This window comes from Micromonospora sp. WMMC273 (assembly GCF_027460285.1).
Taxonomy (GTDB): domain Bacteria; phylum Actinomycetota; class Actinomycetes; order Mycobacteriales; family Micromonosporaceae; genus Micromonospora; species Micromonospora aurantiaca.
Genome location: NZ_JAPZBE010000001.1, coordinates 1,980,001 through 2,210,686 on the forward strand (window position 1 = coordinate 1,980,001; position 230,686 = coordinate 2,210,686).

General features: G+C 70.7%; 183 protein-coding genes, 1 tRNA gene, 2 rRNA genes, 2 pseudogenes and 3 CRISPR repeat arrays (2 of these 191 running past the window's edge). Of the genes and pseudogenes, 123 read left to right on the plus strand and 65 right to left on the minus strand.

Going from position 1 to position 230,686, the window contains the following annotated elements; translation table 11 throughout:
* Both O7611_RS09440 and rrf read left to right on the plus strand, forming a co-directional pair.
* Positions 1-3,038: ribosomal RNA gene (locus O7611_RS09440) — 23S ribosomal RNA — on the plus strand; it begins 71 nt to the left of the window's first position.
* Positions 3,039-3,118: 80 nt separating this feature from the next.
* Positions 3,119-3,235: ribosomal RNA gene (gene rrf, locus O7611_RS09445) — 5S ribosomal RNA — on the plus strand.
* A gap of 94 nt (positions 3,236-3,329) precedes the next feature.
* On the opposite strand, the gene O7611_RS09450 is transcribed toward rrf, so the two are convergent.
* The gene (locus tag O7611_RS09450; protein ID WP_269696582.1) at positions 3,330-4,952 is read right to left on the minus strand and encodes a hypothetical protein; all 1,623 of its coding nucleotides are present in this window, start codon (positions 4,950-4,952) and stop codon (positions 3,330-3,332) included.
* On the opposite strand from O7611_RS09450, the gene O7611_RS09455 reads away from it, so the two are divergent.
* Both O7611_RS09455 and O7611_RS09460 read left to right on the plus strand, forming a co-directional pair.
* Entirely contained in the window at positions 4,908-5,882 is a 975-nt protein-coding gene (locus O7611_RS09455) for a tetratricopeptide repeat protein (RefSeq protein WP_269696583.1), read from the plus strand. The genes O7611_RS09450 and O7611_RS09455 overlap by 45 nt on opposite strands.
* Entirely contained in the window at positions 5,879-6,946 is a 1,068-nt protein-coding gene (locus O7611_RS09460; protein WP_194799845.1) for an HAD-IIA family hydrolase, read from the plus strand. The genes O7611_RS09455 and O7611_RS09460 overlap by 4 nt, the downstream gene beginning before the upstream one ends.
* A 13-nt stretch (positions 6,947-6,959) precedes the next feature.
* Here the strand turns inward: O7611_RS09460 and O7611_RS09465 are convergent, their stop codons facing one another.
* Positions 6,960-7,295: an SCP2 sterol-binding domain-containing protein gene (locus tag O7611_RS09465; protein ID WP_194799846.1), complete on the minus strand. Its 336-nt coding sequence runs from the start codon at positions 7,293-7,295 to the stop codon at positions 6,960-6,962.
* A 112-nt stretch (positions 7,296-7,407) separates the two neighbouring features.
* Here O7611_RS09465 and O7611_RS09470 point away from each other — a divergent pair, with 112 nt between their 5' ends.
* From O7611_RS09470 to O7611_RS09490, 5 genes are all read left to right on the plus strand, one after another.
* On the plus strand, positions 7,408-8,040 hold the full coding sequence (locus O7611_RS09470; protein ID WP_194799847.1) for a phasin family protein: 633 nt from the start codon (positions 7,408-7,410) through the stop codon (positions 8,038-8,040).
* Entirely contained in the window at positions 8,037-8,264 is a 228-nt protein-coding gene (locus O7611_RS09475) for a hypothetical protein (RefSeq protein WP_194799848.1), read from the plus strand. The genes O7611_RS09470 and O7611_RS09475 overlap by 4 nt, the downstream gene beginning before the upstream one ends.
* A 21-nt stretch (positions 8,265-8,285) precedes the next feature.
* Positions 8,286-9,134 (plus strand): TlyA family RNA methyltransferase, encoded by an 849-nt coding sequence (locus O7611_RS09480; protein ID WP_194799849.1) that lies wholly within the window; start codon positions 8,286-8,288, stop codon positions 9,132-9,134.
* Complete coding sequence (locus tag O7611_RS09485) at positions 9,131-10,015, plus strand: NAD kinase (protein ID WP_013285580.1); 885 nt, start codon at positions 9,131-9,133, stop codon at positions 10,013-10,015. Before O7611_RS09480 ends, O7611_RS09485 begins: the two co-directional genes overlap by 4 nt.
* A 469-nt stretch (positions 10,016-10,484) precedes the next feature.
* Positions 10,485-14,213, plus strand: a complete 3,729-nt coding sequence (locus O7611_RS09490) for a S8 family serine peptidase (protein ID WP_194799850.1) — start codon at positions 10,485-10,487, stop codon at positions 14,211-14,213.
* A gap of 46 nt (positions 14,214-14,259) precedes the next feature.
* Here the strand turns inward: O7611_RS09490 and O7611_RS09495 are convergent, their stop codons facing one another.
* A complete protein-coding gene (locus O7611_RS09495) occupies positions 14,260-15,234 on the minus strand; it encodes a helix-turn-helix domain-containing protein (RefSeq protein ID WP_194799851.1) in 975 nt (324 codons plus the stop codon).
* Positions 15,235-15,313: 79 nt separating this feature from the next.
* On the opposite strand from O7611_RS09495, the gene recN reads away from it, so the two are divergent.
* The 9 genes from recN to O7611_RS09540 all read left to right on the plus strand — a co-directional run bounded on the left by recN (position 15,314) and on the right by O7611_RS09540 (position 28,112).
* Positions 15,314-17,071, plus strand: a complete 1,758-nt coding sequence (recN, locus tag O7611_RS09500; RefSeq protein ID WP_194799852.1) for a DNA repair protein RecN — start codon at positions 15,314-15,316, stop codon at positions 17,069-17,071.
* Between the two features lie 118 nt (positions 17,072-17,189).
* Positions 17,190-18,368: a putative cytokinetic ring protein SteA gene (gene steA, locus O7611_RS09505; RefSeq protein WP_194799853.1), complete on the plus strand. Its 1,179-nt coding sequence runs from the start codon at positions 17,190-17,192 to the stop codon at positions 18,366-18,368.
* Positions 18,369-18,395: 27 nt separating this feature from the next.
* On the plus strand, positions 18,396-19,337 hold the full coding sequence (locus O7611_RS09510; protein ID WP_194799854.1) for a copper transporter: 942 nt from the start codon (positions 18,396-18,398) through the stop codon (positions 19,335-19,337).
* A gap of 60 nt (positions 19,338-19,397) precedes the next feature.
* Positions 19,398-20,261: a hypothetical protein gene (locus tag O7611_RS09515; protein ID WP_269696584.1), complete on the plus strand. Its 864-nt coding sequence runs from the start codon at positions 19,398-19,400 to the stop codon at positions 20,259-20,261.
* Between the two features lies 1 nt (position 20,262).
* Complete coding sequence (gene murJ / locus O7611_RS09520) at positions 20,263-21,960, plus strand: murein biosynthesis integral membrane protein MurJ (protein ID WP_194799856.1); 1,698 nt, start codon at positions 20,263-20,265, stop codon at positions 21,958-21,960.
* Complete coding sequence (locus O7611_RS09525) at positions 21,957-23,090, plus strand: glycosyltransferase family 4 protein (protein ID WP_194799857.1); 1,134 nt, start codon at positions 21,957-21,959, stop codon at positions 23,088-23,090. Before murJ ends, O7611_RS09525 begins: the two co-directional genes overlap by 4 nt.
* On the plus strand, positions 23,090-25,498 hold the full coding sequence (locus tag O7611_RS09530; RefSeq protein ID WP_194799858.1) for a hypothetical protein: 2,409 nt from the start codon (positions 23,090-23,092) through the stop codon (positions 25,496-25,498). Before O7611_RS09525 ends, O7611_RS09530 begins: the two co-directional genes overlap by 1 nt.
* Positions 25,499-25,762: 264 nt before the next feature.
* Positions 25,763-27,493 carry a CTP synthase gene (locus tag O7611_RS09535; protein WP_194799859.1) on the plus strand — a complete coding sequence of 577 codons (1,731 nt, stop codon included), beginning with the start codon at positions 25,763-25,765 and terminating at the stop codon, positions 27,491-27,493.
* Between the two features lie 13 nt (positions 27,494-27,506).
* Positions 27,507-28,112, plus strand: a complete 606-nt coding sequence (locus O7611_RS09540; RefSeq protein WP_194799860.1) for an NUDIX domain-containing protein — start codon at positions 27,507-27,509, stop codon at positions 28,110-28,112.
* Positions 28,113-28,179: 67 nt separating this feature from the next.
* Here the strand turns inward: O7611_RS09540 and O7611_RS09545 are convergent, their stop codons facing one another.
* Positions 28,180-28,533 carry a TM2 domain-containing protein gene (locus O7611_RS09545; RefSeq protein WP_370584891.1) on the minus strand — a complete coding sequence of 118 codons (354 nt, stop codon included), beginning with the start codon at positions 28,531-28,533 and terminating at the stop codon, positions 28,180-28,182.
* A gap of 186 nt (positions 28,534-28,719) precedes the next feature.
* Here O7611_RS09545 and ald point away from each other — a divergent pair, with 186 nt between their 5' ends.
* The 11 genes from ald (at position 28,720) to O7611_RS09600 (ending at position 38,932) form a co-directional block, all read left to right on the plus strand.
* Entirely contained in the window at positions 28,720-29,835 is a 1,116-nt protein-coding gene (ald, locus tag O7611_RS09550; RefSeq protein ID WP_194799862.1) for an alanine dehydrogenase, read from the plus strand.
* 11 nt (positions 29,836-29,846) lie between these two features.
* A complete protein-coding gene (locus tag O7611_RS09555; protein ID WP_269696585.1) occupies positions 29,847-30,818 on the plus strand; it encodes a site-specific tyrosine recombinase XerD in 972 nt (323 codons plus the stop codon).
* A gap of 204 nt (positions 30,819-31,022) precedes the next feature.
* Positions 31,023-31,946 carry a ParA family protein gene (locus O7611_RS09560; protein ID WP_013285595.1) on the plus strand — a complete coding sequence of 308 codons (924 nt, stop codon included), beginning with the start codon at positions 31,023-31,025 and terminating at the stop codon, positions 31,944-31,946.
* A 41-nt stretch (positions 31,947-31,987) separates the two neighbouring features.
* Positions 31,988-33,094: a segregation and condensation protein A gene (locus tag O7611_RS09565; protein WP_269696586.1), complete on the plus strand. Its 1,107-nt coding sequence runs from the start codon at positions 31,988-31,990 to the stop codon at positions 33,092-33,094.
* Between the two features lie 4 nt (positions 33,095-33,098).
* Positions 33,099-34,052: an SMC-Scp complex subunit ScpB gene (gene scpB / locus O7611_RS09570; protein ID WP_269696587.1), complete on the plus strand. Its 954-nt coding sequence runs from the start codon at positions 33,099-33,101 to the stop codon at positions 34,050-34,052.
* Positions 34,039-34,809 carry a pseudouridine synthase gene (locus O7611_RS09575; protein ID WP_194799866.1) on the plus strand — a complete coding sequence of 257 codons (771 nt, stop codon included), beginning with the start codon at positions 34,039-34,041 and terminating at the stop codon, positions 34,807-34,809. The genes scpB and O7611_RS09575 overlap by 14 nt, the downstream gene beginning before the upstream one ends.
* Before the next feature lie 173 nt (positions 34,810-34,982).
* Positions 34,983-35,663 (plus strand): (d)CMP kinase, encoded by a 681-nt coding sequence (gene cmk, locus O7611_RS09580; RefSeq protein WP_269696588.1) that lies wholly within the window; start codon positions 34,983-34,985, stop codon positions 35,661-35,663.
* Positions 35,660-37,066 carry a ribosome biogenesis GTPase Der gene (gene der, locus O7611_RS09585; protein ID WP_370584894.1) on the plus strand — a complete coding sequence of 469 codons (1,407 nt, stop codon included), beginning with the start codon at positions 35,660-35,662 and terminating at the stop codon, positions 37,064-37,066. The genes cmk and der overlap by 4 nt, the downstream gene beginning before the upstream one ends.
* A gap of 148 nt (positions 37,067-37,214) precedes the next feature.
* Positions 37,215-37,288, plus strand: a tRNA-Pro gene (locus O7611_RS09590).
* A gap of 119 nt (positions 37,289-37,407) precedes the next feature.
* On the plus strand, positions 37,408-38,553 hold the full coding sequence (locus O7611_RS09595; protein WP_113974857.1) for a site-specific integrase: 1,146 nt from the start codon (positions 37,408-37,410) through the stop codon (positions 38,551-38,553).
* A gap of 133 nt (positions 38,554-38,686) precedes the next feature.
* Positions 38,687-38,932: a helix-turn-helix domain-containing protein gene (locus O7611_RS09600; RefSeq protein ID WP_187691570.1), complete on the plus strand. Its 246-nt coding sequence runs from the start codon at positions 38,687-38,689 to the stop codon at positions 38,930-38,932.
* Positions 38,933-39,778: 846 nt separating this feature from the next.
* On the opposite strand, the gene O7611_RS09605 is transcribed toward O7611_RS09600, so the two are convergent.
* On the minus strand, positions 39,779-41,080 hold the full coding sequence (locus O7611_RS09605; RefSeq protein WP_269696589.1) for an IS256 family transposase: 1,302 nt from the start codon (positions 41,078-41,080) through the stop codon (positions 39,779-39,781).
* Positions 41,081-41,246: 166 nt separating this feature from the next.
* Entirely contained in the window at positions 41,247-43,730 is a 2,484-nt protein-coding gene (locus O7611_RS09610; RefSeq protein WP_269696590.1) for a tetratricopeptide repeat protein, read from the minus strand.
* A gap of 1,741 nt (positions 43,731-45,471) precedes the next feature.
* Here O7611_RS09610 and O7611_RS09615 point away from each other — a divergent pair.
* From O7611_RS09615 to O7611_RS09640, 6 genes are all read left to right on the plus strand, one after another.
* Positions 45,472-45,888 (plus strand): hypothetical protein, encoded by a 417-nt coding sequence (locus O7611_RS09615; RefSeq protein WP_269696591.1) that lies wholly within the window; start codon positions 45,472-45,474, stop codon positions 45,886-45,888.
* Positions 45,889-46,136: 248 nt separating this feature from the next.
* On the plus strand, positions 46,137-47,324 hold the full coding sequence (locus O7611_RS09620) for a relaxase (protein WP_269696592.1): 1,188 nt from the start codon (positions 46,137-46,139) through the stop codon (positions 47,322-47,324).
* A 19-nt stretch (positions 47,325-47,343) separates the two neighbouring features.
* Complete coding sequence (locus O7611_RS09625) at positions 47,344-48,480, plus strand: hypothetical protein (RefSeq protein ID WP_269696593.1); 1,137 nt, start codon at positions 47,344-47,346, stop codon at positions 48,478-48,480.
* Positions 48,477-48,986, plus strand: coding sequence for a DUF4913 domain-containing protein (locus tag O7611_RS09630; RefSeq protein ID WP_269696594.1), 510 nt, complete (start codon positions 48,477-48,479; stop codon positions 48,984-48,986). The genes O7611_RS09625 and O7611_RS09630 overlap by 4 nt, the downstream gene beginning before the upstream one ends.
* A 216-nt stretch (positions 48,987-49,202) precedes the next feature.
* Positions 49,203-49,757, plus strand: coding sequence for a hypothetical protein (locus O7611_RS09635; RefSeq protein ID WP_269696595.1), 555 nt, complete (start codon positions 49,203-49,205; stop codon positions 49,755-49,757).
* 54 nt (positions 49,758-49,811) lie between these two features.
* Entirely contained in the window at positions 49,812-53,930 is a 4,119-nt protein-coding gene (locus O7611_RS09640) for a glycosyltransferase (RefSeq protein WP_269696596.1), read from the plus strand.
* Here the strand turns inward: O7611_RS09640 and O7611_RS09645 are convergent.
* The gene (locus O7611_RS09645) at positions 53,920-54,183 is read right to left on the minus strand and encodes a hypothetical protein (protein ID WP_269696597.1); all 264 of its coding nucleotides are present in this window, start codon (positions 54,181-54,183) and stop codon (positions 53,920-53,922) included. The two genes, O7611_RS09640 and O7611_RS09645, sit on opposite strands and share 11 nt — an antisense overlap.
* A gap of 184 nt (positions 54,184-54,367) precedes the next feature.
* On the opposite strand from O7611_RS09645, the gene O7611_RS09650 reads away from it, so the two are divergent.
* From O7611_RS09650 to O7611_RS09660, 4 genes are all read left to right on the plus strand, one after another.
* On the plus strand, positions 54,368-54,958 hold the full coding sequence (locus tag O7611_RS09650) for a response regulator transcription factor (RefSeq protein WP_269696598.1): 591 nt from the start codon (positions 54,368-54,370) through the stop codon (positions 54,956-54,958).
* A gap of 563 nt (positions 54,959-55,521) precedes the next feature.
* Positions 55,522-56,757 carry a nucleoside-triphosphatase gene (locus O7611_RS09655; protein WP_269696599.1) on the plus strand — a complete coding sequence of 412 codons (1,236 nt, stop codon included), beginning with the start codon at positions 55,522-55,524 and terminating at the stop codon, positions 56,755-56,757.
* Entirely contained in the window at positions 56,754-57,368 is a 615-nt protein-coding gene (gene ribA / locus O7611_RS31985; protein ID WP_442929332.1) for a GTP cyclohydrolase II RibA, read from the plus strand. The genes O7611_RS09655 and ribA overlap by 4 nt, the downstream gene beginning before the upstream one ends.
* Positions 57,369-57,396: 28 nt before the next feature.
* Positions 57,397-57,633 (plus strand): hypothetical protein, encoded by a 237-nt coding sequence (locus O7611_RS09660; protein ID WP_269696600.1) that lies wholly within the window; start codon positions 57,397-57,399, stop codon positions 57,631-57,633.
* Between the two features lie 504 nt (positions 57,634-58,137).
* On the opposite strand, the gene O7611_RS09665 is transcribed toward O7611_RS09660, so the two are convergent.
* The 7 genes from O7611_RS09665 to O7611_RS09695 are packed head-to-tail and all read right to left on the minus strand — an operon-like array spanning position 58,138 to position 66,510.
* Positions 58,138-59,241 carry a toprim domain-containing protein gene (locus O7611_RS09665; protein WP_269696601.1) on the minus strand — a complete coding sequence of 368 codons (1,104 nt, stop codon included), beginning with the start codon at positions 59,239-59,241 and terminating at the stop codon, positions 58,138-58,140.
* Between the two features lie 36 nt (positions 59,242-59,277).
* Positions 59,278-61,104 carry a type IV secretory system conjugative DNA transfer family protein gene (locus O7611_RS09670; protein WP_269696602.1) on the minus strand — a complete coding sequence of 609 codons (1,827 nt, stop codon included), beginning with the start codon at positions 61,102-61,104 and terminating at the stop codon, positions 59,278-59,280.
* Entirely contained in the window at positions 61,101-62,528 is a 1,428-nt protein-coding gene (locus O7611_RS09675) for a hypothetical protein (protein ID WP_269696603.1), read from the minus strand. The genes O7611_RS09670 and O7611_RS09675 overlap by 4 nt, the downstream gene beginning before the upstream one ends.
* 22 nt (positions 62,529-62,550) lie before the next feature.
* Complete coding sequence (locus O7611_RS09680) at positions 62,551-64,041, minus strand: SCO6880 family protein (protein ID WP_269696604.1); 1,491 nt, start codon at positions 64,039-64,041, stop codon at positions 62,551-62,553.
* On the minus strand, positions 64,038-65,459 hold the full coding sequence (locus tag O7611_RS09685; protein WP_269696605.1) for a hypothetical protein: 1,422 nt from the start codon (positions 65,457-65,459) through the stop codon (positions 64,038-64,040). Before O7611_RS09685 ends, O7611_RS09680 begins: the two co-directional genes overlap by 4 nt.
* A gap of 4 nt (positions 65,460-65,463) precedes the next feature.
* Entirely contained in the window at positions 65,464-66,210 is a 747-nt protein-coding gene (locus O7611_RS09690; RefSeq protein ID WP_269696606.1) for a hypothetical protein, read from the minus strand.
* A 3-nt stretch (positions 66,211-66,213) separates the two neighbouring features.
* A complete protein-coding gene (locus O7611_RS09695; RefSeq protein ID WP_269696607.1) occupies positions 66,214-66,510 on the minus strand; it encodes a hypothetical protein in 297 nt (98 codons plus the stop codon).
* A gap of 163 nt (positions 66,511-66,673) precedes the next feature.
* On the opposite strand from O7611_RS09695, the gene O7611_RS09700 reads away from it, so the two are divergent.
* The 3 genes from O7611_RS09700 to O7611_RS09710 all read left to right on the plus strand — a co-directional run bounded on the left by O7611_RS09700 (position 66,674) and on the right by O7611_RS09710 (position 69,857).
* Positions 66,674-67,255, plus strand: coding sequence for a hypothetical protein (locus O7611_RS09700; RefSeq protein ID WP_269696608.1), 582 nt, complete (start codon positions 66,674-66,676; stop codon positions 67,253-67,255).
* Positions 67,252-68,304 (plus strand): C40 family peptidase, encoded by a 1,053-nt coding sequence (locus O7611_RS09705; RefSeq protein ID WP_269696609.1) that lies wholly within the window; start codon positions 67,252-67,254, stop codon positions 68,302-68,304. The genes O7611_RS09700 and O7611_RS09705 overlap by 4 nt, the downstream gene beginning before the upstream one ends.
* Positions 68,305-68,594: 290 nt before the next feature.
* Positions 68,595-69,857: a hypothetical protein gene (locus tag O7611_RS09710; RefSeq protein WP_269696610.1), complete on the plus strand. Its 1,263-nt coding sequence runs from the start codon at positions 68,595-68,597 to the stop codon at positions 69,855-69,857.
* Between the two features lie 48 nt (positions 69,858-69,905).
* Here O7611_RS09710 and O7611_RS09715 read toward each other — a convergent pair whose 3' ends face one another.
* The 4 genes from O7611_RS09715 to O7611_RS09730 are packed head-to-tail and all read right to left on the minus strand — an operon-like array spanning position 69,906 to position 73,085.
* A complete protein-coding gene (locus tag O7611_RS09715) occupies positions 69,906-70,748 on the minus strand; it encodes an oxygenase MpaB family protein (protein ID WP_269696611.1) in 843 nt (280 codons plus the stop codon).
* Entirely contained in the window at positions 70,745-71,983 is a 1,239-nt protein-coding gene (locus O7611_RS09720) for an MAB_1171c family putative transporter (RefSeq protein WP_269696612.1), read from the minus strand. The genes O7611_RS09715 and O7611_RS09720 overlap by 4 nt, the downstream gene beginning before the upstream one ends.
* A gap of 5 nt (positions 71,984-71,988) precedes the next feature.
* Positions 71,989-72,513: an ImmA/IrrE family metallo-endopeptidase gene (locus tag O7611_RS09725; RefSeq protein WP_269696613.1), complete on the minus strand. Its 525-nt coding sequence runs from the start codon at positions 72,511-72,513 to the stop codon at positions 71,989-71,991.
* A 50-nt stretch (positions 72,514-72,563) separates the two neighbouring features.
* Complete coding sequence (locus O7611_RS09730) at positions 72,564-73,085, minus strand: hypothetical protein (RefSeq protein ID WP_209961267.1); 522 nt, start codon at positions 73,083-73,085, stop codon at positions 72,564-72,566.
* Between the two features lie 402 nt (positions 73,086-73,487).
* Between O7611_RS09730 and O7611_RS09735 the strand changes: the two genes are divergently transcribed.
* The 19 genes from O7611_RS09735 (at position 73,488) to O7611_RS09825 (ending at position 92,050) form a co-directional block, all read left to right on the plus strand.
* Complete coding sequence (locus O7611_RS09735; protein ID WP_269696614.1) at positions 73,488-74,075, plus strand: hypothetical protein; 588 nt, start codon at positions 73,488-73,490, stop codon at positions 74,073-74,075.
* Complete coding sequence (locus O7611_RS09740; protein WP_269696615.1) at positions 74,069-74,941, plus strand: hypothetical protein; 873 nt, start codon at positions 74,069-74,071, stop codon at positions 74,939-74,941. The genes O7611_RS09735 and O7611_RS09740 overlap by 7 nt, the downstream gene beginning before the upstream one ends.
* Positions 74,938-75,618: an SAF domain-containing protein gene (locus O7611_RS09745; RefSeq protein ID WP_269696616.1), complete on the plus strand. Its 681-nt coding sequence runs from the start codon at positions 74,938-74,940 to the stop codon at positions 75,616-75,618. The genes O7611_RS09740 and O7611_RS09745 overlap by 4 nt, the downstream gene beginning before the upstream one ends.
* Before the next feature lies 1 nt (position 75,619).
* A complete protein-coding gene (locus O7611_RS09750) occupies positions 75,620-76,426 on the plus strand; it encodes a ParA family protein (protein WP_269696617.1) in 807 nt (268 codons plus the stop codon).
* Positions 76,419-77,927: a CpaF family protein gene (locus tag O7611_RS09755; protein WP_269696618.1), complete on the plus strand. Its 1,509-nt coding sequence runs from the start codon at positions 76,419-76,421 to the stop codon at positions 77,925-77,927. Before O7611_RS09750 ends, O7611_RS09755 begins: the two co-directional genes overlap by 8 nt.
* Positions 77,924-78,829, plus strand: coding sequence for a type II secretion system F family protein (locus O7611_RS09760; protein WP_269696619.1), 906 nt, complete (start codon positions 77,924-77,926; stop codon positions 78,827-78,829). Before O7611_RS09755 ends, O7611_RS09760 begins: the two co-directional genes overlap by 4 nt.
* Positions 78,826-79,683 carry a type II secretion system F family protein gene (locus tag O7611_RS09765; RefSeq protein WP_269696620.1) on the plus strand — a complete coding sequence of 286 codons (858 nt, stop codon included), beginning with the start codon at positions 78,826-78,828 and terminating at the stop codon, positions 79,681-79,683. Before O7611_RS09760 ends, O7611_RS09765 begins: the two co-directional genes overlap by 4 nt.
* 31 nt (positions 79,684-79,714) lie before the next feature.
* Positions 79,715-79,915 carry a hypothetical protein gene (locus tag O7611_RS09770; protein ID WP_210942506.1) on the plus strand — a complete coding sequence of 67 codons (201 nt, stop codon included), beginning with the start codon at positions 79,715-79,717 and terminating at the stop codon, positions 79,913-79,915.
* A gap of 83 nt (positions 79,916-79,998) precedes the next feature.
* A complete protein-coding gene (locus O7611_RS09775) occupies positions 79,999-80,340 on the plus strand; it encodes a TadE family protein (protein WP_269696621.1) in 342 nt (113 codons plus the stop codon).
* Positions 80,337-80,771 carry a TadE family protein gene (locus O7611_RS09780; RefSeq protein WP_269696622.1) on the plus strand — a complete coding sequence of 145 codons (435 nt, stop codon included), beginning with the start codon at positions 80,337-80,339 and terminating at the stop codon, positions 80,769-80,771. Before O7611_RS09775 ends, O7611_RS09780 begins: the two co-directional genes overlap by 4 nt.
* A complete protein-coding gene (locus tag O7611_RS09785) occupies positions 80,768-81,190 on the plus strand; it encodes a TadE/TadG family type IV pilus assembly protein (protein ID WP_269696623.1) in 423 nt (140 codons plus the stop codon). The genes O7611_RS09780 and O7611_RS09785 overlap by 4 nt, the downstream gene beginning before the upstream one ends.
* Before the next feature lie 20 nt (positions 81,191-81,210).
* Entirely contained in the window at positions 81,211-84,630 is a 3,420-nt protein-coding gene (locus tag O7611_RS09790; protein ID WP_269696624.1) for a LysM peptidoglycan-binding domain-containing protein, read from the plus strand.
* Between the two features lie 78 nt (positions 84,631-84,708).
* Positions 84,709-85,089: a hypothetical protein gene (locus O7611_RS09795; protein ID WP_269696625.1), complete on the plus strand. Its 381-nt coding sequence runs from the start codon at positions 84,709-84,711 to the stop codon at positions 85,087-85,089.
* Positions 85,086-86,447, plus strand: coding sequence for a hypothetical protein (locus O7611_RS09800; RefSeq protein WP_269696626.1), 1,362 nt, complete (start codon positions 85,086-85,088; stop codon positions 86,445-86,447). Before O7611_RS09795 ends, O7611_RS09800 begins: the two co-directional genes overlap by 4 nt.
* Positions 86,448-86,735: 288 nt before the next feature.
* Positions 86,736-88,160, plus strand: a complete 1,425-nt coding sequence (locus O7611_RS09805) for a hypothetical protein (RefSeq protein WP_245255794.1) — start codon at positions 86,736-86,738, stop codon at positions 88,158-88,160.
* Positions 88,161-88,170: 10 nt separating this feature from the next.
* Complete coding sequence (gene mycP / locus O7611_RS09810; protein WP_269696627.1) at positions 88,171-89,400, plus strand: type VII secretion-associated serine protease mycosin; 1,230 nt, start codon at positions 88,171-88,173, stop codon at positions 89,398-89,400.
* Between the two features lie 464 nt (positions 89,401-89,864).
* On the plus strand, positions 89,865-90,422 hold the full coding sequence (locus O7611_RS09815; protein WP_269696628.1) for a hypothetical protein: 558 nt from the start codon (positions 89,865-89,867) through the stop codon (positions 90,420-90,422).
* A gap of 9 nt (positions 90,423-90,431) precedes the next feature.
* Positions 90,432-90,737, plus strand: coding sequence for a hypothetical protein (locus tag O7611_RS09820; protein ID WP_269696629.1), 306 nt, complete (start codon positions 90,432-90,434; stop codon positions 90,735-90,737).
* Positions 90,734-92,050: a hypothetical protein gene (locus tag O7611_RS09825; protein WP_269696630.1), complete on the plus strand. Its 1,317-nt coding sequence runs from the start codon at positions 90,734-90,736 to the stop codon at positions 92,048-92,050. Before O7611_RS09820 ends, O7611_RS09825 begins: the two co-directional genes overlap by 4 nt.
* Before the next feature lie 156 nt (positions 92,051-92,206).
* Here the strand turns inward: O7611_RS09825 and O7611_RS09830 are convergent, their stop codons facing one another.
* From O7611_RS09830 to O7611_RS09875, 10 genes are all read right to left on the minus strand, one after another.
* Positions 92,207-92,794, minus strand: coding sequence for a hypothetical protein (locus O7611_RS09830; protein ID WP_269696631.1), 588 nt, complete (start codon positions 92,792-92,794; stop codon positions 92,207-92,209).
* 79 nt (positions 92,795-92,873) lie between these two features.
* Positions 92,874-93,998, minus strand: coding sequence for a hypothetical protein (locus O7611_RS09835; protein ID WP_269696632.1), 1,125 nt, complete (start codon positions 93,996-93,998; stop codon positions 92,874-92,876).
* A complete protein-coding gene (gene fxlM, locus O7611_RS09840) occupies positions 93,995-96,055 on the minus strand; it encodes a methyltransferase, FxLD system (RefSeq protein WP_269696633.1) in 2,061 nt (686 codons plus the stop codon). The genes O7611_RS09835 and fxlM overlap by 4 nt, the downstream gene beginning before the upstream one ends.
* A gap of 9 nt (positions 96,056-96,064) precedes the next feature.
* On the minus strand, positions 96,065-97,351 hold the full coding sequence (locus tag O7611_RS09845) for a lanthionine synthetase C family protein (RefSeq protein ID WP_269696634.1): 1,287 nt from the start codon (positions 97,349-97,351) through the stop codon (positions 96,065-96,067).
* Positions 97,348-100,455 (minus strand): lantibiotic dehydratase, encoded by a 3,108-nt coding sequence (locus O7611_RS09850; RefSeq protein WP_209961315.1) that lies wholly within the window; start codon positions 100,453-100,455, stop codon positions 97,348-97,350. The genes O7611_RS09845 and O7611_RS09850 overlap by 4 nt, the downstream gene beginning before the upstream one ends.
* A gap of 98 nt (positions 100,456-100,553) precedes the next feature.
* Positions 100,554-100,712 (minus strand): FxLD family lanthipeptide, encoded by a 159-nt coding sequence (gene fxlA / locus O7611_RS09855; protein WP_187692502.1) that lies wholly within the window; start codon positions 100,710-100,712, stop codon positions 100,554-100,556.
* A gap of 83 nt (positions 100,713-100,795) precedes the next feature.
* The gene (locus O7611_RS09860) at positions 100,796-101,494 is read right to left on the minus strand and encodes a GNAT family N-acetyltransferase (protein WP_269696635.1); all 699 of its coding nucleotides are present in this window, start codon (positions 101,492-101,494) and stop codon (positions 100,796-100,798) included.
* A 14-nt stretch (positions 101,495-101,508) separates the two neighbouring features.
* Positions 101,509-103,002, minus strand: coding sequence for an APC family permease (locus tag O7611_RS09865; protein WP_269696636.1), 1,494 nt, complete (start codon positions 103,000-103,002; stop codon positions 101,509-101,511).
* A gap of 37 nt (positions 103,003-103,039) precedes the next feature.
* The gene (locus O7611_RS09870; RefSeq protein WP_269696637.1) at positions 103,040-103,777 is read right to left on the minus strand and encodes a GOLPH3/VPS74 family protein; all 738 of its coding nucleotides are present in this window, start codon (positions 103,775-103,777) and stop codon (positions 103,040-103,042) included.
* Positions 103,774-104,007, minus strand: a complete 234-nt coding sequence (locus tag O7611_RS09875; protein ID WP_269696638.1) for a hypothetical protein — start codon at positions 104,005-104,007, stop codon at positions 103,774-103,776. Before O7611_RS09875 ends, O7611_RS09870 begins: the two co-directional genes overlap by 4 nt.
* Before the next feature lie 747 nt (positions 104,008-104,754).
* Between O7611_RS09875 and O7611_RS09880 the strand changes: the two genes are divergently transcribed.
* Together O7611_RS09880 and O7611_RS09885 are read left to right on the plus strand one after the other, a co-directional pair.
* Complete coding sequence (locus O7611_RS09880; protein ID WP_269696639.1) at positions 104,755-105,990, plus strand: helix-turn-helix domain-containing protein; 1,236 nt, start codon at positions 104,755-104,757, stop codon at positions 105,988-105,990.
* The gene (locus O7611_RS09885) at positions 105,987-106,691 is read left to right on the plus strand and encodes a creatininase family protein (RefSeq protein WP_269696640.1); all 705 of its coding nucleotides are present in this window, start codon (positions 105,987-105,989) and stop codon (positions 106,689-106,691) included. Before O7611_RS09880 ends, O7611_RS09885 begins: the two co-directional genes overlap by 4 nt.
* Before the next feature lie 953 nt (positions 106,692-107,644).
* Positions 107,645-109,565: a CRISPR direct-repeat array (repeat unit 28 nt; unit sequence GGATCACCCCCGCGTGCGCGGGGAGCAG).
* A 346-nt stretch (positions 109,566-109,911) separates the two neighbouring features.
* On the opposite strand, the gene O7611_RS09890 is transcribed toward O7611_RS09885, so the two are convergent.
* Positions 109,912-111,999: an N-6 DNA methylase gene (locus tag O7611_RS09890; protein WP_269696641.1), complete on the minus strand. Its 2,088-nt coding sequence runs from the start codon at positions 111,997-111,999 to the stop codon at positions 109,912-109,914.
* Positions 112,000-112,099: 100 nt separating this feature from the next.
* Here O7611_RS09890 and O7611_RS09895 point away from each other — a divergent pair, with 100 nt between their 5' ends.
* Positions 112,100-112,270: a hypothetical protein gene (locus O7611_RS09895; protein ID WP_269696642.1), complete on the plus strand. Its 171-nt coding sequence runs from the start codon at positions 112,100-112,102 to the stop codon at positions 112,268-112,270.
* A 96-nt stretch (positions 112,271-112,366) separates the two neighbouring features.
* Positions 112,367-113,011, plus strand: coding sequence for a hypothetical protein (locus tag O7611_RS09900; protein ID WP_269696643.1), 645 nt, complete (start codon positions 112,367-112,369; stop codon positions 113,009-113,011).
* On the opposite strand, the gene O7611_RS09905 is transcribed toward O7611_RS09900, so the two are convergent.
* Entirely contained in the window at positions 112,959-114,263 is a 1,305-nt protein-coding gene (locus tag O7611_RS09905; RefSeq protein WP_269696644.1) for a serine/threonine-protein kinase, read from the minus strand. The genes O7611_RS09900 and O7611_RS09905 overlap by 53 nt on opposite strands.
* A 215-nt stretch (positions 114,264-114,478) precedes the next feature.
* Here O7611_RS09905 and O7611_RS09910 point away from each other — a divergent pair, with 215 nt between their 5' ends.
* The 10 genes from O7611_RS09910 to O7611_RS09955 all read left to right on the plus strand — a co-directional run bounded on the left by O7611_RS09910 (position 114,479) and on the right by O7611_RS09955 (position 127,414).
* On the plus strand, positions 114,479-116,584 hold the full coding sequence (locus tag O7611_RS09910; protein WP_269696645.1) for a UvrD-helicase domain-containing protein: 2,106 nt from the start codon (positions 114,479-114,481) through the stop codon (positions 116,582-116,584).
* Positions 116,581-119,424, plus strand: a complete 2,844-nt coding sequence (gene cas3, locus O7611_RS09915; RefSeq protein ID WP_269696646.1) for a CRISPR-associated helicase Cas3' — start codon at positions 116,581-116,583, stop codon at positions 119,422-119,424. Before O7611_RS09910 ends, cas3 begins: the two co-directional genes overlap by 4 nt.
* Positions 119,425-119,457: 33 nt before the next feature.
* On the plus strand, positions 119,458-121,119 hold the full coding sequence (gene casA, locus O7611_RS09920; protein ID WP_269696647.1) for a type I-E CRISPR-associated protein Cse1/CasA: 1,662 nt from the start codon (positions 119,458-119,460) through the stop codon (positions 121,117-121,119).
* Complete coding sequence (gene casB / locus O7611_RS09925; RefSeq protein ID WP_269696648.1) at positions 121,116-121,787, plus strand: type I-E CRISPR-associated protein Cse2/CasB; 672 nt, start codon at positions 121,116-121,118, stop codon at positions 121,785-121,787. The genes casA and casB overlap by 4 nt, the downstream gene beginning before the upstream one ends.
* Complete coding sequence (gene cas7e / locus O7611_RS09930; protein ID WP_269696649.1) at positions 121,784-122,908, plus strand: type I-E CRISPR-associated protein Cas7/Cse4/CasC; 1,125 nt, start codon at positions 121,784-121,786, stop codon at positions 122,906-122,908. The genes casB and cas7e overlap by 4 nt, the downstream gene beginning before the upstream one ends.
* The gene (cas5e, locus tag O7611_RS09935; RefSeq protein WP_269696650.1) at positions 122,905-123,606 is read left to right on the plus strand and encodes a type I-E CRISPR-associated protein Cas5/CasD; all 702 of its coding nucleotides are present in this window, start codon (positions 122,905-122,907) and stop codon (positions 123,604-123,606) included. The genes cas7e and cas5e overlap by 4 nt, the downstream gene beginning before the upstream one ends.
* Before the next feature lie 2 nt (positions 123,607-123,608).
* The gene (cas6e, locus tag O7611_RS09940; RefSeq protein WP_269696651.1) at positions 123,609-124,274 is read left to right on the plus strand and encodes a type I-E CRISPR-associated protein Cas6/Cse3/CasE; all 666 of its coding nucleotides are present in this window, start codon (positions 123,609-123,611) and stop codon (positions 124,272-124,274) included.
* A gap of 12 nt (positions 124,275-124,286) precedes the next feature.
* Positions 124,287-125,240, plus strand: a complete 954-nt coding sequence (cas1e, locus tag O7611_RS09945) for a type I-E CRISPR-associated endonuclease Cas1e (RefSeq protein WP_332367419.1) — start codon at positions 124,287-124,289, stop codon at positions 125,238-125,240.
* On the plus strand, positions 125,240-125,629 hold the full coding sequence (gene cas2e, locus O7611_RS09950; RefSeq protein ID WP_269696653.1) for a type I-E CRISPR-associated endoribonuclease Cas2e: 390 nt from the start codon (positions 125,240-125,242) through the stop codon (positions 125,627-125,629). The genes cas1e and cas2e overlap by 1 nt, the downstream gene beginning before the upstream one ends.
* Positions 125,630-125,845: 216 nt before the next feature.
* A complete protein-coding gene (locus tag O7611_RS09955) occupies positions 125,846-127,414 on the plus strand; it encodes an ISL3 family transposase (protein ID WP_269696654.1) in 1,569 nt (522 codons plus the stop codon).
* Positions 127,415-127,908: 494 nt separating this feature from the next.
* Positions 127,909-130,012: direct repeats of the CRISPR family, unit length 28 nt; unit sequence GGATCACCCCCGCGTGCGCGGGGAGCAG.
* 198 nt (positions 130,013-130,210) lie between these two features.
* On the opposite strand, the gene O7611_RS09960 is transcribed toward O7611_RS09955, so the two are convergent.
* From O7611_RS09960 to O7611_RS09975, 4 genes are read right to left on the minus strand one after another with little or no spacing between them, the layout of a single operon-like run.
* A complete protein-coding gene (locus tag O7611_RS09960; protein ID WP_269696655.1) occupies positions 130,211-133,309 on the minus strand; it encodes a C-terminal helicase domain-containing protein in 3,099 nt (1,032 codons plus the stop codon).
* Positions 133,306-135,057, minus strand: coding sequence for a phospholipase D family protein (locus O7611_RS09965; RefSeq protein ID WP_269696656.1), 1,752 nt, complete (start codon positions 135,055-135,057; stop codon positions 133,306-133,308). Before O7611_RS09965 ends, O7611_RS09960 begins: the two co-directional genes overlap by 4 nt.
* Positions 135,044-136,282, minus strand: a complete 1,239-nt coding sequence (locus tag O7611_RS09970; RefSeq protein ID WP_269696657.1) for a DUF6361 family protein — start codon at positions 136,280-136,282, stop codon at positions 135,044-135,046. Before O7611_RS09970 ends, O7611_RS09965 begins: the two co-directional genes overlap by 14 nt.
* A 13-nt stretch (positions 136,283-136,295) precedes the next feature.
* The gene (locus O7611_RS09975) at positions 136,296-137,051 is read right to left on the minus strand and encodes a DUF429 domain-containing protein (RefSeq protein ID WP_269696658.1); all 756 of its coding nucleotides are present in this window, start codon (positions 137,049-137,051) and stop codon (positions 136,296-136,298) included.
* Positions 137,052-137,501: 450 nt separating this feature from the next.
* Positions 137,502-140,149: a CRISPR direct-repeat array (repeat unit 28 nt; unit sequence GGATCACCCCCGCGTGCGCGGGGAGCAG).
* 445 nt (positions 140,150-140,594) lie between these two features.
* Between O7611_RS09975 and O7611_RS09980 the strand changes: the two genes are divergently transcribed.
* The 3 genes and pseudogenes from O7611_RS09980 to O7611_RS31990 all read left to right on the plus strand — a co-directional run bounded on the left by O7611_RS09980 (position 140,595) and on the right by O7611_RS31990 (position 141,798).
* A complete protein-coding gene (locus O7611_RS09980) occupies positions 140,595-140,888 on the plus strand; it encodes a transposase (protein WP_269696659.1) in 294 nt (97 codons plus the stop codon).
* An 11-nt stretch (positions 140,889-140,899) separates the two neighbouring features.
* Positions 140,900-141,574 (plus strand): annotated as a pseudogene (locus O7611_RS09985) (IS3 family transposase); the annotation flags it as partial.
* A gap of 89 nt (positions 141,575-141,663) precedes the next feature.
* Entirely contained in the window at positions 141,664-141,798 is a 135-nt protein-coding gene (locus tag O7611_RS31990; protein WP_442929334.1) for a hypothetical protein, read from the plus strand.
* A gap of 106 nt (positions 141,799-141,904) precedes the next feature.
* Here O7611_RS31990 and O7611_RS09990 read toward each other — a convergent pair whose 3' ends face one another.
* From O7611_RS09990 to O7611_RS10010, 5 genes and pseudogenes are all read right to left on the minus strand, one after another.
* Positions 141,905-143,605, minus strand: coding sequence for a hypothetical protein (locus O7611_RS09990; protein ID WP_269696661.1), 1,701 nt, complete (start codon positions 143,603-143,605; stop codon positions 141,905-141,907).
* A gap of 297 nt (positions 143,606-143,902) precedes the next feature.
* Positions 143,903-144,646, minus strand: a complete 744-nt coding sequence (locus O7611_RS09995) for a nucleotidyl transferase AbiEii/AbiGii toxin family protein (RefSeq protein ID WP_269696662.1) — start codon at positions 144,644-144,646, stop codon at positions 143,903-143,905.
* Positions 144,647-145,300: 654 nt separating this feature from the next.
* Positions 145,301-145,654: an alcohol dehydrogenase catalytic domain-containing protein gene (locus tag O7611_RS10000; protein WP_442929335.1), complete on the minus strand. Its 354-nt coding sequence runs from the start codon at positions 145,652-145,654 to the stop codon at positions 145,301-145,303.
* Positions 145,651-145,884 (minus strand): annotated as a pseudogene (locus O7611_RS10005) (aldehyde dehydrogenase family protein); the annotation flags it as partial. The pseudogene O7611_RS10005 and the gene O7611_RS10000, both read right to left, overlap by 4 nt.
* 21 nt (positions 145,885-145,905) lie before the next feature.
* Positions 145,906-146,571, minus strand: coding sequence for a TetR/AcrR family transcriptional regulator (locus tag O7611_RS10010; protein ID WP_269696663.1), 666 nt, complete (start codon positions 146,569-146,571; stop codon positions 145,906-145,908).
* A 91-nt stretch (positions 146,572-146,662) separates the two neighbouring features.
* Between O7611_RS10010 and O7611_RS10015 the strand changes: the two genes are divergently transcribed.
* From O7611_RS10015 to O7611_RS10040, 6 genes are all read left to right on the plus strand, one after another.
* Positions 146,663-147,811 (plus strand): acyl-CoA dehydrogenase family protein, encoded by a 1,149-nt coding sequence (locus O7611_RS10015; protein ID WP_194799870.1) that lies wholly within the window; start codon positions 146,663-146,665, stop codon positions 147,809-147,811.
* A gap of 14 nt (positions 147,812-147,825) precedes the next feature.
* Positions 147,826-148,584, plus strand: a complete 759-nt coding sequence (locus O7611_RS10020) for an SDR family NAD(P)-dependent oxidoreductase (protein ID WP_194799871.1) — start codon at positions 147,826-147,828, stop codon at positions 148,582-148,584.
* 32 nt (positions 148,585-148,616) lie between these two features.
* Positions 148,617-149,789 carry an acyl-CoA dehydrogenase family protein gene (locus O7611_RS10025; RefSeq protein WP_116507000.1) on the plus strand — a complete coding sequence of 391 codons (1,173 nt, stop codon included), beginning with the start codon at positions 148,617-148,619 and terminating at the stop codon, positions 149,787-149,789.
* Positions 149,786-150,250 (plus strand): MaoC family dehydratase, encoded by a 465-nt coding sequence (locus tag O7611_RS10030; RefSeq protein WP_194799872.1) that lies wholly within the window; start codon positions 149,786-149,788, stop codon positions 150,248-150,250. Before O7611_RS10025 ends, O7611_RS10030 begins: the two co-directional genes overlap by 4 nt.
* Positions 150,247-151,791: a long-chain-fatty-acid--CoA ligase gene (locus tag O7611_RS10035; RefSeq protein WP_194799873.1), complete on the plus strand. Its 1,545-nt coding sequence runs from the start codon at positions 150,247-150,249 to the stop codon at positions 151,789-151,791. The genes O7611_RS10030 and O7611_RS10035 overlap by 4 nt, the downstream gene beginning before the upstream one ends.
* Before the next feature lie 252 nt (positions 151,792-152,043).
* Positions 152,044-152,178, plus strand: a complete 135-nt coding sequence (locus O7611_RS10040; protein ID WP_255533003.1) for a hypothetical protein — start codon at positions 152,044-152,046, stop codon at positions 152,176-152,178.
* A gap of 222 nt (positions 152,179-152,400) precedes the next feature.
* Here O7611_RS10040 and O7611_RS10045 read toward each other — a convergent pair whose 3' ends face one another.
* The 4 genes from O7611_RS10045 to O7611_RS10060 all read right to left on the minus strand — a co-directional run bounded on the left by O7611_RS10045 (position 152,401) and on the right by O7611_RS10060 (position 156,219).
* Complete coding sequence (locus tag O7611_RS10045; RefSeq protein ID WP_194799874.1) at positions 152,401-153,183, minus strand: hypothetical protein; 783 nt, start codon at positions 153,181-153,183, stop codon at positions 152,401-152,403.
* Positions 153,180-153,788 (minus strand): RNA polymerase sigma factor, encoded by a 609-nt coding sequence (locus O7611_RS10050; RefSeq protein ID WP_194799875.1) that lies wholly within the window; start codon positions 153,786-153,788, stop codon positions 153,180-153,182. The genes O7611_RS10045 and O7611_RS10050 overlap by 4 nt, the downstream gene beginning before the upstream one ends.
* Positions 153,785-154,900 (minus strand): acyltransferase family protein, encoded by a 1,116-nt coding sequence (locus O7611_RS10055; RefSeq protein WP_194799876.1) that lies wholly within the window; start codon positions 154,898-154,900, stop codon positions 153,785-153,787. Before O7611_RS10055 ends, O7611_RS10050 begins: the two co-directional genes overlap by 4 nt.
* Before the next feature lie 338 nt (positions 154,901-155,238).
* The gene (locus tag O7611_RS10060) at positions 155,239-156,219 is read right to left on the minus strand and encodes a zinc-binding dehydrogenase (protein WP_194799877.1); all 981 of its coding nucleotides are present in this window, start codon (positions 156,217-156,219) and stop codon (positions 155,239-155,241) included.
* 554 nt (positions 156,220-156,773) lie between these two features.
* Here O7611_RS10060 and O7611_RS10065 point away from each other — a divergent pair.
* From O7611_RS10065 to O7611_RS10090, 6 genes are all read left to right on the plus strand, one after another.
* Entirely contained in the window at positions 156,774-156,935 is a 162-nt protein-coding gene (locus tag O7611_RS10065) for a hypothetical protein (protein ID WP_269696664.1), read from the plus strand.
* 537 nt (positions 156,936-157,472) lie between these two features.
* Complete coding sequence (locus tag O7611_RS10070; RefSeq protein WP_228531752.1) at positions 157,473-158,732, plus strand: ABC transporter substrate-binding protein; 1,260 nt, start codon at positions 157,473-157,475, stop codon at positions 158,730-158,732.
* A 71-nt stretch (positions 158,733-158,803) separates the two neighbouring features.
* Positions 158,804-159,757: a carbohydrate ABC transporter permease gene (locus O7611_RS10075; RefSeq protein WP_194800120.1), complete on the plus strand. Its 954-nt coding sequence runs from the start codon at positions 158,804-158,806 to the stop codon at positions 159,755-159,757.
* Positions 159,754-160,623: a carbohydrate ABC transporter permease gene (locus O7611_RS10080; RefSeq protein WP_194799878.1), complete on the plus strand. Its 870-nt coding sequence runs from the start codon at positions 159,754-159,756 to the stop codon at positions 160,621-160,623. Before O7611_RS10075 ends, O7611_RS10080 begins: the two co-directional genes overlap by 4 nt.
* 3 nt (positions 160,624-160,626) lie before the next feature.
* Positions 160,627-162,285: a CocE/NonD family hydrolase gene (locus O7611_RS10085; protein ID WP_269696665.1), complete on the plus strand. Its 1,659-nt coding sequence runs from the start codon at positions 160,627-160,629 to the stop codon at positions 162,283-162,285.
* 57 nt (positions 162,286-162,342) lie between these two features.
* Positions 162,343-164,307 carry a right-handed parallel beta-helix repeat-containing protein gene (locus tag O7611_RS10090; RefSeq protein ID WP_269696666.1) on the plus strand — a complete coding sequence of 655 codons (1,965 nt, stop codon included), beginning with the start codon at positions 162,343-162,345 and terminating at the stop codon, positions 164,305-164,307.
* 64 nt (positions 164,308-164,371) lie between these two features.
* Here O7611_RS10090 and O7611_RS10095 read toward each other — a convergent pair whose 3' ends face one another.
* From O7611_RS10095 to O7611_RS10120, 6 genes are all read right to left on the minus strand, one after another.
* Positions 164,372-166,774, minus strand: coding sequence for a phosphoketolase family protein (locus O7611_RS10095; protein ID WP_194799881.1), 2,403 nt, complete (start codon positions 166,772-166,774; stop codon positions 164,372-164,374).
* A 165-nt stretch (positions 166,775-166,939) separates the two neighbouring features.
* Complete coding sequence (gene adhE, locus O7611_RS10100) at positions 166,940-169,504, minus strand: bifunctional acetaldehyde-CoA/alcohol dehydrogenase (protein WP_194799882.1); 2,565 nt, start codon at positions 169,502-169,504, stop codon at positions 166,940-166,942.
* Between the two features lie 57 nt (positions 169,505-169,561).
* The gene (locus tag O7611_RS10105) at positions 169,562-170,380 is read right to left on the minus strand and encodes an ABC transporter ATP-binding protein (protein WP_194799883.1); all 819 of its coding nucleotides are present in this window, start codon (positions 170,378-170,380) and stop codon (positions 169,562-169,564) included.
* The gene (locus tag O7611_RS10110; protein WP_269696667.1) at positions 170,373-171,188 is read right to left on the minus strand and encodes an ABC transporter permease; all 816 of its coding nucleotides are present in this window, start codon (positions 171,186-171,188) and stop codon (positions 170,373-170,375) included. The genes O7611_RS10105 and O7611_RS10110 overlap by 8 nt, the downstream gene beginning before the upstream one ends.
* Positions 171,185-171,955, minus strand: coding sequence for an ABC transporter permease (locus O7611_RS10115; protein WP_269696668.1), 771 nt, complete (start codon positions 171,953-171,955; stop codon positions 171,185-171,187). Before O7611_RS10115 ends, O7611_RS10110 begins: the two co-directional genes overlap by 4 nt.
* Positions 171,956-171,962: 7 nt before the next feature.
* Complete coding sequence (locus O7611_RS10120; protein ID WP_194799885.1) at positions 171,963-172,937, minus strand: ABC transporter substrate-binding protein; 975 nt, start codon at positions 172,935-172,937, stop codon at positions 171,963-171,965.
* A 255-nt stretch (positions 172,938-173,192) separates the two neighbouring features.
* On the opposite strand from O7611_RS10120, the gene O7611_RS10125 reads away from it, so the two are divergent.
* From O7611_RS10125 to O7611_RS10155, 7 genes are all read left to right on the plus strand, one after another.
* Positions 173,193-174,422 carry a flavin-dependent oxidoreductase gene (locus tag O7611_RS10125; RefSeq protein ID WP_269698076.1) on the plus strand — a complete coding sequence of 410 codons (1,230 nt, stop codon included), beginning with the start codon at positions 173,193-173,195 and terminating at the stop codon, positions 174,420-174,422.
* Positions 174,419-174,886 carry a MarR family winged helix-turn-helix transcriptional regulator gene (locus O7611_RS10130; RefSeq protein WP_194799887.1) on the plus strand — a complete coding sequence of 156 codons (468 nt, stop codon included), beginning with the start codon at positions 174,419-174,421 and terminating at the stop codon, positions 174,884-174,886. The genes O7611_RS10125 and O7611_RS10130 overlap by 4 nt, the downstream gene beginning before the upstream one ends.
* Complete coding sequence (locus tag O7611_RS10135; RefSeq protein WP_194799888.1) at positions 174,883-175,368, plus strand: DUF3237 domain-containing protein; 486 nt, start codon at positions 174,883-174,885, stop codon at positions 175,366-175,368. The genes O7611_RS10130 and O7611_RS10135 overlap by 4 nt, the downstream gene beginning before the upstream one ends.
* A 140-nt stretch (positions 175,369-175,508) precedes the next feature.
* The gene (locus O7611_RS10140) at positions 175,509-175,922 is read left to right on the plus strand and encodes a DUF6153 family protein (RefSeq protein WP_194799889.1); all 414 of its coding nucleotides are present in this window, start codon (positions 175,509-175,511) and stop codon (positions 175,920-175,922) included.
* Between the two features lie 76 nt (positions 175,923-175,998).
* A complete protein-coding gene (locus O7611_RS10145) occupies positions 175,999-176,658 on the plus strand; it encodes a DUF305 domain-containing protein (RefSeq protein WP_194799890.1) in 660 nt (219 codons plus the stop codon).
* 87 nt (positions 176,659-176,745) lie between these two features.
* Entirely contained in the window at positions 176,746-177,108 is a 363-nt protein-coding gene (locus tag O7611_RS10150; RefSeq protein ID WP_269696669.1) for a BlaI/MecI/CopY family transcriptional regulator, read from the plus strand.
* On the plus strand, positions 177,105-178,028 hold the full coding sequence (locus O7611_RS10155; protein ID WP_269696670.1) for a M56 family metallopeptidase: 924 nt from the start codon (positions 177,105-177,107) through the stop codon (positions 178,026-178,028). Before O7611_RS10150 ends, O7611_RS10155 begins: the two co-directional genes overlap by 4 nt.
* A 34-nt stretch (positions 178,029-178,062) precedes the next feature.
* Here the strand turns inward: O7611_RS10155 and O7611_RS10160 are convergent, their stop codons facing one another.
* From O7611_RS10160 to O7611_RS10175, 4 genes are all read right to left on the minus strand, one after another.
* Entirely contained in the window at positions 178,063-179,592 is a 1,530-nt protein-coding gene (locus tag O7611_RS10160; RefSeq protein WP_269696671.1) for a copper resistance CopC/CopD family protein, read from the minus strand.
* 250 nt (positions 179,593-179,842) lie between these two features.
* Positions 179,843-180,259, minus strand: a complete 417-nt coding sequence (locus O7611_RS10165; RefSeq protein WP_269696672.1) for a hypothetical protein — start codon at positions 180,257-180,259, stop codon at positions 179,843-179,845.
* 25 nt (positions 180,260-180,284) lie between these two features.
* The gene (locus O7611_RS10170; RefSeq protein ID WP_194799894.1) at positions 180,285-181,706 is read right to left on the minus strand and encodes a class I adenylate-forming enzyme family protein; all 1,422 of its coding nucleotides are present in this window, start codon (positions 181,704-181,706) and stop codon (positions 180,285-180,287) included.
* On the minus strand, positions 181,696-183,243 hold the full coding sequence (locus tag O7611_RS10175) for an NAD(P)-binding domain-containing protein (RefSeq protein ID WP_269696673.1): 1,548 nt from the start codon (positions 183,241-183,243) through the stop codon (positions 181,696-181,698). Before O7611_RS10175 ends, O7611_RS10170 begins: the two co-directional genes overlap by 11 nt.
* A 63-nt stretch (positions 183,244-183,306) precedes the next feature.
* Here O7611_RS10175 and O7611_RS10180 point away from each other — a divergent pair, with 63 nt between their 5' ends.
* The 7 genes from O7611_RS10180 to O7611_RS10210 are packed head-to-tail and all read left to right on the plus strand — an operon-like array spanning position 183,307 to position 192,047.
* Complete coding sequence (locus O7611_RS10180; RefSeq protein WP_269696674.1) at positions 183,307-184,794, plus strand: aromatic amino acid ammonia-lyase; 1,488 nt, start codon at positions 183,307-183,309, stop codon at positions 184,792-184,794.
* Positions 184,795-184,806: 12 nt separating this feature from the next.
* A complete protein-coding gene (locus O7611_RS10185) occupies positions 184,807-186,372 on the plus strand; it encodes an FAD-dependent oxidoreductase (protein WP_194799897.1) in 1,566 nt (521 codons plus the stop codon).
* 1 nt (position 186,373) lies between these two features.
* The gene (locus O7611_RS10190; RefSeq protein WP_194799898.1) at positions 186,374-187,450 is read left to right on the plus strand and encodes an alpha-hydroxy acid oxidase; all 1,077 of its coding nucleotides are present in this window, start codon (positions 186,374-186,376) and stop codon (positions 187,448-187,450) included.
* Positions 187,447-188,778, plus strand: coding sequence for a cytochrome P450 (locus O7611_RS10195; protein ID WP_194799899.1), 1,332 nt, complete (start codon positions 187,447-187,449; stop codon positions 188,776-188,778). The genes O7611_RS10190 and O7611_RS10195 overlap by 4 nt, the downstream gene beginning before the upstream one ends.
* On the plus strand, positions 188,775-190,043 hold the full coding sequence (locus tag O7611_RS10200; RefSeq protein ID WP_269696675.1) for a cation:proton antiporter: 1,269 nt from the start codon (positions 188,775-188,777) through the stop codon (positions 190,041-190,043). Before O7611_RS10195 ends, O7611_RS10200 begins: the two co-directional genes overlap by 4 nt.
* A 52-nt stretch (positions 190,044-190,095) precedes the next feature.
* Positions 190,096-190,767 carry a response regulator transcription factor gene (locus O7611_RS10205; protein WP_194799901.1) on the plus strand — a complete coding sequence of 224 codons (672 nt, stop codon included), beginning with the start codon at positions 190,096-190,098 and terminating at the stop codon, positions 190,765-190,767.
* Positions 190,767-192,047, plus strand: a complete 1,281-nt coding sequence (locus O7611_RS10210) for a sensor histidine kinase (RefSeq protein ID WP_269696676.1) — start codon at positions 190,767-190,769, stop codon at positions 192,045-192,047. The genes O7611_RS10205 and O7611_RS10210 overlap by 1 nt, the downstream gene beginning before the upstream one ends.
* Here the strand turns inward: O7611_RS10210 and O7611_RS10215 are convergent.
* Positions 192,007-193,116, minus strand: coding sequence for a carboxypeptidase-like regulatory domain-containing protein (locus O7611_RS10215; protein ID WP_194799903.1), 1,110 nt, complete (start codon positions 193,114-193,116; stop codon positions 192,007-192,009). The two genes, O7611_RS10210 and O7611_RS10215, sit on opposite strands and share 41 nt — an antisense overlap.
* Positions 193,117-193,328: 212 nt before the next feature.
* Between O7611_RS10215 and O7611_RS10220 the strand changes: the two genes are divergently transcribed.
* From O7611_RS10220 to O7611_RS10250, 7 genes are all read left to right on the plus strand, one after another.
* Complete coding sequence (locus tag O7611_RS10220; protein WP_194799904.1) at positions 193,329-194,126, plus strand: TIGR02452 family protein; 798 nt, start codon at positions 193,329-193,331, stop codon at positions 194,124-194,126.
* A 9-nt stretch (positions 194,127-194,135) separates the two neighbouring features.
* The gene (locus O7611_RS10225) at positions 194,136-194,591 is read left to right on the plus strand and encodes an OsmC family protein (RefSeq protein ID WP_194799905.1); all 456 of its coding nucleotides are present in this window, start codon (positions 194,136-194,138) and stop codon (positions 194,589-194,591) included.
* A 165-nt stretch (positions 194,592-194,756) separates the two neighbouring features.
* A complete protein-coding gene (locus O7611_RS10230; RefSeq protein WP_269696677.1) occupies positions 194,757-196,220 on the plus strand; it encodes a family 43 glycosylhydrolase in 1,464 nt (487 codons plus the stop codon).
* A 54-nt stretch (positions 196,221-196,274) separates the two neighbouring features.
* The gene (locus O7611_RS10235; protein ID WP_269696678.1) at positions 196,275-197,729 is read left to right on the plus strand and encodes a family 43 glycosylhydrolase; all 1,455 of its coding nucleotides are present in this window, start codon (positions 196,275-196,277) and stop codon (positions 197,727-197,729) included.
* Between the two features lie 55 nt (positions 197,730-197,784).
* Positions 197,785-199,437, plus strand: coding sequence for an RICIN domain-containing protein (locus tag O7611_RS10240; RefSeq protein WP_194799908.1), 1,653 nt, complete (start codon positions 197,785-197,787; stop codon positions 199,435-199,437).
* A gap of 84 nt (positions 199,438-199,521) precedes the next feature.
* Entirely contained in the window at positions 199,522-201,759 is a 2,238-nt protein-coding gene (locus tag O7611_RS10245) for a hypothetical protein (protein ID WP_269696679.1), read from the plus strand.
* A gap of 50 nt (positions 201,760-201,809) precedes the next feature.
* Positions 201,810-202,472, plus strand: a complete 663-nt coding sequence (locus O7611_RS10250; protein ID WP_194799909.1) for a DedA family protein — start codon at positions 201,810-201,812, stop codon at positions 202,470-202,472.
* A 9-nt stretch (positions 202,473-202,481) separates the two neighbouring features.
* On the opposite strand, the gene O7611_RS10255 is transcribed toward O7611_RS10250, so the two are convergent.
* On the minus strand, positions 202,482-203,060 hold the full coding sequence (locus O7611_RS10255; protein ID WP_194799910.1) for a TetR/AcrR family transcriptional regulator: 579 nt from the start codon (positions 203,058-203,060) through the stop codon (positions 202,482-202,484).
* Positions 203,061-203,123: 63 nt separating this feature from the next.
* On the opposite strand from O7611_RS10255, the gene O7611_RS10260 reads away from it, so the two are divergent.
* The 3 genes from O7611_RS10260 to O7611_RS10270 all read left to right on the plus strand — a co-directional run bounded on the left by O7611_RS10260 (position 203,124) and on the right by O7611_RS10270 (position 207,149).
* Positions 203,124-204,167 carry a hypothetical protein gene (locus tag O7611_RS10260; RefSeq protein WP_194800124.1) on the plus strand — a complete coding sequence of 348 codons (1,044 nt, stop codon included), beginning with the start codon at positions 203,124-203,126 and terminating at the stop codon, positions 204,165-204,167.
* Positions 204,168-204,274: 107 nt separating this feature from the next.
* A complete protein-coding gene (locus O7611_RS10265; protein ID WP_194799911.1) occupies positions 204,275-206,230 on the plus strand; it encodes an elongation factor G in 1,956 nt (651 codons plus the stop codon).
* A gap of 115 nt (positions 206,231-206,345) precedes the next feature.
* On the plus strand, positions 206,346-207,149 hold the full coding sequence (locus O7611_RS10270; RefSeq protein ID WP_194799912.1) for an endonuclease/exonuclease/phosphatase family protein: 804 nt from the start codon (positions 206,346-206,348) through the stop codon (positions 207,147-207,149).
* On the opposite strand, the gene O7611_RS10275 is transcribed toward O7611_RS10270, so the two are convergent.
* From O7611_RS10275 to O7611_RS10290, 4 genes are all read right to left on the minus strand, one after another.
* Positions 207,150-209,903: a beta-L-arabinofuranosidase domain-containing protein gene (locus O7611_RS10275; RefSeq protein ID WP_194799913.1), complete on the minus strand. Its 2,754-nt coding sequence runs from the start codon at positions 209,901-209,903 to the stop codon at positions 207,150-207,152.
* Between the two features lie 55 nt (positions 209,904-209,958).
* A complete protein-coding gene (locus tag O7611_RS10280; RefSeq protein ID WP_269696680.1) occupies positions 209,959-211,341 on the minus strand; it encodes a glycoside hydrolase family 43 protein in 1,383 nt (460 codons plus the stop codon).
* Between the two features lie 109 nt (positions 211,342-211,450).
* Positions 211,451-212,611, minus strand: coding sequence for a low temperature requirement protein A (locus O7611_RS10285; protein WP_194799915.1), 1,161 nt, complete (start codon positions 212,609-212,611; stop codon positions 211,451-211,453).
* 115 nt (positions 212,612-212,726) lie between these two features.
* Positions 212,727-212,939, minus strand: a complete 213-nt coding sequence (locus O7611_RS10290) for a hypothetical protein (protein WP_194799916.1) — start codon at positions 212,937-212,939, stop codon at positions 212,727-212,729.
* 168 nt (positions 212,940-213,107) lie between these two features.
* On the opposite strand from O7611_RS10290, the gene O7611_RS10295 reads away from it, so the two are divergent.
* On the plus strand, positions 213,108-214,334 hold the full coding sequence (locus tag O7611_RS10295; protein WP_269696681.1) for a sensor histidine kinase: 1,227 nt from the start codon (positions 213,108-213,110) through the stop codon (positions 214,332-214,334).
* Positions 214,322-214,975, plus strand: coding sequence for a response regulator transcription factor (locus O7611_RS10300; RefSeq protein WP_194799918.1), 654 nt, complete (start codon positions 214,322-214,324; stop codon positions 214,973-214,975). Before O7611_RS10295 ends, O7611_RS10300 begins: the two co-directional genes overlap by 13 nt.
* A gap of 55 nt (positions 214,976-215,030) precedes the next feature.
* On the opposite strand, the gene O7611_RS10305 is transcribed toward O7611_RS10300, so the two are convergent.
* The gene (locus O7611_RS10305; protein ID WP_269696682.1) at positions 215,031-216,197 is read right to left on the minus strand and encodes a serine hydrolase domain-containing protein; all 1,167 of its coding nucleotides are present in this window, start codon (positions 216,195-216,197) and stop codon (positions 215,031-215,033) included.
* A gap of 234 nt (positions 216,198-216,431) precedes the next feature.
* On the opposite strand from O7611_RS10305, the gene O7611_RS10310 reads away from it, so the two are divergent.
* Positions 216,432-216,902, plus strand: a complete 471-nt coding sequence (locus O7611_RS10310) for a hemerythrin domain-containing protein (RefSeq protein WP_194799920.1) — start codon at positions 216,432-216,434, stop codon at positions 216,900-216,902.
* 51 nt (positions 216,903-216,953) lie between these two features.
* Here O7611_RS10310 and O7611_RS10315 read toward each other — a convergent pair whose 3' ends face one another.
* Positions 216,954-217,826 carry a hypothetical protein gene (locus O7611_RS10315; RefSeq protein ID WP_269696683.1) on the minus strand — a complete coding sequence of 291 codons (873 nt, stop codon included), beginning with the start codon at positions 217,824-217,826 and terminating at the stop codon, positions 216,954-216,956.
* Positions 217,827-218,168: 342 nt separating this feature from the next.
* Between O7611_RS10315 and O7611_RS10320 the strand changes: the two genes are divergently transcribed.
* From O7611_RS10320 to O7611_RS10340, 5 genes are all read left to right on the plus strand, one after another.
* Entirely contained in the window at positions 218,169-219,770 is a 1,602-nt protein-coding gene (locus O7611_RS10320; RefSeq protein WP_194799922.1) for a cellulose-binding domain-containing protein, read from the plus strand.
* 203 nt (positions 219,771-219,973) lie between these two features.
* Positions 219,974-220,783, plus strand: coding sequence for an ABC transporter ATP-binding protein (locus O7611_RS10325; RefSeq protein ID WP_194800125.1), 810 nt, complete (start codon positions 219,974-219,976; stop codon positions 220,781-220,783).
* 29 nt (positions 220,784-220,812) lie between these two features.
* On the plus strand, positions 220,813-221,802 hold the full coding sequence (locus tag O7611_RS10330; RefSeq protein ID WP_194799923.1) for an ABC transporter substrate-binding protein: 990 nt from the start codon (positions 220,813-220,815) through the stop codon (positions 221,800-221,802).
* A gap of 5 nt (positions 221,803-221,807) precedes the next feature.
* Complete coding sequence (locus O7611_RS10335) at positions 221,808-223,910, plus strand: iron ABC transporter permease (RefSeq protein ID WP_194800126.1); 2,103 nt, start codon at positions 221,808-221,810, stop codon at positions 223,908-223,910.
* 45 nt (positions 223,911-223,955) lie between these two features.
* Positions 223,956-224,858: a siderophore-interacting protein gene (locus O7611_RS10340; RefSeq protein ID WP_194799924.1), complete on the plus strand. Its 903-nt coding sequence runs from the start codon at positions 223,956-223,958 to the stop codon at positions 224,856-224,858.
* 54 nt (positions 224,859-224,912) lie between these two features.
* On the opposite strand, the gene O7611_RS10345 is transcribed toward O7611_RS10340, so the two are convergent.
* The 4 genes from O7611_RS10345 to O7611_RS10360 are packed head-to-tail and all read right to left on the minus strand — an operon-like array spanning position 224,913 to position 230,189.
* Positions 224,913-226,697, minus strand: coding sequence for an IucA/IucC family protein (locus O7611_RS10345; RefSeq protein WP_269696684.1), 1,785 nt, complete (start codon positions 226,695-226,697; stop codon positions 224,913-224,915).
* The gene (locus O7611_RS10350; protein ID WP_194800127.1) at positions 226,694-227,278 is read right to left on the minus strand and encodes a GNAT family N-acetyltransferase; all 585 of its coding nucleotides are present in this window, start codon (positions 227,276-227,278) and stop codon (positions 226,694-226,696) included. The genes O7611_RS10345 and O7611_RS10350 overlap by 4 nt, the downstream gene beginning before the upstream one ends.
* Positions 227,279-227,331: 53 nt before the next feature.
* A complete protein-coding gene (locus O7611_RS10355) occupies positions 227,332-228,606 on the minus strand; it encodes a lysine N(6)-hydroxylase/L-ornithine N(5)-oxygenase family protein (RefSeq protein ID WP_194799926.1) in 1,275 nt (424 codons plus the stop codon).
* 26 nt (positions 228,607-228,632) lie between these two features.
* Entirely contained in the window at positions 228,633-230,189 is a 1,557-nt protein-coding gene (locus O7611_RS10360) for a pyridoxal phosphate-dependent decarboxylase family protein (protein ID WP_228531753.1), read from the minus strand.
* A 226-nt stretch (positions 230,190-230,415) separates the two neighbouring features.
* Between O7611_RS10360 and O7611_RS10365 the strand changes: the two genes are divergently transcribed.
* Positions 230,416-230,686, plus strand: partial view of a penicillin acylase family protein gene (locus O7611_RS10365; RefSeq protein WP_269696685.1) — the 5' end (the start) only. The gene runs 1,766 nt beyond the window's last position; 271 of the gene's 2,037 nt are visible here — the first part of the coding sequence; its start codon is at positions 230,416-230,418; its stop codon lies beyond the right edge, outside the window.

The window sequence follows — 230,686 nt, forward strand, 5'->3', positions numbered from 1 at the left end:
TAGGCCTGGGGGAGCTGTCAACCAAGCTGTGATCCCAGGGTGTCCGAATGGGGAAACCCGGCATCAGTCATGTGATGTCACCCGCACCTGAACACATAGGGTGTGTGGGGGGAACGCGGGGAAGTGAAACATCTCAGTACCCGTAGGAAGAGAAAACAAATAGTGATTCCGTGAGTAGTGGCGAGCGAAAGCGGATTGAGGCTAAACCGGCGGCGTGTGATACCTGTCAGGGGTTGCGTGGTCGGGGTTGTGGGACCCTGCTCAACAGACTGACATCTGTTGGAGAAGTTACAAAGCTAGTGGCTAGTCGAACAGTCTGGAATGGCTGACCGTAGACGGTGATAGTCCGGTAGGTGAAAGTTGCTGGTCTTCTGTGGGTGTTCCCGAGTAGCGGCGGACTCCTGAAATCTGCCGTGAATCTGCCAGGACCACCTGGTAAGCCTAAATACTTCCTGGTGACCGATAGCGGACGAGTACCGTGAGGGAATGGTGAAAAGTACCCCGGGAGGGGAGTGAAATAGTACCTGAAACCGTTCGCCTACAATCCGTCGGAGCCTTGCGGGGTGACGGCGTGCCTTTTGAAGAATGAGCCTGCGAGTTAGTGGCATGTGGCGAGGTTAACCCGTGTGGGGGAGCCGTAGCGAAAGCGAGTCTGAATAGGGCGTTTTTAGTCGCATGCTCTAGACCCGAAGCGGAGTGATCTAGCCATGGGCAGGCTGAAGCGCGGGTAAGACCGCGTGGAGGGCCGAACCCACCAACGTTGAAAAGTTGGGGGATGACCTGTGGTTAGGGGTGAAAGGCCAATCAAACTCCGTGATAGCTGGTTCTCCCCGAAATGCATTTAGGTGCAGCGTCGCGTGTTTCTTGCCGGAGGTAGAGCACTGGATGGTCTAGGGGGCCCACAAGCTTACCGAAATCAGCCAAACTCCGAATGCCGGTAAGTGAGAGCGCGGCAGTGAGACTGCGGGGGATAAGCTTCGTAGTCGAGAGGGAAACAGCCCAGATCACCAGCTAAGGCCCCTAAGCGTGTGCTAAGTGGAAAAGGATGTGGGGTCGCATAGACAACCAGGAGGTTGGCTTAGAAGCAGCCACCCTTTAAAGAGTGCGTAATAGCTCACTGGTCAAGTGGTTCCGCGCCGACAATGTAGCGGGGCTCAAGCACACCGCCGAAGCTGTGGCATTCACATTTTAACTTCGTGCCTCCTTGATGGGGTATGCAGGTGTGTGGATGGGTAGGGGAGCGTCGTGCCGGGGGTGAAGCAGCGGGGTGACCCAGTTGTGGACGCGGCACGAGTGAGAATGCAGGCATGAGTAGCGAAAGAAGGGTGAGAAACCCTTCCGCCGGATGACCAAGGGTTCCAGGGCCAGGCTAATCCGCCCTGGGTGAGTCGGGACCTAAGGCGAGGCCGAGAGGCGTAGTCGATGGACAACGGGTTGATATTCCCGTACCCGCGAAAGAGCGACCCTGATGAACCTCGTTGTGCTAACCACCCGAACTGCCGGCGGTCTTCGGACCAATGGTGGGGAGCGTGGGAACCTGGCGGGTAGTAGTCAAGCGATGGGGTGACGCAGGAAGGTAGCTGAGCCCGGCCGGTGGTTGTGCCGGGGTAAGCGTGTAGGCCGGTGTGTAGGCAAATCCGCACACCACTAGGGCTGAGACGTGATGCCGAGCCGATTCAGGTGAAGTCAGTGATCCTATGCTGCCGAGAAAAGCCTCTAGCGAGTTCTTAGCGGCCCGTACCCCAAACCGACACAGGTGGTCAGGTAGAGAATACCGAGGCGATCGGGCGAACTGTGGTTAAGGAACTCGGCAAATTGCCCCCGTAACTTAGGGAGAAGGGGGGCCGGAGACGTGAAGCCCCGCGCGGGTGGAGCGTTGTATGGCCGCAGAGAGCAGGGGGAAGCGACTGTTTACTAAAAACACAGGTCCATGCGAAGAAGTAATTCGATGTATATGGACTGACGCCTGCCCGGTGCTGGAACGTTAAGGGGACCTGTTAGCTCTTCGGGGCGAAGCGGAGAACTTAAGCGCCAGTAAACGGCGGTGGTAACTATAACCATCCTAAGGTAGCGAAATTCCTTGTCGGGTAAGTTCCGACCTGCACGAATGGCGTAACGACTTCCCCACTGTCTCAACCACAGGCCCGGCGAAATTGCATTACGAGTAAAGATGCTCGTTACGCGCGGCAGGACGGAAAGACCCCGGGACCTTTACTATAGCTTGACATTGGTATCTGAATTAGCTTGTGTAGGATAGGTGGGAGCCGGTGAAGTCCATACGCCAGTATGGGTGGAGGCAATCTTGAAATACCACTCTGGTTGATTTGGGTATCTAACTTCGGACCGTTATCCGGTTCAGGGACAGTGTCTGGTGGGTAGTTTAACTGGGGCGGTTGCCTCCTAAAGGGTAACGGAGGCGCCCAAAGGTTCCCTCAGCCTGGTTGGCAATCAGGTGTTGAGTGCAAGTGCACAAGGGAGCTTGACTGTGAGACTGACAGGTCGAGCAGGGACGAAAGTCGGGACTAGTGATCCGGCACTGGCATGTGGAAGCGGTGTCGCTCAACGGATAAAAGGTACCCCGGGGATAACAGGCTGATCTTCCCCAAGAGTCCATATCGACGGGATGGTTTGGCACCTCGATGTCGGCTCGTCGCATCCTGGGGCTGTAGCAGGTCCCAAGGGTTGGGCTGTTCGCCCATTAAAGCGGTACGCGAGCTGGGTTTAGAACGTCGTGAGACAGTTCGGTCCCTATCCGCCGTGCGCGTAGGATACTTGAGAAGGGCTGTCCCTAGTACGAGAGGACCGGGACGGACGAACCTCTGGTGTGCCAGTTGTCCCGCCAGGGGCACGGCTGGTTAGCTACGTTCGGAAGGGATAACCGCTGAAAGCATCTAAGCGGGAAGCTCGCTTCAAGATGAGGTATCCCACCCACATTGTGGGGTAAGGCCCCCAGCTAGACGACTGGGTTGATAGGCCGGAAATGTAAGCCCGGTAACGGGTTCAGTTGACCGGTACTAATAGGCCGAGGACTTGACTACCAAGCTGCTACGCGTCCACTGTGCAACTCTGAACAAACGATCACCCACCAGGGTTGGGTTGGTTGACATGTTCATAGAGTTACGGCGGTCATGGCGGAGGGGAAACGCCCGGTCACATTCCGAACCCGGAAGCTAAGCCCTCCAGCGCCGATGGTACTGCACTCGGGAGGGTGTGGGAGAGTAGGACACCGCCGGACAATCTTCCAGTCGAGGGCCGCCCCAGCAGGGGCGGCCCTCGACTGCGTTAGCGTTCTCGGCGGAAACGCCATCAGGAAGGATGTACCTGTGAGCTCAGGACCCCAGGGCGGGGACCGCCCCCGTCGTTACGAGGATCGCGCCGACCGTGGCCAGGGGCGTGGTGACGCCGGCCGCGACGGCCGTCGCGATGACCGTCCCTCGTACCGGGGCGGCCGCGACGACCGCCCGGGCGGCTTCCGTGGTGGCGACCGTGACAGTGGTACCCGTGGCGGTGACCGTCGCGAGGGTGGTTTCCGCGGTGGTGAGCGTCGTGAGGGCGGCTTCCGCGGTGGCGATCGTCGTGAGGGCGGCTTCCGCGGAGGTGACCGTGACGGCGGCTTCCGTGGTGGTGAGCGTCGTGAGGGCGGTTTCCGCGGTGGTGAGCGTCGTGAGGGCGGCTTCGGCGGTGGCGATCGTCGCGAGGGTGGTTTCCGTGGCGGTGACCGCGAGGGTGGCTTCCGGGGTGGAAGCCGTCCGGGCGGCGACCGTCGTGAAGGCGGGTTCCGTGGCGGCGACCGTGACGGTGGTTTCCGTGGTGGTGAGCGTCGTGAGGGTGGCTACCAGGGCGGCGACCGCCGTGAGGGCGGTTTCCGTGGTGGGGATCGTCGTGAAGGCGGCGCCCGCGAGGGTGGTTTCCGCGGCGGTGACCGTCGTGAGGGTGGTTTCCGTGGCGGCGACCGTGAGGGCGGTTTCCGCGGTGGTGAGCGTCGCGAGGGCGGCTTCCGGGGCGGCGACCGTGAGGGCGGTTTCCGGGGCGGTGACCGTCGTGAAGGCGGCGCCCGTGACGGTGGTTTCCGGGGCGGTGACCGTCGCGAGGGCGGTTTCCGCGGTGGCGACCGTCGTGAGGGTGGTTTCCGTGGTGGCGACCGTGAGGGCGGTTTCCGCGGTGGGGATCGTCGTGAGGGCGGCGCCCGCGAGGGTGGCTTCCGTGGTGGCGATCGTCGCGAGGGCGGTTTCCGCGGTGGCGACCGCGACGGTGGCTTCCGGGGCGGTGACCGTCGCGAGGGCGGCTTCCGTGGTGGGGATCGTCGTGAGGGCGGCACCCGTGAGGGAGGCTTCCGGGGCGGTGAGCGTCGTGAGGGCGGTTTCCGTGGCGGCGACCGTGAGGGCGGTTTCCGCGGTGGGGATCGTCGTGAAGGCGGCGCCCGCGAGGGTGGCTTCCGTGGTGGCGATCGTCGCGAGGGTGGCTTCCGGGGCGGTGAGCGTCGTGAGGGCGGTTTCCGTGGCGGCGACCGTGAGGGTGGTTTCCGTGGTGGGGATCGTCGTGAAGGCGGCGCCCGTGAGGGTGGCTTCCGTGGTGGCGATCGTCGCGAGGGCGGCTACCAGGGCGGCGACCGCCGGGAGAGCTACGCCGGCGGCGAGCGCCGCGACGGCGGATTCCGCGGTGGCGACCGCGACCGTGGTTTCCGGCGCGACGACCGACGTGACGACCGAGGGCCGGGTGGCTTCCGGGGCGAGCGGGACGGTGAGCGCCGTGGCTACGGCGACCGGCCGGGCGGCGACGACCGCCGTGGCTCCTACGGTCCGCAGCGGGAGCGCCAGGACGAGCGCGGCGAGGGGCGTACCGGTGAGGCGCCGGAGCTGCCCGACGACGTGGTCGCGAGTGACCTCGACTCGGCCGTCCGGGCGGAGTTGCTCTCCCTCGCCAAGCCGGTCGCGGAGACGGTCGCCCGGCACCTGGTCGCTACCGGTCTGCTGATCGACGAGGACCCGGCGCAGGCGCTGGCGCACGCCATGTCGGCCCGCCGGCTCGCGTCGCGGATCGCCGCCGTGCGGGAGGCCGTCGGGCTGGCCGCGTACCACGCGGGTGAGTGGCAGACCGCCATCGCCGAGCTGCGGACGTACCACCGGATGACCGGCCTGCAGAGCCACCTGGCCGTGCTGGCCGACTGCGAGCGGGCGCTGGGCCGGCCGGAGCGGGCCATCGACCTGTTCCGCGGCGCGGACCGGGACAAGCTCGACCAGGCCGTCGCGATCGAGCTGCTGATCGTGGCCGCCGGGGCGCGCGGTGACCTCGGGCAGAAGGACGCCGCGGTGGCGATGCTTCAGGTCCGCGAGCTGACCGGCGACTCGACCGAGCCGTGGGCGGCGCGGCTGCGCTACGCGTACGCGGACGCCCTGCTGGCGGTCGACCGGCGCGAGGAGGCACGGGAGTGGTTCTCCCGGGCCGCCGACGTCGACTCCGAGGGGGAGACGGACGCCGCGGAGCGGCTGCTGGAGCTGGACGGCGTGGTCATCGAGGGCGACGACGAGCCGGAGGACGACGCGGACACGTCCGAGGCGTCGGCCGACGACGACGATGACGACGATGACGACGACGACGATGACGATGACGACGATGACGACGACGACGATGACGATGACGACGACCGGGACGACGACGCTCGGCTGAGCGACGACGGCGGTGACGCGGCTCGGGCCGGCTACCGGGACCGGGACGCCGGCGACCTGGCCGACGACGAGCTGACCGACACCGAGGCCGGCTCGCTCGCCGCCGACACCCCGGCCGCCGCCGACACGACCGAGGAGCCGGCCGTCGGCACCCCGGCCGACGAGGTCACCCAGTCGCGGGCGGCCGGCGAGGGCGAGGCGGCGGACCGCCGATGACCGGCTACGCCGGTGACACCGCCTCCGGCGCGGATCGGGGAGAACCCGACCGCGCCGGGGCGGGGCGGCTCGTCGACGCGTACTCGCTCGTCGTCTTCGACCTGGACGGCGTCATCTACCTGATCGACCGGCCCATCCCCGGCGCGGTCGAGGCGGTCGGCCGGCTGCACGCCGAGGGGCGCGCGGTCGCGTACGCGACGAACAACGCCTCCCGCCGCTCCAGCGAGGTGGCCGACCTGCTCACCGGCATGGGCGTCGCGGCTGAGCCGGCGGAGGTGCTCACCTCCGCGGCGGCCACCGCCGAACTGCTCCGCGACCGGCTGCCCGAGGGCGCGCCGGTGCTCGTGGTCGGCGCGGAGGCACTGCGCGCCGAGCTGCGCGCGGTGGGCCTGCGGCCGGTCGCCACCGCCGACGAGGAGCCCGCCGCGGTGGCGCAGGGCTACGGCCCGCAGGTCGGCTGGTCCGACCTGGCCGAGGCGTCCCTGGCGGTACGGGCGGGCGCGCCCTGGTACGCCACCAACACCGACCGCACGCTGCCCAGCCCGCGCGGCCCGCTGCCGGGTAACGGCTCGCTCGTCGCGGTGCTGCGGACCGCGCTCGGCCGTGACCCCGACGTGGTGGTGGGCAAGCCGGAGCCGGCGCTGTTCACCACCGCCGCGCGGCGGGCCGGAACCGGGCGCACGCTCGTCGTGGGCGACCGGCTGGACACCGACATCGAAGGCGCCCGCCGGGCCGGGCTGGACAGCCTGCTGGTGCTCACCGGGGTCAGCGACGCCGCCGAGCTGCTGGCCGCACCAGAGGAGCGCCGCCCCGCGTACGTCTCGTTCGACCTGGCGGGCCTGTTCGACCCGGCCGCCGTGGTGGCGGTGCCGGCCCGGGCCGCAGACGGCGGCTGGTCGGTGACGAAGGCCGGCGCGGACCTCCTGCTCGACGGCGCGGGACCGCCACTGGAGGCCCTCGCGGCGCTCTGCGCGGTGGCCTGGTCGACGGGGGCCGGGCCGCGCGTGCGGGCGCAGTCCCCGGCGGCGGAGGAGGCCCTCGCCGCGTTCGGTCTCGACGACTGAGGCGCCGGGCCGCTCAGAGCAGCTTGCGGAGCTTCATCAGGTCGAACGGGTTCGCCTTGATCGACACCCGGCGGGAGGCCACCGCTGCCATGACGTCGAGCCGGCCGTGCACCAGCGCGACGAGGTCGTCGCTGCCGGTGCTCAGCGCGATCTTCGCCTTCGGGTCGTCGCCGTCGGCCAGGTCGACCAGCCGGCCGCCCTCCAGCCGCCCGTGGAACGCGGTCCCGAGGTCGGTGATCCGGCAGGCCAGCGTGCGGTCGAGGTCGATGCGTCCCTGCGCCTCGGCGTTGCGGTCCAGCCGCGCGGCCAGGTCCTGCAACGCCTGCCGGCACTCGTCCACGCTGGCCACATCGTCTCCTCACCACGAACCACGCCGTTTCCCGGCACCGTACCGCAATGGGGCGTCCGGGGTGCCCGGTAGCGTGGCACCTGCACACCTCGCCCCGCGGAAGGACTCAGGCATGCAGGACGCGTGGCGCGCCTACCTCGAGCTGGCCATGGGCCTGACGGAGGCGCCCCGGAAGAAGGCACAGGACGCGGTCATGCGCGTCGTCGGCCAGGGCGGTGCGACCGCCGCCCAGATCCAGACGCTCGCCGAGGAACTGGTTGCCACCGGCCTGGCGAACCGGGAGTCGCTGACCAAGCTGGTCCGCTTCGAGGTGGACCGGGCACTGGGCGCGGTCGGCCTGGCCACCGCCGACGAGGTCGCCGAGCTGACCCGCCGGGTGCACGACCTGGAGCGGCAGCTGCGCGAGGCGCGCGGCCACCTCGGCCCGGCCGACACTCCGCCCGCCGCCGCACCGGCCGGGACAGCCGCCGCACCGCCCGGCGCGACCGCACCGAAGACCGAGCCGTCCGAGCCGGCGCCGTCCGGGGCCGGGCAGCCGAAGACCGCGTCGCCCGCCGCCGAGAGCCCGGCCAAGGCCCCGGCGACGACGCCCGCAAAGGCCCCCGCGACGACACCGACGAAGGCGGTGGCGAAGAAGACGGTGGCCAAGAAGGCGATCGCGAAGAAGCCGCCGGCCACGGTCTCCCGTACCCCGGAAGCCGCACCGGCGAAGAAGGCCACCGGGCGCCGGGCGGCCGGCTCGTGACCGCGCCCCGGCCCGGTCCGCCGCCGGGTCCGCGGCCCGGACCACCCCCGGGGGTACGCCCGGCGCCGGTCGAGGAGGTCGGCGAGGCGAGCCACCCGGCGGTCGACGCAGCGGTGCTCGGCATGGCCAACGCCGAGGCGCTCGCCCCGGCCGACCAGATCGCCCAGTACGAGGCGGCGTACGAGACGCTGCGCGAGACCCTCGCCACCATCGACCAGGCCTGAGCAGAGGCGGAGACACACCTGATGGCTCGTCGTACCCGGCTGGACGCCGAACTGGTCCGGCGCGGGCTGGCCCGCTCCCGGGAACAGGCCGCCGCGCTGGTGGAGGCCGGTCGCGTCCAGCTGCGCGGAGTGCGGGCGCGCAAGCCCGCGGCGATGGTCGACCCGGCCGATCCGCTGCTGGTCACCGGCGAGGATCCGGCCGACGAGTACGTCTCCCGGGGCGGCCACAAGCTGGCCGGCGCGCTCGCCGCGTTCGCCCCCGGCGGGCTGACCGTCACCGGCCGGCGCTGCCTGGACGCGGGCGCGTCGACTGGCGGTTTCACCGACGTGCTGCTGCGCGCCGGCGCCGCCGAGGTGGTCGCCGTGGACGTCGGCTACGGGCAGCTCGCCTGGTCGCTGCGTACCGACGAGCGGGTGCGGGTGTTCGAGCGCACCAACGTGCGTACCCTCACGCCGGAGGCGATCGGCGGCCCGGTCGACCTGACGGTGGCCGACCTGTCGTTTATCTCGCTGCGGCTGGTGCTGCCGGCGCTTGCGGCGTGCACCGGCCCCGGCGGTGACCTGGCGCTGATGGTCAAGCCGCAGTTCGAGGTCGGCAAGGAGCGCGTCGGCGCCGGCGGTGTGGTCCGCGATCCGGCGCTGCGCGCCGAGGCGGTGCTGGACGTGGCCGCGGCGGCCGCCGGGCTCGGCCTCGGCCTGGCCGACGTGGCGGCCAGCCCGCTGCCCGGGCCGAGCGGCAACGTCGAGTTCTTCGTATGGTTGCGCGGGGACGCGCCCGCCGCGGACCCGGAGCGGGTCCGCGCGGTGGTGGCCGCCGGTCCGCAGGGCGCCGCCGCGACGGCGGCCACGACCGAGGAGGTGTCCGGGTGAGCCGTACCGCGCTGCTGGTCACGCACACCGGCCGTCGACGCAGCACCGAGCACGCCCGGGCGGTGGCCGCCGACCTGATCGCCGCCGGGTTCGAGGTGCGGGTGGTGGCCGAGGAGGCCGACGACCTGGACCTGCCGGGTGTGGTGCCGGTGACCGGCCCGGAGGCCGCCGAGGGCGCCGAGATCGTGTTCGCGCTCGGCGGGGACGGCACGTTCCTGCGCGCCGCCGAGCTGGCCCGCCCGGCCAAGGTGCCGTTGCTCGGCATCAACCTGGGCAAGGTCGGCTTCCTCGCCGAGGCGGAGATCGACGACCTGGACACCGCCGTGCGGGACGTGGTCGACCGCAACTACACGGTGGACGAACGGCTCACCCTCGACGTCACCGCCGAGTTCGAGGGCGGCCCGACCATCGAGTCGTGGGCGCTCAACGAGATCAGCGTGGAGAAGGGCGAACGCGCCCAGATGCTGGAGCTGCTCGTCGACGTGGACGGCCGGCCGCTGTCCCGGTACGGCTGCGACGGCGTGATCTGCGCGACCCCGACCGGCTCGACGGCGTACGCGTTCTCCGGCGGCGGGCCGGTGGTCTGGCCCGAGGTGGAGGCGCTGCTGCTGGTGCCGATCAGCGCCCACGCGTTGTTCAGCCGCCCGCTGGTGACCGCGCCGACGTCGACGTTCGTCATCACCGTCGACCCGTTCACCACACTGGCCGTGCTGTGCTGCGACGGGCGGCGCGTCTACGACCTGCCGCCCGGTGCCCGGGTGACGGTGCGCCGGGGCACGCTGCCGGTGCGCATCGTGCGACTGCGGGCCCGACCGTTCACCGACCGGCTGGTGGCCAAGTTCGACCTTCCCGTCCAGGGCTGGCGGGGCAACCGTCGCTGACCAGCGGCTCAGCGGAAATCTCCGTTCGGCCCACCGGTCCCGGCCCCCGCGCGCGTTACGGTGGGCGTACGGGCCGCGAAGAGGTGAGTCCGGGCGCGGCGGTGAGGCCCGCCGCTTCCCGGATGCGGCCCGGCGTCGCGGGGCTCGGCCAGGGGGTGGTCGGGGCCGCGACGGTCGGGACGCCGGAGCGTCGTAGCCGGCCGCGGCGGGCGGACCGGCACGCCGTGTCCGGTCGGGTGTCGACCCCGGCCGGGCCGACAGGTCGCAGGGCCGCCGCCGGAGGAAGCGGCGGCACGCGAGCTGGGCGACGCGGTCTCCGGCGTCCCGGCCTCCACTCCGTCGTGCGCGTGTCCACCTGGCGACATGTCGCCGGTGCGGCGGCCCGTACCCGGTGACCCGGCGGCGGACGCCGTCGCAGACTCCGATCGCCGGGCCTCACGAGGTCGGCCTCGGAGTAGAGGAGCGTCACATGCACCGGTTCCCCCGCTGGCTCGCCGCCGGCGCGGCCGGGGCGTTGGTGGTCGGGCTCGCCGTACCGGCGTCCGCCGTACCGCCCGCCCGGCCCGCCGGCCCGCCCCCGGGCACATCCGCCCCGGGCGCGCCGCCCGCCCGCGTCACGCTGATCACCGGCGACCAGGTCGAGCTGGTCCAGGCCGCGCCGGGCCGGATCGCCGCCACCGTCCACCCCGGGCCGGGCCGCGACCGGATCGTCTTCCAGACCACGCAGGCCGACGGCGGGCTGCGGGTGCTCCCCGCCGACGTCGTGCCGTACGTGTCGGCGGGCGTGCTCGACCCGGACCTGTTCGACGTGCAGGAACTGGCCGAGCAGGGCTACGGCGACGCGGGCCGCACGGCGCTGCCGCTGATCGTGCGCTACCGGGAACCGGCCGCCGGGCGGGTGCGCCCCCTCGCCGTCGCCGCCGAGTCCCGTCCGCTGTCCAGCATCAACGGCGCCGCGCTGCGCGTCGACAAGGACGACCTGGGCGCGCTGTGGACGTCCCTGCGGGAGACGCCGCAGGCCCGCGCCACGGGCGCCGGACCGGTCCGGCTCGGCGCCGGCGTGGAACGCGTCTGGCTCGACGGGCGGGCCCGGGTGGCGCTGGAGCACAGCGTCCCGCAGATCGGCGCGCCCACCGCGTGGGCGGCCGGACGCGACGGCGCCGGGGTGCGGGTCGCGGTGCTCGACACCGGCGTCGACGCCGAGCATCCCGACCTGGCCGGCCGGATCGCCGAGGCGCGTGACTTCACCGGCGGCGGCAGCGCCCGGGACGGCCACGGCCACGGCACCCACGTGGCGGCCACCGTCGCCGGCAGCGGCGCGGGCTCCGCGGGGCTGCGCAAGGGCGTCGCGCCGGGCGCGCGGCTGCTGGTCGGCAAGGTGCTCGACGACTCCGGCTCCGGCTACGACTCCGGCATCATCGCCGGGATGGAGTGGGCCGCGCGCTCCGGCGCGAAGGTGGTCAGCATGAGCCTCGGCGGCGCGCCCACCGACGGCACCGACCCGATGAGCCAGGCCGTGAACGACCTGACCGCCGAAACCGGCGCGCTGTTCGTGATCGCCGCCGGCAACGACGGTGAGCCGCGCAGCGTCGGCTCGCCCGGCGCGGCCACCGCCGCGCTCACCGTCGGCGCGGTCGACCGCGACGACGTGCTCGCCGACTTCTCCAGCCGCGGCCCGCGCCTGGGCGACAACGGCCTGAAGCCGGAGATCACCGCGCCGGGCGTCGGCATCGTCGCGGCCCGCGCCGCCGGCACCTCGATGGGTACGCCTGTGGACGACGCCTACACCCGCGCCTCGGGCACCTCGATGGCCACGCCGCACGTCGCGGGCGCGGCGGCCGTCCTGGCGCAGGAGCATCCCGGATGGACCGCTGCGCAGCTCAAGGACGCGCTGGTCAGCACCACCCGGCCGAGCGCCGGCGCGACGGTGTTCGAGCAGGGCGCCGGGCGGGTCGACGTGGCCCGCGCGCTGCGCCAGCGGGTGTACGGCACTGCCACCGCCGACTTCGGCCGGCTGACCACGGGCGGGCCGGCCGCGACCCGGACGGTGCGCTACGTCAACGGCACCGCCGCCGCGCAGACGCTGCGGCTGGCGCTGGAGCTGCGCAACCTGGACAGCGGCGCGGCCGAGACCGACGGCCTGACGCTCGACGCCGCCACGGTGACCGTGCCGGCCGGCGGCGGCGTGGACGTGCCGCTGCGCGCCGACCCGGCCCGGCTGGACCGGGGTCCGCACGGCGGCTGGCTGGTGGCCACCGGCGCGGACGGTGTGACGGTGCGTACCGCGGTCGGGCTCACGCTCAGCGGCCCGCAGCACACCGTGACGCTGCGCGCGCTGGACCCGGCCGGGCGGCCCGGATCGTCGCCGGTGGTGACGCTGTTCGGTGAGCACCCGGAGTCGGACGCGATGGGCTGGCTCGGCGGCGGCGACGAGTGGCAGGTCCAGGTGGAGGAGGGCCCGTACCTGCTGCACGCGCTGATCGAGCACGGCGCGCCGCTGGACGAGCAGCTCACCCTGGTCACCGACCCGGAACTGACAGTGGACCGGGACCTCACTGTGGTGCTCGACCCGCGGCGCGGCACGCCGGTACGGATCGAGACGCCGAAACCGTCCGAGCAGCGGGCCGTGCTGAGCTTCTACCAGCACCGGGTATTCGGCAACGGCCGGCAGGTCGACCACGGCGTGATGACGTTCAGCACCGTGCAGCAGCTCAACGTCACCCCGACCCGGCAGGTACGCCACGGCGAGTTCGAGTTCTCCTCGCGCTGGCAGCTGGTCGCGCCGATGGTCGACATCGACGTCAGTGGCGTGTCCGGCGCGCCGGACGTCAACCTGATGGGCCAGTCGCCGGCCCCGGCCGGGCGGCAGCGGCTGCGTCTGGTCGCCTCCGGCACCGGCGCAGCAGGTGAGCTGGCCGGGGTGCGGGGTGCGGCGGCGCTGCTCACCGCGTCCGTCGACCGGTCCGAGGAGGAGCAGGTGGCCGCCGCGGCGGCGGCCGGTGCGAAGGCGGTGCTGATCGTGCGGCCGGCGGACCAGAGCGCGTGGACGGTGTGGCGCCCGACCGGGGAGCGGCTCCCGGCACCGGCGCTGGCGGTGGCGTACGACGACGGGCAGCGGCTGCTCGCGGCGGCGCGTACCGGCCGGGCCCGCATCGACCTGACGCTCACCGTGGACAGCCCTTACCTCTACGACGTGTTCCAGGTGTCGAAGGGCCGGGTGCCGGAGCGGATCCTCCACCGGGTCACCGCCGCCAACACGGCCGAGGTGACCGGGCGCTACGGCGACACCGGCGGCCTGGACTGGGCCACCGAGCAGCGGTTCGGGTGGCGGCCCTGGCAGGAGTTCTCCTGGAACGACGACCAGCGGATGGTGCGTACCGGGACGACCCGGCGGGAGTACGTCAGCTCCGGTGACTCGTGGTGGCAGCACCGGGTGCTGCACCGGCTGATGTTCTCCAGCATGGGGACGCTGACCGGCGGCCTGTCCGACCGGCCCCGGCGCTACGCGGCCACCGACCGGACCACCGAGTCGTGGCACGCGCCGCTGGTGCGCCCCGCCGTGCCGGCCGGTGCGGCCGCGCCGAGCCGGACCGCTGACACGCTCGACCTGCGAGTGGCCGAGTTCGTCGACGCCGACGGTCACGCCGGCGTGGACAACCGGTCGGAGGAGCAGGACACGGTGACCCGCCGGGTCAGCCGGGACGGCCGGCCGATCGCCGACCTGTCCGCCGGCTGGGCGCCGGTGCCGGCCACCGCCGGTCCGGCCCGCTACCGCCTCGACGTGACCACGGCGCGGTCGTCGGCGGAATGGCGGTGGGCGACCCGTACCGAGACGGCGTGGGAGTTCACCTCGGCCCGCCCGTCCGGTGACGCGGCCCGGCCGCTGCCGCTGCTCCAGGTCGACTACCGCGTGCCGGCCGACCTGCGCGGCGAGGTGCCCGGCAGGCGGAAGCACACGGTCGGGCTGACGCTGCGCCACCCGGCCGGGCTGCCCGCGCCGGCCGGCACGGCGGTACGCGCCGAGGTGTCGTTCGACGGCGGGCGCACCTGGCGCACGGCGCCGGTACGCGGCTCCGGCACCCGCTTCACCGCCGAGGTGCCGGCCGGGCGCGGCACGGTGTCGCTGCGCGTCTCGGCGCGGGACCGGTCCGGCAGCACCGTGACGCAGACCGTGATCGACGCGTACGGGCTGCGGTGAGACGCCGGGGCGGGGCGGTCCTGGGGCCGTCCCGCCCCGGCCCCGGTCAGATCCACCCGCGCCGTGCGGCCTGGAACGCCAGCCCGGGCCGGGTGTCCACACCGGCGGCGGCCATCAGGTCGGCCAGCCGCCGCTGCACGGTACGCCGGCTCACCCCGAGCTGTGACGCGATCGACTTGTCCGGCACCCCGGCGACGAACAGGGACAGCAGCCGCGCCTCGTCGCCGTCGGGCTGGTAGCCGGTGGCCGCCCGGTCGGCGGGCGTGCCGAGCGGCGTCGCCATCAGCCAGTGGCTCTCGAACAGCGCCAGCAGCGCGTCCAGCAGCTGGCTGCGGCCGATCACCGCGGCTGTCGGCTCCCCGCCGTCACGGTCGGGCACCAGCGGGCAGACCGCGGTACGACCGTCCACCACGGCCAGTCGCACCGGCAGCCGGTCCAGCACCCGGGCCTGCTCCCCGGCGTGTACGCCCCGCTCCACGTCGGCGAGCGCGCCCGGCTCCAGCAGCATCGCCCGTTCGTAGATGGCCCGGTACCGCACCCCACGGGCCAGCGCGTCGAACTCCTCGACGTTCTCCGGGCCGGGCATCGCCAGCGGGTTCGCCCGGCAGAACCAGAGCACCTCCTCGCGCGCGCCGTTCTGCAGCTCGCGCAGCCGTTCCCGTAGTGCCCGCGCGCCGGTGACCACCTCGACCAGGTGCGCGGCGTCGTGGCGGCGCATCCCGGCCCGGTAGTCCTCGGCGAGCCGGCTGACGGCGGCACGGGCCTCCTCCAGCGCCGACTGGCGGCGCAGCAGCGCCTCGCCGAGCGGCACGTCCGGCGCGAGCGGCCGCAGCGGCGCGTCCGGTTCCGGGCCGGTCGGCAGCACGAGACCCTTGTCCCGCAAGGCGTCCAGCCGGGCGACGACCTCCGCGCGGGGTCGTCCCAGCCGCTGCGCGAGCTCACCGGCCCGGGCCGTGTTCGCCCGTACCAGGCTGCGGTAGAGCTCCTCCTCGTCCGGGGTCAGGCCGATCTCCTCCAGCACGGGGCTGAACTGTACGGGTGCCCGCGGCCCGCCCTGCCGGCTGGTCAACTGTCACACGGCGGGGCTACTGTCGGGTGCTGTGCTGGAAGAGCTGCGCATCACCGGACTGGGCGTCATCGAGGACACCACGCTGCCGCTGGCCGCGGGGATGAACGTCATCACCGGCGAGACCGGCGCCGGCAAGACCATGGTGGTGACCGGCCTCGGCCTGCTCTTCGGCGGCCGTGCCGACGCCGGCCGGGTGCGCGCCCAGCCGGGCCGCGCGGCGGTGGAGGGCCGGCTTCGCCTGAGCGGACGGGTGGCCGAGGCGGTGCACGCCCGGATCCTCGACGCCGGCGGCGAGCCCGACGAGGACGGCTCGCTGCTGCTCAGCCGCACCGTGACCATCGAGGGCCGCTCCCGGGCCCACCTGGGCGGGCGCGCGATGCCGGTGTCCACGCTCGGCGAGGTCGGCGAGCAGGTGCTCGCAGTGCACGGCCAGTCCGACCAGCTGCGGCTGCTGCGCCCGGCCGAGCAGCGCGCCTCGCTCGACCGGTTCGCCGGGCCGGAGCACGAGAAGCTGCTCGACGCGCTGCGCGAGACGTACGCCCGGTGGCGCACCGTCGTCGACGACCTGGCCGACCGGCGGCGCAACGCCCGCGAGCGCAACCAGGAGGCCGACCTGCTGCGTCTGGGCCTGGACGAGATCACCCGGGTCGACCCGCAGCCGGGCGAGGACGACGAGCTGAAGGCCGAGGCGCAGCGGCTGGAGCACGCCGAGGGGTTGCGTACCGCCGCGCAGGTGGCGCAGCAGTGCGTGGCCGGCGGCGTCGAGGCGACCGACGAGACGCCGGACGCGACGGTGTTGCTCGGCACCGCGCGGCGCACGCTGGAGGCGCAGGCCGGCACCGACCCGGCGCTGGGTGAGCTGGCGGCCCGGCTGGAGGAGGCGGCCACGCTCGTCACCGACGTGGCCGCCGAGCTGTCGGCCTACCTGGCCGCGCTGGACGCCGACCCGGCCCGTCTGCAGACCGTGTACGAGCGGCGGGCCGCGCTGCGCGCGCTCACCCGCAAGTACGCCGACGACGTCGACGGGGTGGTGGCGTGGGCCGAGCGGGCCCGCACCCGGCTGTCCGATCTGGACACCTCCGACGAGCTGCTGGACGAGCTGGACCGCGAGGCGACCCGGCTCGCCGGTGAGGTGGCCGACCTGGCTGGCCGGGTGTCGGCGTCCCGGCGGGAGGCGGCGGTCCGCTTCGCCGAGGAGGTGACTGCCGAGCTGGCCGGGCTGGCGATGCCGCACGCCCGCATCGAGGTGGCGGTGCTGCCGCGCCCGGCGGGCCGGTCCGAGCCGAGCCTGCCGGTGAACGGCGTCGAGACCGGCGTCGGCGCGGACGGTGCCGACGAGGTGGAGTTGCGGCTGCTGGCGCACCCGGGCGCGCCGGCACTGCCGTTGCAGAAGGGCGCGTCCGGCGGTGAACTGTCCCGGGTGATGCTCGCCATCGAGGTGGTCTTCGCCGGTTCCGGCGGCCCGCCCACGCTGGTGTTCGACGAGGTCGACGCCGGTGTCGGCGGTCAGGCCGCGGTGGAGATCGGCCGCCGGCTGGCCCGGCTGGCCCGCAGTCACCAGGTGCTCGTGGTCACGCACCTGCCGCAGGTCGCCGCGTTCGCCGACCGGCACCTGGTGGTGGCCAAGGACACCGGGGGAGCGGTGACCACGAGCGGGGTTCGCGTGGTGGAGGACACCGAGCGCGCCCGGGAACTGGCCCGGATGCTCGCCGGTTTGCCGGACTCGGATCTGGGTATCGCCCATGCCGAGGAGCTCCTGGCCGTGGCGGCCAAGGAAAGGCGTCCGTGATACCCCGATTGTGAGCGCAAGCACACCGGCGCGGGTTCCGGTGTGCTTCCCTGGGTAGGCGGCCCTGCTCAGGCATGTCGCGACAGCAAAACCTGCCTCACATGCCAGGATGGTCACGATGCGTCTACCCACACTGCGCCGGAGCCGGAACCCGGAGCCGGGCTCCATCGTCGGCACCGCGCGCCTCGACCGGCGGACGAAACGGCTGGTCGGGCGGCTGCGACCCGGCGACATCGCGGTCATCGACCACGTCGACCTGGACCGGGTGGCGGCCGACTCGCTCGTCGCGGTGGGTGTGGCGGCGGTCCTGAACGCCAAGCCGTCGGTCTCCGGCCGCTATCCCAACCTCGGCCCGGAGGTGCTGATCTCGGCCGGCATCCCGCTGCTGGACGACCTCGGCGAGAGCGTCTTCGAGCAGGTCCGCGAGGGCGACCGGGTCCGCATCGAGGGCAACACCGTCTTCGTCGGCGACGAGCCGGTCGCGCACGGCTCGCTGCAGGACGCCGAAACGGTCGCCAAGGCGATGGCCGACGCCCGCGAGGGCCTGTCGGTGCAGTTGGAGGCGTTCGCCGCCAACACGATGGACTACCTGCGCCAGGAACGCGACCTGCTGCTCGACGGCGTCGGTGTACCGGAGATCCAGACCCGGATCCAGGGCCGGCACTGCCTGATCGTGGTCCGCGGCTACGACTACAAGGCCGACCTGGACGTGCTGCGCCCGTACATCCGGGAGTTCAAGCCGGTGCTGATCGGCGTGGACGGCGGCGCCGACGCGCTGGTCGAGGCCGGCTACACGCCGGACATGATCATCGGGGACATGGACTCGGTCACCGACGACGTGCTGCGCTGCGGCGCCGAGGTGATCGTGCACGCCTACCCGGACGGGCGCGCGCCGGGCCTGGCCCGGGTCAACGGGCTCGGCGTACCGGCGATCACCTTCCCGGCGGCGGCCACCAGCGAGGACCTGGCCATGCTGCTGGCCGACGAGAAGGGCGCCTCGCTGCTGGTGGCTGTCGGCACGCACGCCACCCTGGTGGAGTTCCTCGACAAGGGGCGCGGCGGCATGGCGTCGACGTTCCTGACCCGGCTGAAGGTCGGTGGCAAGCTGGTCGACGCCAAGGGCGTCAGCCGGCTCTACCGGCAGAGCATCTCCGGGTCGTCGCTGCTGCTGCTGGTCCTGTCGGCGGTGGCCGCGATGGCCTCCGCGGTGGCGGTCTCCACCGTCGGGAAGGCGTATCTGGGCGTGGTCTCCGAATGGTGGGACAATTTCGTGTTCCAGCTCGGCCAGCTCTTCTAGCTCCCCGACGATCAAGAGGCTGCAAGCGTGATCAACTTTCGCTACCACGTGGTGTCCCTGACCGCGGTGTTCCTGGCACTGGCGATCGGCCTGGTGGTCGGCACAGCCGCCCTCAACGGGCCGGTCGCCGACTCGCTCCGGGAGAACGTCAACGGCCTGCGCAAGGACAACTCGCTGATGCGCCAGTCGGTCAACAGCATGCAGAAGCAGCTGGAGACCGAGGAGGAATTCGCGGCCGAGATGGCCCAGCTCGTCCTGCCCGGCAAGTTGACCGGCCGCCGGGTGCTGGTGCTCACCCTGCCCAGCGGCCGCGACCAGGCCGAGGGCGTGGTGAAGATGCTCCAGACCGCCGGCGCCGACGTCACCGGCCGCATCGACGTGCAGGACAAGTTCGTCAACCCGGACAGCAACAACAACCTGCTGGAACTGGCGGTCACCGCGGCCCGGCCGAACAGCGCCCCCACCGGCAACCTGCCCGGCAACGGGCACGGCGTGGAGACCTCCAGCGCCCTGCTTGCAAACGTCCTGGTGGACCGCCCGGCGGGAAGCCCGGCGGTCAGCGAGGCCGACCGGCGCGCCGTGCTGGAGCAGTACGCCACCGCCGGCTACCTCACCCCGGCGGACAAGATCTCCGCCGCCGCCGAGGCGGTGGTGATGGTGACCGGCCAGCCGTACGTGGACAAGGACTCGGCGAAGAAGGACGAGTCGGTGGTGAAGATCGCCGAGCAGTTCGACCGGGCCGGCGCGCTCGTGGTCGCCGGCATGGGCTCCACCGGCGGCAACCTCGTCTCCGTCGTGCGCGGCGACCCGGTGCTGTCGCAGACCATCTCCACCGTCGACAACGCCAACACCGTGCAGGGCCAGCTGGGCACCAGCCTCGCCCTGGCGCAGCAGCTCACCGAGAAGAAGACCGGCCAGTACGGCGTGGGCGACAACGCCACCTCCCGGGTGCCTACACTGCCCCGGTGACCGCCGCGGGCCGCCCGGTCCGTGCCGCGTCGCGTTCGAAGTCCGGATCGAGGAGGTCCCGTGAGACTGGGTCGGCTGCTCGCAGTGGGCGCGGGCGCGCTGGCCGCCCGCTACGTGCTGCGCCAGACGCGCACGTCGCCCGGCGGGCCGGCGCTGGAGCGCACCAACTACCGGGGCCGCACCGTGACCCTGGCCGCCGGTCCGGCCCTGGCCGTCGGCGCGGCCACCGGGGCCGCGCTCGGCGCCGGTAGTGCCCCGGCCGGCGCCGCCGCACTCGTCGCCGGGCTCGGCGCGGGCGCTGTCGGCCTCTACGACGACGTGGTCGGCGCGCGCCCCGAACAGAAGGCCGCCAAGGGGTTCGCCGGGCATCTCGCCGCGCTGCGCGAGGGTCAGGTCACCGCCGGGATGGTCAAGGTCGCCGGGGTGGGCGTGGCCGGGCTGGGCGCCGCCGCGCTGCTCGCCGCCGACCGGCGGGTCGCCGCGCATCCGCGCCGCCGGCAGGCGGGGGCGTTCGGCCGAGGGCTCGACGTGCTGCTCGGCGCCGGCGTGGTGGCCGGCACCGCGAACCTGGTCAACCTGCTCGACCTGCGACCCGGCCGGGCGCTGAAGTCCGGCATGCTGCTCGGCGCGCCGCTGACCACCGGCCCGTACGGCGGCGTCGCGGCGGGCGCGGTGGGAGCGTCGGCCGCGCTGGTCGGCGACGACCTCGGTGAGCGGGTGATGGTGGGCGACAGCGGCGCCAACGCGCTCGGCGCGCTGCTCGGCGTGAGCCTGGCCGCGCGTACCGGGCCGCTGGGCCGGGCCGGTGTGCTGGCCGTGCTCGCCGCGCTCACCGCCGCCAGCGAGAAGGTCAGCTTCACCCAGGTCATCGCGTCCACGCCGGGGCTGCGGCACCTCGACGAGCTGGGCCGGCTCCCGGACTGACGTGACGAAACCGGCTCCTCTCGCCGCCGCCGGCCGGGTCGCCGGGGCGGCGGCCCTCATCGCCGTCCTCACCGTCCTCAGCCGGCTCGCCGGCTTCGGCCGCACCGCCGTGTTCACCTGGATGCTGGGCCCCACCGACCTCGGCGGCGCCTATCTGGTGGCGAACTACGTCCCGAACTTCATCTTCGAGATCGTCGCCGGTGGGGCGCTCGCCAGCCTGGTCGTACCGCTGCTCGCAGGCGCCGTCGAGGCCGGTGACCGGCGCGCGGTGGCCGCTACGACCGGCGCGCTGCTGACCTGGACGCTGAGCCTGCTGGTGCCGCTGGCGGTGCTGCTGGCGGTGTTCGCCGACCCGCTGCCGGGGCTGATCGGAAACGGTCTCAGCGAGGCCCAGCAGGCGTCCGGCGCGCGGATGCTGCGGGTGTTCGCGCCGCAGTTGCCGCTGTACGGCGTGGGGATCGTGCTGACCGGTGTGCTCCAGGCGCACCGGCGCTTCGCCTGGCCGGTGATCGCGCCGCTGCTGTCCAGCGTCACGGTCATCGCCGTCTACCTGGGCTTCACCGTCGCCGAGGGGCGGCTGGCCACGATCGGTGAGGCCGGGCGCGGCGGTGAGCTGCTGCTGTCCGCCGGGACCACGCTCGGCGTGGTGGTGCTCTCGCTGTCGCTGCTGATCCCGGTGCGTCGCCTGCGGCTGCGGATCCGGCCGGGCTACCGCTTCCCGGCCGACGCCCGCGCCCGGGTCGGCGGTCTGGTGGTCGCCGGTGCGGTCACAGTTGCCGCCCAGCAGATCGCCCTGGTGGTCGCGCTCAACCAGGTCACCTACGGCCGCACCGCCGACGTCAGCGTCTACAACCTCGCCCAGACCGTCTACTTCCTGCCCTGGGCGGTGCTGGCGGTGCCGCTCGCGGTGGCCGCGTACCCGACGCTCGTCGCGGCCCGGGCCACCGGCGACGAGCGCGCCTACCGGGAGACGCTGGCCCCGGCGGCACGCGGCGTCGTGCTGCTCAGCCTGCTCGGCGCCGCCGCTCTCGTCGGCACCGCCGTCCCGGTCGGGCACTTCTTCTTCTCCGATCCCCTCGACGCGCGCACCGCGGCGGCCGGGATCGCCGGGTTCGCGCCCGGCCTGGTCGGCTACGGCCTGTTCGCGGTCCTCACCCGTGCGCTGTACGCCCGCGGCGAGACCCGCGCGGCCACCGTCGCCACCGCGCTCGGCTGGCTCAGCGTGCCCGCGCTCGCCGTGGTGTCCGCCCAGGTGGCGCCGCTGGCCGACCGGGTGCTCGCGGTGACGCTGGCGACGTCGGCCGGCATGCTGCTGCTCGGCGCGCTGCTGATCGCCGCGGTCCGGCGGGCGGCCGGCGGCGAGGCGCTCGCCGGGATCGGCCGGGCCGGCGCCGCCGGGCTGCTCGCCGCAGTGGTCGCCGGAGCGGGCGGGGCGGGCGTCGCGGCGGGACTCGCCGGGCTCGGTGACGGCACCCCGACGACACCGTGGGCCCTCGCGCAGGGCATGCTGTCCGGGGTCGTGGTCGGTGTCCTGTTCCTCGCCGTCGCCTGGCTGACCGACGCCCGCGACCTGCGGCCGCTGCTCGCGACCGTGACCCGTCGGCTGCGCCGGCGACCCCCGGCCGGCGGGGACGACGGCCCGCCGGCGCAGCAGCACCCCGGCGAGCGGGGTGACGGAAGGGAGACCGTTTCCTCATGACGGACGCCTCGCCGGCACCGCGCTGGCCCGGGTCGGTGGCCCTGGTGCTCGCCTCCAGCACCGGCGGGGTCGGGCAGCACGTGCGCTCGATCACCCGAGGGCTCACCGAGGCCGGCGCGTCCGTGCTGGTCTGCGGCCCGGCCGCCACCGAGGAACAGTTCGACTTCACCGGCGCCGGGGCCCGGTTCACGCCGGTGGAGATCCCGGCCAGCCCCACGCCGGGCGACGCGCGCGCGGTCACCGCGCTGCGCCGGGCGCTCGCTGACACACCTGTCGACGTGGTGCACGCGCACGGGCTGCGCGCCGGCCTGGTCGCCGCGCTCGCCCGTCCCGCCGCGCCGCTGGTGGTCACCTGGCACAACGCGGTCCTCGCCGGTGGCCTGCGCGGCGCGGTGTCCCGGCTGGTCGAGCGGGTCGTGGCCCGGTCCGTGCGGGTCGCCCTGGGCGCCTCCGCCGACCTGGTCGACCGTGCCGCCGCGCTCGGTGCCGCCGACGCTCGTCTCGCTCCGGTCGCCGCGCCGGCGCTGCCCGCGCCGCGCCGCCGCCGCACCGCGGTACGCGCCGAGTTCGGCGTCGCCGCCGACCGCCCGCTGATCCTGTCGGTGGGCCGGCTGCACCCGCAGAAGCGGTACGACGTGCTGATCGACGCCGCCGCCCGCTGGCGGACCCGTACCCCCGCACCGCTCGTGGTGATCGCCGGCAGCGGTCCGGCGTATCTGCCGCTGGCCGCCCGGATCTCGGCCGCCCGCGCGCCGGTGACGCTGCTCGGGCACCGTAACGACGTGGCGGACCTGCTGGGCGGCGCCGACCTGGCGGTGGTGACGAGCGACTGGGAGGCCCGCCAGTTGTTCGCGCAGGAGGCGCTGCGGGCCGGCGTACCGCTGGTCGCGACCGCCGTCGGCGGTCTGCCGGACCTGGTCGGCGACGCGGCCGTGCTGGTGCCGGCCGGCGACGTGGACGCCGTCGACGCGGCGGTGCGCGACCTGCTCGACGACCCGGCACGCCGGGCCGACCTGGGCCGGCGCGCCCTGGCCCGGGCGGCGACCTGGCCCACCGAGGCGGACACCGTGGCCGCGCTCGCCGGCCTCTACGCCGAGCTGACTCCGCAGCTGTCCACCGGGAACCGCTGATGCTGCGCAGACTGACCCCGGTGCTGCTGACCCTGGTCGTGGTGGTGCTTGGTATCACCGCGCTGTCCGCCCGCCCGGACGACGGCGCGACCCGGCCGAACGCCGACTACGTGGTGCTCGTCGGCGCGGCGGGCCTGCGGTGGGACGACGTCGACCCGGAGAACACGCCGACGCTGTGGCGGATGGCCGAGCAGGGTGCGATCGGATCGCTCTCGGTGCGCTCCGCGCACCGCCCCACCTGCCCGGTCGACGGCTGGCTCACGCTCGGCGCGGGGAACTTCGCCGCCTGGCCCGGCGCCCGCCCGAGCGGCGGCTGCCCGGCCACCGCCGTCACTGTCGAACGGCCCGACGGCATCGGCGCGAACCTGCCCGACCAGGCCAGCGCGGTCGTACACAACCAGGAGCAGCTCTCCTGGGGCGCCACACCCGGCGCGCTGGCCGAGTCGGTGCGCTGCTCGGTTGCGGTCGGGCCGGGCGCCGCGGTGGCCGCCGCCCGCCCGTTCGGCCGGGTCGACAGGTACGCGCCCACGCTCCCGGAGGACCCGGCGGAACTGCTCGGCTCCTGCGTGCTGAGCATCGTCGACGTCGGCACCGTCGACGACGACGACCCGGAGGTACGGGCCGCGCAGGCGCGGCAGGCCGACGCCCGGCTGGCCCGGGTGCTCGCCGCCCGGCCGCCGCGCTCGCTGGTGCTCGTCGCCGGCGTGTCCGACACCGACTCCCCGGCGCGGCTGCACGTCGCTGTCGCCGACGGCCCCGGCTGGGAGGGCGGCTGGCTGACCTCGCCCAGCACCGCCCGGTCCGGCTATCTGCAACTGATCGACCTGGCCCCGACCGTGCTCGCCGTGCTCGACAAGCCGATGCCGGAACGGGCGTTCCTCGGCCGGCCCGCGGTGACTGTCGACGACCGGCCGGACGACCTGCGGGCCGCGATCGAGGCGCCGGCCGACGCGGACCGGGAGGCCGCCGCCCAGCGCCGCGTCGCCGGCTGGTTCTTCACGCTGCTGGCCGCCGCGCAGCTCGCCCTCGCCGTGGCGGTGCTACCGGTGCTGCGCCGGGCCCGCCGGCTCGCCGGCCCGCACGGGCCGGAACCGGTGTCCCCGCGGATCGTCGCCGTGGTGGAACTGATGCTGATCGCCGCCGCGCTCGCCGTGCCCGCGGCGCTGCTCGCCGACGCCGTGCCCTGGTGGCGTGGCGACCACGCCGGCCTCTGGTACGCCTCGGTGACCGCGCTGCTCATCGTCGGCGGCACCGCGGCGGTCCGGTTCACTCCCGGGCACGAGCGCACTCTCGGCCCGCTCGGGGCGGTGGCCGGGCTGGCCACGCTCGTCGTCGGCGTGGACGTGCTCACCGGCTCCCGGTTGCAGCTCAACGGCGTGGTCGGCTACTCGGCGCTGGAGGGCGGCCGGTACGCCGGACTCGGCACCGTCGGGCTGGGCGTGTTCATCGCCGGGGCGCTGCTGTGCGGCGGCTGGCTCGCCCAGCGGTTCCGCAAGGGCTGGCGGCCGATCGTGATGGTGACTGTCGGCGGGCTCGCAGTGGTGATAGTGGGCAGCCCGTACCTGGGCGCCGACTCGATCGGCGCGATCGCGCTCACCGCCGGCGTCAGCGTCGCGGCCGCGATCTGCAGCGGCGGCTGGCTCACCGTGAGCCGGCTGGCCTGGGCCACCATGGCCGCGCTGGCGGTCACCGTCGGATTCGCCCTGGTCGACCTGGGCCGTCCGGCGGACGAGCGGGGCAGCCTGGGCCGGTTCCTGGCCGCTGTGGGCGACGGCACCGGCGGCCTCACCGTGCACCGGTCCAGCAGCTCCAACATCCAGACGCTGGTGAACAGCCCGCTCACCGTGCTGGCCCTGGCCGGGGCGGCGCTGGTCTGGCTCGCGCTGCTCCAGCCGTGGGGCGGGCTGATGCGGCTGTTCGGCATCTACCCGGCGATCCGGGCGGCGATGGCCGGTACCGGCGTGGCGGTCGGGCTGGGCGGACTCCTCGGCGGGTCGGCGCTGGACGTGGCCGGCGCGGCGGCGGCTCTCGTGGTGCCTATGGCGGCCCTGGCGGCGCTACGGGTGCTCGACCATTCCACCGACCGTACGGTGCCCGACAGCGGCCGTGGCGGCGGCGAGACGGGCGCGGTCCCACCGGGCGGCCCGGACAAGTCCTCCCGGGGCGGCGCCGCTGCCGACGGTCCGACGGACGGTGGTCCACCGGCCGGTGACGGTCCGGGTGGTGGCCGGTCGGCGGGTGACGGCCCAGTCGGTGACGGTGCGGGCGATCCGGGGGAGGCCGGGGAGCAGGCCGCACCGGGCCGGCAGGGCCCGGCCGACAGGGAAGCGCCGAACGGGCCGCCCACCGCCGGGGCGCGGGTCCCCGCCCAGCCGAACCCGGCGTCCGCGGAGATCCCCGCCGGCTGACCCGGCAGGTGCTCGCCCCGGCCTGCCCTCGCCAGGTCGGGGAGGTGGCGGGGTCGAGGCCCGGCGGAAGGCACCACACCGGCGAAGTGGTGTCGATCAAGGGCCCGGATCCGGGCCGGATCCGGCCTCACGTGCGCCGACAGCGGGTGCGACGCCGGCTCACGGTCCGGATGGTGTTACCGTGGAATCCCGTGGATCGCGTGATCACTCTGCTGATCGGCACGGCGGTTCGCACGACCGCTACGGACGACACGGGAGCAGGCCTTGGCCCCTACAGCACGGACGACCAGGCACATTTTCGTCACCGGGGGCGTCGCCTCCTCGCTGGGTAAGGGCCTCACCGCCTCCAGCCTCGGGAGTCTGCTGACCGCGCGCGGACTGCGCGTGGTGATGCAGAAGCTCGACCCGTACCTGAACGTCGACCCCGGGACGATGAACCCGTTCCAGCACGGCGAGGTCTTCGTCACCGAGGACGGTGCCGAGACCGACCTCGACGTCGGGCACTACGAGCGGTTCCTCGACCGGGACCTCTCCGGCAAGGCGAACGTCACCACCGGCCAGATCTACTCGGCGGTGATCGCCAAGGAGCGGCGGGGGGAATACCTCGGCGACACGGTGCAGGTCATCCCGCACATCACCAACGAGATCAAGGCCCGCATCCGCGGCATGGCCGACCCGGACGCCGACGGCCAGGTACCCGACGTGGTGATCACCGAGGTCGGCGGCACCGTCGGCGACATCGAGTCGCTGCCGTTCCTGGAGTCGATCCGGCAGATCCGCCACGACCTGGGCCGGGACAACTGCTTCTACCTGCACGTGTCGCTGGTGCCGTACCTGGCGCCGTCGGGCGAGCTGAAGACCAAGCCGACCCAGCACTCGGTGGCGCAGCTGCGCAGCATCGGCATCCAGCCCGACGCGCTGGTCCTGCGCTGCGACCGGGAGATCCCGGACAAGGTCAAGGAGAAGCTGTCGCTGTACTGCGACGTCGACCGGGAGGCGGTCACCGCCGCCCCGGACGCGCCGAGCATCTACGACATCCCGAAGGTGCTGCACCGGGAGGGCCTCGACGCCTACGTGGTGCGCCGGCTCGGCCTGTCGTTCCGCGACGTGGACTGGACCCGCTGGGACGACCTGCTGGAGCGGGTTCACCAGCCCCGGCACACGATCACCGTCGCGCTCGTCGGCAAGTACGTCGACCTGCCCGACGCGTACCTGTCGGTGAGCGAGGCGATCCGGGCGGCCGGGTTCGGCCACCGCGCCCGGGTGCAGCTCAAGTGGGTGCCCAGCGACGACTGCGTGACCCCGGCGGGCGCCGCCGCCGCGCTGTCCGGCGTCGACGGCATCGTGATCCCCGGCGGTTTCGGCGTCCGCGGCATCGAGGGCAAGGTCGGCACCGCCCGGTACGCGCGGGAGAACGGCATCCCGCTGCTGGGCCTCTGCCTCGGCCTGCAGTGCATGACCATCGAGGTGGCCCGCCACCTGGCCAACCTCGACGGGGCGAACTCGCTGGAGTTCGACGAGGAGGCCGTGCACCCGGTCATCGCCACCATGGCCGACCAGGAGGACATCGTCGCCGGGCGCGGCGACCTGGGCGGCACCATGCGGCTCGGGGCGTACCCGGCGAAGCTGGCGGAGGGCTCGATCGTCGCCGAGGCGTACGGCAGCACCGAGGTCAGCGAGCGGCACCGGCACCGGTACGAGGTGAACAACGCCTACCGGGACCAGCTCACCAAGGCCGGGCTGACCATCTCCGGCACCTCGCCGGACGGGCGGCTGGTCGAGTTCGTCGAGCTGGACCGCAACCTGCACCCGTTCTTCGTGGCCACCCAGGCGCACCCGGAGCTCAAGAGCCGTCCCACCCGGCCGCACCCGCTGTTCGCCGCGTTCGTCGGCGCCGCCGTGGCGTACTCGCAGGCCGACCAGCTGCCGGTGGACCTGGACGGCGCGGCGAAGAAGGCCGGCCGCGGCGGTGGCGCGAAGGCGTCCGCGAAGTGAGCGGGGCGGCGGCGTGAGCGGCGTCGAGCACCGGTACGAGGTGACCGGCCGCCGCCAGATCTGGTCCGGCCGGATCTTCTCGGTGGTCAGCGACGACGTCACCATGCCCGGCGGCGGCAGCGCGACCCGCGACTACGTGCGGCACGTCGGCGCGGTCGCCGTGGTGGCGCTCGACGACGCCGGTCAGGTGGTGCTGATCCGCCAGTACCGGCACCCGGTCGGCCGGCACCTGTGGGAGCTGCCCGCCGGGTTGATGGACGTCGGCGGCGAGGACCTGGCCGCCGCCGCGCTGCGGGAGCTGGCCGAGGAGGCGGACCTGACCGCGGGCCGCGTCGACGTGCTCGTCGACCTGCACAGCTCGCCCGGTTTCACCGACGAGGTGGTGCGGGTCTTCCTGGCCCGCGACCTGGCCGACGTGCCGGCCGACCAGCGGCACGACCGGCACGACGAGGAGGCCGACCTCCAGGTGGTCCGCGTGGACCTGGACGAGGCGGTGCGGATGGTGCTGGCCGGCGAGATCACCAACGCGTCCTGCGTGGCCGGGCTGCTCGCCGCCGCCCGCGCCCGGGACACCGGCTTCAGCGAGCTGCGCCGCCCGGAGGCGCCGCTGCCGCGCTGATCCGGGACGGACGACGAAGGGGCCGCGCGGTGCGACGCACCGTGCGGCCCCTTCCGTGTGCCTGCGCTCAGTCGCGCAGCGGGCGGCCCTGTCCGTCGACGCCACCGTTGACCAGGATCAGGATGCCGTCGATGGTGCCCCAGAGCGCGCCGAAGCCACAGGTCACGACGCTCACCACGAGCTGGAGGACGCCGGTCTTGGTGTCGCCCATGTAGAACCGCCCGGCGCCGAAGAAGCCGAGCAGGATGCCGAGAATGCCCGCGACGACCTTGCTCTTGTCCGAGACGCCCTGCGGGTACTGCTGATAAGGAGTGGTCATGAGCGGACACAATAGTGATCGGTTCACATCCTGTCGGCCTCGCCACCCAGCCGGTGGGAAGATGTCATCGAACTTTGTCCTCTCGGCGGATGGCGTCTCCACCGGGCAGTCCGAGGCATGCCTGACACACCGTCAGGACCAGCGGGCACCGGATGTCACAGTGTCGCCGTCCGTGGGCTTCCCACGGGCCTAGACTGCCGCCGGCGGGACAGGAGGACCGCGCCGGCAACGGAGCCGGCGCGGCCGCGCAGTCGGGGGTGAGCCGCCCCGGAGGAAGGTGTCTGCATCGTGAAGGTCGGAATCCCCCGCGAGGTCAAGAACCACGAGTACCGGGTGGCGATCACGCCCGCCGGCGTCAACGAGTTCACCCGCCACGGCCACGAGGTCTTCGTGGAGGCAGGCGCCGGAGTCGGCTCCAGCATCACCGACGACGAGTTCGCCGCCGCCGGCGCGAAGATCCTGGCCACCGCCGACGAGGTGTGGGACACCGCCGATCTGGTGCTGAAGGTCAAGGAGCCGATCGCCGAGGAGTACCACCGGATGCGCGAGGGGCAGGTGCTGTTCACCTACCTGCACCTGGCCGCGTCCCGTGAGTGCACCGACGCGCTGGTCGACCGGAAGGTCACCGGCATCGCGTACGAGACGGTCGAGCTGCCCGACCGCTCGCTGCCGCTGCTGGCCCCGATGTCCGAGGTGGCCGGCCGCCTCGCCCCGCAGGTGGGCGCCTTCTACATGATGCGTACCGGCGGTGGGCGGGGCGTGCTGCCCGGCGGCGTCTCCGGCGTGTACGCCGCGAAGACCGTGGTCATCGGCGCGGGCGTGTCCGGCCTGAACGCCGCCGCCATCGCGCTCGGCCTGCAGTCCGAGGTGCTGCTGCTCGACAAGAACGTGGCCCGGCTGCGCTCCGCCGACGCCATCTACCGGGGCCACCTGCAGACCGTCGCCTCCAACGCGTACGAGATCGAGCGGGCCGTGCTCGACGCGGACCTGGTCATCGGCGCGGTGCTGGTGCCCGGCGCGAAGGCCCCGAAGCTCATCTCCAACGAGCTGGTCTCCCGGATGAAGCCGGGCAGCGTGCTCGTCGACATCGCCATCGACCAGGGCGGCTGCTTCGAGGACTCGCGCCCGACCACGCACGCCGACCCGACCTACAAGGTCCACGACTCGATTTTCTACTGCGTGGCGAACATGCCCGGCGCGGTGCCGAACACCAGTACCTACGCGCTGACGAACGTCACCCTGCCGTACGCCCTCGAACTGGCGAACCAGGGCTGGCAGCAGGCGCTGCGCAACGACCCGGCGCTGGCCCTGGGCCTGAACACCCACGCCGGCAGGGTCGTCTACGGCCCGGTCGCCGAGGCGCACGGCATGGACGTGCTGCCGCTGGACGAGGTGCTGAGCTGACCGACGCCGCCGTGCGCGCGGCCGGCGCGGAACCCGCGCCGGCCCTGCGCCGTGCGGTCCGGACCTATCTGGACCACCTCACCGTCGAACGCGGGCTGTCCGCGAACACGCTCGCCTCGTACCGCCGGGACCTGGACCGCTACCTCGCCACCCTGGCCGCCGCCGGGGTGGACGACCTGGCCGCCGCCGGACCCGCGCAGGTCGAGGCCCACCTGGCCCGGCTGCGTGCCGGCGACGACGACCACCCGCCGCTCGCCGTCTCCTCCGCCGCACGCGCGGCCAGCGCGGTACGCGGCCTGCACCGCTTCGCGCTGCGCGAGGGACTGGCCGGCGCCGACCCCAGCCGCGACGTCCGCCCGCCCGCGCCGCCGCGCCGGCTGCCCCGCGCGCTGCCCGTCGACGCGGTCCTGCGGCTGCTGGAGGCCGCCGACCTGCCCGGCGCCACCGGCGACGCCGCCGCCCGCGCGCTGCGTGACCGGGCGCTGCTGGAATTCCTGTACGGCACCGGCGCGCGCATCTCCGAGGCGGTCGGCGCGGCCGTCGACGACCTCGACCTGGACGCCGGCGCCGTGCTGCTGCGCGGCAAGGGCGGCCGGACCCGGCTGGTCCCGGTCGGCGGGTACGCGGCCGACGCGCTGCGCGCCTGGCTGGTCCGGGGCCGCCCGGCGCTGCTCGCCGCCGGGCGCGGCACCCACGCGGTGTTCGTCAACGCGCGTGGCGGCCCGCTCACCCGGCAGGGCGCCTGGGCGGTGCTGCGTACCGCCGCCGCCCGGGCCGGCCTGCCGGTCGACGGTCCCGACGCGGTCTCGCCGCACACGCTGCGCCACTCGTACGCCACCCACCTGCTCGACGGCGGCGCGGACGTACGCGTGGTGCAGGAACTCCTCGGTCACGCGTCGGTGACCACCACCCAGGTCTACACGCTGGTGACTGTGGAGCGGCTGCGCGAGGTGTACGCGACAGCGCATCCGCGCGCCCGCTGAGCGCAGCGGGCGCGCGCGAGCCGCGCCCGCTGCTGACGGGCGGCCGACACGCCGACCCGCTACCGAACGCGCTGCTGGCCGGTGGCGTACAGTCGGCATCGGCGCGGGCCTCCAGGTGCGACGGACCGGGGGTGCGCAGCGGCGCCGCGAGGGACGTCGGACGGCTCCGACGCCGGGTGGTCGTCGGGAGGGGGCAACGAGGACATGGCAGGAAACGGTGACCGTGCCGAGACCTGGACGTCGGAGCTCCGTGAGCAGCAGGCGACGCTCGGTGCCGATCTCGGCCCCGCCGACCCGGCCGCGTACACCATGCGCAAGCCGATCCCCGAACCCATGCCGACCGACCGGCACGGCCCGGCGCGGATCATCGCGATGGCCAACCAGAAGGGTGGCGTCGGCAAGACCACGACGACCATCAACCTGGGCGCGGCCCTGGCCGAGTACGGCCGCAAGGTGCTGCTCGTCGACTTCGACCCGCAGGGCGCCCTCTCCGTCGGGCTGGGCGTCAACCCGCACAACCTGGACCTGTCGGTCTACAACCTGCTGATGCAGGACGACGTCACCGCCGAGGACGTCCTCATCAAGACCGACGTGGCCGGCCTGCACCTGCTGCCCGCGAACATCGACCTCTCCGCCGCCGAGATCCAGCTCGTCAACGAGGTCGCCCGCGAGATGGCACTGGCGCGGGTGCTGCGGACCATCCGCAAGGAGTACGACTTCATCCTGATCGACTGCCAGCCCTCGCTGGGCCTGCTGGCGATCAACGCGCTCACCGTCGCGCACGGCGTGCTCATCCCGCTGGAGTGCGAGTTCTTCAGCCTGCGCGGTGTCGCGCTGCTGCTGGACACCATCGACAAGGTGCGCGAGCGGCTCAACTTCGACCTGGAACTCGAAGGCATCCTCGCCACCATGTACGACAGCCGCACCACCCACTGCCGCCAGGTGCTGCAGCGGGTGGTCGAGGCGTTCGGCGACAAGGTCTACCAGACCGTCATCACCAAGACGGTGAAGTTCCCCGAGTCCACGGTGGCCGGTGCCCCGATCACCACCCTCGACCCGGCCTCCTCCGGCGCGCGCAACTACCGGCAGCTCGCCCGGGAGGTCATCGCCGCCCAGGCGGACCGGTAGGGCGCACGCCGGCCGCCCGCCGCGTCGTCTACGGTTTCCCGGTGACCGCACCGCCCCTCGACCCGCCGCACGGCCCCGGCGACCCCGCCGTCGCCGCGGAGCTGGCCGCCGAGGTCGACGGTGTGGTGCCCGCCGACCCGGGCACCGGCGAACAGGCGAGTGGCTTCACCGTCCGGCTGGACAACTTCACCGGCCCGTTCGACCTGCTGCTCCAGCTGATCAGCAAGCACAAGCTGGACGTCACCGAGGTCGCGCTGCACAAGGTGACCGACGAGTTCATCGCGTACCTGCGCGCCCTGGGCGACCAGTGGGACCTGGACGAGACGAGCGAGTTCCTGCTCGTCGCCGCCACGCTGCTCGACCTGAAGGCGGCCCGGCTGCTGCCCTCGGCCGAGGTCGAGGACGAGGAGGACCTGGCGCTGCTGGAGGCGCGGGACCTGCTGTTCGCCCGGCTCCTGCAGTACAAGGCGTACAAGGAGGCCGCCGCGCACATCGCCGAGCTGGAGGCGGTCGGCGGCCGGCGCTACCCGCGGGCGGTCACCCTCGAACCGCGGTACGCCGAGGCGCTGCCCGACCTGGTGCTCGGCATCGGTCCGGAGCGGCTGCGTACGCTCGCGGTCAGGGCGATGAGCCCGAAGCCGGTGCCCGAGGTCTCGATCGCGCACGTGCACATGGTCCGGGTCAGCGTCCGGGAACACGCCGGCATCATCGCCGACCGGCTGCGCCGCGCCGGGGTCGCCACGTTCTCGCTGCTCTGCGCCGACTGCGAGATGACGCTCGAGGTGGTGGCCCGGTTCCTGGCGCTGCTGGAGCTGTACCGGCAGGGCCTCGTGGCGTTCGTGCAGGAGCAGGCGCTGGAGGAACTGACAGTCCGCTGGACCGGCCCGGCCGACGGCGAGGCCGAGCTGACAGTCGACGAGTACGCCGGCAGCCCCGAACCCACGACCGCGTCCGTCTCCGCCGCCCCGGCCGACGCCGCTGCTCCGGCCGGCGACTCGGCCGCGGTGGCCGGCGACCCTGCCGCGGTGGCCGGCGATGCCGCCGAATCCGCCGGCGCCGCGGTGCCGAGCGGCGTCGCCGCAGATGCCGCATCCGACGCCGCCGTGCCCGCCGAGGCGGCGGGCGAACCCGCACCGACGCAGGAGTGAACGGATGAGCGACGAGGAACGCCGCGACTCCCTGGCCGACCAGGCCGCCGCATGGGTGCCCCCGTGGGAGCGCCCCGCCCCGCCCAAGCCCGCCCCGGACGACTCCGACTCGCCCGCCGAGCACCCGGACCCCGACATCACGGACACCGCGTCGGAGTCCTCCGCAGATCTTGGAAGCGAAGGGCCCCCAGAGGGGCCATTTCCTTCCAAGATCGCCACGATCGGGACGGATCTTGGCACGGGGGCGCCCCTCGGAGGGCGGGACCGTACCAAGATCTCGGGGGAGAGCGGGGCCGGGGACGACGCCGCCATGACCGCGCGGGACGCGGGGCAGCAGGCGGGTGCTGACGGCGTACCCGCTAAGCGGGGACGGCGGCGAGCCGTGCCGGAACCGGTGCCCGCGCCGGTCCTGGACGACGCGGAGCTGCGCGGCGCCCTGGAGGCGATCCTGCTCGTGGTGGACCAGCCGGTCAGCGAGCTGGTGCTGGCCGAGGTCCTCGAACAGGCCCCCGAGCGGGTCGGCGCGATGCTCGACGAGATCGCTGCCGGGTACACCGCGGCCGGGCACGGGTTCGACCTGCGCCGGGCGGCGGGTGGCTGGCGTCTCTACACCCGGCCGGAATACGCGACGTACGTGGAGCGGTTCGTACTGGACGGGCAGTCCGTGCGGCTGACCCAGGCCGCGCTGGAGACCCTCGCCGTGGTCGCCTACCGGCAGCCGGTGACCCGTTCGCGCATCTCGGCCATCCGGGGTGTCAACTGCGACGGGGTGCTCCGTACCCTGGTGGGTCGCGGCCTGGTCGAGGAGTGCGGCACCGAAGCGGACAGCGGGGCCTACCTCTACCGGACCACCACCATGTTCCTGGAGAAGCTGGGGCTGAACTCGGTGGACGACCTGCCGCCGCTCGCCCCGTTCCTTCCCGACGACGTAGAAGAGCTTGCCGATGCGACGCGATGACCGTGCCCCGAAGCCCGACGCCCCCGTGTACGAGGGCGCCGAGCGCCTCCAGAAGGTGCTCGCCGCCGCGGGGGTGGGTTCCCGGCGCGCCTGCGAAGACCTGATCTTCCGGCGCCGGGTCACCGTGAACGGGCGGGTGGCGCAGCTCGGCGACAAGGCCGACCCGACCCGCGACGTGATCGTCGTCGACGGGGAGCGGCTCCAGGCCGACGTCCGCCTGGTCTACGTGGCGATGAACAAGCCGCGTGGAGTGGTCACCACGATGGCCGACGAGAAGGGCCGCACCGAGCTCGCCGACTTCATCGGCGCGCGACTGGAGCAGCGGGTCTACCACGTCGGGCGGCTGGACGCCGACAGCGAGGGCCTGCTCCTGCTCACAAACGACGGCACCCTGGCCCACAAGCTCATGCACCCGTCGTACGAGGTGCTCAAGACCTACCTCGCCGAGGTGGCCGGGCCGATCCCGCGCAACCTGGGCAAGCGGCTGACCGCCGGCATCGAGCTGGAGGACGGGCCAGTGAAGGTCGACGGGTTCAAGCTGGTCGACACGCTCGGTAAATCCGCCCAGGTGGAGCTGACCCTGCACGAGGGGCGCAAGCACATCGTCCGGCGCCTGATGGCCGAGGTGGGACACCCGGTGTCCCGTCTGATCCGTACCTCGATCGGGCCGATCAAGCTCGGCGACCTGCGCACCGGGCGGATGCGGCGGCTCACGAACGCGGAGGTCGCCGCCCTGTTCAAGGCGGTGGGTGACTGACCCGCCGATCCGGGTACCGCTCCCGGTAGGCTTCGACGCGGTCCGCGGCCCGGCACACATGCCGGCCAGGCGGGACGCCCGCGCGGCGCGGGCAGAATTGACGACAGAACCATCCGCTCAACGGCGCCGGACATATCGGGCGACCTGCGAGGTACGGGCTGAGGAGGACAACGGTGGAGGAAAACGTACCGGCCGGGCTATGCGTGGTCGCTGTGGACGGGCCGTCCGGTTCGGGGAAGTCCACCGTGTCGCGGCGACTGGCGACGGGCCTCGGCGCCCGCTACCTCGACACCGGCGCCATGTACCGGGCGCTGACCTGGGCGGTCCTGCGCTCCGGCGTGGAACTCACCGACGCCGAGTCGGTGGCCAAGGTCGCCGCTGAGGCCGACCTCCGCATCGGCACCGACCCCCAGGGGTACGCCGTGACAGTCGACGGCACCGACGTGTCCACCGCCATCCGCGGCGCCGAGGTGACCGGAGCCGTCTCCGCTGTGGCCGCCGTCGCCGCCGTACGCGAGCTGCTGGTGGACCGGCAGCGGCGGGTGATCGCCGACGCGGGCCGCATCGTTGTCGAAGGCCGGGACATCGGCTCGGTGGTCGCGCCGGACGCGGACCTGAAGGTGTACCTGACCGCCTCCGAGGCGGCGCGCGCGAAGCGGCGCAGCGCCGAGGACGCCGCCGACGTCGCAGCGACCGCCGCCGACCTGGCCCGCCGGGACCGGCTCGACTCGACCCGCAAGGTCAACCCGCTGCAGCAGGCCCCCGACGCGGTGGTGCTGGACACCACCGAGCTGGGCATCGACGAGGTCGTGGCCCGCTTGCGCGAGATGCTCACCGAGCGGGGTGTCGCGTGAGCGAGGATTTCGAAGGCTGGGTGGAGTTGCGCGAGCCGGAGGCCGACTCCGGTGAGCCGACCGGCCCGCAGCCCGTGGTGGCAGTGGTCGGCCGTCCCAACGTCGGCAAGTCCACGCTGGTGAACCGCATCATCGGCCGCCGGCAGGCGGTCGTGGAGGACATCCCCGGCGTGACCCGGGACCGGGTGCCCTACGACGCACAGTGGAACGGCCGGGCGTTCACGGTGGTGGACACCGGCGGCTGGGAACCCGACGCCAAGGACCGTGCCGCGGCCATCGCCGCCCAGGCCGAGATCGCGGTGGTCACCGCCGACGTGGTGCTGTTCGTGGTGGACGCCATGGTCGGCTCGACCGACGTGGACGAGGCCGCGGTGAAGATGCTGCGCCGCAGCGCGAAGCCGGTCATCCTGGTCGCGAACAAGGCCGACAACACCACCATCGAGATGGAGGCGACCGCGCTGTGGTCGCTCGGCCTCGGTGAGCCGTTCCCGGTCTCGGCGCTGCACGGTCGCGGCTCCGGCGACCTGCTCGACGCCATCCTGGACGCGCTGCCCGAGGCGCCGAAGATCGTGGAGAACCGGCCGCGCGGTCCGCGCCGGGTGGCACTGGTCGGCCGTCCCAACGTCGGCAAGTCCAGCCTGCTCAACCGCTTCTCCGGCGAGGAGCGGGCGGTGGTCGACTCGGTGGCCGGCACCACTGTCGATCCGGTCGACAGCCTGGTCGAGATCGGCGGCGAGACGTGGCAGCTGGTCGACACCGCCGGCCTGCGCAAACGGGTCGGCAAGGCCAGCGGCACCGAGTACTACGCCAGCCTGCGCACCGCCTCGGCGATCGAGGCGGCCGAGGTCGCCGTGGTGCTGATCGACTCCAGCGAGGTGATCAGCGAGCAGGACCAGCGGATCCTCACCATGGTCGTCGAGTCCGGCCGGGCGCTGGTAATCGCCTTCAACAAGTGGGACCTGGTCGACGGTGACCGCCGCTACTACCTGGACAAGGAGATCGACCGGGAGCTGCGGCGCATCCCCTGGGCGATCCGACTCAACCTGTCCGCGAAGACCGGCCGCGCGGTCGACAAGCTCGCGCCCGCGCTGCGGAAGGCACTGGCGAGCTGGGAGACGCGCATCCCCACCGCGCAGCTCAACCAGTGGCTCACCGCGCTGGTCCAGGCCACCCCGCACCCGGTACGCGGTGGACGCGCGCCACGCATCCTGTTCGCCACCCAGGCCGGGGCGGCGCCGCCGCGGTTCGTGCTGTTCACCACCGGCCCGCTCGACGCGGGGTATCAGCGCTTCGTCGAGCGCAAGCTCCGCGAGGAGTTCGGCTTCGAGGGCAGCCCGATCGAGATCTCGGTACGCCCGCGCAAGAAGCTCGGCCCGGGCGGCCGGGGCAAGGCCCACGGCTGAGGCCCTGCTTGCCGCGTTGTTGTCGCGCCCACCCTCCTAGGATGCTCTAGGGCGTGTGGCGCGCGGCGCGGGAGGGGCCTCTGCGCACGGTGCGAAGATCCTGCGCTAAGCTGTACCGGCCGCCGCGGGGGAGACCTGGCGGGGGCATCGGGACGTGGCGCAGCTTGGTAGCGCACTTGACTGGGGGTCAAGGGGTCGTCGGTTCGAATCCGGCCGTCCCGACTGGTATTCACCAGCGGATATAGAAGATCGTGTGTGATCTTGCGGTAACGCTGGCGGTAACGGAGATCGCTTAACGTGGGCTGCATCCCTCGATCCCGTTACTGCGGAGGTGCAGCCGCATGGCTGTCTACAGCTACCGCCTCGCCAACGGCCAAGCCCGCTGGTTCTTCATCATCGACCTTCCGCCCGACACCAACGGGCGCCGTCGCCAGCACAAGCGGCAGGGGTTCCCCAACCAGGCCGCCGCGTTGAAGGCGGAGGACGAAGCGCGCGCCGCGTACGGCGGAGCGGATCTCGGCGCCGACGGCAGCGTCGCCGCGGAGTTGGAGGGCTGGCTCAACGAGCGCGAGTTGGACGTTCAGGAGACGACGCTCAGCAACTACCGGGACGTCATTCGTTGCTACGTGGTGCCGCACATCGGCGGCCGGCAGCTCTATGCACTCGACAAGCGGGTCATCCACGACCTCTACAAGAAGCTGCTGAAGAGTGGCGGCAAGAACGGTGGGCCGCTGTCGCCGACCACCGTCCGCATCGTCCACCGGATCCTGATGAAGGCGTTGGGCGACCTCGGAGTCAACGTCGACGGTGTACGGCAGCCCCGGCAGGCCGAGCGGGAGACGATGGGGCGTAAGGGCGTCTGGACGCCGGCGCAGTCGGCAAAGTTCCTGAAGCACCACGCCGACCACCGGCTGCGTGCCGCTTGGGTGCTAGCGATTGTCGTCGGTGCGAGGCGAGGGGAGTTGGCCGGGCTCAAGTGGCCGCGGGTCGACCTCGACCGGGGTGTCCTGCTGCTGCACTGGCAACGCACCACGACCAGCAACGGGGTGGTGGAGAAGGCGCCCAAGGGCAAGAGCAAGCGGGCGGTAGCGCTCGGACCGGCCCTGGTAGCGGAGCTGCTCGCCCACCAGACGCGCCAGGCGGTGGAGAAGGCCGACGCCGGCGTCCTCTACCACGACGGCGGTTACCTGTTCTGCCGAGAGGACGGGGAGCCGTACTACCCGAAGTACTTCACCGACCAGTGGGCGAAGGCGTGCGTTGACGCCGGCGTTCCCGTGATCGCCTTGCACGATGCGCGGCACACCTCCGCTACCACCGGTGCTGACGCTGGCGTTCCCGAGCACGTGATGCAGCGGCGGCTCGGTCACGCCGACAGCCGGACCACGCGGGAGGTCTACACCCACGTGTTGCCGGAGAGCGAGCGTCGGGCAGCGGAGCTGATGGAGGCGGTGCTCGGGGACGCTGCGACCTGGTCACCTGCGGCGTAATCCACGTTGGCTGGTAACGCCCGCTCGCGCTGGCAGTTCATTGCGTGCGGCAACGCAGCAGGTAAGGGGCCGACTGCACCGTGAGAGTGACGCCGGAACCGGCGTGCTCACGACTGCGGGGAGGGCGCGGACGATGTCAACCACAACGACCGGCGGACGTAAGGCGAGCCAGATGCAGGGCCGGGTATGGACGATCGAGGCGGTGCGTGAGCTCGGGGTCACGACCGATGTGGAGACCGCCGCAGCGATCCTCGGTATCGGACGTACCACGGCCTACGCCCTGGCCAGGAACAATCAGTTTCCAGTACGTCTCCTACGCGTCGGCCGGCGGTACCTGGTCCCCGTACAGGCGATCCTCAATCTGCTTGCCATGGAGTAGCCGGCAAGATTCGATAGGCTCCCAGGTCATGAAGCCCTGGCAGGTCAGTGTCGTTGTCGTGATTCTCCTGCTGGCTGGGTTCCTCGGATGGCTCGTGGCCTCTTATCGCAAGAGCCGCGACGGGCGGTGAACTAGATCCGCAAACACCACCTTCCAGATAGCTCGTGGCCGGCACCCAGTCAGGTGCCGGCCATGCTGCTGTCGACGACGCGCTGTTCCAGTCCGCCGTTGGCAACTGCGCGGTCGTCGACGGGCCTGTCCGGCTTACGCGGCCAACGGCAGCCGGTCGCTGGCGAGCCAGAACGAGGACCAGGGCCGGACCGCCGCCGCCGACGAAGGTGAGCGCGGCGGCCACCCTCCACGGGTGCGGACTGCCCACGCAGTCCAAGTGGCGTGCGACGCCCACCGCGAACACGAGCGCGGCTAGGGCGAGCACGATCGGCGCAATCCGAGCGCCGGCCCGATCGCTCCACTGCTGGCCCGACCAGTGCGCCATTAGCGTGGGCGCGATCACGGCCACCTCCGTCACCGCGGCGGCGCCGAGCGTTGCCAGATCTGGTAACCCTTGAAGGCCAGCGGCCCCGCCAACAAGCCTTCAGGAGGCCGGCAATGCGCTCGACCAAATTCGGCCGTCCAGGTTCCGACTGGATCATCACGCCGCCACTCCGCTCGCTCAAACCATTAAGTTGGCGTGCGCCGCGCAGCGGAGGCAACGCTACGAACGCCCCCTGAGCCACCCCCTCCCACCAGGGGTCGTGCTGGCCAGCCCCCTCTTGCGTCGCCGGTAAACCGGAATGGTCCGCGGTGGGTCTGTCAAACGAACGGTGTAACTCGGGTTGTTGACGGCTACTTGCGGCCTGCGGACAGGCGTCCTTCGAAGGCGATGTCGAAGGCGTTCAGGGCGGGTTTCCAGCGCATGGTCCACCGTCGGCGGCCCTGCCCGGTCGGGTCGAGGCTCATCACGGCGAGGTAGACGCATTTGAGCGCGGCGGCCTCGTTCGGGAAGTGCCCACGGGCGCGGACGGCGCGGCGGATGCGGGCGTTGACGCTCTCGATGGCGTTGGTGGAGCACACGACGGTGCGGATCTCGGCGTCGAAGGCCAGGAACGGCACGAACTCCGCCCAGGCCTGCTGCCACAACCGGACGATCGCTGGATACTTGCCGCCCCACGCCTCGGTGAACTCGGCGAAGCGAGCCCTGGCGGCGGCTTCGGTCGGCGCGGTGTAGACGGGCTTGAGAGCTTTGGCGATGGCGTCCCAGTGCTGCCGGCCGGCATACCGGAACGACGCCCGCAGCAGATGAATCACGCAGGTCTGCACCACCGCTTCCGGCCACACCTCGCCGATCGCATCAGGCAGCCCTTTGAGCCCGTCGCAGACCACCATGCACGCATCCGCCACGCCCCGGTTCTTCAACTCGGTGAGGACCTGAAGCCAGAACTTCGCGCCCTCGCCGCCGTCGCCGGCCCACAGACCGAGGATGTCCCGCGTCCCCTCGACGGTGACGGCCAGGGCCAGGTAGATGGGCCGGTTGGCGACCTTCCCGTCGCGGATCTTCACGTGCACCGCGTCGAGGAAGATCACCGGGTAGACCGGGTCCAGGGGCCGGTTCTGCCACTCCGTCATCCCCTCGATCACCTTGTCCGTGATCGTCGAGATCGTCTGCCGCGACACCTCGGCGCCATACACCTCAGCCAGGTGAGCCTGGATCTCCCCGGTGGTCAGGCCCTTGGCCGACAGGGAGATCACCATGTCATCCACGCCGGACAGTCGGCGCTGCCGCTTCTTGACGATGTGCGGGGCAAAGCTGCCATCGCGATCCCGCGGCACCTCAATCTCGACCGGGCCGACGTCGGTGAGCACCGTCTTGGCCCGCACACCGTTGCGGGAGTTCCCGCTGTTCTTGCCCGCCGGGTCGCCCTTGTCATAGCCCAGGTGATCGGTGATCTCACCCTCGAGCGCGGATTCCAGAACCCGCTTCGTCAGCTGCTGCAGCAGACCACCGTCGCCGGTCAACTGAAGACCCGCCGCACGGGCCTGCTCCACCAGCTGGGCGACCAGCTCCGCGTCGACACCCTCCGCCGGTTGCCCCGGCACGTTCCTCGCCCCAGCAGCAGTATCCACGGCGATCGTCGATCCATCAGACATCAGATGCTGCTCCTTGATCAGGAGTTACACCGTTCGTCTTACAGTCCCTCCGCGGTGGTTGGCTGGCAGCCGCGCGTATTCGTATGGTGCGAGTTCTTAGCTGTCACGCAGCCGCTGTTACTACGTGTGCTTATCGTTCTTGGCTTGCTCGAGCCGGTAGGCGAGGTTACTGCGCATGATTAGGGGTGTCGGGTGGTGGGGTTCCAGGACCTGCAGCCGGTCGGTGAGCAGCGGTTCGTAGGGGCGGCAGCGCTGGCCGGGTCCCGGCCTGTTCCCGCCAGTGGGCGAGGTTGTGGCGGGTGTCGAGGGTGTCGGGGTGCTCGACGCCCTGGACCCGCTCACGGATGGGGAGCAGCTCGGCGAGCAGGTCACGGGCGCCGGCTGGATCGCCCGCGGCCCCGATCGAGCGTGCGAGGTTGTGGCGGGTGTCCAGGGTGTCGGGGTGCTCGACGCCCACGAGCCGCTCACGGATAGGGAGCAGCTCGGCGAACAGGTCACGGGCGCCGGCTGGATCGCCCGCGGCCCCGATCGAGCGTGCGAGGTCGTAGCGGGTGGTCACGGTGTCGGGGTGCTCGACGCCCAGGACCCGCTCACGGATAGGGAGCAGCTCGGCGAACAGGTCACGGGCGCCGGCTGGATCGCCCGCGGCCCCGATCCAGTGCGCGAGGTTGTGGCGGGTGGCCAGGATTTCGGGGTGCTCGACACCCAGGACCCGCTCGTAGATGGGGAGCAGCTCGGCGAGCAGGTCACGGGCGCTGGCCGGATCGCCTGCCTTCCCGAGCCAGTACGCATGGTGGTTGCGGGTGTCCAGGGTGTCAGGGTGCTCGACACCCAGGACCTGCTCACGGATAGGGAGCAGCTCGGCGAACAGGTCACGGGCACCGGCCGGATCACCCGCCGCCCCGATCCAGCGTGCGACATTGTGGCGGGTGGCCAGCGTGTCGGGGTGCTCGACACCCAGGACCCGCTCGTAGATGGGGAGCAGCTCGGCGAACAGGTCTCGGGCGCTCTGGTGGAGGCCGGCTTCGCCGAGATAGCGGGCGGTTTTTTGTGTCAGGCCGCAGACGTCGATAAGTGTTTCGTCGCTGGTATCGGGTTGCGTGGTGGCTTGGCTGAGCAAGTCGGTGGTGTGCGGGGCGAGTGTCTGCCAGATGGGCCAGGTCGTGGGGTTGTCGGCGTCGAGATTGGTGGTGTTCTTCAGCAGGAGGGTGATGGACACGGCGAGGTAGGTGGTGTGCCGCTGGGTGGTGTGCAGAGGGCGGCGGCTGGTGTCGCGGACGAGTGGATGCAGCCGCGCGAGGGTCACGGGTGTCGAGCGCTGGGTTTGTTCGAGGGTGACCAGTCCTACACCGGTCAGGGCTTGCAGGAGCGTCGCGAGGCGCTCGCCGGTGAGATTAGGCAGGAGAGCGGCGGCGGCCAGGGTGGTCGGGTCGAGCAGGTGGGTGGGGATCGGGGCGTCGGCGAAGGTGGCCAGCAGCCGCAGCAGGATGCGGGCCTGCGGCAGGCCTCGCGTGTCGAGCAGGTCCAGCGATAGTTCCCAGGTCTGGTCGATGGTGCGGCGCGCCTGCGCCTCGCTGAGTGCGCCCGCGGCCAGTGTCGGTGTCGGTGTGTCGCCGGTGTCCAGTGCGGTGCGGTACCCGGCGAACGTCGCGGGTGAGCCCGCGACCCCGGTGCGGCGGACCTGGCTGATGGTCTGACCGGCAATACCCAGGGCCAGAGGTAGCCCGCCGAGGCGTTCGGCCAGTGCAGTGGCCTGCTCGACAGTGCCGGCGGCGGCGCCGGCGTGGTCTAGGAGCACGGCTGCGCCGTCGGCCGGAGTGAGCATCTCCACCGGATGCAGCCGATACCAGCCGCCGCGATCCCCGCCGTCGTGATACCGGGCCGCGGGCCAGGTGGCGGGATCACCGTCGCGGGTGGTGAGCAGCAGCAAGCCGCGGCGGTGCGGAACGGGCCGGATCCAGCCGCGCCCGGCAGCGACCGGTTCGTCGGGTGGAGTGAGCAGCCGGGTGTCGTCGGCGTTGTCGATGACTAGCAGCCAGCGCTGCGTCAACTGGTCCAGCATTCCCCAGACCAGGTCGGGGCCGCTGCCGGTGTCGGACCAAGCGTGCTCGATATCAGCGGCGGACGCGCCCAGCTCGACGGCGAGCTGCCGCATCCCGGTATCCAGCTGGGTGGCCGTGGCTGCCGATACCCACCACACCCGTACCCCGGCGCGAGTCAGCCGGCCCGCCACCAGCTGCGCGACGGTGGTTTTACCCGCCCCGCCCATCCCGTGCAGAACGTTGACCCGCGGCCGGTGACGACCTCGCCAGCTGTACAGGGCGGTCATCTGGTCGACCAGCCGGTCACGTCCTCGGATGTCGCGGTCGGTCACTTGCGGCGGGCGAAGCGACGCAATCGCCGGGCGGGTAGCGGCGGCCCGCCGAGGGACGAATATGTGCCGCACCGTCGCGCCGAGCCCTGGCGGGGTGTCCGTGCTGGCCACGCGCTGCTGGATCACCGCTAGCACCATCAGCAGCAGAACGGACGTGGCCACCACCGACCAGATCACCGTCGGGCTGTGCACCCACCGCCAGGCTGGCAGCATCCCAGTACCGATATTGGTCGCCATACCCAACGCCGCGGTGAGCACGACCACCACGGCTGCCATCGCGGCTAGGACCGCACCACGGCCATGCTGGCCAGGGCCGCTCACGAGCACCCCCGCAGGTCGATGTCGCGGCCGGCAACGGCCTTATCGTGTCGGCCCATCAGGCAACGACGGCCTTAACCTCTACCCAGCTCACGCCCCAGGCTGCCAACCGTCAGCCGCGCCCGACGAGGCGCGGCTGATTCATATCCGACACCCCGAACCAAGATCGAAATCCGTGGTGCTGGGACAGCTAAACAAGCGTGGGGCCGTCAACAGCGGACATGATCACTCCCGTCGATACCTGACATCCCAGTCTGACGGACCGGCACCCCGTCGTCACCTGTGAGAAGTATTCACGCTTAGGTCGCTGTCGGCTTGGCAGGCGTGCGTTCACCGGTAGCGGTTCCAGGTTCCGCTGGCGTGACGGCGTTGCTGGCGTAGCGCGGGAACGCGGGCGTCGACGAGCGGGAGATCGAGTTTTCGGAGCCAGCGGTGCAGGTTTGTGGGCGATGGGCTGGCCAGGAAGCCGGCCCGAGAAAGCCACCGGTCGGTGTATCCACTCGCGTCGAGGTCATCAGTCAGCCGTCTCAGGGAGTGCCGCAACGACGTCCGGAATGGGGCTCGGCGGGTCGCCGAGGCGTACCGTCTACGGCGACCAGGTCGGCACGGGTGAGTTCCCGAATCCTGTTGAGCGGTTGGGCATAGAGCAGTAGCAGGACGGCCGCGGCCCGCGCCGGTGTTGCAACCGGCGGACCGATCGCAGGTCCATGCTCTACTCGTCGACCATCTGCGGTACCCATTGCCACGGGTAGCTGCCCGCATGGTCAGAGAAGGCTCGAATCACCCGCAGCCGCGACGCGATTGTCACCAGAGACAAATTGCGAGCTGCTTGCTGATCGTGCCAGCCATCCGACATCGATGTGCACGCATGCTCTTCCGGCCGTAGTAGGGCGACGCCTGAGGCTAGTTGGAGGGCGGCGGCGCCTTTGACTGTCACGCTGCGTGTAACGCGTGAGGCCCGCATCAGATGCGGGATTTCCGCGTTCGATGCGAGATGCCTGTAGAGCCGCAGTTCAGCGCCTTCCTCGATCAGGGGTAAGACGCTGTTCTTCGATGAGGTTTGCCGTCACTTTGTTGCCGGCGGCGAGCGTTGTCAGCTCGACTAACCGGTGCTCGAGGCGCGCGCTAACGCTCGCGTAATCGCATCTGATCGAACAGGCGATGGTTGGAGGAACAGACGGTGGTTGGAGCAAGATATGGCCATTGCTTATCGATCTGCAACCGGGCGCGGTCGCAGATCGGCAATGGAGACAGGTCCGCGCCTGCCGCGCCGGCCCCGTATGGACGTTCGGTTGAGTGCGGTCAGGTACGGACGAACGGGACCAGTCTCCGGCCCACGCCCAGGCGTAGCGTGACGAACGGCGGTGGGGTGGAGCCGCAGGATTACACCTGCTACCGCGCCGCTTCCGCTCCTCGCCGCTGCGCGGCTGCGGTGCGGGTCGGCTTGCTCTCGAATGACTACCGCAGCGCCCGCCGGCGACCGCAACGACGCCAGCAGGTCGGGCAGGCGCCCGCTTGGCCTTCCCGGACCAGAACGGCAGACCGCGCCCGAACTGGTCTATACCCCAGCGTCGTCGGTTGGTACACGGATGGACCCCACTCAGGCATACGTGACCGAGACCTTGTACGCCGACAAACCGGCGCTGGTAGCCCCGGACGCTCACTTGCCGGCAGCGCCCGGGGCACACAGTGGCGGGTGATGGAGAACGATCAGCCCGCCCCACCCCGGAAGGCCCGGCACCGTGCCCACCATCGACCGGCCCGCCCGCACGCGATGCTGCTCCGACTATCGGACGAGGAAAAGGCTGCGATCGACGCGGCAGCCGCAGCCGCGGACCTGACCCCAACGGGATACGCGGCCAAGGCGGCCGTCGCCGCCGCGACCGTCGGCCAAGCTCCCAGCGACGCGATCGGTGACCTGCGAGACCTGCAGCACGAGCTGTTCGCCGCTCGTCGCGCTGTGGCGATGTTCGGCAACAACGTCAACCAGGCAGCCGCTGCCTTCAACGCCACCGGCCAGCTCCCGGACTGGGCCACCGACGCCGTTCGACTGTGCGCTGCAGCGGTGGTCCGGCTCGACGAGGTGATTGCCCTGATCCACCGGAGACTGCGGTGATTACTCGCGTGCACCGACGTGGCTCGCGGGTCGGCGGACTGCTGCGCTATCTCTGGGGCCCGGGCAAAGCGGAGGAGCACACCAGCCCCCACCTTGTAGCCGCATGGGACGGCGCGGGACTGCTGCTGGGTCTGGAGCCAAAGGTCACCGCTAGCGGTAGGCGAGACCTCCGGGCGCTGACCGCGCTACTCGAGCAACCGGTCCGCGCCGGCTACCGACCGCCGAACAAGTTCGTCTGGCACGCCAGCATGCGCCTCGCACCCGAGGACCGGCACCGCACCATCAGCGACTCGACGTGGGCGGGTATGGCGGTGCAGATGCTCACCGAGGTTGGGATCGCCACCGCCGCTACTGATCCGGGCCTGCGCTGGATCGCGATGCGGCACGCTGATGACCACATGCACATCGTCGCCACGTTGGTGCGCGAGGACGGGCGAACCAACTGGATGCGCAACGACTACCCGCGCTGTGTCGAGGCCACCTACAACGTTGCTCGCCGCTACAACCTGCACCGCCGGGTCCCGCCGGCGGACCGGACCGCCCACCGCCGTCCCCACCCGGTGGAGGTCAGCAAGGCCCGCCGCACCGGCCGCACCCAGACCCCTCGCGACGAACTGCGTCGGCGAGTACGTAGGGCCGTGGCCGCAGCCGCCTCGGAGGAGGAGTTCTTCACCCGGCTCCGGGAGGCAGGGGTGCTGGTCCGACTCCGACGCAGCAGCACCGACGCCCAGCAGGTCACCGGGTACGCGGTGGCGCTTCCCGGCGCCCGGACCGCCGTCGGACAACCGGTGTACTTCGGCGGCGGCCGGCTGGCGCCCGACATGACCCTGCCCAAGCTGCGGCTGCGCTGGGGCACCCCGACACCGCAGCAGACGGCACCGACGGTAGGCCGTAGCGAACGCGCCGAGGCGATGTGCCAGGCCGCCAAGGTCGCCACCGCAGCCGCCGACGACATCCGCCGCGCCGCCCGTACCGAACCGGGCCGAGCGCAAGCCACCGCGGTCGCCGCGGCAGATCTGCTCACCAGCCTGGCGCACGCGATGGAGGGTGACCGGCGCGGGCCCCTGCACCGGGCCGCCGAGGTCTTCGACCGGGCAGCCCGCGACCTGTACGGGCGGGTCCGTCGACCCACCGGCCGCGGCCAGGAGATGCGCGCCATGTCGCGGCTGGTAGCGCTGATGGGCCGCATCTCCGGCGACGACGACGCCATCGCCGCGCTCGCGCTGGTGATGGACCTGGCCCGCCTCGCCGACACCCTCGAGCAGCTGCGCACGGCACAGCAGCGTCTCCACCAGGCCGAGACGGCGCGAGCCGCGGCCGATGCGCTGCGGCTGGTAGCGGCTGGCCGGCAACCGGCGGTAACGCTGCCGCTCACTGCCACGCCCACCTCCGAACCGACAGTGGGAGGCGGCCGACGCATGGCGCGCGGCCGCTGAGCAGGCAAGGGAGGTGCACGTGCCGTACCCGCAGCAACACGAGGACCCGATGGCCGACACCCGCCAGCAGTTCTTGCAAGGGCTGGCCACGATGGCAACCGTCGGTGAGGCCGGCGCCCGCTGGGCCGCCGTCGGCATCCAGAACAAGGCAGCCGACCGCGAACGCCAAGCCCACCGCGACCAGGCCGCCGCGGCAGCCCGTCGCGAAGCCGACCGATTGGCCGCCAAGGTACGCGTGGACCGCGATCGGATGGCATCGTCACTCGACGGCGACTGGCTGGTCGATAAGGCCACCTTCGCCGAGGCCGCCGCCGTCTGGCGGACCGCGACGATCCACGCCAGCGCCGACCCGGTCGCCCGGCGGGCAGCGGAGTTCGCCGAGCAACGACTACGCCAGTTCCGCCCCGACCTGATAGCCGCCTACAAGCGCCACCGGCAGGCCGGCAGCGCTATCCCCGAGGCCATGCGCGCCGCCGCCCGGGATGTGTGGGAGAACGACGCTTGCGCGGGCTACCGCCAGCACAGGGCTCGCGCCCACGGCGGAACGCCTGACCGGCAGGGAATCACCCCCGACGGACCCGCCGCCCTGCCGCCGGGTGGCCGTGGGCAGGTCGACGACTTCGACGCCGCTGTCCGGAAGGAGGCCATGACGCTGGCGGAACACGTACGGCCCGAAGCCCTCGACGAGCTACAGCGCCAGTGGCGTGCCGTCGGCAAACTCCCCGCCGGCGAACCCGTGCAGCTCCTCCGCGACCTCGCGGCAGAGATGAGCCAGGCCATCAGGAGCAGCGACTCGTACGGACGGCCCGTCGAAGGCATCCGCCTCGCGCACAGTCACGTGGAGGAGGCCCTGGCTCGCGACCTGCACGGCAGAGCTGCCGTTGAACGCGGTGAAGGAGTCCGCGATGGCGGGACGCTGGACGATCCCCGTACCTTGGCCGACGAGCACGCGACCGGGCAGACGGCGAGCGTGGTTCACGACGACAACGCTGGCCACACCGCCAACATCGCAGCACACCACGCTGAAGTACTCGCAACGCCCGCGTGGACACAGGCTTTCCCCAAGCTTCGCGTCGCCCAGGTCAGCGCGGCAGTCACCGTCAAGCAACCCACGGCGGCGGTTACAGCAGTCCAGACGAGCGGCAGAGCGCGATGACCGCCACCGCCCCCCAACAAGCCGCCAACGACGCTGCAATCCGATTCGATGAGCTCGCCGCGGAGGTGGCGAGAATGACGAAGCAGGTCGCCGACCTCCAGCAGACCCATGCCGAACGTGGCCACGGTGGCGGTGGAGACGGTCAGCAGCCGCTGTACTCAACGGTCGAGGAGTGGGTGAGCACGTATCTGCTGCGAACCTTTCCGCGGCCGGTAGGCGAGGTCGGCATGTCCCGCTGGCACTGGTGCGAGCAGTGGTGGCGCCACGACGAAGCGGTCACCCGCCTGACCGCGCTTTGGTATGGCTGGGAAGAAGCCCGCTTGCAGATGACCGGCATGCTGCTCTGGCTCAGAGAGCTCGACCACCAGTTGCCCATCCTCTACGGCGACGACGGGCCGTTCCGCAACTGTGCTGCAAGCGACGACCTTCGGGTAGCGCGACATCACCCATCGCCGGAGGTGGCAGCCACGCCTGCGCCCGCGGACTGGTGGAGTTGGTGGGACTGAGGTCGCTCGGTCGATGCGAATGGACACCTGTTGGTCGATGCTCCTCGCCCGCCAACCGCAAATCCGGACCTTTCGACGGTCTCGGGCCCTGGCTCAGCTTAGTGAGTCGATTTCTGACAAGCGTTCAGGCCTGTGTTTGTGTCGGGGCATCATGCTAAGTACGGTCACCGACGCGGTCCGAACGGAAGTTGACGTAGACAACCCGGGGAGGTTTGCGTGGCCGACACGAGCTGGGTCCCAGTCGCGAGCGCGGGAGTTGGCGCAGTCATCGCCCTAGCCGGAACGATGGTCGCCGGTGTCCGTGCCGACCGCGCCCAGCGCAGCCGAGACCGGGAATCGGAGCGTCTGGCCACATATGTCGACTTCGCTGCAGCGATCCACGATGCTCATTCTGCCCTGCGCGACGTGGTTCGGACCGTGGCGAACGCCGAAGAGCGGTCGATTGCGGCGGGGCAGGCCCTGCAGGACTCGAAGGTGTATAGCACTCGGGAACGATTGCTGATGTCGGCGACGATCGAGATGGCGAAGGCCAGTGAATCCGTGTTTTTCGCGCTGGTCGCGATCCGGGACGCTGTCCGTTCTGGCACCGAGCTCTCCGGCACCGCATACCACGACGCCTACCACGCGTATGCTGATGCGATCTGGAAATTCCGTATCGCCGCCCGCCAGGAACTGAGCCAGCGCCCGATCGCTCCCGCCGACCTCAACCGGATTAGCTGGTCCGAGAGGGAGGAATGTCCTGTGTGCGGCCGGACCGTCGCGTCGGTCTGACCCCAGTCGGATGGCCGACTCCCATCGGTGGCATTGAGTGACACCATGGTCGTCATGTTGGACGGCACGGCGGGTCCGCCCCTCCGCGTGCTCGCGATTGATCATCACTGGCCTTCCGCACGGGGCGGGGTTGGCACGTTTAACCGTAACCTGTGCATCGCCCTCGCGAACGCTGGCGCCGAGGTGCACTGCCTCGTACTGGCCGCGACCGAGGAGGACCTCGACCACGCGCAGCGAAGTGGGGTCCGGTTGCTGTCTACCCGAGTCCCTGATGGCTCGGAGGGCGAGCGGATGATGCCTCACCCACGGCTTCCGATGAATTTGCCGGTTGACGTGATCATTGGACATGGCCGTGTCTCCGGAAGGTTCGCGCGGGAGTACCGTGCTCACTGGCACAACGCCGTCTACCTGCATTTCGTTCATACCGATCCGGACGAGATGGAGTGGCATCGGGACTCAACTGAGGACCCCCAGGGCCGCCTCGCCGAGCTCAAGTGGGAGCAAGAACTTCGCCTGATGCGGGCGGCCGATGGCGTGCTCGCCGTCGGGCCCCTCCTTCACGAGCGAGCAATGATCGATCTCGAAACGGCCGACGGCGTGGAGGTACGGCCGGTCCAGATCGACCCGGGATTTGACTCGCCGGACGGAAGCGACGTGGGCCGGCAGAGGCCATCGTCGCGGCGCCTCAAGACTCGGATCCTGATTCTCGGGCGGCTCGGTGACGCCGAGATCAAGGGCGTTGACATCGCCGCACGTGCATTTGGGGAGGCGACCCGGATCCTGTCAAAGGACGGCGAAGACCTTGAGCTGACTCTGCTCGGTGTTCAGGACGGTCAGCAGCGCGCGACCCGCCAAGCGGTCCAGGACTGGGCCGGCATCAAAGGGTTGGACATCCGCCTACGGAGGTACACGACCAACAGTAAGTCGGTACAGGACGAGCTCGTTCGCGCCGATCTCGTGCTCATGCCCTCCCGGGCGGAGGGTTTCGGCCTGGCAGGCGTCGAGGCGATCAAGGCCGGGACGCCGGCGCTGGTCAGCAACCGAAGTGGGCTGGCTCGCCTACTACAGCAAGAGGCGCCGGGGATGATCGTGCCGGTGACGAAGGACGCTGCTCAGGATGGGCAGAAGTGGGCGCAAGCGATCGCCCGTGTGCTCCGACAGCCAGCTGAGATACGTCTCCAAGCAGCCGCTGACCTGCGCGATCGTCTGCAATCAACGGTGACCTGGGCGAAGGCAGCGGAACGCGTTCTGGAGACGGCGTCAGTCCTGCTCCGGCCCAACGCACGGAACAGCCCGAACCACGTCGCCGCCTTCATCTGTCATGCCGGCGCGGACGAGTTCGTCGACCGGCTCACCCGGAGCGCAAGGCTCTCACTCGACCATGTAACTCCGTTTCATTGGCCCGAACCCATTTCCACCGAAGCCGCCATAGACAAGATCCTCAACAAGGCCGAGGTCGTCTTGTTCGTCCTGACCGCCGAGAGCGCCCGGCAGAGCGACGCCAATTTCTGCGTCGCGTTCCTGCGGCTCGCTGCCGAACGGAACAAGCCGATCGTGGTGCTGCGACAGCAGTACGGGGCCCGGCCACCGGTCGACCTTCCCGAAAGCCATGAAGTCGATTTCACCGGCAGCTATCGCCGGGGAATCACCGACCTGGCGAGCGCCCTGGACACGATCGGCAGCGCCGGGCAAGCGCCGATCGCTCGGGCGGATCCGGGCCGGCTGCGGACGGGCGCGCCGAATCACGACTTCCTGGTGATCAACGAGATGCCCTCGATCGCCACGGTCGTTTTTCGAGATCGGAAGAGGGAGAGAGAGTTCCTGGCGAACGCCGTGTCCCGTCCGGGCTTCCGGCTGGTGCGGCTTGAGGGCGGAGATGGCATCGGGAAGACCGCCATGCTGCGGACGCTCCGCGATGAACACGTAGACGGCAAGGGTGCGACGGCGCTGCGAGCATTTGTGTACTTCTCCGCTCGCGGATACCGGTGGATTACTGTGCCGACGCTGCTCGAAGACCTAGTGGCGGCAGCTGGTCCGACTGCACCTGCCGACCTCGTCGAAGACGTGCGCGGTAACCCGTGGCGAGTGATTCTGCCCAAGGTGATCGCGGCGCTGGGCAAACGCCCGGTTGCGGTGGTCATTGACGACGCCGACGAGCTCTTTGACGGCAGCGGCGCCTGGCGAGATCGCGACCTTGCCGACCTTCTGCGTGAGCTGGCCGGGCAGGACAACGAGATCAAGGTCGTCATGTCGGTCCGAGGCGCGGAGTCCGGCGGTTCGGACGCCCTTGCCCCCGCGCTGGGTGGCCGTACCGAGCCGGTGAACCTCGACCGCGGGCTTCCTGTCCCGGACGCTAAGTCATTCCTGGGAGGATTGGTTGGCGATGGGACGATACCGGCGGACCGGATCGAGCTGTTGCTCGACCGCACCGGCGGTCATCCACGAGCGCTGGAGTGCGTCGCTGGAATCGTGGTGCGGTACGGCCTGGCCACCCTCGATGCCGCGACCCGCGTGCTTACTGAGCCCTCCCAGGCGTACGCGCAGCTCTTTAAATTCCTGTTTCAGCGCCTGAGCCTCGACGAGCGCAGGGTTGTGCAGGCATTGGCCGTCTTCGGCCGGCAGGTCCCGGCAAGGGCCGTCACCGCGCTGCTCAAAGAGGTGGCACCGGCGTTGGACGCCGAGTCTCTGCTGGGGTCGCTCTCGGCGGCGTTCGTCATTCGCGGCTACGACGAGCATTACTATCTCCCGGCGGCAGAGGCAGAGCTGGCCCTTGCTTCGCTGGTCACCGAGGACGAGGCGGGCTCGCCGAGCGCCCTCACGGTCGAGGCTCTCTGGCGGCGTGGAGTGATGTATTTCGCGTCGCAGCGTTTGCCGGAACCGAAGCGGGCGGAGGACCTCTGGCCCCAGTACGGCGAGGTGGAGCTCTGCCTGCGGTCACGTCGCTGGGAACACGCCCTGCGAGTGATGAACCGAATCGACGACAACTTCCTGACGCGGTGGGGTCAGAGCCACGTCCTCCGATCTTGGCGCGAACAGCTCAGAGGACACCTCAGGCGGCCCGAGCTGGAGGGCATGAACCTTTCGTACCTGGTCGCAGCTCGGCGCCAGTTCGAGGGCCATACCGACGACCTGAGCGACATCAGGGATGCGTTGCAATTCGCCGAGTTGAGCAGCCCACGCAACGTGCCGACCATCACCGTGCAACTGGCCAATGCCCTCGTGGACATGGGCCACACTGCGGATGCCGAGCGGTACTTCCGGCGGGCGACGGTGGACGCGGCCCGCAACGATCTGATGGGCGTGGAGATTAACGCCCGGGCGGGCCGAGCGCGGTGCCTGGTCAAGGCGGGCGCTTTCGACGAGGCCGAGACAGAGCTAGACGAGGCCGCGCTACTCACGCGGGAGTTGACGCCACCCCGATCCCGGGATGGGACGTGGATTCATTTGCTCCGGGCGCGGGCCTGGGTGGCTCGGCAACGCGGCGACTACTGGCTCACCAACCGGCTTCTTCAACGAGCCTTGGACCTGGCTGAGGAGGCCAGCGACGATTTACCCCGCGGTCAGGTGCTGGCCGCGATGGCCACGACCGCGCTGGTGGCGGCACGCCCAGACACGGCCCTAGACCTGGCCGTCGAAGCCGCCGCGATCGGCGTCCGCCTGGACAACCACAGGTTGCTGCGTGAAGCGAATCTGGCCCAGAGCCTGGCGCTCCTTGACACAGCGGATGTCAATGAGGCCGGGAAGGCGGCCGATCGCGGCGCTCGATATGCGAGCAGGCCCGGGGCGCTTGGAATCCTCGGAGTTCAGGGTCTGACCGCGATCCGCCAGCACGACCATGACAAGGCCCGCCAGGTTTTCGGCGAAGCGCTCAATCTCCTCCGTGCCCTCGATGGGCGTGATGTTCGCGGTGATCGGGATTACCAGCTCTGGGACGCCGAGGGGATCGTACGCTGCGGGTTGGCCCTGCTCGGCGATCATCCAATCGATGAAGCCGTCACCGCTTTCGCTGCCGCGCGAGCGATTGCGGCTGAGCCTGGCGTTCTCTCCTACAACGACCTGGTCCTCAGGCAGTTCGGCGATCGCGCCGATCAGACGATGCTGACGCGCGCACATCGGGCTGCGTGCGGCGCCGGCCATGGCGGGTTGAAGGTCGACGGGCACTTCACACCTTGACGAGAAAGCACCGCGGCACAGGTTTCTCACCGTCCGGCCAGCGGACCATCGCGTATCGGCGTCCGTGCCAGGATGTGATTCGGACGATCTGCCCGATTGGCGGGTCGTTGAAGGGGCTCGGGTCGATGAGATTCAGCCGCACCGCTTGGCCCACGACAAGTTCCCCACCCGCAGGGTTGTACTGGCAGTGACCCCACTCGTCGCTGTCGTCGATCCACGGCGTATCCGGCATGCCAAAGTCTTCATCAACCATCATCCAACCCCCGGCAGGGACGCTACGGCCGGTTTCAGCTGCCGGTCTACGACGACTCCGGTGACAGGGGTACGCCACGGCTGGGGTGGTTCATGTCGCACACCGGCCGGCGGAAATGGCCCCTCGACGATGGTGGTGCGAACGTCCCGCGGCGGAAGATCTACGCCGGGAGGCAGCCAGATCGATGAGTGTTCGCGTCGCCGTGGTCGACCCGCTGCCGCTATGCCGCCGCGGTGTCGCCGCCGCGCTGGGGGAGCTCGGCCATGCCGTTGACTCGCCGGACGATGTGGTGCGCTGGTTGGACGACGTAGATCAGGCAGTGGTGCTCGGGCTTTCCCGCGACTTCGGCTGGGACGTCCTTGCCGAGCTGCACGAGCGTCGCCCCGCGCTGCCGATCCTCGTGCTGATCGACAAGCCGGACATCCGGTCGTACGTGCAAGCGGTCAGGGGCGGCGCTGCGAGCGCCGTCGCCCGTACGTGTTCGCCGGCCGAATTGCAGCGAGCATTCGTCGCTCTGCTCGACGGCCAGTCTCTTCTTCCCGTTGACGTCGTTCGGTCACTCGCGACCGACGAGCGTGCCGTCGACATGCCGTCCGAGCAGGAACGATCCTGGCTCCGGCAGCTTGCCGACGGCGGCACGGTGGCAGAGCTCGCGAAGAGCGTCGGCTACTCGGAGCGCATGATGTTCCGGCACCTGCGGGAGCTCTACGGCCGGATGTCCGCTCGCAATCGCACCGAGGCGCTGATGTACGCCCGCGACCGCGGCTGGATCTGAACCAGCTACCGTATGGCATCACCAAGCCTCGGTGAACGCACTCAAATCGACCGATCCGCTCACCCGGCCCGGCGCGCGCGGTCGGCGGCAGATGAGGACACCTGGCCTTCAGATACCGCATCAATCAGCCGACACGAGCCGACGAGCCCGGACAACGCACTCAATGCCGCCGTCGATGTACCAGGATGGCCACCGCTCGAGAACGAGGCCGAATCCATGCTGGCCGGCGGTCACAAGCACGCCTCTCACTCCATCGACACGACCACCCGCCGTCCAGAGGAGGTCAGCCGTGGTTCCAGGCGGCGGCCGCGGACCAGAAAGGCCGGCTAGCGACCAAGTGCGCTGCCTGGCGTGTCCTGCCTCTGGCTTGACGACGTGGTGATGATGGAGCGTGTATGGGGACGACACCGCGCCTGCACCAGCTTGTTTGAGTCGTAATGGGCGTGAACTGGGCACAAGGGGGATCCGTAATGAACAGGCTCCGGACTTCCTGGAAGGCCGCCCGGGATAACCTAGACAGTGCAGTTGCGCTCACACTTGCTGTAGTTGTAAGTATTGGAGGAATGGCCGATGTTGTCGGCAGTGCTGTTGTCACCAACGCCACCCTCGCGACTTTGGCCGTCCTTGCCGTATCGTCCCTGCGTCAGCGCCGGCAGGGTCAAGAAATAAAGCGGTCGCTCACTGAATTCGAGGCGGCGGCCCGTACCGGAAATGGCTGTACTGCGGATAGCTTCTTTGGTCGCGAGCAAAGTGATCTGGCACTACTGGACGAGGCCCGAGAAACGGTCATCCTGGTTCAGGAGACTGGTTCACTTGTGAGCGAGACTGGACGGAAGAGAATCGTCGCGATTCTCCGCTCCGGCGGGTCCCTTACTGCCGTGTTGGCAGCTCCGGACAGTTCTAGCGCTGCACTCCTCGCGCTTCGGAATGCTAACCTAAAGCCGCGAGATATCGAATTCCGCACGTCCGCTTTTATGGCGCAGCTGGCGGATATCGTAAGCGAGTCCGGAGCTACCGGAAACCAGGTCCAGGTCCGCTGGTTGCCCTACCCAGTTGACGCGACGTTCCTGCTCGTCGACTCGAACTCTCCGAATGTCCGATACCGTCGAGGTCTTGTTCGGCTCGCCGGATATCGCGTACCGTTCTCCGACAAACTGGACTTCGTCTTCGATGCCGCAGCATCGCCTCGAACATTTGATCATTATCTGCAAGAGCATCACAGGTTGTTTGTCAACGCCCACAAAGTTATCCTTATCGAAGGGCCGCCACGAGCGGGCAAGACGACGCTCCTGGCGCAATTGGTTGAGCAGTTCAGATCCGACGAGTTTCTGTATTACTTACTAACGCCAGCGCGGATTCGAATCGACTCCGAGACGTCTGAGCGGATCGGCTTCGACCTTAGTAGCACCGACCAACCAACACCTCGAGCTTTCGCAAATCGCCTTGGTCCTCGAAATTATGAGGTAGTTGGGAACGCCCTGACGGAGTCGATGCCTCTCCTTGTAGATGCAGCGAGAAGCGGCAAGGTTGTGGTTCTGGACGAGATCGGCCCACTGCAACTTCAACAACCAGGCTTCCTTGACATGGTCGAAAGGCTAATCGATGAGCCCTCCGTGACACTTTTGGGTGCGATTGGCCAGGAGAGGTCGGCGCAGCTCGACCGACTGCGCAACCACCCGAGGGTCACGGTAGTGCAGCTCGGAGATGGGGATGCGTCGCTTGCTCACATGTCCGAAGAGCTAAGGGGCGCGCTTCGCACTGCACGATACGCGGCAATCAGTCGGGAGGCGAAGGGGTGACTGGTTCGGGTAAGGAATTTGCGGGCTTCAGTGCGACCATACCGACCGCAACGTGGGGAAAGCTCGAGGTCGAAGCTGCATTCTTGAGTGGCGCAGTTGATGGGGACTTGGTTATATGGTTCGGTGAAGGTCGGTCAATGGAGTGGCCTCTAGTTCGAATTCACTCCGAGTGTGTCTTCGGAGAGGTTCTCAGTAGCCTTCTCTGCGACTGCTCCGACCAATTGCTTCTCGCCATGAAACGGTTACGCCAGGAAGGTGGAGCGCTCGTCTATCTACGAATGGACGGGAGAGGCGCTGGACTTGCTGCGAAGGTGGCGGCAACGGCGCTAGAGCTGCAGGGTACAGATACCTGGGATTCCCGAACGGCGATTGGGGTGGAGCCAGAAGGAAGAGACTTTCAACCAGTCGCCAAATACCTTAAGGCAGTCGGCGTCGAGAAGATTCGCCTGCTGACAAACAACCCCGAAAAGGTGATGCACCTTGCGCGACGCGGGCTTACAGTCGAGCGCGAGCCACTTGTTGTGAGTAAACCAAACGAGAATGTCCGTCGATTGTATAAAACAAAGTCCGAGCGCTTTGGCCATCTCATTAATGGGGAATTGGCGGACTAGACATAGAAACAATTCATATGGAGTCGCCATGGTCGCTATTGCCGAGTACGCCGACGCCGTCTACCAGTTCGTGCAAGCACACGCCACCGTCGAGGACGGACGACGCGTCTGCCGCGAGCCTCTCTACCCTTGGCTAATGAAGGCGTTCGACCTGAACCTTTACGAGGTCAAGGGCGTCCGCACCGCCGCAGTCAAAGAACTTCAGCGCCGTGGACTCGTCGAGCGTCCGAATCCCAGAGGCATCCTCCTAATCCTGACCGACTGAGCACCGACCCGGCAGCTACACCTCGCGAAATTCGGCGGGAGCCAGGCGAGGGCGTCGGCGCGACTGCTAGCTCCGCACCTAACCGCGACTGGGTTTGCCGGCTCGCGAAAGAAGCAGCGATGAAGCTCGACGGACCCGGCGCCCGATCGGCCCATGCCGCCGCGTTCTCTAGCGTCTCACCGCAGGTCTTGCTGTAGTGCTCGTCCAGTTATAACCCCAGCCAAACGGAGCCGAGGCATTCCGCGCGGTGGTGGACGACGTGCGGCGCACCGGGAATCGGATCATGTTTGACAACGAATGCGTTCGGATGCCGATCGCGCCGATCCTTGAACTCAACGTCGCGGTCGGAGGAGGTCACTCGCAGAATGGCCGCACGCCTGCACCAGTCACGGCGATAGCGGGCGGTTTCCGTATTATGATTGAGAGCGCTGCTCTCGTCAGATGAGGTCGCCTTCGATCGCTCTGTCTGGGTACTCAAGGTTCCGGTGCCACCTTGAGAGCGAGTTAGGGACGATGCAGCGCTTCTATAAGGTGCGTGAGCGCGGTGATTGCGACGGTGTCGACCCCGACCGCGGTGAGCTCGACGATGCGTCGCCCGACGCGGACCGCCTCATCCGGGCTCGCCGCCTCATACAGCAGCGGCACTAAGGCGCGTACTGCGGCGCACCTACCGTCGATGTCCTCCAGCAAGCGTGGATGCCGCTCGACGAGCCGGGCGAGACGGTGATCCACCAATGCGTTGAGCATCGGCCTTGCTCGTTGCTGCAACGCGGCCCGCAACTGGGCCCTTCCGTTCGGCTGTCGCAAAAGGTCCGCCGGGTCAGCACCGGCAGCGAACTCAGCCACCAGTAACGGCCCGGGCGACCGTGGCTGCCGAAGCAGCTGCCAAGCCCGATCCACTGCTTCACGGCCAGCCGAATCCGCGTCGAAAGCAGCAACAATTCCTTCTGCGGCGCCAGGTAGCTCCCGCAGCATCGCGGCCTGGTGGCAGGTGAGCATGATGCCGCACGGCGCGAGGGCGACCGCGCCCTGCCGGCCCGATCGGGAGTAGGACAGCCACACCGCGAGGACATCCGCAGGCCCTTCCACCAGGACCGGCGTCCACCGCGCGTCGAGGCGATCCTGCTGCTCCGCCACCCCGAACAGCAGCCGTCCCTTGTCGTAGATCGCAGTTCCAGGACTATTGATGTACTTCGGCACCCCGTCACGGGCCGCAGGCCCGGCGCGGCCCAGGAACGCCACCGCGCGCCCGGCCGGATCCCGTACCGGAAACACAATCCGGTCCCTAAACACGTCGGTAAGCCGCCGCGCTCGCACGCACCTCGACAGCCCCGCACCGACCAACTCGTCGTCACTGAAGCCCATGGAACGCAAGTGACGCGTCAGCGAACTCCGGCCAGCTGGGGCGTACCCGACCCGCCACGGCCACTCCCGCTCAACGATTGCACCGAGGCCACGATCGACGAGGTACGCGCGGGGACCGTCAGCGTGGACGAGCTGGTCGTGGTAGTACGTGACCGCGGCTTCGACGGCCGCGATCAGTCGTCCGGGATCGAGCCCGAGTCCGCGTGTCGGGGAGGACGGGGGAGTAAGTCGAGGTTCGCCCATGGACTACCTCCGTTGTCCAAGCTAGCTTCGCCCGGCCTAGCCCCGCCAGGAGCGTTGCATCATCCGAACCCTCCGCGCAGCACGCGTGCGTTCCGCATGACGGGCCATCTCCGCGGTAGAAGCGGCAACGGCGCTGGTCAGCCGTTCGGCGCTCGGCTCGTCGTACCAGGGCAGCAGGTTGAGCATGGCCACCTTGAGCCCGGTGGCGAACAGCAGTGCTGTGCCCTTCGGCAACGCTCGGATCTGCGCGGGGTCGAGGATCCGCTGCCGGCGCACCGATGTCTGGTATGAGGTGCGGCCCTGTCCTTCACGGCTGCGGGAGGCAATGGTGACGTCGTGTTCGCCGACGAGTCGGGACAGGTCGTCGGCGAAGCGTGCGTCGTCGATGCCGGCGCCGACCAGCTTGACCGTGGCGGCGGACCAGAGAGCGTCCATGCCGTGCTCGCCCCAGACTCGCGTGCCTTGGCGGTAGGACTGCAGGATGGTCAGCGGGATGATACCGCGGCTGCCGAAGTGGCTGTACAGCTCCGGCAAGTCTCTGATTTTGCAGATGTTCGCGGCCTCGTCGAGGCAGGCGACCAGCGGCGGGTCGAGCCGGCCGCCGTGCGCTTCGGCGACGGTGACCGCAGCGCGCAGCACCTGATCGGTGAGTCCGGCAACGAGCGGCGCCGCGGCCCCCGCGCCATCCTTGGACAACAGGTAGAGCGTGTCGGTGCTCTCGACGAACGCCTCGACGTCCAGCGCTGGCAGGGGCCGGTTGGGTGGGGTGACCCAGGCCATGATGGTCGGGTTGGCCAGGCAGGCCGCAGCGGTGCGGGCGGTCTCGTAGAGCCCTTCGCGGGTCTCGGGAGCGCCAGCTTGCCGGCCAGACATGGCGCGGGCGGAGGCGCCGAAGCCGTGGCTCTTGAGGATCGTGGCCGGCTCGCGGGACGTGGAGTCCGACAGCCACGCCTGAACCGAGGTCAGGGTGCGGCCCTCGATCGCGGCGGCAAGGATCAGGGAGGTGAGCAGGTCCAGCGCGCCCTGGATCCAGAAGTCGTCGCTGCCGTGGGAGTTACGTACCTGTTGGACGAAGTGGTTGGCCAGCCGGTGGGCGTCCTCGACGTCTTCCACTGCGGCGAGGGGGTTCCACCACCAGTCCTGCGGTACGTGGGCGATGGACTGCGGGTCGAACACCCACACGTTGCCGCGCTCGGCGCGTGCGGTGGCGGTGGTGGCCCACAGGTCGGGCTTGTTGCTGGTAGCGAGCGTGGCCCCGGGCGCGTTCAGAATCGACTGCACGGCCAGGGCGGTTGTCTTGCCGGCGCGGGGTGCCATCACCGCGAGGATGACGTCCTCCCAGGAGGAGTAGAGCCGAGGCCCTGAGCCGCGCCGGCGCCGGTGTGCGCCGAGCACGACCCCGGCCGCCTCAGCCGAGATCTCCTTCACCGGCACGCGGGCCAGGCCGGGTCGCAGGCGTCGGGCCTTGGTGGCGACCGCCGGCAACGTCATCGCCCGTACCTCGGGCGGGCCGGCGAGCGACGGCAGCGGGTCCTCTGCGTGGGGCTTGCGCCCCTGCCACCACACCGCCGCTACGGCGACCACACCGACCAGCAACAGCAGCAGCACCGCGTAGACGACACCGACCGTGGTGGGGGAGACCCCGGGCCAGAGCGCGGCCCATTCGGCGCGCAGCAGGTGTTCCAGGTAGGAGGACCCGAAGTCCGGACCAGCAGCGGGCTGCCCGGTCACGGCGGCGGCGATCTGCCCTGCCAGCCAGGACTGCCACATCAGCGCGATCACCGCCCACGCCAGGCCGAGCAGCAGGAACGGGGTGAGCGGGCCGCCGGCGGCGCCGTGGGGTTCGATCGGCCGGGTGCTCATGGCTGCACCTGCCGGATCGCCGCGTCGGTGTCGTAGAGCTCCCATTCCTCGCCGACGAGGGTCAGCGACACCGGCAGTCCGTTGCGCTCACCGGTTTTGATCAGGTACTTGCCCCGGCCCGGGTGCACGGAGCCGGCGAACCAGGCCTCCGGTGCGGCCCAGGACGCCACCAGTTCGCGTTCCGGGCCGGACAGTTTGATGACGTCGTTGATGCGGTTCAGCTCGCGCGGGGGCAGCCCGGCGAGGATCTTGATGGCGGAGCGTTCGATGAAGCCCTGGGCCTTGGCGCGGTCCTCGGGTGTGGGTAGGGCGTCGAGATCGGCGAGGGAGTGGGTGACCATCACGCTGGCCATGCCCCGCTGCCGGTTGAGCCGGGTGAGCGCGTCGGCGTGCTCGACCAGCCCGGACGCACCCCGCAGCGCCCGCCACAGCTCGTCCATGACGCCGAGGTACTGCCGGCGCGGCGCCAGGCCCTGGTCGGCCAGCACGGACGCGGCGTCGACCATGCCGAAGCCGTACGCCCAGGTGCACAGCATCGCCGCGGCGACGAGCTGGTCGCCGGCGGCGGCGACCTGGGAGATGTCGACGCTGACGGCCGGGGCGTCCAGGTCCAGCGGCTTGGTGGTCGGGCCGTCGAACACCCCGCGCAGGCTGCCCTCACACAGCAGCGCCAGCGTGGGCACGAGCTGGTCGACGCGGCGGCGGTACTCGCCGTCGGTGCGCGCCCGGGCCGCGGTCAGCAGCTCGTCGGCGCCGGCTTCGACCAGGCCGAGCACGTCGGGCACCGTCGGGTCGCGGTCGAGACGATCAGCGAGTACGTCGATGGCCCGCCCCAGGATGATCTCCTCGGTGTTGTTGAGGGCCTGTCCGCGTACGAGGGCACACAGCGCCAGCAGCAGCGACATGCGCCGCCCGCGGATCTCCAGCCGTAGTTGGCGGGCGTCGGCGGTGCCCATGCGGGCGAGTGCGCTGCCCAGCGGGCCGGAGTCCAGCGGGTTGAGCCGGTTTAGGCCGCGCCCGACCCGGATGACCTGCCCGCCGAGGTGCTCGACGAGCCGGGTGTAGTCAGGCTTGGTGTCGCCGAGGATCAGCGCGCTGGTGCCGAACCCGGTCATGCCGGTGATGAGCCGTTTGACCACGGTGGACTTCCCGACGCCGGGCTGGCCGAGGACGAACACCCCCGGGTTGGTGATGAGGCCTTCGCGGAGCCATTCGAGGGGGTCGAGGCAGACGACCTCGCCCCACAGCATGTGTCGTCCGATGGGCACGCCGATGGTGGGTGCTCCGGAGCCGGCGACGAAGGGGAACAGGCCGCACAGCTGGACGGTGGTGCCCTGGTACTCCATGCCGGGAGCGATGTGGCTCGCCCGACCGGCGCCGGGCGCGCGTACACCCCAGGCAGGGGCGGTAACGGTGCTCGTCATCGAGTTTCTCCTGGTGGTGAGGTCAGTGGGGCCAGTGGCGGGCCAGCTGCGGTGGGCACACGCCGCAGGGCAGGGTGGTGGCGAAGCCGGCGGCCTGGCTGGCGCGCAGCCGACGGAGCCGGATCTTGGCCACGTCGGCGCGGGACTCGATGTCGGCTACGGCCCGCCCCAGATCCTCGGCGGAGACCACGGTGGTGGTGACGAACAGCGACATCAGCCCCACCCCGGAGCCGGTCGCCTCCTCGCGTGCGGTCTGCAGGGCCCGTTCGCGGTCGGCGTGGTCGCGGGCGGACTCGTCGCGCTTCTGCGCCCGGTGGTACGCCGCCCGGAATGCCGCGGCGTTGACCTCGCTCTCGACGACCCGCGCGGCCTCCCCTGCGGGGAAGGGCCGGTAGAGCAGCGACACCCGCTTCGGGTACGGGCCGGGGGCGAGTAGCCGGGCGAGGACGTCGGCGTGCACGTGCTGACGTGGCGCCTCGTGCCACGCCCACGACACGGACGTGCCGGAGTCGTGGACGTACCGGTCGAGGTGCTCCTCGGCCATCACGGGTCCGGCGCTGTCCCAGTCCACCCACCGGCCCAGATCGAGCCCGGGCGTCGCCGCAAGCCGCGCGACGTCGCCGCGGGCGGCCGGGTCGAACGCCGTACGCACGATGGCCGAGATGGTGTCGGCGCTGGCGCAGTCGAGCACGGTCAGGCCGCAGCTGCCCAGGGAGTCCTGCAGACCCGGCAGGGTGCGGCTGATCTCGTCCAGGGCCTCGTCGAGGTTCTTGGGCTTGCTGGGGGAGGCGCCGGGCTTGAACGTCACCGACACCCGGGTCTCCACGTCGGCGGCGGCCGCCGGGGACACCTCCACCAGCCGTTGCAGTACCCGTCGGGCCGAGGCCGGCCCGTGCGGCACGATCCGCCGGCTGACGTGGTCGGCCAGCCGGGAGCCGGGGTCCGGCGCGGTGTCCACGGTGACCGCGACGTGGTCGACGATCGGCAGGTAGCCCAGGTTCGCCAGCCATCCGCCCCAGTTGGCCACCCATGCCGCGCTGGCGTCCGGGTCGGCCAGCCAGGTGGAGGTGGCCGCGCAGCGCAGCGTCACCGTCATGGTTCCCAGCCGCCGGTTGTAAACCACCGCGTACCCGCCGCCGCTCTCGTCGGCGACGGTCAGCAAGGTGGTGGGCGCGAGCACGCCCGGCAGCTGCCAGGCATGCTCACCGGCCACCATTACCCCGGAGCGGTACGAGGTGTAGCCGCGACTGCTGCCGACCAGCCACCGCAGCCGCTGGGCGAGCCCGGCCGACAGCGGCACTCCGTCCCACCGCAGCACCAGCAGCGCTACCAGCAGCGCACACGGGCCGGCGGTAACGGCCACCGCCCGCAGGCCGAGCGAGCCGGAGACGATCAGCGCGGTGATCGCCGCGAGGACCGTGAACGTCTGCATCGGCCCGAGCCCGAACAGACCCATGCCGCGAGCGCGCCGCCAGCCGCCGTACGTGCGTACCTGCGCTTGATCGCTGCTCACGACGGCGAGCTCCCGTCTCGCATCGCGGAGCCGGCGGTGTTCGCAACGCCCTTTGCCACCGCGGTCCCGGCCTGAGCGGCCAACACGGTGCCGATGACCACCGGTGCCGCCGGCCCGGTCGCCGCTCCCGCCGCACCGGCCCCGGCCATGCCCCCGGTAGCAGCGCCACCACCGGTGGACGCGGTAGCGCCGGCACCGGCCGATCCGGTCGCTGCGGGCGTTACCGGCCCGGTCGAGCCGCCGGTGACGGTGCCGTTCATGACCTTCGGCCCGCTACCGCTCGTACCGCCGGGCCCGCTTGTGGGTGCGGGAGCCGACGGGACCGTTGCCGCCCCGCTCGGGCCGCCGCCCCCGCCGCTACCCGGCCCCTGGGAGTCAAGGTAGCGGGCGTGACCGCCGGCGCTGTGGCCACCGACCGCCCCACGCACCGACGACGCGGCGTGCAGGCCGGCCGCCGCGCCGGCGCCGGCCATGCCGAGGCCGCCGCCTGCGGAGGCGACGCCGCCGGTGAAGGTGGTGAAGAACTTCATCAGCGCCGGCAGGGCGATCACCGACAGGGCGAGCATGCCGAGGCCCATCAGCCAGTCGCGCCCGTTGCCGCGCATCATCACGAACGAGGTGGCGTATACCGACACGGCCGCCGGCTTGTACAGCGCGAGCGCCAGCGACCAGCCCAGGGTCTTGTGCAGCCACTGGCTCGTGCCCCGGCTGACGGATCCGGCCGCGGCCAGTTGCAGCAGCCCGGCCAGGATGACCACCGAGCCTTCGCGGAAGACCATCAGGATGGTCTGCACGACGGCGACGAGGATGACCACGATGCCGACGAGGATCATCACGAACGGCGCCACCGCCGCGCCGGGGAGCAACACCCCACCGAGCGCCGTGGTCATCGCCTCGTTGGGCGGCTTATTGGACTCCTTGAAGAGCGCCTCGTTGAGCAGCCACATCGAGTAGCTGTCCCCGGCCTTGAGGACCAGGTGGGTACCGGCGACGCCGATGCTGCCCCACAACGCGGTGTTCCAGACGCCGCGTACGGCCTGCAGAAGCGGCTCACCCCGGCGGCTGACGACGATCGTGATGCCCTGCCAGACCAAACCCCCGACCAGGACCAGGATCGTCAGCGGCAGCATGAATCCGCGCAGCTGCTGCGCCGGGCCACCGGCCGAGTTGCACTGGGCCATCCAGTCGGAGGCCCATCGCCCTGGATCCGAGCCATTGGTCGGGCACAGATTGTTCGACGGGATCAACGTCCAGCTGGTCAGCAGGCCGGCGACCCACTCGATCCCCTCCCGGACTGCGTTGGCCAGACCGTCGAGGATCCCGTTGACCATCGAGTCGCGGACCGAGGCGCCCGGGTTGACACCGCCGACAATGACGCCGGAGCAGGTGGCGGGCAGGAACGGATTGCAGAGCGGCATCAGGTCACCCACCTACGGTGAAGGGAAGGAACGTCGCGGTATCGGCGTCCGACGCCGCCATCACGGTCTGCTCGAACGTCCCGCCGGCGGGCGCCAGCAGCGCCCAGTCGGAGCCGGTCCAGCGCACGCGCACCTCGGCGACCACCGCCAGGGGTACGCCGTTGGCGCCCGGCGCTTCGGTCAGCAGCCGCACCGCCGCCTCGTCATCGCGGTAGCTGACGATGCGGTAGCCCCGCAGGATGGCGTTCAAGCGTCCGAGAGGCTGTCCGCTCAGTTGTGCGCGGAGCTCGTCGTACGCCTGCGCGACCTGGACCCGCATCGCGGCCGCATGCGGCCCGACCACCTGGTCGCGCAGCGTCGGTTCGAAGACGGCCGGGCCGACCTGCGGGTTGATGCGTACGACGATGTGTACGGCAGCGAGCAGCGCGCCGACCTGGTCGTGCGTGAACCCGCGCGCCTGCCCTCCGTTGGTGATGCGAGGACCGGAGCGGCTCGACACGGGCACCGAGACACCGGCGACGTCGACCCACTCGAGATCGGTGAGCCTCTGCGTCTCGCTACCGGGGGTCGCGCCGGTGACGGCGAAGGTCGACATCGCGCGACCCGGGGGTGAGTCGGCAGGCCGGCTCGGGGTCGTGGTGGCGACAACGGCGGCGGCCCCGGCAGCGCTGAGTGCCACCGCAGTCAGGCAGATGGTGGTGAGCCGGCGGCGCGTGGCGCGGCGGGCGCGGTCGATGACGTCGTAGGTCATGGCTCAGCCCGGGATAACCGTGCCGACCACGACCGCGGCGACCGCCCCGCACGTCAACCCCGCCAGCACCCACGGGATGCCGGCGGCGCCGTCGGCGGCGAATGCCGACCGGTTGCGTCGACCGACGGCCATCATGATCCCGCAGATGAGCAGGCCACCGACGCCCGCCACGATGAGGATCCACTTCATCCAGCCGATGAACATGTTGCCTGCGCTCTCCAGACCCGGGGGAGGGAGAGGAGCCGGAGTCGGAGCGGCCAACAGCTCGGCCGCGGCGCCGGCGAGGTGGTGAGCAAGCACAGCAAACTCCTGACGGTCAGGACACCCGGGCGGGCGTCTGCCACGGACCCTGGCTAGGAGCTGCTGACGGCAGAGTTGATGCCGGAGTGGCCTTCTCCGCTACCGCTGCTGCTTGCAGCCGACGGCAGCGGTAACGGCCCCGACGGCCCGACAGGGTCGTGCCATGAATGCGCCACAACGAGTCGCGGCGGAAGTGATCATGGCGCTGGCCGTTACCGGCTGCGCTGCCAAGACCGAGCCGACACCGCCCGAACCGAGCGCTGGCGGCTCGTCCGTTCCCGGGCCGACCATCGTGGCGGTCCCGGTGCCGCCACCTACGCAGCTCGGCTTCTCGTACGCGGACCCGGGCCCGGTGTGCCAGCGGTTCGTGACGTCCCTCTACAGCGTCGACACCCGCCGCGACGCGCGGCCCGGCGACGTCTACCGGCGCGCCGTGCGATTCGCCAGCGGCACCCTGGCCGACCCGAGCGCTGCTGCCGACCACGACGGCCGCTGGACGACGTGGGCCGTCCACCGCGCCTGCGTCCAAGCTGTCGTGACGCTCCTCGACGAGCCGCAACCGGCGGGAAACGGCGGGATCATCGCCCGGCAGACCTACCGGGTGAGAGCGACCCTGGTGGGCGAGGGTGGCTGGTGCAGCAGGACCCAGCGCATCGTCGTCGAAGGCGCCCTGCACCGCAGCGGGCCTGCCGGCCCCGGCCTGCGAGTCACCAGCTACGAGGTTTGCCTGGGGGGTCTGCGATGACCCGTCGCTGGCCGATCGTCGTGGGCGGACTCATCGGCGTCTTGCTGGCGGCGCTGGCGCTGGTCGTGTTGGTTCCGTTCTCGGTCCTCAGCGCGAACCCCGTCATGGCCTGCACCATCAGCCCGCCCAGTGCGGCGCCCAGCGCGACAGCCGCGCCGGCGGTCTGGCCAGGCCAGGGCTCGTGGAGCTCCGATCAGGTCGGCAACGCAGCTGCCATCGTCGCGGTTGGCGCCGAGATGCAGGTGCCGCGCTATGGCTGGGAGATCGCCGTCGCCGCCGCGATGCAGGAATCCACCCTGCGCAACCTCGGCCACCTCGGTGCCGACAACGACCACGACTCACTCGGTCTGTTCCAGCAGCGTCCCAGCCAGGGCTGGGGGACACCCGAGCAGATCCTGGATCCGCGATACGCCAGCCGGAAGTTTTACGAGCGTCTGCTCGACGTCAACGGCTGGCAGACCATGCCTCTCACCCGGGCGGCGCAAGCGGTGCAGCGTTCGGCGTTCCCTGATGCGTACGCGAGATGGCAGTCCGAGGCCGAGCAGCTCGTTGCGGCGATCAGCGACGGCCTGGGCATTGTCTGTACCAGTGACGGCGGTGACGGGATGCCGCCAGTGGACGACGAGGGCCTGCCGGTGGGCTTCATGCTGCCGGCGGATCCGCAGCTCCGGGCCGTCGTCGCGTTCGCGCTGGCCCAGCGAGGCAAGCCGTACGTCTGGGGCGCTGAAGGACCTGACAGCTACGACTGCTCGGGGCTGATGATGGCCGCCTGGGCCAAGGGCGGCGTTCGGATTCCTCGGGTGACCGCAGAGCAGGTGCACGTCGGCGTCGCTGTTCCGTCGCTGGCGGCGATGCGACCCGGCGATCTGATCTTCATCCCGGGCACCGACGGCACGATGTCCCGGCCCGGTCACGTTGGCATGTACATCGGTACTGGCAGCGGCTGGCGGCAGTACCTCGTTCAGGCACCTAGGACCGGCGACGTCGTGAAGGTTGTCGCTGTAAGCGATTGGAGAGAACGAGTCGCCGCCATCCGCCGGCCGTTGTGATGATGAGCCGATCTGCCGCTACCGCCGTGACCATATGACGATACAAGTTAGCTGATGTACGAACTGTCTGGACAAATATGACTCGGCTCAGTGATTGTGCAGGCTGTGGATGGGCTGGACAGTACGAGGGCGTGGCTGTAGCCAGTTCGGTTAGGGTGCCTGCGTTAGGCGGTAAGAAGGAAGCGGGTAGTATCATGCCCAAGTCAATTGCATTGGTATCGGCTTGAGTAGCCCACCTCCGGGGGGTCAGCCGGAGCGAAGGGGCGGTCATGCAAACGACTTGCGATGAGGTGGTCGCAGTAATCGGAGAGGCGCTAGGGTGTGACGTCGAATCATCCGATGACGAGTACCTCTTTGGAGGCGGCCAGCTTTCGTCCTTGCTTCCGGTCAAGAAAGCTGCCATCGAGGAACTTGTTGACACTGTTGGCAAGTATGAGGAATTGAACCCAGCATGCGTCGTCACGGAGACCAGCTATGAAGTGATGGTGCGTACCGAGTCGCGATCCCTCATGACGTCGCGCTTGTTCGAGGATGGGGTTTCATTAGAAGACCCGCAATCGGAGACTTCTTACGAGCTCGGCCCGGCTAGCCCTGCCTTTATGGTTCACCTGATCCTCCGGATGCGGGACCAGGTGGGGCCGCGATGGCGCCGCAACGTACGGGCGCCGCTTTCGTGGAGGGATCGGCAACGTCGAGAGTCGGTAGACGGGCTTGCGGCATTTCGGTCAGTTATCAGGGTTCGGACTCTCCGGCTTACCTCTGCGGCTCGTCGCTCCCCGGCTTGGTGGAAGCCATACGCCGATGCCTTCTTCTTCCATATCGGCTTCAACCTTGATGTGCCTGTGATGCCCCTGGCTGGAATCGATCATCTGCTTGAACCTTCAAAGATTAGAGGGATGAGGCGTTCGAGTATGGACGATCTCGACCCGCCGCGGCGACACTACGTCATGGACCTTGTGCATCACTATCAGCTCGGGGTTTCGGCGGACAGCGCGATGTTAAAGTACTTGTCTTATTACCATGTCGCAGAGCATTGGTTCGAGAATATATTCCAAGACGACTTGGTAGAGAAAATCCAAGGCTTCCTCACGTCGCCGGACTTCTCTTATCGGCGAAAGCAGGATGTGCGAAGTTTGATTAAGCGTGTTAGCAAAGAGATTCAAGTAAAAGACGATGGGGTTGTTATCAGCGAGCAGGCCGCCTTGCGGTTGACGCTGGAGCGTTACGTTGACTTGCCGAGGCTCTTAAATGACCTCAATAGCTTTGATCGGACGCTGCATGCGACCTATGCCAATCGTGTCGTCAGCTTTTCTGGTGGCGACACGTTTGACTTAATGAACCGCAATAGGTCGGAAGTTATCGCGGCCATGGGGCGCCGCATATATAAGACGCGAAATTCGTTGGTACACAGCAAAGAGGGCGCAAAGGGACGCTTCATCCCCTTCGCGCACGATGCTGAGCTGTCAACCGAAGTGCCCCTCATGCGCTTTGTGGCTGAACAGATAATCGTGGCAACGTCGAAAATGGCACCGGCCGGCGGCGGTCACGGATAAGGTGGCTGTATTGCGTAGTTAGACGAGTGGTGACTTCGAAGCCTCGCCTTACTGAGGGCCGAGTTCGCTGATCGCGTATCCTTCGGGGTAGGTTTTGGTCTTAATGCCCTGATCGAACAACGGCGTTTTCGGCGGATTTCCGAGCCATCGCTGCAGCCGGGCGCGCAGCTTCAGCGTGAGGTGCAGGCCGATCTGCACAGGTCGAGCTGGAAGGTTGACCTGTGTCGCACGTCGCAGTCGATCGTCGTACATGGCGCTGACCAGCCCGTCGCCCAGCGGCGCGAGAAGCCGGGGGATTCGGCCGAGCAACAACGATCGCGTCGCGCGCTCGATGGCGGCAGTGTCGTCGTTGGGCGTCAGGTGCACAGCGTCGTACGCGTCGAACCAGACCTCGAGATCCTCGAACGAGCCGGGGATGTCGGTGATGCCCATCCGCCGGCCCAGCTCCCGATAGAACAGGTACGTCGCCCGCCGTTCGTGGCAGCATGGCCGACGCCAGCCATACCGTTCGAGCCATCGCGTCGGGATGACAACCAGGCAGCCGAGCACGTACAGATAGTCCTCGTTTGGGATGTCGTACGGGCGGTGGATCTGGTTGACCCGGCGCAGTGCCTCCCGGCCACGTGGCTGGTCGAAGCCATTGAGCACCATCTCGTACATCAGCAGGCCAGTGTCATCGATCCGCTTCTGGGTGCGCTCGGTCAGCTCCCCGGTGCCGACGTGGACCGCGGCGATGGCCGGGATGGAGAACGACCGGTTGAACGCGAGGTTCAGCCCCAGCTTCATGTCCCACGGGAACTCCAGCCGCAGCATGGTCTGGTAAATCTCCAGCCAGTCGCGCTCGGGGTCCAGCGTGCGGATGCGGGCCAGGTTGGCGTAGCGCTTTCTCATCGTGCTGCATCTCCAACCCGGGGCTTCGCGGCATCCTGGGCGGCCGCGAGCCGGGCCGCGACGAGCGTCCGGGCCACCACGGGGGATCGGGTGTAGGCGGTGGTGACCTGGGCCAGCCATCCGATCTCGCCGGCGTAGCCGCCTTCCGGGCGGTACAGCTGGTCGGCCGGCTGGGGGACTGCAGCCATGAGGCCGGCCCGGTGGCGGCGTAGGGCGCAGGCAAGGTGGGCCGCCTCGACGTTGGCTCGCTGCTCGTCAGCACTCATGCCGGCCTGCTCGGCGAACTGCTCGGCCAGCTCCGTCACCTTGACGTCCATGTACGGGCGAAGCGCCAGTCGGCCGTCGCGGATCTCGGCCACACGCCGGGTCAGGGCGTAGTCGATGTCGCGGGCGGCGCCGAGCGGACGCCGCAGGCTGGGGTCGAGTTCGAGCTCCGGCAGGGCAGCGACGAGGTCCCGCCACAGCGGTTCGAGCTGGCGGTACGAGCGGTAGTCGTCCCAGCGTCGGGTGATGGTGAAGATCGGGCCCCACGCCGGCATGGTCAAGCCGATCATCATGAGTAGCGCGCCGATGGTGACTAGGACGGAGGCGATCTCCCGCTCGCCGGCCGGCTGGTAACCGAGCCAGTAGGCGACGAGGTAGACGATCTTGTTGGTGCTGTAGAGCAACGCGAACGCGGCGCCGACCGCGGTGAGGCGGAGACCGCGGCGCAACCATGGCCGCCCGCAGATGCGGGCGAATCGCCAGCACAGCCGGGCGATGTCGGTGCAGTAGGCGAAGAAGCCGACCAGCATGAAGATCAGCAGGTACGCGGTGACGGCGGGATCCCGCGCGTACTCGACGGTCAGGAGCACCGGCTCGTCGTAGGTGAGCGTGTAGGTGAACAGGGCGACCATGACGAGGAAGGCGCTGCCGGTGACCCACACCCAGATCCGGCTGCGGGCTGCTGCCTTCGCCGGCGGTAGGGACAGGTGAAGGAGCATGTTCTCGGCGCTCGCGGCGATCGTCATGGCGCAGCCGTGAGACATGACCTTGGCCAGGTTCGACAATCCGGACGCCGAGTCGATGCCCGCCGCGATGGGCGGGATGGCGAGCGTGATTCCGGCGGCGAAGGCACCGAGCGCCACGCAGATCGCGCCTCGGACCTGGCTCGGCTGGCGTCGCTGGAGCCGCAGCATGTAGCCGAAGGCGAGCCAGCCGGCAGCCGCGCACAGCGTGTACAGGATGGTGTCCATCTCGGCTACCAGTCAGGGTGTTCCAGCGAGTGCCGCAACCGGCCGTACAGCTCGGTGTGCCGGCTGTCCAGCGGCGAGTCCTGCTCGACCATCCGGCCGGCGCGTGCCCGTCGCAGCAGCAGCGAGCCGATCATCTCGGCCTCGCGCTCCTCGGCGGCCGCGTAGTTGCTCCGGCCGAGGCTGCGCTGGACCAGTTGCGGGTCCAGATCGGGCAGGAGCAGCCGGGAGGCTTCCGGGTCCAGGATCTCGGTCGTCTGGTGGCCGGCGAGCAGATGCCCCAATTCGTGACCGATGATCAGCAGTTGATGCAGGGGAGAGGTGTCCTGCTCGAAGAAGATGGCGTCGAACTCGCCGGTCGGTACGCACATGCCGCAGACCGTGAGGGCGGGGAGCCGGATCGGCACCAGATGGATGGGTCGGCCACGCCGCTCTCCGAGCACGTCGCACAGCCGCTGGATGTCGAACGGCTTCGGTATCTCCACCTCCGCGGCTATCTGCTCGCAGCGCTTGCGTAGTCGGTGCAACTTCACGTCTGGTTTCCCCCGCTCGTCGGCGTACTGCCACCGAAGGATCAACACGGCTATCTGCGACCGTCTGGCGCGGTGTTGGTCTCGTCCGGGCCGGCCGCTTCGGCGACGGCGCGCAGTCGGGCGACCATCTGCTCGATGAGCTGCGTGTCCCGCGCTGACAATCCGTTGTCGGCGAGTACCTGGCGCAGCGCCACCTGCTTGACGTCCATCCGACGCAGCTCGCTGAGCAGCGTGATCTGTTCCTGTATCCGTCGTGCCGCCGCGTCGTCGACGAAGTAGCCGGAGCTCACGCCGAAGGCGGCGGCCAGGGCGCGGACGTGGGAGGTGCGGGGGTCGCTGGCCACGCCGCGGCGCAACTCTCCGATGTAGGCCGCGCTGATCGAGACACCGGTCTCGGCCGCAGTCGCGTTGATCTTGTCGGCGATCTCCTTGTTGGTGTACCGGCGGTCGGGCTCATCGGACTCGCCGAGTTCCTCAGGGGTCGGCCGAATCCGGTCGAACAGGTACTCCAGCCGGGCGGCCAGTGTGTCGAGGGATGGCAGCTCCTGCTCCACATGCCGATCGTCGACCATGACTCATCACCCTCCAGCGACTAAACGACAGTGTCGCAGATGCAAGCGCCAACAAAACAGATGTTGACACATGCACGGAACGTGAGCGTATGCTCGCTCCTGTTTGGAGCAACGGGCGTTAAGTCACGACGCAATCTGCTCAACACCCGTTGTGTTGGCTGGTCAAGGCGATAGTTGGCCAGTCATAAGGGGGAGTCTATCTATGTCGGGAGTGAAGTTTTCCCGGCCCCGACGCTCGGAGGGGGACGCTGGGCTGCTCGGGCCGGTCAATGTTCCGGACCCGGGCATCCCAGAGTCATCAGTCGTCGCGCTCGCGGCAAGGAGCCGCTCCTCCGCACCTGCCGGCAGCGTGGCCGCGACAGGAGCCCGAGCCGCGCGTCCGTCACCAACGGGAGGATCACGTTGACCGCAACGGTAAGCAGGATCCGGCGGGCTGACGTCCGCGTTACCGCCTGGCTCGCCGTCATCGTCGTTGCCGGCCTGGCTGGCTGCGGTAACGACAAGCCGAAGGCAACGCCAAGCCCCGCGACGGCAACTTCGTCTGTAACGCCCTCTTCGACGGCCGACGCAGAGAACACCGCCGCCAGTGCTGCCGCGTTGGCGGCCTACCGGAACTACGTTCGGGCCTACGTCACCGCGTCGAACAAGGGTGACTACAACGCTAAGCTCGACAGGTTCGTGGCCGACCCGGCGTTGCCGACCGTGCGCCAGGACCTGTTGATCAAGTTCCAGCAGGGACTCATCACGGAAGGCGAACCGTCCTCGACGCCCGCGGTACGCAGTGTCGACACGAGCCGCCGTCCCTTCACCGCCGAGATCGAGGACTGCTTCGACACCGGCACGTGGGACGTGGTCTCCAAGAAGACCGGCAGATCGGTACGCACCGAGGGCCAGGCCACGAGGTACGTGGTGACCGCCAAGGCGGAGCTGTTCGACGACGGTCAGTGGCGCATCCGGGAGGTCAACGCCCAACGGGAACGGCCATGCTGACCCGAAGGCTCGTGGCGCTGCTCCTGGCGGTCGGCGCCGGCGCGCTGCTGGCGCCCGACGTCGCACACGCCGACTACGAGCACTGCGACGCGCTGGGCAACTGCTACTGGGTGGTGGAGAAGCCGGGCACCGGAGGCGGCGGTAACGACGGCGGTGGTGACAGCGGCGGCGGCGCCGGGCAGGGCTGCCGCTACGAGGGACAGACCGTGCCGTGCGTGGTCGACAGCTTCGGGGTGTGGGACGGGTCCTGCTACGTCAGGCGGATTCCGCCACCACCCGGCGGTCGGACCGATGGCTACTGGAGCATCCGCACCTGTGGCGTCTACGGCGGCATCGCCTCGCAGACGACGGCCTGGTCGCCGGAGCCGCCCGCCGGCATCCTGCCCAGCTACCAGGAGCTGGCGCAGCGAGCCATCGCCCAGATGAACCTCGACGGTCCCGACATCGGGATCGCCCCGCGCACCGACGGCGCCGGCCTCGTCGGGCTGCCGATCTGGCTCTGGAACCGGGTGAGCCCGAGCACCTGGGGACCCGTCACCCGTACGGCCGCAGTGCCGGGACGGTCGGTTACCGCGACCGCGCGGGCGCAGATGGTCGTGTGGGACATGGGCGACGGGCAGTCCGTCACCTGCACCAAGCCCGGCAGCCCGTACCAGCCCTCGTTCGGCAACAGGCGGTCGCCGGACTGTGGATACGACGGCTACCGCCAGCCCAGCAGCACCTTCGCGGGCGGCCGCTACACCGTCACGGCCACAACGACGTGGCTCGTCACCTGGAGCGGCGGCGGCAGCACCGGCTCCCAGTCCATCGACCTGTCCTCCAGCACCACGATCGACATCGACGAACTGCAGGTGATCACGTCATGACCAGTGCGCCGCCCAAGGCCGGCCGCACCGCCTCGCCGGTCAATGCCCCTTACGCCGTGCCCCGCGTCGCGCCGCAGCGTCGTTGGCGTCCGGCGCTGGTCTGGCTGGCCGTGGCGCTGGTCGCCGCCGGCGGGCTGATCGCGGTCGCCGTGCTGCGCAAGGTCGGCACCACAGCGGAGTACCTGGCGGTGAACACCACCGTGGAGGTCGGCTCGACAATCGAGCGGTCCGATCTCAGCACGGTACGGATCACCGTCGACCCGACGCTCAAGCCGATCGAGGCGAGCGCCGCCGACCAGATCGTCGGCAAGTTCGCGGCCGTCGCGCTGGTGCCCGGCACCCTGTTGACGCGGGCCCAAATCACCAACCGAGCTGTACCCGGGGAGGGCAAGCAGCTGGTGGGCCTCAGTCTGCCGCCGGAGCGCCTGCCCGCCGATCGCGTCAAGCCCGGCGCCGCGGTGCTGCTCGTCGTGACCGCCGACAGCGGCCCAGCCCCGAACCAGCAGCCGAACGCCACCGCGCCGATCAGCATCAACGCCACTGTCGTGGACGTGCACGCCGGCATCAGGGAAGGCACGACGCTGCTCAACGTCGCCGTGGCCGAACGCGACGGGCCGCTCGTCGCCTCACGCGCGGCGGCCGGCCGGATCGTCGTCGCCCTGATCACGGGGGGCTGACGTGGCGATCATCGCGATGGTTTCGGCCAAGGGCTCGCCCGGCGTCACCACCACGGCACTCGCCTGCACGCTTGCCTGGAGAGAACGCACGGTGCTGGCCGAGTGCGATCCCGCCGGCGGCAGCGTCCTCAGCGGCTACCTGTCCCGCCTCGAGATCCCACCCGTCGGCCTACTGCCGCTTGCCGCGGCTGCCCTCCGCGACCAGCTCGCCGAGACGTTCGCCGACCAGCTCGTCGACCTCGACGCGCGGGATCCGGGCCGACGACTCCTCCTGCCCGGCATCAACGACGCGGTCCAGTCCGGAACTCTGCGACCCACCTGGGAGATGCTGAGCGCGCACTTCGCCGACCTGGAGCGCGGCGAGCCGGGCTACGACGTCATCGCCGACTGCGGGCGGCTGGCCACCAACGCGCCGCCGTGGCCGCTGCTGTTCCGCGCCGACCTCGTGCTGCTCGTCGTACGCGCGGCGACCCTGCGCACCATCGCGCCGGCCGTCGGCGCGGCGGAGTTGCTGCGGCGGGAGCTGACGCAGCACGGCCAGGGGACGGGAGCGCTCGCCTTGGCGCTGATCGGTGACGGCCCCTACGGCCGGCGGGAGATCGAGCAGCGGCTGCAACTGCCGACGGTGGTCGAGCTGCCCGACGACCGGCGTACCGCCGAGGTGCTGAGCGACGGCGGCGGTCGGCTGCGCGGCAGCCAGCAGCTGCTGCGCGCCGCGGCGAGCGCCGAGTCGGCCGTACGCGAGGCGATCGCGCGGCGGCGCGTACACCTGGCTCCGACAGCATCGAGGGGGAGTGGCCGTGCCTGACGAGCGCCGACACAGCCGCCCGGCCCGGCCGGCAGCGGTCGACCGCGTCGCCGCCAACGGCCACCGCTGGCCGACCAACGGCACGTCCCCGGAAGCACCTCGGCTGCCGGCCGTCGACCAGCCACAGACCATCGACTACGCGGCGGTGCGAATGCTGCGCGCCCGGGTCAGCGCGGAGCTGACCGCGGCGCTTCGGGAGACGCCCAACGTCTCCACCGAGCACCGCCAGGCCGAGGCGGAGCGCATCGCGGCCCGTCTCGTCCGGGAGCACGTGGACACGCTGCACCAGGCCGGCCAACCAATCTCGCAGGCTGAGGAACATGCGCTGCTCGACGCGGTCGCCGCGGACATGTTCGGCCTCGGCCGACTACAGCAGCTGCTGGACCGGCCGGACATCGTGAACATTCACATCCTCGGCTGCGACAACGTCCGGATCGAGCACACCGACGGGCGGATCACGGTCGGCGAGCCGGTCGCGGAGACCGACAAGGAACTCGTCGACATGTTCCAGGTCCTGGCCATGCGCGCCGGCGCGACCGAGCGCTCGCTGTCCTCGACCAAGCCCTGGCTGGACATGCAACTGCCCGACGGCAGCCGGCTCACCGTACTCATGCAGGTGTCGGTCCGTCCCTACGCGGCCATCCGTCGCCACACGCTGATGGACGTCAGCCTGGAGGACCTCCGCGACCGGTACGGCGCCCTCGACGACCTGATCTGCCGGTTCCTCAAGGCCGCCATGGCCGCCGGTCTCAACATCATGGTCGCCGGGCTGGCCGACGCAGGGAAGACCACCCTGCTACGCGGCCTGGCCCAGGAGATCCCCGACCGCGAGCAGTTCGTCACCCTGGAGGAGTCCCGCGAGCTCGGTCTGCACACCACCGGGCGGCACCGCTGGGCGATGAGCCTCGAATCCCGGGAGGGCCACGGCTCCCGAGGCGCCGACGGTCGGCCCGCCGGCGAGGTCACGATCATGGACATGATCCCGCTGACGCTGCGGATGTCCGTGCAACGGATCATCGTCGGCGAGGTCCGCTCCCGTGAGATCGTGCCGATGCTGCAGGCCATGGCCACCAGCAAAGGCTCCCTCTGCACCATCCACGCCCGGCACCCCCGCGCCGTGATGGACCGCGTCATCGAGCTGGCCATGCAGCACGGGCCCGAGATGACCGCCGAGCTGGCGCGGCGGATGGCTGCCGGCGCGATCGACCTGATCGTGTACGTCAGCGTCGAGGACGAAACCAAGCTCGGCGGCCGCAAGCACCGGTACGTCTCCGACGTGCTCGAGGTGGGCGGAATGAGCGGCGACCAGCTCGTCACCACCCAGATCTTCGGCCCGGGCCCGGACGGACGCGGCGTGCCACGGCACCTGCCGGAACGGCTACGCGAACCGCTGCTGCGGGTCGGCTACGACCCCCGCCAGCTCACCGGCTACATCCAGCAGGGCGAGCACAACTACGGCGCCTGGAGCAGCCAGCTCGACACCCTGGCGAGGCGGCCATGAGCCCGCTCGACCTCGCCGCCGTGCTGGCGGGCATGCTCGCCGTCTCCGGCGCAGTCGTCGGCGTCCTCGGCGTCGTCGGGACCACCCGGCCACCCCGGCCGCCATCGGCGCTGCACCAGCAGGCACGCCGCTGGTGGACCGGGTCGGGACGCACCCGCCGGGAACAACGCGCCCACCAGATCAAGGTGGTGACGTCGGTCGTTGCCGGCGCGGCGACCTGGCTGCTGACCGGCTGGCCGGCCGCCGGCGTGATCATCGGCGTCGCCGTTCCCGGCGTACCGTGGCTGTTCGCCGCGGGCCGCGCGGAGAAACAGGCCGTCGCCCGCCTGGAAGCCGTCGAGGCCTGGACCCGCCGCCTGGCCGACATCGTGGCTCGTGGCATCGGCCTGCAGCAGGCCGTCGTTGCGACCGCCGCGACCGCGCCGCAGCTCATCGAGCAGGAGGTCCGTGACCTGGCCGCGCGTCTGCAGGGCAGCGGCGATCCGATCGCCGCGCTGCAACAGATGGCCGACGACCTCAACGACTACACCGCCGATCAGGTCATCGCGCCGTTGATGCTCCACGTCACGGACCGCGGCGAAGGCCTGCATGAGGTGTTGAACGCGATCAGCCGGTCCATCGCCGCCGAGATCGAGATGCGCTCGACCGTCGACGCCAAGCGCGAGGGCCCACGCTTCGCCGTGCGGTTCCTGACCGGCATGACCGTCCTGGTGCTGGCGTACGGGGTGATCAACCCGCACTACCTCCAGCCGTACGGCAGCGTGCTCGGCCAGCTCGTGCTGCTGTTGCTCGCCGGTCTCTACGTCGTGCTCATGGCCTCGGTACGCAAGCTCAGCCTGCCGCCCCGGCGGGAGCGGCTGCTTCCGCCGGCCGAGGTCCAGACGCTCGGAGCGGCGGCATGACCAACGGCTACGTCACCGCCATGGTCATCGCCGGCGCGATGACCGGCCTCGGGGTGTTCCTGCTGGTCGTGCAACTGATCCCCGCCCCGCCGGCGCTCGGCCCGGCGCTTCGGCGCCTCCAGCCGCTGACCGCGACGAACACTGCACCGACCGGCGTCAACTGGCTGCGGCGCCGGTTCACCGTGCCGCACGCCGACCTGCGGCTGCTGGGCCGCAGCACCGACCAGTACTTCCTCACGCTCGGGCTGTCGGCGCTGTTCTGCCTCATCCTGCCGGCGCTCATCACCATCGCGGTCGCGGCGCTACGCGTACCGATTCCGGTCGTCATCCCGGCGGGCGGGACTGTCGCCGCCGCGCTGGCCGGCGCGGCGCTGGCCCACCGGGAGGTCGTCGCCAAGGCCGCCGTCGCCCGGGCCGAGTTCGGCCGCGCCATGTGCACCTACCTGGACCTCGCCGCCCACCAGGTCCTCGGCGGCCACGGTCCGGTCGAGTCGCTCGACCGCGCCGCCAGCGTCTGCCACGGCTGGGTCTTCGCCCGTATCCGGGAGGCCCTGCTCGGCGCCCAGCTGCAGCTCCGGCCGCCGTGGGACGAGCTGAAGGCGCTCGGCCGGGACATCGAGGTGATCGAGCTCGGTGACCTGGCCGACATCATGCGTACCGCCGGCAACGAGGGCGCCAGCGTCCACCAGACGCTGCGCGCCCGGGCCGACTCGATGCGGGACCGGATCCGCACCGAGGCACTCGCCCAGGCGGAGCTGCGCACCAACAAGCTCGACATCCCCGCCGCCGCGCTGATCCTCGTGCTCCTCGTCCTCATCGGCTATCCGTTCATGGCCCGCCTGTTCGTCCGCTGATTCCGGCACCACCCACACGGAGGGAACCGCCATGCACACCATCCACGACGTCCTCGCGCAGCTGGCAACGAACTGGCAGCGCATGACCGATCCGGCCGAGGCCGAGCGGGGCGACAGCCCGGTCGGCACGGCCGTCATCACCGCGATCCTCGTCGCCGGTGCCGTTGTCGTCGCCGGGGCGATCGTTGCCGTCGCCAACGGCTGGGTCGCGCTCATCCCGACGCAGCCGTGACGCAGCCCCTGGCCACCGCCCGTCCGCGTCCCACCCGGCGCGGGCGGGCCGTCCGGTGGCGCCACGATCGGGGTAGCTCGCCGGTGGAGTTCGCCGTCATCGCGCTGCCGATGCTCCTGCTGACCTTTGCCGTCGTGCAGACCGGGCTGGTCTACTTCGCCCAGTCGATCGCGCTGGGCGCAGCCACCCAGGGCGTGAATGCCGCACGGGGTTACCAGTCGACTGCCGCGGCCGGTGAGGCACGTGCCGCCGCCTTCCTCTCGACCGCCGGCGCGGGCCTGGACGACCAACAGGTCGTCGTCACCCGCACCGGGTCGGAGGTGCGGGTCACCGTCACCGGTAAGGCGATCACCGTGTTTCCCGGGCTCAGCTGGACGATCAGCAAGACCGCGCACGGTCCTGTCGAGCGGCCGACCGCGCTATGAGCACCCGGCGGAACCGCTCGGAGCGCGGCTCGGTGAGCATCGAGATGGCCGTGGTCGCACCGGCCATCCTGGCGCTGTTCGCCGGCGCTGTCATCGGCGGTCGGGTCAACATCGCTCGCCAGGCGCTCGAGGCGGCCGCGTACGACGCCGCACGCACCGCGTCGCTGGCACGTACCGCCGGCGATGCGAACGAGCAGGCGTCGGCCGCCGCCGACTCGACGCTTGATGCGCAGGGGCTGAGTTGCACCAGCCTGGAGGTCACCATCTCCACCTCCGGGTTCGACGTGCCGGTCGGGCAGGCCGCCACAGTCACCGCCACGGTTAGCTGCACCGCGACGTTCTCGGATGTGGCGCTGCCCGGCATGCCCGGCACCGTGCCACTCGAGGCCTCCTTCACCAGCCCGCTCGACACGTACCGGAGCAGAACGTGACCGCCCTCCGCCGACGCCTGCGCGGCGACGACGGCCGGGTCACGGTCTGGTTCGCCGTCCTCGTGCCCGCCTTCCTCGCCCTGATCGGCCTCGTCGTCGACGGCGGCGCCAAGGTGCGGGCCTACCAGCGCGCCGACAACATCGCCGCCGAGGCGGCCCGCGCCGGCGGGCAGGCGATCAAGGCCGGCCAGGCCATCGACGGGGGCACGAAGGAGATCGAGCCCTCAGTCGCCGCCGACGCCGTACAGGCGTACCTCGACGACCTCGACGGGGTCACCGGCTCGGTGACCGTCGACGGCGCGCAGCAGCTCACCGTGACCGTCACGGTCACCTACAACCCGATCCTGCTCGACCTGTTCGCCGGGGGAGCAGGCACGACCGTGACCGGTCGCGCGACCGCCACTTTGGTCGCGCAGTAGCAGCCCGCGAAGGAGCAACAGTGGCACGCACCGCACCCGCCACCGGCCGCGGCCGGCAAGTACTCGCGGGCGTCGGCGCGTTCGCCGTGGTCGCGGTGACCGCTGCCCTGCCCGCGCTGCTCTTGTGGGCCGTCGGCAACCCGCTGCCCCGCCTGGGCACATGGCTCTCGACGCTCACGAACGATCCGGGTGCTGCCGCCGGCCAGATCTGGCAGGCGCTCAGCAGCCGGGACGACGGGGACCTGTTCCTGCAGACGTTGACGCTGATCGGCTGGATCGCAGCGCTCCTGGCCGCGTGGACCTGGGTCACGTTCCTCGTCGCCCTGGTGGTGGAGACTGTCGCACAATTGCGCGCACGCCGTCGGGGACAGGTGCCGCGCAACGCCGCCCGGATCCCGGGGGCGCGGTTCCAGCAACGCGTGGCCGCCGCGTTGATCGCGGCCATTCTCGGCGCCATCGCCGCGCCGACCCTGGCCTCCGCCGCCGCGCCGGCCGCCCTCACCACCCCGGCGGTGGCCGCACCCCGCTCCGACCACGTGGTGGCCAAACCCACCGCGCCGGTGGACGCCACGACCACCACCGGGTACGTGGAACATCCGGTCGAGCGCGGGGAGAGCCTGCTCGACATCGCTGAGGCGTACAACGTGCCCTGGCAACGCCTGGCCGAGGCCAACCACGGCCTCGCGCAGCCGGACGGCCGCAGCCTCCAGCCCGGCAACACCCGGGTGTACGCCGGTTGGACGCTCCGGATCCCCATCGTCGGGTCCCCGGTGGCCAGGACCATGCATGCACCGGGACGGCTCGTCTACGAGGTGGCGCGCGGCGACTGGCTGGCCGGTGTCGCCGAGCGTTTCCTCGGTGACGCCGACCGCTACCCGGAACTCGTGGCCATCAACTCCGACCTTGAGCGGCGTGACTACCGGTTCCCTGACCACATTGAACGCGGGTGGCGGATCACGCTGCCGGCGGAGGCTCGCGATCGCGGCGCCGGCGACCACGCCCGGGGCCGGGTCGTTGTCGATAGCCGCACCCGGCCCACCCCGAGTGCTCCCGAAGCCGGCAGCAAGCCGCCGCCGAGCGTTCCGGAGGCCGAGGCCGAGGCCGGGGGTGAGCCGACCTCCTCCCGTTCGCCGGACCGCGGCGGGAGCGAGCCAATCCCCCCAACTTCATCCGCGCAGGCTCGACCGAGCGATGCTCCGACGCCACCCACTTCAGCCAGCTCGTCCTCGACGACTGCACGCCCAAGCGGCGAGTCCGGGGCGGCAGATCCGGTACGTGAGCCCGGGCCGACGGGCGACGACAGCGCCAGCGAAACCATCGTGTTGGGATCACTCGCCGGAGCGGGCCTGCTCTCCGCGCTGTTGCTGACCGCAGTGTTCCGCCGTCGACGCAGTCAGAGGCAGCACCGCCGGTCCGGCCGTCGACTACCGCACCCTCGCGGTGGCGCCACGGAACGCATCCTGCGCGTGGCCGAGCAACCCGCCGACGTCGACCGGCTCGACCTCGCCCTGCGCAGCCTCGCCGCGGCGCTGGCGGAGCGGGAACAGCCGGTGCCGGACATCGCCGCCGCGTGGATCGTCGACCAGGCCGTCACGCTCGTGCTCACCGAGCCCTGTCCGCAGCCACCCCCACCGTGGGTCGAGGACGGCGCTCAGTGGACCCTGCCAGGGGACGCGGCCGTGCCGGCCGTCGCCGAGCAGCTCGCACCGCTGCCCACCCTCGTGGCGGTCGGATCGCAGCCCGGCCGGCATCTGCTGCTCGATCTCGAACGGCTCGGCGACCTGACCATCGCGGGCAACGGCGAACAGGCCGCTGCCCTGCTGCGCTACCTGGCCTGCGAACTCGCCTGCAACACCTGGTCGGACGACGTCGAGGTCATCATCGCCGGCTTTCCCGCGCCGGAGACCGAACTGCTCGTCGCTCTCAACCCGGACCGCGTCCGCGCGACGTCGTCGGTTCACGAGGCCGTCCCACGGCTGCGACGGCGGGCCGCCGCGGTGACGGCCGGCCTGCACGCGTCCGGAGCGCCCGACACCCTCGCCGGTCGCCTCATGGACGTCGGCGAGGCCTGGGCGCCCCAGGTGCTGCTCGTCGCCGAGCCCGACGAGGACGACCTCGACGTGCTCCACGATTTCGGTAAGGAGCTGCGGAACTCCGGCAGGTGCGCCGTCGCCGTCGTCAGCACCGGCACCCGAGCCGCCGCCGGCTCGAACACCATCGTTCTGGACGAGGACGGCCGGCTCCGCCTCGCATTGCCGTACCTCCAGGTCGAGGGGGCCCCAGCCGGCCTACCTGTACGCGAACTGGAGCCGCTCGTCGAGATCATGGCGCAGGCACGGGCCGCGACTGACGAATCGACGCCGCCGGCCAGGGAGCCGGAGGAGTGGGCGGAGGGCACCGACGCTGCCGGATCGGTGCTCGATCTCCTGACCGGTGGCGAGGCATCGGTCCCGAGGACGGCGCCAGCCGATACCCGCTCGTCGCCGCCGGCGGATTCCATCGTCGCCATACCTACCCTGGACCGACCTCGCACAGCCGGCGTCACCCCGCGCCGGGAGGTCACCGCTGCGATCCGCCAACGACGCCGCCAGGCTGACCCGGATCTCGACACTGATCTGCGGTCCTGGCGCGAGCAGGATCCGACGCGCCCGCGCGTCAGCGTGCTCGGGCCTGTCGTCGTTGACGCGCCCGGCCCGGTTCCGGACCAGCGTCGGCGCTTCCACGGCGAGCTCATCGTCTACCTCGCCCAGCGTGGCGCCCGTGGAGCCTCCGCCGAGCAGCTCACCGACGCGCTGTGGCCCGACCAGCAGGTCAAGGACGCCAGCCGCCGGGTGGCCATCACGCGAGCCCGCCGCTGGCTGGGCGAAGCGCCTGACGGCACTTCCTGGCTGCCCGAGATGGGCTCCGACCGGCTCTACCGACTGCGGGCCGGCTACCTGCTGGACTGGCATCTGTTCCGCCGACTGCGCAGTCGCGGTGAGAGCCGCGGAGTGGCCGGCGTCAAGGATCTGCGTGCCGCGTTGGAACTCGTCCGGGGCGTACCGCTCGACGGCGCCGAGCGTGCCTACGCTGCCGGCACACGCAACCCGTTCACCTGGCTGCCCGAGTCCGACATCTACCCGGGACACCTCACCTCCGCGATCGTGGACACCGCCCACGAACTGGCCGAGCTGTACCTCGACGCCGGTGACATCACCGGCGCGCGCTGGGCCGTACAGCAGGCCTGGCTGGCCGACCCGGAGCGCGGTGACGACGGACCGTGGCACGACATCATGCGCGTCGCCCACGCCGAGGGACACACCGCTGAGCTGCGGAATCTGCTGGGCGAGCTGATGCGGGTCCGCGAGGCCGAGGTGCCGGAGGACCTGACCCCTGCCACGTACGCCCTGCTGCGCGAGCTCCTGCCCGACCTGCTCACGGCCAGCACCAGCAGCGGATGACGCGAGGCTTGAAAACGACCTCAACTGACCGACCGATTGGAGTGGACGACCTTGCTGACATCGAATCAAGCCCACGGCATGGACTACATCGAGGCGACGAAGGAGTTGTGCGCCGACAGTGCGCATGCTTGGGACGACACCACCGCAGCCGGTGCCGTCCAGCTTGCGATCGAGGCATGGAAGCGCCTCTCCGGGACCGACCTCGCCTGGGACCACTTCGGCCTGGAGATGCTCGACATCCGTGCGCGGCTGTACGCCGACCACGATGACGTGGTGGTCGACGCCGCGGCGCCGGCGCGCGACGACATCGAAACCCGCCACGCGGTCGCGACGCTGGTGGAGCACCTTGCCCGCTATCACGAACACCTCGCTGCCAGCGGCGGTGATGACCTTGCCCGGCGGCTCGACCACGACGCCGCCGCCCAGCAGCTGCGACACGCGGCGGCGGCTCTGGCATGACGATCGGCCACTGGCACAGCAGGGCCGAGCGGGCACTGCGCGCCGCGGCCACGGCGATGCGTCAGCATCCGCCGGGTTCCGCAGCAGACATCAACGTGGTGGTCAACGCCCGGTCCGCTGTCTACGCGCAGCTGATCCGGGCAACCGAGCTGCTGGCCGGTGGCCGTCCGGCGGTGGAGGAACTGGATCGGGCCGGTGCCACGGCACTGATGACCAGGCGCGGACAGCGACTTACCCAGTTCTACGCGGGCCTCCGCGCAGCCGCACTTGTCGACCGGCAGTTTCCACCGTCCGGCAGCAGGGTGAGCGCTGAACCGGCACGGTCGCTGCGCCGTGCCGCGGACGCCGTCGGCGTGATCGGTGACATCCTCGCCTGCCACGTGCCCCCAGGTCAGCGGCCTCCGACCCCGGAGGGGTTTGCGATCCGGCGAGGAGGCGGCGTTTCGTCCGGCCTCGCTGACGTCGCCAGGCTCACGTCGGGCCTCGTGGTGCTCGACATGGCGTTGCCCGGATGGCTCGACCACGGACAAGGGCATCTGACCGAGATCTACCGCCCGGTGGCGGAGGCCGCCCGGTGGACGGCGAACAGCGGTCTCGCCAGGACAGCACGAGCTCTGGTCGTTGCAGGTAAAGGGCAGCCGTCCCTGCACGGGCTTGATGTCGCGCGTTCGCCGCTCGATCCGGCACCCGACATCCGTACCGTTGACGACGCGGTCGCGGCTGTCGCGGCCGCGCGTAGCTGGCTGTGGCAGTACCCGCAGCAAGTCGCCGGAGTTCACCTGCAGCTCGGCACTCAGCTCGGCTTGGCCGTGCACGTTGCCACCAGCGACGGTGCCCCGACGAAGGTGGACGGTTGGCGGCGTGCCGCCATTGCCGCTGCCGAGTTGCGGGCCACCCCACCGGTCGGTCCAGCCCGCGACGCTGCCGGGGAACTGGCGGAAGCGTTGCGGTGGACACGGTCGCACCTGATGAACGGATCCGACGGGAAAAACCGGGAGCTCATGCGTCTGAACGCCGAGCTGCCGTTTCTGGCTGCGACCCTGCACAGAGGGTTGTCCGCAGCGGTGCGTCGTGGTGATCTGTTCATCAAGACCGAGGGCGCCCTCGTGCGTCCGGCTGGCTCACTCGTCTTCCGTGCCGTCGAGCGGTGGCGACCCGCCAGGAGCCACGATGACCTGGTCCAGGATCTCGGCCGAGGACTGCTGGAGCGTCGTGACCTGGAGAACGCCGGCGATCTCGCGAGGGCTGCGGCGCGTGCTTTCCCTCGCCCACCCCGTCCTCGGTCTCCAAATGACCAGCCCTCGAACCCCCCGACGGTCGAGGCGACGCCGAGTCGAGGTCGTGGGCACTCACGCTGAGCCCAATCGGTAGGGAACCGCTCCTGTCGCTGCTCTCTGGATTGGGTCGGCTACTGTAGGCTCTCGTCATCTCGGGGGAGGGCGTTCAGTGGTGCAATTCGATCTCGTGCCGCGGCCGTGCATCGCGGTCGGTCTTCGAGACGACCCGATTCAGATCGTCTCTCTGCAGTCGACGGTGCGGGGTCGTGCATCCGGCCCCCTCCCAGGCTGAGAGGGCCGGCAATGGGCACCTGGGAGCAGTGCGTACGCGAGGTGACGCTGTCGGCGGACCCGGACCTGGTCGGTGAGGTGGGCGTCGGCTGGAACAACCTCTCCACCACCCTGGGATACCTACGGGATGCATTGGTCGGACGTTCCTTCGTCGGCCCGATCGCGCCGGGCGCCGTGCGTCCACACACCGATGGTCTGCCCGGCCTGCTCGCCGGCTGGACCGGCAGCGGAGGCGACGCGTACCGCGAGCACCTGAGCGACATCGGCCGCAGCATCGAGGACCTGATCACCACCGCGAGCAACGTCGGTGGCGCGCTGTCGCGGATCGAGGGTGACATCCGTAAGGCGGTTGCGAGCATCCCGATTCCCCTGATGGACGACTTCGGTGTCAACGAGTGGAGCCTGCCCAACGGCGGCGAGCTCGACGACGCCAACGACGGCGGGAACGCCTCCGGCTTCCTGGCTGCGCTGCGAGCGGACTACCGGACCGATCCTTCCTCGTACGCCGACGGCGCCTTCCGGGAGAAAGCCGACGACCTGGAGGCGACCATGAAGGTCGACGGCCGGGCCGGTGACCAGAAGCGGGGCGGCCTGTGGGATACCAGTTCGCACTTGAACAACTGGTACCGGGACAACCAGCAGGTGGCCAACAGCGCAATGGTCCCGCTGCCGCAGGCACTGGAGACCGAGCGGCCGCGGCTCGAGGTACCGGAGTTCGACGAGCGTGGCAACTCTGACGGGTTCCGTCCTCGCACTCCTCCGGCTGGCTACACCCCTGCCGGATTGGACGGCGGGGTCGGGGCAGGCGGCGCCCCCACAGTCGGTGGTGGCTCCGGGTACGACGGCGGTGGGGCTTCCCCCGGCGTTGCGGGCATCAGCGGTGGCGCCTCCTCCGGTGGAAGCCATTCCTCGGTCTCAGTGCCGTCGGCCGGTGGCAGCTCCGGTAGTGACCTCACCGGCGGTAGCACGGGCTCGTACCCCGCTCCCTTGCCTCGGAGCGGCGATCCGATCGCGGATCTGGGTCTCGGCACCAGCCTGGCCGGTGCCGGCGGACCGATCGCCCTCGGCGGTGGCCCCGGCGGTTCTACAATCCCGGGTCTCGGCGGCCACAGCCCGCTCGGTATCGGAGCCGGACCCGGGCTCGGTTCGCCGAGCGGGATCGGCGGCGCCGGCTTCGGTGCCGGGGGTGGGCTCGGCGTCGGTGGGGGCGGCCCCGTCGTCGGCGGTCAGATCAGCCCGGTCGGCATCCCCGGCATGGTCGGCGGTGGCAACGGCCGAGTGCCGCCGATGACCAGCGCCGCCAGCGCCCTGCGTAACGCCGCCGGTAGTCGTGCCGGCGCCGGCACGGGCGGTTCGCGTGGCAGCGCCGGCGGAATGATCGGTGGCGTCGGACGGGAGAGCGGCGCTGAGGACGACGGCGCCGGTCCGGAGTCGTTGTGGTTGACTGAGGACGGCGATCCGTGGGGCCGTGATGACACCGGTTCCCCCGGCATTCTGCGATGAGGGCGGACAGATGAGCGTGAATGCCAGCATGCTCCGGCCGGTCGCGGCCGGCCTGCTGAGCGTGCTGCTGGTCGGTGCCGCCGCCCAGCCTGCTGTCGCCGCGCCGCAGCGGGCTGAGCAGTGGTACCTGGACGAGCTTCGCATCGAGCAAGTGCGCAAGCTGTCGACCGGTCGCAGCGTAATCGTCGGGGTGGTGGACAGCGGCGTCGACGCCACCCACCCGGACCTCCGGGGCCGGGTGCTTCCCGGCGGTCGCAGCTATGGCGCGACCGGGGACGGTCGCGCCGACGAGGACGGTCATGGCACCCATATGGCCGGCATCATCGCGGCGACGAACGCGGCCGCCGACGGTGTGGACGGGATCGCCCCAGGCGCCAGGATTCTCCCCATCAAGATTAAAAAGGGCAAGGGGCGGGCCAGCAGTCAAGCGGTGGCCCAGGGCATCCGGATGGCCGTCGATGGCGGAGCCACGGTGGTCAACGTGTCCGTCGGCGGGGCGGCTGCGGCATCGCCGGGGGAGAAGGAGGCCATCACGTACGCCCTCGCAAAGGACGTCGTCGTGGTCGTCTCCGCCGGCAACATCGCCAAGGGTGAGAAGGCCGTCACCTCGCCGGCCAACATTCCCGGCGTCATCGCGGTGACCGGCACGACCCGTGGAGGAGCCTTCTGGTCCGGCTCTGTACAGGGCCCGGAGGCCGCGGTGTCGGCCCCTGGCGACGGCATCTTCAACATCGGCCCGAACCACGGCTACGGCTGGGGCGACGGCACCTCGGACTCCGCCGCCATTGTCTCCGGTGTTGTGGCGTTGATCCGGTCGAAGTACCCGGATCTCGACGCGGCGAATGTGATCAACAGGATCATCCGCACGGCCCGTGACGCCGGCCCGGCGGGTCGTGATCCCCAGTACGGCTTCGGTCGTATCGACCCGGTGGCCGCGTTGACCGCCGACGTGCCGGCGGTCTCCGAGAATCCTCTGCTCGGCCCGACGCCCCCGGCTACCGGTGCAGACCAGGCAGCCGGGGACGACAACTTCGACGTCACCAGGTATGGCGACCAGGGTGGCCCGAGCGACCAGCAGGTTGCCGTGATCGCTGTTGGCGCCGGCCTGGTGGTTCTCATCCTGCTGATGTTGACGATCTTCCTCATCCGGAACCGCCGACGCCACAGGGCCGAGGAAGCTGTACGCCACGACCTGGCTGATGAGGTGCCCTCCGCGGGATTCTCTCGCCAGTCGCATTGATCCGTCATCGTCGGGCGGGCCGACGCGGGCGCTGGAAGTCCGATCTGCGGCGATCACTCAGGGCGGCGAGGCGGTGACACGCGTTGATAGGGTCGTCGCCATGATGGCGTTGCGGCGGAAGGACGCATACGTCGGGCGTGCGCACAACCTGAGCGCAACGGCTGACACGACCGGGCAGAGAGGACGAACCCGATGATTCCCGGGTCGCGAGAGCCCTCTGCTCCCGAGGCCGCGAACCATTGGCATGACGTGGATGTACATTCGCCTGACCGGTCCGTTCGCATCGCTGCTTCAAGGCGGGGCGACATCGCGGTCGAGGTCGACGGTCTGCACCGGCACACGGACGAGTCGTTGGCCCGCCAGGTGAGAGCCGCCGCCAGGGTCGCATTGGCGTCGCTGCAGCGGCCGGTACGTGAGGTGGACGCGCCGGTACGCGACCAGCGGTCCGGTTGGTGAGCGGCCCCATGAGCAAGAAGGCGCTGATCGCCGTGGCTGCCGTTGCCGTCGTGGCGCTCGGCCTGGTCGGTCTGTGGCGCTGGGGCCCGCTCGGCGACGACGCAGCCGTTCCGTCGTGCGGTGATGTGGCCGACGCCCTACCGGAGATGGTGTCCGGGTCGTGGACGCTGACACGTACCGAACCGAAGCGCGATGTCGACCGGTCCCGGGTGCGATGCGAGTACGAATTCACATCGGCCGACCAGGCCTACCGGGGCAGGATCCTGCTGAGCCTGATCGAGAGCGACGACGAGGCGTTTCTCCGCAGAACGGCCACGTCGGGCCCATGTGACGGTGAGGCGGTCCCGAACCCGAGCGCGGCCCGGTACGAGGTAGCCCGCTCCTGCGCGCAGCGGATCAACGACAAGATCTTTACGAGTGTGCTCCTGGCCTCCGACCGGCGCTACGCCCACATCCTCGCGGACTTCAGCAGCCCTGATCGTCCGCTGGAGCAGGTCATCGCGTATACGAACACCAGCGCGCAGCGCATCGCCGACCGGACTATGACCCTCAACGCCACCGACTAGGAGCAGGCTGTGGGCAAGCTGGAGCGCTACTTCGATGACGTCGCGCGGATCAGGGCCGATGGTGTCTCCACCAACGGTTGGGTGACGGTCGTCCGCGGCCACGACGGGGATCTCAAGGTCGACATTCGGCCTGGAATGCTGCGCCGGTGCAGCCCGGACGAGGTGGCATCGGAGATCCGCACGGCCCTGCTGGCCGCAGTGGCTGATCACCGCCGGCAGTACCGGCAGTTGCGCGTCGACTACTTCGGTTCCCCCATCGGGGTGGAGCTGTTCACGCCGGCCGAGTCACCGCACGGGGAGAGAAGCAGACCATGACCACGGACACGTCGGCTCTGCGGGTCGAGTCCCGGGCGCTGGTGGCCTTCGGTAAAGAGCGGTACGAGGACGCTGTCACCTACAGCGCCGTTCGCCGCTACCTCGGCGACATCGGCGCGATCCCGGCTGCGGCCTGGGGCACGCTCGAGGGCATCTCCGACAAGCTCAACCGGGATTGGGCAACCGCCTTGGGCAGCCGGCTGTCCGAAGCGAACATCGCCCGTAACGAGATGGAGCGCATCGCCGACGGATTGATGCAGATCGCCGCCGACTACGAGGGCACCGATCTGGATATCTCCACTGACTTCGACCTATTCAACCGGGACCTGGGCCCGTACCTGCCGCTCGGCGACGGGTACGGCAACAGCGTGCGCGTGCGCCCGGGCGGCGCCGGCATCCTCTCCCAGCCCCACGACCGCAGGCTTCCCGACGACCGGCCGGTGGTGGTGATCCCCGAGGGCAACGACCGGCTCGGGGCCACCCGCAACGAGCGGCTGCCGCGGACCCGGGAGGTGGAGGAGCCGATCACCATCGGCAGCACCGACGGCAACAACCTCGGCTTCACCGGAGGCCGGACCACCTACTACGAGAACGGTGAGGGCGACCGTCTCGACACCTTCATCCACGAGCACCGCGACACGCTGCTCCAGCTGGAGGCGATCCTGATCGAGCTCGGCACCGGCGACCGCCTTCCCCTGACCGATCTGATGGTTCACGCGTGGCGTTCAGCGCCGAAGGTGATCTGGAACCGGGCCGACCTCGTGCACTCGGCCGCTGGCACCTACGCCGAGCTGCGGGCCGAGATGGACGCTGAGCTGAAAAACCTCAAGCTCTACTGGGACGGCAGCGCCGCGCAGGCGTTCGGCCAGTACGCCGACCGTGCTTCCGCCTACCTGCTCCAACTCGAGACCCAGGCGCGGTGGCTGGCCGAGGAGGGCAAGAAGGCCGCCAGCATGCTGGAAGGACTGCGCAACGCGTACGCGAGTCTGGGCTACCAGCACATCGGGACGCTCATCGACGTCCTGAAGGGCTACATCGAGGCCGTCAACGGGCTCTTTTCATCGTGCTCGAACCCGGAGGCCGCGGTGCAGAAGGCGGTGCAGGAGTTCGTCACCTTCCTGTTGGTCGCGGAACGCCAGTACGTCGAAGCGATGGCAGACCTGATCAAGGTCGACGAGCAGGAACGCAAGGAACGGCCCGACCTCGGCACCCGCGGCCACAACACGACACCGTTCCCCCAGGCGGAGGTGGGCGGCACCGCCTGGCTGAACGGTGGCGGGTGGAGCCCTAAGCCCGACCGGCCGGCAACCTGACGTCGACTCCGCGCCCCGGGAGAGCGGGGAGCTGCGATGGGTGCACCAGCAACCTCGCTCTGGCGGACAACAGTCAGTACCGATCATCGGTTGTTCCGGCTCCACGATTCGACCTGCGAGGAGTCGGAGAGTGACTTGAACAGGCTCGCCGGTGGCTCAGGCGGCCGGATCACCAGCGACCGCCGTGTTCCTGTCCTCAGGCCTCTCAGTCAGCCACTTGGACATCTGCCACTCGTACGGCGCCGAGGACTCGTCGAACTTCACACCCAGATCCCGGCGAGCCGCGGTGTAGAAGCGGCCGCGTGCTTGGCCGGTAGCCCGAACCGCCTCGTTCCACGTCAGGTCGCTGGTCTGGCCCAGCGCCAGTCGCATGAGGCGGAACGCCACATCGTGCCACTGGCGAGCAGCTGCGACCACAGCATCGTCGCCCAGCATCAACACCGCCTCCCACCGTGTCGTCCGTTCCTCCTCCGCCATGAGGAGATCCGCTTCGGTGATCTCTCCACCGAACCAGAAGTCGTCCTCATAGACACCCCGCTTGGCCGCGAGGCGCACCGCGACGGAGATGACCCGCTTGACGGCATGGGCGTAGTCCGTGTACGCGGCTATCCGCCGCTCATCCCAGCGAGCCGCCTGCTGACGGCGCCAACGACTCCGCTCCTGGACTGTCGTTGTGATGTATGTGGCCAGCGCACCGATGAGTACACCGATAAGGGCGGGCAATTGCAGCAGGAACAAGCGCATGCCGGATCCAATCTCGGAAGACATTGACCATGCTCAGTGTGGCGAGTCGGCACAACCCTTTGAAGGGCCCGAGCTGTAGTCAGATCTCGACGTCAGGGGGATTCTCAGCCTCTTGCTGACAGCTGCTCCGCAAGGCCGCGTAGCACAGGGCGAGAGACTTCGAGAGACGCTCCTCCACCAAGATCGGGAGCTCTCCGAGGCCGAGGCCGCTGTTCAGCACGATCCCCGCAAGCTGCACTGCCTGGCGGTGGCTGATGCCTGCCGCCATACCCTGGTGGCGGAGGATCTCCCGAGCGACTCGAGCATCGCCCCAGGCGGCGCAGTTTGCGACCAGAGTCGCAGCGAGACGCAGCAGCGGTGCATCCGCTGTTCCGCCGGCCGCCTCGATGAGCGTCATGCCGAGGCGGGCCTGGAAGATGGCAAGAGGCTTCGCTGGCTGCATTCTGAGGCAACCGTCCACCGCAAGCCTCAGCTGGCCCTCGGAAGACCTGTCACACAGGTAGGCCAGGCATGCGGTGACTGCGTCCTCCCAGGGTTCGCCAGGGGCGGTCTCCGCGACCATCGAGCAGGCCGACGCGATGTCGCCGGTCGTCAAGCGCGCGATGACCGCCACTTGACGTCCGTCGAGCATTCGTCGGCCGATGCCGTGATGTCGCTTGAGATGTTCATGCGCCTCGTTCCATCGACCCGCGCCGGCCAACGCGCGGGCACCCTCCGCGACGAGCACGCTCCACAGCCATCGCCTGACCTCGCGGTGGTCGTCCTCACCGCGGGTCAGCCGGCTCGCCGGCAGGGCCTGGCCGTCGATCACCGCGTCCGTCCGTGACGACACCACCTCGAAGAGACTCGTGAGGAGTCGGAGGGCGGCGTCGCCGTTGCGGTCGCGAATGTGCAGCCGGGCGAGATTGACCAAGGGCTCCAAGGCGTGGCGTGCCGCCCGCGCGTCCAGAGGAACAGCCCGCAGGTACGCGGCTGCATGCTCGTGGCACCACCGACGGGCCAGATCCGGCTGGCCGCAGTCCGAGGCGAGGAGAGCGGCCTGGTTGTAGACGGCCGAGGCCGCGGCTCGGTCGTCCTCTCGGGCGGCGCGATCCGCCAACGCGCACAGATCGTCGATGCGGGCGGCCAACGGTCCGGCGATGGGCCGTGGTCGCGCGACCAGTGGGAAGCGCCGAAACAGCGCGCTGTCCGACTCCACGGTCACTGCCAGGTGACGGTGATGGGGTGCTGCGGCCGGGGAAGGACGAAGCGTCCGGCCGAGGGGTCCGCCTCGACGGGAGCGTCGGGGATCTCGAAGCGGACGCGCCGGGAGCGATAGGTGGCATTCCAGACGCGGATCTCCTCGCTGACGAGAGCCGCGAGACCTGCGCCGTCCGGGCCGTGACCGATGACGCCTACCTCGTACAGTCTGCTGTCGCCGGGTCTGGTCGGCGTTGGCCTGATGGTGAGGTAGGCGAGGTCGGCGCCGCGGGTGGTGGCCATCGCGCCCCACGGGAACATCGGGGTGACGGCGCCGCGTTCGATGGCTGCGGGTTGGACGTTCATGCGCATGATGGCGTTGTCGAGCCGGCAGGCCAGCCAGAGGTCCATCCACTCGTACGGCACCATCGGTGGGAAGAACACGTCTGTCCAGATCTTGCGCCGCTCGGTGTCCAGCACGCCGGCCAGTGCCGCGGTGTCGACGTCCTGTTCCTTGTGCACCTGCAGGATCACGTCCTGCTCCGGTGTGATCGGTACCTGCCGGCGGGCGTCGTCGCCGATGCCGCGCAGCGGCATGAAGACGGCCAGCTCGCTGCCCTGGTCGCGCCATCCGCCGTCGTGCTGCTGGAAGATGATCGAGCGGGAGGCGGCGCCACGCAGGCGCAGCGGTACGACGAGTCGCCCGTGCGGGGCGAGCTGCTCCAGCCAGGCAGTAGGGGTTTCGTAGGCGCCGACGGTGGCGATGATCCGGTCGTAGGGTGCGCCGTCGGGGCAGCCGAGCGCTCCGTCGCCGAGGATGACGTCCACGTTCGTGACGCCGGCGGCGGCGAGGTGTTTGCGGGCCCCGTCGACGAGGTCCTCGTCGACGTCGAGGGTGACGACGCGTGCGTTGTCGCCGGTGATGGCGGCGAGCAGGGCGGCGTTGTAGCCGGTTCCGGCGCCGGCTTCCATGACCCGGTGGCCGGGTCGTACATCGAGTTGTTCGAGCATCATGGCCACGATCCGTGGCTGTGAGGCGGCGCTGATGGAGGCGCCGCGGCCGTCGGTCTTGGTGTAGACGGGAGCGTCGGCGTACGCCTGCTCCAGCGGTACGCCGGGCAGGAACAGGTGCCGCGGGGTGTCGCGGATGGCGGCCTCGACGCCGGGCGTGCGGATGATGTTCTCGGCGCGCAGTCCGTCGGTGAGCGCGGCGCGCAGGTCGGCGGGGTCGCTGGTCACTCGATCGACGCTAGCGCTCGTGGGAGTGGGTTCTGCGATCGACACGGTGCTCCTCGTGGTGTGGTGGAAGACGTTGCGGACCGCGAGCGCGGCGAGGGTGGACTGGTCCTGAACGGACAGGCCAACTCGGTTGGCGTGGAAGATGACGTGGTGGGCGATCACGGCGCGCAACCCCCGTCGAAGGCGGCCGTGTCGGGCGAGGTCGGCGAGCGCCTGGCCGGCGGTTGCGAAGGCGTCGAGCCACGGGCCGAGCCCCACGAGCGGTCCGCCTGTCCTCGCGAGGCTGTGGGCGTCGACAGTCATGAGCCGGTTGATCGCTCGGGCCAGTTCGGCGGCCGGCTCTGGTATTGCGAGGCCGGGAGAGGGCCGCAGGTCGGCGACCTTCGCCCAGGTGTCGCCCTGCTCGTACCAGTCCAGACCGGCGCCGCGCATCAGGACGCTGCACAGCAGCACGGCGAGCTCGCGCCTTCCCAGCGTGGTGGCGGGAGGCAGGTCGAGCAGCAGGTGCCGACTGTCCTGATGAAACAGCTCGTGGGCTATCTGCATGCCGGCCGACCCGCCGAAGGCCAGGGTCTCCGGTTCGTAGACGCCTCGGGTCCAGTTGGTGATTCGGTCCTGGCCCGCAAGTGTCTCCAGCAGATCCTCGACGCGGTGGGAGGTCGGGTCGTCGGCCAGGTAGCGCCACCGCCAGGTGGGGTACTTCCGGACGTACCACCACCCGTGCAGCACGCCCTCGTCCTGCGCGGCGGCCAGCGCCGGGGCCAGGACGGAGGCGGCGACGTCCTCGGCTGCGGTGGGGTCGGGGAACTCGACGGTGTACTGCCGCCAGCCGGGCATTGGCATTCGACGTCCTCACGACAGGAGATGGGCGATGGGGGCGGTGAGTAGGCAGGCGTCCCAGGAACTGGTGTGCACGCCCGCGCTGCTGCAGCTGAGGGCCGCCAGCGCGATGCCGGCGGCGCCTTCGAGCAGGCCAGGGCTCGCGGCGACCAGCGCAGCTGCGGCACGTCGAGGCCCGGCGCCGTCCGGGTCGAGCGCGCCGAGAAGCCGAGGGACCAGCACGCCGAGGGTCCCGGCGGTGTCGGGCAGGGCGTCGGCGGCCATCCGGTGCGCGATGTGGGCCAGGCCGGCGTGGCCGTGGCAGAGCGACGGGTCGGTGGTCGCCGCGAGCTGGCACGGGTCAGCGAGAGCGCGTACGAGTGTGCCTTCGGCCGTGGCGCGGCGGACGTGATCGTTCAGGGCCAGGGCGGCGAGTTGCTGGGCGCGCGCCAGGCCGGCGGTGCCGTAGCACCAGGACGGCCGCTGCACGCGGTGGGTCGCGGCGCGGTCCGCCCGGAGTTGCGGTCTGGTGATCCAGTACGGCCAGAGCGCACCGGCCATGGATTCGTGACGCCATCGGTCGAGCCAGGCGCAGATCGTTGCGATGGCAGCGGTCTGACCGTCGACGACAATGCCGTGCAGGGCCCCGAGCGCCAGTAGCGCCAAGGGCCCGGCGATGCCGTGGGCCGTGCCGTTGTTGCCGTGTCCGCCGGGGAAGCGGGAGTCGGCGCGGCCGGAGGGCCCGCTGCCGGTCCACCAGCCTGGTAACACCTCGCTGCCGACGGGTAGGGGCTGCGTCAGCCGGACCAGATACCCGAGCACCGCGGGCAGTTCCTCTCCGTCGGGTGCTCGGCGGAGCAGGTACGCCCCGACCCCGGCCAATCCTCGGATGGCGTCGAACTCGGCGAGCGCCGGTAGTTCCCCGACGTCGATGCGGGCGTGCGCGGCGGCCACGCGGCGCCGGGCATCCGCGGCTATCACCTGGTCGAGCTCCTCGAGTGCGTGCGCATAGGCGCCGGGCCGGTGGGTGGCGGCGCAGGCGAGGACGTGAGCGAGCGCGGGTGCGCCGTGGAAGGGGTGGCTGTCGGGGCCCGCCGTTACCGGTTGGCTGGTAGCGGCGGTGAGCCAGTGGTGGGCGCGTTGCCAGGGTCTTAGCCCTGCCGCTGCCAGCTCGACGTGCAGCAGGGCGATGCCGGGTACGCCGAGGGCGAGTGACTGCTGCCACCAGGGTTGCCGGATCGGCAGCCGTGGGTCGTCGGGATGGGCGAGCAGATCGGCGACTGCGACAGCGAGGTCGTGGCTCTCGTACGGAAGGGTCATGGCCGGCTCCGGGCGAAGTAGGCCAGGGCGGCGGCGCGGGCGAGGTAGCGGCACCGGTCCTCGTCGTCGAAGTCGATGCCGACCGCGCGGATGTAGTGGGCGTGCATGAGGGAGCCGAGGACGTCGTCGCTGTTGATGCCGTCGGTGTGCGGTCCGGGTAGGTGGGTCCGGTAGACGGCGAGGGCGATGTCGCGGTTCTTCCAGGCGTCGACGATGGCGGTGCCGCCGGGGACAGCACGCAGTGCGGCCCAGTCGTCGCCGGGGTGGGCGAGTCGTACGGCTTCGTGGAACAGCGGCCGCTCGACGGGCTGCGGCGCGGTCGCGGGTACGTGGTCGATGAGCCAGCGCATGCCGGCGTCAACGCTGCCGGTGTAGGCGACGGCGATAGCGGCGATCTGCGCGGCAACGAGTGCCTGTCGGCTCGGGCGGACGGGCTGGCGTAGCTGCATGAGGACGGCGTGGGAGTCGGCGATGAAGACCGTCTCCGCGGCCTGCATGGCCGCGCCGGATCCCCACCGCCCGGTCTCGGGGTACGAGGTGGCGTACTGGACCTCCCGCAGCAGGCCACGTCGGCGTAGATCGTCGGCCCATGCGCTGACACGTCCGGCGGCCGGTCCGAATGCCGACGGTTCGGGCAGGACGATGCGGAGGCGGAGATGCTGGTCAGGGTCGCGGAACCGGAGGAACCACCAGTCCGGCGGCACCTCCCACTCGGCGAACAGTCGAGGTAGATGCTCGGCGAGGAGGAGGTCTTGCCGGCGGATGTCTCCGTAGAGCTTCGCGAGCAGGAGCCGGGAGGTGCCGGGACTGAGGCCTTGGTCTCGTCCGATGACGCGGGCCGGGATCGGTGTGGGCAGGGGCGGCCAGGGTGGTCGCTCGGTGGCGTGCAGCGTCAGGATGACCTCATGCGGACGGCCGCCGCACCAGCCGAGGTCCTGCGGGCTGGGTGCTTCCACGAGGACCGCTCGCGGTGCGGTGAGCAGGTGGGTGCGCAGCAGGACGCGGTGCGCGGACTCGTCGAGGTCCAGCGGCAGGCGCCGGTCGGCTTCAACCAGCTGCACCAGGCGGGGCAGGCGCCGGCGGGCCCGCCACTGGTCGAGGGCGTCGTCCCAGGCGTACCAGGGCTGCCGCCGGTCGGGCAGCTCGGTAGCCTCCAGCCGCCAGGTGGCGGGGGCGAGGATCGCGCGCCCGTAGCGGATGCGGGGAAGGAACGGCAGCTTGGCCCGGGCGGCGGCGCCCCAGTCGAAAGCGGTGACCTGGGCGCACTGGGCGCGGCCGAGTTCGATGAGGAACCGGGCCAGTGGTGGGGTGTGGATGCGCAGGTTGAGCGCGTGCATGCCCACGGTTTCGATTCGGTGGCCGTGGTCGGGTGCGGCGAGGTACATGCGTCGGCCGTCGCAGCCCACCGCCAGGTCGTCCACGGTGAGTACCGCTCGGTTCGGGCGCCGGTGCTCGGCCAGGCTGATGACGGTGGGCAGGATCTGCATGCAGCGGGTGACGTGGGCGGTCGCGGGATCCAGCGGCGGGAACGACATCTGGGCGGGCACCGTGCCGTGATCGGCGGTGGGCAGGTCGGTCAGGCCAGCGGCCAGCTTCGCCGCGTCGACCGCCCGCAGCACGCTGAGGAACCGGCCGGTGAGTCCGCCGGCGCCCCGGGACACGGAGGTGACCTCGACGGTGAACCTGCCGCGCGCCAGGGCGGCTTCGTCGGCGGCGTGCACGCGGACGCTCGCCTCCAGGTGTGCCGGCAGCCGCAGCTGTGGCGGTCCCAACTCCAGTTCTGCGATCAGCTCCTCGTCGAGCAGCACCTCGTCCGCGCCGTTCAGGGCGGCGCGCTGGGCGAGGGCGAGGAGCAGCTCGTCGCGGCGGGACAGGGGTGATCGTGGCTCGTCTGCTGGGGTGCCGGGGTATCCGTCCGGGAAGCCGATGCCGCTGTCCGGGTCGACGACGTCGCGTACCGGCATGAGCGAGCCGATCCCGTACCGCTCGTAGAAGCGCTGATGGTAGGCCCGCCACGCGGCGGTGCCGTAGGGGTGGGCGCTGAGCCGGGTCAGTGCCAGGACGGCGCGTTCGACCTCCCGCGCCACCTGCTCCGGCAGCGTGACCGACGCGTCCAGTCGGAGATCCACCGCGAGAGGCTCGTGGACGGAGATGCCGAGGTCGCGCATCCGGGAGGTCACCTGGGCGCGCGTCTCGCGGCCGTCTGCGTCGTGGGCGGTGCAGTGGCGTCGCAGCGCGGTGTGGATGTCGCGCAGGGCGCGGACCAGGTCGGCGACCGCCGCGATGCCGCCGGCCTCGACGTCGTCGAGCTGGAGCAGCAGGTACGCCAGGGCGTCGGGTTCCGTGCCGGGCGCGCGCAGGCTGGTGATCAGCGCGCCGCGGGTGATCAGCTCGGCGAGCATACCCTCAACGGTCGCCGTTGCGGCGTGCGGGAACGCGGCACACAGCTGCGCGGACAGTGCTTCCACCCGGATCGGGGCGTGGGCGGCGGTGATCGCGGCGCGGACCGGCGCGGTGTACCGCAGCGACACCTCCACAGCCGTCGTGCCCTGCGGTCGGGCGTCCGGCTGGTAGGGCAGGACGAGCCGGTCGTCGCGTACCGTCATGGTGTTGTTCGCGACCACCGGGAGCCGGGCGACCAGGTCCGGGCATCGTTCCAGGTGGGTGATCACGTCGGCGAGCCACGCGGCGCCCGCCCGGGCGACGGCCTGGTGTGCGGTGCCCCATCGGGTGGGCGAGCGTGATCCGAACACGGCGGGTGCCACCCCGGCGAGGAGACCGAACGGGGTCGGCCGGCCGCGTAGGCGCTGCGTGTAGCGGGCGACCGCCTGGATAACCCGCCGGGTCTCCCGGACGGTGAGGGCCTCGTCGGCGCACAGCCTGGCGACCTGCGCGGCGAGTACCGGGCTGGCGTGGCTGATCGCGTCCACGATGGTTTCGTTCGTCCACACCTGCCGCAGCCATGCCACCCAGCCGGGGACGAGGGCGTCGCGTGGTTCGGTCAGGTCGGGCCACGGCGGCAGGTCGATGTCGGGGTGGGCGGCCGCGCGGACGAGCGCGGCACCGGTCGACCGGTATGCCGGAGAGCCTGTGGGAGAGCGCACGCTGCACCTCGGTTGGATGTCGGTTGGGGTGCCGGCCGGCGCGGAGAGTGGGGGCGTGTTGCCGCGCCGGCCGGCCTTTCGGGGGGAGGGTTCTTCGGTCAGGCGACGTTTGTGGTGCAGGCGGTACAGGTGCTGCCGCAGCCGTCGTCGGTCAGGTTGACCAGGCCGGCGACGTCCGCCACCTCCAGCAGGCTGACGTCCAGGTCGAAGTCCCCGCCGTCGGTGGCCGTGGTCTGCTCCGCGGTGCTGGTGGACATGTCTTCCTCCGATCTCGAGATCTCCCCGGGCCGCGGTGACCCGAGGTGGTGCCGGGTGGCCGCGTCCCGGTGACGCGTCACCCCTACCGCCCGATGCGGACGGAGCTTGAAGCGGCAGTCGGCTGGGTTCGCCGACGTGGTCGTTGCTCGGTGTCGGGAAACGCCGCCGTGCCGGCGGCGTCGGCCGGCCCGCGCCACATCCGCCAGATCGTGGGTCCGCTGATGGGCAGGATCAGCGGCGGTCCAGCCCGGTAGCCGAGCCGCAGGTACAGCCTGCGGTTGCGCATGTTGCTGGCCTCCAGGTAGGCGGGCAGCCCCAGCGCGTCGAGCCGGCGGTGGTAGCTGTCGAGCAGGGCGGTTCCGACGCCGGAGCTCTGTTGGTCGGGGCTGACCGCCACGTACGCGAGGTAGTGGTGCGGTTCGCGGGGGTGGAACACGTCGAACATGGCCTCGAGGAGGATGAACTTCGGCGCGTACGGTCCGGTGGCGGCTTCCACCGCTGCCTGGTGCTCCGGCGGCGCCGCGGGTGGAGGTACGGGCCGGGCGTACCAGATCGCGACGGCGGACCGGTCGGTGGTGGTGTCGACGTGGCCGTGGGCGAGACCGTGACGCAGGACGAGGGTGAAGTACCGGCGGTAGACGGCGCGACGGTCGTCATGGTCGGGGACCAGCCAGTCGGCGACCGGCCCGTCGAAGAACGCGTCGACGAGTACGGAGACCAAGGGGTCGATGTCGGCGGGAGTGGCGCGACGGATGCTCACGCCGGTGCTGGGGACGGTCATGGTGAGCTCCTTGTTCAGACCGGCAGGCGGAAGCTGTCGGTGCGGCGCAGGGGCGCGGTGGCGCTGTCGGCGCCGAGTCCGATGGCGTCATAGACCTGCGGCCGCGTTGCGCGCAGGACCAACGCCCAGGCGGTGCCGGCGAGGGCGGCGATGGCGTAGGTGGCCGGGAAGAGCCAGCGCAGCGGTGAGTGCACGTCGACGCCGAGGAGGATGTCGAACTCCCGTAGCGTGGCGGCGAGAAACCCGGTCAGCGTGAGCGTGGCGAGCAGCGGCGCGGCGAAGGCAGGCCACCAGCCCTCGCCGTGGGCGATGCGGGCGAAGAAGCCGATCACGGCGGCGGAGGTGACGGTCATGAGGATCAGGACGCCGAGGCCACCGGTCACCGTGACCCAGAAGAACAGGTGCACGATCGGGTCCGCGCCGGCAGTGGCGTAGGCGATGAGGACGACCACCGCGAGAATGCTCTGCAGGATCGAGCCGACCTTCGGGGCGCCGGTGCGGCGGCTGGTCCGGCCCAGTACGCCGGGCAGGACCCGCTCCCGGCCGAGAGCGAACAGATACCGGGCGACGGTGTGGTGGAAGCTCAGCAGCGCGGCGAACAGGCTGGTGATGAACAGGACCCGCCCGACGGTCACGATGCTGGACCCGAGGTGCGGTGAGACGAGATTGAAGATGAGGTCGGTGCCGTCGGTGCGGGCCGCATCGACGATCCTGTCCGGGCCGGTGGCGACGGACATCGCCCAGGCGGACAGGCCGTAGAGCAGGCCGGTGGCGGCCACCGCGATGTAGGTGGCCCGGGCGACCGTCCGACGTGGGTCCCTGGTCTCCTCGGAGAACACCACAGTGCCCTCGAAGCCGACGAAACCCGTGATGGCCGTGACCAGTGCGGCGCCGATACCCGCGGCGAGGATGTGCGACGGGGCGAGGGTGTCGAAGGTGACCGTCCCGCCGGCGGGGTGCCCGACCATCACCGCGTCGAAGACCAGCGCGACCGCGCACTCGGCGACGAGCATGACCGCCAGGACCTTGCCGTTGAGGTCGATGCGCAGCACGCCCAGCACGGCCACCACGGCCCACCCGATCAGCGCCGGCACCCACCAGGTGACGTGCAGGCCGTACTGATCACGCAGGAACGTCGCGAGGACCGCGCCGAACCCGCCGTACAGGCCGATCTGCATCGCGTTGTACGCCACCAGCGCGACCATGGCCGCGCCGACGCCGGCCGGCCGGCCGAGCCCTCGGGTGACGTAGGTGTAGAACGCGCCGGCGTTGACGATCCGCCGGGACATGGCCACGAACCCGACCGCGAACAGCGCCAGCACGGCCGCGACGACGAGGTACGCCACCGGAATACCCGAGACGCCGGTGACGGCGTAGCCGGTGGTCGCACCGCCGGCGACCACCGTCAGCGGCGCGGCGGCGGCGATGACGAAGAACACCACCGAGGGGATCCCGAGCCGGCCCCGCGCCAGAACTTCGGAAACAGTGTCAGTAGTCGAATGCGACATCAGGTCTCTTTCGCGAAGAGTGGATGGGGTGTTGCCGTCAGGAGGTGCGGTGGCTCAGGACCGCGCCGCCGACGACGCTGCCGAGATCGGCGAGCAGATCCCGCAAGGGCGGCCACGACTGCTCGACCAACCGCCGCAGATGCGAGCGAACCGCCAGCGAGGCGCCGTCGAGCAGCGTCGTGTCCAGCTGGGTGTGCAGCGCCAGGCCGGCCAGGGCGAGGTCCACGCCGTTCAAGCTCCGGCCGTTGCGCAGGTGCTGGGACAGCCGCGCCCACGACCAGGCCGCGGTGTTGATGTCGGTCGGCACGTACAGGGTGCGTTGCCGCCAGAACGGGCCCGCCTGCTGCGGTCGCACCAGACCCGACTGCCACATCCGCTGGGCGACCTGCTCGTAGGCGGACGAGCCGAGGAAGGCCAGCCACACCCGTGTCGCGGTGTGCTGCTGCTCGGCCGCGATCCGGTCCAGGACCAGGTGCTGGAGCCAATCCTGCGGCGGCCGGATGTCCTTGACGCGCACGTGCCCGCGCTCGAACGTGATCCGCCCGCCGTAGTAGAGCTCGACGAGCAGCCCAGCGGCCAGGCCGTGCGCCACCGCCGAGTCGAACAACCGAGGGCGACCGGTCCGGTCGTCGTGGCACATGAAGAAGAACTCGTCCGCGATCCGGCTGGTCCGCTCGGAGGCGGCGCCGGCGGGCACCGGACGGGGGACCGGGACAGGCTCGGAACGGACGTACGAGGCGGCGTGCTCGTCAGCGGCGCCGAGGGCTGGATTCACCGCGGCCGGCCTTCCTGAATCGTGTCGTCTACGGGGTCGAGAAGCTGGAGCTGTACGAGGAGGCGACGGCCACCGGGATGACGGGACAGCTCCTCCAGCGCCCACTCGTTCTGGCGACATTCGCCGTCGTGGCACTGAAGGCAGGCTCCGCCCTCCTTGTGGGCGAGCACGGTCCGGCGAGCCGCGTCGAAGCGGTCGACGGGACGGTCGCTCTCCTCGGCGCCGGTCACGGGGCGGGGTCGCGGCAGGGCAGCGAGGCGGCGGAGGCACGCGGCGCGGACCGAGGCAGGTGCCTGCTGCTGCATTCGTGGTCCGGCTCGTCGCGAAGCCGGGCGAGCGTCGCGATGCTGGCGATGCCGAAAGGCGCGAAAGACTGACTATCCTGCCCGGAGACGAACCATTTGATACGCGTCATCCCGTCACCTCCTCATGGGATGCGCGGCCGGGCCTCTCCCGGCTCCGGCCACGCCCCCGGTTGATGGGTGCAGGGACCGTTCGCGCGCCGGAGAGGCGCCGGTCCTGCACTTGCTGGTGCCTGACCAGCCAACGAAAGGTGGACCGGTGTCGGGAACGGTCGGGATTGGATCTACGACACTGCGTTGACATGCTCGGTCTACTGATCAGGAGGGTCCTACTCCTGGAAGTCGACGGCGCCTGCGGCGAGACCCTTCAGGGCTGGCTGCCGTGCCGACCGGCACGTTGAGCGACGGAAAGAATGTCGGAGGATTGTCGGAATCCGCCGACCCCCTTACCGACAACCCCAGTGACGGGATCCCCTGAAATCCGTCACGATCCGACCAGCAACGCGCACGCTGCTCGTCGTCATCCGGGACGAGGGCGCGGGAACATCAAGGGCCATTCGCTGGCGGCCGGAGCGCATACGCTACCGGCAGGCTGTTGAGTGCCAGCTCGACTGAGGAGCAGTGTTGCTTGCTGCCGACATTCGCAACCGCCGAGGAGAAGGGTGCCAGGTGCCGATGGGCGACGTAGACGGTTGGCGGACGCTCGGCGTCCGGCTAGCGCAGCTTCGACGCGCGGCCGGCTACAACCAGCACTCCTTCGCACCCCTGACTGGCTACGCCCGCAGCACGATCGCGAACGTCGAGACCGGCCGGCAGAGGGCGCCGCGTGAGTTCTGGCAGCGCTGCGACGAGCTCCTCGGGGCAGCCGGCTCACTGCTCAGCCTTTATGACCAGGCGATGCGCCAACAGCAGGCTCCGCCCCCCATGCCTGAGGAAGCGGAGCTCGAAGCCGTCGACACGCATGCTGCGCCCACCGCGGTGGCAAGAACGTCGACGAGTCCTGTTGACCCCGCCATCGTGCCGCACTGGATGAGCATGCTCCGCATCCTCGCCGCTTCCCACGACGCGTTCGGCCCACGTCGGCTCCACGACGTCGTTCGGGGTGAGCTGAACATCATCCGAAGGCATCGCGCCGGCGCAGCCGGGCAAACCCTGCGGGAGCTGCTGCGGGTCGAGTCGCGGTGGGCGGAGTTCGCCAGCTGGACCGCCGACAACCTCGGCGACAGCCAGGATGCAGCGTACTGGTTGCGGCAGTCACTATCGATGGCCCGAGAAGCGGCTGACGGCAGGATGGCGACCTACGTCCTCATGCGGCAGGCGCAGCGCGCTGTCGAGAGAGGGGACAGCGCCCAAGCTATCGCCCTCGCCGAGTTCGCCGATGCCAGGAAGGAGCCGACAGCTCGTGATCGGGCGCTGTGCGCCGTCCGAACCGCCCAGGCCGCCGCGCTCGCTGGACAACGAGCGCGCTGCCAATCCGCGCTGCAGAAGGCGCATTCACTGGTAGGGGATGCCGAAGGCCTCGACGACCCAGACACCATCGGCCTGCACTGCACCCGCACCTACGTGCTGGCGTACGAAGGGCAATGTCATCTGATACTGGGCCAGGCGAAGCAGTCTATCGCTGTTCTTGAAGCTGTGCTGAGGGCCTGGCCATCCGCGTACCGGCAGGACGAAGCGCTCGCCCGCGCCTGGCTCGCAACCGGCTACGCGAACCTCGGTCGAGTGGATGAAGCTGCTGACCAGGGCGAGCAGGCGCTCACTATCGCACTCGATGCCGGATCTATCCGTCTGATCAAGGCGCTGAGTCGTGTGGAGCACGAGCTCAGGTCTCGACGAGTGACGGATGAGGCGCAGCGTTTCCGCGACCGACTTGCCCTTGCGGATCAAGTAGTCGGCAGAATGGGCCAGTGAACCTATGGACCACAGCAACGACCACGGAGGCCGGCCGCCACGCCGCATCAGTAGCCGTTCTGCCAGTCGGCAGCTTTGAGCAGCATGGTTCCCACCTCCCGCTGGCCACGGACACGATCGTCGCCAGCGCGATCGCCGCAGCCGTAGCTGATCGCTACGACCTGCTGCTACTCCCACCGATCACGATCTCCTGCTCACACGAGCACGCCGCCTGGCCCGGAACGGTGAGCATCTCCGCACGCACCCTAGACGCGATCATCACCGATGTGAGGGAGTCGCTTCAGCGCTCGGGCGTGGAGCGCCTCGTCATCGTGAACGGCCACGGCGGGAACTACGTGCTCTCGAATATCGTGCAGCAGGCCAACGTCGCCGGACCTCAGCTCGCGCTATTCCCGAATCGGACAGCCTGGGAGGCTGCATGCCAGCATGCCGGCATCGTGAGCACCCTGCATGACGACATGCACGCCGGGGAGATCGAGACCTCGATTCTGCTTCACGTGGCGCCGGAGACCGTGCGCGACGGCTACGAGCTGGGCGATCACGTCGCCGAGCATCCGCACCTGCTCACGCTTGGAATGGGCGCTTACACCGAGTCCGGGGTGATCGGACGTCCCTCACTCGCAGCGAGTGGCAAGGGGCAGCGGATCGTTGAAAGCCTGAGCGCTAGCTTCCGGAACACGTTGAACTTGTTGGTGTCGTAATACCTGCATTTTGGAGGAACAGAACTCGACGAGGTGAACGATTTAGCCCTGCATGCGCGGGGCGCGGTCGCGGCGATCCGCGTTCCCCGTCTCGGCCTGGGGATCACCGCTGCGTGCGCGGGGAGCAGAACACGAGAGACCGACCCTGTGCATCCACGACAGGATCACCCCCGCGTGCGCGGGAGCAGGGGCATCAGGCCACCTCCGCCCTGAGTAGCGCCGCATCACCCCCCGCGTGCGCGAGGAGCAGCGCAGGAGGTATTTCCCGTGCCGGGCCTTCGGGGGATCACCCCCGCGTGCGCGGGGAGCAGACGGCAAGCTCTTCGGCTTCCACCTTGGCCTGCGAATCACCCCCGCGTGGCCGGGGAGCAGGGGCCCGGCTTCCGGCGCACCGAGCCGTCACGGGGATCACCCCCGCGTGCGCGGGGAGCAGATGTGAACCGTGGTCAGGGCGCGCTCGGCGGGAGGATCACCCCCGCGTGCGCGGGGAGCAGGGCGAGGTCTACCGGGACCCGTGGGGTCTCGGGGGATCACCCCCGCGTGCAGCGGGGAGCAGGCCACGACCTGCTCGCTGCCCTCGATGCCGCGCGGATCACCCCCGCGTGCGCGGGGAGCAGGCCCGGTCGCGGTTGCGGCCGGGCTTCGTCGTGGGATCACCCCCGCGTGCGCGGGGAGCAGACTCGGGCAACTCCACCGGGGCGCCTCCCTACGGGATCACCCCCGCGTGCGCGGGGACCAGCGGGCACGTTGAGGGAGGCGAGCACGGTCAGGAGGATCACCCCCGCGTGCGCGGGGAGCAGTGACATCGAACGCCTCCAGGGCTCCCTGGAGACGGATCACCCCGCGTGCGCGGGGAGCAGTGACATCGAACGCCTCCAGGGCTCCCTGGAGACGGATCACCCCGCGTGCGCGGGGAGCAGTTCGTGCGCGGCGGCTTCTCCATGGACACCGGCGGATCACCCCCGCGTGCGCGGGGAGCAGACTCCGTGCCCGGGGCGGACGGGGCCATGGGTGGGATCACCCCCCGCGTGCGCGGGGAGCAGGGACCCTCTGGTCCAACCTGGCGGACGCCACCGGGATCACCCCGCGTGCGCGGGGAGCAGCCCTGATCCCACGTCTCGCGCAGCACCTCGACCGGATCACCCCCGCGTGCGCGGGGAGCAGGCCACCTGGAAGGTGTCACCGACCTGCATCGCGGGATCACCCCCGCGTGCGCGGGGAGCAGGACGCGGTCGCCTACTTCAACAACGCCGCGCAGGGATCACCCCCGCGTGCGTGGGGAGCAGTTCTCGGCCGCGCTGCCGAACTGGTTGGCGAGGGAATCACCCCCGCGTGCGCGGGGAGCAGGTTCGCGTTCAGGTCGCCACGCCGCCGACTACGGGATCACCCCCGCGTGCGCGGGGAGCAGGTGCGCGCGAGTCCGCGGCGCACGGCCTGCCGGGGATCACCCCCCGCGTGCGCGGGGAGCAGGGACAGGTACTCGTGCACCTCGTCCACCTCGCGGGATCACCCCCGCGTGCGCGGGGAGCAGGGGGGCGGGGTCTTGCTGGAGCGGATCTGCGGGGGATCACCCCCGCGTGCGCGGGGAGCAGTCGAAGTCCTCGGGCGTCTTCGCCTCGGAGAGCGGATCACCCCCGCGTGCGCCGGGAGCAGAAGATCAACGGGGACGCGACCAACGGCGTGCGGGGATCACCCCCGCGTGCGCGGGGAGCAGCCCCGACCCCCACCCCGACCGCCAGCACGATCCAGGATCACCCCCGCGTGCGCGGGGAGCAGGCGCTGCCGTTGCCACCGGCCGATAGCGCCGTGGGATCACCCCCGCGTGCGCGGGGAGCAGGCCGACAGCACCTCCACCGACCGGGGGATCCCGGGATCACCCCCGCGTGCGCGGGGAGCAGGTCCGCCGCCCGGACTGCGTAGCGCTGCATGCCGGATCACCCCCGCGTGCGCGGGGAGCAGGCTGCGATGAATCTCAGCCCTGTGACTGAGACGGGATCACCCCCGCGTGCGCGGGGAGCAGCCGTCCTGTAGCCCAGCGCAGTACCAGAGCCGGGGATCACCCCCGCGTGCGCGGGGAGCAGCCCGGCGTTGCCGCGGCTACTGCCCACCCGCGGGGATCACCCCCGCGTGCGCGGGGAGCAGGCACCGGCAGGCACCAGGGCACCGCACCATGTCGGATCACCCCCGCGTGCGCGGGGAGCAGGTAGGGCTGCGCGACCATCTTGGAGGTGCCGAAGGATCACCCCCGCGTGCGCGGGGAGCAGGCGGACGCCTGCTTCGCGTCGAGCTGCGCCTGGGGATCACCCCCGCGTGCGCGGGGAGCAGGCCGGGCCCCGCCTCCCCACACGCAAGGTCAACGGATCACCCCCGCGTGCGCGGGGAGCAGCTCTTCGGGAACGTCGCCTTGCTCTGCGCCGGCGGATCACCCCCGCGTGCGCGGGGAGCAGCACCGGCGACGCCCACCACACCATCCCGGTCGGGGATCACCCCCGCGTGCGCGGGGAGCAGGTGGTGAACGAGGTGGTGGTGCCGGCCGCCGAGGGATCACCCCCGCGTGCGCGGGGAGCAGGTCTCCTCGCTGTACCGGATGGCGTGCGACCGGGGATCACCCCCGCGTGCGCGGGGAGCAGCATGAGCGGCGCGACGCTCTCGCGCATGTTGGCGGATCACCCCCGCGTGCGCGGGGAGCAGCGGATCCACGGCCGCACACGCGATCATGTGCCGGGATCACCCCCGCGTGCGCGGGGAGCAGGCGATCCCGTACCGGTTCGACCGGGGCGGCAACGGATCACCCCCGCGTGCGCGGGGAGCAGAAAAGCGACCCGCACGGCATCGACATGTCCGCGGGATCACCCCCGCGTGCGCGGGGAGCAGACTACTTGACCTGCGGCGCTAAAGATCGACTTCCAGGATTTCGTTCACAAGGGCCTGCAAGATCATCCTTTCGGCGCCGGCTGACCATAGGAGGTCGGTACTCGCAATAGAGTAGTTGGTGCGGCCGACGCAGGGCGAGCGGCGGACACGACGACGACTGGCGATAACAGGGGGCGCGCCCAGACGCTGACGCCCTAGTAGGGGCTGCCGATAGCCAAGAGGGCGATGTGACGTGTGGAGCCGTCGCACCAGCGTGCCGGACTCTGGACACGTCCGAATACGGCAGCTGCCGGCGCAGCGGTTCGCCGTGATTCTCTAGAGCCCAGCCCGCTGTCTGTGGGCAGGCCTACTCGATGTCGGGGAGTTCGAGGTTCCCGCCGAAGAGGTTGTCGCCCACTTCTCGCGCGAGTGCCGCTCCGGCCTTCGCAGTCTCTTCAAGGGCCGTACGGAAGTCGACGAGCTTTCGGAATGCTTCGCCGTATGCCTGCTGCTGGGCCAAAGGAAGTACCGGGATGGTCAGGCGCTTCACGTCGATGCGTACCGAGCCGGTGGAGGCTCGGCCGGCGACCCGCACGTTGTCTGTAAGGGACAGAACACCCGCGATGAACCAGGGGTCGAATCGGGTGTTGTCGACGCGTACGAGCTGAACCCCTGGGCCCAGTGCCGCGCCGATCTGCTCTGTCGTGGCGACCCGTGCATGCACCTTCGTGCCGATGGCTGGCATGAGTATGTCGCCGGCGTGAACCAGTGGCGATGCGTCGTCGGCGTCACGGCTTGTTGATCCACTTGCGGGGCTTCCGCTGATGATGTCGGCGGCGGTGAGCACCGAGGAGGTGACGGCGTTATGACTGGCTTGTCGGCGGCTGGTCGCGCGAAGCACGGAGATACTGCCCGAGCGGATCAGATCGGCAATGTCGGCTTGCGGCGCAGCGCGTAACGGTGCGACCTGCACCCCTCGTACCGCGGGAAGGTGGTCTCGCAGTTCACCCAGCAGCCGTTCGAAGCCTTCGATCCGGCGGACGATCTCGTTTGGATCGGTCGGCAGCGTGCTGGCGCGTGGCAGGTAACGCTGGGGCGTCAGGTCGACTTGATCGTCGAGCGTGTCGATGACGGGTACGGTGCGGCATACCCCCGGTTCGTCGACATGCTCACCTGACAGGTACGCATGCCAGGCTGGCTCCACGATGTTGAGGAGGGTGCGGTCGGGCAGTGCGGCTGTGGTGTCGACGACCAGAAGGCCATCGGTTGGTGTCAGATGAGCGTCGGGTTGCGTGAGGACCCAGATGTGCAGGCCGATGGCGGTCGGCGGCATGAGGCCGGCTGGTAGGGCGACAACGGCGCGAAGAGCCCCGCGGCGGATGAGCTCGGCACGGACGCGGCGCCCGGCGGGACGGGACGCAGCGGCAGGTGGCATGAGTACGACGGCGGTGCCACCAGGTGAGAGGTGGGCCAATGCGTGCTGGACCCAGGCTAGTTCGGGCTCGGTGCGCGGAGGTAGCCCGTAGACCCAGCGAGGATCGTAGGCGAGCCGATCATGGCCCCAGTCGTGAATGCCGAACGGAAAGTTCGCCACCACGACGTCGGCTCGCATATCGGTGAACGCGTCTGCGAGCAGACTGTCGCCCACATGCACCACCGGTGGGCCACTGGGGGTCCCCGCCTGTTGAGCGCGTAGCTGGACGAACCAGAGACGGAGAAGCGTGATCAGCGCGTATTGAGGTTTGATCTCCTGCGCGTAACAACGTACGTCGTTGCCTGCTCGCAGCGCCTTGTCGGCAGCCATGCGCAGGAGCGACCCGGTGCCGCTGGTGAAGTCGAAGATCCGGGCGCCGGAGCCGGTCAGCGCAAGCATGACCTCGGCGACGCTGTCGGGTGTGCCAGCCAGTCCGGACATCGAGTTGGCAGAAGTGACATACCGGTTGTGCAGATATTCGAAGGCTGCTTCCGGAGCCTGCTCCGTGGCGAGTTGCCGCACGGCTTCCAGTACGGCGGCAAGTTGTGGCGTCCACTTTGCGGGTAGAACTTGGCCGATGGCGTCGGCCAGGTTCTTGTCCAGGGCGCGTAGGCGGGCGACGAGGCGCTTCGGGTCAGGCAGTGCTTCCTCCGCCGATTCGCGCTGCCGGCGCACGAGGAGATAGGCGCCGGCGATGGCGAGCGCGTCGGTCATCTCCGCCGCCGGCTGGTAGCTCTCGATGTGTTGCCAGGCCCGTTCTCCGGCATCCGCCTTAGGTAGTCGTCCGTGCTGGAGCAGCCACTGCTCGACCTCACGTGCGTCGAAGGACGGGCTGCTCGGGGTGCCGCCGATGGGGGCCGGGAAGTCGGCGTACCTGCGGCGCCAATTGCTGACCGCCGCACGGCCGACGTTGGCGAGCCGTGCGATGCCGCTGGCGGTCAGGGTGGTCTGTCCGCGGAGCGGGTCGGCCTGTGTTGTCACACGTGAACGCTACCATGCGGGCAAGGCTTGTGTATCGCATTCACAGCCGCTACTTTGCTCCATGTTGGATTACATCCATCCAGGTTCGTGGGAGGACCCAATGCCACGTCGCGGACGCAGCACGACCGTCGGAAAGTTCGCCAAGCTGTACCAGGACCGCCGGGTCTCCGAGATCCGCATGCTCGGCGAGTCGATCCGTCTGGAGCAGTTGATGGCGTCGCCGGAACGCACCATCGAGCCCTCGATCTCGGAGCTCGTCTCAGCCCGCTGACCAGCCCTACCGCTACATTCACCGTCTACTTGAGGAGGACCATGAACACCCTTGTTCGCAGCCGTCTCGTCAGTCGCTTCGACATGCTTCCCGCCAGTGGAATACCTGCTAGCTGGCGCGCAACGCTACGGTGGTCGCGCCGACATCTCTATCGATACGCTTGCGCGGGTTCGTCTTGACCCGGACGTCGGTCGTGCTGTGGCCCGGGCGTACATGGCGGCGCCGACGTGTGAAGAGCGTGCCTTCAAGTCTTACGCCGCGTTCTGCCGAGAGACCGTGCGTCAATATCACTTCCTGGTGGGCCGAGTCGAGTTCGGCGGCCTCGGACTGGCCGTGCGCGTCGTCGACGATGACCCGTACCCGTGCGCCGAGGCCATGGCAGCCGACCTGCGGCGGCGTCGGTTGAGAGTGTGGGCGAGCGCGGCGAGCGGCAACTCGCACCCCTACCTCAGCGACGGGGAGAACGACATGTTCCGCGCGGTCCACGACGCGTTCGGGCATGCGGCCAGCGGTCGCGGCTTCGACCGTCACGGGGAGGAGGCGGCCTGGATGAAGCACGCGTCGATGTACTCAGCGCTCGCCCGGCGTGCCATGACGACAGAGACGCGAGGGCAGAACTGCGCACAGATATTCCACTACCAAGGGGCCCGATTTCCCGAGCAGAAGGCAGCTCTGCTGCCGTCGGCGTTCAGCGACCCCGGCCGGCGGCCGATCCTGGTCGGGAACCAGCAGCCGTCTTGATGTTGCCGAGCTGTGCGATCTCTTGGCGCAGCTCCGCAACGATCGCGTCGTCGGACGCGGCCACGCGCAGGCGGTCCTGCAGTAGCTTCTCCAACTGCCGGCGCGCTCGGTCGTGTTCGCCGAGGGAAACATGGGCCAGCGCGGCGCGGCGCCGGAAGTCGAGGACCAACTCGTGGCCGTCACCGTGCCGCTGTGCGACATCGTCGGCGAGTTGTCGCCACGCTCGAGCGGCGGCGCGGTGTTCCCCGGTCTCCTGGAGGCGCTCAGCCTGCTGCTTGGCCAGGTCGGCGTCCCATTCGCTCTCATGGGCCAGCGGTCCCGCGGGCGCCGCCGTCGACGTTGCCGACTGGCCGAGGACGGCAGCGTAGGCGCGCACGGGATCGATGCCGTCGGTGACGACTCCGGGCAGAGGTGGAAGGTTGTCGGCCAGCACCACGAGCGCGCGGTACGTCTCGGCCGCGCTCGTCGGCCGATCGTGCGGACTGACCGCCATCAGCGAGTAGATCAGGTCGTCGAGCTCGGCCGGAACGTCGGCGCGGAACTCGGTCGCCCGCGGCGGGGGATCCCCCATCTGGCGATGAACCGTGGTCATGGTGGTGAGGCCGTCGAAGGGCGCCCGGCCCGTGAGCACGTCGAACAACGTAGCGCCCAACCCGTACAGATCGGTGCGATGGTCGACAGGGCTGTTGGTGACCTGCTCCGGAGCCATGTAGCCGATGGTGCCGAGGATCTGGCCCGACTGCGTGATCCGCGAGTATCGCTCGTCATCTCGCATCACGGCCAGGCCGAAGTCGAGGACCTTGACGGCGCCACTGCGGTCCAGCATGACGTTGCTTGGCTTGATGTCCCGGTGAACCAGATCGATGCGCTGCGCGGCAAGCAGGACGCTGCTGATCTGGGCGCCGATGGCAGCTACCCACGCGATCGGGAGTGGGCCGTGCTCGGCGACCAGGTCCGACAGTGTGATGCCATTGATCCTCTGGAGAACCACGAAGGGCCGGCCGTCGTGCTCGCCGATGTCGTAGATGGCGGGTATGCCAGGGTGGTCGAGCCGGGCGGTCAGAAGCGCCTCTCGGCGAAAGCGACGCACCAGGTCCGCTTCCAGGGCGCCGACGACCTTGACGATCACCGGACGGTCCAATAAGGCGTCACGGGCTGGCCAGACCTCGCCCATCCCCTTGTGCGCCAACGGATACCGGCCTACCGCGTACCGACCCTTGAGGCACTCGCCCGCCACCACGTTCGTCAGCATAGCCGCCGTCCACACTTCAGCGGACTAACGACATCACCGTGAGCGTCAGCTACAAGACAGACGCTTGCAAACGCACTTCACAAGTGCTCTACTGGCGACGAGTGTGAGCCGGATGGATGTCTCTTCCGGCGGGCCGCGGTCGCCTGCTCAGGTCACGGGCGGCTGCAGGGGTGCACCGAATTCTGTTCGCCGATCCATGCCGGGGGAGAAACGATATGGCTGAGTTGGCCATCGACAGGGGTTTTCTCCCCGCGTACGCCAAACTCGATCGCCGCGTGCAGCGCGCCGTCGACGCAGCCATCGGAAAGTTCGCGCAGCACACCCACGCCGGCATGCACCTGGAGAAGCTCACCGGGGCACGAGACCCAAACATCCGTACGATCCGCATCGATCAGTTCTATCGCGGAGTCGTGGTCGCTCTCGGCGCGCAACGCTACGCGCTGCTGAACGTCCTTCCGCACGACGACGCGATCGCCTTCGCCGTGAGCCGACGCTTCACCGTCAACCAGGCGATCGGCGTCCTGGAGATGCGCGATCAGGCGGGCATCGAGGAGTTCGCCCGCACGACCTCGCACGAAGACTCCAGCAAGGGCTTGTTCGTCGATGTCTCGATCGCGGACCTGACGCGACTCGGCGTGGACGAAGACCTCATCCCGCTGCTGCGGCTCATCACCACCGACCGGCAACTGGAGAGCCTGGCCGGGCGGCTTCCTGACGTGCAGGCCGATGTCCTACGCGGTCTTGCCAGCGGGCTGACTGTCCAGGATGTCTGGATCGAGTTGGCCGACCGGATCGTCAGCGGCGTGGACACCGAGGACCTGCTGGCAGCTGCCCGCCGCACACCCGAGCGAATCGCGTTCGTCTCCGGGCCGGTGGAGTTGGCCGCCATCCTGGCTCATCCGTTCGACGTGTGGCGCACCTTTCTGCACCCCACCCAGCGCGACGTCGCCTTCCGCGAGGCCTACAGCGGTCCGGCGCTGGTCACCGGCAGCGCCGGCACGGGTAAGACCGTCACCGGCCTGCACCGGGCGGTCTTCCTCGCGCAACGCCTGCCCGGCGACGGTACGAAGGTGCTGCTGACCACCTTCACCAGGGCGCTCGCCGACGCCCTCAGCCGGCAGCTGCACCGTCTGACCGAAGACCCGACCGTGCGCGCGCGCATTGACGTGATCAGCGTCGACAGGCTGGCGTACGAGATCGGCACCCGAGGAGACAAGAAGATCAACATTGTCGAGAACGAAGTGCTCGACGGTCTTTGGGAAGCCGCGGCGAAAGCCGGCCCCACCTACCTCAACCGGGCCGGCCGGACGACCACGTTCAGCGGCGCCTTCCTCCGACGAGAGTGGGAGCAGGTGGTGCTGGCGCAGCAGCTGAACAGCATGACGGCCTACCGTGACGCCCCACGTCGAGGGCGTGGGGAAGGGCTCCGCGCGGCGCAGCGGGAGCAGGTATGGGCCGCCATCGAGTCGGTCGTACGCGAACTGGCCAAGCGGCGGCTGCGCACCCACACACAGCTCGCCGACGATGCAGCCGTGATGGCCAGCCAGTCACCCACGCCGTATCGACACATCGTCGTGGACGAGGGGCAGGACCTTCATCCGGCTCAGTGGCGCCTGCTACGTGCGCTCGTTGGACCTGGCCCCAACGACCTGTTCCTGCTCGCCGACCCATATCAAAGGATCTACGACAGCCACGTGTCGCTGGCGCAGCTCGGCATCCACGTCCGAGGCCGGACTCGCAGGCTCAACGTCAACTACCGAACCACGCACGAGATCCTGGACCTGTCGGTCCGGGTCCTCAACGGCGAGGCGGCCATCGGCCTCGACGGCGAGGACGACACGCTGCGCGGCTACCGCTCCGTGACTCGCGGCGGCGCGCCCACCGTGAAGGCGTACGTGAGCCGGGAGGACGAGCGCGAGGCGCTGATCGAGCAGGTTGGTACCTGGCTCGACCATGGCGTCGAACCCCACGCGATCGGCGTCGCCGCCCGTACCGGACAGATGGTCACCTTCATCAGCAGGACGCTACGGGAGGCCTACATCCCAGTGGCCGACGAGAAGCGCGGAACAGACGGAGTCCGGGTCGCCACCATGCATCGCATGAAGGGTCTCGAGTTCCAGTGCCTGGCAGTCGTCGGACTGGACGAGGGCGCCCTTCCCGCGCCTCACGCGGTGACGCCGCTGACTGAAGATCCGCACGCCCACAAGCAGGACCTGCAGCGCGAGCGGTGCCTGCTGTTCGTTGCGCTGACCCGGGCCCGCGACGTGCTCTACCTGTCGCACAGCGGCCATCCCAGCTCACTCCTGCCGGAGCAACGATGAACCTCCACACCGACTCGCACGGACCGAAGCTGGGCGACGCCGCCCGGGCGGTCTGGGGAAAGACCGACCGCAAGGGCACGTCGCCGGTCGGATGGCTTCCGCTCTGGCGGCATCTCGCCGACTCCGCCGATGTGGCGGGCCGGCTGTGGGACCACTGGCTCAGCCCTGCGGTACGCCGCCGTATCGCCGACGAACTGCCCGACGGCGACCGCGACGCCCGTACCCTGGCCGTCTGGCTCGCCGGCGTGCACGACATCGGCAAAGCCACGCCCGCTTTCGCCATCCAGGCACCCGCTCTGGCGCAGCGTATGCGCGACCGAGGGCTCGACTACGACCGGGATCTGATCCGTTCCGATCGCAGGTACGCCCCGCACGCTACCGCGGGGCACGTCATTCTGGCCGACTGGCTGGGCCGACAGGGCCTGACCGACCCGCACCCGTACGCCGTCGTCGTCGGAGGTCACCACGGCGCCCCGCCCACCGACGAAGGTCTCCGCGACGTTCAAATGCGTCGGCACCTGCTCGGAGACCAAGCGTGGGAACAGGCGCAGGAAGAGTTGCTCGCCTGGATGACCGAGCGCTGCGCGGCAGCCGATCGGATCGTCTCCTGGGACGCGGTGCCACTGTCACAGCCCGCACAAGCCGCGCTCACCGGCATCGTCATCGTCGCCGACTGGATCGCCAGCAACGAGGAGTTCTTTCCCTACCTGCTCGACGGCCCCGACGCCGACCGGCTGCAAAGCGGCTGGCACCTGCTGGACCTCCCCGTACCCTGGCTTCCGGCCGCGGCGCCGGCGCGGTTGGACGACCTGTTCAAGGTGCGGTTCGAGCTGCCTGTGGGGGCCACCCCTCGCCCTGTCCAGCGCACCGTCGCTGAGCTCGCCGCGACTATGCCCGCCCCTGGGATGATGATCGTTGAAGCGGCGATGGGAGAGGGCAAGACCGAAGCGGCCCTCGCCGCGGTCGAAATCCTCGCCGGGCGGACCGGAGCCTCCGGCTGCTACCTGGCACTGCCCACCCGGGCCACCAGCGACGCCATGTTCGGTCGGATGCTGTCCTGGCTACGCCGCCTGCCCGACGCGCACGCCGACCGCGGAGACCGTGATGTGCGGTTGGCCCACGGCAAGGCGGCCCTCAACCCGGACTACGACCGACTCCGCGCCACATCGCTGCCAAGCGGCATCGCGGAGGATGTCGGCGGTGCCGCCGTCGGGGTGCACAAATGGCTGGCCGGGCCAAAGCGGACTCTGCTGTCCAGCTTCGTCGTGGGAACGATCGACCAGCTGCTGTTCGCCGCGCTGCGCGGCAAACACCTCGTGCTGCGACACCTCGGACTCGCGGGCAAGGTCGTCGTCATCGACGAGGCACACGCATACGACGTCTTCATGAGTCAGTTCCTGGACCGCGCTCTGGAATGGCTCGGCGCCTATGGTGCACCGGTCGTCGTGCTCTCCGCGACCCTGCCCGCCCACCGTCGTGCTGAGCTGATGGCGGCCTATGACCGGGGACGGCTCGGGCCCGAGAAGCCGCCCGGCTGGCGTGACCGAGGCAAGCCACGCATCGACCGGTACGCGGTCCTCCGCAACGATCTGCGCTATCCCCTCGTCACCACGTCCACGGAGACGCGAGGCGCCACCGCGGTCAGCTGCCCCGAGTCCGGACGCAGCATCGAGATCACGGTCCGTCCACTGGCCGACGATCTGCCGACGATGGTGGAGTTGCTTCGCGACCGTCTGGCCGACGGCGGCTGCGCCCTGATCGTCCGCAACACCGTCGCGCGGGTTCAGGAGACCGCCGCTGCTCTGCGCGCGGCGCTCGGACCGGACACCCCGGTATCGGTGGCGCACTCCCGGTTCATGGCCGTCGACCGCGCCGCGAAGGACCGGTGGCTACGTGACACATTCGGTCCGCCGGGTAGCGCACAACGGCCACGACGCCACGTCGTGGTCGCCAGCCAAGTCGCCGAACAGTCCCTCGACATCGACTTCGATCTCCTCGTCACCGATCTCGCCCCGATCGACCTGGTGCTGCAGCGCATCGGCCGGCTGCACCGCCATCCGCGCGGCGATCGGCCTACCCGCCTCACGAAGCCGGAATGCTGGATCGCCGGAGCTGACTGGCTCACCGAGCCGCCGCAGCCGGTCAACGGCTCCCGCCGTGTCTATCAGCCAGCCGCACTGCTGCGCAGTGCCGCCGTGCTCGTGCCGTACCTCGAGGGCCTACGGCTGCGGCTCCCGGCGGACATCGCCCCTCTCACTCAAGCTGCCTACGGTCCTCAACCGGTCGGGCCGCCATCCTGGCAGCCCGCGATGGCCGAGGCCGAAGCGAAACAGCGTGACGAGATCGCCGCCAAGGAGCTCAAGGCTGACGGCTTCCGGCTGGCCAGCGTCGCCGAACCCGGAGTTTCATTGATCAGCTGGATCTCAGGTGGCGTCGCCGGCGCCGACGACCGGATGGCTCAGGGGCATGTCCGCGACAGTGACGCCGAGTCGCTCGAAGTCCTCCTTCTGGTACGGACCCCGGAGGGACTAATCCTCCCGCCATGGATCGACGGAGGTGGTGTACCCGTGGCAACCGCCAGCGTCCCACGATGGCCGTTACCCCGTCTGATCGCTCGCTGCACCCTGCCGCTGCCTCGCACGATGACTGCCAACGACGTGATCGATGAGGTCATCGCCGACCTGGAACGACGCACCGATGTCAGCGCCTGGCAGGACAACCACTGGCTCGCCGGCGAACTCGTGCTTGACGTCGACACCGATAGCAGAGCCACCCTGGCCGGCTTCGATCTGCAGTACAGCCCGGACGAGGGTCTGCGTGCCGTCCGATCCGGCACCTGAAATCACGCTTGTCAGCCAAGGAGACGGATACAGATGAACGCTCCACCCAGCCCCGCGGGCTTCTCGCTCTTGGACGAGGCGTGGATCCCGGCACTGGACAACGGGGGCCGCTGCCGTGATCTGTCACTGCGTGAGATGTTCGACCAGGCCGGTGAGGTTCGCATGATCGCCTGCGAGCTGCCGACGCAGACGTTCGCGATCCTACGGCTGGCGCTGGCGATCTTGCACAGGGCCACCGACGGCCCCTCCGGAGAGGCTGCTTGGTTGGCGCTGTGGCGCGACCGGCGGCTACCGGCCGCGGATATCAGTGACTACCTCGGAGAGTTCCGAGACCGGTTCGATCTTCTGCACCCGGAACAGCCCTTCTACCAGGTCGCCGATCTGCGCGCCTCCAATGACGGCCCGTACGGGCTGGAGCGCCTCATCGCCGACGTGCCCAACGGCCTGCAGTTTCTCACCACCCGCGCGGGCGAGGGAATGGCATCGATTACACCGGCCGAGGCTGCCCGCTGGCTGGTGCACTGCCAGGCCTACGACCCCTCCGGCATCAAGACCGGCGCGGTGGGAGACGCGCGGGTGAAGAGTGGTAAGGGTTACCCGATCGGTGCCGGCTCGCTCGGTTGGCTCGGCGGTGTCTACCTGGAGGGTGCCACCCTGCTCGAGACCCTCTTGCTCAATCTGGTACCGGTCGCGCCCGCCTGGCAACGAGCTGACGAGCGAGACGCGCCGGTGTGGGAACGCGCACCACAGAGCTCTGCAGAGGAGTCCGACACGACGCGGGGACCCTTCGGCCTGCTCAGCCTCTACACCTGGCAATCCCGACGAGTCCGGCTGTTTGGCGACGCCGTCGCCATCACCGGGGCAATGGTCTCCAACGGAGATCGACTCGATTGGCAGGATCGTCAGCTCTTGGAGCCTATGAGCGTATGGGGCCGTAGCGCGCCGCGCGAGCGAGAGCAGAAGGTGATCCCGGTCTACCTGCCACGGCCGCACGACCACGGTCGGGCGCTCTGGCGCGGGCTGCAGACGTTGCTGCCGGCTCCGCCACAGCCTGGCGCCGAGCCGCCTCAGCGGCTTTCGCCGATGGTGCTGCAGCGGTTGGCCCGCCTGACCGTTACCGAAGTTGTCGAGCCTGATTTTCGGGTTCGGACAAGGGCTGTGAGCATTTCGTACGGTGCAAAGCAGGCAGTGATCGACGAGGTGTTCAGCGATGCGCTCACGATGAACGTGCTGCTCCTGGTCGACCAGTCGGAGCTGCGCGTGACGGCTATTGACGCTGCCGCCGACGCCGAGACGGCTGTCAACGTCCTGCGCCGGCTCGCGGACAACCTCGCGCGGGCCGCTGGCAGCCGTGACCAGGACAGCGGAGAGGCCGAGAGGGCAGCAGAACGCGCCTACGCCGTGCTGGACCATGCCTTCCGCAACTGGCTGGCTGGGCTTGGTCCCGATAGTGAGCCAGCCACCGAGCGTGCGGCATGGCAACGCTTGGTGCGCCGTGCTGTCGGCCGTCTCGGTGGCGAACTGGTTGCCGCAGCTGGACCGGCGGCATGGATCGGCCGCGTCGGCAAAGACCGCGCCGGCAAAGACGTGCACTACTCCAGTTCCCAGGCCGACGCGTGGTTCCGCGCAGGCCTCGCCAAGGCGCTACCGATGGCGGCCGAGGTGCCCCAGCAGAAGCAGGAGGAAGCAGTATGACCGCGGTCGACGAGCAGCCAACAGCCGGCGTGCAGGCCAGGTCCTGGACTCGCCGACGTGCCGAACTCGGAGAACACGTCGCCCGAACGGTGGGTGCCCTTCAGGCGCGGTTGTTTCGCGACGCGACCCAGCCGGAAGCGGTCAGCGCACTCGCCCGGCTACGGCGCGGTCTGGGACGCCCGCCGGGCTTCGACTTCACCCTTGAGCGATACCTGCAGGTGCCGGATCACCTACTGGGTCGCCGGCCGGACGACGACGCGCAGCCCGCCGACACGGAACAAGCGGTGCACGACGCGGTGACCCTGTACGCACTGCACCAGCAGTCACGCCGGGAGCGGATGCACGTCGACGGGCGAGGCCTGGGCCGGAGCCTGGCCGACCTCGTACGCGTATCCGGAAGTCCCGAAGGCGTACGTCGCCGCTTCGCCGCGCTCGGCACCGCCAGCACCTACCACGAGAGCATCTACCACCTGCGCAGCCTGATCACCATGCTGCGAGAACACCAGATCCCCCTCGACTACGGGCTGCTCGCCGACGACCTACGGACCCTGCTGCGACCCGGCGGTCAAGCCAGGATCCAGGCCGTCTGGGGTCGCGAGTTCTTCCGCACCAGGCCCGCCACCAACGCTGACGCCTCTACCGACACTTCCGAGGAGAACCTGTCATGAGCCGCACCATCATCGACGTCTACGCGCTGCAGACCGTGCCTCCGAGCAACCTGAACCGTGACGACACCGGCTCGCCGAAGACCGCCGTCTACGGAGGCGTACGGCGCGCACGGGTTTCCAGTCAGGCATGGAAGCGAGCCATCCGGCTGGCCTTTGCCAACCTGCTCGACCGCTCGCAACTCGGTGAACGTACCAAGCGGGTGGGTGAGTCGCTGGCGGCTCGGATCAAGGCCCTCGACCCGAACCTTTCCGACGAAGCAGCCTCGGCCCTGGCCGCCGAGGTCTTCGTCGCGGCGGGGCTGGCCAAGCTCGACAAGAAGAAGGGCGAGATCAAGGACATCGAGTCCAGCTACCTGCTCTTCCTGAGCCACCGACAGCTGGACAACCTTGCTTCCGCCGCGCTGGAGGCCTCGGCCGCCGGCACACCTCTGGACAAGGGGCGATTCAAGGAGTTGGCCAGGACCGACCACTCCGTTGACATCGCCATGTTCGGCCGGATGGTCGCCGACATGACGGACATCAACGTCGACGCGGCGTGCCAGCTCTCTCACGCCATCAGCGTTCACGCCGTCGACAACGAGTTCGACTATTTCACCGCCGTCGACGACCGTAAGGCCGATGCCGCCGAGACCGGTGCCGGCATGATCGGCACCATCGAGTTCAACTCCTCCACGCTGTACCGGTATGCGACCGTCGACGTCGACGCACTGCATCGGACGTTGGGCGACGCAGCCGCCACCCGTGCCGCGGTGGAGGCATTCCTGGTCGCCTTCGCCCGTAGCATGCCGACGGGCAAACAGAACACGTTCGCTCACCGGACGCTCCCCGACGCGGTCCTCGTACGGATGCGCGACACACAGCCGGTCAACCTCGTCGGCGCCTTCGAGACGCCGGTACGGGAAACGCACGCCGCCGGTCGGGTCGAGCTGGCCGCGGCCGCATTGGCGAAGCACGCCATCGCCGTCGAGCAGGCCTACGGGGAACGGCCGGTCGCCAGCTGGGTCACCCAGGTCGGGGAGCAGACCGCTGTGCTGGCCGACCTCGGCAAGGCGGTCAGCTTCAGCGAGTTGGTCGCCGGAGTAGGGGAGCAGGTCGACCTGGCGCTCGGACAGCCAGCATGAGCGTACTTCTGATGAGGCTGGCCGGCCCGCTCCAGTCGTGGGGCTCGTCCAGCCGGTTCGCTCGCCGCGGCACCGAGGTCGCCCCGACCAAGAGCGGTGTACTCGGCCTGCTCGCCGCCGCGAAAGGCATCCGCCGCACGGAGCCGCTCACCGAGCTGCTGGGTCTGGAGTTCGGGGTACGCCTCGACCAGCCCGGGCAGATCCTGCGGGACTTCCAGACGGCCCGATCGCTGGATGGCCGGCAAAGCGCTCCACTGACCTACCGCTTCTATCTATCCGACGCGGTTTTCCTCGCTGCGGTCGCGGGGGAGCAGGAGCTTCTGTCGGGCCTCGCGGAAGCGCTCGCTCGACCACACTTCCCCCTCTACCTGGGCCGCCGGTCATGCCCACCGGACGGTCCCATCAGTCTCGGTGTGCACGACGTGGCCCTCGACGACGCTTTGGCGGAGTGGCCCTGGCTCGCCTCGCAGTGGTATCAGCGCCGGGCTGCCCGGACCGTCCGACTGGAGATCATCCGCGACGCGCGAGCCGGTGAACCGATAAGCGAGACCGTCCCCGATGAGCCCGTCAGCTTCGACCCTGCTCACCGCCAGCACACCTGGCGGTCGGTGATTCGCCGACACGTCGACGTCAGGAACGACCTCACAGAACGGGCCGCCGTCCCCGAGCACGATCCGCTGAGCCTGCTGGGAGGCTGACCATGTTTCTGACCCGGTTCCAGATCAACCCCGCTCGACGCGGCGCACGCAAGGTGCTCGGATCACCCCAGGCCATGCACGCCGCCGTCCGCGCCGCGTTTGCTGCTCCCGAGGACTACGAGCGGGATGGCGCCCGCACCCTGTGGCGGCTCGACGCCCAAGTCTCCACGACGGTCTACCTCTACATCACCAGTCCGGGCAGGCCCGACCTGACCCACCTTGTCGAGCAGGCCGGCTGGCCGACGACCGACGCGTGGGTCACCCGCGACTACGGCGGCCTGCTCGACTCACTACGCCCCGGCCAGGACTGGGCGTTCCGGCTCACCGCCAACCCGGTCCACAGCGGGCGTAAGACCGCGGACTCCAAGGAGACTCAGCGTTTCGGCCGCTTGCGAGAGGAGGATCAGGTCAACTGGCTGTTGAGCCGAGCAGCCGACCGCGGATTCCGCGTCGCCACGCAACAGGATGGACGTCCCAACCTGCGGTTGCACCACAGCCAGACGCTGAACTTCACGCGCGGCCTGGCCAAGGTCACCCTGGCCACCGTGACGTATGACGGCATCCTTCAGGTCGCCGACGCGGAGGCTTTCCGCCGCGCGCTGCGTTCTGGCATTGGCCACGGCAAGGCGTACGGTTGCGGCCTTCTGACCCTGGCTCCCGCTGGCTGATTCGGCTCGTCCATGAAAATCCCAGGGGTACCGCCTGCCGAGATTGCCGACTTGGCTCGAGCCGAGGACCGGATCAGCTTCCTCTACCTTGAACGCAGCGTCATTCACCGTGACAGCAATGCCATTACCGCTACCAACGACCAAGGGGTCGTGCACATCCCCGCGGCCTCGATCGGCGTGCTGCTCCTCGGACCGGGCACCAGCGTCACCCACCAAGCCATTGCCCTGCTCGCCGACCACGGCGCCACCGCCATCTGGGTTGGGGAGCGAGGGGTGCGTTACTACGCTCACGGTCGATCACTGGCAGCATCCAGCAGGCTACTTGTGGCGCAAGCTGCTGCAGTTAGCCATCGAGACCGGCGGTTGGCCGTCGCACGCACCATGTACGCGATGCGGTTCCCGGGCGAAGACACCACGCGCCTGACCCTGCAGCAACTGCGAGGCAAAGAGGGCGCACGAGTCCGCCGCATGTACAGGGAGCAGGCCGAACGTACAGGAGTAGCTTGGCGCCAACGTGAATACGACCGGGAGGACTTCGACAGCGGCGACCCGATCAACCAGGCCCTGTCAGCCGCGCATGCCTGCCTCTACGGAATCGTTCACGCCGTCATCGTCGCGCTCGGCGCCGCGCCTGGTCTCGGCTTCGTGCACACGGGCCACGAACGAGCCTTCGTCTACGACATCGCTGACCTGTACAAGGCCGAGATCACGATCCCTGTGGCCTTCGACGTCGTAGCCGGCGACTCGACGGACATCGGATCAGACACCCGCCGTGCAGTACGCGACCGAGTGCATGACGGAGCCATTCTCGCGCGATGCGTACGCGACATCCGCATGCTGCTTCTTCAGCAGCAGGGCGGCGGCGAGGTCGAAGAAGAGGGAGAGGATCTCCGCCTGTGGGACGGGAGCGGGATCGAGCTGGCCGCAGGGCGCAACTACGCCAACACGGGTGAGGTCGATTTCTGATGACGGTCATCATCCTCACTGCGTGCCCGGCCGGGCTCCGAGGCCACCTGACCCAGTGGCTCTTCGAACTCTCAGCCGGCGTGTACGTCGGACACGTCAGCGCCCGCGTACGAAACAGGTTGTGGAATCGGGTGACCGAAATGGCGGGTGCCGGGCGCGCCCTGATGGTGTTCCAAGTGCGGGGCGAGCAGCGACTGTCGTTCGTCGCGCACGACCATCACTGGACGCCAGTAGATGCCGAGGGCGTCACACTTATGCGCCGACCCGCGGTGCCGGTGACCAATCCAGCAGCCGCGGGAGGTTGGAGCAAGGCGGCCAAGCGCCGTCGGTTTGGCCGGCGCGGCCGCGCAGCGACGGCGACTAACGAAACGGAATCGTCGGGATCTTGATAAGACCGCGGTAGGAATCACCATCACCCCTGCTTGCGCGAGATGCGAGTAGGGACAGGATGCAGGTCCCGAAATGATGGGCAAATCATCCGCGGGTACTGAACATCAACAACCAGCGAGGGGGTCAAAATTCGGCCGGAACAGAGGGGTCAAATTTCAGGCTCTGGCGCACATTTTGTGAGTCGCGTTCGTCGGTAGTTCGGTTTGGGTGCCGGGATGGAGATCATTCCAGCGTTGCTGCCGCACCTGACGGGCCTGCGGCTGGAAGCGGTGGTGGTCCGGGCTGTCGGGGTCAGGATCAACGCGGCGACACAGACGGTGCGGGCACGGTGTAGCACCTACAGCACCTGGTCGACCACTGTGCATGGTCGCTATGTGCGGCGGCTTGCCGATGTCAGGTTGGGTGGTCACGAGGTGCTGGTCGCGCTGACGGTCCGCCGGTTCACCTGCGCGAACACCGAATGCGGGCGACGGATGTTCGTTGAGCAGGTGCCCGGTCTGACTCGTCGGCATGCCCGTCACACCGTCGTCGCGGCCGGTGACCTGGAAGCTGTCGCGGTGGCGTTGGGCGGTCGAGCGGGCAGCCGACTGGCGCAGCGGCTGGCGGTGTCGGTGTCCCGCTCCACGTTGATCCGGATGATCCGCCGGATCCCCGACCCGCCGCCGGCGACACCGGCGGTGCTGGGCGTGGACGACTTCGCCCGCCGTCGTGGGCACCGCTACGCGACCGTGCTGCTCGACATGCACACCCGCCGGCCGATCGACGTTCTGCCCGACCGCACCGCCGACACCCTCGCCGCATGGCTGCACGAGCATCCCGGCGTGCAGATCATCTGCCGCGATCGAGGCGGCAGCTATGCAGACGGCGCCCGCAAGGGTGCACCTGACGCGATCCAGGTCGCCGACCGGTGGCACCTGCTGAAGAACCTCAGCGACACCGTCGAGAAAGTCATCCGCGGCCACCGCCGATGCCTACGCACCCACACCGATCCGACACCCACCCTGGCCGCGCCGGCTGACGAGCCGGTCAGAACGGGGCGTCGGGCGGCGAACACCCGCCAACGCCACGCCGCCGTGCACGCCTTACGCGCCGAAGGACTGTCGATCAGCGCGACCGCCCGCCGTCTCGACATGAACGTCAGAACCGCCCGCAAGTACGCCCACGCCGCCACCGCCGAGGCGTTGATCGGACCGAACGCCAGTAGCCGACCCAGCGTCCTCACCCCGTTTCACTCCTACCTACGGCAACGCCTCAGCGACGGCGTCCAGCAGACCGCTGACCTGCACGCCGAGATCCTGGCTCGCGGCTACCAAGGCAGCTTGCGGGTGCTGCGGGACTGGCTCACCAGCAACCGCACCCGGCCTGCCCCTGCGACCGTGGTCCGGGTGCCGTCGGCCCGGCGGATCACCGCCTGGATCATGCGACCCGGTCACAAAATCACCGACGAAGAACACGCCGACCTCGCCGCCGCCCGCCGCCGCTGCCCGGACCTCAACACCGTCACCGAACTCGCCCGCGGGTTCGCCGCCCTGGTTCGCCACCAAGGAACCGGGCAGCACCTCGACGCTTGGATCGACCGCGCCCGCCACGCCGGCTACCCCGAACTCCGCGGCTTCGCCGCCGGCCTCGCCAGCGACCGCGACGCCGTCGTCGCCGGCCTCACTCAACCCTGGAGCTCAGGCCCGGTCGAGGGCCAGGTCAACCGCATCAAGACGATCAAGCGACAGATGTATGGCCGGGCGAACCTCGACCTCCTCCGCAAACGCGTCCTGACCACCCCGTAAGCCACCACCAAGATCAATCACAGAATATGCGCCAGAGCCAAATTTCAGCCGGCGTTGACAGCCGGTGCAGGATCACCCCCGCGTGCGCGGGGAGCAGGGGTCCAGGCCACGGCCAGGGACAGCTCGGGCGGATCACCCCCGCGTGCGCGGGGAGCAGAGCGGCCAGGGAGAGGGTGAGGTCGCTCAGGTCGGATCACCCCCGCGTGCGCGGGGAGCAGCGGCTCTGCACCGGGCGCGTTGGGCCTGCCATGGGATCACCCCCGCGTGCGCGGGGAGCAGGCGGCCCGCACCAGGGCGGCCCGGTCGACGCCGGGATCACCCCCGCGTGCGCGGGGAGCAGGCGGCCCGCACCAGGGCGGCCCGGTCGACGCCGGGATCACCCCCGCGTGCGCGGGGAGCAGAGCGGCGCCGGCATGACGGTCGTTCACCGCACCGGATCACCCCGCGTGCGCGGGGAGCAGGCTATCCGGTTGATTTTCTCTGGGACGGACGCCGGATCACCCCCGCGTGCGCGGGGAGCAGAGGCCCTCGGTGTCGCCGCGCGCGTCGGCGCGGGGATCACCCCCGCGTGCGCGGGGAGCAGACCCGTTGTCCTACCCACTTCGAGCCTCACCCCGGATCACCCCCGCGTGCGCGGGGAGCAGCGGCCGGTCCGGATCGGGCGCCGTCGCCGGCGCGGATCATCCCCGCGTGCGCGGGGAGCAGGGGGAGCGGTGCCCGGGCAGCACGATCGGAGTGGGATCACCCCCGCGTGCGCGGGGAGCAGGCCGCGCTGTCCGGGCGGGCCCTGCCGGTCCGGGGATCACCCCCGCGTGCGCGGGTAGCAGACCGGAGGAATCCCTCATGAGCGCAGATCCGTCGGATCACCCCCGCGTGCGCGGGGAGCAGGACGGGTTGCCCGGGGTGAGCGAGTGGTCGGTGGGATCACCCCCGCGTGCGCGGGGAGCAGCGGCCAGCGTTCGCGATCCGCGCGGCCTTGCTCGGATCACCCCCGCGTGCGCGGGGAGCAGGGCCGGTGTTGGGCGTACGCGACGGCGTTCGCGGGATCACCCCCGCGTGCGCGGGGAGCAGGACCTGTACGCGGTGCGGTACGGGCTCGACGGGGGATCACCCCCGCGTGCGCGGGGAGCAGCACGAGGAAACTCCCTTAGCGACCTTAGCGACCGGATCACCCCCGCGTGCGCGGGGAGCAGCTGCTGGCGGTGACGCTGGGGACGTGGGCGGTGGGATCACCCCCGCGTGCGCGGGGAGCAGCCCGGATCGGTGCTCTCCGCCCGCCAGCCGCGAGGGATCACCCCCGCGTGCGCGGGGAGCAGCCTACGTCTCCCGGGAGCAGGCCCCCGCGCCGGGGATCACCCCCGCGTGCGCGGGGAGCAGGGCCGCTTCAAGCTGAGCAGCACGGGCGGATCCGGATCACCCCCGCGTGCGCGGGGAGCAGCTACGAGTCGCTCTCCTTCGATGAAGAAGGAGCGGATCACCCCCGCGTGCGCGGGGAGCAGGACGTCGACGGCGGAGTGCTCTACGAACGGCCGGGATCACCCCCGCGTGCGCGGGGAGCAGGGGTGGTGTCGATCTGACATGGACGCTTACGGGGATCACCCCCGCGTGCGCGGGGAGCAGTCCAGGTCACCCAGGATGAACGCGCCCAGATCCGGATCACCCCCGCGTGCGCGGGGAGCAGCTGGACACGGCGGTCCTGGCCGAGGATGACCTGGGATCACCCCCGCGTGCGCGGGGAGCAGATCAACATCTACGGCTGAAGCGTAAGCTACGGCGGATCACCCCCGCGTGCGCGGGGAGCAGAGGGTGAGATTGTGTTTCTCGGACACGTCCCACGGATCACCCCCGCGTGCGCGGGGAGCAGACCATCCGGTCCTCAGCCGGCCAGCCGATCGAGGGATCACCCCCGCGTGCGCGGGGAGCAGAGAACGACGCACAGCACCGCGACCAGGGCCAACGGATCACCCCCGCGTGCGCGGGGAGCAGGTGTCGGCGGACAAGGAGCACACTGGCGACGGCAGGATCACCCCCGCGTGCGCGGGGAGCAGCGCCACACCGGCCAGGCCGACACGTTGCCGGGGGGATCACCCCCGCGTGCGCGGGGAGCAGTAATTCCCCTCCAACGGGATCAGAAAGTGTGCGGGATCACCCCCGCGTGCGCGGGGAGCAGTGACGGAGCACCGGCACCACTCACCCCGTAACCGGATCACCCCCGCGTGCGCGGGGAGCAGCGTCCGGTACGCCAACGCGGCCAGCGACCACGGGGGATCACCCCCGCGTGCGCGGGGAGCAGACACCACGTAGGTGGAGTGTCCCCACAGCCCGGGGATCACCCCCGCGTGCGCGGGGAGCAGACGGTCTTCGCGCTGATCGGCCGGCGCGCCCACGGATCACCCCCGCGTGCGCGGGGAGCAGGGAGTGATCCCGGACCAGCAGCGCGCGGCCCTCGGATCACCCCCGCGTGCGCGGGGAGCAGGCCCTGGCTGCCGTCGGCGGGTTCGGCGCGGACGGATCACCCCCGCGTGCGCGGGGAGCAGAAGCTAATGCAGGCCCTCATGGTCATGCTCATGGGATCACCCCCGCGTGCGCGGGGAGCAGACTTCTTGACCTGGGGCGCTAGAGATCGACTTCGCGGTTTTCATTCACTATGACTCGCAAGATCGTTTCCCTTGCCCTCTGGCTGATACCTAGCTGACGCTCCGACAACCTCCACCTGAGCGTAGTGAATCGGTGCGACTTGGGCGAACGGGTCCGGCCGTTCACTGCACCTCCTCCGGCTCGAGTCGAGCGTCCGTCTCACAACCGGGAAGCGGTCGGCCGTTGAGGACTCAGATCCAAAACATCAGGCACGTCGTCCTCGCCTTTCGCCTGCCGCTGCAGAAGGAGCAGCAGGTCTTCCTGCCGCGGCTGGCCGAACGCGAGCCGATACCTCACTAGATCCGCCTTGAGCCGGTCGAACCGCGCCCGGTCACGGCTGAGCGGATAGGGCAGCACGTGTCGTTCGATCTTCGCCGGCCCGGAGAACACCCAGTACGGCGCGAAATCACCCAGCTCTCCGGACTCTGCTCGAGCGGCGTCGTACAGGGCTCTCCAGACGTCCGGATCAGCCGAGCGCAGGGCATCGGCCCGGTGCGCGGCGGCGACGTTGCGCCGCACGGCATGCCCGCCGAATCGGTGTACGCGCCCTTCGCGCTGCTCGAAGTCGACTGGGTTGGCCGGGGTGTTCCAGTGCACGACAGCTGAGCACCAATGGTGGAAGTCGATGCCTTCTTGGCCGGCGCTGGTGGTGGCGACGACGAATGGCCAGAACGGGCTATTGAAGGCGGCGCGTACGACCATCTTGCGGTTGACCTGGGATTGCTCCTCGCCGCGGCCGCCGTAGCGTAGGGCGAACCGCCCGGGCAGCTTGATGGGCTGCTCCGGGTTGTGTGGGTCGAAGGCTTCGTACGTCGACTGTCGGCTGGCCATCGCCTGCCGTGCATCGTCGGCGATCTTCCACAGTTCGCAGTCGTCGAGTGGGGTGTCCGAGGCTGTGCTGCGCAACGTGTGCAGGTGCTCGTCGAGGACGGCCTGCAGCCCGCCGGCCGCGCAGTACCGCAGCACTGCTTGCCAGTAGACCTTGTCCATCGCCAGGTGGTCGAGTAGCTGTGTGGACTCTGGCCGGTTGAACAGGGAACGCAGACCACTGGCGAGGAGCGCGGCTGCACGCCAATGCCCCGCCGGTGTGACCTGGCTGCCGGGTTCGATCAGCCGGGACAACGCTCGCCAGGCGATGTTGCCAGGGCCGTGCAGGCCGATTGCCGCGATGCTGTCGATCAGCCCGTCCAGCTGGTTCTGCGTCGGGTGGCCAGCCTGTTTCGTCAGAACCCGCGCCCGGGCGACGTGTCGGTCCAGACCTGTTGCCGAATGCTCCTCGTCTGCCGACGAGCCAAGGGCGGCAGCAGCGTCGTCGGCGGCGGGATCGGCGCCCGGCCATCGGAAGAGCAGCTCCCACGGCTCAGCCGGCGCTGGCAGGCCGGACCCTTCTTCGGCTGTGGCGTGAGCACGGAGCCGGTCCCGTACCTCGGATTCGAAGTCGTCCAGCAGCGCGAGGTCGTCCGGTCGCTGCCGAGCCAACGCCAGCGGATCGCACAGTGCCGCCAGAGTGGGATGGGGCCAGAAGAGCGCGAGGACGCTCATCGCCGCGGGGCGCTCGTGTTCGATGCGGTAGTCGAGGTGGCGGTGCCCCTCTCCGGCCGTGCCCAGCCGGCGCTCGGCTTCGTAGCTGAGGAGGCCCGCTACCGCGGTCGGAGTGGCGCTCCAGGATGAGAACAGCAGCCGCTTGGTGATGCCCTCACGCGCCGCGGTAGCGAACGGCTCATCGAGAGCGTGGTAGGGCAGCGACGGTGGCAGCCAGAGGAGCTTCCACCACCCCCGGTCAACGGTGTCGGCGGCGAGCTGCCGTAGCCGGCCGTTGCCGAGATCGACGGGCTCACGTCGGCGGATCGTCTCGGCATCAAGCTGCTGGGCCATGCCCAGCAGCGGTGGCACGTTCGAATCTGTCTGGTCCTTCAGCGCCGCGCGGACCTTGGCACCGAGCTGGTAGCCGTCGAGGAAGTTCAGGAAGTACGGTGCGGACTTCCAGTACTCAACCGTCATGGGAGCCCCGACAGCCTTGGCAATCTTGCGCATCGCGACGTAGCTACGTACGTCCTGCGGGTTGACGTCGTCGGCCAGGGTGACGTGTTCGCGCAGCATGTCGTGCTGGCCGAGGAGGGGTCGCTCGGTGCGGCACATGACCGTCAGCAGCAGGCGGCGCAGCCACTCGCGCAGGTCAGCGCAAGGTTCGCCGCGGACCAGAGCTTCCCGGTACGCCTCGAATGCCTTCGTCACGTCGGCGTGCCAGGATTCGTCGTCGCTGAGGAAGCGCAGGACCTGCCGGAAGTCGCTGTAGTGGTCCTCGCCGGTAGCGGCTTCTTCGGCGAAGGTGAACGGCTTGTACGGGGTGGCGGACAGTAGCAGCACCCGGGCGTCCCGGTAGTCGAACAGGTGCTGGGCGAGTTCGGCGCCCTCGCCTCCGTTGTCGTCGAGCAGCTCCCGGAAGCGCTGGAACTCGTCGAGGATGATCAGGTCGGGTTCGAGGACCTCGACGCCGGCGGTGGCCAGCGCCGTACGGAGGTCACCGGTGAGCTTGCGAGCGGTCTCCCGCAGAGCGGTTGGTAGCGCGGGACGTCGGCCGATGCCGTCCAGCAGTGCGTCGAACCTGTCGAGCAGGCCCCGTTGCCGGGCGCGGCGCAGGAACTCGTCAGCGATCGTGCGATTGACCTTTCCGCCCAGCTCCTCCCGCAGCCGGACACACTCGCGCTCGAAGCGTCCAGGTGTCGCGACGCCGGCCTGCAACGCCCGCAGCGCCGCCCGGGTTCGCCAGCCGTCCCACGAGCCTGCTTGCTCAAGCAGCAGGAACAGTAGGGCGCGCTCTTCGGCCGTGCCGGTGCGCCAGCCCTGGTCGAAGGAGGTGCCAGGGGTGAAGGCGACCAGGTTGATCGGTTTGCCGGCGGTAGCGGTCGCGGCATTGAGCTTGTCCGCGTGCTTGGCGAGCAGGGTGAGCCGGCTGGACAGCGTTACCGTCTCGTCCGGGGTGACCCGAAGCCGGTCGATGTTCTGGCGCGCCACATCCTGGTTGGAGCAGACGTAGATGACGTCGACCCGCTCGACGCTGTCGTCGTCCTGAAGACGCTGCAGGGTCTGTGCGATCACGCCTCGGGCGACCACGCTCTTGCCGAGACCGGTCTCGTCGGCGACCAGGAACCGGCGGGTCGGGTCGGCGCCGAAGTAGCGGTCGACGACATGCGCGACGGTGGTGCGCTGGAAGTCCTTCAAGCCGGCCATGACCGGGCCGGCGTCGTACCGCTTCACGCGCGCGCCTCCTCTGCCATCGCGTCCCGCGCCTCTGTGATGATCTTCCAGAGTTCGGCGAAGCCAGGTGGAAGCAGCCGCTTGCTGCTGCCGCTGGCCTCGATGCGACTGACGAGCCGGGCCAGGTCGTCGAGTTGCTCCGGCCGGTCGACGAGAGCGTTGAGAAGCAGCTCGAAGATCCCGGTCCCGCCTGTACGCCAGGCGCCGGCTCCGCCGGCGCCGCCGCTTACCGCGGCGGCAGCTTCCGTGCCGAGGCCGAGCATCAGAAGCAGAAACCGCAGGAACTTCTCCGGCGTGTCGATCTGCTCGGCGATGACGTGGTCAAGCCGGTGCTCGGGATCGCCGACCAGGGTGGCGAGGACGACGGCTTGTTCGCGGCCGGTGCTGTCCTCCGCGGTGACGATGACGAAAGGGGTGATGTCGACCAGCGTGAGCCCGGTGAACGCCGCGTCGACCGGCTGCCCCGCTGCGAGTGTGGTCGCCTCGCCCCGGCGGGTGTGCAGCTGCGCGGTGATCCGTACACCTGGCGCATCTGGCACGGCGTCTTCAGAAGTCAGCCGGATGCTGTAGCGGTCCGACTCGGACGTGACGGTAGCCAACAGCGGTACGGCCGCCAGGTCGCGGATCAGGTTTCGCAGCCGGTCTGCCTCGGGATCCGCATCGGCGCTGGTCTGACGCTCGTAGGGTTCGAGAATCTCGCGGAACGCTGCCTTGGGGCCGAGGAGGGCATCGATGCCCCACTGAGTGCGGCCACCAACCAGCTCCACCAGCAGCTCGACGTTACCGTCGAACGCCGCAGCGGTCGCGTTGGCGGAGCCGAGGAGAACCCGGGCCTGGTGGCCTTTCTCCACGACGTACACCTTGGCGTGCAGCCCGGTGAGCACCTCCTGGCCGGACGGCGACTCCTCAGTCGGCAAGCCGGCCAACTCGTTGACCACCAAGGCCTCGGCGCCGGTCAGGCTCTCGTCGGGTAGGCAGTCGAGCGTCTCCTGGCGGCTCACGACCGCCAGCTTGCCGCTCGGCGCGTACCGGTCGAGGCCGTCCGGCGTGCAGAACGGCGAGATGACCAGATGTCGTGTGCCGGCGAAGTCCACTCGGTGAGCACCAGGCACCCCCAGCGCGTGGAAGAACATCGCCGAGGCCCCGTCGGGGTACTCCCACTCGGCTCGACGCAGATCCTCGCCCAGCGCTTCGATCGCCACCTGCCGATCAGTAGGCAGCGGCGCGACTGCCAGCAGCATCGCGCGTTGCAGCAGGTCGAAGAGGGGCTTGTTGCCGGCCACCCGGCGAGTGCCCGGATAGCCCTCCAAGCGCAGGCATACATCCCAGCTGCGGTCCTTGGTCAGGTTGCGGCTCAGCACCAGCAGGCGCAGCGAGGGTTCACCGGTGGCCTCGTCCTCGAAGCGCAGAGCCCACAACTTCGGGTGGAACAGACGACCCGGCCTGGGACGGCGGACCTGGTGCACCATGGGCTCGACGAATGCCAGCAGCGCCGACTTCGTCGGCGGAACTGCGATCTGCCCGGCCTGACAGAACACATCGATCCGGTCGGCGCAGCGCCGTACGCCCTCCATCACCGTGATCGGGTCCGTCGACTCGCGTAAGCCCTGCGCGGCGAAGGCCAGCGGGGCGACCAGCAGACTCTCCAGATCCAGGGTGAACGTCAGAGCCACGGCGCGGGACATCCGCATACCCGGCGGCGGGCGCAACGCGTCGAGCAGCAGGGAGCGAGTATCAGGCGCGAGCACCGGCAGCCTCCGGCAGGTCAGCGGCGCAGCCGTCGTGGATGTCGATGAGGATCCGGCGTACCTGCGGCCACCGGTAGACCAAGGGCCTACTGCCGGAGGCACCACTCCACGTACGCAGCAGCTTGTCGTTGACCAACCGCGACTGACCCTTCTTGACCGACCGCTCCCGCTCAGCCACCAGGGTGCGCAGGCTCTGGTCCGTGACGGCGTCGTGCGCCGCTCCGCTCGTGACCGCGTCAAGCCAACGGTCAATGAAGCGTCGGGCAGATGCGTTCGATGCGATCCGCGGGTTCTTGTCGATCAACCGGTCCCACATGCCCGATCGGTCCCAGCCCTTGAGGCCGTGCTCGGTCGACACACGCTGATTCCAGTCCAGCAGCAGGTCGCGGTATCGGGTCACCGGCTCCTCACGTTCGGTCAAGCCGGCAGCCTCGTACCGTTGGGCCACGAGGAGGTTGTACAGCAACGCCGCTCCGTGGATCGCCAGCGAGAACAGCGCGGCGTCTCGTACCACCGGACCGATCGGACCCGGCGCGGCCGCCACCGCCGGCTCCTCCCACGGCGCCTCACTGTCCCAACCGGGGCGATGCGCGGGCTCGAGAAGGTATGCCAGCAGCGTGTCCGGCACCGCGGCCAGGAGCCGCTCGCGCAGCCATCGCCCCTCTTCCGGCCGAGGCTTCAATCCACCCTCGACCTCGTCCGGAAAGCCCTTCGGCGCGGCCGGCAACGTCGCGTGCCAGGCGCCGTGTACTCGCTCGGTCAGCTCATCCGCCTCGTCCGAGCCAACGCTGAACCGGCGATCCGATGAGCCCACATCGCCGTCATCGATACGGATGCCGTAGCGCTGCAACGCGGCCGCGTAGATGGTCGACGGCAGCGTTCGTACCGCGACACCAGCGCGACGGCCGATTACGCCCTCTGTGTCGTCGCCCTTCATCAGGGCGGAGATCACCTTCCGCTCGCTGCGGTCCACGTGCTTAGTGAGGCGGTCGCCGCGCCATCCCCGCCGCTCGGCCTCCTGGTAGCACCAGGGCACGATCAGCAGGTACCGCGCCCGGGTCTGCAGGACGGACGTGCCGGGGAAGAGCAGGTCGCTGAACGCGTCGCGGACCTGGCCGATACCCAGCTCGTCCCGGCTCTCTGTGTCGCTGAAGAGTTTGAGCAGCTCGCGCATCCGCTGCTGATCGTTGCGGGAGCTGTCCAGCCAGCTCAATCCTGAAGCCACGATTACCCTCCGCCTACGCTTCTGCCGCATCCATAAGGCCACTCAGAGGGGACGTCGGTAACGCGATCCACCCCTCGGACCGTGCGGCGACCCGCTGCTCGTCATCCGGCGTCGTGGCCTTACCGATCACAGCTGCGCGGGCAGCCAACGACGCGATCACTGCGTCGAACGCGTCGTGGCTGCGCCGAGCCAACGCCTCGAAGGTGCCCAGCTCCAGCCAGGGCGCGGCAGCGCGCAATGCAGTCACGAGGTCGGCATGCTGGACCTGTTGACCTCGCCCCTTGTAGCCGCGGTGCGCCAAGCCCCAGCAGCTCAGTGCCGCCGCCGGATACACCTCGACGATTCGGCCGTCTCCGCAGCGATCCACATCCTGACCGTCGGCGGCGAGCATCGACAGTAAGCCGGCGCAGCGGAAGGCAGCGTGCCCGATACGATCCGCGGCGACGCTGAGCGGGATGATCCCGGTCTGCTCGCGCACCACCTCGTCGGTGTGGCGATATGCCAAGCGGCGCCGCCATAGCCCGCCCTCGCCTTCGCTCGCGGCGATATGGCCAGCCTGGTGGGTCGTGACGAGTGCGACGAAGGGTGCCGGCCATCCGAATGGACAGTCGAGCCCGGTCTTGTCCGCGCGGCGGCTTGCCTCAACGATCTGGGCGTCGCTGACCCCGAGTGCCAGGTCGCGCACTACTGCGCGGCCTGGCAGCCATTCAATTGCGGCCATTGCCGTGCGCTTATCTGCGGCTGCCAGGTCAACGCCGACGGTTAGCACGGCACCACTCTAGGTACCACCAAGCATGGCGGCCATGATCCGATCGACGGTCGTTGTGGAACGTTTAGCCGCCCATGAACGCCGGCCAGCCATGATTCACTAGACACGAACTTAGACATCGGACCTCTATGTGCAGCTCCATCGGGCAACGCCGAGCAGCTGTGCCCGTAGCGGGAGGGCTACTTCGGGTCGGCCTGGAAGAAGCAACCGCCGCATGGATCCCAGCGCGGGCGGGAACAGGCGACGAAGGGAAATTGCTATTACAGGTCATGTCACCCCGCGTGCGTGGGGAGCAGTCCGGCCGTAACGGCATGCTCGTCGCCCTGCGCGGATCACCCCCGCGTGCGCGGGGAGTAGGCCAACAAGAACACCTACACCCTGATCCGCCAGGGATCACCCCCGCCTGCGCGGGGGCAGGCGCGGCAGTTGGGCTGCCAGCTCTGGTGCCACGGATCACCCCGGGGTGCGCGGGGAGCAGAGGGCGTTGGCCTCGGCATGGACCGCGATGCAGGGATCACCCCCGCGTGCGCGGGGAGCAGGTCGGCCCGAACTCGTTGCGGGACCGGCTGGCGGGATCACCCCGCGTGCGCGGGGAGCAGCGGGTGCTGGGCCACACCACCCGCCCGAGGTCGGGATCACCCCCGCGCGCGCGGGGAGCAGGAGCGCATCACTGATGTCGCCAGTGCCGTCGGAGGATCACCCCCGCGTGCGCGGGGAGCAGCTGGAGGACAAACGCCGGGTCAAGGCGCTCAAGGGATCACCCCTGCGTGCGCGGGGAGCAGGCGCCGAGCGCACCCTGAATGAGCACGGCCCGGGGATCACCCCCGCGTGCGCGGGGAGCAGAACAGCGCCATCACGCGGCGGCCGGCGTCGGTGGGATCACCCCCGCGTGCGCGAGGAGCAAATGCCGAGTTCTTCCGGCTCGACGCCGAGCATGGGATCACCCCCGCGTGCGCGGGGAGCAGGCGATCCGGGCGGAGACGCTGGACGGCTACCAGGGATCACCCCCGCGTGCGCGGGGAGCAGCCCGGCTGGAGCCGATACATGGCGCCGCGGGCCGGATCACCCCCGCGTGCGCGGGGAGCAGGCCTGCTGCGACGGCCCGTCGGTGAGCGCGTAGGGATCACCCCCGCGTGCGCGGGGAGCAGCGTCGAGTCCGTACATGTCGAGCGCCCCCATTGGGATCACCCCCGCGTGCGCGGGGAGCAGCGGTCCAGGCTGTCCCGGTATCCCTCCACGGCCGGATCACCCCCGCGTGCGCGGAGAGTAGTCGTCGAAGTAGACGCCGAGGTCGTCGCCGCCCGGATCACCCCCGCGTGCGCGGGGAGCAGGAGGTAGCCGGGATCCGACGGGTTCACCTCGACGAATCACCCCCGCGTGCGCGGGGATCAGCTCGTGGACACCCTGGACACGCTCGCCAAGGTGGGATCACCCCCGCGTGCGCGGGGAGCAGAGCCGATGGCGACGCTCTGCTCAATTGACGTCAGGATCACCCCCGCGTGCGCGGGGAGCAGAGCAACTTTTCGCTTTCCGTCATGCACTGCTCCGGATCACCCCCGCGTGCGCGGGGAGCAGTCCTTCGTCAGGCCGAGCCGTTTCGCTTCCTCCGGAGCACCCCCGCGTGCGCGGGGAGCAGGTCAGGCCACATAGGGGAACTCCCTCGGGTCGGGGATCACCCCCGCGTGCGCGCGGAGCAGCCCTGAACGTACTTCCCGAGATCGGCGAAGGGCGGATCACCCCCGCGTGCGCGGGGAGCAGGGGTCGTCAAACCCCTCGGTCAAGACCATGCAGGGATCACCCCCGCGTGCGCGGAGAGCAGGTCTTTCAGCCCGGATGCGAAGGACCCTACGCCGGATCACCCCCGCGTGCGCGGGGAGCAGAGGATGCGGTCTCCGACCTGGACCCGGCTGGCGGGATCACCCCCGCGTGCGCGGGGAGCAGGAGTGCCCCCGAACCGGATCGGAGCGGCGTTCGGGATCACCCCCGCGTGCGCGGGGAGCAGATCGCTTGCCCGCGGGTTGATCAGGTACCGCGGATCACCCCCGCGTGCGCGGGGAGCAGGTGGTCGGCTCGTACCAGTCGATGCCGAAGATGGGATCACCCCCGCGTGCGCGGGGAGCAGCGTGGGGCGGTTGGCCGGATTTGCGGCGCAGTCGGATCACCCCCGCGTGCGCGGGGAGCAGCAGGGCCCGGCGAGCGTCCGCGAGCGTTTCGACGGATCACCCCCGCGTGCGCGGGGAGCAGAAGAACCTGAACGAGATTTTCCAGGGCGGGTCGGGATCACCCCCGCGTGCGCGGGGAGCAGTCCGCCCCGGCCTTCCCGGCCTCCGTGGCAGCCGGATCACCCCCGCGTGCGCGGGGAGCAGGGCGTCAGGTCGATCCCGCCGGACTCCCACATCGGATCACCCCCGCGTGCGCGGGGAGCAGGCGATCTGCACCTCACCGGTCGTCGCGTTCGCCGGATCACCCCCGCGTGCGCGGGGAGCAGACCACCGATGCGGACCAGTTGGCGTGGGGCCGGGGATCACCCCCGCGTGCGCGGGGAGCAGAATATCCCGCGCCCTGCTCCACACCGTTGTCACGGATCACCCCCGCGTGCGCGGGGAGCAGCGGACGAGGAGGAGGTGGCTACTGTCCTGTCCGGGATCACCCCCGCGTGCGCGGGGAGCAGATGGAGTTGCCGGCCACGCCGATCACGTACACAGGATCACCCCCGCGTGCGCGGGGAGCAGGGGCACGCCGCACGGCAACCTCCAAGGTTGTGGGGATCACCCCCGCGTGCGCGGGGAGCAGGCCGCTAGATCGGTGGCGTTAATCCCTCGTGACGGATCACCCCCGCGTGCGCGGGGAGCAGGCCTCGGTCGCGATCGTGGCGACCCGGGTCGACGGATCACCCCCGCGTGCGCGGGGAGCAGGGGGGTTCGGGCACCTGCGAGTAGATGAATTTGGGATCACCCCCGCGTGCGCGGGGAGCAGCCGAACGCCTGCGGCCACAGCCGATCCGGATCCGGATCACCCCCGCGTGCGCGGGGAGCAGATGGACTGGGCGCCGGAGCCGCCGATCGTGCCCGGATCACCCCCGCGTGCGCGGGGAGCAGACTACTTCACCTGCGACGGTAGAGATCAACTTTCCGGATTTCATTCACTAGGACGCGCAAGATCGTCCCTCCCCAGCAGTCGCTGACGCAGCGAGCTAGCGTTCTCCACTGGAGCCTAGTTGGTGGGCTCAAAGTCGAGCTCCGGCGGAGTTGAGAAGGCCTGCGAGGACTGGCTGCGGTAGGGGCACTGCCGCGTCTTCTCTCGATCGAGCAAGCCTCCTTTCCTAGGATGCTTGTAGAAGGTGTGGCCGGCTGCACGCTGCCCGCGGACGCGTTGTCGGCGCCGGTCCTTGACTGGATTGCGTAACGGACGCAGTAACGAATCGAGGCTCGCCGTAGCCGAGCGGCTGACATCAGCCGGCAGCGAAGGTCGGAAGAGATGAAGTGACCCCCTGAGACCGGACACCTCTTGACTTGGCATCCTGCCGAGGAGGAGGAAACCGCTGTGGCTCGACAGAGCAAGTACCCCGAGGAGTTTCGCCGCCAGGCCGCGGCGTTGGTGCTCGACTCTGGTCGCACGATCCGTGACGTGGGTCGGGAGTTGGGCGTTAACCACGAGACGCTGCGCAACTGGGTCGACCGGCTGCGGCAGGAACGCGATGGCGGCTGGCCCAGTGACCTGGCCGCTGATGAGCGGGCCGAGCTGGCGCGGCTGCGGCGGCAGGTGGCCCAGCTGGAGCTGGAGAAGGAGATCTTGAAAAAAGCCGCGGTCTTCTTCGCACGCGAGACGGAGCGGTGAACCGGGCGGACGTGTACCGGTTCATCGACGCGGAGAAGACCAGCTACCCGGTCCGTCTGCTCTGCCGCCTGCTCGGCGTCGGCCGCAGCGCCTTCTACCAGTGGCTGCGCGGCGGTCGACAACGTGCCGCCGACCGGCAACGCCATGACGAACAGCGCGTGGAGGTCACCCGGCGGGCGTGGTCCGACCACCGAGGCGTCTACGGCGCCCGCCGGCTTACCGCTGAGCTGCACGAGCGCGGTCACCGTTGGAACCGCAAGTCGGTAGCGAGACTGATGCGGCTGGCAGGGATCGAGGGCGCTCACCGGCGCCGGCGCGGCAAGCCCCGGCGGAAGGCCGCGTCCACCGCTACCGCACCGGACCTGGTCCAGCGGCAGTTCCACACCACCGCACCGAACCGGCTCTGGGTTGCCGACATCTCCTACCTACGCACCTGGGAAGGATTCCTCTACCTCGCCGTCGTCATCGACGCCCACTCGCGTCGCGTCGTCGGCTGGGCGATGGCCGATCACCTGCGCACCGAGCTCATCCTCGACGCGGTCGGCATGGCCATCCAGCACCGCCGACCCGCCCGTGACCAGCTCATCCATCACTCGGATCGGGGGACGCAGTACACGTCGTTTGAGTTCGGCCGCACCCTGCGTTCCTGCGGGGTCCTGGCCTCTATGGGCTCGGTGGCCGACTGCTACGACAACGCCATGGCGGAGACGTTCTTCGCCACCCTCAAGACCGAACTGGTCTACACCGCGCCTGGCCGTCACGGCACGAACTGGAGATGGAGGTCTTCTCCTACATCGAAGGCTTCTACAACCCCCGCCGACGGCACGGCCGGCTGGGTAACGTCAGCCCCGACACCTACGAGAAGATCCACCAAGAGTCCCTGACACACATCGAGGTGTCCGGCCGATAGGGGTCGCTTCAGGTCGCTGCTGTCGATAGCCCTGGCGGGAAAAAGCGTATAGGGCTTTTCCGGGGACGTGGACGCCTGCAAGGCTGCAGCGTGATTTCGGCGCCGCTCAGGTCTTGCGAACGGCGCCTGTGAATCCTGCGATGAACAGGGCAGCTAAGGCCCACGCGAACACCTGCAGAAGCCAAGCAGCCACCGTCAATGCGTCGCCTGTGGCGCTGCCGGTGGGATGACAGTCCGCCGCAGTGCCGGTGCGTAGCATCGGCAGGTTTAAGTCCAAGCCCACGCCGACTTGTTCCAGCAGCGAGCACGGCGTTGCCTTCGCGCCGTCGGTATGTGCGAGGCCACCGCGTGGGCCCAGGACGACAGCCGCCAGGATCACGGAGGAAGCGATCACCGCAACAAGCCCTATCAACGCTCGCCAGGGCTGGTAGCCGTAGCCGAGGGTAAGTCCGGTGATCCTCGCCCACATCCGATCCGCGCCGCTCACGACGCCGCGGCGAATCTGATCCCGCCGCTGGTCCATCAGTATCTGGCGCAGCCGCTGGTCATGCCCGGCCGCGCGCATCGCGTTGGCGAACTGCTGATAGGGCTGCGCAGCGTATGCCGGCGTGCCGTGCACAAGAATCCGTCGCCAGTCGTGCCAATCAACCCCAACGGGCACACCGGCGTACGACAACCCGTCTACATCGAGCACTGCCTGCGCGTAGCTGGTGTTTGCTGCCGGCCACGCGCTACGGTCAGCCGCCGCCCACCGCTGATCGAGAAGCAAATGGCCACCGATGAGGGCACCGCTCAAAGACACGACTGCGGAAGTTCCGGCGCCGGCGGCCCGAAACCGACTGTTAAGTACGACATCCTGGTCGACCCTTAAGCCGTCTGCATAGAGCGCAGGGCCCGAGTCGCTGGTAATAGTCAGGTCCGTGCAGTCCAAGTCCCCGGCGACGTGGGCACCGGGTATGCGGACGGCGGCCCCGCTGCTGGTGCCGGTGGACTTGAATACGCCGGCGAGAGCAACGTTCTGATCGACCCGGAGGCCGTCGGCGTAGAGGGCGGGGCCGGAGTCATTGCTGACCGTAGCCCTTTCGCACATCAGTTCCCCAGCGATATGCGCACCGATCAGCCGGACGGCGCCGCGTTCCCCGGCACCAGTGGCGCAAAACCCGTGGACAAGCCCGACGTCCTGAGACACATACAGTCCGTCGGCGACCAAGGCGGGTCCTGAGTCGTTGCGGATGGTCGCGCCGATGCACATCAGCTGGCCGCTGATGTGCCCACCGATTAGCCGGACTGCTCCGTCGTCCCCAGCGCCGGTGGCGTGGAACTGTCCGATGAAGGCGACGTTCTGGTCTGCCTCAAGCCGGTCGGCCTGCAACGCCGGTCCTGAGTCGTTGCGGATGATCGCCCCCGTGCAGTTCAGCTGCCCACCAACGTGCGCGCCGATCAGACTGATGGCTCCGAGGCTCCCGCAACCGGTGGCACGGAATCCCTCGATGAAGGCGAGGTTCTGGTCGACGTGCAAGCCGTCGGCATGGACGGCAGGGCCTGACTCGTTGCTGATGTCCGCCCCCTCACAGCTCAGCATGCCGGCAACGTGTGCGCCGAGCAGGCTCACGCTGCCGCTGCTCCCGTCGCCGGCGATCCGTGCGCCCGCCAGGCTGAGCAGCTTGACGGTGAGCCGATCGCAAGCCAGAGGGGAGTCATCCCGATCCGATGGCTGATCGACTACACACCCGACGAGGGCCAGCCGGGGTAACTCCGCGTCGCGCGCGACCAAGCCCTGCGGCAACAGGCAGGAATAGAGTTCCAACGCTACCGGTGTGGTGAGGCCCTCTAAATCAACGCGCCCCTCTATGCGGGCCCCGCACAACCGTAGACCGCGAGGGTCCGGATTCGCGGCGAGATGCCCACGTAGGATGTCCCGCAGCACCCAGGAACGGATCGTGCGCTCGGCACCCCATGAGCGCATGCGTTGCTCGTCAACCGGCTCATTACCGGCCAGATCATATGGCTGCCCGGCAACGATCCGATCGACGAGGTCCTTCTCGATCCGGCGGAGTCTGTCGTTGGCCCTAGCTCGTCCCCACTACATCACCGTACGACCTGCTCAGACGCGCAGGCAGGTTTTCGCGAGGATTGTGGCGACGAGGCAGGCTCGGCAATTCACCCACCGCATGACCCCACACCTGAACCGCCCCGAATCTTGAAGAGACCCCTCCCGCAAACTGGGAACCCACCTCAGCCGGTGGGAGATCTGCTGTGGGCTCCCCACGTTGGCCCAGCTGTCGGCTCGGCCTGAGAAGGTTGAGCTGGCGTTGACACCAGCGCCGGTCCTGATGCCTTGCCTTGTTGCGCCCTTCCAAGTGTCGCCACCAGACCCTGCAGGCCGATGTTCATCTGGACGGGCGGCTGGGCGCGCCAGTTCGCCCCCAGTTCCACCCGGTGCTGCTGTGGGTTTGCTGGGTCTGTGACGTGCAGCCGCGCGACTGTGATCGAGTCGAAGATCGATGTCGACGCCGAGCCCTTCGGCGCGGTATGCGGCGATCACCTCGTCGACGGCGGTGGGGAAGTCGGCACGGCGTTGCCAGTCGGCGAACAGGTCGACGTCTTCGCTGGGGCGGTCGAGGACGCCATGGGCGGCGATGGCATGCCCGCCGGCCAAGGCGAACCCGTACTGGCCGCCGACTTGTAGGGCGATCTGCGCCAGCCGGCGATGGATCGGCGGAGTCTGGCCGCCCACTATGCGGCGTGTCGGCGCGTGTTGGCCAGCTCGGGGAATCGTGCTTCCCACAGACGGCGAACCTGTGGGGCACCACGAGGGCCGGCCATAGGCGTTGCAGGGTCCGGCCATCCAGCCATCGGGAGATCGTCGGGGGCGGTGGCCTCGCGAAGGACGGTCTCGTACATGCTGGCCAGGCGCCGCGGGTTGTCCAGGTCGTAGCGCGCCCGCCCGGACCAGTCGAGCCGGCGATCCAGGCTCACCCGTTGGTCGGCCCCCGCAGAGCGTCGAGCTGGTCGGCGACGATGTAGGGCCGCTGGTCGGCGTAGCGGGAACCCGCCGGTGCTCCGCCGGTGCCTGCACCACCCATGATCGACCAGCCTCCTCCGGCTGCTTCCTGACGGCAACGTTCAGACCCACGGTAGTCGACGGTGCAGCGGGCGAAGGGTTCGCGGCACTGTGTCGGACACTATCCAGCCTGACGTCGATGATCGGCCCACTGGCGATCGCACCTGCGCCGGAGCCCGGCGGACTGCCCGACAGAGGAAGTCCTTGACGATCCGCAGTAACGAGCCCGGTAACGCATCGAACCGCAACGGCCGGACGGGGCGGCAAAGCACGGCACGAGACAGCATTGCGAGGTGTCGTTCTTGTCTGAATCTGAGAACGTATTAGCCTGCTTCAGCATACCGTGACAGAATCGTTGTCAAACTGGGGGTCAAGGGGTCGTCGGTTCGAATCCGGCCGTCCCGACAAAGAAAAAGCCCTGACCAGTGAGAATGCTGGTCAGGGCTTTGAACTTCTTCTATGGAGATTTGAACCGCCCCCCGAAAACCCCCGTTTACGCGGTGCGGCCCAGCGCCGCCGGCAGGGCGGCGCCCAGTTCAGCACCACGCGCGTGCCGGGCCGGACCCGGTCGACGCCGGGGCCGACCTCGATCACCTCGCCCGCCGCCTCGGGCCCGAGCACCAGCAGGTACGGCGGCGCGACCGTGCCGTTGACCATGGACAGGTCCGAGTGGCAGACCCCGGCGGCCCGCACCCGTACCCGCACCCGTACCTCACCCGGCCCGGGGTCCGGCAGCTCCACCTCCTCCACCGTCAGCGGCTGGTCCACGCCGTAGGCGAGCAGCGCCCTCATCGCGGGATCGCCTTGGGCTGGAGGAATTCGTCGAGCCCGTAGCGACCCAGTTCCCGGCCGGGGTCGGACTGCTTGTAGTCACCGAACGGGGCGAGCGGGTTGAACGGCGCGCCGTTGATGCTCACGGCTCCGGTGCGGATCCGCCGGGCGACCCGCACCGCCCGCTGCTCGTCGGCGGACCGGACAGCGCCGGCCAGGCCGTACCGGGAGCCGTTCGCGACGGCCACCGCTGCGCTGCAAGTTTTTTTGCCCTAGTGCCCCGGATCGGCTGGCGGGAGGGGTGGTAGCGGCCCGACGTGCTCCTCGTAGGTGCGGGCGAGCCCCTGGATGAGCGCGTCGAGGCCGAGCGCGAAGGCGCCCTCGTCCACCCGTTGCTGATGTTCGGCGAGCCGGTGCGCCTGGGTCAGGTGCGGGTACCGCTCCCCGTACAACCCGGGGTCCTCGACGAAGCCACGGGCGAACGATCCGAGCGCGGAGCCCGCCACGAAGTAGCGCATCAGCGCGCCGATGTGCGTCGCGCGCGCGGGCGGCCAGCCGGCAGCGACGAGCCCGCCGTAGACCGCGTCGGCCATCGCCAGCGCCGCCGGCCGCCGGCCCGGCCCGCGGGCCAGGTACGGCACGATGTTCGGGTGCGCGGCCAGCGCCGCCCGATACGAGTGCCCCCACCGGCGCAGCGCCTCGCGCCAGTCGAGGTGCCCGAAGAAGGAGACGTCCACCTGGGCGGTGACGCTGTCGGCCACCGCGTCGAGAATGTCGTCCTTGGTGGCGAAGTGGTTGTAGAGCGAGGGCCCGCGTACGCCGAGTTCGGCAGCGAGCCGGCGGGTGGAGAACGCCTCCAGCCCGTCCGCGTCGATCAGCGCGGCGGCGGCATCGACGATCCGCTGCCGGCTGAGCAGCGCCTGCCTCGGCCGGGGCATCCGCGCCTCCCTCGCTCACTCGTCGGTCCGCGGCAACTCTGCCACAGCCGGGTCTGGACGTATTTAAACTTGCAGCGCTAGTTTATGCCGCATGGACCTTCAGCTCTCCGCGGAGCAGGCGGCGGTTCGTCAGCTCGCCGCCGAGTTCGTCGACCGTGAGGTTGTCCCGCACGCCGCGGCCTGGGATCGGCGCGAGTCGGTCGACCCGGAGATCGTGGACAAGCTCGGTCGGCTGGGCTTCCTCGGGCTGACCATCCCCGAGGAAGACGGCGGGTCCGGCGGCGACCACCTCTCCTACTGCCTGGTGCTGGAGGAGCTCGGCCGGGGCGACTCCGCCGTCCGGGGCATCGTCTCGGTGTCGCTCGGCCTGGTCGCCAAGGCCATCGCCGCGTACGGGTCCGCCGCGCAGCGGGCCGAGTGGCTGCCCCGGCTCTGCGCCGGCACCGCGCTCGGCTGCTTCGCCCTGACCGAACCGGACAGCGGCTCGGACGCGGCCGCGCTGACCACCCGGGCGACCCGCGACGGCGGCGACTGGCTGATCACCGGCGCGAAGACGTTCATCACCAACGGCACCGTGGCCGACGTGGTCCTGCTCTTCGCCCGCACCGGCGGGCCCGGACACCGGGGCATCAGCGCGTTCCTGGTGCCCACCAACGTCGCCGGGCTCACCCGGAGGGAGATCCACGGCAAGCTCGGGCTGCGCGGGCAGGCAACCGGTGAGCTGCGCTTCGACGCCGTCCGGGTGCCCGACTCCGCGCGCCTCGGCCCGGCCGACGGCGGGTTCCGGCTGGCCCTGGCCACCCTGGCCAAGGGCCGGATGTCGGTGGCCGCCGGCTGCGTCGGCATCGCCCAGGGCTGCCTCGACGCGGCGGTCGGCTACGCCGGGCAGCGCACCCAGTTCGGCAAGCCGATCGCCGGGCACCAGCTGGTGCAGCAGTTGCTCGCCGCCATCGCCGTGGACACCGCCGCCGCCCGGCTGCTGGTGTGGCGGGTGGCCGACCTCGTGGACCGGGGCGAGGCGTTCGCCACCGAGGCCTCGATGGCCAAGCTCTTCGCCAGCGAGGCAGCAGTCCGGGCGGCCAACAACGCCGTCCAGGTCTTCGGCGGGTACGGCTACATCGACGAGTACCCGGTCGGCAAGTACCTGCGCGACGCCCGGGTCGCCACCCTCTACGAGGGCACCAGCCAGATCCAGCAGCTGCTCATCGGACGCGCGCTCACCGGCGTCAACGCCTTCTAGCAAAGGGGAGAACCGTGACCAGATTCGCCGACCGGGTGGCCGTCGTCACCGGCGCCGGGCAGGGCATCGGCGCGGCGACCGCGCACCGGCTGGCCGCCGAGGGCGCCGCCGTCGCCGTGGTCGACCTCGACGAGGAGCGCAGCCGGGCGGTCGCCGACGAGATCACCGCGGCCGGCGGCCGGGCCGTCGGCATCGGCTGCGACGTGACCGACCCCGCGGCGGTGGCCGCGATGACCGACCGGGTGGTGCAGGCCTACGGCGGGTTGCACGTGCTGGTGAACAACGCCGGCATCACCCGCGACGACCTGCTGTTCAAGATGCCCCTGCCACACTGGGAGGCGGTGCTGACCACCAACCTGACCAGCATGTTCCTCTGCTGCCAGGCCGCCCAACAGCACATGGTCGCGGCCCGCTACGGCCGGATCGTCAACCTCAGCAGCCGCTCCGCCCTCGGCAACCGGGGCCAGGTCAACTACGCGGCGGCCAAGGCGGGGGTGCAGGGCCTGACGGCCACCCTCGCCATCGAACTCGGCCCGTACGACGTCACGGTCAACGCCGTCGCCCCGGGCTACGTGGCCACCGCGATGACCGCCGCCACCGCGCAGCGGGTCGGCAGCAGCCCGGAGGAGCATCAGCGGACGGTCGCCGAGCACACCCCGCTGCGCCGGGTCGCCCAGCCGACCGAGATCGCTTCGGTGATCGCCTTCCTGGCCAGCGACGACGCGTCGTACGTCAGCGGGCAGACCCTGTACGTCAACGGCGGCGCGCGCTGAGGCGCGCCGGCGGACCAGCACCCGGAGGGGACATGGACTTCGCGCTTTCCGACACCGAGCGGGCGATCCGCGACACCGCCCGCGACTTCATCACCAGGGAGGTCATGCCGCTGGAGCAGGAGCTGCTGAGGCGGGAACGGGCGCACCGGCCCGGACTGGAGCACAGCGAGCTGCGCGAGTTGCAGCTCAAGGCGCGCAAGTTCGGGTTCTGGGGGCTGGCCACCCCGGAGGAGTACGGCGGCATGGACCTGCCGGCCGTCACCCAGTCCCTGATCTGGACCGAACTCGGCCGCTCGTTCGTGCCGTTCCGGTTCGGCGGCGAGGCGGACAACATCCTGTTCCACGCCAATGACGAGCAGAAGCGCGAGTACCTGGTCCCGACCATCGAGGGGGAGCGGCGCAGCTGCTTCGCGATCACCGAGCCCGGCGCCGGCTCCGACGCGGCCAACATCAAGCTCAGCGCCCGCCGTGACGGCGACGACTGGATCCTCAACGGCGAGAAGACCTTCATCACCGGCGGCCACGACGCCGACTTCGCCATCGTGATCGCGGTGACCGACCGGGAGAAGGGCGCCCGCCACGGCGGCGCGACCGCGTTCCTGGTGGACCGGTCGATGGGCTGGCGCTCGGAGTTCATCCAGACGATGGGCGAGGGTGGCCCCGCCTCGCTGGTCTTCGACGACGTCCGGGTGCCCGGGCGCAACATCCTCGGCGAGCCCGGGCAGGGCTTCAGCCTCGGCATGGAGTGGATCGGCAAGGGCCGCTACATCATCCCGTCGCACGCCGTCGGCATCGCCGAGCGGGCGTTGTCGATGGCCATCGACTACGCCAACACCCGGGAGACCTTCGGCGCGAAGATCGGCACCAACCAGGCCATCCAGTGGATGATCGCCGACTCGGAGACCGAGCTGGAGGCGGCCCGCTGGCTCATCCTGCGCGCCGCCTGGACCGTCGAGCAGGGCATGGACCCGCGACACGCCTCCTCGATGGCGAAGCTTTACGGCGCGGGCATGGTCAATCGGGTGGTCGACCGCGTCCTGCAGATCCACGGCGGCATGGGCTACACCCGCGAGCTGCCGATCGAGCGCTGGTACCGGCAGGTCCGGCTCTACCGGATCTTCGAGGGCACCGACGAGATGCAGCGACTGATCATCTCCCGCGACCTGCTGCGCGGCTACACGAAGCTGGGAGGGCACCTGGCATGAGGGTCTTCGCGTCCATCGAGGAGTTGGCCGAGGCGACCGGCGAGACCCTGGGCCCCGGCCCCTGGTTCCGGATCGACCAGCAACGGGTCGACCGGTTCGCCGACGCCACCGACGACCGCCAGTGGATCCACATCGACCCGCGACGGGCCGCGGCCGGCCCGTTCGGCGGCACCATCGCGCACGGCTACCTCACGTTGTCCCTGCTGCCGGCGCTGGCCGGTGGCCTTTACCGGGTCGAGGGGGTGGCCATGGGGGTCAACTACGGCCTCAACCGGGTGCGCTTCCCGGCCCCGCTCCGGGTCGGCAGCGCGGTCCGCGCCACCGCGACCCTGGCCGAGGTGTCACCCGTGGACGGCGGCGTGCAGGTGGTCACCGCGGTCACCGTGGAGAGCGACGCCGGCGGCAAGCCGGTCTGCGTCGCCGAGACGGTCAGCCGTCTGGTGCGGGGCGTGGCCCGATGACCGCGCTGTCGCTGGCCATGGTGCTGGCCGAGTCCGCCCGCCGGCACGCCGACACCGTCGCCGTGGTCGACGGCGACACCCGGGTGACGTACGCCGAGCTGTGGCTGGAGGCGCGCAGCTACGCCGCCGGGCTGCGCGAGCGGGGGGTCGGCCCCGGCGACAAGGTGGCCCTGCTGGCCCCGAACGTGGTGGACTTCCCCCGGGTCTACTACGGGGCCCTCGCCGCCGGCGCGGTGCTCGTCCCGGTGCACCTGCTGCTGACCGTGGACGAAGCGGCGCACGTGCTGACCGACAGCGGCACGAAGCTGCTGGTGTGCCACAGCTCCCAGCTCGCCCTGGGCGCCGCCGCCGCGGCGGCGGCCGGCGTGCCGCTGGTGACCGTCGGGCCGGCGGCCGCCGGCGCGGTCGCGCCCCGCCTGGAGGAGCTGAGCCACCCGCTGCCACCGCTGCCGTCGTACGTCACCCGGTCGGCGGAGGACCCGGCGGTGGTGCTCTACACCAGCGGCACCACCGGGGTGCCCAAGGGCGCCGTGCTCACCCACCTCAACCTGGTCATGAACGCCACCGTGAACGTCTTCGACGCCAACGACGCGCGCAGGACGGACGTAGTGCTCGGCTGCCTGCCGCTGTTCCACAGCTTCGGCCAGACGGTGGCGATGAACGGCACCTTCCGGATCGGCGCGACGCTGGTGCTGCTGAGCCGGTTCACCGGGCCGGCCGCCATCGACCTGATGTTGCGTGAGGGGGTGGACGTCTTTCACGGCGTGCCCACCATGTACGTGGCGCTGCTCGACGCCGCCCGGGACCGGGACGACCTGCCTCGGCTGCGGCTCTGCGTCTCCGGCGGGGCGTCGCTGCCGGTGGCCGTGCTGGAACGGTTCCACGCCGCCTTCCAGACGACGGTCTTCGAGGGGTACGGGCTCTCCGAGACCTCACCCACCGCCACCACCAACCAGCCGCACTTCGGCACCCGCGCCGGGACCATCGGGCACCCGGTCTGGGGCGTGGAGGTGGAGATCGCCCGCGCGGAGGTGGACGAGCGGATCGAGCTGCTGCCGACCGGAGAGCTCGGCGAGATCGTCATCCGGGGGCACAACGTCTTCGCCGGTTACCTGGGGCGGCCCGAGGCGACCGCGGAGGCGGTGGTGGACGGCTGGTTCCGTAGCGGTGACCTGGGACGCAAGGACGCCGACGGGTTCATCACCATCATCGACCGGAAGAAGGACATGATCATCCGGGGTGGCTTCAACGTCTACCCACGCGAGGTGGAGGAGGTCCTTGCCCGGCACCCGGCGGTCGGCCAGGTGGCGGTGATCGGGGTGCCCGACCCGCGTCACGGCGAGGAGGTCTGCGCGGTGGTGGTGGCGGACCCGGCCGGCCCGGGCCTGCCCGACGAGCAGGAGATGATCGACTGGTCGCGGGAGCATCTGGGCCGGCACAAGTACCCGCGGCAGATCCGGTATGTCGACGACCTGCCGCTCGGGCCGAGCCACAAGGTGCTCAAGCGGGAACTGCGTCGCCGGATGGCCCCGCCCGACTGACCACCGCCCGCCGTCCACTGCCACCCGCCCAGGCCGCGGCCCTCGTCGCGCTCACCGCGCGTCGAGGGCCGCTTCCTCCGGCTGTCGCGCCGGCGAGCGTCGCCCGTCGTCGTGCTCGGCGGGCGGCCCCGGCGGTGGCGTCGAATACTGAGCCGATGGCCAACCCCGACCTCGATCCGAGGTGTGCCCGCCGATCGGCCCGCGTGTGGACGTGCCGGACGACCCCGGCGCACTCCTCCCGGACACCCCCGGGTGACGATCGTGCTGACCGAGGACGGGCTGCCGCAAGTCCGGTCGGTACACGATCTGGTGCTCGGCTGCCGCCTCCAGGCGGCTGCTGTCGGGGTGGACGTAGACCCGCTTGGCGAGCTGCCGCCGTCGGCGTGACCGCCCCAGGCCACCAGCACGACTCGGGGTAACCCGGCGCCGGCGAGGTAGGTCAGGGAGGCTCGGAGACAACGTCAAGCGCCCGCAGGGCCGTTGACCGGCGACGGGGCGACGGCATGCCGACAGGCGTGGGTGACGAGCGGCGGGCGGTAGGCGGCTCCGGCGATGCGGAAGTATGGCGTGCTGGCGACTGTCGGAGGGCGGGCTTGCCGAGCCGCCCTCTCAGTCCAGCTTCGGTTGTTCGTACAGTTCGCGCGCGGACAGGTTCACCGCGCTGCCGTCAGCGAGGCGGACGGTCAGTGTGGTGATGTTGCTGCTCGACTCGTCGGGGCCCTCGGGGTACCAGGCGCCGAAGTAACCGTCGCGAAGGGTTGCCCGCGCCGTCCGTGACGAATCGCCATCCTTGGTCCGCAAGTTGATCTCCACACTCGTCACCTGTGAGCCGACGTGTCCCGCCATGATCCGGACGTAGCCTTCGTCGGTACGTAGTTGACCCCACGAGTACATCTCGACACCCCCGGCGCCGAGCCGCTCGGTGCTGGTCAGCACGGTAAGGATGCTGGTATTCCGCACGTCTCCGTTGCGATCGCGGAAGCACGTCTGGCTTCCGGCCGGCGACACGGCATTCACGTATGCGTACTCGCCGCGTCTTTCACCGATGACCACCCTTGCGACGCTCGCATCCTGGGCAGGCAGGCATTTGCTGACGAGGTCGCGTGCCTCGGCATCCGAGATCGGACTCGGCTCGGGCGTCCACGACGCAAACGCGGGACCGGCGTTGAGAAATGTCAGGGTGAAGGCGACAGCGGCGGCGAGCGCTCCGGCAGCACCGGCGATCGCCAGGCGAGGCCGGCGGTGCGGTGTGCGCGCTGGTGCTGGGCGTGGTCGCCGATCAGTGGCGACGATCCGCTCGAGCAGTTCTCGCGCGGGTTCCTGCCCGACGCGTGCGGGCACCGGGACCGCGGCAGAGCGGATCGTCTGGTTGAGGACATCGTCGTCGGTCATGCGGAGCCTCCGCGTCGTGAGGGGCCGGCCGGTGCAGGGACGTTTGTGGGTTCGCTGTTCGGCCGCTGACCGAGATGCTGACGCAGGCGGCGGCGGGCGCGCAGCAGGCGCAGACTGAACGCGGGCCGGGAAATGCCCAGTACGTGTGCTGCCTGCGGCCCGGTGAGGTCTTCGATCGCGGTCAGCGTCAGCACTTCCTGATCGGCGGGTGACAGGCGCTGCCAAGCCTTCACCAGGTCGATGCGGGTGGCCGCGAGGTCCGCCTCGGCGCTGCTCGGAGCATCGGGTTCCCGCAGGACGCGAAGCGCGAGGCTCTGCTGCCGCTGGTCGCTGCGCTGCCGGTTGTGCAGGACATTGCGGGCCACGGTGAACAGCCAGGCGCGCGCCTCGCCGAGTGATTTCGGTACTTCGTCCAAGCGGCGCCACGCTACCAAGAACGTCTCCGCGACCACGTCTTCGGCAACGGTGAGGTGTGCACGGCGTTCGACGAAGAGCAGCAAATCGTCGTACGTGGCCCCGAACAGCTCGCGGAAGGCGGAATCGGCATCCGCGGTCGTTGGATCCACACTCTTCCTCGTGTTCGGCGCGCTGCGGCTGATGGTCATTGTCGTGGCCGGTCCAAGACGAAGCCGCGGATCAGGGGTGCGAGTGGGCGCTCGACGAAGCGATGGACAAGCCAGGCTGCCGCCAGCAGCCCGAGCACGGCGCCGCCGATCAGTACCGACGCGGGGAGGTGGGTTTCCTCGTACACGTTGCGGATCACGCTGTATCCGATGCGCGGGTGCAAGAGGTAGAAGGGGTAGCTGAGTGCACCCGCGGTGGCCAGCCAGACCATCTTCACCCGGTCGGTGTAACCGAGCGCGATGACGAGCATCAAAAGGTACACCCCGGTGAGCAGCACCGGTGCCGGCCAGACGGGCACCTCGAAGCCGGGCTTCAACTCCAGGGTCCGCTCGTGCACACGCTGCAGGCTGACCAGCCACGCGGCGACCAGCAGCACCCAAAGCCATCGATCGGATCGGTTGCGGCGAAGCAGAAACAGGGTAATTCCGGCGACGAAGTACGGCGCGAAATCGGACATCACGACCTCGTCCAGGGCGGCACCCCGGAAAGCGGGCATGACCACGGCGACGGCCAGCCACACGGCAGCGAACATCTTTGCTCCCCGGTCGGTCAGCTTGGCCGCAAGAATGCACGCCGCGATCAGATAGAACCGGAGCTCGATCCAGAGGGTCCAGTACACGGTGTCGACAAGCGGCGTGTCGAGAGGCTCCGCCAGCATGGTCAGGTTGACCAGCACGTCCCACCCGTCCGGCGGAGGTGGGAAGGGCAGCCCGCCGCTGATCGGTAGCACTGTCGTCACGGCTGTCGTGGTCAGCACGCATACCCAGAACGCCGGATAGAGTCGCGCGGCGCGAGAGGCAGCGAACTCGCGAACGGTGCGTCCCCAGCCGCTCATGAGGATCACGAACCCGCTGATCAGAAAGAACGTCTCGACTCCGAGGAAGCCGTAGATCAGCACCGGTGCCGCGTCCGGCAGGAAGTATGCCGGCGGGCGTACCCCGTCCAACCTCCATGAGTCGCCGAAGTGGTATCCGGCCACGGCAAGAGCACAGACCAGCCGCAACCCGTCCAGCACGTACAACCGCGGCGCCTGCCCGGGAGGGCTGTTGACGGGCGGCGGCGTCGGCGCGCGGTCGAGCAACGCGGTCGTCATGCTCTGCTCCTGTCCTGGATACACGACTGCATCCAGGACAGACATGTGCAGCACCGCGTCAAGTGCTACAGGTGATCACCGTCACCATCCTCTGACGAAGCCGGGCCAGTATCGCGAACCAGGACGCAGCAGTCATCGACGTCGGCCGACAGCCGCCTTGATCTCACCAGCCCTCGGTATCCCGCCCGCGGCCGCAGCGGGCCTATCGTCCGATTCCGGTGGCACACCTGCGCAGCTACCGCCCGCGTATGCCCCCCTCTCAGCCGCCTCGACCGCGGATCCGGACCCGCAGCGGTGTGGGACGCCGAGTTCCATGCGCCGTCGGCGACGACGACAAGTCAGCTGGCCGTTCGACCGCCGACCAGCAACAGTGACTTGCCCACGGTTGTGCGTGCGGCAAGTGCACGGTGGGCATCAGCGGCCTGTTCCAGTGGGTAGGCGGCGCCGATCGCCGGCCGCAGCCGCCCTTCCGCAGCCCGTTCCAGCGCACGTCCCAGCAGCTCGCGCACGGTTTCCTGGTTCGGGGGACCGTCCAGTAGCGGAGCGAGCACCCGTATACCGCGGCGCGCGGCCGACTCCGGGTCCGGTGCGGCGAACCCGTCGGCGGTACCGTAGGTGACGAACCGGCCGCCGTCGGCCACCGCGCCCAAGGCGGCCGTGCCGAGCGGGCCACCCGCCCCGTCGTAGACCAACGCCGCACCGCCACCGGTCGCCTGCCGCACCCGGCGGATCCAGTCCGACCGCGTGTAATCGACGGTAGTCTCCGCGCCCAACTCGCGGGCCAGTGCCAGTTTGACGTCGCTGGATGCGGCGGCGACCACCCGGGCGCCGGCATCGACGGCCAACTGCACCAGTAGCGAGCCGGCTCCACCGGCAGCCGCTGAGACCAGCACCCATTCTCCCTTCTCCGGCCTGCCCAGCCGGTCCAGGCTGAGCGCGGTCACGCCGTCGTGCACCAGCGCGGCCGCCACCTCGATGGCCAGTCCGTCGGGCACCGGCATGGTCTCCTCGACGTCCGCGACGATCCGTTCGGCGTAACCGGTGCTGGTCCGTACAACCACACGGCGACCGATCCATGCCCGGTCTACCCCTTCGCCGGTCTCCACCACCGTGCCCGCTCCTCCGCCACCCGGCACGTACGGCAACGTCCGCGGGAAGAGGTCCTGGCCCCAGCCGCTGCGCAGCAGGGTGTCGAGGAGAATGACGTCTGCCGCAGCCATACCGACGACGACCTGGCCGGGTTCGGGTACCGGGTCGGGCAGTTCCGTGGGACACAGCACCTCCGGACCACCGAACACGGCCACCTGTATTGCGCGCATCTGTAGCACCCCTTGCATGGGACAGCGTCCCGGCCAGTGTTCAAGCTGAAGCTTGGTTGAGGTCAAGGCACGTGCTGAGGCGGGGCTGACCCAGGTCACCACTACCAATTGATTCCGTGCGTTCTCTTGCTTCGATTCGGTCGCTCAACCTGCTTCCGAGGTACCGGATGGTCTGATCGGGGCACATGCGCGAGACATGAGCCGTGGCAACGGCGACAGAGTTACCTGACGGCGGAGAGCCCGACTCAAGACCGAGCACCCTCTCAGGCCGCTTCGCCACCCTCAAGACCGAACTGGTCTGCACCCGGGCACGGCCATCCCGTCACGAACGGGAGATGAGGTCTTCCCGTACATCGAAGGCTTTCTTGGGCCGCGCCGCGTCGATGTATCCAAGGGTGGGTCGATCTCCATTGAGCTCTTTCGGCAAATTCCTGCATTCCCTGCGGGGGTTCCGTCCTACTGGTTGCAGCGCGACTCAGCCAGGGCGCACAGGGAGGGGCTCGATCCTGAAGATCGTCGTCATCGGTGGCAGCGGGCTCATCGGCTCCAAGCTCGTGAAGATCCTCGGCGGCCAGGGCCACGAGGCGGTGCCGGCGTCGCCGAAGACCGGCGTGAACACACTGAACGGCGAGGGAGTGGCGGACGTGCTCTCCCGTGCCGACGCCGTCGTCGACGTGTCGAACTCGCCGTCGCTCGAGAGCGGCGCCGCCCTGTAGTTCTTCGAGACGTCCACCCGGAACCTTCTCGCCGCTGCTGCGGACGCCGGGGTGGGGGTCACTACGTGGTCCTCTCGGTTGTGGGCTCCGAACGGCTTCCGGACAGCGGTTACATGCGGGCGAAGATCGCCCAGGAGAAGCTCGCCTCGCGCCCGTGCTCATCCAGCCGATGGCGCCGCCGCGACCGGCGTCGGGCCGCTGTCCGGGCGTGGACGAGAGGGTCGCCGACGGCCTCCTTCCGAGAGGGCCGCGCCACCCGCTCCGAAACTTTCGGCGCTCGTCCGGTCGGAAATCCACCCTGCCGTCAAGCGCTCTCCCTGGCAGCGCGCCTGTTGACGGATGGCGGGGCAGTTAGTAGCCTCAGCGCACAAAATCATGGCATATAAATATCTCGATAAGTTTCGGAGGCGGCGAGCGCACTGACGACGGGACGACGACTGACCCGTCGGTGCGGCCACTCGTCGGCTTCTGCCTGCGTGCCCTGCGCCGGCGAGAACCCCCACCACCGCCGCTCACGATCACACCGCTGGAGGGCCGTTGAAACGCGTCCGGACCACCACCACAGCCGTCATGGCCGCCGTCGTGCTCCTCCTCGCCGGCTGTGGCGGATCAGACGGCGAGTCCGACTCGAAGACCTTCGAGTTCTGGTCGTTCGCCAACATCAACCAGAAGGCCGACGTCGACGTCTACACCAAGGCGCACCCGGATGTGCGCGTCAAGCTCACCGAGGTGGGCACCACGACCGAGACCGCGCAGGCGCTCACCGCCGCGCTGGCCGGTGGGAAGGTGCCTGACCTGGTGCTGATCCAGGCCGACGACCTGCCGAAGTTCATGCAGTCTCCGGACAACTTCGTCGATCTCACCACGCTGGGCGCGAACGACATCAAGGGCAACTATCTCGACTGGGTGATGGCGCAGTCGACGACGAAGGACGGCAAGATCATCGGTGTGCCGACCGACGTCGGCGGCTTGGCGGTGGCCTACCGTACGGATCTGTTCAAGGCGGCCGGCCTGCCCACCGACCGGGAGTCGGTCTCCAAGCTCTGGCCGACGTGGGACGAGTTCATAAACGTCGGCAAGACGTACGTCCAGAAGACCGGCAAGCCGTTCGTGGACAACACGCCGACCAGCGTCTTCTTTCAGGCGGTCAACCAGGGCAGTCAGCGCTACTACAGCGCCGACCGCCAGCTGGACTACGACAACGAGCAGGTCAAGGCGGCGTTCGACGTGACGCTGAAGGCCTTCGGTGCGGGCATCTCCGCCAAGCAGGGGTCGTTCTCGTCCGGCTGGACCGCGGCGATGAAGAAGGGCGACTACGCGGTGGTGTGCTCACCGTCGTGGATGCTCAGCCAGATGAAGACGAACGCCCCCGAGACGAACGGGAAGTGGGACATCGCCACCATCCCCGGTGGCTCGGGGAACTGGGGCGGCAGCTTCCTCGCCATCCCCAAGCGCGCCAAGAACGCGAAGGCGGCGTGGAACTACATCTCCGAGATGCAGTCGCCGAAGGGGCAGCTGGACCACTTCCTGATGCAGGGGTCGCTGCCCACCACCCCGTCGGTCTACACGGACCCGCAGCTGGTCGGGAAGACCGACCCGTTCTTCAGCAACGCACCGATTGGCAAGATCTACACCCAGTCGGTGCTGGGAATCAAGCCCTTCTACTTCGGTCCGCAGGACGGCCCCATCGGCACCGAGTTCCTCAACACGCTCACCAGTGTCGAGCAGGGCAAGGTGGACCCGGCGAAGGCCTGGGACACCGCGCTGACGAACGTCAAGAACGCCGTACGCGAATGACCGAGGGCTGATGCGCGGCGGCCGGGTACCGCCCGGCCGCCGCCCATCGGGAGGGTGACGCTTTGACCACCATGCTCGGCCCGGCCCCGGCACCACCGGACGTCCGGAGGCCCGCTCGCAACAGGCGGATCCAGCAGGGCGTACGGGAGTTCCTGGCGCCGTACGCGTACATCTCGCCGTTCTTCGTGCTCTTTTTGATCTTCGGCCTCTTCCCGCTGCTGTTCACCTTCTACATCTCGCTGTTCGACTGGGATCCGATCGGTGAGCACCGTTTCGTGGGGCTGGACAACTTCTCCGAACTGCTGGACGACCCCCGTTTCTGGGGGGCGCTGCGGAACACGTTCAGCATCTGGGTGCTGTCGACGGTGCCGCAGTTGCTCCTGGCGCTCGGCCTGGCGCACCTGCTCAACCACGCGCGGCTGCGGCTGGCCGCCCTGTTCCGGATGTCGGTGCTCGTTCCCTACGTCACCTCGGTGGCGGCCACGACGATCGTCTTCGCCCAGATGTTCGACAGGGACTACGGCATGATCAATTGGTTCCTGGGACTGCTGGGCTTCGAGCACATCGACTTCACGGCGTCGCTGTGGGGCAGTCACATCATGATCGCCACGATGATCGCCTGGCGCTGGACCGGATACAACACACTGCTGTACCTCGCCGCGCTGCAGGCGGTGCCGCGGGAACTGTACGAGGCCGCCGCCGCCGACGGCGCGAACGGCTGGAAGCAGTTCCTGCACATCAGCATCCCGTCGTTGCGGCCGATCATCGCGTTCACCGTCGTGACGTCGACCATCGGCGGGCTGCAGGTCTTCACCGAGCCGCTGCTGGCCAACCCGGTCGGCGGCCTCACGTGCGGGGCGGCACGGCAGTGCCAGACCGTCACCCTCTACCTCTACGAGCAGTCCTTCGGGCAGTTCCACTTCGGCTACGGCGCGGCGGTCGGCGTCGCGCTCTTCGTCATCGTGGTGGTGTTCTCCGGACTCAACTACCTGCTGACCACCCGCATCCGTTCGGAGCGCCCATGAAGCCCGTACCCCCGACCGCCGCGCCCCGGCGGGCCCGGCGGCGCCAGGCCAACCGCGTCCCGATCCCGGTGTACGCGCTGCTGACCCTCATGGCGCTCGCCAGCGTCTTCCCGCTCTACTGGATGTTCGTGGTGGCGACGACGGACTCCGCCACCGCGACGACTCTGCCTCCGACCCTCACACCCGGCGGCAACTTCCTGCACCTGGCCGAGCTGGTCTTCACCATCGTGCCGTTCGTGCAGTCCCTGCTGAACAGCCTCATCGTCGCCGGCACGATCGCCGTGGGTCAGGCGGTGCTCTGCGCGCTGGCCGGCTTCGCCTTCGCCAAGCTGTCCTTCCCGGGCCGTAACACGCTGTTCCTCATCGTCGTGCTGACCATGACGGTGCCGGCGCAGCTGGCAGTGGTGCCGCAGTACCTGATCATCTCCCAGTTGGACTGGGTGGACAGCCTCCAGGCGGTGATCGTTCCCGGGCTGGTCAGCGCGTTCGGCATCTTCTGGATGCGCCAGCACATCGGCAGCACCATCGACGACGAGCTGATGCAGGCGGCGCGGGTGGACGGCGCGACCACCTGGCAGATCTTCTGGCGGATCGCCTTCCCGTTGGTCCGCCCGGCGGCGTACGTGCTGGGGCTGTTCACGTTCGTCTACGCGTGGAACGACTTCCTGTGGCCGTTCATCGTGTTGAAGTCGCCGGAGAACTACACCGTCCAGATCGCCATCAAGGCACTGCAGCAGAACCGGGACATCGATCTGGGCCTGGCCATGTCCGGTTCCTTCCTGGCCACCATTCCGCTGCTGGTGCTGTTCGTCTTCGTCGGGCGCCGTCTGGTGCAGGGGATCATGGAAGGCGCGTTCAAGGGGTGAGGGATGACGAGCCTCCGCCGCCGACTGACCGGCCGGCTCCGGAGTGCCCGCCGCAGCCCGTACCCCGTCACGGTGCGGCGCGGGCTGCGGGTGCCGATGGACGACGGCGTCGAGCTGGTCGCCGACCTCTACCTGCCCGCCGGCCCGGTGGAACCGCCGCTGCCCACGATCGTCGTCCGCTCGCCGTACGGCCGGCACGGCTCGCTCACAGACGCGCCGGCGCTGGCCGGCGAGGGGTTCACGGTGCTGGTGCAGAGCTGCCGCGGTACCGGTGGCTCGGGTGGCAGCTTCCGCCCCCAGCTCGACGAGCAGCGTGACGGCATGGCCACCCACCGGTGGGTACGCCGCCAGCACTGGTTCACCGGCACCGTCGCGACGTACGGCGAGAGCTACCTCGGCTACACCCAGTGGGCGGTGGCGGGACGGATGTGCCGGGACGACCCCGCCAACGCCCCTGACGCCCTGTGCCTGAACGTGACGATGGCCGACTTCGGCGCGGTCACCTGGACCAATGGCGCCTTCTCGCTGGGCGGCTCGCTCGGCTGGTCGCGTCTGATGGCCCTGCGGGGCATGCGCGGCGCCCTGGTCCGGGCGCGGCTCGCGCGGCGGCCGGACCGGAAGCTGGCCGAAGCGTTCGACATCCTGCCGCTGTCGCGCGGCGACTCCACCGTGGCGGGCCACCCGATCGGCTGGTACCAGGACTGGTTGACGCACGAGCAGCTCACCGACGACTACTGGACCCGGCAGTCGCACACCGCGTCGGTGCCCGACGTGACAGCGCCCGTCTACATGGCCACCGGCTGGTACGACCTGTTCCTCCCCTGGCAGCTGCGCACCTACGCCCAACTGGTCGCGGCCGGTCGCCCGCCCCGGCTGACCATCGGCCCGTGGGGCCACCGCAGCGATCAGAGCCCGTTCCTCGCCGAGTCGATCGCGTTCCTCAAGGAACACTTCGCCGGCGTACCGGCGGCCCGGCCCGCGCCCGTGCGCGCCTTCCTGACCGGCGCGGACCAGTGGCACGACCTGCCCGCGTGGCCGCCGCCGGGCACCGCCGTGCGGCGGTGGTACCTGCACCGGTCCGGACTGCTCGACCCGGCCGTCCCCGACGGCGGCGGCACCCGCTACACCTACGATCCCGACCGGCCCACACCCGCGGTCGGTGGCCCCGGCCTGGGCCCGTCCTGCGGGCCGGTCGACAACAGCGCCCACGAACGCCGTAGCGACGTGGTCGTCTTCGGCAGTCCACCGCTGGATCACGCCGTCGTCCTCGCCGGGGAGCCGATCGCTCGGGTCCGGTTCCGCTCGACGGCGGCCGGCGCGGACGTGTTCGTCCGGATCTGCGACGTGCACCCCGACGGCCGCTCGATGAGCGTGTGCGACGGCATCCGCCGCATCGGCGGCGTCGGCACCGCGGCCACCGACCCGCGACCTCGTGAGGACGGTTTCGTCGAGTTGGACGTGCCGCTGTGGCCGGCGTTCCACCGCTTCGCCGCCGGCCACCGCATCGCCGTGCAGGTCAGCTCCGGAGCGCATCCGCGCTACGCCCGCAACCCCGGCACCGGCGAACCCGCCGCCACCGCGACCACCACCGTACGGGCGCAGCAGGAGATCTCCCACGGCGGCGCCCACCCGTCCGCGATCGACCTGCCGGTATGGACGTGAACGGGCGCGGACGCGCCGCCGAAGACATCTCCATCAGTCGACGAGGAGGCTCCCCGGATGGCATCCGTGTTCCATGTGGCGATCACCGGTTCGGATCGCGCCGACGGCTGCGCCGAGCGGCCCTTCCGGACGATCAACCGGGCGGCGGGCGTAGCGCAGCCCGGTGACACGGTGGTGGTGCACGCGGGGGAGTACCGCGAGTGGGTGAAGCCACGCCACGGCGGTCTCAGCGACTCCCGCCGCATCACCTACGAGGCGGCGCCCGGCGAGCACGTGGTGATCAAGGGATCGGAACGCGTCACCGGCTGGGAGCCGCTCGGCGGGACCGTGTGGCGGGCGGTCGTCGACAACGCCGTGTTCGGCTCGTTCAACCCGTTCGCCGAGGAGGTGACCGGCGACTGGATCGTCTACCGCCCGGGTGCGCCACGGCGGCACCTCGGCGACGTCTACCTGAACGGCCTGAGCTTCTTCGAGGTGGGGAGCCGGGCGGAGGTCGACGATCCGCCCCGGCGCATCGAGGTCGTCGACGACTGGACCAGGCTGCCCCGTCCGGTAGGCGATCCCGACCGGACCCGGCTCGTCTGGTACGCCGAGGTCGGTGAGCGGACGACGATCTGGGCCAACTTCCAGGGTGCCGACCCGAACGCGGAACTCGTCGAGATCAACGTACGCCGCAGCGTCTTCTACCCGGACCAGCCGCACCTGGACCACATCACCGTCCGTGGCTTCGAGCTGGCGCACGCGGCCAGCCCGTGGGCGCCGCCGACCGCCGACCAGCCGGGACTGATCGGGCCGGGCTGGGCGAAGGGATGGGTCATCGAGGACAACGTGATCCACGACGCCAAGTGCGCGGCGATCTCGATCGGGAAGGAGGGGTCGACCGGGCGGAACTTCTCGGCTCTGCGCGGTGACAAGCCGGGCTACCAGTACCAGGTGGAGTCGGTCTTCGCGGCCCGCCGGATCGGGTGGGACCGGGAGCACATCGGCTCGCACGTGATCCGCCGCAACACGATCTACGACTGCGGCCAGAACGCGATAGTGGGTCACCTGGGATGCGCGTTCTCCACCATCGAGGACAACCACATCCACCGCATCGGCGTGAAGCGCGAGTTCTACGGGTACGAGATCGCCGGCATCAAGCTGCACGCCGCCATCGACGTGGTGATCCGGCACAACCGGATCCACGACTGCTCGCTCGGCACCTGGCTGGACTGGCAGGCACAGGGCACCCGGCTCTCCCGCAACGTCTACCACGACAACTCCCGGGACCTCTTCGTCGAGGTCAGCCACGGCCCCTACCTGGTCGAGCACAACATCTTCGGCTCGCCCGCCGCGCTGGAGCTGTTCAGCCAGGGCGGCGCCTTCGTCTGCAACCTGATCTGCGGCACCGTGCGGCTGGAGCCGGTGCTGGACCGCGCGACGCCGTACCACCTGCCGCACAGCACCCAGGTGGCCGGCTACGCGGTGATCTACGGCGGCGACGACAGGTACGTGGGGAACCTCTTCCTGGGCGGCGACCCGGGCGCGGCCTACGGTGCGGGCGCGGAGGGCGAAGGGCCGCCGCTGGCCGGCACCGCCGGATACGACGGGCATCCGGCGTCGTTCGCCGAGTACCTGGCCCGCCTCGCCGACCAGCCGCCGAGCGACCAGCAGAAGTACGTCGAGGTGAGACAACCGGTGTACGCCCGCGCGAACGCCTACGCCGCCGGGGCCCGGCCGTTCGAGGGTGAGCACGAGCCACTGGTGCTGGGCGCCGCGTCGGCGGCAGTCGTGGACGAGGGCGACGCGGTCTGGCTCGTCACCGACCTCCCGCAGGCGTTCGACGAGGCCCGCATCGGTGTGGTCACCGGCCGGGACCTGGAACGGGTCCGGTGCGCCGACGCGGAGTTCGAGGAGGCGGACGGCAGCCCCGCCGTGATGGACGTCGACCTCACGGGCGAGCCCCGGCAACCCGGGCGGGACGGCGCCGTCGGCCCGATCGCGGGCCTCGCGTCCGGTCCACGCCGTACACGCGTGTTCTGACGGCGGACCCGCGCGTGCGCGACGGGGACGGTGGCGCCGACCGGCGCCACCGTCCCCGTCGAACTCAGCCGCGTGCGGCCCAGTCGCCCAGGGCCCAGTCGCGGACCTCGGGCATGTCCTCCAGGTGCTCCACCACGTACGCCTCGTGGCGGTCGAGCTGACTGCGGCACCACGCCTTGAGGTCCGCCGCACCGCGCGGCAGCCGCTTGGCGTTGTTGATGGCGTCCATCACGAGGTGGTACCGCGACGCCTTGTTGCGCACCGTCATGTCGAACGGGGTGGTGGTCGTGCCCTGCTCGATGAAGCCGCGCACGCGGAACCGGTCCGCGTCCGGGCGGCCGTGGACGAGCTGGTGGATCGCGCCGGGGTAGCCGTGGAAGGAGAAGACCACGTCGACGTCGTCGGTGAACAGCTCGGTGAACAGGGTCTCGCTCATGCCGTGCGGGTGGTCCTTGGGCCGGACCAGGGTCATCAGGTCGACCACGTTGACGACGCGCACCTTCAGACCGGGCAGCCGGTCGCGCAGGATCTGCGCCGCCGCGACCGTCTCCATGGTGACGACGTCGCCGGCGCAGGCGAGGACGATGTCGGGGTCGCTGGTGCCGTCGTCGGTGCCGGCCCACTCCCAGATCCCCGCCCCGCGCGCGCAGTGTTCGATCGCCTCGTCCATCGAGAGGTACTGCAACTGCGGCTGCTTGTCGATGACGATCAGGTTGATGTACGACCGCGACCGGAAGCAGTGGTCGGCCACCGACAGCAGGGTGTTGGCGTCCGGCGGCAGGTAGACCCGGGCGACGTCGCCGCGCTGGGTGAGCACCACCTGGATCAGGCCCGGGCCCTGGTGGGAGAAGCCGTTGTGGTCGTTGCGCCACGCCGTCGAGGTGAGCAGCACGTTGAGGCTCGGCACCTTCGCGCGCCACGGCAGGTGCTTGGCCTCCTGTAGCCACTTGCCGTGCTGCACCGTCTGGGAGGCGCTGACCATGGCGAATGCCTCGTAGGTGGCGAACATGCCGTGCCGGCCGGTCAGGTTGTAGCCCTCCAGCCAACCGTGGCAGTTGTGCTCGCTGAGCACCTCCATGACCCGGCCGTCGCGGCTGATCGCCACGTCCTCCGGCGTCACCCGCTCCATGAAGGCGCGGTCGGAGACGTCGAAGACGCCGCCGAGGCGGTTGCTGTTCGTCTCGTCCGGACAGAACAACCGGAACCGGTCGGCGTTGCGGGCGTAGATGTCGCGCATCATCTCGCCCAGCTTGCGCGTCGACTCGGCCCGCTGCTGCGCCGGCTGGGACACCTCGATCGCGTAGGAACGGAAGTCCGGCAGGTCCAGGTCCCGGGTGAGCAGCCCGCCGTTCGCGTGCGGGCTGGCGCTCATCCGCAGGTCGCCGTCGGGGGCCTGGTCCCGGACCAGCGCCACGGGCGCGCCGGTGGAGTCGAACAGTTCCTCCGGACGGTACGACCTGAGCCAGCGCTCCAGCAGCGCGAGGTGCTCCGGATTGTCCTTCACGCCGGACAGCGGCACCTGGTGGGAGCGCCACGTCCCGGTGACGGTGACCCCGTCGACGGTGTCCGGCCCGGTCCAGCCCTTCGGCGACCGCAGGACGATCAGCGGCCAGGTCGGACGCGTACCGTCCCAGGAGCCGTCCCGGGCGGCGGTCTGGATGTCGCGGATCCTCGTCCAGGCGGTGGCCAGGGCGGCGGCGAAGCGGTGGTGCATGCCGGGCAGGTCGGAGCCCTCGACCTCGATGACGTCGTAACCGTGGCCCCGCAGCAGGTGGCGTACCTCCTCGGGGTCCTTGCGCCCCAGCACGGTGGGCCCGGAGATCTTGGCGTCGTTGAGGTGCAGGATCGGCAGGACCGCGCCGTCGCGCTCGGGGTTGAGGAAGGACACGCCCTTCCAGGAACCCTCCAGGGGCCCGGTCTCGGCCTCGCCGTCGCCCACCACCGCGATGGCCAGCAGGTCCGGGTTGTCCATGACCGCGCCGAACGCGTGGACCAGGACGTAGCCCAGCTCACCGCCCTCGTGAATGGAACCCGGGGTGGTCACCGACACGTGCGACGGGATACCGCCGGGGCTGGAGAACTGCCGGAACAGGCGCAGCATCCCGGTCTCGTCCTGGCTGACGTCCGGGTAGATCTCGCTGTAGGTGCCCTCCAGGTAGCCGGCGGCCACCAGTGCCGGCCCGCCGTGACCCGGACCGGCCAGGTAGATCGCCTGCTGGCCGGTGCGCCGGATCAGCCGGGAGACGTGCGCGTAGATCAGCGACAGGCCGGGGCTGGTTCCCCAGTGGCCGAGCAGGCGCGGCTTGATGTGCTCGGCCGCCAGGGGCTCGCGCAGCAGTGGGTTGCCCTGCAGGTAGATCTGACCGATGGTCAGGTAGTTGTTCGCCCGCCACCACGCGTCCAGACGGGCGAGTTCGGTGTCGTCGAGTTCGGCGAGCGTACGGAGTTCGGATTCGACCGCGGTCACCGTGCTTCCCTTCCACTGATCTCGTCTTGTCCGGACCTAGCCTAGGCCCGGCGGCGCCCGGCCACGGGGGGCCGCGGGCCGGAAGCCGAGGGACCTTCGGCCCTCGCCGGCGGCCGTCGCGCACCGCCGGGCCCCTCCTGGGCGAGGCGGCGGTCACCGCCGGGATCAGCCGGCGGTCGCCGGTCCGTAGTAGGCGGCGCGCATCAGTTCCTGCATGTCGTCGAGCATCGGCATCCGGGGGTTCGCCGGCGCGCACTGGTCCTCGTACGCGTTCAGCGCCTGCTGCGGCAGCGCCGCGAGGAAGGCCTGCTCGTCCACGCCGACCGCCGCGAACGACGGCTCGATGCCGACCTCGTCGCGCAGGCGCTCGATCGCCGTGGCCAGAGCTTCGACCGCTTCGGCGTCGGTCGCCGCGGGGAGCCCGAGGGTACGGGCGATGTCGGCGAAGCGTTGCGGCGCCCGGTAGGTCTCGTACCGGGGCCAGCCGGTGAGCTTGCTCGGCACGGTGCCGTTGTACCTGATGACGTGCGGGAGCAGGATCGCGTTGGTGCGCCCGTGTGCGACGTGGAAGGTGGCACCCAGGGTGTGCGACATGGCGTGCACGATGCCGAGGAAGGCGCTGCCGAACGCCATGCCGGCGATCGTCCCGGCGTTGTGCATCTTCTCGCGGGCCACCGGATCGGCGGCGCCCTGGTGGACGGCCCGGGCGAGGTTGCCGAAGATGAGCCGGACGGCATGCAGGGCCAGCCCGTCGGTGAAGTCGTTGGCGTAGACGGACACGTACGACTCGATCGCGTGGGTCAGCGCGTCGAAGCCGCTGTCCGCGGTGACCACCGCCGGCAGGTCGGCGGCCAGGACCGGGTCGACGATCGCCACGCTCGGCGTGAGGGCGTAGTCGGCGAGCGGGTACTTCTTGCCCGACGCGGTGTCGGTGATGACCGCGAACGGGGTGACCTCGGCTCCGGTGCCGGAGGTGGTCGGGATGCAGACGAGCTGGGCCAGCGCGCCGAGGGTGGGGAACTTGAAGGCACGTTTGCGGATGTCGAAGAACTTCTCCCGCAGATCGGCGAAGACCACCTCGGGGTGCTCGTAGCGCAGCCACATCACCTTGGCGGCGTCCATCGCCGAACCCCCGCCGAGCGCGATGATGGTGTCCGGGCGGAACGAGCGCATCGACTCGGCGCCCCGGTCGACGGTACGCACGCTGGGCTCCGGCTCGACGTCGTCGATGATCTGCAGGGCCACCTGCTCGCGGCGGCGGTGCAGCACGGACGACACGCGGTCCACGTACCCCAGTCTGGTCATGGTGTGGTCGGTAACCACGGTGACCCGGTGCACGTCGGGCATGTCGGCGAGGTAGCGGATCGCGTTCGGCTCGAAGTAGATCTTCGGCGGAACTTTGAACCACTGCAGGTTGTTCGTCCGCCGGGCCACCCGCTTGATGTTGATGAGGTCGACAGCCGTGACGTTGTGCGACACCGAGTTGTGGCCGTAGCTTCCGCAGCCCAGCGTCAGCGACGGCAGGAAGGCGTTGTACATGTCGCCGATGCCGCCCTGCGAGGCCGGCGCGTTCCAGATGATCCGGACGGCCTTGACCCGGCGGCCGTACGCCTCGGCCAGGTCGGCGTCCCGCGTGTGGATGACGGCGCTGTGACCCAGGCCGTCGAACTCGACCATCTGCTCGGCGTACCCGAAGGCCTGGTCGTGACCGGTGGCGGGCAGCAGGGCGAGCACCGGGCAGAGCTTCTCCCGGGTCAGCGGCTCGGCCGGGCCGACCCGGTCGACCGGGACCAGGATGATCGAGGTGTCCGGGGCGACCGGGAATCCGGCGTGTTCGGCGATCCAGGTCACCGGCTGCCCGACCACGTCCGGGTTGAGCTTCCCGGAGCCGAAGAGCAGCTTCTCCAGCAGCGACTTCTCCTCCGGTGTCGCGATGTGGGCGTGCAGTCGCCGGAACTCGGCGAGGGCGGCCGGCCGGATCGGGTCGTCGATGATGACGGCCTGCTCGGAGGCGCAGATCATGCCGTTGTCGAACGCCTTCGACAGCACCACGTCGTTCACCGCGCGGGCCACGTCGGCCGACGCCTCGATGTACGCGGGGACGTTGCCGGCGCCGACACCGAGCGCCGGTTTGCCGGTGGAGTAGGCGGCCCGGACCATCGCGTTGCCGCCGGTCGCCAGGACCACCGAGACGGCGGGATGCCGCATCAGCTCGTTCGTCGCGGCCACCGACGGCTCGTCGATCCACTGGATGCAGTGCTCCGGCGCCCCGGCGGCGACGGCGGCGTCGCGGACCGTGCGGGCCGCCTCCGCGCTGCAGCGCTGCGCCGCCGGGTGGAAGGCGAAGATCACCGGATTGCGGGTCTTGAGGGCCAGCAGCGCCTTGAAGATGGTGGTCGAGGTCGGGTTCGTCACGGGCGTCACGGCGGCCACCACGCCCACCGGCTCGGCGATCTGGGTGATGCCGGTGATGTCGTCCTGCGCGATCACCCCGACGGTACGGATGTCGGCCATGTGGTTGGTGACGTGCTCGCAGGCGAAGATGTTCTTCACCGCCTTGTCCTCGAACACGCCGCGGCCGGTCTCCTCGACCGCCAGCATCGCGAGTTCGGCGTGCCGGCCGAGCGCGGCCACCGACGCCTTCTTCACGATCTCGTCGACCTGTTCCTGGCCGTAGGAGTCGTAGCGGGCCAACGCCGTGAGACCGTTCTCCACCAGGGTTCCGATCATGGTTCCGCCCTCCACCGGTCCGTCACCTCGAACCTAGATCCGCGGCGATCGATGCGACTACGGCCGGTGGACCCGCGAGGACGGGACCACCGGCCCGCGCTTGGCCCGCTGGATCTGCTCGTAGACGTGGGTCCGCAGCTCGGTGAACCGGGGCAGGGCCCGGGTGGTGAGCTGGTCGCGTTCCCGGGGGAGGTCGATGACGAGGTCCTCCTGCACCCGGGTCGGCGAGTTCGACAGGACGAGCACGCGCTGGCCCAGATACACCGACTCGTCGATGTCGTGCGTCACGAACACGGTGGAGATGCCACGGGTCAGGTGCAGTTCGCGGACGAGGTCCTCCAGATCGGCGCGGGTCTGTGCGTCCACGGCGGCGAACGGCTCGTCCATGATGAGCACGTCCGGCTGGTACGCGATGGCGCGTGCGATCGCCACCCGCTGCTGCATCCCGCCGGAGAGCTGCCACGGATGGCTGCGCGCCGACTGCGGCAGCCCGACCGCGTCGAGGGCGTCGGCGACCGTCCGGGCGCGTTCGGCGCGGGAGAGCTTCTTGTGGCGGAGCGGAAGCTCCACGTTGCCGCGGACCGTCAGCCACGGGTAGAGGCTGCGGCCGTACTCCTGGAAGACCACCGCCATCGCCGGGCTCGGGCCGGTCACCGGCGCCCCCTCCATCTCGACGAGGCCGCTGGTGGGGCGGAGCAGCCCGGCGAGGCATTTCAGGAGCGTGGTCTTCCCGCAGCCCGAGGGACCGACGACGCACAGCAGCTCGCCGGGGTTCATGGTGAAGCTGATGTCCCCGATCGCCTCGACCTCACCCCGGCCGGAGGCGTAGACCTTCCGCAGGTGCTCGACCCTCAGCAGGGGACGCCCGTCAGCCACGGGTCACCTCCTTCATTCCGTGGTACCAGCGCAGGACGCGGCGTTCGACGACACCGAAGACCACGGCGAGGACGACGCCGATGAGGCCGAGCAGCAGGATCCCGCTCCACATCTCGGCGATGAGGTAGTTCCGCTGGAAGTAGGCGATCCGGTAGCCGAGCCCTGCCGACGACGCGAACATCTCCGAGATCACCATGAGGATCAGGGCCACCGAGAGCGCCTGCCGTACGCCGGTCATGATGCGCGGGCTCGCCGCCGGGAGGGTCAGCCGCCACAGCCGGTCCCACCGGGAGATCCGGAACGAGTACGCGGTCTCCGTCATCACGCTGTCGGTCGCCCGGACGCCTTCGATCGTGTTCAGCAGGATCGGCCAGATCGCGCCGGAGGTGATGACGACGACCTTCATGGTGTCGGTGATGCCGAGCAGCAGCATCGCGACCGGGATCAGCACGGGTGGCGGAATCGCCCGGAAGAACTCCAGCAGCGGTTCGAGCATCTCGCGCAGCGGGCGGATCCGGCCGATGACGACGCCGGCGGCGACGCCGAGCAGGATCGACGCGAACAGTCCGATCAGGAGCCGGTACAGGCTGGGCAGGACGTCGTCGACGAACGCCGGGCCGATCCAGGTCTGCCGGAACGCGTCGAGGAGCGTGCCGGGGCCGACGAGGAAACGGTTCGTCGACCGGGTGGACCAGGCGGCCCAGAGCGCCACGGTCAGGACGGGAAGCCCGACCGCGAACAGGACGTTCTCGGCGACCCGGATGCCCAGATCGCGAGGGCGGGCCCGGCCCGCGCCGAGGGCGGTCACCGGGTCGCCTCGTCCGCGAGCACCGACTGGTGCCAGGCCAGCGAGCGCCGTTCGACGAAGCGGAACACGACGTTCACCAGCAGCCCGAGCATCCCGGTGACCACGACGAGGCCGTACAGGCCGACCGCGTCCCCGGCGGAGCGGGAGAGTTCGATCATGCGCCCGAGGCCGGGGTTGCCGATCACCATCTCCGCGGTGACGGCCAGGATGAGCGCGACCGCCGCGCCGAGACGCACGCCGGTCATCAGGTACGGCAGCGCGGTCGGCAGGACGAGGTATCGCAGACGCTCGGCGCGGGTGAGGCCGAAACTGCGCGCGGTGTCCCGGGCGACGGTGTCGACGTCTGCGACGCCGTAGATCACCTGCACGAACACCTGCCAGAACGCCGCGTAGACGATGATGACGAGCGCGGCGCGCATCTGCAGGCCGAACATCAGCACGGCGAGGGGGATCAGCGCGACCGACGGCACCGGCCGCAGGAACTCGACTGTCGTGTGCGTCGCGCGGCGCAGGAACGGCACCATCCCGACCACTGTCCCCAGCGCGACCGCGGCGAGCGTCGCCACCGTCAGGCCGATCGCCCACGAGGTCATGGTGAGCCTGACCCGTCGCCAGAACGCCAGGTCGCGCACCTCCTGGGCCAACCGCCCGAACACGTCGGTGGCGTACGGCAGGTAGTGCGGGTCGACCAGTCCCAGGGTCGGGATCAGTTGCCAGACGACGAGGAACCCCAGCAGGCCCGCGGCGCCCAGCAGGATCTTGCGCATCGGCCGGCTACTGCTGCTGGATGAGGCGGTCGAAGTCGGGTCGCCGGTCGAGGACGCGGTACTTCTGGGCGAGCGTCGCCAGTTGCTCCAGGCCGGCCCGGTCGAGCTCCCACCCGAACGCCGGGAGCCGCACGGAGTCCGCCACCGCCTCCGGTAGTTCGAGATTGTCCTTGATGGCCTGACGCAGGTCCTTCTCGTTGGCCGGATCCTTGGCCCAGGTGAGCGTCTTCTTCATCGCCGCCGAGAAGTCCGCGACCAGGGCGGCGTCGGAGTCCTTCAGCTTGCTCGACGTGATCGTCGTCAGGGTGGTGAGCCCGGGGACGGTGGCCTGGTACGGGGCGACCACGAGGACGTCACCGCGCTTGCGCATCTGGGTGATGAACGGCTCGGTCACCCAGGCGGCGTCGATGTTGCCGGCGGCGAGCTGGGCCGGCGCGTCCGGGAAGGCCACCTCGACGAACTTGACCTTCGCGGGATCGCCGCCGTCCTTCTCGACCGCCGCCATGATCGTGACGTCGCCGGCGGCGCCCAGGCTGTTCACCGACACCTTGCGCCCGGCGAGCTGGGCGGGCCGGGTGATGCCCGACTTCGCCGACGCCACCACGGCGTTGATGTCGTCACCGTCGGCGTAGGACGACGCGTAGTTTCCGATGATCACCACACCGAGGTTCTGCAGGTCGGCGCGGAACGGGCCGAACGGCTGACCGATGGCGAAGTCGATGTCGCCGTTTAGTAGCGCCGGGATGGCCTGTGCGCCGCCCTGCGCGGGCACGACCTCCACGTCGAGCCCCTGCTCCCGGAAGATGCCCGCCTTGATGCCGCCCCACAGCGCGGCGGTCTCGCTGATCGGCAACGCGGCCACGCGGACCTTGCGCAGGTCGCCGCTCGCTCCGGGAGACGGATCGGTGGCGTCGGAGTCCGTGCAACCGGTCAGGGCGATCGCGACGCCGGCGAGAACAGCGAGGGCGGTGACCTTCTTCATGGACGAGCCCTTCCGTGCGAAGCGCTGGTGCATCCGGAGGATTGGGGGCCGGTGAGGTGAGGTGAGGTGAACCATCCGACCGCGTCGATCAGCGTCATGCAGAGGTGATTGATTGTCAAGAATTCCGATAAGGCGAATCGCATTGCGGGACGAGTGGTCGGAACTCGATGTGAATACGTCTTGACGAGTGACGATTTTGTGACCAAACTGTGCGGTTGGTGGTCCGGTGGCGGAGGGAGCGACGACTTGGCGATCGTGATCGTGGGCGCGGGGATCGGTGGCCTCACCACCGCTCTCAGCCTGCACCGGGCCGGCTTCCGTGAGATCACCGTCTACGAGCGGGCCGACGTGCTGCGCCCACTCGGCGTCGGGATAAATCTGCTCCCGCACGCCGTCCGCGAGCTGACCGAACTGGGCCTCGGCGACCGCGTGGAAAGGCTGGGGGCCGCCCCCGGCACGCTTGCCTACTACAACCGGCACGGTCAGCAGATCTGGAGCGAACCGCGCGGACTGGACGCCGGATACCGCTGGCCGCAGCTATCCGTGCACCGCGGCCGGTTCCAGATGGAACTGCTCGACGTGGTGCGGGAACGGCTGGGGCCCGACGCGGTACGCACCGGGCACCGGCTCGTCGGCGTCCGCGACGGCGTCGCGCACTTCGAGACGGGGGCGGGGGAGGTGAGCGTCGCGGGCGACCTGATCGTCGGAGCGGACGGCATCCACTCCGCGTTGCGCGGGCAACACCATCCCGGCGAGGGGCCGCCGATCTGGAACGGGCTGACGCTGTGGCGGGGCACGGCCCGGGCACCCGGATTCCTGGACGGGCGAACCATGATCATGGCGGGGGACGCGGAACAGAAGTTCGTCGCGTACCCGATCGGCGCCGGTTTGATCAACGTCGTCGCCGAGCGGCGCGGGCCCGGTTTCGCCGGGCCCAACGCGGACTGGAACCGGACCGTCGACCCCGCGCCGGTCGTCGCCCTCTTCGCGAACTGGCGTTTCCCGTGGCTCGACGTGCCGGAACTGCTCGCCGCCGCCGACGAGATCCTCGAATACCCCATGGTGGACCGCGACCCGATCGGCACCTGGACCCACGGGAACACGACGCTGCTCGGCGACGCGGCGCACCCGATGTACCCGAACGGTTCCAACGGCGCGTCGCAGGCGATCCTCGATGCGCGTACCCTCGCCTTCCACCTCGCCACCGCGCCGACGGTCCGGGCGGCGCTCGACGCCTACGAGGCGGACCGGCGGCCGGCGACCACCGCGCTCGTGCTGAGCAACAGGCGGCAGGGCCCGGAACAGGTGATGGTGCTCGCCCATGAGCGCGCGCCGGACGGGTTCGACCACGTCCACGACGTCATCCCGCCGGAGGAGCTCACCGAGATCGCCACCGGCTACAAGAAGGCGGCCGGCTTCCTGCCCGCCGACCTCAACGAACGGGCCTCCCTCACGCCGACTGTCTTCTCCGGTGTCCTGCCGTGACCGGCCCGGAGCCGGCCGAGCTGGACGCGGCGCGACTGGCGTCGGTGATCTCGCCGCTGCGCCGCACGCTGCTCGCCGCCGCCCGCGCCGCCGAGCACCTGCCGGAGATCCCGGACGCGCAGATCGAGATCGTGCGGGCCCTGCCCCGGGGCACCGTGTCCGGCCCCGGCGAGCTGGCCGAACGACTCCGCCTGAGCCGCTCGACGGTCAGCAACCTGCTGACCACGATGGAGGGCAACGGTCTCGTCGAGCGCCGCCCCCGCCCCGGCAACCACCGCCACGTCGACGTCCTCGCCACCCCGAAGGCCCTCGACCTGTTCGACCGCTTCGACCTCGCGAGCGGAGACCTGGTCGCCCGCGCCGCGGCCACCCTTCCGGCGGCGGACCGCGCGGCCCTCGCCGCCGCGGTGCCCGCGCTGGAACGCCTCCGCGACGCCCTCGCGCAGACCAAGGACACTCCATGAGTACGCGCCGACACGTCGGCCGCGACCCGGCGGTTCCCGGTCTGGAGGCCGCGTTCGACGTGGAGGTCCGGCTCGGCGCGCTGGAGGACCACGGGGTGACCCGCGCGGGCCACCGCCGCGTGGTGCCTGTCGTCGGCGGCCGGGTCACCGGCCTCGTCGAGGCCGACATCCTTCCCGGCGGCGCCGACTGGCAGCTGGTCCGCCCCGACGGCGCGATCGAGATCGACACGCGCTATTCGGCGCGCACCGCCGACGGCGGTCACGTCTACCTCCGCACGTTCGGCGTCCGCAGCGGCCGCCCGGAGGTCCTTGAGGCGTTGCTGCGCGGCGACGCGGTCGACCCCGCCGAGTACTACTTCCGGCTGGGCGTACGACTGGAGACGTCGGTGCCCGCGCTGGCCGTGCTGGAGCAGTGCGTCTTCGTCGCGTCGGCGATCCGTGAGGCCGACCGGGTGCGCTACACCGCCTACCGCGTCACGTAGTCGTTCCCGCGCGGCGCGTTGTGCGCGTTCGCCCTCCCCGTGCCCGGCCGCCGTGATACCCCATCTACTATGCGCCTGTAGTAGACGCTGGTTGTCGAGGTGGACGCCACGCGCCGGGCCGGACGTGCGGAGGGCATGGGATGGGACGCGCTCACCCGCTGCTGCGGCTGGCGCTGTTCGTCGCCGTGACGTTCGGGGTGTTCGGCATGCACACCTTCGGCCACCCGGCCGGACCCGACGCCGCCCACGCGAGCGCCGTACACGGGAGCACCGGCCACGCCGCCGACGCCGCCCGCGAGATCGCCGCCGCGCCCGGCGCCGCACACGGAGACGACAGCTCGCCCGGACGCCACGACGGGACGCACGTGTTCACCGTGTGCCTGGCGGTGCTGGGCGGCGCGCTCGTCCTCGGCGCCCTGTCCCTGCTGTGGCGGCCCCGCCGCGGCACCGGCACGCCGGCCGGCCCTCGGTCCCGCGGGCCCCGCCCGGACCGGGGTCCACCCCGCCGGCGCATCGGGCTGCTCCTGCGAGCCGTCACGGTCCTGCGCACGTGAGGAGAACACGGTCCGGCGTCTCGCCCGGACCCGACGACTCCGTTCCGGCACACCTCACGACAAGGACCACGTACCGATGAAACCGACCATCCTGCGCCGCGCCGCCCTCGCGGGCGTCGCCCTGACCGCCCTGCTCGCGACCGCCGCCTGCGGCGGCGCTGACGACACCGGCGGCATGACGCACGGCACCGGCAGCAGTTCCGCGGCGGGCGCTTCGGCCTCCGCGGACGCCACAGTAAACGACGCGGACGTGATGTTCGCCCAGATGATGATCCCGCACCACCAGCAGGCGGTGACGATGGCCGACCTGGCCCCGACGCGCGCGAGCGACAGCGAACTGAAGGACCTGGCCGCGAAGATCAAGGCGGCGCAGGATCCGGAGATCGCCACCATGAAGGGGTGGCTCACGGCCTGGGGCAAGCCCACGGACCTGCCCAGCGACCACAGCATGCCCGGCATGAGCGCCACGCCCGGGCACGGCATGCCGGGGATGGACGCGGGGATGCCCGGCATGATGTCCGAGCAGCAGATGAGGGACCTCGCCGCGGCGAAGGGCCCCGCGTTCGACAAGATGTTCGCCGAGATGATGATCGCCCACCACAAGGGCGCCATCGACATGGCCAGGACCGAGCAGGCCGACGGGAGCAACCCCGAGGCCAAGGCGCTGGCCGCCAGGATCGCCTCGGACCAGGCCGCCGAGGTGCAGACCCTGCAGAAGATCCTCGACCGCCTGTAGGCGACCGGGCGCGGCCGGTCCCGGCTTCGGGGCCGGCCGCACCGCCACGACACCTGACGTACCCTGACCGGCACGAAGGGAGAGCACGTGGCGGAACTGGGCAGACTCGAATCGGCGGTGATGGACGTCCTGTGGCGTGCCCCCGAGCCCGTGCTCGTGCGTGACGTCCTCGACGCGGTGACCACCGACCGGGTCCTGGCGTACACGACGGTGCTCACCGTGCTGGACAACCTGCACCGCAAGGGCTGGGCCGTACGCGAGAAGGTCGGCAAGGCCTACCGCTACCGGGCCGCCGGCACCCGCGAGGAGATCATCGCGCGGACACTGCGCCGGGTCGTCGAGACGAGCACCCACCCCGACCTGGTGCTGCTTCACTTCGCCCGGTCCGCCTCCGACCACGAGCTGCACATCCTGCGGCAGGTCCTCGACGAGCGGGAGTCCGGGGCGTGAGCCTCGCGCTCGCCCTCGTCGCCGGCGCGGCGCTGGTCGCCTGGTGTGGCCCCGCCGCGTTGCGGCTGTGCTTCCGGCACGTCGCCGACCCCGTCGCGATGCTGCTCGGCTGGCTCGGCCTGATCGTCGCGGTGCTCGGCACCTTCGTCCTCGCCACCGTGATGCTCCTCGCGCCGGGCAGCACCCGGCAGTGGGCGCTGCACGACCTCGCCCGCATCTGCTGGCACTGGGCACAACCCAGCCGGCCGCCCGCCGTCGACGAGATCGTCGGGGCGACCGGAGCGCTGCTCCTGCTGGCCGTGCTCGCCCGGTTCACGGTGACGAGTACCCGCCTGGCGATGCGCGCCCACCGTGCTCGCCGCGTCCACGCCGACCTGCTCACGCTCGCCGGCGGCCCGCCGGAGCCCGGCGAGGCGCCGGTGCTGTGGATCCCGCACCCGACCCCGATGGCCTACAGCCTCGGCGGGTCCGGCGGGCTCACGGTCCTGGCCAGCGCCGCCGGTGACCTGCCGGCGGACCAGCTCGCCGCGGTGCTCAGCCACGAGCGGGCACACCTGCGGGAGCGCCACCATCTCCTGGTGGCCGCCGTGGAAGGGCTCGCCGCCGCCGTACCGTGGCTGCCCCTGACCCGCCAGGCGCCCGCAGCAGTGCGCCTGCTCGTCGAACTGCGCGCCGACGCCGCCGCCGTCCGCGAATGCGGCCCGACTGCCGTACGCGACGCGTTGCTGACGTTCGCCGGCGCGCCGCGCCCGCCGTCGGCGCTGTCGATGGCCGGCGCCGACGTGGCGATCCGGCTGCAGCGCCTCCAGGGACGCCGCCCGCACCGCCGCAACCTGCTCGCCCGCGCCCTGCTCGCCTCGACCGCCCTGGTCGCCCCGCTGGGCGCCGGCGTGGTCACCGGCATCCTGTTCTGCCTGTAGACCCCGGGGCCGCCCCGGTCGCGCGGGCCCGGGTCTACATGCCGGTGTTGACCAGGACCGCGGTGGCCAGCAGGACGGCGACCATCAGCACCGCCTCCGCCAGCACCGTGCGGCGCAGGCGACGCATGCCCTCCGGGGTCGGGTGGTCCAGCCGGGGCACCACCCGCCTGCTGTTGTAGAGCCCGACGACGGCGACGACCGCCACCAGCGCGACCTTGACCAGGAGCACCTGGCCCCATCCGGTGCTCACCAGGTGACCGGGCCGGTCCAGGATCGTCAGCGTCAGCGCGGCACCGGCGACGCCGGTGAGCGTCACCGCCGCGGTGGCCGGGACGGAGAAGCGCACCGCCATCTCGGCGGCGCCCGTCGGCACACCGAGGCGCGCACGGCCCAGCAGCAGCGCCGCCAGGAGCAGAACGCCGCCGACCCACACCGCCGCGGCGACGGTGTGCGCCACGTCCGCCGCCACGACGACCGCCCGTGGCCCGGCGGTGACGGTGTGCCCGTCGAACAGGAACGAACCGAGCAGCAGCGCCACCGTGACGCCGAGGAGCACCGGCCGGACCGCTCGCGCGCGTACCCGCTGCGCCTCGTCGCCGCTCACGTCGCCGGTGGGCGGCACGACAAGAGGGCGAGGGGCGGTCGGGATCGCGGCGACCGTCACCACGGCGTGCCGCCCGACCGCGTGCCGGCCCCGGATCAGCGCCGCCTCCAGGGAACCGGCCACGAGCAGCCCGGCCGCGCCGGCGAACCGCAGACCCAGTCCGGCGGCGACCGGCGTACGGCCGAGCGCGGTCAGCGCCTGCGTGCTGACCGCCGAGGCGAGACCGCCCCCGCCGAACACGGCCGCCAGCGCCGCCAGTTCGAGCAGCACGCCGGCCACCACCGTCAGCCCGGCGATGCGTACCCAGACCTGGACCAGCCGGATGTCGCTGCGTGTACCCACCAGTGTGGTCAGCGCGAAGACGAGACCACCCACGCCCAGCAGGATCGCCCCGTAGGACAGCCAGCGCCCCGCCGTGCCGACGAACCGCACCGGACCCTGGCCGGCGTCGGCGGTGTGGCCCACCGCGTGCCCGCCGGAGTGGGCCGGCGGCGACGCCGACGGAACGGCCGGTCCGCCGTGACCGGTGTGCCCGTGCGAACCGGCCGTGGGCCGGGGGGCGACGGTCGCGCCCGCTGGCGCGTCGGCCGGGACCACTGTGAACGTCACATCGCCGGTCAGCGGATGGGCGTCCGGGGCGGCCACGCTCCAGCGCAGCGTGAACTTCCCGTCGGGCAAGGCGGCGGAGGGGTGGACCAGCCACGTACGGCCCCCGTCGGGGGTGTGCGTGGTCACCGGAACGGCAGCACCCTCGCGGGAGAGCTTGAAGCCGGTCGCGGTGGGCGTGCCGGGGGCGGTGAACGTCAGCCGGATCTCCGTGACCGTGCCGTCCACGCGGGCGCCGTCCGCCGGTACGACCTTGAGCAGCTTGAAGTGCGCGGCGGCGGGCGACGCGAACCCGAGCACCACGAACACGGCGGGACAGCACGCCAGCCACACGAGCAGCAGCCACCGCGCCACGCGACGCGTCGGCGAGCGATGACGCCGCGGGAGAGGCACCACTGATCCCCTTCGTCAGGGAGACATGGACCCGGCGCCCATCGCTCCGACCTGATGCGGTCGCCATCCTAGGGGAACTACTAGGACCTGGTAGTAGAGCGTCGGCCTGATCAACGTCGTGGCCGAGCGGCGCGGTTCCGGTTTCGCCGGGCCGAATGCGGACCGGAACCCGTCACGTCCTCGTTCCCGGAGGCGGACGGAACCGCGGGCTTCAGAACTGCACGCCCGAATAGATCCGCGGCACGATCAGCGCGTACGCGAGGACGAGCGCGGCGACGGTGACCACTGGAGTGCCGACGAGCACCACGGCCGATGCCACGCGGACCCGGGCTCGCAGCCCTCTGTGCATGCCGGGGGTCTGCGTCAGCACCATCAGCGCGGTGACCCACGTGGCGAGGCCGACCGTGGCGACGATGCCGAGCCACGACAGCAGCACCATGACGTTGGTCCCGAACCGGTCACCCGCGTCGCTGCCGTACTGCAGCAGATACGGCCGGTTCCGCAGCCCGATCCAGAGGTTGACGCCCGCGAACGCGGTGAGGGCGACGGACCACAGGGCGGCGAATCCGACGGCGGTGCCCCGCAGCCGGGTGCGGGTACGCTGCGCTGCCTCGTCGAGTACGGCCATGCACGGATGCTAGGCCATCGGTGGTTCACCTGATCAGCGCGCGCTTGTCCGGCTTTCCGCTCGGTGCCGTCGGCACCCGCTCGATCGGCTGGATCGCCTGCGGGACCGACGCCTCGCCCAGCGCCTCCGCCACCACCGCGCGCAGCCGCCCGGCATCAGGTACGCAACCGGCGGCGGGCACCACGTAGGCGTGCACCGCCTCCCCGGTGACGTCGTCGGGACGGCCGACGACGTACGCCTCGGCGACTGTGGGATCGGCGGCGAGGACCCGCTCGATCGGGCCCGCGTACACCAGGTTGGCCTGCACGATGACGACGTCCCGGATCCGGCCGAGCAGGTGCAGGTAGCCGTCGCCGTCGAGCCGGGCCAGGTCGCGGGTGCGGACCCAGCCGTCGGCGAACACCTCGGCGCTCTCGGCCGGATCGTTCCAGTACGCGGTGGCCTGCGCCGGTGTCCGGACGAACAGTTCCCCCTCGGTGGCGGGACGGCCCTCGGCGTCCCGGATGGACAGCGCCGTCACCGGGGGAGGCCGGCCGACCGAGGCGAGCGCGGCCGGGTACGCCAGCATCTCGGCCGGCGTCACCATCGTGATCATGCCGGTCTCGGTCTGGCCGTAGCCGTGGAAGACGACGGGCCCGAGCACGTCGAGCGCCTCGGCGAGCCGGCCCGGTGCGAGCGGGGAACCGGAGACCAGCAGGGCCCGCAGGCTGCTCAGGTCGACCGGGTCGGTGCGCTGGTCCCGCACGAGCTGGTACAGCTTGCCCACGGTGATCACGCTCGCGGTCGCCCGGTGCCGGGCGATCATGCCGGGGAAGCCAGGGGGCCGGGCCGCGACCAGGGTGCCGCCCGCGGCCAGGGTGAGGATGCCGTACTCCAGCATCACCTGGCTGCTCAGCGAACCGAAGACGAGATACCGCTGGAGCCGGGTGGCGAGGTCCGCGACCGCCGGCGGCCAGCGATCGGGGTACGGCGTCCAGGCCGCGCTCATCGCCGCGTACGTCTGGGCGCAGCCCTTCGGGCTGCCGGTGCTGCCGCTGGTCCAGATGATCCGGGCGACGTCGTCCGGGTGCCCGGCGGCGATCAGCGGTCGTCCGTCGTCGGGGGTGCGCGCCAGTTCGGCGACCCGGGCGTCGTCGACCAGCAGCGTGGTGCCGCCGAGCTGCCAGGCGCGGTGCGCCGGGCCCAGGTCGGGGCGGATCCCGGAGACCCGGGCGCCCACCGCGAAGGCCGCGATGATCGCCGCGAACGCTTCAGCTGTGACACCGAGCCGCAGCGCCACCCCGACACCGGGCCCGGCCCCGGCGGCGCGGAGCCCGGCGGCGATGCGACGGACCAGCCGGTACATCTGGGCGGTCGTGACCGTCCGGTCGCCCTCCTCGAAGACCGGCCGGTCGTCACCGGCGGCGAGCAGGTCCAGCACGGGCTGGGGCCAGACCTCAGCCGGCATCGGAGAGGACGCCCTTGACGAAGAGCACGAGCGGCTGGTGGTGCACGTCCGGCAGGTTCCAGTGGTTCTCCAGGTTCTCCGCGAGGTGGTGCGCCGCGACGACCTTCCCGCCACGATGGACCCGGACGACCGGGTGCAGGTAGCTCGCGTCGTGCGCGTGCGCCGCGTCGTTCTCGGCGATCCGCGGCACCGTGATGTCGAACGGGTCGACCTGGTCGTGGTCCGGCCCGTACTCCAGGGTGACCACGAACGCGAACGGTTCCGGGCCCAGCCCGCCGTCGTGCACGTACGCGACGGGCACCTCCTCGTGGTAGCGCGCGGTGTCGCCGGAGACGACGACGACGTCACCGAGGACGGCGAACTGCTGCCACAGCGCCGAGGTGCGGTTGATCCGCGCGATGATCGCGTCCGCGATCGCCTCCGGGGTGAGCTCCAGCGGCGTGGCCGGCCACGGCGTGTCGTGGTGGCGGGCGCCGAGGATCCGGTGCAGGGCGCGTACGCCGTACCGGAAGCCGTGGATGAACCCGTTCGTCGAGCGCTTGAAGTCGCGCTGCTGGGTGAGCGTGCCGGCGAAGTAGAGTCCCGGTACGTTCACCGACTCGTACGCCGAGGTCTGCTCGGGAAAGCGGTCGTTGATGACGAGCCGCGGCCGGGCGGACGGGTCGAAGATGCCCGCGTCGAACCGGAAACCGGTGCAGAGGATGACCCGGTCGTAGTCGATCCGCCGGATCGCCTCGACGGTGCGGGCGTAGCGGAAGTCGATCCGGTAGCCGCCGTCGTCGTCGCGCCGGACGATTCGCTCGACGGTGCCGTCGAGGACCGCGTTCTGCGACTTGAGCTGGTACGTGTCGAGGAAGTTGTTGTTCACCGCGCGCAGGTGCCCGACGTAGTGCGTCTGCCACGCCAGCTTGATCGAGTGCGGGCCGGCGACGTGGATGACGGCTGCCGTCTCGACGAGCGCGTCGGCGGTCTCGAACGCGGAGTTGCCCTTGCCGATGATGAGGACGCGCTGGTCGGTGAAGTCGTCCGGGTCGACGCTGACCGTGTCGTACCGTTCGGCGAGTTCGGCGCCCTCGATCGGCGGCACGTACAGCTGGGACACGCCGGTGGCGACTACCACCCGGCGGGCGGTGAGCGTGTCGTCGCCGGCGTCGACGGTGAACAGGTCGCCGTCGCGCGCGACCCGGGTGACCCGGGTGCCGTACCTGATCCGCAGGCCGCGGGCGACGTCGGCGAGGTAGCGCACCATGTCCGCGGCGTCCGGGAAGTAGCGCCGGCTGTAGTTCTTGAACAGCAGCGCCGGATCGTCGGTGAGCAGTGAGTTCCAGTCCGCGCGCAGGTTGAACTCCGGGTCGTCGGAGCCGGTCCAGACCTTGTTGATCGAGATGAGCTGCCGGTGCCGGGGGTAGGTGGCGAAGAACGTGCCCGGCGCCGGGCCGGCCTCCAGGACCAGGTAGTCGTGGCCGTCGCGCTCGAGCAGGTGAGCGAGCTGCAACCCGGCCGGTCCGGCTCCGATGATCAGATAGTCGAGCGTCATGCGCCGCAACGTAGCGACTCGATCTCAGAGCGTTCTGAGAATTCGTCTCTAGGGTGCGATCCCATGACGACAGGGGTGGACCTCGATGTCCCACTGCGGATCGCCGACCTCCGCGCCGCCCGCGACCCGATCAAGGTCGTGGCCGGGCCGCAGGTCCGGGGCCGGGTCACCGCCGCCCGCACGTTCCTGTCCGCGGTGCTCGGCGAGGACCGCGCGGTGTACGGCGCCACCACCGGCTTCGGCGCCCTGGTGGGGTACGCGGGCCGCCCCGACCTGCGCGACCAGGCCGACAACACGCTCGCCCACCTCGGCGCCGGCCAGGGCCCGGACATCGATCCGGACGTGGTCCGCGCGACAGTGCTGCTGCGGGCCGCGTCGCTGGCCCGGGGCGCGTCGGGGGTCTCCCCGCACGTGATCGACGCCCTCGCGGCGATGCTGGCGACCACGTTCGTCCCCGCGATGCCCCGGCTGGGCTCGGTCGGCGCCAGCGGTGACCTGATCCCGCTGGGCGCCGCGGCGCAGGCGTTGCGCGGCCGGGGGCACGCCTACCTGGACGGGGTGCGGATGCCGGCGGGCGAGGCGTTGACGCTGGCCGGCCTGGAGCCGTTGCCGCTGGACGGCCGGGACGCTCTCGCCCTGGTCAACGGCACATCCCTGACCACGGCGGCGACGGCGCTGGCGCTGGACGCGGCCCGCGCCGCACACCGGGCGGTCCAGGTGCTCACCTGCCTGCTCGCCGATCTGCTCGGCAGCGACACGCAGTTCCTCGACGCCCGGCTGCTGGGCGCGTACGGCCATCCGGGCGCGATCGACGTGGGCGAGCGGATGCGACGGGTCAGCGCCGGCCTCGTCGCGTCCGGCGCGCGTCCGTTGCAGGAGCCGTACAGCATCCGCTGCACGCCGCAACTGCTCGGTGCGGCCGAGGACGCCCTGCGCTACGTCGACGCCGTGGTCGCGGCCGACCTCGCCAGTGTCACCGACAACCCGCTGTTCTTCCCCGGCGACGACCTGGTGGTGCACGGCGGCAACTTCTTCGGCCAGCCGGCCGCGTTCGCCGCCGACGTGCTGTCGATGGTCGTCGCGCAGGTCGGCAACCTCGCCGAACGACAACTCGACCTGCTCGTCGACCCGAACCGCAACGGCGGCCTGCCGCCGATGCTGGCCGCCGGCCCGGGACAGCAGCACGGGCTCCAGGGGGTGCAGCTGGCGGCCACCGCGCTGATCACCGAGATCCGCCGGGACACCATGCCCGCGAGCATGCAGAGCGTGCCGACGAACCTGCACAACCAGGACGTCGTCCCGCTCGGCACCCAGGCCGCGTTGCGGGCACTGGACCAGGCCCGGCTGCTGCACCTCGTCGTCGGGTCGCTCGCGCTGGGGCTGCGCCAGGCCGCCTACGTGGGCGCGCGTACGCCGACCGCGTCCGGCTGCGCCGAGGCGCTCGCGGCGCTGGCCGCTGTCGTACCGCCGGTCGATCCGGACCGGCCGCTGGACGGTGACGTGCGGCGCGCGGCCGACGTGATCGCGGATCTCTCCGTTTCTCTTCCCTGAGGGTGGGCGCACATGACGCTTGACTATCTGATCGTCGGGGCCGGGCCGGCGGGCCTGCAACTCGCGGCTCTGCTGGAGGCCGACGGCAGGCGCGACTATCTGGTCCTGGAACAGGCGGACGTCCCGGGGGCGTTCTTCGCCACCTATCCCCGCCACCGGCAACTGATCTCCATCAACAAGCCGCACACCGGCTCGGACGACCCGGAGCTGAACCTGCGGCTGGACTGGAACTCGCTGCTCAGCGACGACCCGGCGCTGCGTTTCACCGGCTACACCGAGCGGTACTTCCCGGACGCCGACGTGATGCTCCGCTACCTGGCGGACTTCGCCGCGAAGACGGGGGCACGGGTCCGGTACGGCACCCGGGTGACGTCGATCGGCAAGGCCGACGGGGTGTTCGAGGTCCGGGCGGGGGAGGAGGTCTTCCGGGCGCGGCGGCTGATCGTCGCCACCGGCGTCTCCCGGCCGTACCTGCCGCAGATCCCCGGGCTCGAACTCGCCGAGCAGTACGCGGACATGTCCGTCGACCCGCGCGACTACCTCGACCAGAAGGTGCTGATCATCGGCAAGGGGAACTCCGCGTTCGAGACCGCCGACAACCTGATGGAGACCACCACACTGATCCACGTCGCCGGGCCGAGTTCGGTGCGGATGGCCTGGCGTACGCACTACGTGGGTCACCTGCGCGCGGTGAACAACAACTTCCTCGACACGTACCAGCTGAAGTCGGCGAACGCGATCCTCGACGGCGAGGTCAGACGTATCGAGCGCGACGACGCCGGCTACACGGTGACGTTCTCCTTCTCCCGCGCCGACGAGGTGGTCAAGGAACTGCGGTACGACCGGGTGCTCGTCTGCACCGGGTTCGCCTTCGACGCGTCCGTCTTCGAGGACACCTGCCGGCCGGCGCTCGCGATCAGGGACCGCTTCCCGGCGCAGACCCCGGCGTGGGAGTCGGTGAACGTCCCCGGCCTCTACTTCGCCGGCACGATCAGCCAGGAACGGGACTTCAAGCGCTCCACGAGCGGCTTCATCCACGGTTTCCGGTACGCCGTCCGGGCGCTGCACCGGATCCTGGAGCGACGGTACGGGGACACGCCGTGGCCGGCGGAGAAGCTGGACGCGACCGGCGAGGTGATCGCCGACGCCGTCGTCGCGCGCGTCAACCGCACGTCGGCCCTGTGGCAGCAGTTCGGCTTCCTCGGCGACGTGGTCACTGTGGCCGGGTCCGACGCGCGCTACCACGACGAGGTGCCGGTCGAGTACTTCACCCGCACCGGCCTGCGTACCCCTGACCACGACTACACGGACGCCTTCGTCGTCACCCTCGAGTACGGCCCCGACCACGACCGGGTGGACCCGTTCGACATCACCGTCAGCCGGATCGCCCAGGACGTCCCCGGTCAGGCCCACGACGCGGCCTACCTGCATCCGGTCGTCCGCCACCACCGGGCGGGCCGGGTCGTCGCCACCCACCACCTCGCGGAGAACCTGGAGAACCGGTGGGACCGGCCGGAGACGCACGTCGCGCCGCTTGTCGCGTTCGTCGACAGCTGCCTGAGCCGTGCCGAGGCTTGAGATGCGCCCGCTCGCGGGCGCCGCGCTGGACGGCGCGGCGCTGAACCTGACCGAGCTGGCCACCGACGCGCGGGGCCGTCTGGACCCGGTGCACTGGGACTTCTTCTCCGGTGGAGCGGGCGAGGAGCGCACGGTCCGCGCCAACGAGGCGGCCTTCACCAGGCGGTACGTGGTGCCCCGCGTCCTGCGCGGCGCCGGACGGCGCGACCTGCGGATCTCGCTGCTCGGCACCCGGATCTCGATGCCGTTGCTGATCGCGCCGACCGCGTTCCACCGGCTGGCCCACCCCGAGGGCGAGGTGGCCACCGCCCGCGCCGCCGCCGAGGCGGGCACGATCATGGTGGTCAGCATGGCGGCCACCCGGCGGGTCGAGGAGGTCGCCGCCGAAGGCGGCCCGCTCTGGTTCCAGCTCTACCCGCAGGCGGACCTCGACTTCACCGCGCTCGTGGTACGGCGGGCCGAGGCGGCCGGCTGCTCGGCCCTCGTCGTCACCGTCGACTCGCCGGTGTTCGGCCGGCGGGAACGCGACCTGCGGCACGGCTTCGCCGACCTGCCGCCGGGGATGGCCTGCGAGAACATGCGCGACGCGAGCGGCCGGGTACGCGACATCGGGATGGACGCCGGGCTGGACTGGGACCGGATCGCCTGGCTGCGCGAGGTGACCACGCTGCCGATCCTGCTGAAGGGGGTGCTGCATCCGGCTGACGCGGCGCTTGCCGTCTCGTACGGGCTCGACGGTCTGCTGGTCTCCAACCACGGCGGCCGGCAGCTCGACGGCGCGCTCGCCACCCTGGACGCGTTGCCCGCCGTGGTGGAGGCCGCCGGCGGGCGGCTGCCGGTGCTGCTCGACGGCGGCATCCGCCGGGGAACCGACGTCCTGGTGGCGCTGGCGCTCGGCGCGAGCGCGGTGCTGGTCGGCCGCCCGGTGCTGTGGGGGCTCGCGGTGGGCGGCGCCGCCGGGGTACGCCACGTGCTCGACCTGCTGCACGCCGACCTCGACCGGGCGCTGGCGCTGGTCGGCGCCGCCGGTCCGGCCGACCTGAGCGCCGATCTGGTCGCCACGGTGGCGTGCGGATGAGCGCCCTGATCGTCCTGGCGGGGGTCGGCGTGGCGTGGACCCTGCCGTACTGGCTGCCCCGCACGGTGGTCCGGCTGCGGGAGTGGGTGTTCGTCACCGTCAACGGCGTCGAGGGCGTACCGGTGCCCGGCCCCACTGTCGGCATGGAGCACTTCGAGCGGGTGTACGCCGATCCGGCGGCGGACGGGCGCAGCCGGGGAGCCGGGTTGTCCGACCTGTTCTGGTACTGGCTGGCGCCCGGACCGCACATGCACCAGGAGCACCTGGAGCCGGGCGAGCGGTACCGGACCGTGGCCGCCACCACCCGGCGGGTGCTCGCGGTACGCCGCGGGCGCTGCGACGACCTGGCGACCGCCGCCACCGGGCGCGCGCTCGACCGGCTGCCCGCCGGCCGGACCAGCCACGTCCGGCTGCGCGACCTCATGATGCCGGTCTGGGCCGAGGTCTACTACGAACTCGTCTTCGGTGAGGCGTGCCCGGCGGACGCGCGGGCGCTGATCGTCGCAAACGCCGAGGACGTGGTGAACGGGCTGAAGTGCACCGGCCTGCGGCACATGCGGCGGCGTGATCGGCTGACCCGGTATCTGCACGACCGGATCGAGGCGGGGACCTGCCCGGTGACGCTGCCGCCGCCGTTCACCAGCCGGGAGACGGCCTGGTATCTCCAGGGTGCCTTCTTCAACACCGCCGTCGTGCAGATGTCCGAGGCGATGGCGCACGTGCTGCTCGCCCTCGCCACTCATCCCTCCCTGCAGCGCGGACTCGACGACGACGAGGCGCTGGACCGGGTGATCGACGAGACGCTGCGGGTGCATCCGCTCTTCGGCGTGGCGCACCGGATCACGTCCGCGCCGATCACGCTGCCCACCGGCGTGTCCCTGCCCGCCGGAACCGTACTGCTCTTCAACTATCTGGCGTTCCACCGCGGCGGAGCCGCCGGCGACGACCGGTTCGACCCGGACCGGTGGCTGACGCTCAAGCGCGGCGACGCGCACTTCATCCCGTACGGGGTCACCGCGAACCGCGCCTGCCCGGCCCGCGGCGTCGCGCCGGTGATGATGCGCGCCGCGACCCGTGAGGTGCTGCGCCGGTACGTCCTGACGTCCTCCGCGTCACACACCCGCTCGCTGCCCAGCCGGGGTCCGGCGTACCTGACGCCGGCCGGGTCCCCCGTCCCAGGGCGGCTGCGGCTGGCCGCGATGCGGTCGCGGGACCGGTGGGCCGACGTGGGCCGCAGCGTCCGGCAGTTGGTTTTCGGCACCTGGATGGTGCTCGACGCCCGCCGGCAGCGGTTGTGCACCGACTACTTCGAGAGGGCTGTCCGATGACACCAACGGAGCTGGCGCCACGGTTCTTCATCGCGGTCACCGTGATCCTGATCTTCTGCAAGGGGGTCGCGTGGCTGCTCGGCAAGGCGGGTCAGCCCGCCGTGGTGAGCGAGATGCTCGCCGGCGTGCTGCTCGGCCCGTCGTTGCTCGGGCTCCTCCTGCCGGACGTGCAGGACGCCCTGTTCCCGGCCCCGCTGCTGCCGGTCCTCTACGTCGTGGGTCAGGTCGGCCTGGTGCTGTTCATGTTCCAGGCCGGGTACGCGTTCAGTGCCCACCGGGTCACCGGGCTCGCCGGCACCGCCGGGGTGATCTCCCTGGCCGGGGTCACCGCACCGCTCCTGCTGGGGGTGCTGCTGGTCCTGCTCACGGCGGGCGCCGTGCCGATCCAGGCCGACGGGACGGCACTCGGGGTCTCGGCCGCGTTCGTCGGCGTCGCCCTGGCCATCACCGCGTTCCCGATGCTGGCCCGGATCATCACCGAACACGGGCACGCCGGCACCCGGCACGGCACCCTCTCCCTGGCCAGCGGCGCGATCGACGACGTGGTGGCCTGGATCATGCTGGCTGCCGTCCTGGCCTTCGCGTCCGGCCGGGCCGGTCCCGCGCTCGTCACCGCGGGCGGAGCGGTCCTGTTCGGACTGGTGCTCTGGTTCGGCGGGCGGGCGGCGGCCTCCACGCTGATGACCCACCGGGCCCTCAGCGACCGCGCCCGGCTGCTCGGCACCGTCGCCCTGCTCTTCCTGGTCGCCTGGTACACCGACGAGATCGGCCTGTACGCGGTCTTCGGCGCGTTCGCGGTCGGCGTGGTGATGCCCCGGACCGACAACACCGACCGGGTGGTGGACACGCTCACCCCGGTCGCCGCGACGCTCTTCCTGCCGCTGTTCTTCACCTACTCGGGGCTGCGGACCGAGTTCGGCCTGCTCGGCTCCCTGCCGGTGCTGTTGTTCGCGCTCGCCTGCGTGACGGCGGCGATCGCCGGCAAGTTCGGCGCCTGCTGGGCGGCGGCCCGGCTCCGTGGCGAGCCGCCGGGTGTAGCGCTGCGGGTCGGCGCGCTGATGAACGCCCGGGGCCTGATGCAGCTCATCGCGCTGAACGTCGGGCTGGAGGCGGGCATCGTCAACCCGGCCCTGTTCACCGTGCTGGTACTGGTCGCGCTGGTCACCACGCTGATGACGACGCCGGTGCTGAGCTGGATCGAGCGCCGCGAGGCCCGGCAGCCGGAAACCGTCCACACGCCGGCGCTCGCGGTTTCAGATAGTTGAAGAGGCAAATACCGGTGCTTCCATCGGCCGCTATCTATGAGATCGTTAACATATGCGGGGCGGAAGATCGAACCGGCTGCTGCTGGTCGAGGACGACGCGGACCTGACCGAGATGCTCACCGAGGCGCTGGGTCAGGAAGGCTACCTGGTCGACCGGGCCTTCGACGGCCAGCGCGGCCTGCATCTCGGGCTGACCCGGTCGTACGACGTGATGGTCATCGACCGGATGCTGCCGGCGCTCGACGGCCTCGACCTGGTTACCCGGCTGCGCGCCCGGGCGGTCCCGTCCCGGACCCTGATGCTCACCGCGCTCGGCGCGGTGGACGACCGCATCGCCGGGCTGGACGCGGGCGCCGACGACTACCTGGTCAAACCCTTCGACCTCGACGAGCTGAGCGCGCGGGTCCGGGCGCTGTGCCGGCGCACGCCCGAGCCGACCGATGTGCTGCGCATCGGCGCCGGGCGGCTCGACCTGGCACCACGCGAAGCGGTGCTGGCCGACGGCACCCGGGTGGCGCTGTCCACCCGCGAGTTCGAGCTGCTGCGGGTGCTGGCGGTCCGGCCGAACGCCGTCCATCCCCGCGCGGTGCTGCGCCGCAAGGTCTTCGAGGAGGCCGCGGCGGCGTCGATAGTGGACACCTACGTCTACTACCTCCGGCGAAAGCTCGGCCGTGCCGTGGTCCGCACCGTGCACGGCCTCGGCTACCGCCTCGGGACGCTCTGATGGAGGCGTCCGAGCGGGTGATCGTCCGGCGGACCCGGCTGCGGATCGGCCTGTTCGTCGGGCTGACCATCGGGGCCCTGCTGCTGCTGGCCGGCGGTATCTCCTACGCGGTCCTGGTCCGCGGCCAGGAGGCGCAGATCCAGCGCGAGCTGACGTGGGGCACCGAACACGGCACGATCGCCGGGCCGCCCGCCTGCAGCTGGATCTTCCAGTACGACGGCGCCACCGTGCGCACCGGCGCGAACCCGCCACCACCCGGCTTCCCGTTGCGCGACGCGCTGGACACCGTGGCGGCCACCCGGGCCACCGAGATCATCACCGTCGCGCGCAACGGCACGACCTACCACGTGCGCACCGAGGCCCGCGGCGACACCGTCGTCCAGGCGGTGTTCGACGCCCGGTTCCAGCTGTCCGACCGCCGGCACCTCCTGCTCGCGTTCAGCCTCGCGGCGGTGGCCGGGCTGCTCGCCGCCATGCTGACCGGTGTGCTCGTCGGCCGCCGGGCCGTCGCGCCACTCGCGGAGGCGCTGACCCGGCAGCGGCGCTTCGTCGCCGACGCCAGCCACGAACTGCGAACCCCGATCGCCCAGGTGCACACCCGCGCCCAACTGCTCGCGCGGCGGGCGCGCCACGACGGCACCGCCCGGAACCTGGACGACCTGGAACGCCTCGTCCGCACCACCCGCCGGCTCGGCGAGATCGTCGACGACCTGCTGCTCTCGGCCCGGCTCGCCGCCGCTCCCGCCGACCGGGAACCGGATCCGCCGGTCGACCTCACCTCGCTGGTCGGGACGACGGCCGCCGCCGAGGGCGACCGCGCCGCCGAGCGCCGGGTCACCCTCACCCTGGACACCCCCGGCGACCCGCTGCCGGTGCCGGGCGTCGAGTCGGCCCTGCGCCGGGTCGTCGGCGAACTGCTCGCGAACGCGCTGGCCCACACGCCGGCGGGCGGCCGGATCGACGTGACGCTGCGGGCCGCCGGCGACGCCGCCGAGTTCGTCATCGCCGACACCGGCAGGGGGTTCGACCAAGCCGACGCCCGGCGGATCTTCGACCGGTTCCACAGGGGTGCGGGCGCCGGGGACCGGCGTTTCGGCCTGGGTCTGGCGTTGCTCCAGGAGGTCGTCACGAGCCACCACGGCACGATCGAGGCCGAGGGCCGTCCGGGGCGGGGAGCCCGATTCACGGTGCGCCTGCCCCGGACGCGATCGCCGGGCACTACGAGTAGGGCCTCGCGGATCAGGAACCTCCGGGTGTGGCAGCTCGGTGCCGGTGCGTGAGCGCCGGATCGTGGAGCGCGTTCTCCGGCCCACCGCCGGAAGGCCCGAGGTGCAGGATCGCGGTCGGCGCGTCGGCCAGGTTCCCGCCGGCCGGCAGCCGGGTCGCCGGGGGAGTCGCCGCCTCGGCCACCGTGCCCGGTGCGCTCCTGCGCCGCACCAGCACCAGTGCGAGCGCGCCCAGGCCCGCGGCGACCAGCAGGCCGCCCAGGAGGAACATCGACGTACTGCCGCTCTCCTCACCGGTGGCCTTGAGCGTGGGCGGCGCAGCCGCGGGAAGGTCGTCGCCGGCCGCCGCGGCGGGAGGGCTCGCCTCCTCGGCGGGCGACGGCGACGCAGTGGCCGGCGTGGCCACCGCGGCAAGGGTCAGGCGTACGGTGGCGACGTCACCGGCCCTGCCCCGTACGGTCGCGCGGGCGGTGCGGTAGCCGTCCACGGAGGCGCGGACCGTGATGGATCCCTCCGCGATCGTCCGGCCGGCCCTGGCGGTGATCGAGAACTGGCCGCTGCGGTTGCTGGTCGTCCGGTACTCGTGACCGGCGCTGTCCCGGATGGTCAGGTCCGCGCCGCCGATCGCCTTTCCGTCGGCGTCGAGGACCCGGCCGGAGACCCCGCTCACCCCGGCCGCCGGTGCGGCCCCGCCGGTAAGCGAGGCACCCGGTCCGTGGACGTAGACCATCTTGTAGGCGTAGCTGTTCTGCCCGGCGAGCCGCACGCCGATCGAGATGTTGAGGCCGGTGGTCTCGCCCGGGCGCGCATCCGGGGCGACGACTGTCGCGTCGAAGGTCCGGCTCTGGCCGGGGCCGAGATTCGGCTCCACCCGGCAGCCGGTGGTGCACCGCAGGCCGCCGCCCACCACCACGATGGCCGTCTCGGCCCGCCGGCCGTCGTTGGTGACGCGGAACTGCACGCGTACCGTCTCGCGGGGTTTCACGTTCTCCGCCGAGACGCTCAGGATGCTCACCGTCTCCGGTGCGGCCGTCGCCGGTGCCGCCGCCACCGCGAGCGTCCCTCCGGCCAGCATGGCCAGTACGGCCGCCCGGGCCCGTCGGACACGTGCGCGCGTCGTCACTTCCCACCACCTTCGCGGAGAGCAGGCAACATCGGTCGATGGAGCCGCGGGCCACTATGCCCTGTGCGGGACGGGTGGCGCGACCCGCCCCGATGACCGCGGCGGCCCGCCACGGGATCGACGGGTCCGTTCCGGCGACTGCTAATCGGTTGCCCGGCGTGCCGAGGGCTGCCTAGATTGCCGATCATGAACGACATCGACGGGTGTGCCGGATGAGCAGCCGTCTCCGCGAGATCGCCCGGCAGACGGTAGCGATCGCCGAAGCGGGACGCTACCGCAACGATGCCGGCGAGGACGTCGCGATCGAAACGGTGGTACGCGCCGCGGTCGACGGCACCCGTGAGCACCTGCCGGACGACGTCCTCCACCTCGACGGCGCGAAGCCCGGCGCCGGTGACGTGGAGGTGACGCACGAGTCGACGTTGCAGGCGGCCCGCCGGCTCGGGCCCGGCGCGGCGTGTCTGGTGTTCGCGTCGGCGAAGAACCCGGGTGGCGGGTTCCTGGGCGGGGCGAAGGCGCAGGAGGAGAGCATCGCCCGTTCGTCCGCGCTGTACCCGTGTCTGCTCGCAGCGCCCGGCTTCTACGCCTTCCACCGCGGCCAGCGGGATCTGCGCTACAGCGACCGGGTCGTCTACTCCCCGGGCGTGCCGGTGTTCCGCGACGACAAGGGAAACCTGCTCGACCGGCCGTACACCACGTCCTTCCTGACCGCGGCGGCGCCGAACCTGGGCGCGATCGTACGCAACCAGCCGGAGCACGCCGCGGACGTGCCGGCGGTGCTGGCCCGGCGGGCCCGCCGCGTGCTGGAGGTCGCTGCCGCGCACGGGCATCGCACGGTGGTGCTGGGCGCCTGGGGTTGCGGGGTGTTCCGGAACGACCCGGCGACGGTGGCCGGCGCGTTCGCCGACGCACTCCTGGCGGTCGGCCGGTTCGACCTCGTGGTGTTCGCCGTGCGTGACGGGCTGCCGGGCACACCGGTGTACCGCACGTTCGCGGAACGCTTTCGGTAGGTTCGTCGCATGAGCGACGACACCTTCCGGTCGGTGGAGATCGAGCGCACAAGCGTGGGCAGATACGTGGCGCGCAACGCCCGTGGCGGCGAGCTGTCGATGGGTACGGGGGAGGACGCGACCTTCACGCCCGTGGAGCTGCTGCTGGCGGCCCTCGGCGGCTGCACCGCTGTGGACGTCGACCACGTGACGAGCCGTCGCGCCGAGCCGACCCGGTTCGCCGTCACGGTGAGCGGCGACAAGATCCGCGACCCGGAGGCCGGGAACCGGATGGAGAATCTCACCGTCACGTTCGCGGTGACGTTCCCGGACGGCGCGGACGGCGACCGGGCCCGCGAGGTGCTGCCCCGCTCGCTGCGGCAGTCGCACGACCGGCTCTGCACCGTGTCCCGGACGGTGGAGCTGGGCACACCCGTCTCCATCGTCGACGCGACCGCCGACCCGGCCTCGACCGAACCGCGGTAGCGGCCGGAGGCGCCCGTCGGAGGGCGATCGATGCCCGTCACCTTGACACTCGTCTATGTTAACGAGAACATTGCCGTAACCCGGCGGTAATGCCGTTGCCATGAGCGTCACGGGCGAGGCGAGCCGCCGCAGCCGGCCGGAGGCGGCCGAGCGCAGGAGGTTTCGGTGACAGGGACCGCTCGGACGACGCGTACGGCCACGGTCGTGGTCGCGGCCGTCCTCGCCGCGGGAGTGGTGGCCGGGATGCCCCCGGCGTCGGCGGCGACAGTGGACACGTCCGCGTCGTACGTCGTAGTGAACCGGCACAGCGGCAAGGCGATGGACCTGTACGACTGGTCGACGGCGGAGAACGCCCCGGTGAACCAGTGGACGCGCAACGACCTCGCCGTGCAGCAGTGGCAGTTCGTGGACGCCGGCGGCGGGTTCTACAAGGTGCGGTCCCGGCACAGCGGGAAGGTGCTGGAGTTGCCGAGCGGCGGCGACGGCACCCAGCTCGTGCAGAGCACCGACCGGTCGTCGGCCACCCAGCAGTTCCGGTTGCAGGATTCCGCGGGCGGGTTCGTGCGGTTCGTGAACCGGCAGTGGGGCAAGGTCGTCGACGTGTGGCAGTGGTCCACCGCCGACGGTGGGCGGCTGGCCGGCTACACCGATCTGGACGGCGTCAACCAGCAGTGGCAGCTGATCCGGCTGGCCGGCGGCCGGCCCACCACACCGGCGCCCACGACCCCGGCACCGACCAGCCCGGCGCCCGCCTACCCGCAGCCCGGCCGGGTGACCGGGGACATCGGCGTCCACGATCCGACGGTGGTCAAGCGACCCGACGGCACCTACCTCGTCGCGCACACCGGTGACGGCATCGCGCTGAAGACCTCCGCCGACCGGATCGCCTTCCGCAACGCGGGCGCCGTCTTCCCCGGTGGCGCGCCGTGGACCACCACGTACACCGGGGGAGCGCGCAACCTGTGGGCGCCCGACCTGTCGTACCGCAACGGGCGTTACCACCTGTACTACTCGGCGTCGACGTTCGGTTCCAACCGCTCGGCGATCTTCCTCGCGACCAGCACTACCGGCAATGCCGGGAGCTGGACCCACGAAGGGCTGGTCGTCGAGTCGCGGACCACCGACGACTTCAACGCCATCGACCCGAACCTCACAGTCGACGACCAGGGCCGCTGGTGGCTCACCTTTGGCTCGTTCTGGTCCGGCATCAAGATGATCCCGATCGACCCGGCCACCGGACGCCGGCTCGGCACCGCCGTGTACGCGCTCGCGAACTACGGCCCCGGCATCGAGGCGCCCGTCCTGGTCAAGCGCGGCTCCTGGTACTACCTGTACGTCTCGTTCGACCGTTGCTGCCAGGGCGCCGCCAGCACGTACCGGATCATGGTCGGTCGTTCGGCGAGCCCCACCGGGCCGTTCGTGGACCGCACCGGCCGGGACATGCTCGCCGGGGGCGGCACGCAGATCCTCGCCTCGCACGGCAGCGTGCACGGCCCCGGCCACCAGGCGGTCCTCGCCGACACCGACGGCGACGTCCTCTTCTACCACTACTACGCCGACGACGGCGCGTCGCTGCTCGGTGTCAACCGCATCGGCTACGACGCCGCCGCCTGGCCCTATGTGTACTGACCCGGCCGGCGCCCCGGCACGGACCGACGAACCCGCCGACCTGGGAGGGCGCGTATGTCGCCTCGGCACCTTCTCCGCCCGGTCCTGGCCGCGGCGCTCGCGCTGCTCACCACCTCGGCCGGCCTCGCCGTGCCCGGCCCCGCGCAGGCGGCGCCCGCGGTGAGCTACACCAACCCGCTGGTGAGCCAGCGGGCCGACCCGCACATCGTCCGGCACACCGACGGCTACTACTACATGACCGCGACGGTGCCGCAGTACGACCGGATCGTGCTCCGGCGGGCCACCACCCTGCAAGGGCTCGCCACCGCCACCGCCACCGAGACGACGATCTGGCGCCGGCACACCAGCGGCGAGATGGGCGCCCACATCTGGGCTCCGGAGATCCACTTCATCAACGGCAGGTGGTACGTCTACTTCGCCGCCGGGCGGACCGACGACGTGTGGCGGATCCGGATGTACGTGCTGGAGAACGCGAGCGCGAACCCGCTGACCGGCTCGTGGACCGAACGCGGCCGGATCACCACGCCGTGGGACACGTTCAGCCTGGACGCCTCGACGTTCGTGGTGAACGGGGTGCGGTACCTGACCTGGGCCCAGCAGGAACCGGGCATCGCCACCAACTCCAACGTCTACCTCGCCCGGACGGGCGCCGAACCGTGGCAGATCACCGGCCCGGTGGCCCGGCTGGTCGTGCCCACGTACGACTGGGAGACCCGCGGTTACCGCGTCGCCGAAGGGCCGACGGTGATCCAGCGCAACGGCCGGGTCTTCCTCACGTACTCGGCCAGCGCCACCGACGCGAACTACTGCCTCGGCATGCTCACCGCGTCGGCCGGCGCGAACCTGCTCGACCCCGCCTCCTGGAGCAAGAGCCCGACACCGGTGTTCGCGAGCAACGCCGCCACCGGCCAGTACGGCCCCGGCCACAACTCCTTCACCGTCTCCGAGGACGGGCAGAGCGACATCCTGGTCTACCACGACCGCAACTACCGGGACATCAGCGGTGACCCGCTCAACGACCCGAACCGGCGGACCCGGATCCAGAAGCTGTACTGGAACGCCGACGGCACCCCGAACCTCGGCATCCCGGTACCCGACGGGGCCACCCCGGTCCGGTTGCGCTCGCACGACCTCCCGGCCGCCTACGTCCGGCACTACGACTACCGGGCCCGCGTCGAACCGAACGTCACGAACCTCGCCGACTCGCAGTTCCGCATCGTGCCCGGCCTCGCCGGCGCCGGATCGGTGTCGCTGGAGTCGACGAACTTCCCCGGCTACTACCTGCGGCACCGGGCCTTCGCGCTCTACGTGGAACGCGACGACGGCTCGGCCCTGTTCGACAACGACGCGAGCTTCCAGCGCCGCTCCGGCCTGGCCGCGGCCGACGGGCTCTCCCTCGAATCGCAGAACTACCCAGGCCGGTACGTCCGCCACCGGGACGGCCTGCTCCAGCTCGAAACGGTGGCCGCCGACGCGGACCGGGCCGCGGCCACCTTCCACCTGGAGTAGGCGCCCGACAACCGCTGCGCCGCACCCGGCGTACCCCCTTCCCGGAGGTCGAACGATGTTCAACCCCGCAGTGACGTCGTCGCCCGCACGCCGCCGGGCCGGTCTGGCGCTGGCCCTGGTGGCGGCGCTGGCCGCCGCGGTCGGCGTCGCCGTCGTGGCCGCGCCGTCGGCGCAGGCGGCCACCATCGACACCAGCGCCTGGTACGTGCTGGTCAACCGCAACAGCGGCAAGGCCCTCGACGTGCGGGACACCTCGACCGCCGACGGCGCGGCGATCCAGCAGTGGTCCCGCAACGACGGCGAGTGGCAGCAGTTCCAGTTCGTCTCCTCCGGCAGCGGCTACTACCGCCTGCGGGCCCGCCACAGCGGCAAGGTGGTGGACCTGTGGGAGTGGAACGTCGCGGACGGCGCGGAGTACCGGCAGTGGCCCGACCTCAACGGCACCAACCAGCAGTTCCAGGTCCTCGACTCGGACGGCGGCTACATCCGGCTGATCAACAGGCACTCCGGGAAGGCCCTGGAGGTCTGGGAACGGTCGACCGCCGACGGCGCCCGGATCAGCCAGTACGCCGATCTCAACGGCACCAACCAGCAGTGGCAGATGGTCCGGGTGGGCACCGGCGGCACGCCGACCACGCCGCCGCCGTCCACCGGGTGCGGCAGCGGCTCCTACCAGGCCGAGGCGGTGCTGAACGGTGGCACCTGGACGGCCCGCAACGGATCGTCGACCGTGTACTCGGGCGGGGACATGCTCGCCGCGATGCAGGCCGCGGTGAACTCGCTGCCGGCCGGCCGGACCGCCAAGCAGCGGGTGGTGGTGCGCGGCTCCGGCTCGATGAGCGCGGGCTCGCGGCTGTCGCTGCCGTCGTACACGACGCTCGCGGTCTGCGGCACGATAAACGTGACCGGCTCGGGGTCGGGTGACTACGCGCCCGTCTACTCGCGCGGGACCACCGACGTCGAGGTGCAGCACCTCACCCTCACCGGCGCTCCGCTGTACGGGATCTTCATGCGCAACGTGAACAACCTGACGCTCGGCCAGATCGACATGCGGCTGTCCGGCGGCCTGGGGGTGCGGATCGACAACCACGGCGGCGACCGGGCGGTCAAGGTGCGCAACGTGCGCATCGACAGCGTGTACGTGTCGGGGACGGGCGCGCACGGCGTGGAGACGTACGGCGTGGACGGCCTGACCATCGGCACCGTCACCGCGCGCAACACCGGCTACTCCGGCCTGCTGCTCAACGACACGATCAACGCCACGGTGGGCACGGTCGACGCGCAGGGCGCCGGCACCGGGACCGGGTACGCGGCGTTCCGGATGGCCAACCGCAACGGCCGCATCGGCAGCTCGTACCCGACCAACATCCGGGTCGGCACGGTGATCGCGTCCGGTGGCGGCCGGGGGATCTTCTGCGTGTCGGAGTCCGGCGGCGCGGTCATCGACCGGGTGACGATCTCGAACACCGGCAACAACTCGATCCTCCTGGAGAACTGCTACAACGTCACCATCGCCGGGGTGTCCGGCACGGTGACCGGCGGCGGCGAGGTGCGCATCGCCTCGCGGACCGAGTTCCCGATCTCCTCCGGCATCCGCTTCCAGAACCTGACTGTCACCAACACCAACATCACCCAGAACCCGTGCGGCGGCGCGAACAACACGATCAGCAACGTCACGCGCGTCAACTCGACGCTGACCTGGTGCTGACGATCCGGCTGCCCGCAGGGCGTGAGGTCCGCGGTGTTCCGCGTTCGGCAGCGCGGGACGGGCCGTCTTTGTGACGCTTCGATCGTGGAGACACCGGGCGGCGACAGAGGCGTCGAGCTGCGCGTCCACGGGGTGTCCGGCGCGTCGGCGGAGACGATCGTCGACCATCCCATCGTGGTACGCGTGGCCGGCGACGGGCACGCCGGGTTCTACCGGGTCCGGGAAGGGCTCGGCTCGGCGGGCGGCGCGACAGCCGGGGTGGTGGTGGAGGCGTACCGCTGGGGGACGCTGACCGCCGGGGTGGCGGTGCGTACGGCGTCGATGCTGGTGCTGCTGCCGTTCATGCTGAGCAACCTGGCGGTGTGGATGCGTTCCACCCCGGTGGACCGCTACGGCCTGCTCGGCGGACTGTGCCGCCTGCTGGCCGGATCGCTGACCGTGGCGTTCACGCTGGCGCTGGTCGGGGTCACCATGAACCTGACCGGCTGGCAGTGCGTCCCGTACGCCGAGTGCCGGGAGGGTAGGCCGTACCTGTCGTGGCTGGTGGCGTTGCCGATCGGCCCGCGCCTGGCCGTGCTGGCACTGGTCCCGCTGCTGGCGCTGCGGGTGTTCTGGGCCGTCGGGAAGCGGTCGGCCGCCGCTTTCGAGGGCTTCGGATCGGCGCCGCCGCGCGGGCGGCTCCTGGAGTCGACCGGGAGTCTCGCCGCCCCCGGGGTCTGGCACGACGAGCAGATGACCTCGTGGCTGCGCCAGATCCACGTGGGTCTCGGCGCCGGCACCGTCGGCGTCAGCCTCGTCGTCGCGGTGTCGCACGGCCGGTGGAGCGCCGTCGCCCTCGGGCTGCTCGGCCTCCCCGCCGGGCTCGTGGTCCTCTGCGCCGTGCTGCTGACAGTGACCGTCCCCGCCGGGTGGGCCGGGCCGTTGCGCCGCGTGGTCTGGAGCCTGGTCTTGGTGGCCACGGTCTCGAGCCTGGGGTACGCCGTGTCCCGGCGGGAGGTTCCCGTGCCGGCCGGGCAGATGCCCGGCTACGAGGGTGCCGTCGCCGGTCTGGTCGCGGCGCAGGGGCTGATGCTGGTCCTGATCGCCGCGGTGACGCTCGCGCGCCGGCGTGCCCGGCCGGCCGGTTCCCGCGCCCTGCTCCGCGGGCTCGGCACACCGCTGGTCGCGGCCATGTCGGTCACCGTCGCCTCCGCCTACACGGCCACGCTCGTGTTCCGGACGGCGGACCAGCTCGACCGGGGCCGCATCCCCGACCCGATCCGGAACAACCCGCCCGCCCTGGGACCGCTGGAACCACCCGTCGGGTACTGGTGGGCGGCGCTGGCCGGGCTCGCCGCTCTGCTGGTCGTCAGCGCGGCGATCGCCGTCACCCTGCCGGTGGCCCGGCGCCGGCGGCGGGCGTACGCGCGACGCGTGGTCGAGCACGACTATCCCGACGCGCCCGCCGAGGCGACGCCACGACTCGACGCGGTCCGCTCGACGATCGCCCGGTCCTTCGTGACCGACGAGCTCGGGCCGACATTCGTGGCGTTCTTCGTGATCTCGTCGGTCGGGCTCGCCACCGTCGCGCTCGACCTGATCGGGATCGGCCCCACCCAGCTCGTCGCCCGCCTCGGCCGCCGGCACGACACGCTCGCCGTGCTGACCGCGTACGTGACGGACGTCGGCATCTGGGCCATCAGTCTGCTCGTCATCGGGCTGCTGATCCTGGGCTACCGGGCGTACCGGTCGCCGGAGACCCGCCGGCTCGTCGGCGTGCTGTGGGACCTGGGCACGTTCTGGCCGCGTACGGTGCACCCGTTCGCGCCGCCGTGCTACGCCGCCCGCGCCGTACCGGAGCTGGCCCGGCGGGTCACCGCGCTCGCCGCGCAGGGCCCGGTGGTGATCTCCGGACACAGCCACGGCTCCGTCCTGGCCGCCGCCACCGTCCTGCAACTGCCGCCGGAGGCCCTGCCCCACGTCGCGTTGCTGACCCACGGCAGTCCGCTGCACCGCATCTACGCCCGCCTCTACCCGGCGTATCTCGGTGAGCAGGCGCTGCGCGACGTCGGCGACCGGATCGGCTGGCGCTGGCGCAACCTGTGGCGCGACACCGATCCGATCGGCGGCCCGATCTTCGCCGACCCGGGTCTGCGGGCCCACCTGCCCCCGGCCGCCGGGGCGGTCGACGTCCGGCTGCGGGACCCCCGCAGCGTCGTCGTGGAGGCGCCGGACACCGTGCCGCCGCCCGTCGAACGCCACTGGCACTATCACACCGAGCCGGAGTACCGGGAGGCCGTACGGGAACTCGTCGACGACATCCGGGCCGGCGCCCCCGGCTGAGGCCGCCCCGCGTACCGGCGCCGGCCACCGCGAGGACCGGTGGCACCGGGATGGTCTCGTTCGCCACCGGTCAACCCGTCGAGGGCGACAATCGGCTGGTGGTGGACACGGTGGTGGAGACGCTCGTCGGGCTGCCGCCGGTCCTCGTCCTGACGCTGGTGTTCGTCCTGCCGGCGCTGGAGTCCTCGACGCTGCTCGGGCTCGTCGTACCGGGTGAGACAGCGATCCTGATCGGCGGGCTGGTGGCCCACGGCGGCGCGCTGCCGTTGTGGGCGGTGGTGGCCGCCGGGGCGGCCGGGGCCTGCCTCGGTGACCAGGCCGGGTACGCCCTCGGCCGCCGGTACGGCCCGGGTGTGCTCGCCCGCGCTCCGCGGGTGCTGCGCCGGCGCCTCGACATCGCGCGGGCCCGCCGCCTGGTCGCCCGGCGGGGGGCGTGGGCGGTGCTCATCGGACGCTGGGTGGCGGTGCTGCGCGCCGTGGTCCCCCTGATCGCCGGCACCGGTGGGATGCGGTGGCCGGTGTTCCTCCGGGCGAACCTGGCCGGCGGGCTGGTGTGGGCGACGGCCGTGGCGCTGCTGGGCTACCTGGGCGCCGCCTCGTACCGCTATCTGGAGCGGGAACTGGGCATCGGGGAGTGGGCCCTGCTGGCCGTGATCGGCGTCGTCGTGGTGCTGCGGGTCTGGCGGATCCGGCGCCGCGCGGCGCGCCGATGAACGGTGGCGTCAGCCGTGACCGCGTACCAGGGGCAGAAACACCTCGTCCACGATCTCGACCAGCACCTCGTCGGGGACGGAGGGGACGCCGCGCATCGCGTACTCGGCGCGCAGCAACATCATCGGTACCGTCGCCACCCGGTGACGGACTGCTGCCGCCGGCGCTTCGCCCCTGGCCGCGGCCCGTTCCAGCATCCCGATCCACGCGCGGTCCATGGTGTCGGCGCCGGACCGTTCGCGCATGAGGGTGAGCAACTCCGGGTCGTCGGCCGCGGCGGCGAGCAGGCCGCGCAGGACGGCCCCGTGCGGCGACGACCACGTCTCGTTTGCCAGCCGGAGCATCTCGAGCGCGTCGCCTCGCAGCGTGCCCGTGTCCGGGTTCGGCATGGCGGCGTCGGACAGGTGGCGGTACGCCGCGACGCCCAGCGCCGCCCGGTGCGGCCATCGGCGGTAGATGGCGTTCTTGTTGGTCCCGGCGCGGGCGGCCACCCGGTCCATCGTCATCCCCGCGTATCCGGACTCGCGTAGTTCCTCCGCCGCGGCCCGCAGGATCGCCTGTTCCAGTTCTTCGCCCCGTCGCCTCCTCATGCCTTGCAGGGTACGCGCCGTACCTTATAGGGTACGGCTCGTACCCTAAGAGTGGAGTTCTCGATGCGCGTCTTCGGCATGAACTACGACACCGGCTTCGTCAGCGCCGGATCCACCACCCACGAACCGTTCGACCCCGACGTCGTGCGCAGCGACCTGCGCGTCATCCGCGACGAGCTGCGCTGCGACGCGGTCCGCGTGACCGGCGGCGTGCAGGACCGGCTGGAGCTGACCGCGCGGCTGGCGGCCGAGGCGGGGCTCGAGGTGTGGTACTGCCCGTTCACCAACGGCCTGGACCGCGACGGCCTCATGGCGTTCCTGCTCGACGGCGCCGAGCGGGCCGAGCGGCTGCGGCGTGACGGCACCCCGGTCGTCTACCTCACCGGTTCCGAGATCTCCCTGTTCACCGACGGTTTCCTGCCCGGCCGTGACCTGACCGAGCGGATGGCGGTGTTCACCGACCCGATGCGGATGCGGGAGGCGGTCCCGGCCGCGCGGGCCGCGGTGCGCGACTTCCTCGCCGAAGCGGTACCCGCGGTGCGGGAGCGCTTCGGCGGCCCCGTCGGGTACGCCTCGATCCCGCTCGAGGACGTCGACTGGACGGCCTTCGACATCGTCGCCAGCGACGCCGGCTACCGCGACTCGACCAACTCCGCGGCGTTCCCGCAGTCCCTGGCGGCGGCCGTGGGGCAGGGCAAGCCGTACGCGGCGACCGAGTTCGGCTGCTGCACGTTCCGCGGCGCGGCCGATGTCGCGGGCGCGACGGAGCCGGTGGCATACGACGAGCACGGCCGTGCGGCGAAGCTCACCGCGGAACTGGAGCGCGACGAGGAAGGCCAGGCACGCTACCTCGTCGACCTGCTGCGCGACTACGAGGCCGGCGGCGCGGAGGCGGCGTTCGTGTACACGTTCGCGAACCGGCACCTGCCGACCACCGGCGACCCCGAACACGACTACGACCTGGCGTCACGCGGGATCGTGCGCGTGCTGCCGGACGGCTCGTGGACGCCCAAGGCCGCCTTCCACGCCCTGGCCGAATACGGCCGCGCCCGTGCGCTGAGCCGGCCCGAATTCGGTGGTGGCGGTCGCGGCGGACGGGCAAAGTAGGACTGCACACCGGCGGCGAGCGCCGCCACGGCGACGACCACCAGGAGAGATGATGCGAGCAGCTTCCACGCTTCGGACCCTTGCCCGTCCTACCGTGGAGCTCCGCCTTGGCCCTGTTGAACCTCGGAATCGTCGCGCATGTTGACGCCGGAAAGACCAGCCTGACCGAACGCCTGCTCTACGAGGCAGGCGCCGTGGCCGAGCCGGGCAGCGTCGACGCCGGCACGACCCGGACCGACTCGATGGACCTGGAACGCCGCCGCGGCATCACCATCCGGGCGGCCGTCACGTCGATCACCATCGGCGACCTCGGCATCAACCTGCTGGACACCCCCGGCCACCCCGACTTCATCGCGGAGGTCGAGCGCTCCCTGGCCGTCCTCGACGCCGCCGTGCTCGTGGTGTCGAGCGTGGAGGGCGTCCAGCCGCAGACCGTCGCCATCTGGCGGGCGCTGCGCCGCATCGGCGTACCGACTGTGTTCTTCTTCAACAAGGTCGACCGCGGCGGCGCCGACGTCGACCGGGTGACGGCGCAGGTACGGCAGCGGCTCGGCGCGCGGCCGGTCCTGCTCGGCACCGTCACCGGCCAGGGCACACGCGAGGCCCGGGTGCACGCCGTGGGCCTCGACGCCGAGCCGGTGGTGGCCGAGGTGGCGGAGGTCGACGACGCGGTGGCGGCGCGCTGGCTGGCCGACCGGCCGGTCCGCGTACGCGACGTCCGCCGGGCGCTGCGCCGCGCGGTGCGCCGCGCCGAGCTGGTCCCGGCGGTGTGCGGCTCGGCCATCACCGGCGCCGGGGTACGCCGGCTGTGCGACGTCCTGGCCGACCTGCTGCCGTACGGCGAGGCGCGGGACGGACCGCCGGCGGGCACCGTCTTCGCCGTCGACCGCGACGGGCACGGCCGGCGCGTCTGGCTGCGGCTGTGGTCCGGGCGCCTGCGGGTACGGGACCGGGTGCGGCTCGGCGACGGCCGTCCGGAGCCGGTGACGGAGATCGCCGTCATCGAGCCCGCCGGCGTGCTGGTGCGCCGGTCGGTCTCCGCCGGGCAGATCGCGGCGGTACGCGGGGTGTCCGCCCGGATCGGCCAGCACATCGGCGACCCGCCTCGGCGGCACGACTACCGGTTCCCGCCACCGACCCGGCAGGCGGTCGTCGAGCCGGTAGACCCGGCGCAGCGCCTGGCGATGTTCGCCGGCCTGGCCGAACTGGCCGACGAGGATCCGCTGGTGGACCTGCGCCTCGACGAACAGCAGGCGGAGGCGGTGATCCGCCTGCACGGCGAGGTCCAGAAGGAGGTCCTCGCCGCCCTGATGGAGGACCGGTACGGCGTCCGGGTGCGGTTCTCCGGCACGCTCACCGCCTGCATCGAACGGGTCGCCGGCACCGGTACTGCCGAGGAGCGGGTACGGGAACGCGGCAACCCGTACCTGGCCGGGCTGGGGTTGCGCGTCGAGGCCGCACCGGCCGGGCACGGCATCGGGTTCCGGCCCGGGATCGAGCCGGGCCGGCTGCCCCCGGCGTTCGTCGCCGCCACCGAGGAGGGCGTACGGGCCGCGCTGCGGCAGGGCCGGCACGGCTGGCCGGTCACCGACTGCACCGTCACCATGACGGCGTCCCGGTACTGGCCCCGGCAGAGCCGCCCGCACCAGAAGTTCGACAAGTCGATCTCGACGGTGGCGGCGGACTTCCGCAACCTCGCCCCGGTCGTGGTCGCCGCCGCGCTGCGGCAGGCCGGTACGCGGGTGTGCCAGCCGATCGAACGGTTCGACGTCAACCTGCCGCGGCACGCGGTGGAGACGGTGCTGGCGCTGCTCGGCCGGCTCGGCGCGGTCGTCCACGACACCGCCGTCGCGGGCGGCTACCTGGAGGTGAGCGGCACCGTGCCGTCCGCCCGGGTGCCGCGGGTCGTCGCCGCCCTGCCCGACCTCACCGGCGGCGAGGCGGTGCTGACCACCACCTTCGACCACTACGCGCCGGTCGCCGGCGAGGTGCCGCCGGCACTGCCCCGGCGCGGGCCCGACCCCTACGACCGGGAGGCGTGGTTCCGGGCGGTACCGAGGTAGGCGGCGACCGCGGCGCTCCGGGGATAGGATCACCGGCGCCCGCCGCCGCCCGTACCCCGTTGGAGCCCCGCTGTCCCCGCAGCCGGCCACCCACCTCGCCCGGCGAGTCCGCCGGGTGCTGGCAGTGGTGTGCCTGCTCGTCGTTGCCGGGCTGCCCGCCGGATCCTCGAACGCCGGCGCCGCCGGCCCGGGAACGCTGCGGGTGCTGCAGATGAACCTGTGCAACAGCGGCCGGGCCGGCTGCTACACCGGCCGGGCCGTCCCGCGGGCCGCCGACGTGATCGCCGCCGAGGCACCCGACGTGGTCACGCTCAACGAGATCTGCCGCGACGACGTGGCGACGCTGGAGCGGACGCTGCGGGCCGCCCGCGCCGGCGGCACCGTGGTGTCCGCGTTCCAGGCCGCCGGTGACCGCCCCTCCGGTGGTCCTACCCGGTGCGACAACGGCGAGCCGTACGGGATCGGGCTGCTGACCCGCCTCGACGGCCGGGACGCGCGGTCGTCCGTGCACCGCGGGACCTATCCGGCGCAGGACCTCGCCGACCCGGAGGAGCGGGTCTGGCTCTGCGTCCGGGGCGACGGGCTGCACGCCTGCACCACGCACCTGGCGAACACCAGCGGCCAGGTGGCGCTGGCCCAGTGCGGGCAGTTGCTCGGCGCGGTGGTGCCGGGGACCCGGGGCGACACCGGGAGCGCGCCGACAGTCCTCGGCGGTGACCTCAACCTGCGCGCCGGCGGCACCCCGGACGTGCGCTCGTGCGTGCCGGTCGGTTACCGGCGGATCGACGACGGTGCCCGGCAGCAGATCATGGCGTCCGGCGGCGTGACGATCTGCTGCCGCCGCGCGGTGGACATGCGCGGGACGACTGACCACCCGGCGCTGGTGGCGACCATGATCGGCGCCCGCCGTCACCTGTGATCAGAGGAACCGCCAGCGCTGGTGCGCCGCCCCGGTGTCGTCTGCGAGGACCGCCTGCGCCCCCTGGGCGCCGGAGCCGCCGCTGAGCCCGAGCACCCGGCCCCCGTTCGCGCACTGGATCCGGAACCAGCCGCCTCCGCCGTGCCGCAGCCGCCACCTGTGGTCGGCGGTGCCGTTGTCGGCCCACTGGACGATCCGGGCGTCCGCCGCGGTCGAACCACCCTCGACGCCGAGCACCTTGCCGCTGTTGCCGTTGCGCAGCCGCAGGTAGCCGCCGGTGTCCACGAGCGCGGTCCAGAGGTGGTCGGCGGTGCCGGTGTCGCCCCACTGGATGACCGGCCCGCCGTCGGCGGTGGACATGTTCTGTACGCCGAGCACCAGCCCGCTGCCGAGGTTCTGGATCCGCCGCGCGCCGTTGGGCAGGAACCGCCACTGGTTGTCGAGGCTGCCGTTGTCCGGGTCCTGCACGGCGAACGCGCCCTGGGCGGTCGAGCCGCCGGAGATGCCGAGCAGCTTGCCGGTGTGCACGTTGCGCAACTTGTGGCTGCCGTCGCCGACGTCGACCACTGTCCACAGGTGGTCGGCGGTGCCGTTGTCCGCCCACTGGAGGATCCGAACGCCGTCGGCGGTGGACATGTTCTCCACCCCCAGCACCTTGCCGCTGTTGACGTTGCGCAGCCGCAGCGCCGACCCGTCTACCACAAGCTGCCAGTCGTGGTCGGCGGTGCCGGTGTCACCCCACTGCAGCGCGAGCCCGCCGTCGGCGGTCGACATGTTCTGGATGCCGAGCACCAGCCCGCTCGCCGCGTTGGCGAGCCGGAAGCTCGCCTCCCCGCCGCCACCGCCCGCGCCGACCCGCCAGTAGACCGTGTAGTTGTGCCCGTGGGCGTCGTAGAAGGGGCCGAGGTTGACGGTGGCGCCGTCGGCCCGGGCGGTGAACGCGAGAGAGCCCGTGCCGGTACGGGTGATGGAGGCGGGATCCAGCGTGGGCAGGCCGCTCAACGTGGTGTTGCCGTAGTTGCCGGAGAGCACCACCGGCCCGTACGTGACGGCCTGCACCGCGGCGTCGTCGTTGGCAGGCACCGTGGCGACCCGCATCGGCAGCCGGACCGTGACCGTGTCGCCGGAGGTCCAGGCACGGGTCAGGACGGCGTAGCTGCCGGGCGCGGTGGCGATACCCGCCGCGACGCCGTTGACGCTGACGCTCGCCCCGCTGGTCCATGCCGGGATCCGGATCCGCATCGTCCACGAGCCGCTGACCGAGCCGGTGACGGTGAGCGTCGTGGTGTCGCCGACCGGGTACGACGTGGCCTGGGTGACGGTGATGCCGCGCTGGCTCCAGGTGAGAACGGACGGGACGAACAGGTTGACGGTCAGCGTGGTGCCGTTGTGGAAGTAGATCGCGTCCGCCAGCGTCGTGTTGGTCTCCAGCCCGGTGCCCTGGCAGCACCAGAACGAGTTGTAGTCGGTGCTCCACGTGCCGCCGCCCCACGCCGGGCCGACACCGCGCCGCCCGCCCGGGTTGAGCGGGGTGAAGTACGTGACGTGACCGTGCGCGTCGGCCGGGTTCTGCTGGCCGATCATGTGGTTGAGCAGCGCACGCTCGTAGAAGTCGGCGTACGCGACCCGGTCCGGGTCGAGCTGCCACAACTCCCGGGTCAGCTTGAGCATGTTGTACGTGTTGCACGCCTCGCACGTGTCGTTGCGCAGGTAGCCGGCGATCGCGTTGGGCGCGCGGAAGTGCTCGGCCTGGCTGTTGCCGCCGATGGCGTACGTGTGGGCGCCGACGGTGATGGCCCACGCGTTCGCGGCGATGTCCCGGTAGCGGGTGACGCCTGTCGCCTTGTACTCCCGGGCCGCGCCGATCCACTTGGGCACCTGCGTGTTGGCGTGCAGCCCGTTGAGCTGGTCGGAGTTCGCGGCGAGCGGGTTGAACACGGCGGCGTGGTCGAACCGCTGCGCGACAGTCAGCCACCGCGCGTCGCCGGTCTGCTGGTAGAGGTCGGTCAGCACCGCGTTCATGCCGCCGAACTCGGTGCCCAGCATGGCCTGCATCTGGGCCGAGGTGAGCCGGCCGGTGCGCTGGTCGACCCAGCCGGCCAGCGCCAGCAGCACGTCCCGGGCCTGGGTGCTGCCGATCAGCCGCCACACGTCCAGCAGCCCGGCGAGCGTCTTGTGGATGCAGTAGTAGGGGACGTTGCCGTTGCTGAGGGTCCGGGCCTCCAGCGCGGTGAAGTCGGACTCCGGGAAGCCGGACAGGTAGCCGGTGCTGAACCCGGCCGCGCCGTTGTTGGCCTGGCAGCGGGCCAGCTCGGCCACCGTGGTGAGCGCCTTGTCCCGGCAGGTGGTGTCGCCGAGCACCGCCCACGCCTGCGCCCAGGCGGTCAGGAAGTGCCCCTGCATGTGGGTGCGGAACGGGAAGTTCGGCGCGTCCCAGCCGCCGTTGGCGGCGGCGCCGCCGGTGGACAGGCGGTGGTTGGCCCGGAAGTTGTAGAGCAGCCGGTTCACGTCGACGAAGCGCAGGTAGGCGACCGTACGATTCTGGTTGTCCTGCCATCGGCCGGCGGTCAGCCGGACCTGACCCGGGTCGAAGGCGTACGCGGACACGCCGATGTCGGGGCGGGCCGGTGGCAGCGCGGCGTGCGCCGTACCGCCTGCGGTGACGGACCCGGCGGCGGCGCCGGCGGTGGCCGCGACGGCGGTGGCGCCGGTGGCGCGGAGCAGGAATCGGCGGTTCACCAGGGGAGCGGGCATGGACGGCCTCCGTGGCGGGACGGTGGTGGTGGGGGACGGCGGTGGTGGGGGACGGTTACGCGGTGACCCGGAACGTGGCGTCCTGCCTGTCGATCGCGGGCGAGCCGGTGCCGAGCGGGTCGATGCGCAGCCGGTAGTCGTAGTGCCGTAGGTAGCGGGTGGGGAAGTTGTGCGAGCGGAACGACGACCAGGTGCTGTCCGCCAGGCCTGCGGTGCGGTGGAAGGTGGCGTCGGCGCGGAACGTGGCGGTGCCGTCGTTCGGGTCGAGCCGGACCGCGTAGTCGTAGTGCCGCAGGTAGTTGCCCGGGTAGTTGACCGACTCGAACGAGACGCCGGCGGCGTCGGCCAGGCCGGGGACCATCCGCCACATCTGGTCCTGGTAGGGGTCGAACGGGTACGCGTCGACGCGGGCGATCCGGTCGGCGTGCCGGACGTAGCGGTCGGGCAGGTTCGACGACTTGAGCCGGACCCAGTTCGGTGTGCCCCAGCGGTTGACCAGGCCGGCGTACTCGGCGTCGCTGATGCCGATCATCGAGCCGTGCTTGGAGTTCAGCGGCGGGGTGTAGTCGCGCTGGTTCAGCGGCGTCCACGAGTTGCCCGAGATGGTCGTCGTGGACCAGGCGTAGTAGTCGTTGTTGACCGGGCTGAACGAGTCGCCCCACAGCCGCCAGCTGCCCTCGTTGGTGCGCAGCAGCAGCGGTGCCTCGATCGCGGTGCCCTGCCGCAGCCCGCTGGTGTACGTGGTGAAGCTGTTCGGCGCGGCGGTGGTGGAGCGGGCGCCGTACAGGTAGCCGTCGTTGAGGTTCTTGTAGTACAGGTACGTGGTGCCGCCGTCGACCACGACGTCGCCGTCGAGCACGCCGAAGGCGGGGCTGAAGTAGACCTGCGGGGCGCTGACGGTGCGGAAGTCGCTGGTGTAGTTGACGAACAGCACGTCCCGGCCGTTGTTGGCGGAGTAGACGATGGCGTACTGGCCGCGGGCGGCGTCCCAGAACGCGGTCGGCGCCCACGTGTGGGTGTCGAGCGTGTGCATCCGGATGCGCCGGTAACCGGTGAACGCGGTCAGGTCGGTCGAATCCCACACGTGCAGGTACTGGCTGGCCAGCCCCCAGTTGGTGCCCTTGAGGTCGGTGGCCAGTACCACGAACGTGCCGTCGGTCCTGCGCAGCACGAACGGGTCGCGCAGGCCGAGCTGCCCGGCGGTGGGGGTGACCACCGGGTTGTTCTGGTTCAGCGGGGTCCAGTTCAGGCCGTCCCGGCTGACGGCCAGGTGCAGGCCGTAGTCGGCGCCGAGGCCGTTCGGCGTCTCGGTGAAGTAGGCCATCGCGTAGGCGGTGTTCGCCGCCGCGAGCGCGCCGCGGGGCAGGCTGAGCGCGCCGGTGGCGGCGGCAGCGGCGGACAGGGCGCCGACTGTGAACGCGCGTCGGGTCAGGGGCACGGGAGGGCCCTCCTCTGCGGGGGAGATGACGGCCGCGTTAACGCTAACAATCTCCCCTAGCCTGGCGTTCACATAGTCGTCTGTCAATCGAATGGTGGCGTTAACGCGTTCAGCTGCGAACCTCCCGGCGCACCGCCGTGGTCTCCGCGTACACGATCAGGATCAGCAGCGCGGCCAGCAACGCGGAGCCGGCCAGCAGCGGCAGCCCGTACGCCAGGACGCCCAGCGCCACGATCACCGCCAGCCCGGCCGGCCGGTACCAGGTCACCCGGCGGTGCACGGCCGCGGCCAACCCGATCCAGCCGATCAGGAACAGTGCCGGGCCGCTGAGCGCCACCACGAGCGCGGCCGGATCGCGGGACAGTGGATCCCCGATCATCACCTGCGCGCCGACCGCCGTGGCCACCACCCCGGCCACCATCACCAGGTGCAGGTAACCGGCCAGCAGGCCGAGCCGGCTCCCGGACGGCCCGCGCGCCTCGATCGCCTCGCCGAGCCGCATCCCGCCCGGCACCAGGTAGAGCCGCCCCACGGTGACCGCGTTGACGAACGCCAGCGCGAACGCCACGGTCCGGTAGCCGTCGAAACCGGCGTTGCTGAACACGATCCCGGCGGACAGGATCAGCTCGCCCAGCGCGATGATGTAGATCTGCTGGTAGCGCTCGGCCAGGTGCTCGCCGACCACCTGGAGATCGCGCCAGCTCGACCGGCCCAGCCCCGGTGTCGGCCAGCGCAGCCGCGCCAGGACGAGATCCAGGACGATCGCCGTGGTCCAGAGCGCCACCTGCGCCGTCCCGGCGAGCGCGCCGGTCACCCACAGCACCCCTGACACACCGAACCAGATCGCCACCCGCAGGCTGCGCACCCGCAGCGGATGTCCGCGCAGCGCCGGCAGCAGGATCAACGGCCGGCCCAGGTGGATCGCTACGTACGCGCCGGCGAACACGAGCGCGTGCCCGGTGTACGCGGTGGGCGCCGCCGCCGCCATCAGCAGGCCGCCGAACATGACCCAGATCAGCAGCGTGACGATCGGCGGGGAACGCGGGTCGAACCAGTCCGTCGACCAGGCGGTCACGAACCACACCCACCAGATCGGCACCAGCAGCAGTGCGGCCCGGTACGCCCCGCCGAGGCTCAGATCCTCCTCCAGCACCAGGGACACCCGGTTCAACGCGAGGATGAAGGCCAGGTCGAAGAAGAGTTCCAGGAACGACGCCCGGCGGGAGGCCTCGCGGGGCCGCAGCAGGTGCCCACGCGGCTCACTCGCCATCCGGTCCCTTCCGTACGCGCCGTCGACGACACCAGTCGTACCAGCCGCGGACGGGGTCGCGCGGGCGAACGCCGCAGGGCGGGCCGACGGTCGTCCCGGCCCGCCCCGACGCGGGTCAGCGGTTGCGGTAGTGGTTCATGGCAAGGGCCACGCCGGACGCCAGCGCCAGCACGCCGAAGGCCGAACCGGCCCACGGGTTTTCCAGGACGTTCGACAGCGTCACGTTCGCCACCACGCCGACGACGAGCACCAGCCAGAGCAGCGGGCGCATCCGGGTGACGGGCGTCGTCGCGGCGGTGGTCTCGGCGGTACGGTCCAGGTCGTTCACGGCTGCCTCCTCGGGTGATGTCCTTGCACCTGAACGTTAGGCGCGCGGCCGGCCGGCAACGATCCCGCCAGCACGACAACCGTGGTACAGCAGGCTGTACTTTCCGCCCCCGGCCCTGACGCACGGCGACGGCGGTGACCTATCGTGACGGCCGGGGGTGGGCCGGGGATGGAGTACGTACGCGGGCGGTTCCGTGCCGCGGTGACCGCGCTGGAGCACCTCGTCAGCGGGCTGGGCACCGCTGTGCTGGCGCTCGGCCTGCTGCTCGGGACGGTCGTGGTGGCGGCGGCGTGCGTCGGCGGGGTCGGGCTGCTGCTCGTACCCGGGCTGCTCCAGGCCATGCGGTCGGTGGCCGACCGGGAACGCGCCCGGCTGTCCCGGTGGGGGCCGCCGATCCCGGCGCCCGGCCCGGTGCCGGCCGGGGTGCGCCAGGCACTGCGCGACCCGGTCGTCCGGCGGGAACTGCGCTGGGTGGCCGTCCACGGAACGCTCGGCTTCGGCGCCGGGCTGATCGCGCTCGCACTGCCGATCTACGCCGTGCAGGACATGACGTTCCCGCTCTGGTACCGGCTGGTGCCGCCGGAGGCCGGCGCGCCCGGCCTCGGCTGGTGGCACATCGACGGGCTCGGCGACGCGCTGGCGGTCGCCGTGCTCGGGGTCGGCTGGCTGTTCCTCGCGGTCACGACCGGCCCGGCACTCGCGCGGATCCAGGCCCGGCCGGGCCGCCGGCTGCTGCCCCCGCCGCCCGGGTTCGACCTGTCGTTGCGGGTCGCCGAACTCACCGCCACCCGGGCCGCCGCGCTCGACGCGCACGCGGTGGAGCTGCGCCGGATCGAACGCTCGCTGCACGACGGCACGCAGAACCGGCTGGTCGCGGTGAACGTGCTGCTCGGCGCCGCGCGGCGGGCGGTACGCCGCGACCCGGACCGCGCCGACGAGATCCTGGAACGCGCGCAGAACGCGGCCGAGCAGGCGCTCGGCGAGCTGCGTACGGTGGTGCGCGGCATCCTGCCGCCGGTGCTCGACGACCGGGGCCTGGCCGGGGCGCTCGACGGACTCGCCGCGGAGTGCGCGGTGCCGTGCCGCCTGTCGGTGGACGTCGACGTGCGCTGCGCGGCGTCGGTCGAGGCCACCGCGTACTTCGTGGTGGCCGAGGCGCTGACGAACGTGGTCCGGCACAGCGGCGCGAGCGCGGTGGACGTCTCCGTGCGCCGGGAGGGGGACCGGCTGCTCGTGACGGTCACCGACGACGGGCGCGGGGACGCCGACGAGACGCGCGGCTCCGGGCTGACCGGCATCCGCCGCCGGGTCGAGGCGTACGACGGGCGGATGACGTTGACGAGTCCACCGGGAGGACCGACGAGGATGCACGTGGAGCTGCCATGCGGATCGTGATCGCCGAGGACGACGCGCTGCTGCGCGAAGGGCTGGCGCTGCTGCTGCGCGCCGAGGACCTGGACGTGGTGGCCACCGCCGGCACACCGGGGGAGTTCCTGGCCGCTGTGGACGAGCACCGGCCGGACGTGGCGATCGTCGACGTGCGGATGCCGCCCACCCACACCGACGAGGGCATCGTCGCCGCGGTCGAGGCCCGCCGCCGCCGACCGGGCCTCGCGGTGCTGGTCCTGTCCGCGTACGTCGAGCAGGCGTTCGCCACCGAGCTGTTCTCGGTCGGCGCCTCCGGGCTCGGCTACCTGCTCAAGGAGCGGGTGGGCCGGGTCGAGGAGTTCCTCGCCGCGCTGCACCGCGTCGCGGACGGCGGCAGCGTGATCGACCCCGAGGTGGTCGGCCAGCTGCTCGCCCGCAACCGGCGGCCGGACACCGCGCTGGCCGAGCTGTCGCCGCGTGAGCACGAGGTGCTGGCGCTGATGGCCGAAGGGCTGGGCAACGGCGCGATCGCGGAACGGCTGTTCGTCACCGACGGCGCGGTGCACAAGCACATCCGCAGCATCTTCGCGAAGCTGAGCCTGCCGCCGGACGACCGCGCCGACCGCCGGGTCACCGCCGTGCTGCGCTACCTCGACGGCCGGCGGTAGACGTACGCACGCGCGCCGCCTCGCGTGAGGCGGCGCGCGTGCGGTGAACCGGGGATCAGCGGCCGGTGCCGCACAGGGCCGCGTCGACGGTGCTGGTGACCGCCTCCAGCATCTCCATGCTCGTCGGCAGCCCGGTCACCGCGACCACCGCGCTGCGCCCGTCGGTGGTGGACAGGTTGCGGGTCTGGAAGCCCTGGATGTCGCCGCCGTGTCCCCAGGCGTGACCGCCGCAGGGCAGTTCGTGCCGGGCGATGCCCAGGCCGTACTCCCAGACGCCGGTGGGCTCGAAATCGGGCGCCGGCACCGTGCGCATCAGCGCCGCCTGCTGGGCCGGCTCGAGCAGCTTGCCCGCCAGCAGCGCCTCGAAGAACGTGCGCAGGTCCGACGGGGTCGAGACGAGCTGGCCCGCGGCCCAGCCCAGCGACGGGTCCATCCGGGTCACGTCGACCCACGGCGCGCCCGGTTCCACCGCCACGTATCCGCGCGGCAGCCGGCCGGGCAGGTCCTGCTCGCCGGTCTGCGGCCAGTACGTGTCGCGCAGCCGCAGCGGCTCGATGATCCGCCGGGTGATCTCCTCACCCACCGGACGTTTGGTGACCCGCTCGATGATCAGCCCGGCCAGCACGAAGTTGGTGTTGCTGTACTCCCACTTCTGACCCGGCGGGAAGCGCCGGTCCTGGGTGAGCGCCTCGTCCAGCAGCCGGCGCGGATCGAAGTAGTCGCTGCGCCGGTCCACCAGGTCCTGCGCCTCGCTGAACACGACCTCGTCGTAGTCGGGCAGGCCGCTGGTCTGCTGCAGCAGCTGGCGTACGGTGATCCGCCGCCCGTCGTTGCCGTTGGCGCGCACCATCCCGGGCAGGTAGCGCTCGACGGTGGCGTCCAGGTCGACGCGGCCCTCGCCGACGAGCTGGAGGACGACCACGGCGGTGAACGTCTTGGTGTTGCTGCCGATCCGCACCCGGGCGTCGCGGGGAATCCCGGCGCCGGTGCGCAGGTCACCCACGCCCGCGGTGTAGTCGCGTACCCGGCCGTCGCGGCGTACGGAGGCCAGCGCCCCGGGGAAGCCGTGCTCGGAGACCAGGCCGTCCAGTCGCTGCTGGACGGTGTCGCCGGCGGGACGCCGGGCGTCGGTGGTCGTGGCGGACGCGGCGGGCACACCCAGCGCGGTGACGGTGAGCAGGGCCGCGGCGCCGACGGCGACCGGGAAGGTACGGCGGGTCATGGGAACTCCTCGACGGAGGTGAACGGGTACGGGATCAAGCCTCGCCAGAATCGGTTCCGCGCTCCATCCCGCCTGCTACCGAGCCGGGGTAGCGCTGGCACTACTTGATGGCGCCGATGCCGCCGGTTAGGCTCCGCCCAGCGTCGCGTGCCGGTGGCAGACCGTGTCAGGCATGGAGGCGCCGGATCGAAGGGAGCACGACGATGACACTCGTCGTCCCTTCGCCCTCGCCACGTGGCTGAGGGCGAACAGACCAGGCTGGTGGCCTGGAGCCGGGAGATGCGCGCCGTCCACGAGCGGCTGCGCGAGGCGCTGGCGGTGACCCGGCGGGCGCTCGCCGACGGTGCGCCGGCCCGCCCGGCGACACGTGAGCTGCTGTTGTTCTGCCACGGGTTCTGCGCGGCGCTGACCGCGCATCACGAGGGCGAGGACCACAGCCTCTTCCCGGCGATCGCGGCGCGGCATCCGGACCTGCGCGGCACGCTGGACCGGCTGCGGCAGGACCACTCGATGATCGGGTACCTGCTGGCCGGGCTGAGCGCGGCGGTGGCCCGCGACGCCCCGCCCGACGAGCTGGCCCGGCACCTGGAGGGCGTGGCGGCGATCATGGAGTCGCACTTCCGGTACGAGGAGCGGCAGCTGCTCACGGTGCTGGAGACGCTCTCGCTGGACGCCGACCCGGGCGACGTGTTCGGGCCGTTGTGACCACTGTCGCGGCCCGGCGGATGCGCACCGCCGGGCCGCGACCGGTCCCTGTCAGTTCAGGCCGCAGGTGGCGAACCCGTCCAGGTTCGGGCGCTGCGCGCCGACCCGGTTGAACGCGATCTCGATGCGGTCGAGCGCCGCCACGCGCTTGCTGCGCAGCGGGCCGAGGATGGCGTTGTCGATGAACGCCGGTCCGCCCTCTGGGCGTACCGCGAGGCGGGCCAGGCGGGCGTCGGCCTCGGCGATCTGCTTGTCCAGCGTGGCCAGTTCGGCCTGCACCTGGCCGGCGGCCGCCGCCGGGACGGCGGGCAGCGCCACCCGGGGGCAGTTCACGGTCCGCGCCGCGCCGCCGGCGTTGCCGTTCTGGCCGCCCGCGTTGCCGTTCTGACCGTTGCCGTTCTGCCCGCCGGCGTTGCCGTTGCCGTTCTGGCCGGCACCGTTCTGGCCGGCACCGTTCTGGCCGGTGCCGCCGTTGACGGCGCTCGGCACGCCCGGGGCGTTGAGCGAGCAGGCCGCCAGCGCGTCCAGGTCCGGCCGCTGCGCGCCGATCCGGTTGAAGGCGATCTCGATGCGGTCGAGCACTGCGACGCGCTTGCTGCGCAGCGGGCCGAGGATGGCGTTGTCGATGAACGCCGGTCCGCCCTCGGGGCGTACCGCCTGCCGGGCCAGCCGCTCGTTCTGCCGGGCGATCTCCTGGTCCAGGTTTGCCAGTTCCCGTTCCACCTGGGCCGACGCCGCCGCGGGGACGGCGGGCAGCTTGTCGCGTACGGTCGGGCAGTTCACGGTCTGCGCGGCGGCAGTGGTGGCCGGGCGGTTGTTCTCGCCCGCCGACGCCAGTTGCAGTCCACCGGCCAACAACAGCGCCGCGAGGGCACCCACCCCGCCGAGCTTCAGGACCGCGGTCTTGCGCGTACCCCTGGCCATGCACCTCTCCTCTGGTTGACCGGGAGGGCCGGCGCGGCGGGTGCCGCCCCGTCTCCACGGTGCGAAGTGACGACTGGAGGAATCGTGCTCGTGCCCGCTCCGGCATCGCGGTTCCGGCCGATGTTCCGGTCGGCAGTGGATACGGACGGCGCGGCGGGATCGTTCAGTGCGGGCCGAGGTTTGACCACATCGATGTCCGTCGTTAGGCTGCGCTGAAAGCGCTTACTGCGCGGGAGCGTGAGCGTTCGTGGCACGGCCGTCCGGGTATCAAGGCCCGCCCCCGACACCGACCGGGCATCGGTGCCGGCGTGGGCACGGCACCACCACCCGCAGGAGACCAGCATGATCAACCGACACCGCCGTACGGTGTTGTGGACGTCCGCCGCGGCGACGGCCGCGCTCGCCGCGTCCGGCCTGGCCGTCGGCGCGACCGCCGCCCAGGCGGCCGCCGGCTGCCGCGTCGACTACGCCGTCACCGCGCAGTGGGGCGGCGGCTTCACCGCCAACGTCAACCTGACGAACCTCGGCGACCCGCTCAACGGCTGGGCCGTCACCTGGACCTTCGCCGCCGGTCAGACCGTCGCCCAGGCCTGGGGCGCCGAGATCACCGCCAGCGGCGCCTCGGTGCGGGCCGCAAACGTCAGCTACAACGGCAGCCTGGGCACCAACGCGAGCACGTCGTTCGGCTTCAACGGCACCTGGAACAACAGCAGCAACCCGGTCCCGACCTCGTTCGCCGTCAACGGTGTCACCTGCACCGGCGGCGTCACGCCCACCACCGGCACGCCACCGACCAGCGCCCCGCCGAGCAGCCCGCCCCCGAGCACCCCGCCACCGACCACGCCGCCACCGGCCGGTGGCGCGATCTACGCCGCGCCGAACGGCACCGCCGGGGCGGCCGGCACCCAGGCCAGCCCCACCACGATCGCCGCGGCGATCACCCGCGTCGGCGCCGGGGGCACGATCTACCTGCGCGGCGGCACGTACAACCTGTCGCAGACGGTCACCGTCGCCGCCGGCAACAACGGCACGTCGAGCGCCCGCAAGAACCTGTACGCCTATCCGGGCGAGACGCCGATCCTGAACTTCTCCGCGATGAGCGAGGATCCGGCCAACCGGGGACTGGCGCTGAACGCCTCATACTGGCACGTGCGCGGGCTCGTGGTGGAGCGGGCCGGTGACAACGGCATCTTCGTCGGCGGCAGCAACAACATCATCGAGCGGACGGTGACCCGCTTCAACCGCGACACCGGGCTGCAACTGTCCCGGATCGCCTCCAGCACGCCCCGCGACCAGTGGCCGGCGAACAACCTCATGGTCAGCGTGGAGTCGCACGACAACGCCGACTCCGACGGCGAGGACGCCGACGGCTTCGCGGCCAAGCTCACCGTCGGCGGCGGCAACGTCTTCCGGTACGCGGTGTCGCACCACAACATCGACGACGGGTGGGACCTCTACACCAAGTCCGACACCGGCGCGATCGGCACGGTGACCATCGAGGACTCGCTCGCGTACAGCAACGGCACGCTGAGCAACGGCACGCAGAACGGCAACGGCGACCGCAACGGCTTCAAGCTCGGCGGTGAGGACATCGCCGTCAACCACACCGTCCGGCGCACCATCGCCTACCGCAACGGCAAGCACGGGTTCACGTACAACCGGAACCCGGGCACGATGACGATCTCGAACAACCTGAGCATCGACAACACCGAACGCAACTTCTCGTTCGACGCCGGTACCTCGGTGTTCCGGAGCAACACGTCCTGCCGCTTCGCCGGCAGCGGCTCCAACGACAAGACGGTCGGCAACGTGGACGGCTCGAACCAGTTCTGGTCCGGCTCCAACGGTTCCCGCTGCGCCACGTACTCCGGTGCCCTGGCCTGGTCCTTCGCCGGCGACGGCCGCCTGACGGTGACCCTCGGCGGCCGCCCGGTCTCGCTCTGACCCCGGCACCCCACCGGGTTGATCATGAGGTTGGCGGCCGGATCGGAGATCGACATCGCCGTCAACCTCATGATCGACCGGGGAGGGGCGGGCTGGGGAGGGTGGGGTGGGGGGTGGGACGGGGGAGGGAGATCGGACCGAAGGACCGGCTTGACAGGATGATCGAGTCTTAGGTTAGCCTAACCTGCGTGACGAGCGGAACGATGCGGGCCGACGGCCTGCGCGGCAGTGAGCTGCGGCTGGGCTACCACGGCAAGACGGTGGTGCACGACGCCGCCATCACGCTGCGGCCCGCGGCGGTGACCGCGCTGGTCGGCCCCAACGGCAGCGGCAAGTCGACGCTGCTGCGCGGACTTGCCCGCCTGCACCCACTGGAGCACGGCGAGATCGTGCTCGCCGACGGCACACCGGCCCGGACGCTGTCCGCCCGGGACTTCGCCCGCCGGGTCACGCTGCTCGCGCAGAGCAGGCCCACCCCCAGCGGGGTGACGGTGCGGGACGTGGTCGGGTACGGCCGGCACCCGTACCGGCAGCGGTGGCGCGCGAACGACCTCGACGGACCGGCCGCGATCGACCGCGCCATGCGGGTGACAGGCGTCGACGGCATGGCCGGACGGCCGGTCGACGAACTCTCCGGCGGCGAACTGCAACGGGTCTGGCTGGCCACCTGCCTGGCCCAGGACACCGCGATCCTGCTGCTGGACGAGCCGACCACGTTCCTGGACCTGCGCTACCAGGTGGAGATCCTCGACCTGATGCGCGACCTCGCCGACACCGCCGGCGTCGCCGTCGGTGTGGTGCTGCACGACCTCAACCAGGCGGCCGCCGTCGCCGACCAGGTCGTGCTCCTGCACGAGGGCCGGGTACGCGGTACCGGCACCCCGCACGAGGTGTTCACCGAGGCGGCGCTCACCGAGGCGTACGGCATCCGCGTCGAGGTGAGCGTCGACCCGGTCACCAATCTGCTCTCCACACGTCCCGTCGGCCGGCACACGACCCGCGTCTCCGCCTGACCGACTCCTGCACACAGAAGAGAAACCCGATGCTGCGTACCCGAATGACCCTGCTCGTCGCCGCCGCGGCGAGCGCGCTGCTGATCGCCGGCTGCGGCACCACCGAGGAGCCCGCCGCCGCACCGTCCCCCTCCGACGCCGCGTCCACCGGCCCGGTCACCGTCACCGACAGCCGGGGCAAGACCATCACGCTCAAGAGCCCCGCCAGCAAGGTCGTCGGCCTGGAGTGGGGCGAGGTGGAGATGCTCGTCGGCCTCGGCGTGATGCCGGTCGGCGTGGCCGACCCCAAGGGGTACGCCACCTGGGTGACCGCCGCCCCGCTCGACGCGAGCGTCAAGGACGTCGGCACCCGGGGCGAGCCGAGCGTCGACTCCATCGTCGCCCTCCAGCCGGACCTCGTGGTGATGGAGGCCGAGCGCGGCTCCGCCGTCGTCACCCAGCTCGAGAAGTACGTCCCCGTGCTGGTCACCAAGGGCAGCGACGCCTCCGACAACATCGGCCGGATGCGCGCGGACCTGAAGATGATCGCCACCGCGACCGGGCGCACCGCGCAGGCGGACAAGCTGCTCGCCGACTTCGACGCCGCGCTCGCCGACGGCAAGAAGAAGATCGCCGACGCCGGTGCGGCCGGCAAGCAGTTCGCGATCGCCGACGGCTGGAAGGAGGGCAGCACCGTCTCGATCCGGATGTTCGGCGAGGGCGCGCTCGTCTCCCAGCTCGGCATCCAGCTCGGCCTCAAGAACGCCTGGACCGGCAAGACCGACGAGATGTGGGGCCTGGGCCAGACCGACGTCGAGGGCATGACCGTCCTCAAGGGGCAGGACGTGCACTTCTTCTACAACGCCTCGGACGGCACCGACGTGTTCGCCGACGGCCTCGCCGGCAACGCGATCTGGCGTTCCCTGCCGTTCGTTCAGCAGAACAAGCTGCACAAGATGCCCAACGGCATCTGGACCTTCGGCGGCACGCTGTCCGCCAAGCAGTACATCGACGAGCTGGTCAAGGTCTACACGGCTTGAGCGCGATGACCGCCCCCGCCCCGCCGGGGCCGGCCACCCGGCCGGCCCCGGTCGGGCCGCCGCCCGCCCGGCGCAGCCGGGTCGCCGGCGCGTTCGCCCTCGCCGCCGCGCTGCTCGTCGCGATCACCGCGGTGCACCTCACCCAGGGCACCTCCTCGGTGGGGGCGCTGGACCTGCTCCGGCTGCTCACCGGCGGCGACGACGAGACCGCCCGGGTGCTCGTCGCCTCCCGCCTGCCCCGGCTGCTCACCGGCCTGGCCGTGGGCGTCGCGCTCGGCTTCGCCGGCGCGGCGCTGCAGTCGACCACCCGCAATCCGCTCGCCTCGCCGGACACGCTCGCCGTCAACGCGGGCGCGCACCTGGCGATCGTCTCCACCGCCGCGTTCGGGATCGCGCTGCCCGCGCTGCCCGCGGGCGGGCTGGCGTTCTGCGGCGGCCTCGCCGCCGCCTCCCTGGTCATGCTGCTCTCGGCCGGCGGTCAGGCCGCCACCACCCGGCTCATCCTCGCCGGCTCGGCCACCGCGATGGCGCTCTCCTCGCTGACCATGCTGCTCATGCTGCTGTTCGAGCAGGCCACCATCGGCCTGTTCGCCTGGGGCAACGGCTCGCTCGTGCAGGGCGACCTGGTGGCGTTCACCCAGCTCGCCCCCGTGATCGCTGTCGCCGCGCTGGTGCTCGTGGCCCTCGGGCACCGGCTGGACCTGCTCGCCCTCGGCGACGACACCGCCACCGTGCTCGGGCTCAACGTGCGCCGTACCCGGCTGACTGTCGTGCTGCTGGCGGTGCTGCTCTCCGCCGCGGCGGTCACCCTGGCCGGCCCGATCGGCTTCGTCGGCCTCGGCGCGCCGGTGATCGTCCGGCTGCTCGGCCGGTGGGTGCCCGAGGTGCATCGGCACCGCGTCCTGATGCCGCTGTCCGGCATCGTCGGCGTGGTCATCGTCCTCGGCTCCGACGTGCTGCTGCGCGCCGTGCTCGGCGGGCAGGCCGGGGTCGACGTGCCGACCGGCGTGGTGACCACGCTCTTCGGCGCGGTGCTGCTGGTCTGGCTGGCCCGCCGCCACCGCGACGCCGGACCGACCCGGCAGGCGCCGGGCGGCCACGCTGCCGTCCGCTCCCGCGGCTTCGTCGCCGTCGTCGTCGCGGTCTGCGCGGTCGTCGTCACCGCCGCGCTGGTGCTCGGCATGCTCGCCGGCGACACCTGGGTGCTGGTCGGCGACATCGTCAACTGGGTGCAGGGCCGCACCGGACCGGCGTACACCTTCGTGCTGGACGCCCGCTGGCCGCGCGTCGCCGCAGCGCTGCTGGCCGGCGCGGCGCTGGCCCTGGCCGGCACCACGGTGCAGGCGGTGTGCCGCAACCCGCTGGCCGAACCGGGCATCCTCGGCATCACCGGTGGCGCCGGCATCGGGGCGGTGTCGCTGCTGACGTTCGCGCCGATGGCCGGCGTGCTTGCCCTGTCCGGCGCCGCCGGACTCGGCGCGGTCGTCGCGTTCGCACTGGTCTACGGCCTGGCCCGGCGGCGGGGGCTCAACTCCGACCGGCTGGTGCTGATCGGGTTCGCGGTCTGGCAGGGCGGCACGGCGATCATCACGTTCATCGTGGTGTCCTCCGACCCGTGGAACACCGGCAAGGCGCTGACCTGGCTGTCCGGCTCCACCTACGGGCGTACCGCGCCGCAGGTGCTGCCGGTGGCGATCGCGCTGCTGATCGCGCTGCCGGTGGTCGCCGCGGTGCGCCGCGAGCTGGACCTGCTCGCGCTCGACGACGACACGCCCCGGGTGCTCGGCGTCCGGCTGGAACGCGCCCGGCTGGTCGCGCTCGGCCTGGCGGCACTGCTCACCGCCACCGCCGTGTCGGCGGTCGGCGTGATCGGCTTCGTCGGCCTGGTCGCGCCGCACGCGGCCCGGGCGCTCGTCGGCGGGCGGCACACCCGCGTCCTGCCGGTCGCGGTGCTGCTCGGCGCCACCCTGGTCAGCCTCGCCGACACGCTCGGCCGCAGCGTCATCGCCCCCGCCCAGGTCCCCGCCGGTCTGGTCACCGCCATGATCGGCACCCCGTACTTCGTCTGGCTGTTGTGGCGCTCCCGCGCCGCGGCGGCCGCCCGTTGACCCGTTCGCCGACGAACCACCCCCCGCACGTGAGAGGAATGACGCATGACCAGCACCTTGGCCGTCGCGCCCTGGCGAGTCTTCACCGTCGAGGTCCGCGCGCTGCGGCGGCTCGGCCCGTCGTTCCTGCGGGTGACGCTCACCGGCCCGGACCTGGACCGGTTCGCCGACAACGGGTACGACCAGCGGATCAAGCTGGCCCTGCCGCCGGTCGACGGGGCGCCGGGGGAACTGCCCGACGGGCCGGACTGGTTCCCGCGGTGGCGTGAGCTGCCGGACGGGCTGCGTAGTCCGATCCGCACCTACACGGTGCGGGCGGTGCGGCCGGAGGCATACGAGGTGGACGTGGACATGGCGCTGCACGGCGACGGCGGCCCGGCCACCCGGTGGGCCCGGCGGGCCCGCCTCGGCGACCGGATCGCCGTGGTCGGCCCGGATGCCGGCTGGGACGGGCCGCACGGCGGCGTCGAGTTCCAGCCGCCGGCCGGCGCGACGCTGCTGCTCGCCGGCGACGAGACCGCCGCGCCGGCGATCTGCGCGATCCTGGAGCGGCTGCCCGCCGAGGCGCGCGGGCACGCGCTGGTGGAGGTGCCGGAGACCGGTGACGAGTTGCCCTGCGCGGCCCCGGCCGGCGTCACGGTGACCTGGCTGCCCCGCGACGGCGCCCCGCACGGCAGCCGGCTCACCCCGGCCGTGACGAGCCTGGCCGGCCGGCTGGTGCCGGTGCCGGTCGCGGCGGGCGCCGCGCCGCTGGCCGAGGTGGACGTGGACCGGGACATCCTCTGGGAGGTGCCGGAGCGGCCCGACGGGGCGGCGCTCTACGCCTGGCTGGCCGGGGAGGCGGCGGTGATCCGCGGCCTGCGGCGGCACCTGGTCACCGAGCGGGGCATGGACCGGCGCGCGGTGGCGTTCATGGGCTACTGGCGGGCCGGTCGCGCGGAGAACTGATCGTCTCCACCGCTGTGCGAAGCGGGCCGGCGCATGGTGCGCCGGCCCGCTTCGTCATGCGCGCGGCGCGTACGGGGCGAGCGGGTTGACCAGCGTGCCGGCGAACTGCAACGCGGCCGACGGGTCGGACAGGTCCACCATCTGCTGGTTGTTGCGCAGCTGGAGCCGGTTGAGGCAGGACAGCGTGAACTCCGGCGCGAACAGGTCGTGCCGGCGCATCCGGTCGGCCAGGTGCGGCACCGTGGCGGCGTAGTCGGTGGCGCACGCGGCGACGGTGCGCCAGAACTCGTCCTGGTCGAGCACGCCGCGGGTGTGCAGGGTGGCGCTGAGGTGCCGCAGGAAGCAGTCGAAGACGTCGGTGAAGATGGACAGGATCTTCTCGCCCTCGGGCACGGCGGCCCGGATCCGTCCCACCCGCTCGGGCAGGTCCGCGTCCGGGTCCATCACCACGATCTCCTCGGCGATGTCCTTGAACACGGCCCGCTCGACCACGCCGTCGCGCAGCACCAGGATGACGTTCTCGCCGTGCGGCATGAACGCCAGGTCGTAGGCGTACAGGCTGTGCAGCAGCGGCACCAGGTAGGCGTCCAGGTAGCGGCGCAGCCAGTCGGCCGGCGCCAGCCCCGACTCGTCGATCAGCGCCGCGGCCAGCGACCGCCCGTCGGAGTCCAGGTGCAGCAGCGAGGCCATGGTGGCCAGCCGCCGCCCGGGTTCCAGCCCGGGTACCGGGCTCTCCCGCCACAGCGCCGCCAGCATCTTCCGGTACGGGGAGTACCTGTCGGTCGCCGCCTCGTACTGCCGGTGGCGGTAGCCGATCGCGGCCCGCTCCCGGATGATCGACAGTCGGGTGCGCCTGAGCACCGGGTCGCCCTCGATCAGCCCGGCCAGCCAGTCGTTGATGGCCGGCGTCGCCTCCATGTACGCGGCGGACAGGCCACGCATGAAGCCCATGTTCAGCACCGACAGCGCGGTCTTGACGTAGTGCTTCGCCGGGTCGCTGACGTTGAAGAAGGTCCGGATGGACTGCTGCGCGAGGTATTCGTCCGGCCCCTCGCCGAGGCAGACCAGCCGGCGCCGGGCCACCTCACCGGCGAACGTGACGGCGAGCTTGTTCCACCACTGCCACGGGTGCACCGGGACGAACAGATAGTCGGCCGGGTCCAGGCCCAGCCCGGTGAGCGTGGCGGTGAACCCGGCCAGCGTCTGCTCGCCCAGCTCGGCCCGCATCAGCGTGTCGTAGTCCAGGTCGCCGGCGCAGGTGAACGTGGTGTGGTCGCGGTGCGCGGCGAGCCAGAGCAGCCGTACCGGCGCGGCGGCCTCCGGGGCGTACGCGTGGTACTCGTGCACGCCGAAGCCGATGCGGCCGTTGTTCGCCACGAAGCAGGGGTGTCCCTCGGTCATGCCGGTCTCGATCGCCTGGAACCCGGCGGCGGCCAGCTCGGCGGCGCTCACTGCGGGCTTGGCCAGCTTGTACGCGGTCCCGGCGAGCGTGGAGGTGATCTCCTCCAGGTAGACCGGCAGGATCGCGTCGGTGAGGCCGAGTGCGCCGCGCAGCTCCACGCAGAGGTCCACGGCGTCGGGCGGCAGGTCAGCGCCGTCGCGGCGGCGCACGATGCTGTCCGCGTCGACCTCCCAGTGGTCCAGCGCCAGCCGCTGCGCCGCGAACCGGTACTCGACGGCGCCGTCGTCGCTGCGGACCAGCCACCGTCCCGGGCCGTCGGGCTCGGGGGTGATCAGGCGCTCGTGGGCGAACTCGGCGAGCGCCTTGCGCACCAGCAGCCGGTTTGCCGTCGCCCACGCCTCGGGGGTCAGGTGGTCCACGGATGCGCTGGCGTTCACGCCGGTGCCCCTTTCTCGCCTGTGGGCGCGCCGGTGGCGGCCCGGAACTGGTCCCGGGTGCAGAAGCTGAGCAGCGCCTCCTTCTCGGGCTTGCGGATCGGGCCGACGACGGTGAAGCCGACTGCCGCGTTGAGTGCGTGCACGGCGGTGTTGCGCACGTCCGGTTCCACCACCACCCGGCGGGTCGCCGGGTCGGCGAACAGCCAGGCCATCACGGTGGTGATGACGGCACGGGTGAAGCCGTGCACCGGCGTGTCGGCGGGTGCGCAGAGGAAGTGCATGCCCACGTCGCCGGGCTCCGGGTCGTACAGGCCGGCCAGCTCGACGTGCGCCGGGTCGTACCGTTCGGCCAGGAACGCCGGGCTGCCGCGCCACGACCCCAGGTACGCGTCGTGGTGCGGGTGGTCGGCGATGCGCCGGTACTCCTCGGCGACCGCGTCAACGTCGGCGTCCTGCATCAGCCAGAACGCGGACTTGGGATGGGTCACCCAGCGGTGCAGCAGCGCGGCGTCGGCGTCCGGGTCCAGCGGGCGCAGCGTGAACTCGCCCAGCGCGTCGTCGATGCGGGTGAAGCTGGTCATGCCGGGCTGTTTGGGCATGCGCTCGCGGCCCTCGCTTCGCTCGGTGCGCTCGCTCATGCCGGTACTCCGAACTCCTGGAACGCGATGGTCTTCTCCACCGGGTAGTGCTCCCGGCCGGTCATCTCCCGGATCAGCCACGAGTTGCGGTACGGGCCCATGCCGAGGTCGGGCGAGGTGATGCTGTGCGTGTGGGTGCCGCCGTTCTGGAGGAACACGCCGCGGCCGGTGTGGTCGACGCTGTAGTTGCGGGCCACGTCGAAGCGGCCGTGCGCGTCGAAGCGCAGCCGGTCGCGTACCGGCGCGAGGAACTCCGGCACCCGGTAGTGGTAGCCGGTGGCCAGCACCAGCCCCTGCGTGTCCAGCGTGAACGCGCGGTTCTGCTCGGTGTGGCGCAGCCCGAGCCGGTAGCGACCGTCGGTGTACGCCGCCTCGACCAGTTCGGTGTTGGTGAGCAGGCGGGTGGGCACCGGCCCGGGCAGGCTCTTGGCGTACAGCAGGTCGTAGATGTCGTTGATCAGGTCGGCGTTGATGCCCTTGAACAGCGGCTTCTGCGCGGCCTCCAGCGCGTAGCGGGTCGGCTCGGGCAGTGCGTGGAAGTAGTCCACGTAGTCCGGTGAGGTCATCTCCAGCGTGAGCTTTGTGTACTCCAGCGGGAAGAACCGGGGCGAGCGGGTCACCCAGGTGAGCTGGTAGCCGTACGTGTCGATGTCACCGAGCAGGTCGTGGTAGATCTCGGCGGCGCTCTGGCCGCTGCCGACGATCGTGATGCTGTCCTTGGCCCGCAGCGCCTCCCGGTGTTCCAGGTAGCGCGAGTTGTGGATCATGTCACCGCCGAGCCCGGTGCAGGCCGGCGGCAGGTACGGCGGTGTGCCGGTGCCGAGCACGAGGTGCCGGGCCCGGTGCGTGACCGGCCCGTCCGGCGTGTCGGCGTGCACCACGTACCTGTCGTCGGCCTCGTCGTACTCGACGGCGGTGACGGCGTGCCGGAAGCGCAGGTTCGGCAGCTTGGCGGCGGCCCAACGGCAGTAGTCGTTGTACTCGGCGCGCAGCGGGAAGAAGCTCTCCCGGATGTAGAACGGGTAGAGCCGGCCGGTCTCCTTCAGGTAGCTCAGGAACGAGTACGGCGAGGTCGGGTCCGCGAGCGTGACCAGGTCGGCGATGAACGGCGTCTGGAGCCGGGTCGATTCGAGCAGCATGCCGGGATGCCAGTCGAAGCTGTCCCGCGCCTCCAGGAACAGTCCGTCGAGGTCGTCGATCGGGGCGGTGAGGCAGGCCAGTCCGAGGTTGTAGGGGCCCAGCCCGACGGCGATGAAGTCGTGGGTCGACATGGGGTTCTCGTTCTCCTCGACGGGGGTCAGCCGACCGGGCAGGACAGCTCGGTGGCGGTGGCGGTCCGGGCGTACCAGGCGGCGTGGTCGGCGACGAGGTCCAGCACGTGGGCGATGTCGTCCACTGTGGTCTCCGGGTTGAGCACTGTGAGCTTCAGGTGGTGGGCACCGTCGACCCGGGTGCCGGCGACCAGTGCCGCGCCGGAGGCGGCGAGCGCCTCGCGGGCGTACAGGTTGGCCTCGTCGACCAGGTCGGCGGCGAGGCCGGCGGGCCGGTACCGGAAGACCACTGTGCTCAGCTGCGACGGCGCGGCCACCTCGAAGCGCGGGTCGGCGTCGAGCCGCCGCCACGCCTGCGCCGCGAGATCGACGACCTGGTCGAAGAGCGCGCCGATCGCGTCCGGCCCCATGATCCGTAGGGTCAGCCAGAGCTTGCAGGCGTCGAACCGGCGGGTGGTCTGGATGCTCTTGTCGACCTGGTTCGGGATGCCCTGCTCGACCGCGCGGGCCGGGTTGAGGTAGTCGGCGTGCCAGGTGGCGTGGCGCAGCGTCCGGCCGTCGCGGACCAGCAGCGCGCTGGAGCTGACCGGCTGGAAGAACGACTTGTGGTAGTCCACAGTCACCGACGCGGCCCGTTCGATGCCGTCGAGCAGGTGCCGGCGGGTGGGGGAGACCAGCAGACCGCAGCCGTACGCGGCGTCGACGTGCAGCCAGACGCCCGCGGCGGCGCAGATGTCGGCGATCTCCGGCAGCGGGTCGACGGTGCCGAAGTCGGTGGTGCCGGCGGTGGCGACGACGGCCATCACCACCTGACCGTCGCGGTGACAGCTGTCGATCGCGCGGGCCAGTTCGTCGGTGCTCATCCGGCGGTTCGCGTCGGTGGGCACGGTGAGCACCGCGTCGGCGGCCAGGCCGAGCAGCTTGGCGGCCTTCTGCACGCTGAAGTGCCCTGCTGCGGAGGTGATGACGCGAAGCCGGGACAGCACCTGTGGCCGGTCCGGCCGGCCGCCGGTGCCGCCCACCACCGTGCGGTACGCCTCCTCGCGCGCCAGCAGCAGCGCCTGGAGGTTCGACTGGGTGCCGCCGCTGGTGAAGACCCCGTCGGCGCCGGCGCCGAGCCCGATGCGCCCGGCCGTCCACTCGATCAGGCGGCGCTCCATCAGCGTCGCGCCGGCGCTCTGGTCCCAGGTGTCCAGTGAGGAGTTGACCGCGCTGAGGACCGCCTCGCCGAGCAGCGCCGGGATGACCACCGGGCAGTTCAGGTGGGCCAGGTAGCGCGGGTGGTGGAACCAGACGGCGTCGCGCAGCCACACGTCGTGCAGCTCGTCCAGGGCGGCGTCGGTGTCGCCGAGCGGCCGGTCCAGGTCGATGGCGCCGACGAGCGGGGCCAGTTCCTCGGGCGTGACGCCGGTGAACGGACGGTCCGCCTCGGCCACCCGGCGGGCCACCCGGTCCACGCCGCGCGCCAGCACGTCCCGGTAGCGCCCGAGCGAGCCGGCGTTGAACAGGTGGCCGCGTGCCGTGGCGGCGGCGCGGCCGGTGTCGGCGGGCGCGGCGCCGGTCGGGCTCCCGATCGAACTCATGCGACATCCCAGCGGTCGTACGGACAGGACGCGGCCAGAGCCGCGGCGATCAGGTTAGGTTAGGCTGGCCTAACTATCAAGCGCGACTCGGGATGCTTTGTCCCGGATGTGCCGCCGGTTGGCGCCCCGTCCGCGTCGCGGTAAGGTCGCCCTCGGTTAGGGGAGGTTATCCTAAGTTGACTGTCGAACGGAACCGTCGCCCGGCGCGCCGAGGTGGCGCGAGACGATGACACACGTCGATCGCGACCAGTGGGGCGTGCCCCAGCTGTGGGCCGGCGGCGTCGACGCGCTCGCGCGTCTGCAGGGGCGTGTCGCCGCGCTGGACCGGGCCTGGCAGCTCAGCGTCGAACGATGGCGCGCCGAGGGTCGCCTGGCCGCCCACGTCGGCCCGGCCGAACTGGCGTGGGACCGGTTCGCCCGCCGCGTACGGCTGGACGACACCGCCCGGCGCTGCTACGAACGGCTCGACCCTGATACCCGGCGGTGGGTCGGGGCGT

Coding starts and splice junctions, on each gene's coding strand:
- O7611_RS09460 (WP_194799845.1), top strand. CDS start 5,879: ATGACCGGCTACGCCGGTGACACCGCCTCCGGCGCGGATCGGGGAGAA.
- O7611_RS09470 (WP_194799847.1), top strand. CDS start 7,408: ATGCAGGACGCGTGGCGCGCCTACCTCGAGCTGGCCATGGGCCTGACG.
- O7611_RS09480 (WP_194799849.1), top strand. CDS start 8,286: ATGGCTCGTCGTACCCGGCTGGACGCCGAACTGGTCCGGCGCGGGCTG.
- O7611_RS09490 (WP_194799850.1), top strand. CDS start 10,485: ATGCACCGGTTCCCCCGCTGGCTCGCCGCCGGCGCGGCCGGGGCGTTG.
- steA (WP_194799853.1), top strand. CDS start 17,190: ATGCGTCTACCCACACTGCGCCGGAGCCGGAACCCGGAGCCGGGCTCC.
- O7611_RS09525 (WP_194799857.1), top strand. CDS start 21,957: ATGACGGACGCCTCGCCGGCACCGCGCTGGCCCGGGTCGGTGGCCCTG.
- O7611_RS09530 (WP_194799858.1), top strand. CDS start 23,090: ATGCTGCGCAGACTGACCCCGGTGCTGCTGACCCTGGTCGTGGTGGTG.
- O7611_RS09560 (WP_013285595.1), top strand. CDS start 31,023: ATGGCAGGAAACGGTGACCGTGCCGAGACCTGGACGTCGGAGCTCCGT.
- scpB (WP_269696587.1), top strand. CDS start 33,099: ATGAGCGACGAGGAACGCCGCGACTCCCTGGCCGACCAGGCCGCCGCA.
- O7611_RS09575 (WP_194799866.1), top strand. CDS start 34,039: ATGCGACGCGATGACCGTGCCCCGAAGCCCGACGCCCCCGTGTACGAG.
- O7611_RS09595 (WP_113974857.1), top strand. CDS start 37,408: ATGGCTGTCTACAGCTACCGCCTCGCCAACGGCCAAGCCCGCTGGTTC.
- O7611_RS09600 (WP_187691570.1), top strand. CDS start 38,687: ATGTCAACCACAACGACCGGCGGACGTAAGGCGAGCCAGATGCAGGGC.
- O7611_RS09605 (WP_269696589.1), bottom strand. CDS start 41,080: ATGTCTGATGGATCGACGATCGCCGTGGATACTGCTGCTGGGGCGAGG.
- O7611_RS09610 (WP_269696590.1), bottom strand. CDS start 43,730: ATGGCAGCCGTGGTGGTCGTGCTCACCGCGGCGTTGGGTATGGCGACC.
- O7611_RS09615 (WP_269696591.1), top strand. CDS start 45,472: ATGGAGAACGATCAGCCCGCCCCACCCCGGAAGGCCCGGCACCGTGCC.
- O7611_RS09620 (WP_269696592.1), top strand. CDS start 46,137: ATGCGCCTCGCACCCGAGGACCGGCACCGCACCATCAGCGACTCGACG.
- O7611_RS09630 (WP_269696594.1), top strand. CDS start 48,477: ATGACCGCCACCGCCCCCCAACAAGCCGCCAACGACGCTGCAATCCGA.
- O7611_RS09640 (WP_269696596.1), top strand. CDS start 49,812: ATGTTGGACGGCACGGCGGGTCCGCCCCTCCGCGTGCTCGCGATTGAT.
- O7611_RS09645 (WP_269696597.1), bottom strand. CDS start 54,183: ATGGTTGATGAAGACTTTGGCATGCCGGATACGCCGTGGATCGACGAC.
- O7611_RS09650 (WP_269696598.1), top strand. CDS start 54,368: ATGAGTGTTCGCGTCGCCGTGGTCGACCCGCTGCCGCTATGCCGCCGC.
- O7611_RS09655 (WP_269696599.1), top strand. CDS start 55,522: ATGGCCGATGTTGTCGGCAGTGCTGTTGTCACCAACGCCACCCTCGCG.
- O7611_RS09660 (WP_269696600.1), top strand. CDS start 57,397: ATGGTCGCTATTGCCGAGTACGCCGACGCCGTCTACCAGTTCGTGCAA.
- O7611_RS09665 (WP_269696601.1), bottom strand. CDS start 59,241: ATGGGCGAACCTCGACTTACTCCCCCGTCCTCCCCGACACGCGGACTC.
- O7611_RS09670 (WP_269696602.1), bottom strand. CDS start 61,104: ATGAGCACCCGGCCGATCGAACCCCACGGCGCCGCCGGCGGCCCGCTC.
- O7611_RS09675 (WP_269696603.1), bottom strand. CDS start 62,528: ATGACGAGCACCGTTACCGCCCCTGCCTGGGGTGTACGCGCGCCCGGC.
- O7611_RS09685 (WP_269696605.1), bottom strand. CDS start 65,459: ATGCCGCTCTGCAATCCGTTCCTGCCCGCCACCTGCTCCGGCGTCATT.
- O7611_RS09690 (WP_269696606.1), bottom strand. CDS start 66,210: ATGACCTACGACGTCATCGACCGCGCCCGCCGCGCCACGCGCCGCCGG.
- O7611_RS09700 (WP_269696608.1), top strand. CDS start 66,674: ATGAATGCGCCACAACGAGTCGCGGCGGAAGTGATCATGGCGCTGGCC.
- O7611_RS09705 (WP_269696609.1), top strand. CDS start 67,252: ATGACCCGTCGCTGGCCGATCGTCGTGGGCGGACTCATCGGCGTCTTG.
- O7611_RS09715 (WP_269696611.1), bottom strand. CDS start 70,748: ATGAGAAAGCGCTACGCCAACCTGGCCCGCATCCGCACGCTGGACCCC.
- O7611_RS09720 (WP_269696612.1), bottom strand. CDS start 71,983: ATGGACACCATCCTGTACACGCTGTGCGCGGCTGCCGGCTGGCTCGCC.
- O7611_RS09730 (WP_209961267.1), bottom strand. CDS start 73,085: ATGGTCGACGATCGGCATGTGGAGCAGGAGCTGCCATCCCTCGACACA.
- O7611_RS09740 (WP_269696615.1), top strand. CDS start 74,069: ATGCTGACCCGAAGGCTCGTGGCGCTGCTCCTGGCGGTCGGCGCCGGC.
- O7611_RS09745 (WP_269696616.1), top strand. CDS start 74,938: ATGACCAGTGCGCCGCCCAAGGCCGGCCGCACCGCCTCGCCGGTCAAT.
- O7611_RS09760 (WP_269696619.1), top strand. CDS start 77,924: ATGAGCCCGCTCGACCTCGCCGCCGTGCTGGCGGGCATGCTCGCCGTC.
- O7611_RS09765 (WP_269696620.1), top strand. CDS start 78,826: ATGACCAACGGCTACGTCACCGCCATGGTCATCGCCGGCGCGATGACC.
- O7611_RS09770 (WP_210942506.1), top strand. CDS start 79,715: ATGCACACCATCCACGACGTCCTCGCGCAGCTGGCAACGAACTGGCAG.
- O7611_RS09780 (WP_269696622.1), top strand. CDS start 80,337: ATGAGCACCCGGCGGAACCGCTCGGAGCGCGGCTCGGTGAGCATCGAG.
- O7611_RS09795 (WP_269696625.1), top strand. CDS start 84,709: ATGGACTACATCGAGGCGACGAAGGAGTTGTGCGCCGACAGTGCGCAT.
- O7611_RS09800 (WP_269696626.1), top strand. CDS start 85,086: ATGACGATCGGCCACTGGCACAGCAGGGCCGAGCGGGCACTGCGCGCC.
- mycP (WP_269696627.1), top strand. CDS start 88,171: ATGAGCGTGAATGCCAGCATGCTCCGGCCGGTCGCGGCCGGCCTGCTG.
- O7611_RS09815 (WP_269696628.1), top strand. CDS start 89,865: ATGAGCAAGAAGGCGCTGATCGCCGTGGCTGCCGTTGCCGTCGTGGCG.
- O7611_RS09825 (WP_269696630.1), top strand. CDS start 90,734: ATGACCACGGACACGTCGGCTCTGCGGGTCGAGTCCCGGGCGCTGGTG.
- O7611_RS09830 (WP_269696631.1), bottom strand. CDS start 92,794: ATGCGCTTGTTCCTGCTGCAATTGCCCGCCCTTATCGGTGTACTCATC.
- fxlM (WP_269696633.1), bottom strand. CDS start 96,055: ATGCCAATGCCCGGCTGGCGGCAGTACACCGTCGAGTTCCCCGACCCC.
- O7611_RS09845 (WP_269696634.1), bottom strand. CDS start 97,351: ATGACCCTTCCGTACGAGAGCCACGACCTCGCTGTCGCAGTCGCCGAT.
- fxlA (WP_187692502.1), bottom strand. CDS start 100,712: ATGTCCACCAGCACCGCGGAGCAGACCACGGCCACCGACGGCGGGGAC.
- O7611_RS09860 (WP_269696635.1), bottom strand. CDS start 101,494: ATGACCGTCCCCAGCACCGGCGTGAGCATCCGTCGCGCCACTCCCGCC.
- O7611_RS09865 (WP_269696636.1), bottom strand. CDS start 103,002: ATGTCGCATTCGACTACTGACACTGTTTCCGAAGTTCTGGCGCGGGGC.
- O7611_RS09880 (WP_269696639.1), top strand. CDS start 104,755: ATGGGCGACGTAGACGGTTGGCGGACGCTCGGCGTCCGGCTAGCGCAG.
- O7611_RS09895 (WP_269696642.1), top strand. CDS start 112,100: ATGCCACGTCGCGGACGCAGCACGACCGTCGGAAAGTTCGCCAAGCTG.
- O7611_RS09905 (WP_269696644.1), bottom strand. CDS start 114,263: ATGCTGACGAACGTGGTGGCGGGCGAGTGCCTCAAGGGTCGGTACGCG.
- O7611_RS09910 (WP_269696645.1), top strand. CDS start 114,479: ATGGCTGAGTTGGCCATCGACAGGGGTTTTCTCCCCGCGTACGCCAAA.
- cas3 (WP_269696646.1), top strand. CDS start 116,581: ATGAACCTCCACACCGACTCGCACGGACCGAAGCTGGGCGACGCCGCC.
- casA (WP_269696647.1), top strand. CDS start 119,458: ATGAACGCTCCACCCAGCCCCGCGGGCTTCTCGCTCTTGGACGAGGCG.
- casB (WP_269696648.1), top strand. CDS start 121,116: ATGACCGCGGTCGACGAGCAGCCAACAGCCGGCGTGCAGGCCAGGTCC.
- cas7e (WP_269696649.1), top strand. CDS start 121,784: ATGAGCCGCACCATCATCGACGTCTACGCGCTGCAGACCGTGCCTCCG.
- cas5e (WP_269696650.1), top strand. CDS start 122,905: ATGAGCGTACTTCTGATGAGGCTGGCCGGCCCGCTCCAGTCGTGGGGC.
- cas6e (WP_269696651.1), top strand. CDS start 123,609: ATGTTTCTGACCCGGTTCCAGATCAACCCCGCTCGACGCGGCGCACGC.
- cas1e (WP_332367419.1), top strand. CDS start 124,287: ATGAAAATCCCAGGGGTACCGCCTGCCGAGATTGCCGACTTGGCTCGA.
- cas2e (WP_269696653.1), top strand. CDS start 125,240: ATGACGGTCATCATCCTCACTGCGTGCCCGGCCGGGCTCCGAGGCCAC.
- O7611_RS09955 (WP_269696654.1), top strand. CDS start 125,846: ATGGAGATCATTCCAGCGTTGCTGCCGCACCTGACGGGCCTGCGGCTG.
- O7611_RS31990 (WP_442929334.1), top strand. CDS start 141,664: ATGGAGGTCTTCTCCTACATCGAAGGCTTCTACAACCCCCGCCGACGG.
- O7611_RS09995 (WP_269696662.1), bottom strand. CDS start 144,646: ATGGCCGGACCCTGCAACGCCTATGGCCGGCCCTCGTGGTGCCCCACA.
- O7611_RS10000 (WP_442929335.1), bottom strand. CDS start 145,654: ATGAGGGCGCTGCTCGCCTACGGCGTGGACCAGCCGCTGACGGTGGAG.
- O7611_RS10010 (WP_269696663.1), bottom strand. CDS start 146,571: ATGCCCCGGCCGAGGCAGGCGCTGCTCAGCCGGCAGCGGATCGTCGAT.
- O7611_RS10015 (WP_194799870.1), top strand. CDS start 146,663: ATGGACCTTCAGCTCTCCGCGGAGCAGGCGGCGGTTCGTCAGCTCGCC.
- O7611_RS10025 (WP_116507000.1), top strand. CDS start 148,617: ATGGACTTCGCGCTTTCCGACACCGAGCGGGCGATCCGCGACACCGCC.
- O7611_RS10030 (WP_194799872.1), top strand. CDS start 149,786: ATGAGGGTCTTCGCGTCCATCGAGGAGTTGGCCGAGGCGACCGGCGAG.
- O7611_RS10035 (WP_194799873.1), top strand. CDS start 150,247: ATGACCGCGCTGTCGCTGGCCATGGTGCTGGCCGAGTCCGCCCGCCGG.
- O7611_RS10045 (WP_194799874.1), bottom strand. CDS start 153,183: ATGACCGACGACGATGTCCTCAACCAGACGATCCGCTCTGCCGCGGTC.
- O7611_RS10050 (WP_194799875.1), bottom strand. CDS start 153,788: ATGACCATCAGCCGCAGCGCGCCGAACACGAGGAAGAGTGTGGATCCA.
- O7611_RS10055 (WP_194799876.1), bottom strand. CDS start 154,900: ATGACGACCGCGTTGCTCGACCGCGCGCCGACGCCGCCGCCCGTCAAC.
- O7611_RS10060 (WP_194799877.1), bottom strand. CDS start 156,219: ATGCGCGCAATACAGGTGGCCGTGTTCGGTGGTCCGGAGGTGCTGTGT.
- O7611_RS10075 (WP_194800120.1), top strand. CDS start 158,804: ATGCTCGGCCCGGCCCCGGCACCACCGGACGTCCGGAGGCCCGCTCGC.
- O7611_RS10080 (WP_194799878.1), top strand. CDS start 159,754: ATGAAGCCCGTACCCCCGACCGCCGCGCCCCGGCGGGCCCGGCGGCGC.
- O7611_RS10085 (WP_269696665.1), top strand. CDS start 160,627: ATGACGAGCCTCCGCCGCCGACTGACCGGCCGGCTCCGGAGTGCCCGC.
- O7611_RS10090 (WP_269696666.1), top strand. CDS start 162,343: ATGGCATCCGTGTTCCATGTGGCGATCACCGGTTCGGATCGCGCCGAC.
- adhE (WP_194799882.1), bottom strand. CDS start 169,504: ATGATCGGAACCCTGGTGGAGAACGGTCTCACGGCGTTGGCCCGCTAC.
- O7611_RS10115 (WP_269696668.1), bottom strand. CDS start 171,955: ATGCGCAAGATCCTGCTGGGCGCCGCGGGCCTGCTGGGGTTCCTCGTC.
- O7611_RS10120 (WP_194799885.1), bottom strand. CDS start 172,937: ATGAAGAAGGTCACCGCCCTCGCTGTTCTCGCCGGCGTCGCGATCGCC.
- O7611_RS10135 (WP_194799888.1), top strand. CDS start 174,883: ATGAGTACGCGCCGACACGTCGGCCGCGACCCGGCGGTTCCCGGTCTG.
- O7611_RS10140 (WP_194799889.1), top strand. CDS start 175,509: ATGGGACGCGCTCACCCGCTGCTGCGGCTGGCGCTGTTCGTCGCCGTG.
- O7611_RS10145 (WP_194799890.1), top strand. CDS start 175,999: ATGAAACCGACCATCCTGCGCCGCGCCGCCCTCGCGGGCGTCGCCCTG.
- O7611_RS10165 (WP_269696672.1), bottom strand. CDS start 180,259: ATGGCCGTACTCGACGAGGCAGCGCAGCGTACCCGCACCCGGCTGCGG.
- O7611_RS10170 (WP_194799894.1), bottom strand. CDS start 181,706: ATGCCGGCTGAGGTCTGGCCCCAGCCCGTGCTGGACCTGCTCGCCGCC.
- O7611_RS10175 (WP_269696673.1), bottom strand. CDS start 183,243: ATGACGCTCGACTATCTGATCATCGGAGCCGGACCGGCCGGGTTGCAG.
- O7611_RS10180 (WP_269696674.1), top strand. CDS start 183,307: ATGACGACAGGGGTGGACCTCGATGTCCCACTGCGGATCGCCGACCTC.
- O7611_RS10185 (WP_194799897.1), top strand. CDS start 184,807: ATGACGCTTGACTATCTGATCGTCGGGGCCGGGCCGGCGGGCCTGCAA.
- O7611_RS10190 (WP_194799898.1), top strand. CDS start 186,374: ATGCGCCCGCTCGCGGGCGCCGCGCTGGACGGCGCGGCGCTGAACCTG.
- O7611_RS10195 (WP_194799899.1), top strand. CDS start 187,447: ATGAGCGCCCTGATCGTCCTGGCGGGGGTCGGCGTGGCGTGGACCCTG.
- O7611_RS10200 (WP_269696675.1), top strand. CDS start 188,775: ATGACACCAACGGAGCTGGCGCCACGGTTCTTCATCGCGGTCACCGTG.
- O7611_RS10205 (WP_194799901.1), top strand. CDS start 190,096: ATGCGGGGCGGAAGATCGAACCGGCTGCTGCTGGTCGAGGACGACGCG.
- O7611_RS10210 (WP_269696676.1), top strand. CDS start 190,767: ATGGAGGCGTCCGAGCGGGTGATCGTCCGGCGGACCCGGCTGCGGATC.
- O7611_RS10220 (WP_194799904.1), top strand. CDS start 193,329: ATGAGCAGCCGTCTCCGCGAGATCGCCCGGCAGACGGTAGCGATCGCC.
- O7611_RS10225 (WP_194799905.1), top strand. CDS start 194,136: ATGAGCGACGACACCTTCCGGTCGGTGGAGATCGAGCGCACAAGCGTG.
- O7611_RS10235 (WP_269696678.1), top strand. CDS start 196,275: ATGTCGCCTCGGCACCTTCTCCGCCCGGTCCTGGCCGCGGCGCTCGCG.
- O7611_RS10240 (WP_194799908.1), top strand. CDS start 197,785: ATGTTCAACCCCGCAGTGACGTCGTCGCCCGCACGCCGCCGGGCCGGT.
- O7611_RS10250 (WP_194799909.1), top strand. CDS start 201,810: ATGGTCTCGTTCGCCACCGGTCAACCCGTCGAGGGCGACAATCGGCTG.
- O7611_RS10255 (WP_194799910.1), bottom strand. CDS start 203,060: ATGAGGAGGCGACGGGGCGAAGAACTGGAACAGGCGATCCTGCGGGCC.
- O7611_RS10260 (WP_194800124.1), top strand. CDS start 203,124: ATGCGCGTCTTCGGCATGAACTACGACACCGGCTTCGTCAGCGCCGGA.
- O7611_RS10275 (WP_194799913.1), bottom strand. CDS start 209,903: ATGCCCGCTCCCCTGGTGAACCGCCGATTCCTGCTCCGCGCCACCGGC.
- O7611_RS10285 (WP_194799915.1), bottom strand. CDS start 212,611: ATGGCGAGTGAGCCGCGTGGGCACCTGCTGCGGCCCCGCGAGGCCTCC.
- O7611_RS10295 (WP_269696681.1), top strand. CDS start 213,108: ATGGAGTACGTACGCGGGCGGTTCCGTGCCGCGGTGACCGCGCTGGAG.
- O7611_RS10300 (WP_194799918.1), top strand. CDS start 214,322: ATGCGGATCGTGATCGCCGAGGACGACGCGCTGCTGCGCGAAGGGCTG.
- O7611_RS10305 (WP_269696682.1), bottom strand. CDS start 216,197: ATGACCCGCCGTACCTTCCCGGTCGCCGTCGGCGCCGCGGCCCTGCTC.
- O7611_RS10315 (WP_269696683.1), bottom strand. CDS start 217,826: ATGGCCAGGGGTACGCGCAAGACCGCGGTCCTGAAGCTCGGCGGGGTG.
- O7611_RS10320 (WP_194799922.1), top strand. CDS start 218,169: ATGATCAACCGACACCGCCGTACGGTGTTGTGGACGTCCGCCGCGGCG.
- O7611_RS10325 (WP_194800125.1), top strand. CDS start 219,974: ATGCGGGCCGACGGCCTGCGCGGCAGTGAGCTGCGGCTGGGCTACCAC.
- O7611_RS10330 (WP_194799923.1), top strand. CDS start 220,813: ATGCTGCGTACCCGAATGACCCTGCTCGTCGCCGCCGCGGCGAGCGCG.
- O7611_RS10335 (WP_194800126.1), top strand. CDS start 221,808: ATGACCGCCCCCGCCCCGCCGGGGCCGGCCACCCGGCCGGCCCCGGTC.
- O7611_RS10340 (WP_194799924.1), top strand. CDS start 223,956: ATGACCAGCACCTTGGCCGTCGCGCCCTGGCGAGTCTTCACCGTCGAG.
- O7611_RS10350 (WP_194800127.1), bottom strand. CDS start 227,278: ATGACCAGCTTCACCCGCATCGACGACGCGCTGGGCGAGTTCACGCTG.
- O7611_RS10355 (WP_194799926.1), bottom strand. CDS start 228,606: ATGTCGACCCACGACTTCATCGCCGTCGGGCTGGGCCCCTACAACCTC.
- O7611_RS10360 (WP_228531753.1), bottom strand. CDS start 230,189: ATGAGTTCGATCGGGAGCCCGACCGGCGCCGCGCCCGCCGACACCGGC.